This window comes from Paracoccus alkenifer, assembly GCF_900108405.1.
Classification (GTDB): domain Bacteria; phylum Pseudomonadota; class Alphaproteobacteria; order Rhodobacterales; family Rhodobacteraceae; genus Paracoccus; species Paracoccus alkenifer.
Window position 1 is genome coordinate 1 of sequence record NZ_FNXG01000001.1, and the last position, 222024, is coordinate 222024.

A 222024-nucleotide genomic window follows, 5' to 3' on the forward strand; every position below is an offset into this window, starting at 1 on the left:
GCCTGCGTGGCTTGCAGCGCCCCGGTCGCGCCTTGGCTCTGGCCGACCAGCGCGGCCATCTCGGCGCGGTTGCTGTCGATATTGCCGACCGCGCCTGCCTGCACGCGCATGGCGTCCTGCAAGCCGCCGACCGTGTTCTCCCAGCGGCCGCGCGCATCGGCGACCAGTTGGGCGTCGGTCGCCGAAAGCGAGACATTTCCATATTGCTGCTGGAACGCTTGGTCGATCTGCCCGACCTCGAACGCGATGTTCTGCGCTTGGCCGAGAAGCTGCTGCGTGCGCTGGACGTTCTGCTGGAGCTGCTGGAGCGACGAATACGGCAGGCTCGCCAGATTACGAGCCTGATTGATAAGCATCTGCGCCTCGTTCTGGAGGCTGGTGATCTGGTTATTGATCTGCTCCAGCGTGCGGGCGGCCGTAAGCACGTTCTGCGCATAGTTGCTCGGGTCATAGACGATGCGGCCGAAGCCGAATTGCGCATGGGCCGGGCTTGCCAGCATGGGCGAAAGTGCGACCGGCACGGCGAGCGCCAGCGCGAGGGCCGAGGCCCCGATGGTCTTGGAATAGGTCATGGAAGAATCTCCTGTGCAGGGTGGGTATCGAGCCGGGCCGGCGCGGCGGATTCCGGCCGGTCGGCAAGATTGGTGAGGTTCGGGATCAACTCGGCCGCCCAATCGACGCCGCGCTCGCGCAGCCATGCGGCGAGGAAGCCGTCGCGGCCGGCCTCAGTGACGATCTGCGCAATGAGGGTCTGGTCGGATTTGGCCGATGCGGCGCAGAGCGCGAGGCCGACTTCGGACAGGCCAAGCTCGAACAGGCGATTGCCGCGCCGCGACTGGCAGTAGTATTCGCGTTTCGGCGTCGCGCGGGCGACGAGCTCGATCTGCCGGTCATTCAACCCGAACCGCCTGTAGATCGCGGTAATCTGCGGCTCGATGGCGCGCTCGTTCGGCAGCAGGAGCCGCGTCGGGCAGCTCTCGATGATGGCCGGCGCGATGTTGCTGCCGTCAATGTCGGACAGGCTTTGCGTGGCGAAGATGACGCTGGCGTTTTTCTTGCGCAGCGTTTTCAGCCACTCGCGGAGCTGGCCGGCGAATCCCTCGTCGTCGAGCGCAAGCCAGCCCTCGTCGATGATGAGCAGCGTTGGGCGGCCGTCGAGCCGGTCGCCGATGCGATGGAACAGATAGGCGAGCACGGCCGGGGCCGCGCCGGTCCCGACAAGGCCCTCGATCTCGAACGCCTGCACGTCCGCCGAGCCGAGATGTTCCGCCTCGGCGTCGAGCAGCCGGCCATAGGCACCGCCGACGCAGAACGGGCGCAATGCCTGCTTCAAGTCGTTCGACTGGAGCAGAACGGCAAGGCCGGTTATGGTGCGTTCCTCGACCGGCGCGGACGCCAGCGAAGTCAGCGCCGTCCAAAGATGCTCCTTCACCTCTGGCGTGATGGCGATGCCTTCGCGCATGAGGATGGCGGCGATCCAGTCGCCAGCCCATGCCCGTTCATAGGTATCGTGGATGCGGGCAAGCGGCTGGAGCGAAACCGATGCCTCGGCTCCTTCTGTGAGGCTGCCGCCCAAATCGTGCCAATCCCCGCCCATGGCGAGCGACGCGGCGCGGATGCTGCCGCCGAAATCGAAGGCGAACACCTGCGATCCTGCATAGCGCCGGAACTGCAAGGCCATGAGGGCGAGCAACACGCTCTTGCCTGCGCCCGTGGGGCCGACGACAAGGGTGTGGCCTACGTCGCCGACATGAAGGGAAAACCGGAACGGGGTTGAGCCTTCGGTCCTAGCGTAAAGCAATGGAGCGTCGCCGAAATGCTCGTCCCGTTCCGGCCCCGCCCACACCGCCGAAAGCGGAATCATGTGGGCGAGATTCAAAGTGCTGATGGGCGGCTGGCGGACATTCGCGTAGGCGTGTCCGGGCAGGCTGCCGAGCCATGCGTCAACCGCGTTGACCGTCTCGGCCATGGCGGTGAAGTCGCGGCCCTGAACGATCTTCTCGACCAGGCGCAGCTTCTCGTCGGCAAGGCGCGGGTCGGCATCCCAAACGGTGACGGTCGCGGTGACGTAGGCCATGCCCGCCACGTCCGCCCCAAGTTCCTGCAAGGCCATATCGGCGTCGAGCGCCTTGTTCGCCGCGTCGGTGTCCACAAGGGCGGACGCCTCGTTGGTCATCACCTCTTTCAAGATCGCGGCGACGCTCTTGCGCTTGGCGAACCATTGGCGGCGGATGCGGGTCAGCAGCCGGGTCGCATCGGTCTTGTCGAGCAGGATCGCGCGCGTGCTCCAGCGATATGGAAACGGCAGCCGGTTCATTTCGTCGAGCAGGCCCGGCGTCGTCGCGGTCGGGAATCCCACGATGGTCAGGACGCGCAGATGCGCGTCGCCAAGGCGCGGCTCCAGCCCGCCGGTCAACGGCTGGTCGGCAAGCAGCGCGTCGAGGTGCATCGGCACCTCGGGCACGCGCACGCGATGGCGGTTGGTCGAGATGGTGGAATGGAGATAGGTCAGCGTCGCGCCGTCATCCATCCAACGGCACTCGGGCATGAAGCCGTCGAGCAAGGCCAGCACGCGGTCGGTGCGGTCGATGAAGCCGCGCAGTAGCTCCCACGGGTCCACGCCGGTTTTCTCCCGGCCCTCATAGAGCCATGTTTCGGCGCGGGCGGCTTCCTCGGCCGGGGGCAGCCAGAGGAAGGTGAGGAAGTAGCCGGACACGAAATGCGCGCCCGCTTCCTCGAACCCGGCTTTCCGCTCGGCATCGACCAGCGCCGACGCGGCGTCGGGAAAGGTGCTGTCAGGATAGGTCGCGGCGTCGCTGCGTTGCGCCTCGACGAAGATGCTCCAGCCGGAGCCGAGACGGCGGACGGCGTTGTTGATCCGGCCGGCGACGGCGACCAGCTCGGCCGCGACGGCGGAATCCAGATCGGGACCGCGAAACTTCGCGGTGCGCTGGAATGAGCCGTCCTTGTTCAAGACGACGCCCGAGCCGACCAATGCCGCCCATGGGAGATAGTCGGCGAGCCGGGATGCGGTGCGGTGGTATTCTGCAAGGTTCATCATGGCCGCGCCCTCACACTGCAAGGTTCGCGGGGATGCGCAGATGCCGCCGCCCGACCTCGACGAATTGGGGATCGCGCTTCGCCGCCCACACGGCCGCGAAATGGCCGATGGCCCATAGCGCGAGGCCGACCAGCCAGAGGCGCAGGCCGAGGCCCACGGCCCCGGCCAGCGTTCCGTTCATGATGGCGATGGAGCGCGGTGCGCCACCGAGCAGGATATGCTCGGTCAGCGCCCGGTGGACCGGGACCGTGAAGCCCGGCACCGCGTCGAGCTGTTCGAGGCCGCCCGCCATCAAACGAGCGCCCCGCCGCCGAACGAGAAGAACGACAGGAAGAACGAGCTGGCCGCAAAGGCGATGGACAGGCCGAACACGATCTGGATCAGGCGACGGAAGCCGCCGCTGGTATCACCGAACGCGAGGGTCAGGCCGGTGACGATGATGATGATGACGGCGATGATCTTGGCGACCGGCCCCTCAATCGACTGGAGGATTTGCTGCAAGGGCTGTTCCCACGGCATCGACGAACCGGACGCATGGGCGGCCGGGGCGAGCATGAGACTGATGGCAAGGGCGGATGCGGCGGTCGCGGCGAAGCGATAGCCGCGCGAAATCGTGCGGATCATGAAGATTCTCCTGTGCTGGTGGGGATTGCCGAAGGGATGGGATGCGTGATGCGGTAATCGCCGTCCGGCCCAAGCCCTTCGACGCGGGCAAGCTCGGCCAGCCGGCGCGCGGAACCGCGCCCGGACAGGACGGCAACAAGGTCGATAGTCTCGGCGATCAGGGCGCGCGGGACGGTGACGACAGCCTCTTGGATGAGCTGTTCAAGGCGACGGAGTGCGCCGATGCCGGTGCCTGCGTGGATGGTGCCGATGCCGCCCGGATGGCCGGTGCCCCACGCTTTCAGAAGGTCGAGGGCTTCCGATCCGCGCACTTCGCCGATGGGGATGCGATCCGGGCGCAGGCGCAGCGAGGAACGGACCAGATCGGAAAGCGTCGCCACGCCGTCTTTCGTCCGCATGGCGACAAGGTTGGGCGCGGCACATTGCAGCTCGCGCGTGTCTTCGATGATGACGACGCGATCCTGCGTCTTCGCCACCTCGGCGAGCAGCGCGTTGGTCAGGGTGGTCTTGCCGGTGCTGGTGCCGCCCGCCACTAAGATATTGGCGCGGGATGCGACGGCTTCGCGCAGCGTTTCCGCCTGATCGGCGGACATGATGCCCGCCGCCACATAGTCGTCGAGCGTGAACACCGCGACGGCGGGCTTGCGGATGGCGAAGGTGGGGGCGGCGACCACGGGCGGCAGCAGGCCCTCGAACCTCTCGCCACTCTCCGGCAGCTCGGCCGAGACGCGCGGGCTGCGGGCATGAACCTCCGCACCGACATGATGCGCCACCAGCCGCACGATGCGTTCGCCATCGGCGGCGGACAGCCGCTCGCCCGTGTCGGACAGCCCTTCGGACAGGCGGTCGATCCATAACCGCCCGTCCGGGTTCAGCATCACCTCGACCACGGCCGGGTCTTCGAGCAGGCGGGCGATGGCGGGGCCGAGGGCCGTGCGCAACATGCGTGCGCCGCGCTGGATTGCTTCCTGTCTGTGATGGTTGGTCGTCATGTCAGCCCCGATCTCTGGCAGGGCGCAACAGACGGTCCCCGCAACGGGGTCGATTAAGAAAGCCCGGAATCGGGCCGGTTCAACAAGTATCTAGCTGTGTGCGGTGATCGGCGGCGAACGGCGGTAAATAGGACGGGTCCGAATACTTACTCTTGATCGCCGTTGGGCTGTTCCTCGTCTTGCAACGGCTCGTCGTGAAGTGAGTCGAGGTCGCGCGAAATCTCTTTGAGGAACCTGTCGCCCGTCGCCAGACGCCGGCCGAGATTCTGCATGAAGCTCTCGAAGCGTTCCGCGCCCTTTGTGCGGGCAGCGGATTGCGCGGCTCCCGTAAGCGGCGGCGTGAGTGTCATCCAGAAATGGATGAACTGTGCGACCGTCTCGCCGAGGACGGCAAGGTCCATGTCGAGCGTGTCGATCTGGCGGCCGAGCTTGTCCAGACGGCGCGACATGGCGGCTTCAAGCTGGTCGGCGGAATCGCCGGACAGATAAGACATGACCGCCGCCTCCACGATGGCGGATTTTGAGACAGTGCGGCGCAGCGCCTGCGAGCGGCGCGACGCCAACGACTCGATCTGCGGGATGAGCGCGGGGTCGAAATAGAGATTCAGGCGGGTTCGGGTGGTCATGGCGTGTCCTTACAGTTCCATTCCGTCATCGGGGTTCATGGCGACCTGCCGCGCCACCATCCTCATGCGCTGGCGCATGGCGCGGGCCTTGGCCGCGTCAACGTCCGGCTCGTCGTCCAGAAACTCGAACTCCTGTTCGGGGGATGGCGGCGGGGCGACGATTTCCTCTTGGCTTGGCAATTCCGGTTCGCGGCGGATGCCGGCATTGGCCGGATCGCCCTCGGCCGCGTCTGCGGCGTCGGTCGCGGAACGGCTTTCCGCCGCGACCACGCGGCCGGACCAGTCATCGGCGGATGGGCTGGGCGCCAGCGGTGCGGCGACCAGATCGGGCGGGGTCAGGATGCGTTCCTGAAACCGCGCGTCCTCGAAATACCGGGCCTTGGTGGCGCGGATCGGCGGCGTGCCCGCGACCATGACGATTTCGTCGGTCGGCGGTAGCTGCATGATTTCTCCGGGCGTGAGCAGCGGCCGGGCCGTCTCCTGCCGCGATACCATCAAATGCCCGAGCCACGGGGCCAGTCTGTGCCCGGCGTAGTTGGTGGAATCGCGCAGCTCGGTCGCGGTGCCGAGCGCGTCGCTCACTCTTTTCGCGGTGCGCTCGTCGTTGGTGGCAAAGCTGACGCGGACATGGCAATTGTCGAGGATCGCGTTGTTCGGCCCATAGGCGCGCTCGATCTGATTGAGGCTCTGTGCGATCAGGAAGCCTTTGAGGCCGTAGCCCGCCATGAAGGCCAAGGCGGACTCGAAAAAGTCCAACCTGCCCAATGCCGGAAACTCGTCGAGCATGAGCAGCAGCCGATGGCGCTTGGCCGATGTGGTCAATTCCTCGGTCAACCGCCTGCCGATCTGGTTGAGGATCAGGCGGATGAGCGGCTTGGTGCGATTTATGTCGGACGGCGGCACGACCAGATAGAGCGTGACGGGCTGGCCGCTGCCGACCAGATCGGCAATGCGCCAGTCGCAACGTGCGGTGACGCGCGCTACCACGGGATCGCGATAGAGGCCGAGAAAGGACATGGCGGTGCTCAACACGCCCGACCGTTCGTTCTCGGACTTGTTCAACAGCTCGCGGGCCGACGATGCGATGACGGGATGAACGCCCGCCTCGCCGAGATGCGGCGTGTCCATCATGGCGCGCAAGGTTGCCTCAACCGGGCGGCGCGGGTCGGACAGGAAGTTGGCGACGCCCGCCAACGTCTTGTCCTTCTCCGCATAGAGAACATGCAGGATTGCGCCGACCAGCAGGCTGTGGCTGGTCTTTTCCCAATGATTGCGCTTGTCGAGGCTGCCTTCGGGATCGACCAGAATATCCGCGATATTCTGCACGTCCCTGACTTCCCATTCCCCTTGCCTGACCTCCAGCAACGGGTTGTAGGCGGACGATCTGGCATTGGTCGGATCAAACAGCAGGACGCGACCATGCTTCGCGCGAAAGCCCGCTGTCAGAGTCCAGTTCTCGCCTTTTATGTCGTGGACGATGGCGGATGCGGGCCACGTCAGCAGCGTAGGCACCACCAGCCCGACACCTTTGCCGCTGCGCGTCGGGGCGAAGCATAGGACATGCTCGGGGCCGTCATGGCGCAGATAGTTCCTGTCGTATCGGCCGAGCACGACGCCATCGGGGTCGAGCAGTCCGGCATTGCGGATTTCCTGATCCTCGGCCCATCGTGCCGATCCGTAGGTGGCGACGTTGCGCGCCTCCCGTGCCCGGATGATCGACATGAAGATGGCGGCGGCAATGGCGATGAAGCCGCCGGACGTGGCGATGATCGCGCCCTCGACAAAGATCGTGGGCGCATAGGCGTCGAACGAAAACCACCACCAGAAGAAGGCCGGGGGATAGTAGATCGGCAGCCCCACCAGCTCGAACCACGGTGCTCCAAGCTGCGGCTGGAAGCCGAGGCGGAACGCCGTCCATTGCGTCGCCGCCCACGTCATCACCAGAACGATGGTGAAGACGACAGCGATCTGACCCCAAAGGATTCGGCCTCCGCGCAATGCAGGCTCCAGTCGGTAAAAGAGACGGAGCCGATCAGAGAGTAGGCAAAATCGGGACGGGCAACAGGAAAGAGGATGCCGGAGGGCTGCCGGATACTATCGGCGGCAAATAGGACGGGTTGCCTTCACCGACACCCAGCCGGGTGATCGCCGCTGCGCAACTGGCCGGGCGAATCGCCGAAACGCCTTATATTGTTTGCAAGGTTGAGCAGGTTTTTCAACGCGGCGCTGCGGCTGAATGGCGACCAGACGGCGGTAAAGGCAACCGGCTCTGGCTCATCGGCAAAGGGCAGGAAGACGATGCCGGTAGTCGGCAGTAGCGCCGTGGCTGCTCCGACGATGGTGATGCCGAAGCCCTGTCCAACCATAGATAACAGCGTGCCTCGCCCTACATCGAAACGCTGGATCGACGGCGAAGGCCAGCGCCCGGCCGAGCGCAGGACGATATGGTCGTGAACCTGCGGGCCGGTGCCACCATGACGCACAAGGAACGTTTCGCCCGTCAGATCGGCCCAAGTAATTGCCTGCTGTCCAGCAAGGCAATGCCCCTCCGGCAATACGGCCATCAATGTTTCGGTCCATATGCGCCGGGAATGGCAGTCCGGCAGTTCGGGCGCACCCGCTACGAACGCCACGTCCAGTTGGTTGGCGCGAAGCTGCATGACCGCTTCGCGTGCCGTGCCTTCGGCAATCTCAACCTCGATGCCGGGATGGCCTTCCCGATACTGCCCGATCAGTTCGGCGGGGAAGCTGCCCGGAATCAGGGCATGGATACCGATACGCAAGCGGCCGCATTCTCCCGCCGCCGCCATGCCGGCCGTCTTTACCGCATGGTCCAGTTGATCGACGCCGGCCGCGATCCGCTCGACGAAGTGGTGTCCGGCCTCGGTCAGTCGGACGCCGCGCGCGTGACGCTCGAACAGGAGGATGCCAAGGTCCTCTTCCAGCGCCTTCACGCGGGCGCTGACGCTGGATTGCGCCACGCCGAGCGCATTGGCCGCGTGGCGGAAGTTCAGATATTCGGCGACGGCAAGCGTCTGGATCAGCGATGCGAGGGGGATACGCGATCCGAGCGTGGTCGGCACGCCCCATGGGCAACCATTCATCGTTGCTGATCGCCGCCGTCGCATCGCTCAAATGCCACTACAGTGCTTCATTGCGCGCCGCAGCGGAAGCAGTTGCTTGGCTTCCTTAGAATGACGCATGGATTGCCCCCTCCCTCTATGTCGCCTGCTACGCACAAGTTACTTGCATGATGGAAGTTACACGATTATGGATGTGTCATGCAACGAACAAGCTTTCTGTCATTCGAGTGTCCCGCAGCCCGAGCGCTGGAAAGCGTCGGTGACTGGTGGAGCATCTTGATCCTGCGAGACGCCTTCCAAGGGCTTGGAAAATTCGATGAATTCGAGAAAAACCTCGGAATTTCTGCAAACATTTTGGCGAGGCGGTTGAAGCATCTTACGGCGGAAGGACTGTTTGAAAGGCAACGATACAATGATCATCCGCCTCGATTTGAATACGTCCTTACCGACAAGGGGCGAGATTTCTATCCAGTCGCAATCGCCCTGTTCGCATGGGGGAACCGGAACCTTGCGCCCAATGAGATAGCCATGCGGCTCGGCGACAGGGAAACCGGTAGGGAACGAAACGCCATCATGGTCGATGCGAATACTGGAGAAAAAATCACTCCTGAAAACACCGTTCTTCTAGCAGGCCCAGCGGCAACAGAGGAAACGATGCGCGTAATAAACCGCGTGAAGCGAATAAGCTCAGAAAAAGAAACGGAATAATCCAATGCGCCGAATTGTTGTAACCGGCATGGGTTTAATTGGCCCTCTTGGTTCTGGCATTGAAATAAGCTGGAAAAGACTCCTTGACGGGAAATCGGGAATTAGGAGTTTGCCCGATGAAATCTCCAACGATCTGCCGGTGAAAATCGGGGGAATCGTTCCTAGCCAGATTGAAGATTCCGAAGCCGGTTTCGATCCCGATTTGATCGTTGACGCAAAGGATCAACGAAAAATGGATCGCTTCATTCTGTTTGCACTTGCGGCCGCGAAGGAGGCTCTTGAAACGGCGGGATGGCATCCCACGAGCGACTACGAACGTGAGCGCACGGCGACAATTATCGCCTCTGGTATAGGCGGGTTTCCTGCAATCGCTTCGGCAGTTCGCATAACGGATACACGGGGAGCACGGAGGCTCTCACCCTTTACCGTGCCATCGTTCCTCGCCAACCTCGCGGCAGGACAGGCTACCATTAGGTATGGATTTACAGGCCCAATTGGCACGCCTGTAACCGCCTGCGCTGCCAGCGTTCAGGCCATCGGCGACGCCGCGCGGCTGATACGCTCCAACGAGGCGGATATCGCTCTGTGCGGCGGAGCAGAAGCTTGTATTGACAAGGTTAGTCTCGGGGCATTTGCCGCCGCGCGAGCACTATCCACCGGCTACAATACTACCCCGGAACTGGCGTCGAGGCCGTTCGACACCGAGCGCGATGGTTTCGTAATGTCTGAAGGGGCGGGTCTGATCGTCATAGAAGAATTAGAACATGCCCTCGCTCGGGGTGCCAAGCCCATAGCGGAATTGGTGGGATACGGCACAAGCGCCGATGCACATCATATGACTGCCGGTCCAGAGGACGGCCGAGGCGCGGCCCGTGCGATGGAAATTGCACTCCACAGTGCTGGGTTGAAACCAATCGATATTCAACATTTGAACGCACATTCCACCTCCACCCCCGTAGGAGATCGAGGAGAAATTGCCGCGATAAAATCCGTGTTCGGCAATCATGATGTGGTTGTAAGCGCCACGAAATCGGCTACGGGGCACCTACTTGGTGCCGCAGGCGGTATTGAGGCAATCTTCACGGTGCTCGCTTTGCGCGATCAAATTGCTCCCCCAACGAGAAATTTAGAAACCCCCGATCCTGTTGCCGCTGGTATCGACCTCGTTCGCCAATCTGCGCGGCCCATTCTCATGGAACATGCCATTTCCAACGGATTCGGCTTTGGCGGTGTTAATGCAAGTGTCGCTTTCCGGCGATGGCAGTAACAGTCCCGGACTGTGCTTCCGCAAACACTTCGGTTCGCTATAACGCTTTTGAGAGGAAGGTCGAATAGAGCATTGATCCTATAGCGCCGGTCCTATCTGCCCGCGCAGACCTCGCTGCTGAGCTGGCGGTTGATGACCGGCCGCCACGGGACAAGGGTGCATTTATGGCTCTTTTCAACCACAGCGAACTGGCTGCTGGATAATTGTACGGTGCCGGTGGACTTGTCGCTCACGCCTTCGCTATCCGTGGTAGTATCGAACGGTAGTCCATGCATATCTTCCGGCCCATGTCGTTGGCGAGGCTGAGTAGGTTGCGAAGCGCCGCGCTGCGATTGGACGGCGACCAGACAGCCGAGAAGGCGACCGGCTCCGGCTCGTCGGCGAAGGGCAAAAAGACAATGCCGTTTGTCGGCAACAGCGCCGTGGCCGCGCCGACGATGGTGATGCCAAAGCCCTGTCCGACCAAAGACAAAAGGGTGCCACGCCCCACGTCGAAGCGCACGATCGACGGCGCAGGCCAGCGCTCGGCATGGCGTAGCACGATATGGCTATGAACCTGCGGTCCAGTGCCGCCATGCCGGACAAGGAACGTCTCGCCTGCCAAATCGGGCCATGTGACGGCTGACCGCTTGGCGAGCGGATGCCGTTCCGGTAGCACCGCCAAGAGCGGTTCGGTCCATGTGCGACGGGAATGGCAGTCGGGTGGTTGGGGCGTGCCCGCGACGAACGCCACGTCCAACCTGCCGGCGCGAAGCTGCACCACCGCTTCACGGGCCGGGCCTTCGGCGATCTCGACTTCAACATCGGGGTAATCCTTGCGGTATTGGCCGATCAGCTTTGCGAGGAAGCTATGCGGAATCAGGGCATGGATACCGATACGAAGCCGGCCGCTTTCTCCGGCTGCCGCCATGCCGGCGGTTTTCACCGCATGGTCGAGTTGGTCAATACCTACGGCTATCCGCTCGACGAAATGGCGTCCGGCCTCGGTCAGCCGAACGCCGCGCGCATGACGCTCGAACAAGAGGATGCCGAGGTCTTCTTCCAGTGCCTTCACGCGGGCGCTGACGCTGGACTGTGCAACGCCGAGCGCATTGGCGGCGTGACGGAAGTTGAGATATTCGGCGACAGCGAGAGTGTGAACTAAGGTCATCATTGGAACTCGCCCCGAAAGGAGATGATTGCTCAACAGATTTAATCCGTCATTTCTCCTAAGTCTACGCATGCCAATTCACCATGACTAAATCACAATGAAGTTGCGGATGGTCTGCGTAGTATTGGCAGACATATTAAATATAGGATCGCGCCGACAATCCAAACCCAACCGTTCCATGCTCCGGCGGTGGCAGAATAGAGTGCTGTGAAGCCAAGCGGTCCTGCGATAGAGCTTAGATTGGTAAGGCTCGTTAGCGTTCCCTGCAAAGCCCCTTGCTTGTTACTGCTGACATTGTTTGAGAGCATTGCCTGCAAGGCCGGCATGCCAACACCCCCGGCGGCAAGCAGCAACAGAATCGGGAACACCATCCATCCCTGCGTGGCAAAAGCCAGAAGAACGAAGCCAGTCGCATCCGCAGCCATGCCAAACAGTAGCGTGCGCCGCTCTCCAAGCCGGCTTGAAAGCGGGCCGGTAACAAACGCTTGGAAGATCGCATGTGTTGCCCCAAACGCCGCGAGCGACAAACCAACGGTCGCGGTGTTCCACTGAAAACGGTCCTCGCCATATATAACCCATAGGGCCGCAGGCACCTGACCGATCAGTTGAATAATGAAGAAAACGGCGAAAAGAGCAGTCAACCCACGCAACACATCGTCCAGCCGGAATAGAACAAATGGTTGGATACGAACCGGCTTTCCGGTCTTGCCATGACCGCGACGGGTCTCCCTGAGGAAAATGCAGGCAAGCAGGAACGCGAACCCGTTGAGAAGGGCGGCGGCGATAAATGGGGCATGAGCAGAGATACCACCGAGCATGCCACCAAGTGCTGGCCCGGCAATCATGCCCGCCCCATAACAGGCCCCCATGTAGCCGAACCAGCGTGCGCGAGAACCTTCCCCCGTCGAATCGGCAATGGTTGAGGCAGCTACAGCTCCGGTTGCGCCCGTGATGCCGGAGACGAGTCGGCCGATATAGAGCACCCATAAGACCGGCGCTGATGCCATAATCGCGTAATCGACTGCGGCTCCCGCAAGGGAAGCCAGAAGCACCGGACGCCGACCGTAAGAATCCGAAAGCTGTCCAAGCACGGGTGCGAAGACGACCTGCATCAACGCATAGAGCGACAGCAAGGCACCATAGTGACCGGCGACCTGCTCTGCTGGCACAAGCTCACGCAGAAGCATCGGAAGGACGGGCATGATGAGGCCGAGACCCATGGCGTCGAGCCCCACGATCAGCAGGGCAATGATGGCAGAGCTGCGCACCTGAAACTCCAGCGTCGCTCAATGCGAGCGACTTTATCAACGATAAGGATATGGACATAGAACTTATCGGTGATAAATTGTCAAGCACTGGCGAAGGAACGTGAATGACCAAACTGGACAAGGGCACCGTGATCGCGGCAGCGCTGGAGCTGTTGAACGAGGTTGGCATGGACAGCCTGACGACGCGGAAGCTCGCTGAACGTCTCAAGGTTCAGCAGCCTGCGCTTTACTGGCATTTCCAGAACAAGCGAGCGCTGCTTGACGCATTGGCGGAGGCGATGCTGGCGGAACGCCACACCCGCTCACTACCCGAAGGCGATGAGGACTGGCGGGTGTTCCTGAAAGAGAACGCCCTGAGCTTCAGAACGGCGTTGCTCTCTTATCGCGACGGCGCGCGTATCCATGCTGGCACTCGACCGGCAGAACCGAATTTTGGCACCGCCGAGACGCAAATACGCTTTCTCTGCTCGGCGGGCTTTGGTCCGAAGCGCGCCGTTTGGGCGCTCCGGGCGGTTAGTCACTATGTGGTCGGTTCCGTTCTCGAGCAGCAGGCATCTGATGCCGATGAGAGAGTTCCGGACAGGCCAGATGTGTCCGAGCAAGCACCGTCGTCCTTCCTGCACGATCTGTTTCACGAGTTGGAAACAGACGGCATGGATGCTGCGTTCAACTTCGGACTCGACAGCCTCATCGCTGGTTTCGAGCGGCTGCGTTCATCTACAACAGATTAGAGGCTTAGCCCCAACCCCCGCTGCCTCCCTAACTGCCACGACACCGAACCGCCCTGCACGATGCCCATAACCTTGCGGCCGAGCTGGCGGTCGATGACCGGCCGCCACGGGACAAGCGTGAACTCATGGGATTTCTCGACCACGGCGAACTTGCCGCTCGATAGCTGGACGGTGCCGGTGAACTTGCCGCTGATGTTCTCGCCATCTGTGACGGCACGGAACGGCAGCCCTTTGCTTTCCACCATCTCCGCACCGACGCGGGCAACCTCCCGCTCGCGCAGCGTGGCGAGAAGGCTGCGTCGGTAGAACACGCGGCCGTCCCGCGCTCGGCTGGCGTCGCCCTGTTCGATGTGATGCTCGCGGCGCTGGTCCATCGCCTCGCGCACCTGCTGGCCGAAGCCGGCCGGCGCAAGGTCGGCCGTTTCGCCATGGACCAATCGCCGGTCCAGCCATGTCGCGCCATCCGAACCGATCTGCCTTTGCAGATCAACCGGGGAAAGGACGCGAACGCTGGCCTGCCGGTCACGGCCGGCGTCATAGGCGGCGGCGCGGCTGACCAGATCATCGGGGATGCGCCATTGGTCTGCGTCGATCCTTTCGACGATCCCGGCGCGGCGCAATGCCTCCAGTCGCCGGACATGGGCATCGACATAGCCCTCATAGTCACCGCCCGGAACGCGGCCCTCGAACTTCGCCTGCTCCAGATGACGGCTCGGCCGGTAGATGCCGTTCTCAGCCATGGCCGTGATGGTGCGGTCAGACGGCCGGGCTGCCGCTTCGGCCGGGCCGATCTCTATGATACTGCCAATGCGGGCATCCTCCAGCCGCTCGGGCGCGATGCCGGCGATGTGGTGCGTCCGCCCGTCGATCCCGTCCACTACGATTGTCAGGTCCTCGCCCAACTCGTCGGACAGATGCTTGTCCACGACGCGGCCAAAAATGGACGTCTCGGGCGCTCCGTCATGCATTTGGAAGCTCATGGGATCGCGCTCGCCTCCCTGCGGGCCGAGCGCCTTCTGCATGGTGCGGATAATGTCGCCGCGCTCGCCCAGCTCGCGCAGGGCCGGCTCCATGTTCTTGCTCAATTCCCAAATGGCGGGCGCGTGCTCGGTCGCCAGCCCCATCTTCTCCAGCTTGCCGAGCCGGCGCAGGCGTAGCGTCCGCTCGAACTGCCGCCTCGGCTCTGCCGGTTCATGGCGCAGGTCGAGGAAACGGGCGTCGGCTTCCTCGGCCATGGCGCGGTCGATCCGGGTCAAGCGGTCTTGGTCAATTTCGGCGGACAGCTTGCGGGTCTGCTCGATCTCGGTGACGGGGCCGAGTTCCAGACTGGCAAGCTCGCTGGCGCGCTCGCGCAGGCCCGCCGAAAGGTAGTCGCCGTTGATGACTAGATCCCCGCCCGTGTCGTCGCGGCCATTGACGACGATATGCACATGGGGATGGCCGGTGTTGTAGTGATTGACGGCAACCCAATCGAGTTTTGTGCCAAGGTCCGCTTCCACCTGCTTCATGAAATCGCGGGTGTAGGCCGTGAGGTCCGACAGCTCCGCGCCATCCTCGGGCGAGACGATGAATCTGAATTGGTGGCGGTCGTCCTTGCCGCGATCAAGGAAGGCGTCGCCATCCGCGCGGTCCTCGGTTCCCGAATAGAGCTGGCCGCGCTCGCCATCGAGTGACGTGCCGTCGCGCTGGACATAGCGCAGATGCGCGCGGGCGCGGCCGCCCTTCCATGCGGCTCGGACGCTGCGCTGCTTGACGATCACGCGGCGGCTGCCCGGCTGGCGATGATGCCAGTGGCCGGAGATATTCCGGGCGCGCACGAAGCTCGCGCCCCGGCCGCGCTTCACGCCCTTGCCGCTGGCGACCACGGCACGGGACCGGCCCGGCGATGACGGGCGGGCGGATGACGGCATGGAAGGATCGCGGGAGGCCGCTGCCTGATGCTGCCGGGCGATCTTCTTGACCTGCGTGAAAAAGCTCTTGGTCTTGCCCGCCTTCGGCGTGTCGGATCGGATGCGACCGGGCTTCGGACGGAAGCGGTTTTCGTCGTCGGCGCTCAAGGGCGCGACTCCAGCCCAAACCGCCGAAAACAGGCCGATATGGGCCAATGGTGCCGCTCGAAACCCTGCAAAGCCAAGGCTTTGCGCAAAATCACGGCACGCGGCCCCTCAAAACCATGGTGCCGGAACCGGCCACCTAACCAGTGTGCAGACAACAATAATTTCCAGAAGCGGCCCGATATGGTGCCGTCTTCTTTAATCTTGCCCTCCGCCCTTTCTGTCTTTTCTGCCCTTCCTGCCAAGAATCCAGCCGGGCGCAAACCTGCCCGACCGGATGTCGAAACCAGCGTCGCCGAGCGCGGGAACGCCGCCTTCATGGTGTTCCTCCGTCGCTGGCGCTCGCCACGAAAATGCTGTTTTCTAGCGACTCTGCATCGGCGGGATCGCGCGCCGGAACGGTCGCGCGGGCATCGCCGGATTGTGCCCCAGATGGCGGCGCGGCGAAAGCACGCGCGTCGCCCGAACGCATGACGAACAACGGGGCCTCGCGCCAATCGGGCAGCGGTGGCGGTGCCGATGACGGCGGTTCGGTTGCAGCCGCGCCGCCAAGGATCGGCGCGACCGCGGCGACATAGGCCCGCGTCTCGGCCGGCAGAGTGCGGCCGGTCGCAAGGTATTCGTCGTAGCGGCCGGGACCGGCATTGTAGGCCGCCAACATAGCCGCGACATTGCCGTAGCGGTCGAACATTTCGCGTAGGTAGGCCGTGCCCGCCATGATGTTGTGGCGCGGGTGGTAGGGATCACGGCCGAGACCGTAGCGACCACGTAGCTCGGCCCATGTCGCGGGCATGACCTGCATCAATCCCATAGCCCCGGCCGACGAAATCGCGCGCACATCGCCCGCACTCTCGGCGCGCAGCACGGCACGAATCCAGCGCTCGGGGATGCCGAAACGCTGCGACGCCTCCGCGATGTGGGCCGCAAAAGGATGGGCGGCGACCGGGCGTTCGACGGGCGCGGATTGCGCGACAGCGACGCCCGATCCGGCGCAGAGGGAAAGCGCGCCGGCCAGTATCAGGACGGCATAATGCCATGCTGTCCTGTTTCCGCTTCGCCGCCAGCCTGCCAGCGTGCTCGCTGCGGTCAAGGGCAAGGCGCGAGCGCCGGCCGATGGCCGCCCCTGACCTTCGCTGCGCGCGCCGGCCGTCTGGTCGCCGAGCGGGACGAAGGGATGAGACGGCTTTTCCGCGAACAAAGGGATGCCGATCTTTGACCGGATGGCGGGCCGGACGCGCGCGGCCGTCATTCCTCGTCCTCGATCTTCCGGAGGTGCTTCCAACGCAGGGTCCAGACCGAAGGATCGTCGTTGGACTGGAACAGCTTGGCGCGGATCGGGAACGGAAAGATCGGTCCCTCCAATCGCATCGACACGAAGTCGCCAGCGTTCTCGCTGGAGTCTTTCCATGCGGGGCCTGCGTCCGGCCCGTCCTCGCTGTCGAGGCGCAGGCGGTAATCGGGCGCGTTCTTCACGTCGCTGGGCTTGGCCGGGACGATGAACAGCTTTTCGTGGAGGCCGAACGAATGAAGCTCTCCCGCATAGCCGGTTTCGGTGCGGGTGAAGGTGCCTATCTCTGCCATGGGGAATCTCCTGCGGTTGGTTTTCGGGGGGTGATTTCAGTGGGTCGGCGCGCGCCACTCGTAGCGGCCGACGCCTTCCTCATCGGTCCAGAGCGGGACCGCTCGGCCGATGACGGAAGCTGCGGGGATGGGTCCGAAATACCGGCCGTCGAGGCTGTCGCGGACTTCCCAATTCATGAGGAAAAGCTGGCCGTCGCCGATGACGCGGCAGCCCTGCCAGATGGGCAGATCGCGGCCGAGGCTGTCGCGCTCCAGCGCCTCGCCCATCTCGATCCTGTCAACCGTGATGGTGCGGCCGGCGCGGCAAACCTGCTGCCCCGGCAGACCCAAGACGCGCTTCAAGAGCGGGACGCCTCGCGCGATATAGCCGCGCTCGACCATGAAGCCGGCGAGCGGTTCGGGCGGCATGACGGCGACCAGCTCGGGCACGTCGATCCGGTCGGCCGGCTCGATGGTGTAGAACCCGACCGGCGCGCTGGCGGTGGCGTTCCATATGAGTTTCGTCGGCGTCTCGACGGCGCTTGCGGCGGCGATGCCGATGACAGCGAGCACCGTCACCGTGAGGGTGCGGCGGCGCGTCATGGGTCGATCCTTCGGCGATGAAGCCAAGCGGCATGTCGCTCGGGCGTGTAGGCGTGCGGCTCCAGATTGGCGGACAAACGGTTGTGGACGTGCCGCCAGTGATCCGGCGAGGCATCGGCCGGATCGAGGCCGAGTGCATCCACGGCGTCGATGGCTGCAAGCGCGCGCTGCACCTTGGGCCAGCCGTCGAGGCGCAAGAGGATTTCGCCGCCGGGTCGAACGAACGGCAATGTCTGGAACGGCTCGCCGCGACAGATGGCGCGCACAATGTCGATGCGCGAAACGACAGTGCCGTGCTCGCCTTTCGCCCATCGCACGAAGGCAAAGACGCTGCCCGGCGCGAAGCCGACGACGCTGCGGCGGCGGTCGATGATCTGCTCGTAGCTCTTGCGGCCGAAGCGTATCCAGTGCTCGACCTTGCGTTTCTCGAAGGTCAACTCGACCAATGTTGTGAAGGGCGCAGGCCCGTCCGGCAGCGGACGGCCGTGCGCGCTGCGGTGGGCGCGACGGGTCATTGTTCGTCTCCGGTGATGTGCTGGGGGCTGCGCGGGCGCAGCGCGTCGAGCGCGGCCGTCATGGCTCGCCCCTTCGGGCAGAACCGGCACCACGCTTCGCGTGCGCGCGCGTCAAAGAAAAAGAGTTAGATTCTCTGTTAGATAAGTTAGCGGTCGGATTCCGCGTTTCAGGCCAAAGCGTTAGCTGCGGTTCGTGCGCCTGATGTGCCGATAGTGCTGCGCCTGATGTGCCGATACCTCGTGCGCCTGATCTGCCGATGGCATTAACAGGGTTATCAACAGTGCCTGTTGACAGGCTTTCGGGGCAGATGCGCAGCAGCTCGCGGCCGTCTTCCCGCTCGATCTGGAGCAGGTAGCCGGGGAGCTGCTGGCGGGCCGCGATCCGGCGCAGGTCGAGCGCGAAGTCGGACGGCCGCGCGAGGCTGCCGGATTTCTGATGAAGGTGCGCGACCTCGAAAATCCAGCCATGGTGCTGGTGCCCGGCGTGCTTTCTGGCGACGCGGTAAAGCCATCGCTCGATGCCGCCAGTCAGCCGGAAATAGGCCGGGTCGATGGTCAGGACCAGCGAACGGTCGATGACGCTGTTGTAGAACCATTCGGGCAGGACGAACTCCATGCCCTCGACGCGGCCGGCGCGCGTCGTCATTTCCTCCCACTCGTTGATCCATGAGAATTGCCGGCGACGCCAATGCGGGCCGTTGCGAATGGTGGTGGCTATGACGGTCGATTGCAGCCGCGCCAGCGCGGCTTTCAGAAGCCGGTATTGGTGATTGCCGGTCGGCCGCCCGATGGCGCGCAACAGATGGTAAGGCGTGAACCGGACGAAGCGCGACGTGGTGAGGCCGTCATTCTCGGCCGCGACGATCTGCGAGGCCGCCCATATCAGCACATCGGCGTCCCAAATGGTCGCCATCCCATGCTCGGGCATCCCGAACACCTGCACCTCTATGTCGGCGGCCTTGTAGAGAATTGGCTTTGTGCGCGGCGTCTTCGCCAGTGAGAAGAACGGCCGTTCCATCAAGTCGCGCTGATCGCGCGGCGGCGCGTCGCCCGTGGGGACCACGAAGGGGTCTAGGCGGCTGCGTTCGCTGACCTCGGTCGGCTGTGCGGGGGCATGATCGTCCTCGCGCAGCATCTAGCAGTCGCCCCGTTCTTCGGGCGTAAGCGGACGCGCCGGAAAGACGGTGCCGGCGGTTTTGTCGCGGGTGGATTTGCGCTCGCCCGCCGCGCTCCAGTCTTCCAGATCGCGGACGGTGTAGAGGACGCGCCCGCCGACCTTGCGATAGGTCGGCCCGGTGCCATAGGTGCGATGCTTCTCAAGGGTGCGGATGGATATGCCGAGGAAGCGGGCGGCTTCCTTGGTGCGCAGCAGGCGCGGCGGCAGGCCCGCAAGCGGGTTGGGCATGGATAACCTCCAGTCGGGAATGGGCTGCCGGGGGCGGCAGCGGACTGTGGCGAACCATGGCGAGGGATCGGCGGCGCGTAGCGTGCCGCATTTGCGCCTATGCGCTGACGGCACCCCCCTTCGGGGCGGTGCGCCGTCAATAGATGAGGGATTTTAGCGGCTCGTTGCCTGCCCCGCCGAATAGGCAAAGACATTCGCGCGCAGCTCGGCTAAGATTGTGGGTGGAGCAGACGCGCTGCTCTGGGGCGTAGTAACCCCTCACGGATGGCCGGTGCCAGCCAGAACGGCACCAACTCCTTGACCTATGGTCGGGGAGCCTGTGGCGTATACAACAGGCTTTCCGAGCTAAAGGCCATGGGGCCGTTTCGTGACGGTTACTAACTCCCCGATCACCAAGAGTCAGAGAGAATCGTTTGCGGGGGCGCACCGCAGACAAGCTCTTTCGGATACGGGGAATGACTATGCGGGTTCCTGTCGAACTCGATCCCGATGTGGACGACGAAGCGCCGACCGGCGACACCATTACCGTCTATGATGAACGGCACCACGTCACCTATTGGCGTCTTCTCGACGCAAACGCAGAGGGCGCGGACTGGAAGGAAGTCGCGCGGATCGTGCTGCACCGCGATCCGCTCGGAGACGAATTTCGGACCTATCGTTGCTGGCAAAGCCATCTCGAACGCGCGCAATGGCTATCGCGTGAGGGCTATCGGAAGATTCTGGAGCAGGCGGCAGCCAACAAGGCGTGAGGCTATCTGCAACAGGCAGGCGCTCCGGCCTGCTGCGCACGATGCCTTGGCTTGCAGATCGCCGGGCGCGGGCTGAACTGCACAATCGCCCGGTCGCTTTTGATCTCGACGCCGGCCACATCATAGACCTGCATCGGATTGCCGGGACGGCTTACTTCCCAAGTCAATCGGGCGTCCCTGTCGAGTTGGACCCTGCTGCCGACCGTTCCCAAGATCGACTGGAACTTGGCGACGGTCATGGGCGCGCTGCGTTCGGTTGCCGGAATGTCCTCGACCTGTAACACGGTTTCCCGCCACGCATCGGGGTTGCCGCCGCAATCGAGCGTGATGAAGGAACCGGCCTTAACTTCGGTGACATGATAGCCGGCCTGCACCTGCCGCCCGTCGCCGTAGGCGAGGACAAGGGCCTTGTCGCCGTGCGCTTCCAAAGCATCGAGGAATGCCCCGAGGGAGGCGTCATCCTGAAAATCCGTCTTTAGGGGGCTGGCGTGAACGTTCATGTCCGTGTATCCATGTTTCAACGACTCTTGAGATATTGAGACGATCATGGATGAAAAGCAAGCCCTCTCCGCGTTCGCGGCGCTCTCGCAGGAAACCCGGCTGCGTATCGTGCGCCTGCTGGTCACGGCCGGGCCGGATGGGATGCCGGCCGGCGCAATCGGCGAAGCGATGGACGGCGCATCCTCGTCGCGCATGTCCTTCCACCTTAGCCACCTTGAACAATCCGGCCTCGTCGAGTCCCGCCGCGACGGCCGCTCGATCATCTACAGCGCCTCCTATCCGGCGCTGTCCGGTCTGCTCGAATTTCTCATGCGCGACTGCTGCCAAGGCCATCCGGCCGTGTGCAGCCCGGTCGTGAACAAGCTCGTCGCCTGTTGTGAACCCGCCAAGGACGCCACCCATGCTTGACCACACCGCACCCGAACGCATCTTCAATGTCCTGTTCCTCTGCACCGGCAATTCCGCCCGCTCGATCCTCGCCGAAAGCATCCTGAACAAGGATGGCGCGGGCCGCTTCCGCGCGTATTCGGCCGGAAGCCAGCCCAAGGGCGAAGTGAACCCGCTCGCCATCACGACGCTGGCGAACTTCGACTATCCCACCGAGGGCTTGCGCTCGAAGGCATGGGACGAATTTGCCGGGGCTGACGCTCCGGTCATGGATTTCGTGTTCACCGTTTGCGACAACGCGGCCGGCGAAACCTGTCCGGTCTGGCCGGGCCAGCCTATGACAGCGCATTGGGGGATCGAAGACCCTGCCGCCGTCGAAGGCCCGGAGATTGCCCGGCAAACGGCGTTCGTGGGCGCGTTCCGCTATCTCCGCAACCGGATCGGAGCTTTCGCGGCACTTCCCGTTTCCAGCCTCGACAAATCGACGCTGCGCACCCGCCTTGTCGAAATCGGCCAGTCCGAAGGCGCAAGCTCGCCGCGCGGCAGCGCGGCATGAGGCGAGACATGGATGTTATTATCTACCACAACCCCGATTGCGGCACGTCGCGGAATACCCTTGGTCTGATCCGTAACGCAGGTGTTGAGCCTCATATCATCGAATATCTGAAAACCCCGCCCTCGCGAGCGCTGCTCTCGCAGCTCATCGAGCGCGCCGGCCTGTCGGCCCGCTCGATCTTGCGGGAAATAGGAACACCCTATGCCGACCTCGCCCTTGCCGATCCTGAATTGACCGATGACGCCTTGCTCGACGCGATGATGGCGCACCCGATCCTGATTAATCGCCCTCTCGTCGTCAGCCCCAAAGGGGTGAAGCTCTGCCGACCATCCGAAGCGGTGCTTGATCTGTTGCCACTACAACGGGGCGAGTTCGTGAAAGAGGATGGCGGGCGGGTGATTGACGAACACGGCCGCCGCGTGGCGACGGCGTAAGGAAATCCCATGTCCACCTTTGAACGCTACCTCACCCTTTGGGTGGCCCTCTGCATCGTCGTCGGCATCGCCCTCGGGCATTGGTTTCCCGGCGCGTTTCATGCTGTCGGTGCTCTCGAAATTGCCAAGGTCAATCTGCCGGTCGCGGTGCTGATCTGGCTCATGGTCATTCCCATGCTGCTCAAGATCGACTTCGCCGCCCTCGGTGAAGTCGGCCGGCACTGGCGCGGCATCGGCGTGACGCTGTTCATCAATTGGGCGATCAAGCCCTTTTCCATGGCGCTGCTCGGCTGGCTGTTCATCGGCTGGCTGTTCCGGCCCCACCTGCCGGCCGATCAGATCGACAGCTATATCGCCGGCCTTATCATCCTCGCCGCCGCACCCTGCACGGCCATGGTGTTCGTCTGGTCCAATCTCACCAAGGGCGAGCCGCATTTCACGCTGAGTCAGGTCGCGCTCAACGACGCTATCATGGTGGTGGCTTTCGCGCCGATTGTCGGCCTGCTGCTTGGCCTGTCCGCCATCACCGTGCCGTGGGGAACGCTGGTCCTCTCGGTCGTGCTCTACATCGTCATTCCGGTGATCGTCGCGCAAATCGTCCGGCGACGGCTCCTTGCGACGGGCGGCGCTTCTGCGCTCGCCGCGCTGCTGGTGAAGCTCGGGCCGCTGTCGCTGGTGGCCCTGCTGGTGACGCTGGTGCTGCTATTCGGCTTCCAAGGCGAACAGATCATCGCGCAACCGCTCGTCATTGCCCTGCTGGCGGTCCCGATCCTGATTCAGGTCTATTTCAACTCGGGGCTGGCCTATCTGCTCAACCGGGCCGTGGGCGAACAGCATTGCGTTGCCGGTCCCTCGGCGCTGATCGGTGCATCCAACTTCTTCGAGCTGGCAGTTGCCGCCGCCATAAGCCTGTTCGGCTTCCATTCCGGGGCCGCGCTCGCAACCGTGGTCGGGGTGCTGATCGAGGTGCCGGTCATGCTCTCGGTCGTCTGGATCGTGAATCGCTCGAAAGGCTGGTATGAGCGCGGCAGCCGCCGCGCCGCTCCTGTAGAGGCGGAACGCTGATCCACCATGAACGAAGTGCCGGCATCCGCAAATCAGCTTCTTGCCGGCCCCCGCTGGCCGATCATTTCCGCGCTCGGCGTCGTGCAGATATTCGCGTGGGGCAGCTCCTACTATCTGCTGGCGGTCCTCGCCGCGCCAATCGCGGCTGATACCGGCTGGCCGCTGGCGTGGATCGTCGGCGCGCTCTCCATCGGCCTGCTCGCCGCCGGCATCGTATCTCCGCGCGTGGGCGATGCCATTGGCCAGCATGGCGGGCGGCCTGTCCTGACGGCCGCGTGTCTGCTCCTTGCCGCTGGCCTCGTCATCCTTGCGGTCGCGCCGTCCCTGTGGGTGTTTGTCGCCGGATGGGTCGTGCTCGGCCTCGGCATGGGGGCGGGCCTCTATGATGCCGCCTTCGCAACGCTCAGCGGCTATTACGGCCATTCGGCGCGATCCGCCATCACCACCCTGACGCTGTGGGGCGGCTTCGCAAGCACGGTCTGCTGGCCACTATCGGCTCTGTTTCTGGAGCATTGGGGATGGCGGGGAACATGCGCCGCCTATGCCGCGATTCACCTCACGATCTGCCTGCCACTCGTGGTCCTTGTTCTGCCGCGCAACGGCAAGCCTAAGCCTCTCGGCGGCGTGCGCGAAACACCACGCTTGGCGCTGTATGGTCACGAACGCCGGGCCTATCTGACCATGATGGCGATCATGGTTCTGGCCGGTCTAGGCGTCACCATCGTTTCGGTGCATCTGCTGACCCTGTTGCAGCAACGCGGCTTCTCGCTGGCCGAGGCGGTTGCACTCGGGGCGCTGATTGGTCCGGCGCAAGTCGCCGGCCGTATCGGTGAAATGGTGAGCGGCGGGCGGCATCATCCGTTCTGGACGCTCGCAATCGCTACGGCTTTGGGGGCGGCAGGAATGACAATGCTCGCCTCCGGCTTCCCCGTCATCGGGCTATCGCTCGTCCTCTACGGCGCTGGCAATGGCATCTTTTCTATAGCCAAGGGGGCGCTTCCGCTCGCCCTGTTCGGTCCCGCACGCTATGCGCCGATCATGGGAAGGTTGGCGCGACCGGGCCTCATCGCCCAAGCGGTCGGGCCGACCGTGGGCGCACTTCTGCTTTCCGTCGCCGGGGCAGACCAGACCCTAATCATGCTGGCTGCGCTTGCCCTCGCCAATCTGGCGCTCGTTGCGCTGCTGTGGGGATCAACAAGCCGAGGAAATCCCGCGATATAACCCCTCAAGTTTTTCCGGGCTTGATCGGATAGTGGAGCAACAGGCGATAGCCGCCGCGCATCATCTTGATGCCATGCGCAACCAGGCGGCGGGCCTTGTTCTTGCGCGGGTCGTTCTCAAAGTCCTCCTTGCTGCCGCGAAAGCCGAGCAGGACTTCGGCGATGGTGCGATAGCTTTCGCCGCGCAACCGCGCGTCGAGCGCGCGCAGGGATAGGATATGCCATTGCCGGAGCTGGGCGGGGATCGCCCGGAAGTCGGGACCGGGCGCGCGGCCATTGAGGGATCGCCAGAAACGGCGGGCGGCGTGGGCGCGAAGCTCCAGAAAGGAATCCATCGGCAGCGTGACGGCGTAAAACGCGGCGGCGTCCGGCACCGCCTCGGGCAGCCAGAATTGATGCGCGACGCCATCGACCTGCCAGATGCCATGCCAACCATCGGAAGCACGGCGCAGGTCGAGGCCGCCGAGATGCGCCAGCGTCAATATTGGTTCGGTGTCGCCGTCCCTATGCTCGACCGGCGATAGCATCACCGTTTGCGGTTGAAGGTTTGGACTCCAGATTGGCGGCGGCCGGTCATGCGGCGCGTCGGGATCGCACGGGAAATCGCAACCCCCAGCGATCCGCGAACGCTTCAAGGTCGCGGCCGGACGGTCCCCCGGTCAGTGCAATGGTCTGGAACGCCTGACGATAATCGTCATTCCGGCGCAGGTATTCCCAAGCGAAACCGGCGGCAGCTATGTGCTTCGCGTGCCTGTATGCCGCCGGCGAACGCCAGTCGATGCTAAGCATGGCGTCACCTCCCAAAGCCGGGGCGCGCAAGGCAGCGCCCAGCCCTTAGAGGTTCAAAGATCGCTGGAAATATAGAAGCCGCTCAAAGCAGAAACCTTGAGCGGCCAGCCCGATCACTATTGGTTATTTTCTGCTTAACACTATTTCGATGATTCTGCGAGACGCCTGCCCGCAAAAGTGCGGGCAAGGCGCTCCGGATTTTATTGGTTGGAAAACACATGCACCTCGTCATGTGCGGTTTCGACTGTGAAAAACTCGCCGTTCATTTCAGCGTCACGGGCCATTGCTTTCCAATCAATGTAGTAGCGCAACGCCTCGGAGATCGTGATGCCGCTTTCAGCGGTCAAATCCTCCATGAAGTCGGCGAGGCTGGCGAACTGGCCGTGATAGCAGTCCTGCAAAGCGGTTTCGGCTTGGTCTATGTCGCCGACGAACTGCTCCAGCAAGCCAGCGCCTAGCCTGCCATACTCGGCGATGAAAGCGCCCATGCGCGCCACGGTGTCGATGCCGGCATATTCCTTGATGCTGACGCCCTCGAAACCCTCATAGTCATGAATGGCGTATTCCTCCGCGCCCTTTGTCGGCGAGCGCGCAAGCATCGCGGCAATCTCGTCCCTGATTTCGTCCGCGTCCTGTTCCGCGTCGATCCAAGCCCCATGCAGATAGCCGTTGTTGTAGGCGGCAAGGCAGGCCACATAGATGCGGGGATTGCTGTCGGAAAGATTGGTCATGTCTCTGATCCTCGGGTCTGGGGTTCAGAGCAGCGCAGCGCCGCTCCTGAACCCTTGCCCGGCGGCGAGCCACGGGTAGCAAGGCGCAGGAGAAGTCTTTGGCACCGTGGAATAAATGGAGGGGACCCGCTTGCGGGGAGCGGGCCGTTTATGCCGCGAAAGGCCGGAGAGTTTTCTTGCGCTACGCGAGGGCAACGCCCTTAGCAACCTATGTAAGAGAACCAGCGGCAACCGTAGGCCCGGAGGCGACTGCGCGTCATGACGTATGGGTTCAATCATGTGGTTAAATGCCCCCGAAATGGCTCTCAACGGTGCGGTCCGGCACCTTTCTCATTGACCCAAACCCGTGCCCATGATCTTCTTTTGTTCACATTTTCGTTCCGTCTGAAACGGGTCGATTCGCGCCAACATAATTGGGCACGAAGGCATTAGTCCTTTATCTGCTCGAATGAACGATAAGGAACGTGATGACCGATATTGATCTCGCCACCATGCTACGGGAACCATCGTTTCCCGGCCTGTGTCCCGTTACCGATGCAGTGGAGTCGATGGCAAATGCGGGCATCGAGGAACGTGGCGCGATCTTCACGCGACGCGAGGTTGTCGAATTCATTCTCGACCTTGCTGGCTATGACGCCGCCTCTCCACTGCACACGCGCCGCCTTCTCGAACCGTCCTTTGGACATGGCGATTTCTTGCTACCTGCAATTGATCGTTTGCTGGTCGCATGGAAGCGCAGCGGGGTCGGATCAGACGCTCTCCTAGACGCCATCCGGGGCGTGGAGCTTCACCGTGCGTCATTCAACCGGACCCATGCTCTCGTGGTTCAGAAGCTTCGCGTCGCTGGCATCAGGTTGCGGGATGCAGAAAGCCTTGCCGATCGGTGGTTGATGCAAGGCGATTTCCTGCTCGTCCCTCTGCCGGGCAAGTTCGATGTCGTCATCGGAAACCCGCCCTATGTGCGACAGGAGCTAATCCCGAATGCGCTCATGGTCGAATATCGCAGCCGCTACCGGACCATCTATGACCGCGCCGACATCTATATCCCGTTCATCGAACGGTCGCTGAGTCTGCTGGCAAAAAAAGGGCAACTCGGTTTTATCTGTGCGGATCGCTGGATGAAGAATCGCTACGGTGGGCCGTTGCGTGCGATGGTCGCGGATGGTTTCCACCTGAGCGTTTATGTGGACATGGTGGACACTCCGGCCTTCCATCAGGAGGTTGTTGCCTATCCGGCCATCACCATCATCGGATGTGAGAAATCTGGCCTGACTCGCGTTGCCCTTCAACCTGAGATTTCTGATAGCGCGCTCTCGCAGCTTGCCGCTACGCTCCGATCCCCAGAAACGCCTCTTTTGGCTTCTGGTGTGAGAGAGATTCAGGCCGTCACCTCCGGCGCAGAACCGTGGATTTTGGACTCATCCGATCAACTCGCGCTTGTGCGTAGACTCGAGTCTGAGTTCCCATTGATTGAGGATGCCGGATGCAAGATTGGCATCGGTGTGGCGACCGGAGCCGACAAGGCGTTCATCGGAAACTTCGACGCGCTTGATGTGGAGGAGAACCGGAAACTTCCGCTCGTGATGACCCGCGATATCATGGATGGCAGCGTCAAATGGCGCGGACTTGGCGTGGTCAATCCGTTCGGTGACGATGGCAAACTGGTGAAGCTCGACCAATTCCCGAAGTTGAAACGCTATCTTGAAGAGCGCCGTGGGCTAATCGCCGGGCGGCATGTTGCGCAGAAGGCCCCGGCCAACTGGTATCGTACCATCGACCGGATTTATCCCGAGCTGGCGGAAGAGCCGAAGCTGTTGATCCCGGATATTAAGGGCGCAGCGCATATTGTTTACGAGGAAGGCCGCCTCTATCCCCATCACAACCTGTATTTCATCACGTCCGACACATGGGAGATGCGCGCGCTACAAGCGGTTCTACTTTCGGGCATAGCAAGGTTGTTTGTAGCGACGTACTCGACGCGGATGCGAGGCGGCTATCTTCGCTTTCAGGCACAATATCTGCGACGCATTCGTTTGCCGGACTGGAAAGTCGTGACGCCGAAGATGCGCCAAGCTCTTAAGAAAGCCGCCGAAGCGAGTGATGTTGAGGCATGCAACAACCTGACGTTTGATCTATACGGCTTGTCGGCTCAGGAGAGGGCCACGCTTGGGGGAGCGGAAAAGTAATGGGATTGGATTTAGCGGATTACGAGGCGAAAGCCCGAGATGCAGCGATGGCATTTTGGGGAAATCGCCAAAAAGCCCTTCAAGCAAAAGTTGAGGCTGGAAAGACAGACACGGGTGAACGCGGTGCTGTGACCGCTGGCAATACGATGGATGGGTTCACGGCGCTGATGATCGACCTCGTTGAGGCGAATGGTCTAGGACACGCGGAAATCTACCGGCACCGAAAAGTGCTGACTTTGCCGGGATTTTTCCGCCCGACCAAACTCTGGGATATTCTCGTCATCCTTGATGGCAGACTGATTGCTGCTGTCGAAATGAAGAGCCATGTTGGCCCGTCATTCGGAAACAACGCGAACAACCGTGCCGAAGAAGCCATCGGCACGGCGCACGATTTCTGGACGGCGTATCGTGAAGGCGCATTCGGCGCTGATGCAGCCCGACCCTTTGTCGGCTGGCTGGTGATGGTGGAAGATGCTGATAAGTCACGGCGTCCATCCAAGCGGGAAGCCTCGCTACACTTCCCGATTTTTGAGGATTTCAAGGGGGCGTCATATCTCGAGCGCTACGACATCCTTTGCAAGAAGCTCGTCCTTGAAAACCTCTATACAGCCGCCTGCGTCCTTGCCTCGCCGCGTTCCGCCGAAACAACGGGCGACTATTCAGATATGTCGGACCTAACGAGTTTGAAGTCCTTCGTTGCAGCATTCGCCGCGCACATCGCAGCCGAAGCTGCCCGGTCTCAGTAACCGGAGGGGAACATGAATCTCGACGACAAGCATGTTTATCGTGTCGGGAGCCATTCCGAATCTTGGAATGACCTCCCCGCAGGCGATGACGAACTCGACAAATTTATCGCTACGGCGCGCAAGCGGATCGAGCCGTGGCTGTCCGCCGTGTTTCAGGCTGAGCATCTTAATCTGCTTATCGGGAGCGGCTTCACAACCGCAGTAGGATATATGGCCGGGGCCGCTGCAACGGGCATGGGCAAGGTTGTGTTCGGTAGTGAGTTTGACGCGGAGATCGACAATTATGCCGCGAGCAAAGCCGCGCTCATGGGGCGCGGCACGGCCAATATTGAGGATCAGTTCCGCGCGGCCCTCTCAGTCTATGAAGGACTGAGGATCATCGATGCGGCGAAAGCGTCCGCCCTCAAAGACGCAATGGATCGGCAACTCCGGGATTTCCTTGAGTCACTTCTCAAAACTGAAGCGGGGCTAATCGGTGGCGATCCGGAAAAACGGGTTGTCGCCGAAAGTGCGGTGCAATCGTTCCTCCTCAGCTTTGCCAGCCGCGCGGCGTCGCGGGAGCGGCTTCATGTCTTTACGACGAACTACGACCGTTTGATTGAGCATGGCTGCGATCTCGCCGGGCTTCGTATCATCGACCGTTTCGTTGGGGCGCTCACGCCAGTTTTCCGGTCAGCCCGTGTCGAGGTTGACGTACATTATAACCCGCCAGGTATTCGCGGAGAGCCCCGCTTCATGGAAGGCGTCATCCGACTGACGAAACTTCACGGCTCCCTCGACTGGCTGTTCAGCAAAGCAGACCGGAAGATTTCGCGGAAGGGCATACCCTTCGGTGCGCCAACCGATCACACTGACCTGCCTAAAAATCCCGTCGATACGGTAATGATCTATCCGAACCCGGCAAAGGATGTCGAAACCACCCAGTACCCCTATGCCGAGCTATTCCGCGATTTTGCCGCCGCGACGTGCAGGCCCAATGCAGTCGTCGTGACCTACGGCTATGGCTTTGGCGACGATCATATCAACCGTGTGCTGCTCGACATGCTGACGATCCCGTCAACGCATCTAGTCGTGTTTGCTTACTCAGCGGATGACCGATTGAAAGGCTTTCTCGCGCGGACTCGGGATGCACAGGTATCGCTGCTGATCGGCTCTCACTTCGGCGACCTTACTACGTTGATCGAGAATTATCTCCCGAAGCCAACGCTAGACTATATTACCGGGCGTATGACCGAACTTATGAAGCACCGTCCGCCGGAACATACGCAAGCGCCGGACCCTGCTGTCCCGGTTGCGGATGACTTCGACGAAGTATTGGGCGGTGGAACAACGGCATGACTACACCCATCGAGTCCATTGCTGGCTTGGTGATCGGCGCGGTTGAGTCCGTTTCTCCCGATGAAATTCGCATCCTGCTCGAGCTGGATGCACCGCAGGCAACTGCGCTCAACACGGGGACGCCTGCCGCCTTTCCCCGACTTAACGGCTATGTCCTCGTACCCAATGAGGCAGGGGCGACAGTTGCCTATATATCATGGATCGGGATCGAACGGTCGCCCTATCCCAAGCGGTCGGGCCTGAAAGATTTCGGCCTGATCGACCTTCCGTTTCCACTGCGAAAGATGTGCGTCTCTCCTGTCGGTACGCTGACCTCTCGCCGGGATCGCGCGTCGAAACAGACAGTTTATGAACTGTCGCGCGGTGTCGCCGCGTTTCCTTCGGTGGGCGACCAAGTACTCATGCCGACGCCTGAACAGGTCGAAGCTATTGTTGGCGCGAAAGAGTCGGATCGGCGTGTCCGCATCGGAACTTCGGCCCTTGCGTCGAGCGCCGAGATTAAGGTTGATCCCGACAAGCTGTTCGGCAGGCATCTCGCCGTGCTTGGCAACACGGGTAGCGGCAAATCCTGTACGGTTGCTGGGCTGATCCGCTGGTCGCTCGACGCCGGCGCAAAAGCGATGCGTGATGCGGGCCGAAAAGGCCATCCGAACGCGCGCTTCATCGTTCTCGATCCCAATGGCGAATATGCAAAAGCCTTTACGGATCAAGGAGATCAACTCCGTCTGTTCCGCGTCCCTCCCGTTGTTGGAACTGAAAAGGAGTTGGATGTCCCGGCATGGCTTTGGAGCGGTCATGAATGGACCGCTGTTGCTCACGCAGCGCCGGGTACGCAGCGCCCGCTTCTGCTCCGTGGTATACGCGAGCTGAAATCAAACCAGACTGAGGAGCTTCCCCGCGAGATTCAGGTACGACGCTACGTCCATTCATACTTGATCCAAATCCGCGACATGCTCGGTCGGGGTGTCGGTGCGTTTACGGGAAACAAGAAATACGAGTGCCGCGACCTGCTTCAGAATATTTCTTCGGACTGCGAGGCATTCCAGCCATCTGTCGAAGAACCTTGGAGTAGCGTGTTGGGTGCAATCGTTCAGGAGGCTTCGGCCCTTATCGCTGCACGGCGCTCAGGTCCGCAACTTCAATATGTAACGGATTTCAGCATAGTCGACATTGAAGCCATCAGAGACAGACTGACGGCTTACATGGATAGCGTTGACGACGATGCCGTCGCTACCTCGATCAGTGAGGACGCACCCATCCCGTTTGATGTGAACCTTTTGGCAGACCATCTTGACCGCATAGCTGCTGGACAAGGTAATTTGGCCGGGTTCATCAGCACACTTGGACTTCGTATTCGTAGCATGCTCGCGGATCAGCGGCTTGGAAACGTTATTGGAAAGACACCACCAACCAGCTTCGAGGAGTGGCTTAAGAGTTACATCGGCGACGACGGCGCAAGCAATGGCCCATTAGCGATCATTGATCTTTCCTTGGTTCCATCCGAGGTTGTTCACGTTGTTGTTGCCGTGCTGGCGCGGGTAATTTTTGAATCCTTGCAACGCTATCGGCGGCTTCATGCAGAGGGGCTATCCCTACCCACGGTACTCGTGCTGGAAGAAGCCCACACTTTTATTCGGCGGGGCAAAGACGATGAAGGTCCAGCGTCCAGCCCTAGCCAACTCTGCCGAGAAACCTTCGAGCGCATTGCCCGCGAGGGACGCAAATTCGGTTTAGGTTTGGTGCTGTCTTCGCAGCGCCCATCAGAGCTGTCGCCGACCGTGCTGGCTCAGTGCAACACCTTCATTCTTCATCGTATCGTCAACGATTCCGACCAGAACCTTGTCGCACGTCTCGTACCTGACAATGTGGGAGGGTTGTTGCGCGACCTACCCAGCCTGCCATCAAGGCAGGCGATCCTATTGGGGTGGGCGACGCCTATTCCCGTACTGGTCGAGATCGACGAACTGGTAAAGGAGCATCAGCCTCAATCTGCCGACCCTGATTTTTGGGATGTCTGGACAGGAGCTAACGAAAGGCCCATTAATTGGGGCGAAGTAGCCATGCAATGGTCGGTCTCACCTCCGTCAGCCGTTGCAAAAGCGGAAGAGGCGGACGGTGCTGGTGTCCCGGTCGTCCCTGATCCACCGGCGGGTTTGGCCGATCCGTTTGGGTTAGACGATGATATTCCATTTTAAGGCGGCCGAACGCTGTACGTGCCCATCAGAACCGTTGTCATGAGTATTGGATAGGTTGGAGCGGCCGACTTTGCGGATGGCCAACCAAGCACCGCGACGGTACAATCCTGTTTCATCGAGCACATTCACCGAGTCGATGCCAAACTGCCGGCAGTTGCCGTCTCCAGCGATAGATGGCGAAATGTCGAGCTTCATCGCCAGCCCGAAAAGCTCAACAATTTCAAGATCGAACTTTTCTGACGGTAGGCTTGACGGTATCTCGACATGCAAAAAAATATTTTTGCATTATTTTTCAATGCACTAGGTTATCTCAAAATAATCGAGTGGGAATGATCCCGCGCTGAGAAAGGGAATGCCATGTCGGGTTGCGCCTGCGGCCATCATCACGGCGCGAATTGCGGCCGGCCGGCGCCCGAGGGGGCGCAGGTGGCGTTGTCGGGGCGGCTGGTCTGCGCGGGGCCTGCGGATCTGATGGCGGTGCTGGCGCATGTCGAGGATCACGTTGCAGCCTCGCGCGCCGAGCCGGGCTGCCTGTATTTCACGATCTCGCAGACCGACGATCCGCTGGTCTGGCAGGTCGAGGAGCTGTTCCGGGACGAGACCGCGCTGGCGGCGCATCGCGCCCGCACCACGGCCAGCGACTGGGCGGCGGCGACCGACGGCATCGCCCGCGATATCCACCGGATCGACGCGTGACGGCGGCGCACCCCCGGATCACCATCCGCCCCGAGACCGCGGCCGATATCCAGCCCATCGCCCGGCTGCTGGACGCGGCCTTTGGCGGCGCGGCGGAATCGCGGCTGGTCGAGGCGTTGCGCGCCGATGGCGATCTGGCGCTGTCGCTGGTTGCCGAGGATGCGGGCGGTATCGTCGGGCATCTGGCGCTGTCCCCGGTGGCGGCGCCGTTCCCCGCGCTGGCGCTGGCGCCGCTGGCGGTGACCCCCGGCCAGCAGCGCCGGGGCATCGGCGCGGCGCTGGTGGCCGCAGCGCAGGGCCGCCGCCCCGATGCCACCATCATCGTGCTGGGCGACCCCGCCTATTACGCCGGCTTGGGCTTTCGCCCGGTCGGCTGGGACTGCGCGTTTTCCGGTCCCTGTTTGCAGGCGGCGGGGCCGCATCTGCCGGTGCAGGCGCGGCTGGATTATGCCCCGGCTTTCTCCCGCGAGTTCCCGCCAGAGGAAAGCTAGGCGGGCAGCTCCGCCGGCAGCTCCTCGCGCCCGGGGATGCGCAGGCGCACGCGCTTGATGCGGCGGGGGCCGGCCTCGACGATCTCGAAATCGGCGCCGCTTTCGTCGGCGATCACCTCGCCCGCGCAGGGCACCCGCCCGGCCAGCATGAAGATCAGCCCGCCCAGCGTGTCGATTTCCTCTTCATAGACGCCGCCGGTCAGTTTCAGCCCGACCTCGGCCTCGACCCGCTCGATGGGCGCGCGGGCCAGCACCAGCCACTGGCCGGGGGCCTCTTGCACCCACAGATCCTCGTCGCTTTCGTCGTGTTCGTCGTCGATCTGGCCGATCACCTGCTCGATCAGATCCTCGATGGTGACCAGCCCGTCGACGCCGCCGTATTCGTCGATCAACAGCGCCATATGGATGCGTTTTTGCTGCATCTGCTGCAAAAGCGCCCCGATCGGCATCGAGCCGGGCACATACAGCAGCGGCCGCAGCAGCGGGCGCAGCGCGAAACGCGGCGCGGATTTCGGGGCGAACCCATGCTTGAGCGCCAGATCCTTGAGATGGATCAGCCCCAGCGGCTCGTCCAGATTGCCGCGATAGACCGGCAGCCGCGAATAGCCGTTGTCGCGAAACACCTCGACCAGCTCGTGCAACCCGACGGTGACCGGCACCGCCACGATGTCGGCGCGGGTCAGCGCCACGTCGTCCACGGTCTTGCGCCGCAGGTTGAGGATGCTGGGCGCCTCGGCCGAGGTCGCGGCCTCCATCATCGAATCGGGGCCGGTGTCGTCGTCGCCCGGGGCCAGCGGCACCAGCGTCTTGAGAATGCGGCCCAGCAGGCGGCGCGCCGGCGCCTCGCGCGGGCTGGGTCCGGGGTCGTCGTTCTGCGTGGAATACGGCTCCAGCCGCGCCGGCGATGGGTCCGGTTCGGGCTCGGTCGTGGCGCTGTCCGGGCCGCCGTTTCTGGCGGGGCCGCTATCCGGCCGGGCAGAGTTCGAGGGAAGGCTCATCGCATCAATGCTCTTGGTAAGGGTCGGAAATCGCCAGCGTGGCAAGGATCGCGCGCTCGGCATTTTCCATGGTGTCGGCGTCGGCGTCGTTTTCGTGGTCATAGCCGGCCAGATGCAGGATGGCATGGACCAGCAGATGGGTGGCGTGGTCGGACAGGGGCTTGCCCTGCGCCCCGGCCTCGCGCGCGCAGGTGTCATAGCTGATGGCGATGTCGCCCAGCTCATCCGTGTCGGGCGGGGCGGGCACTGCCCCGGGCGCGCGCGGCGGGGGTTCGACCGAGGGCCAGCTGAGCACGTTTGTCGGCTGCGGCCTGCCGCGGAAATCCGCGTTCAGTTCGGCGATGCGGGCGTCGTCGCAGCCCATCACCACGATTTCGGGCGCGCCCTCGCCCGTCGCTTGCAGCCCCAGATGGCGCAGGGTCGCGGCGGCGGCGCGGGCGGCAAGGGCCTCAAGCCCCGCGCCCTGCCAGCGCGCATCCTCGATCACCACATCGACAGGGCTGCCGGGCGCGGCATCGGCAAGGGCCGGATCAGTCATTGCGCGGACCGCTGCCGCCGGCCGCCCGCCAGTCGCGGCGGGGCGGATAGGCACCGTAGCCCGCGGGCAGCGCCGGGTCGCCGCCAGCCTCGTCGTCAGACTCGTAGGCCTCGATGATGCGGGCGACCAGCGGGTGGCGCACCACATCGGCGGCGGTGAAATAGTTGAACGCGATCCCCGGCACCCCGGCCAGAATGCGTTCCGCGTCGCGCAGCCCCGACTGCATCCCGCGCGGCAGGTCGACCTGGGTGCGGTCGCCGGTGACGACCATGCGCGAGCCTTCGCCCAGCCGGGTCAGGAACATCTTCATCTGCATGGTGGTGGCGTTCTGCGCCTCGTCCAGCACCACAAAGGCGTTGGACAGCGTGCGCCCGCGCATGAAGGCCAGCGGCGCGATCTCGATGCGCTTGTCCTCGATCAGCTTCTGCATCTGCTTGGCGGGCAGGAAATCGTTCAGCGCATCGTAAAGCGGCTGCATATAGGGGTCGATCTTTTCCTTGGCGTCGCCGGGCAGGAAACCCAGCCGCTCGCCCGCCTCGACCGCGGGGCGCGACAGGATGATGCGGTCGACATGGCCGCCGATCAGCATGGTGACGCCGACCGCAACGGCCAGATATGTCTTGCCGGTCCCCGCCGGGCCGATGCCAAAGGCAAGCTCGTTGGCCAGCAGGCTGCGGACGTAATCCTTTTGCGCCTCGGTGCGCGGCTCGATGGTCTTTTTGCGGGTGCGCAGCTCGATCCGGCCCTGACCGAACATTTCCAGCTGTTCCGAGGGCGTGGCCGCGGGGCGGTCGTCCGCGCCCATGCGCAGGGCTGAATCCACGTCCGAAAGATCGACCTCGCGCCCCTGTTCCAGCCGAGTGTAAAGCCCGCGCAGGATACGGGCGGCGTCCTGCTGGGCCTCGGCCGGGCCGGCGATTTCAAGCAGGTTGCCCCGATGTGCGATATGAACGCCCAACGCCTGTTCCAGCCGCGCGATATGGCGGTCATGCGGACCGCACAGCTCGATCAGCAAGCGGTTGTCGGGAAATTCCAGCAGGGTTTCGCCCGTGGGGGCGGTCGGGTTCGTCGGGGTCAGACCCACTGCGTCCTCATCCTTGGCTCTGGTGTCATGTTGCAGGCGATGCGCGGGTTTTCAACCCTGCCACCGGGGAAACGCCGCAAGACGCGGAAAAGTTTGCCTGCCGCCGGCGCGGTCGCGGTGTCAAGGCGCAGCGTCCAGCGGCCGCCCCTCGACAAAGGCGCGCAAAACCGGGTCGGGGTCGCTGTCCAGCCCGCCCGCGGGCGCCTGAACCGGGCCCTGCCAACGGATGCGGCCGCTGTCCAGCAGCGCCACCCGGTCGGCGATGGTGCGCACGCTGCGCATGTCGTGGGTGATGGTGACGGCGGTGGCGCCGGTTTGCGACACGATGCCGCGGATCAGCTGGCTGATCGCGGTGGCGCGCTGCGGGTCCAGCCCGGCGGTGGGTTCATCGAAAAACAGCACCGCCGGGTCGGTGGCGATGGCGCGGGCCAGCGCGACGCGCTTGCGCATCCCCCCCGACAGATCGGCGGGCATGCGGTCGGCGACCTCGGGGCCCAGCCCCACGCGCGACAGGCTGGCGATGGCGCGCTCGCGGGCCTTGGCGGCCGGCATCTCGCGCAGCAGGCGAAAGCCCACGTTGCGCCAGACCGGCAGGCTGTCGAACAGCGCCCCGCTTTGAAACAGCATCCCGAAATCCTGCATGAACCGCGCCCGCAGTCGCGCGTCGGCGGGCGTGCCGTGCAGCACCACCTCGCCCCGGTCCGGGATTTCCAGCCCCAGCACCAGCCGCAGCAGCACCGATTTGCCGCTGCCCGAGCCGCCGATCACCACCAGGCTTTCGCCGCGTGCGACCGACAGATCCACCCCGTCCAGCACCTTGTTGGCGCCAAAGGACTTGGCGAGGCCGCGGATCTCAATCACCGGCGGGGCGGCGGCGCTCATGTAAAGAACATGCTTGTCAGGATGAAGTTCGAGGCGAGGATACCGACCGAGGCCGCGACCACCGCGTTGGTGGTGGCGCGCCCGACCCCGACCGCGCCGCGGCTCGCGCGCATCCCGAACCAGCAGCCCGACAGCGCGATGATGGCGCCGAACACCGCGCCCTTGATCAGCCCCGACACCACGTCCCAGCTTTCCAGATAGGCCCAGGAATTCGCCAGATACGCCTGCGAGGTAAAGCCCAGCGTCGTGGTGCCGACCAGCCAGCCGCCCATGATCCCGATCACGTCGCCCACCCCCACCAGCAGCGGCAGCGCCAGCACCGAGGCCCACAGCCGCGGCGTCACCAGCCAGCCCATCGGGTCGGTGGACAGCGTGACCAGCGCGTCGATCTGTTCGGTGACCCGCATCGAGCCGATCTCGGCCGCGATCGAGGATGCAACCCGCGCCGCCACCATCAGGCCGCCCAGCACCGGCCCCAGCTCGCGCAGCATCCCGATGGCGACGATGGCGGGCACCACATCCTCGGCCTGGAAACGCTGGCCGCCGGCGTCGATCTGCAAGGCCAGCGCGGCGCCGGTGAACAGCGCGGTCAGCCCGACCACCGGCAGCGACAGCCAGCCGATGCGCAGCAGCTGTTCCAGCAGCGGCCGCGGCGCATAGCCCGGCGCCGCCCCCGCCCGCGCCGCAAAGATCGCCACCGCGCCGACCAGCCCGACCAGTGCCAGCGTGGCACGGCCGACGGCGCGGATGCCGTCAGCGGGGCGCAGAAAGATCCGGAGGGCGCTCATGGTGCGGCCCGGCCGATGACACCCGACCCCGAAGTCCTGTCGCACAAACCATCCACATGCCCCCGATCCGCCACGATTCGTCCCGAAGCTATCACCCACATGCTGACGAACCGTTAAGATCGCAGATAGTGCCGCGAATAGCGCGGCCCCAGCGAGGTCAGGATTTCATAGCCGATCGTCCCGGCCAGCGCGGCCAGATCGTCCACGCCCTGCCGCGCATTCAGGATTTCCAGCGCCGGCGGCACCTCGGGCAGGTCGGTCACATCAACGGTGATCAGGTCCATCGACACCCGCCCGACCATCGGCGCCGCACGATCCCCCGCCCACAGGACCGCGCCCGACCCCGACAGCGCCCGCAACAGCCCGTCGGCATAGCCCGCCGCCACCGTGGCGATGCGGCTGGGGCGCGCGGCGGTCCAGGTGCAGCCATAGCCCACCGCCTCGCCCGCGGCGATACTGCGGGTCTGGATCACGTCAAGCGCCAGCCGCACCACCGGCCGCGACACTGCAAAAGGCTGGCCGCCGTAAAGCCCGATCCCGGGCCGCGTCAGGTCGAAATGATAGTCCGGCCCCAGCAGAATCCCCCCGGTTGCCGCCAGCGAGCGCGGGGCGGAAATGCCGTCGGTCATCTGCCGGAACGCGCACAGCTGCGCCGCGTTGGCCGGGTGGTCGGGTTCATCCGCGCACATCAGATGCGACATCACCAGCGCCGGGCCGGAACCTTGCGGGCTGGGCGCGGACAGCGCCTCGGACCGGATCGCGGCCCATTCCGCCGGCTCGAACCCCAGCCGGTTCATGCCGCTGTCCAGCTGGATCGCGAAATCGCCGCGCGGGCGCAGGGTGCGGTCGCGAAAGAACTGCTCGGGGCTGTTCAGCACCGGGATCAACCCGTCGAGCTCTTGCCCCTGCATATGGCCGGACAGGATAAAGATTCGTGCGTCAGCGGCCAGATGCGGGCGCAGCGCCCGACCCTCAGAGGCAAGCGCGACAAAGAAATCCCGTGCGCCCGCGTCGTAAAGCGCCGGCGCCACTTGCGCGGCGCCCAGACCATAGGCATCGGCCTTGACCACCGCGCCGGGGCGCGCACCCGGCGCCTGCCGCGCGAGTGCCGTCCAGTTCGCCGCCAGCGCGGCCAGATCTATCGTCAGTCCCATCTTGCAGGCATGGCTTCAGGACCGCCGCGCGTCAAGCCGGCGACGGCCGCGCCGCAGCGACTTTGCATTGTTGCAATATTTCACCGCTGCTAACCCGGTATTTTGCAAAGTTTCCCGTTTCCGCTTTGCTCGACGGCACGCTGGCCCTATGGTCCCCGCCAATCACGAACGAATGAGGGCGGCATGAAGGACATTCCGGGACAGCTCGACAAGCTGCGGCAACAGGCGCGCATGGGCGGCGGGCAAAAGCGCATCGACGCCCAGCACGCCCGCGGCAAGCTGACCGCGCGCGAGCGGCTGGACATCCTGCTGGACGAAGGCTCGTTCGAGGAATTCGACATGTTCGTCCGCCACCGCTCGACCGATTTCGGGATGCAGGACGACCGTCCCCATGGCGACGGGGTGGTGACCGGCTGGGGCACGATCAACGGCCGCATGGTCTATGTGTTTTCGCAGGATTTCACCGTGTTCGGCGGCTCGCTGTCGGAAACCCACGCGCAAAAGATCTGCAAGATCATGGACATGGCGATGCAGAACGGCGCGCCGGTGATCGGGTTGAACGATTCGGGCGGCGCGCGGATCCAAGAGGGCGTGGCCTCGCTTGCCGGCTATGCCGATGTGTTCCAGCGCAATATCATGGCCAGCGGCGTGATCCCGCAGATCAGCGTCATCATGGGGCCTTGCGCGGGCGGCGCGGTCTATTCGCCGGCGATGACCGACTTCATCTTCATGGTCAAGGACACCAGCTATATGTTCGTGACCGGGCCGGATGTGGTCAAGACGGTCACGAACGAGGTGGTGACGGCGGAGCAGCTGGGCGGGGCCTCGACCCACACGAAAAAATCCTCGGTCGCGGACGGCGCGTTCGAGGACGACGTCGAGGCGCTGTCAGAAATCCGCCGGCTGTTCGATTTCCTGCCGCTGTCCAACCGCGAAAAAGCGCCGACGCGGCCGTTCTTTGACGAACCCGGACGGATCGAGGATTCGCTGGACACGCTGATCCCCGACAACCCCAACCAGCCCTACAACATGAAAGAGCTGGTGCTGAAGATCGCCGACGAGGGCGATTTCTTTGAAATCCAGCGCGATTTCGCCGGAAATATCATCACCGGCTTTATCCGCATCGAGGGCCAGACCGTCGGCGTCGTCGCCAACCAGCCGATGGTGCTGGCGGGGGTGCTGGACATCGATTCCAGCCGCAAGGCCGCGCGGTTCGTGCGGTTCTGCGACGCCTTCAATATCCCGATCCTGACGCTTGTGGACGTGCCCGGCTTTCTGCCCGGAACCAGCCAGGAATATGGCGGCGTCATCAAGCACGGCGCGAAACTGCTGTTTGCCTATGGCGAGGCGACGGTGCCCAAGGTCACCGTCATCACCCGCAAGGCTTATGGCGGCGCCTATGACGTGATGGCCTCGAAACACCTGCGCGGCGATTTCAACTATGCGTGGCCCACGGCGGAAATCGCGGTGATGGGGGCCAAGGGCGCGGTGGAAATCCTTTACCGCAGCGAGCTGGGCGACGCCGACAAGATCGCGGCGCGGACCAGGGATTACGAGGACCGCTTTGCCAACCCCTTTGTCGCGGCCGAGAAAGGCTTTATCGACGAGGTGATCCAGCCGCGCTCGACGCGCAAGCGGGTGGCCCGGGCCTTTGCCTCGCTGCGGACGAAAAAACTGTCCAACCCGTGGAAAAAACACGACAATATCCCATTGTGAACCCATAGACCCAACCCCGGATCCCGGCCGTGTCCGTGCTGTCATCCGCCCTTCTGTTCGCCTCGACCCTGGCGGGACTTGCCTCGGATGGGGCGCATCCGCTGATCGCCGTGCCTTCGGGCGCCGAGGTCTGGCTGCAAGAAGAGCTGTCCGACAGCATGCCCGGCGCGGGGCTGGTCCAGCGCTATCGTTTTGTCATGCCCTCGCTTGCCGCCCGCGTTCCCCAGTTCGACGAGATGCCGTTTGATGACGTCGTCCCGCCCGAACTGCTGGACGACCATCTGGAAGCGCCGCTGACCCCCGAGGAACAGGCCGAGCTGGACGACCTGCTGGGCGGGTTCTCGATCGAGGCGGCGCCCGGGCAGGACGGCCCGGGGCCGCTGGACGGGGTGCTGCCGCCCGATGCCGCCCCGCTGCCCTCGGAACTGGCGCCGCCCGACCCGCAGCCCGACATGGGCGAGGCAGGATCGCCCCGGGATTGGGCCGAGGATGAAACCGTCCTGCCCGCCGCGCCGGATGTGCTGATGCAGGATCCGATCCACCGCGACATCGTGTGGCTGTGCGAGAATTTCGTGCTGCCCCGCATCGCCCGTCTTGAGCGGCTGCCGGGTCAGGTGGTGATCTCGCTGGCCTCTGCCCCTTCGATATTCGGCAGTTTCGACCCGGATATCGTCCAGATCTTCGAGGGATTTTCGATTCCCGCCGACCTCAGCCATTGTGTATGGGAGCCGCTGTGATGCCCGCCCTGCCCCGGATGTTGCCTCTACCCCGCTCATGCGCAGATTTTCGCCGCCCTGGTGCAAAGCTGCCACATCAGACCGCCGACACGACCGCTGTCTGCTGTCGCGGTGCCGGCCGGGGCGCTAGGATGGCGCAGCGGTCGCGCGGTGCGGCCGCCAGATCGAGCAGCCGGGGCCTGAAGACCCCGCACAACAGGAGCCTGTCATGTCCAAGAAACTTGCCGTCGCCATGGTTCTGGTCGGCCTCGTCGCAGCTTGCCAGCAGCCGCAGCCCCAGCCCCTGCCCGAGCCGATGGTCATCCAGCCCGAGCCGGTGTTCCAGGGCAAATACGGCGCCAACTGAGCGCCGGCTGCGCGGGCTTTCGGGTCCGCGCACCCAATCCCTTGCCCGGCCCGACCGCCGCGCCGCAGCCCCTGACCTACCTTGGGGGAAAGGCGGCGCAGCATGTTGAAACATCGCGGTTTTCCGGGTCGCCTTCCCTCGACCGACCACCAGTTCGTCATCCGCCGCGCCAACGCCAAGGGCGCCACGCCGCTGGTTGCGCGCGAACGTTATCGCGACCGCGCACCCGCTGACCGGCGCGCCGACGCCGGCTTTCTGGCCGCGCTGATCGAGCATTTCGGCGACGAGCCGTTCGAGCGCGGCAATCTGGATGCCGGCCGCATATCATGGCTGCTGGGGCGCGAGGTCGTCGCCGTCGGCAAGCTCGATCCCCGCAGCTACGAACAGCTTTTGCGCGTGGACATGGCCCGCGCCGAGGCCGCTTTCCCCGAGCTGTTCACCGCCGGCGCCGCCCCGGATTTCGGCTGGGAATCGGACGGCGACGACGACTGGGACGAGGCCGGGCGGTGATGCGCATATTGACGCCTATTTCATGGTTTTCACCGGCTTGTCAGTTTGACCAGCGGGGCGACCATGCGATAGTCGTCCTGCACGGACTTTCAATTGCCCCGAACAGGGCCTCGAATACAGGCAGAAGAACATGCAGAAATCGCTCGTCCTCCGCGTTTGCGGCGTCGCATTCATCGCAGCCGCCGTCTCGGCCTGCGCCCCGGGCTACAACACCGGACTGTCGCCCGACGCGCAGCGCGCCGCCGGCGGCGCCGTGGCCGGTGCCGTCATCGCCAAGGCCGTGGGCGAACGCGCCGCGACCGGCGCGCTCATCGGCGGTGCTGCCGGCGCGCTGTGCGACGACGTCGGTATCTGCCAGTAATTCCGGCGGCCGCACGGCGAAACCAGCTCATCGCGCCCCCGAGGGGCGCGGTGCCAACCCGGTAATCCATCTGTCGGCCGCCGGCGGGGTGATCCCGGTCGGGACCGGCACTGACAGGAAAGACAGAAAATGTTCAAATCTCTTATCATCGCCGGAATCGGCGCGGCGCTGGTCGCCGGCTGCACCCCGAACATCAACCCCACCGATGCCGACCGCGCCATCATCGGCGCCGGCACCGGCTATGTCGTCCAGCAGGTCCGCGGCAAGGGCGGCTCTGACCGGATCAAGGGCGCCGCGATCGGCGCCGTCGGCGGCGCGCTGTGCGACGACGTGGGTCTTTGCCAATAATCTGACCGCGACCGCGCGCCCCGCGCGGCTTGCAATTCCTTCAGGCCGTCCCGGTTTCGCTGACCGGGGCGGCTTTTTCACATCCAGCGCCATCCAGGGACCGCCATGTTCAAGAAGATCCTGATCGCCAACCGCGGCGAAATCGCCTGCCGCGTCATCAAGACCGCGAAGAAGATGGGGATCGCCACCGTCGCCGTCTATTCCGACGCCGACCGCAACGCCCTGCATGTGCGCATGGCGGACGAGGCCGTCCATATCGGCCCGCCCCCGGCGAACCAGTCCTATATCGTGATCGACAAGATCATGGACGCGATCCGCCAGACCGGCGCCGAGGCCGTGCATCCCGGTTACGGTTTTCTAAGCGAAAACATGAACTTCGCCGCCGCTCTTGAGAAAGAGGGCGTGGCGTTCATCGGCCCGCCCTCGCCCGCGATCGAGGCGATGGGCGACAAGATCACCTCGAAGAAACTGGCGCAAGAGGCCGGCGTCAGCACCGTTCCCGGCTATATGGGGCTGATCGCCGACGCCGACGAGGCGGTGCGGATTTCCAACGACATCGGCTATCCGGTGATGATCAAGGCCAGCGCCGGCGGCGGCGGCAAGGGGATGCGCATTGCCTGGAACGACCAAGAGGCGCGCGAGGGCTTTGAATCCTCGAAGAACGAGGCCGCCAACAGCTTTGGCGACGACCGCATCTTTATCGAGAAATTCGTGACGCAGCCGCGCCACATCGAAATCCAGGTGCTGGCCGACCAGCACGGCAATTGCGTCTATCTGCACGAGCGCGAATGCTCGATCCAGCGCCGCAATCAGAAGGTGATCGAAGAGGCGCCCTCGCCCTTTCTTGACGAGGCAACGCGCCGCGCCATGGGCGAACAGGCGGTGGCGCTGGCCAAGGCGGTCGGCTACACCAGCGCCGGCACGGTCGAGTTCATCGTTGACGCGAACAAGAACTTTTATTTCCTTGAAATGAATACGCGTTTGCAGGTCGAGCACCCGGTGACCGAGCTGATCACCGGCGTCGATCTGGTCGAGCAGATGATCCGCGTCGCCGCGGGCGAAAAACTGCCCTTTGCGCAGGACGAGCTGACGATCAACGGCTGGGCCATCGAAAGCCGGCTGTATGCCGAGGATCCCTATCGCAACTTCCTGCCCTCGATCGGGCGGCTGAGCCGCTATCGCCCGCCGGTGGAAACCGCCGCGGGGCCGTTGCAGGACGCGGGCAAATGGGTGCCCGCGCATCCGGGCGACGCGCCGGCGGTGGCGGATGCGGGCGTGCGCAACGATACCGGCGTCTACGAGGGCGGCGAGATCAGCATGTTCTACGACCCGATGATCGCCAAGCTCTGCACCTGGGCGCCCGACCGCGCCGCCGCGATCGAGGCGATGCGCGGCGCGCTGGACGGGTTCGAGGTCGAGGGAATCGGCCATAACCTGCCGTTCCTGTCGGCGGTGATGGACCACCCGCGCTTTGTGTCCGGCGACATCTCGACCGCCTTTATCGAAGAGGAATACCCCGAGGGTTTCCAGGGCGCGACCCTGCCCGACCCGGAACTGGAACGCATCGCCGCAGCCGTCGCCGCCATGCACCGCGTCGCCGAAATCCGCCGCACCCAGATCAGCGGCCGGCTGGACAACCACGAACGCCGCGTGGGCGAAAACTGGGTGGCGACGCTGGACAAGCGCGAATTCCCGGTGCGGATCAGCGCCGACCGGCAAGGCTCGACCGTGCAGGTCAATGGCCGCAGCCTGCGCGTCGAATCGGACTGGAAACCGGGCATGTCGCTGGCGCGGCTGGTGGTGGACGGGGCGCCGCTGACGCTCAAGGTCGATGCGATCCCGGCCGGGCTGCGCATCCGCACCCGCGGCGCCGAAATCCGCACCCATGTGCGCCGCCCCCGCTCGGCGGAGCTGGCGCGGCTGATGCCGGAAAAACTGCCGCCCGATACCTCGAAATTCCTGCTGTGCCCGATGCCGGGTCTGGTGGTGCGCATCAACGTCTCTGAGGGCGACGAGGTGCAAGAGGGTCAGGCGCTGGCCACGGTCGAGGCGATGAAGATGGAAAACATCCTGCGCGCCGAGCGCAAGGGCATCGTCAAGTCGGTCAACGCCGAGCCCGGGCAAAGCCTGCAAGTCGACGAAATCATCATGGAGTTCGAGTAACCTTGCCCGACCCGGCCGCCAGCAGCTTCAACCCCACGGTCGTGGCCGCCCTTGTCGCGGCCGCGGTGGCGGTGCTGGCCTGGCCGGTCAACGACTGGCTGAACCGCCGCCGCGCCCGCGAATTGCGGGCCGAGCGGGTGGACGACGTGCAGCGCGCGCTGCTGGCGGAAATCCGCGCCCATGTGGCGACGCTGGAAAACCAGCTGCCGCGCGACGATGCCGCGCGCGAGGCGCTGGTGGCCAAGCTGGCGATGGGCGACCGCACCCCCGCCCTGCCCCATGATTCGAACGAACGCATCTTTCGCGCCATCGTGGCCGAGGTTCACATCCTACCGGAATGGGCCATCGACCCGGTGGTGCGCTATTACGGGTTGCTGGCGGTGCAGCGCGCGCTTGCGCAGGACATCCGCGCCCATCTGGCCGACCACCCCGACAACGCCATCGGGGTGTTTCTGGACTATCTGAAGCTGAGCGAGCAGGTGCTGGCCACCGGGCACGAGGCGATGGTGATCCTGGCCGCCAGCCTGCAAGGCGGGCAGGCGGCCGTCGATGCGCTGAGGGCGGCGTGGCAGGCGCGCGAAGGCGCGCGTCTTCGCCAGAGCTTGCCTGCCGAACTGGCCGGGCTGCGCGAGCGGCTCAGTAAACGATCTTTGAACCCGAGAGGCCGGTGATGGGGGGCAGACCGGCAACCGCCGCGATTTCATTCGAGCTTTGCGCGTCCAGCAACCGCCTGACCAGCTCCTCGGTCGAGGCGACGCGGCGGGGCGGGGCCGTTACCTCGACCGGGTCGGCCGGGGTGGGCCGCTTGCCGGCCCAGCGGCGCAATATCGACTTTCGAGCCATGGCGACCCCCTGCATCAGCGGCGCGCGACATGCGGCCTTGCTACAGAATATAGGGCGGCGCCCCCGTTCAGACAACAGCCGTCACCTGCCCCCATGCGCGCGGGTTTCGCTGCGCCGCACCGGGGTCTTGTCGATGGCGCGGGTGATCTCGCGGCTGTCCCAGGGCGCGGGCTTGCGGTCGATCACCGTGCCGTCAAGATCCAGCACCATCAGCGAAAACCCCCTCGGCCGCAGTTTCTGCCGCCAGGGCGACTGCGCGGCCGGGTCGGTGTCGGTGATGACGGTGACGCGGCGACGTTCCAGCGCGGCCGGGTCGCGGTGCAGCAGCTCCATCTGGGCGGCAAAGGCCGAATCGGCCGGGGTATCGGCAAACACCACCAGCGGGCGGCGCTCGAACAGCAGCGATTCGGGCGTGACCTCGGCGGCGGTGCGGATGTCGGGCTGGACCGCCCCCACCTCGCCGGCCACCGCATCGCCGGCAGGATCGGCGGATGCCGCGTCCACCGGGGCCGGGGCGCCGGGGCGCGAGGGTGCGGCCCGTTCGACCGCGATGCTGCCCGGCGGGGGCGTCGAGCCACCCATGGCCAGCACCGGGCCGCAGGACATAAGAACCAACGCAAGGCCCGTGAGCTTGCCAAGTAAAAATCGTATCATGTTTGGGAATATAGCGACTGCTGTCGTATCGGAAAGGACCATCAGATGACCAGCACCCCGAAACTCGACCAGTGGCGCGCCTTGGCCTCGAAAGAGCTGAAGGGGGCCGACCCCGACAGCCTGAACTGGGACACGCTGGAAGGGATCGCCGTCAAGCCGCTGTATACCGAGGCCGACACCGCCGGGCTGGACCACATGGGCAGCCTGCCGGGGCTGGCGCCGTTCACCCGCGGCCCGCGCGCCACGATGTATGCCGGCCGGCCGTGGACGATCCGGCAATATGCGGGGTTTTCGACCGCCGAGGAATCGAACGCCTTTTACCGGCGCAACCTGGCCGCCGGGCAGCAGGGCGTGTCGGTGGCCTTCGACCTGGCCACCCACCGCGGCTATGACAGCGACCACCCGCGGGTCGAGGGCGACGTGGGCAAGGCCGGCGTCGCCATCGATTCGGTCGAGGACATGAAAATCCTGTTCGACGGCATCCCGCTGGACAAGGTGTCGGTGTCGATGACCATGAACGGGGCGGTGATCCCGATTCTCGCGAATTTCATCGTCGCGGGCGAGGAACAGGGCCACCCGCGCGCGGCGCTGTCGGGCACCATCCAGAACGACATTCTCAAAGAATTCATGGTGCGCAACACCTATATCTATCCGCCCGAACCCTCGATGCGGATCATCGCGGACATCATCGGCTATACCTCGGCCGAGATGCCGAAATTCAACTCGATCTCGATTTCCGGCTATCACATGCAGGAAGCCGGGGCGAACCTGGTGCAGGAACTGGCCTATACGCTGGCCGACGGGCGCGAATATGTCCGCGCCGCGCTGGCCGCAGGGATGGACGTGGACCAGTTCGCCGGGCGGCTGTCGTTCTTTTTCGCAATCGGCATGAATTTTTTCATGGAGATCGCCAAGCTGCGGGCGGCGCGGCTGCTGTGGCACCGGATCATGACCGATTTCGGCGCGAAGAAACAGTCCAGCCTGATGCTGCGCACCCACTGCCAGACCTCGGGCGTCAGCCTGACCGAGCTTGACCCCTATAACAACGTCATCCGCACCGCGTATGAGGCGATGTCGGCGGCGCTTGGCGGCACCCAGTCGCTGCACACCAACGCGCTGGACGAGGCGATCGCCCTGCCCACCGATTTTTCTGCCCGCATCGCGCGCAACACCCAGCTGATCCTGCAAGAGGAAACCGGCATCACCCATGTCGTCGATCCGCTGGCCGGCAGCTACTATGTCGAATCGCTGACCGCCGAGCTGGCCGACCGGGCCTGGGCGATCATCGAAGAGGTCGAGGCGATGGGCGGCATGACCAAGGCCGTCGCCACCGGCCAGCCCAAGCTGCGCATCGAGGAAACCGCCGCCCGCCGGCAGGCGATGATCGACCGCGGCGAAGAGGTCATCGTGGGCGTCAACAAATACCGCAAGGACAAGGAAGACCCGATCGACATCCTCGACATCGACAACATGGCGGTGCGCGCGGCCCAGATCGCGCGGCTGGAACGGATCCGCGCCACCCGCGACCAGGCCGCCTGCGACGCCGCGCTGGCCGAGATCACCCGCCGCGCCGCCGAGGGCGGCAACCTGCTGGAAGCCGCGGTCGAGGCGGCGCGGGCGCGTGCAACCGTTGGGGAAATCAGCATGGCGATGGAAAAGGAATTCGGCCGCCACCGGGCCGAGGTGCGCACTCTGGCCGGGGTTTACGGCGCGGCCTATGAGGGCGACGAGGGCTTTGCCCGCATCCAGAAGGACGTCGATGATTTCGCCCGGGTCGAAGGCCGCCGCCCGCGGATGCTGGTGGTCAAGATGGGCCAGGACGGCCACGACCGCGGCGCCAAGGTGATCGCCACCGCCTTCGCCGACATCGGTTTCGACGTGGACGTGGGCCCGCTGTTCCAGACGCCGGAGGAAGCCGCGCAGGACGCCGTCGACAACGACGTGCATATCGTCGGGATCTCGTCGCAAGCCGCCGGGCACAAGACGCTGGCGCCCAAGCTGATCGAGGCGCTGCGCGCCCAGGGCGCGGGCGACATCATCGTGATCTGCGGCGGCGTGATCCCCCAGCAGGACTATGAATTCCTGCGCAACGCCGGCGTCGCCGCGATCTTTGGCCCCGGCACCAACATCCCGGCCGCGGCGCGCGAGATCCTGGATATCGTCAAGGCGAAACGCGCCGCGGCGTGAGCTTGCGGCCGCAGCGGGGGGCTTGCCGCCCTCCCCCCTCGCCCCCCGCCCCCCGCACCCCCCGGGGGGTATTTGGGCCAGAAAGAAGCCTCGGGGGTGGGCGCTCTTGCCGCAGGCGGGGGGACGTGCCACCGTTCGGATATGGATCGGATCATGCGTCCCGGCGGGTTTCGGCGGGCCGCAATGCGCAGGGGGCTTGCGGCATGGTGCGGATAGACGGCGCCCCCTCGGTCTGGCACGAGCTGCCAGAGGCGCTTGCCGTCGAGATCGGGGTTGCGGTCGCAAGTTTCGGCCATCTCGAAGACATGCTGAAGCGCGCGATATTCGCGCTGGACCGGCGGCGCCTGCCGGCCTCGATCCATGACAGCGATTTCCGCAGCTGGCTGCGCCGCATGGATCACGTCGCCGCCGATTCGCTGGGCACGCTGATCGAGCGGCTGGACCGCACGCTGGCGCGCGAGGGTCGCGCCGACCCCGAGCTGATCGCCCAGCTGGACGAGGTGAAATCTTGGCGCAACCTGTTGTGTCACGCCAACTGGCAGCCGCAGGGCACGGCATGGCAGCCGGTTTTCGCCAATACCAAAGGCGAGGTTTTCGACGCCGCGCTGGACGCCCCGGACATCCGCGCCATCCGCGAGATGTCGCTGGACAGCGCCCGGCGGGTGGGGCGGATCATCGAGGCGCTGGACGACGGCGGCAACGGCTGGATGGAGTGATGGGCAGGGTTCTGGATTATCCGCCGGTCTGGCTGGCGATCTTTGCGGGGGCGGCGTGGGCTGCGGGGCGGCTGTGGTCGCTGCCGGTGGCGCCGGACGCAGGCCGGGCGCTGGTGCTGGCGGGGCTGGCGCTGATGGGGGCCTCGGGGTGGGTGATGCTGCGCGGGGGTGCCACGGTGGACCCGACCCGCCCGCCGACCGCGCTGGTCACGCGCGGGCCCTATCGCCTGTCGCGCAATCCGATCTATCTGGCGGATGCGGTGATCCTGACCGGGCTGTGCCTGATCTGGCAGCCCGTCGCGGCGCTGGTGCTGGTGCCCGGTTTCGTGGCAGTGATCGGGCGCCGCTTTATCCGGCGCGAGGAAGCCTGGCTGCGCGCCCGCGATGCACGCGGCTTTGACGCCTGGGCGGCGCGCACCCGGCGCTGGCTGTAGCCTCCGGTCCGTTTGCCCGCGTTGCCAAGCCGCGGCCCGCGGGATAACACGCGGGCGACCGCGGCGCGGCCCCCAGCCCCCGCACCCCATCGCATACGAGGCCCCCATGTCCGCCACCCCCCTGCCCGCGTCGCCGAGCCATGGCCCCGCGCCTCTGCGTCTGGGGATCGTCGGACTGGGCACCGTGGGCATCGGGGTGGTCAAGATCATCCAGAACCACGCCGACCTGCTGGCCGTGCGCGCCGGCCGGCCGTTGCAGATCACCGCGATCTGCGCCCGCGACCGCACCCGCAACCGCGACGCCGACATCTCGGGCTATGCCTGGGTGGACAGCCCGGCCGAGCTTGCCCTGCGCGACGACGTGGACGTTCTGGTCGAGCTGGTCGGCGGCACCGAGGGCGCCGCGCGCGAGGCGATCGAGCTGGCGCTGGACCACGGCAAGGACGTGGTGACCGCCAACAAGGCGCTGCTGGCCGTCCACGGTCAGGCGCTGGCCGAGCGGGCCGAGCGTCACGGCCGCACCATCCGCTATGAGGCCGCGGTCGCCGGCGGCATCCCGATCATCAAGGCCATCAGCGAAAGCCTCGCCGGCAACCGCATCTCGCGCGTGATGGGGGTGATGAACGGCACCTGCAACTATATCCTGACCCGGATGCAGTCCGCCGGCCTGCCCTATGAGACCGTGTTCGAGGAAGCCCGGCAACTGGGCTATCTTGAGGCCGATCCGACGCTGGACGTGGGCGGCATCGACGCCAGCCACAAGCTGGCCATCCTTGCCTCGCTGGCCTTTGGCACCCGCGTGGCCTTCGATGCGGTGGAAATCGAGGGGATCGAGCGGATCTCGATCGACGACATCAACCGCGCCGCCGACATGGGCTATCGCATCAAGCTGCTGGGGGTCGCGCAGATCACCGCGCGGGGGCTGGAACAGCGGATGTCGCCCTGTCTGGTGCCCTCTGACAGCCCGCTGGGCCAGCTTGAGGGCGGCACCAACATGGTGGTGGTCGAGGGCGATTCCGTCGGGCAGATCGTGCTGCGCGGGGCCGGGGCCGGCGAAGGCCCGACCGCCAGCGCCGTCATGTCCGATGTGATCGAACTGGCGCGCGGCGTGCGGATGCCGGTCTTTGGCCAGCCGGCGGCGGGGCTGGCCGCGCCGCAGCCGGCGCGCACCGCCATTCCCGCCGCCTATTACCTGCGGCTGACGCTGGCCGACAAGCCCGGCGCGCTGGCCAAGATCGCGACGCTGCTGGGTGATGCGGGGATTTCCATCGACCGGATGCGCCAATACGGCCACACGGTCGGCGGCAGCGCCCCGGTGCTGATCGTCACCCACAAGACCACCCCCGAGGCGATCCACCACGCGATGGAACTGCTGCCCCGCACCGGCGTGGTCGAGGGCGACCCGATCGAGTTGCGCATCGAAGAGGTCTGAGGGAAGGCTCCAGGCGCTCTAGCGCCCCTCGCCCGGCACCGGCAGCAGGTGGCGCAGCCCCTGCGTCACATCGGTGCGGATCGCCAGCCGCAGCGCCGGTTCATCCCCCGCCCGCAGCGCCGCCAGGATCATGCGGTGGTGGCGCGGCGCCTCATTCCGGCGCATCTTCTGATAGACGGCGCGCATCGTCGGCCCCAGTTGCAGCCAGATGGTTTCCAGCATCGCCAGCATCGCCGGGGCCTGCGCCCGCAGGTAGAACGTGCGGTGAAATTCCAGATTGCTGCGGATATAGCCGACCGCATCGTGGTTCTGCGCCGCATCCCCGATGGCGGCGTTGATCGCCGCCAGCCGGTCGATCAGCGCCAGATGCGCGCGGGGCAGCGCACGGGACGCAAGTTCCGGCTCGATCAGCGCGCGCAGGGCCGCCAGTTCCTCCAGCCGCTCGACCGACAGCGCCGGCGTCGCCACCCGCCCCGAGGCAGACAGCGTCAGCGCCCCCTCGGCCACCAGCCGCCGCACGGCCTCTCGGGCGGGGGTCATGCTGACACGGGATTCGGCGGCGATGCCGCGCAGGGTCAGCGCCTTGCCCGGCGGCAGCTCGCCCAGCATGATCCGGCCGCGCAGGCTGCGATAGACCCGCTCATGCGCCGCGGGCTGCGCCGGCGATCCCGTCGCGGGCGCGTTGGGCGAAGCATTCGGGGTCGAGGCGCGGCTGGGACTGCTCATCACGTTTTGTGATCACATTTTCGCGCGGCTGTCAATTTTCATCGCCGCTTTCCTCTGACGGCCCCGGCCGGAACTGCCATGCGTGCAGCGCGCTGCCATGCTCGCGCAACCACGCCCGCCGCGCCGCGTAATCGGGGCACAGCCGCGCCACCGCCGCCCAGAAATCCGGCGAATGGTCCATATGCGCCAGATGCGCCACCTCATGCGCGGCAACATAGTCGAGCACCTCGGGCGGGGCCATCGCCAGCCGCCAGGAATACATCAGCCGCCCCCGGTCGGTGCAGCTGCCCCAGCGCGACCGCGTGTCGCGCAACGCCATGGCGGTGTAGCGCCGCCCCAGCGCCGCCGCATGGCGGTCGCTGGCCGCTGTCAGCCGCGCCTGCGCCAGCGCCCGCAGGAACGCCGCCGCCGCCACGCCGGGCGCCCGCGCGGCGGGCAGCATCAGCGTATCACCCTGCACCTGTGGCGCGCGCACGGCGGCCGGGGTCAGCACCAGCCCGCGCCCCTCGACCGGCAGCACGGCGCCGAACCGGGCCAGCCGCGGCGGGGCCAGCCCGGCCAGGGTGCGGGCCAGCCAGTCGCCCTGCTCGTGCAGGAACGCCTGCGCCTGAGATTGCGGCATCCGCCGCGGCAGGGTCAGCGTCACCGTGCCGTCGCGCCGCGACACCCGCAGCGTCATCCGCCGCGCCCCCGCATGGCGGCGCAGCGTCACCTCGGTCCCGTTCTGAAGGATCATTCTGCCGTCCAAATCCTGCACCCGTTTCCCCGTCTGGCTGCCTGCCCCGGCCGTTCTTCCGCGAAAGGCTTTGACACCCCCGGAACCCTGTGGCAGGGGAAGCCGGATTTACCTGACCTTCGGCAAAAAGAGAACACCATGCCCAAAGAGGAATGGGGCACCAAGCGCCTTTGCCCCAGCTGCGGAAGCCGCTTCTATGACCTGCGCAACGACCCGATGACCTGCCCGGTCTGCAACGCCCAGTTTTCGGCTGAAAGCCTGGCGACGGCCCGCGGCCGGGCGCTGATCAGCGAAAAAAGCGCCCGCGACGCCGAACAGGAAGACGTGGTCGACGACGATCTGGACGATGCCGCCGACGCGGGCGAGCTGGACGACGATCTGCTGGACGACGACGACGACGCGGATGTCTCGCTGGACGAGATCGCCGATGTGGCCGAGCCCGAAGAGGACTGAGCCTGCCCACCCGGAAACCACGCTGAAAGCCCCTCTCGCGGGGGCTTTTTCTTTTCCATGCAAGAGTTTGCGCGTGAATATTCGCAGATGCGGCAAAACCGCGATTTTCCCCCTTGCACCCCGCGGCGTCACCCCATATACGACCCCCCACGCGGGCGGCGCAGACGCAGCCCGGACCTCCGGTGGGGCCATAGCTCAGTTGGTAGAGCGCTTGAATGGCATTCAAGAGGTCAGGGGTTCGACTCCCCTTGGCTCCACCAATCTTTCCTTCGTAAAGTTCTCATCCTGAAAACGTCGCGGTTGCGGTCGCCCGTCGCCTTGATTCGACCCCGGCATGTTGCACGGCAGGCTCAAAGGTCGGGCTCAAAGGTCGGGCAGGCCCTGCACCTCAGCGGCGGCAGGATTCAGCAGCAGGATTTCGACGGCGGGCGCGGCTTTGGCGGTGCGCAATTCCTCAAGCACGCGCGGCATCAGCTCAGCCGCAGGCGCCCCCGCCGGCGCCGCCGCGACCGAGGCCAGCGCGGCTTGGGTCGACAGCGCCGCCAGCAGATAGGCGTCCTCCGCAGCCTGCCCCCCGGTCCCGATCGAGACGGCGAAACGGTCGCGCCCGTCCTCGTCGCGCCGGCTTTGGCCGGTCAGGTCATAGACCGCGCCATCCGGTGCGACAAGAAAAAGCCACAGGCTGCGGCCGGGCGGCTGGGTAACCTCGCCACGGATCTGAAATCCATCCGCGACGCTGTCCGACCGGACCGACAGCGCGACGGCGGGCGCGGGCCGGCCCGAGACCTCGCGCAGGAAATCCAGCCCGGCGCATTGGGCGGGGGACACCCGGTCGCGCACGACGGCGGGGCGAGTGCCGAATTCGGCCTCATAGGCCGAAAGCAGCGCCGAGGGATCGAGATCCGCCCCCGAAACGACCCAGATCATCCCGGCGTTGCGCCCCTGCCCGACCCTTTGCGCAAGGGTGCAGTCCGGCAGGGCAAAGCCGGCCAGAAACCCCTCGCGCGTCGAGGGGTCGCGCGGGGGCAGCGCGGCCGCATCCTGCGGGTCGGCGGCTGGGGGGGCGGGCGGCACGGCAGCGGGCCGCAGCGCCAGATAGCCCCCGCCCCCGCCCGCCAGCACGACCAGCGCCAGCGCGGCGGCAGCCCATATCGGCCGGCGGGGCGGCGCCGGAGCGGCCGGCGGGGGCGCCACAGAGCGCGGCGCAAACGGCGTGTGCGAATGGGTGGCCGGATCCTCGGCGATGCGGGGCGCGGGCTTTGCCACCGTGTCGCGCGCGCCGGCCGGGGACCACAGCGGCAGCCGGTATTGCGCGGGCAGCAGCATCGGGTCGTCCATGATGCGCAGCACCTCGGCCATGTCGCGGGGGCGCCGCTGCGGGTCGGGTTCCAGCATGTGCTGCAACAGCGGAAACAGCAGATGCGACACCCCGGTCAGATCCGGGATCGCCTGTCGCGCGCCCGAGGCCGACACCACGGAATCCCCCATCTCAAGCGGCTTGCCGCGCGCGGCGGCGGCGATCAGCAGCGCAAGGCCATAAACATCGGTGCGCGCCCCGATCTCTCCGCCCCAATGGCCCAGCTGCTCGGGCGCGATATATTTGAACTTGCCCGCAAAGCGCCCCGCCAGCCCGTCGCCCAGCTCGGTCGAGCGGGCGATGCCAAAGTCGATCAGCACTGCCTCGTCGATGCGGTCGTCGCGCAGGATCACGTTGTCGGGCGACAGGTCGCGATGGGTGACGCCGCTGGCATGGGCGCAGCCCAGCCCCAGGGCCAGCCGCCGCATCAGCACCAGCGCCGCCGCGTCGTCCAGCGGCCCGTCCTGCTTGATCCGCGCGCCGAGATGCCTGCCCTCGACGAATTCCATGATCAGGCAATAGCGGCCCAACCCCCCGTCCAGCACAAAATTATGATAGCGCACGATGGCTTCGTCGCGCAGCTGGACCAGCACGCGGGCCTCGCGGCGAAACAGGTCCAGCACGGATTCGTCCTGCGCCAGATCGGGCAGGATCACCTTGATCGCCACCGGATCGCCGGTAAAGACGTTTTCGGCGCGGTAGACCTCGCCCATGCCGCCGGCGCTGACCAGCGTGCCGATGCGGTAGTTGTTGTTGATCAGCGCCCCCGGCTGGACCAGACGCACCTGTCCGCCCTGCGGGCTGGGCTGGTCGCCGATCAGGGTCGGCTCGGGCGGCGCCGCCGGGTCGGGCGCGGGGCCGGGGTCGGGGTCAGTGTCGTGGGCGGAGCCAGTGTCGGGGGCGATCACGGTCAGGTCGGGGGCATCCCCGGCAGGCGCTGCGATGACCGTATGTTCGGGCCGTCCGGTGGCAGCTTCCGTGGGCGCGAGGCTGTCCGCCGCGCTGTCAGCGTCATCGCCGTTGCTGCGGGAATCGGCGGTCAAGGCGCATCCTCTGGCAGAGGCGCGGCCTCGCAGTCCACGACGATGACGCTGACGTTGTCGGTGGCGCCGCGGTCCAGCGTTTCGGCGATCAGCCGCGCGGCGACATCGGCCGCCGGGTCGGGCCGCGACAGCAAAAGCGCCAGATCGGCCGCGTCCAGATGTTCCGTCAGCCCGTCCGAGCACAGCAGCAGCCGGTCCCCTGCCCGCACCGCGCCGCCCACCATCTCGGGCTGCGCCTGCGCGCCCACCCCGATGGCGCGGGTGATGACATTGCGGCGCGGCGCCACCCGCGCCTCGGCCTCGGTCATCAGGCCGGCGGCGACCATCTGCGCGACCTCGCTGTGGTCGCGGGTCAGCCGCGTCAGGCAGTCGTCGCGCCACAGATAGATGCGGCTGTCGCCGGCCCAGATACAGGTCAGCTCGGCCTGATGGATCAGCAGCACCGCCACGGCCGCCCCTGCCGCCGACAGCCCGTTGCCGCCCACATGCGCAAGGATGCGGTGATGGGCGCGGTCCAGCCGTTCCAGCACGCGGGCGCGCTGATCCTGCGCGCTGACCGGAACGCCAAGCGAGGCCAGCTCCTCGACGATCATCGCGCTGGCGACATCGCCGGCGGCGTGCCCGCCCATGCCGTCCGCGACCGCCCACAGCCCGGTTTCGGGGATCGAGGCCACGCTGTCCTCGTTGTGGCTGCGCACCCGCCCCTTGTCGGTCAGCGCGCCGACGTGAAAGCGAAAGCCCGGCTCGGATCCCGTCATGCAATCCCCCCCTGATCATCCCCGGCGGTCCCGACCCCGCCAGCGGCCCCGCCCCCGCCCGCAATCAGCCAACCGATTTCCGACGCACCCGGCCAGCCCTGACAGGCCAGCATCCCCGAAGGTCGCCCGCCGCCCGCCGCGAACCACCAATAGCTGCGCCCGGCGGCGGCATGGGCGTGGTCGGCCGCAGCCAGCTGCGCCAGCAGCGCCTGCGGGGCAAGCGCGGCATTGCTGGCCCAGAAGGTCGGCCAGCCGGGCTGCGGCTGGTCTGGGGGCGCGGGCAGTTCCCGGCGCAGCCGCGCCGCGGCCTCGCGCGGGTCGAACTGCTGGGCCTCGAACAACGATTCCATCGCGCGCCCGGCGGCGGCGTGGAAATCCTGCCCGGGATCATGCACCGGCGCCGCCCCGCCCGCCTGCACCACCAGCAGCGGAAACCGCCGCCCGGCCCGGTCGTGCGAGGGGGCCAGGACCCCGCGCAACGGCTGCTCTCCGGTCAGAAGGGCGGCGCCGATCCAGAACCCCAGCTCCGGCGCCGCATCAAACGCGGCCTGCCAGCCCTCGCCCGCAGCCTGCCGCCAATCGCCCAGCACCTGCTGCATCCAGTCGCCCAGCAGCGCCACGATTCCCTCGGGCAGCCCCGCCGCGATGAAATCGCCAAAACCGGGGTGCTTGCCGTAAAGCCCTGCGTCACCCGCCGTCAGTCGATGCTCTGCGGACATTCGAATTCCCTGATCTCGGGCATGGTAAAGGGGTTGGCGATCGCGTTCACCGTGAAATCATAGGTGATGTTGCGCCCGCCCAGCACAAAGGTCGCGCGCAGCACGTCGCCGCGCTGTTCCTTGTAGTTGGCGGCGTTGAGGAATTGCATGAAGCTCCACGAGCTGCCCTCGAACCGCATCACCGATTCGCGTTGCAGGGGCGGCGACAGTTGCAGGATGGTGGACCGCCCTGCCCCCGGCCAGACCACCGTGCGCGACATCGAGCCGGTCGCCGTCTGCACCACCGTATCGTTGATCGCCAGCGCCGCGGTTTCCACCGAGGGGTGCGCATCGACCTGCGCCACCGTGATCTCGACCGAGGGGCTGGTGCCGCCGCCCGCAAAGAACGCCCGGCGGATGCGCTCGGCCCGCTCGAACTGCTTGAGCGTCGCGTTCGACAGGCGGGTGGTGATGTCCTTGTCGCTGCGCCAGACCAGCCCTTGGGGGCTGCGTTCGACGTAAGGCTCCAGATATTCGGTGAAATAGCGGTCCATCTCTCCGCCCGGGCCGAAAAATCGGGCGAAATTGTCGATGGACAGGCTGCGCGGGGAATCGGCGAACGGATAGGCCGGGGAAATCACGTCGCGGCAGAAAAACGTGACCCGATCGCTCAGCGCCCGGTTCATCACCTCGATCGAGGCATCCGAGGCGCCCGAGCGGAAATCGCTTTCCGCCCGCGTCACCATCCGCGCCAGCGGGTCGGGCAGTTGCGAATTATACTGCGTCAGCGAATTCAGCAGCGTCGGCAGCGCGGCGGCGGACTGGTCGGGATGATGTTCGGCCAGCCGCAGATTTTCCCAGATCGCGCCCAGATTGCCCAGCAGCGTGTCGATGGGCCGCTGGCCGGGTTCGCCATCGGCCAGCATGTGCCAGGTCTCGAACGCCCTGGAAATCGCGTCGATGGGCGCGGTGACACTGTTTTCCGGCCCCGCGCCGCCGACCCCGCCCCCGCCTCCGACCCCGCCCCCGGGCCGCAGCTGCCCGCCGCCCGCCTGCTGCCTTGCCGCGTCCAGCAGGATCCGCTGCACGCCCCCGGACCGCGATTGCAGCCGCGAGGCCAGCTGCCCGCCCACCGCGCCGGCCAAGCCCGCCGCCGCATCCCCCGCGCCCGGCAGCGTTGCCGGGTCCGCGCCGTCGAGCTGTTCGTATTCGCGCGACAGCCGCGTCTGGGCCGAGACCTCGCGCACCAGCGCCAGTATCGGCGAGGCCGAGGCCGAGGCCGCATTGCCAAGCGCCGCGTATTGCGGCTTGTCGGCGACCATCGAATTCAGCGTCAGATTGTCCAGCACCGCGTTCCAGGCGGCGATGAAATCGCCCCGATAGCGGTCCAGCAGATCGCGGTCCAGCCGGGCCAGACGCCCCTCGATTTCCGCGGTGCCGGCCAGATCGCCCAGCACCCACTGGTCGCGGCGCAGCTGCTCGCCGACGACGGCGAGCTGGTCGTAGAAATAGGCCCAGAATCCTTCATAAGTATAAAGCCCCGCCACGCCGAGCCCAGCCAGATCGGACCCGTCGCGCGCGGCGAACACCTGCGCGGCCAACCCGCCGCCGGTGGCGGATTCAAGGCTCCAGTCCGCGATTCCCCGCGCGACCCCACCGTCCTTGATGATCGCATAGGCCTGTTCGTCCAGCGGCAGCTGGGCAATGGCGGCGCGGGCGCGGTCCACCGTGCCCTGATCAAGGTCGACCAGCAGCCTGCGGCTGTCGTCCAGCCGCAGCATGGCACCCAGATGCGCCTTGAGCTGGTCAATCAGGTCCAGCCCCGTCCGGCCCGGATATTCCTGCCGCCAGGACTGGTCGAACCACGCCATGATCGCGGCGTCGTCGGTGGTTTCGCCCTGTTTGCCCAGCAGCAGATACACCTTGAGCGCGCGATAGATCTCGGTCATCTCGCCCGCGGCGATGGTCCGGGGGATGCGCCGTTCCAGATCCAGCACCAGACGCGGGCGCAGCATCCTCTCCAACGCCTCGGCATAGCTGTCGGTGGCGACGCGGTTCAGGCGGTCGCGCTGGCCCAGGCCCAGCCCCTCGGACAGGGCGGGCCGTTCGCTGTCGCCATAGCCCGCCGGCATGGCGGCAAGCGCGTTGAGCAGCGGCACCACCGCGCGCAGGTCGGTGTCGTCGATCACCTCGCGCTGCAATTCCTCGGACGCGGCGCGCATATAGGCGGCGGTCTGCGCCTCGGCCATGCGCAGCAGTTGCAGGTTCTTCCAATAGCTGTAACCCAGCGCCGAGACCGCGCCCAGCGTCGCCAGCACGATCGCCCCCAACGCGGCCGAGCGGATCAGCGCCGTCCGCCGCACCGCCTTTTGGTCATGCGAGACCCAGCCCTGTTCGGGAAAGATCACCCCGCGCAGCAGGTCGTGGATGAAAAAGCTCTTGCCGCGCCCGGACATGAAGGCGGCCTGAAACCCCGGTCCCAGTTCCGCGCCCGCGCCGGGCTGGCGGATCGCGCCCAGCACCTGATCGACGGGCGTGCCCTCTTGCGTGCCCGAGGTGAAATAAAACCCGCGCAGGATCGCATTGGTCTTGTAGCGCGTCGGCTCGAACACGCGGGCCAGAACCCCCGCCAGCTGGTCACGCAGCAGCGCCATCTGCCCCGGCAGGCCAAAGATCGCGATACGGGCGACGCTGTCGGGTTCCTCGGACAGGCGGTCGATGATCTCGTCCGACAGCCGCGCCACCAGCCGGTCGAATTCCCGGGGCACGGCCTCGTGCGTTATGGCCTTGCGGTCCTTGGTCTGAAAGGTGACGCCCCAGACCAGCTTGCGCCGGTTCAGACTGAAGCTGGCGAAATATTCGCGAAAACCGGCGATCAGGTCGGCCTTGGTGAACATGACATAGACCGGAAAGTCGATCTTGAGCTGCTCGTGCAGCTCGGCCAGCCGGGCGCGGACGGTCTGGGCATGGGCAGCCAGCGCCGCGGGGTCGTCCTTGATCATGTCCTCGACCGAAAAGGACAGGATCACCCCGTTGATCGGGCGGTTCGGGCGGGTGCGTTTCAGCAGGTCCAGAAACGCATCCCAGCTGGCCTTGTCGGCCAGCGCGTCGCTGTCCTGCGTGGTATAGCGGCCGGCGGTGTCGATCAGCACCGCATCCTCGGCGAACCAGAAATCCATGTTCCGGGTGCCGCCGAATCCCGCAACGGCGTTGCTTTGCGCCAGCGGGAAATCCAGCCCGGAATTGGCCAGCGCCGTGGTCTTGCCGGCGCCGGGCGGGCCGATGATCACATACCACGGCAGATCGTAAAGCGAGGCCGCGCCGCCCGATTTCTTCAGCACCGCCAGCGCCTGCGCCATTTTTTCGGCCAGCAGCCTGCCGTCGCCCTGCGGCTCAGGCGGGATCAGCGCATCCTCGATCCGGCGCGCGGCGCGGACCCGGCGGCGCCAGCGGATCAGCACCACCGCCACGAACACGCCGGCAATGACGCCGATGATCGCCAGCCGCAGCCACAGCCCGGCCAGCGGCGCCCAGCCGGTCATCGGCCCGCCGAACCAGATCGCCAGACACAGCGCCAGCAGCCCAAGGACGGTGACGGTCCAGCGCCACCACGCATGACGGCCCCAGCGCGGAGTCGGGACGGAAAAGCCAAGCACTCTCAATTCGCGGTCTCCGTGCTGTCTGGCGGCTGACCCCGGGGGGGCGCCGCACCATAGCTGCCCTCGCGCGCCAGCAGGATCTCGACCCGGCGGTTTTCGGTGCGGCCGGCCTCGGTGGCGTTGTCGGCGACGGGCTGGTCCTCGCCGCGCCCCTCGGCCGAGACGCGGGCCGGGTCGGTCAGGCGCGGCGACAGCACCCCGGCCACGCTTTCGGCACGCGCGGTCGAAAGCTGGTAGTTGTCCTTGAAACGTCCCCGCCCGCTTAGCGGCAGGTTGTCGGTGTGGCCCTCGATCAGGATCGGGCCGCCCTCGGCGTTCAGCACCTCGGCGATGCGGCTGGCCAGATCGGCAAAACCCGGCTTGACCTCGACCGCGCCTAGATCGAACAGTTGCAACTGGCCGACGCGGATCGCGATGTAATCGCCCTTGGCCTCGACGCCCACGCGGCCGTCGGCGATCTCGGCGGCAAAGGCGTCGCGGATGCGGTCGAGCTGCGGGATCTCGGCCACATAGGCGGGACCGGGTGCGGCGCGGTCGATCTGGATCACCGGGCGGTCCAGATGCACCCCCCGCATCAGGGATGCGGCCTCGGCGCCCTCGCGGTTGATCAGCGTGGCAAACACGGCAAACACCGCCAGCAGCGCGGCGGCGCAGACCCCCAGCACCGCCGGGACCGGAATGGCGGCAAAGCGGCGGCCGCGATCCTGCACCACCGGCTGCCATGTGACGGAAACATCCTCGTCCGGGCGGGGCTGGACGCGGCGCAGGCTTTCATGGATGGCGCTGCGGATACGCGCCAGATCGGCCGCGCCGTTGGGCGAGGTGCGGAACTGCCCCTCGAACCCCAGCGACAGGCAGACCAGCATCAGTTCAAGCAGGTTGTAATGCTGGGCGGGGGCCTGCATGGCCTTTTCGGCCTCTTGAAAAAAGCCGACGCCGGAATCGCGCTTGTGAAAGAACCGCGCGACCATCGAATATTGCTGCCAGTCGCCGCGATCCCCGCCCGGCAGGTTCTGCACGATGTCATCCGCCGTGCCCGACAGCGCGTATTTCGCCACCAGCGCCTCGTGCGGGTTCACCCCGGCGGCCAGGGCGTTGCGTTCGAACCGGTCGATCTCGCGGGTGACATGTTCCATCAGCGGCGCGACCTGCAGTTCCACCAGCCCGGTGCGCAGCCGCCCCAGCAGGATCAGCAGGCTGGCCGCCGCCGCCAGCAGCGGGTTCGAGGACGACGCCGCGCCCAGATCGCGGACCTTCAGCGCCTCGTGCAGGGCGATGCGCGGGGGGTGGGCGGCGGGCGCGGGGGCGGGGCGCGCGCCGATATCGGGAAAGAACCCCCGGTCGTCCGCCCCGGCGGCGCGACCGATCTGCGCGTGTTCGCCATATGCCGGCCCGGCTGCCGGCATCGGCCTGCCAAGCCAGGTCTGGCCGCTGCCCGGCGCCTGCCCAAAGGGCGAGGCCGAGGCCGGCGGCGCCCCGGCCTGTCCATAGCCCGGCCCCGGCCCCTGCCCCGGACGCCCGATCACCGTGCGCGCGTCGTCGCCCGAGGGTTGCGGACGCGCCCAGGCATCCCCGGCCCCGGCAGGCGCCCGGCCCGGACCCGGACCATGCCCTTGCGGGCCGCCGAACACCGTCTTGTCGTCGTCGCTGCCAGCCATCACGACCTCTCGGGCACGGCCCATAGTTCCAGTTTCAGATGCGGCCAGTCACCGGCGAAATGCATCCCGATCGCCGGAGCCGTGGAAAACTCGCGCCACAGCGGAGAGTTCTTTTCCAGCCGGAAATACACGTTCGAGGACAGCACCCTGATCTGGCGCGGCGGGTTGGGCAGATGCTGCAACCCGATGCCGGGCAGGTTGTTGTTCACGATCTCGGACATGCGGGTGTTGGGGCCGATCTTGCACAATTCGGGGAACTGCCCCTGCACCTGCGTCAGCGGCTTGGCGCTTTCGACCTCGACGATGAAACTGGCGTCGCGGAACAGGTTGCGGTCGTGGACCTCGGCCAGATAGGAATTCTGCCGCACCTCGCGCAGCGGCAGGCGGATGGCCCGCCCGACATCGCGCGACAGCAGCCGCTGGATGTCGGCCACGATCTGCGAAAAGCTTTCCTTGGGGTCGCCGTGGTCATAGGCCGGATAATCCGGCGCATGGCGGCTGCCGGAATCAAAGGTCGCCAGTTCCCCCGCCAGCGCCACCAGATCGCGATACAGCGCCTCGGGGTGGACGGCAAAGCTGCGCGACAGGTGGCGCAGCACGCCGATATGGCGGTTCAGCGCCATCAGCATCAGATAGTCGCTTGCCTGCAACCCGCCCCCCGCCGAAGGGTCGGTCGCATAGCGCGCAAGGCTTTCCAGCCGCGCCTCGATCCAGCCGATGACGCGGGTCAGGTAGCCCAGGATCTGCGGATGCGCCCCGATCACCAGCGCGGGCGGGGGGAAGGTCTCGTCCAGCGTGACCACGCCGTCGCGGACCTCGGCGATGCGGGCAAGGCGCAGGCTCTGATAGCCCGGCCGCGGGGTCTTGCGGATCGCCAGTTCCAGCCGCGGCACGGCTAGCTCCAGCACCTGCTCGGTCCGCATGGCGCTGCTGATGTCGCTGACGGTTTCGGTGACGATGCCCCAGCGGGTGGTCGCGCCCTCGTCCTGCAAGGGGGCGGTGTCGCGCATGTTGGGCGAGCTGTCGGGCAGCGTCAGCCAGACGAACTGCCCCGCCGCGTCGTCGGGGACGGGCACCGCCAGCGGCAGGGGGCCGGTGCCCGGCGCGTCAAAGGGCGTGCCGTCGGGCATGATCCCCGACACCGCGCGCAGGGCCAGCATCCCCTGTTGCGCCTGGTCGCGGTCGATCGCCAGCTCGCCCACGCCCCAGGGATAGGGGGTCATCCACCGGGTGCGGGCGTGCAGCAGATGCTCGTGATAGCGGTCGGCCTGCTGTAGATGCTGGGGCTGCATGAACAGCCCCTCTTTCCATGCGACCTTGCTGAACCAGGACATGCGCGGCGGGCTCCTTGCGTTCGTCAATCAATTGCGGGCCCGAGGGCCGTTGCCATGCCCGAAAGGGCCGTTGTCATGCCCGGCGCCAGACCGGACAGAAAGTCACGCCATCGGACGCGCCGGTCAGAACTGCCAGCGCAGCTGCCCGGTCACGCCCACGCTGTCCAGCCCCCCGCCGAACCGCGCGTCGATCCTTGCGCTGCTGGAAAACTGCCGCCCGCGCCCGGTTTCACTCAGCACCTTGATGTAGTTCGCCCCGAAGCTGAGTTCGCCGTAGGCCCCCAGGTGGTCCGAAACCAGCCGCTGCGGCGCGAAACCCGGGTCGGTGTCGTTGGAAAATACCGAAACGGTCGAATCCGCAAAGTCCTTGTAATAAGTGCCGGTGGCAAAGGCATAAAGCGCCTCGTTCCGGGCGGGCTGCACAAAGGTGCGGGCAACGGTGGTGCCGACAAAGCCGGTTCGGCGCTCGCTGTCCTCGAAGCTCAGCCGATAGTCGTCGTCAAAGCGGATCGAGTCGGTCGAAAGCCGCGACCAGGCAAAGCCGGCGGTCGGCACCACCACCCAGCCGGCTTTGCCGACCGGAATGGCATAGCCGACCGAGCCGCTGAGCGTGTGCGCCGTGCTGCCGAAATCGGTATCGTCCAGCCCCAGATCGCCCCCCGCGCCCGGAATGGCCCGGTTGCGGATGGTGAAATCGGTGGTCTCATAGCGATATTGCAGATCGGCCTGGAAACGGCCGCGGGTGGCGGTCGCATAGACCCCGCCATATGCCTGCGTGAAATCGGCCGAGGTGGTGCTTATGACACGGTCCGTCACCGACTGTGCATTGTCCGGGTCGATGGCGTGGACCGGCTGGCGGGTGTCGCCCTGGTTGACGCCGCCGATGACGCCAAAGGCCATGTCCCAGCCGCCGAAGCGGTCGTCCGAACAGGCCAGATCGCCGCCGACCTGCATTCCGTAGTAATGGGCGTGGATCGTGCTTTCGATATTGCTGACGCCGTTGTCGGTGGCCCCGCTGGCGGTTGCGTGCCCGCCCATCAGCCGCGCCCATGCCCCGGTGCCGCAGGGGTTCTCGCGGTCTTCATAGGCCAGCCCGGTGACAAAGGGGCTGGTGGGGCGGTTCACCACCGATCCGATCAGCGACTGGATCAAGGTCACGTTGCCGAACAACGCCCCGATTCCCGGGCTGGTCTGTCCCACCAGTTCGAGATTGCCGAAACTGCCGGCCTGTTCGACCGAATAGACCAGCCGCCCCGAAGGAAGATCCGTCAGGTCATAGGCATAGCGGAAATCATTGGCAGAGCCAAAGCTCTGGTCCACGTCCAGCAGGGTGATCCGCTGCCCCGGCTGCGTGCCGGCGCCGCTGCCCGCGAAAGAAAACGCCAGATTGATCCGGCCCGTGGTCGCGCCCCCCTGCACGACGATCCTGTCGGCTGTCATCGCGTCCAGATCGAGGTCCAGCACATAGGTGCCGGTTCCCGACAGCCCGCCCAGCTGCAACAGGCTGCCGACCTGACCGTCGGTCGCCAGGCTGACCGTCCCGTCGTTGATCAGCGCGCCGGTGATGCTGCCCTGATCGCCCAGCGCGTTCACCGTGCCGTTATTGGCGACATCACCGGCCAGAATGCCGCTCAGGCCAAGCACTCCGCCCAGATTGTTCACCACGCCGCCGGCGACGGTCATCGTATGGCCCTGCGCCACGGTCAGCCCGGCCGGGCCGCCGGCCGCACCGGGGCCGTTCACCAGCGCCTCGGCCACGGTGACATCGCCGGTGGTGCGCAGGGCGGCGTGGTTGGTCAGGCTGCCGCCCAGCGCCCCGCCCCAGTCCATCTCGCCTGAGTTGACTACATTTCCGTCGATGGTTCCCGTCCCGATCAGGGCGCCCTGGTTCGACAGCGCCGCCGCAAGCGCGCCGTCCACGGTCATCTGCCCCGCGTTCCCGACGGTGCCGGCCGATTCAAGCCGGTCGCCGGCGTCGATCCGGGCGATGCCGGTATCGCGGTTGTCCAGCCCGGCCACGACCAGATCCCCCGCGACCTCCAGCGCGCCGCTGTTGTCCAGCATGCCCTCGATACTGCCCGAGCCGCGCAGAGTGCCGGCGTTGTCCAGACGCCCGACGACACGCCCGTTCTGCATCACCACCGTGGCGTCTTCGCGGTTGGTCAGATCCGCATCCAGCGCCCCGGCGATGGTCATGGTGCCGTCGGCGCGGTTCTCGGCGGTAGCGGCGGAAACGCTGCTGTCCGCCGCGATGGCGAAGCTGCCCGAGTTGGTCAGCGCGTCCACATTGCGCAGATGGCCGGTGCTGTCGGCGTCGCTGTCCACGACAAAGCTGCCGGCGTTGTGGACATCATGGCCGGCCGCATCCAGATCGGCGGTCACACGGACGTGGCCGTTGCTGCCGTTGCGCAGATCGCCGTTCAGCGTGGCATCCTCGCTATAGGTCAGGTTGCCCTGGTTGGTGACCGTGCCGACCAGCTCGACCAGCGAGCCGTCGATGTCGGAACCCTCCTCAAGCTCGATATCGTCGGCCTCGATGGTCAGCGACCCGGTGCCGCTGACGGTCACTCTGCCCGAGTTGCTGAACCTGCCTTCGGTCACGCTCAGCCGCACATCCCCCGCCCCCGAGGTCATGTCGATGGTGCCGTAGTTGGTCAGACCGCCCCGCACCGAGGAATCCGAGATCATCTCGATCCGCCCGCCGGCGGCGTTCTCGACATTGCCGACGATGTTTGCGCCATCAAGGCCCAGCGTGCCGCTGTTGCTGATCCTTGCGTCCGCGCCGGCAACCTCCAGCGTGCCCTCGACGGCGATATGGCCGCTGTTGTCCACGTCGCCCTGCGAAAGCAGGCGGTCCGCGCCGCCGATGCCGACATCGCCGGTATTGGTCAGGCTCGCCACCGACAGATTGCCGGCAGTGGTCAGCGTGCCCGAATTTTCCACGTCGCCGACCGAGCCGCCGATGGTGGCAGAGCCGGTGTTGGCCAGCGCCCCGGTGATCTCGCCCGTGCCGGTCAGCTCGCCGGCGTTGTCCAGCGCGCCGTCGATCCCGCCCCCTTGCAGGTCCAGCACCGCGCCCAGCTGGTTTTCCACCGCCGCCTCAAGCCGGCCGGCGATGTTCATCCGGCCGCCGGCCGCGTTGATTGCCGTTCCGGCCTGGACCGCACCACCCTGGCGAATGTCGAAATCGGCGCTGTTGGCCAGCGTCCCGACACCGTGCAGCCTGCCGTCGGCCTGAACCTCGAAACTGCCGTCGTTGCCGACGTCGTGGCCGGCCGCGTCCACATCGGCCGACACCCCCACCGCGCCGCCGGCAAGGTTCGTCAGCCCGTCGTCAAGCGTGGTGTCGTCGGTGAAATCCAGCTGGCCGGCGTTCTCGATAAAGCCGACCAGATCGATCATGGCCGTGTCGATGGCCGAGCCGACCCCCAGCAGGATCTGCTCGGCCACAATGGTCAGCACCCCGCCGCCCGAGCCGTCCAGCTGCCCCCGGTTGCTGAAGCTGCCGTCCACCGCCAGCCGGGCATTGCCCGCGGTCTTTTCGATCAGGCCATGGTTTTCCAGATCGCCGGCAATGCGGGAATCGCCGTCGAGCCGCAGTATCGCGCTTTCGCTGTTCACGACGGGCTGTGCCGAGGTCAGCACATCGCCCCCGTTCAGCGACAGGGTGCCGCCCGCCTGGTTGACCAGCCGCAGCACGCTCAGCGCGCCGTCGATGTCCACCGCGCCGCTGTTCTCGACCGCTCCGGTCACGATGCCCGCCGCGCTCAGCGCACCGCCCGAGGCGACAGCGACATCGCCGTTGTGCTCGCCGCCCAGCCGGGCCGTGCCGTCGACCTGCATCTGGCCGGCGGTATTGCCCTCGCTGCGGAAATTCGCGCCGGCGTCCACGTCCAGCCGGGTCATGCCGGCGCTGTCGCCCGCGTAATCCACCGTCCCCTGCCCGCCGATCCGGATCGCCCCGCTCAGGGCGCTGTCCACGGTCAGGGTCAGGTCGCTGCCCGCCTCAAGCACCACCTCGGCATCCGCATCGACCGCCGCGATCTCGCCCCCGGTCAGCGTGTAGTCCCCCGATTCCACCCGCAGCCCGCCCGGCCGCACCGTGCCGTCGATCGTCACCGTGACCGCGCCCCCGCCGGGTTTGGTCAGGATCCCCACGTCGCCGTCGTCCAGCGCGCGGTGGTCGGGCTCGTTCTCATACTGCCAGATCGCGCTGTCGGCGCCCCAGGTCACGCTTGGCGAGGGGTCGATCGTGTCGTCGCCGGTCACGTCGTCCAGATAAGCCTGCGCAAAACCCGCCCCCGGCATCAGCGCCAAAGGCGCCAAACCGATCAGCGCGGTCGAGAGCAGCAGCTGCGCACGGCGGAAATCGCGGGCGTGACGGGGGGCAATCTCGAACATGGGTAAATGCATCTTTCAATCGGGATGTCCGAAAACCGGACAGGCGACGGGTGCCGCCGCGCCTTGGATAGCGCGCCCCACGCAGTCAAAACAAGCATTCTGCGCGTTTTGGATGGGATGCGCGGCATTTCATCCACCCTTGTCCCCGCGCAGCCGGTCCATCGCCTGGACAAAGGCCGCGATCTCGGGGGAAACTGGGGGTCCGGGCGCCTGCGCGACATGGGTCGGGGCGGCGCCGGCCATCTTGCGGTCGGCCCAGCTGCGCAGCTCGGCGATGGAATAGCCGCGCAGGAACGGGTTGGCCGACACCACCTGCGGCCCCATCACCTGAAGCACCGAGGCCGAGGCATCCGCCCGCAGCGCCTGATCCGCCCCCGCCGGTCCCAGGAAATGCGCCAGATACAGCCGGCCGGCCGAGATCGCATGGCCTCGGGCGCGCAGGAACGCCTCGTTTTCCTGGGCGAGATGGCGCACCATCTGGCGCGACAGTTCGGGGTTGAGGCGCAGGGCAAGCAGCTCGTGCCGCGACAGGTTTCGGGCCATGTCGGGGCGATAGCTCTGCATCATCCGCAGCCAGGTCGATTCGATGAACTGGCCCAGCCCGGTGGCGGTGGACAGCGGGTTGCGCGCCGCCGCGTTGCCGGCGCTTTCCACGGTGATGATGCGCCCGATCAGGGCCTCGATCGCGTCCGAGGCCAGCACCTCGCCCGCGCTGCTGAGCCATGGCAGCGGATCGACCGGCACCCCGTCCGACAAAAGCTGGAACACCAGCCCCGGCGCCGCCTGCCCCTGCGGCCGCCCCACCGTGCCGATGAGCGCGCCGGCCGCGATCTGCGCGTCCGCGGCCGCCGGCGCAGACAGGGACGCCAACCCGGAATAACGGCTGACCATGCCGTTTTCATGGGTGATTTCCAGCTGCGCCCCCCGCGCGCCCTCGACCGAGCGCGCCGTGATCCGCCCGGCGCCCGCCGCGGTGACCGGGCTGCCCTCGGGGGCGGACCAGACCACATGACCCCGGTCGGCGCCCACCTCTGCATCATCGGCGCCCATGGGCAGGAAACGCTGCGACAGCACGCCCGCAACCGGCGGGGTCAGGGCCGCACCGCCCGCCCGGTGCTGCACCCGGGCCGAGGGCGCGTGGCAGGCAAAGCCGTCGCCCTCGGGGACGACATAGCAGGGCCGGTCGCCGCCGGGGCCGCTGATGCCCACGAACAGGATCGCGCCGGGCCGCGCGACCCCGGCCGCCGGCGCATAGATCAGGGTCAGCCGGTCGGCCTCATCGGCGTGGCTGTCAAGGTCGTGGACGCGCGACATCAGGGCCAGCGCCTCGCCGATGGTTTCGGGGGGCACGTCGTTGCGCAGGGCCGCGGAATAGATCAGGTCCAGCAGCCGCTGCTGCCCGCCGGGCCCCGCGCCGGCATCCTGCCGGGCCAACAGCTCGTCCAGCAGCGGCTGGTCGGCCCAGGGATCGGCCGCCGCGACCAGCTGCCCCGCCCCGTTCATCGCCAGCGAGCCGACATAGCCCCCCGCCCCGTAGAGCGACAGCTGCACCACCTCGCGCAGCTCGCCGCGGCTGCGATAGCGCATCGCAAGCACCGATCCGGGGGGCAGGTTCCGCCCGGTGCCGATCTGGCTGTCGATACGCGCCGCCAGCCGCGCCGAGGTGTCCGCGTCGAAACCGTTTTCGGCCAGCAGGCGGTCCAGCCCGACCTCGCCCGTGGTTTCCACGATCAGCTCGCGCCACAGCGGCACCCGCAGTCCGGCGTCGCGCAAAAACGCCACGCCGCTGCTGGCGCGTTGTTCGGTGGCCAGATGCACGCTGTCGGGGCTGGCGTGGGGGGCCGAGGGATCGGCGCGGCGGGCCCGGCTGCGCTCGGCCTGAAACAGCGCGAATTCCTCGCGCGTCGAGGGCAGCATCGCCACCAGCTGGCGGTCGCGCGACACCAGCGCGCTGTCGAGCAGCGCGACCGTGCCGCCGCCCAGCCCGCCGCCCACTCTGCCGGCGCGACCCGGCACGGCGGCGGGGGCCGGCACATGCCGCAGCTCGCGCGGGCCAGCGTCGTCGGGGGCCGGGATGATCAGCGGATCGCCGGGCAGATCGGTAAAAGTATCGGCCCGCACCACCGGAGCGATGTCGAACTGCGATTCGACCTGCACCAGCTCTTGCCCCAGATCGCCGCCGCGCAGCCATGCCGCATCGGGGCGGAACTGCCACCAGCCGGCGGCAGCCGCCACCGCAACCGCCGCGACCGCGCCCCCCCAGCGCAGCGCGGCGATGCGGCGGCGGCGGCGGCGCGCGCCCTTGCCCATCTGCCTGAAACGCGGGTCGATCCGGGTCGCGGGCATCAGCGGAACATGCCCGAGCCGATCAGCCCCGGATTGATCTGCCGCGACCCTGCGCCGCCAGCCCCGGCCGCAGGCGGCTGGGACTGCGCCGGCGACGGGGCAGAACCCGCCGCCCGCGGCGTGGCGCCGCCGCCGCTGCGGCGGGTGGTCGAACCCGTGGCGGCGGGGGCCGCGGCCGCGACCGGGGCGCAGTGCAGAGCCTCGTTCCGGGCGATGGCGCGAAACAGCCCCATATCCGGGCTGGTCGCCGCCTGTGCCGCCCCCAGCGCCTGAAAATATCGCGCCAGCGCGGCGACCGAGCCGGCGCCCCAGTTGCCGTCGATACCGCCGGCATAGCACCCCATCTGCGCCAGTTCGGTCTGCAACGCCGCCGCCAGCTGATCGCCCTGCGGGTCGAATGCGCCCTGCGACAGCAGCCGCTCGAACATGGCAGGATCGCGCTGCCGGATCGCCTCGCGCGCGGGGCGCGGCGTGCCCAGCGGGCCGCGTTCGGCGGCGGTCATCAACACCGCGAGATCCCCCACGATGATCGAGGGTTCCGGCAGCCCCGCGCGGCGCGGTGCCTGGGGCATCGGGGCGGCCGGTATCGGGGCCTCCGGCATGGGCGCGTCCGGCATGGCCTTGATCACCTCGCCCGTCGGCGCGACCGGCAGCGCCCGGATCACCAGCCCGCCGCCGTCCGTTGCATGAGCCAGCGCGGGCAGCAACAGCGCCAGAATCAATGCGGAAAGATGAGGGGGGGCGAAAGCGGTCATCGGCGGCAGCATGGCCTACATCGGGCGCGGGGTCACGAATACGGTCCAGTCGGTCCGGTCCTGCGTGTCCACCTCGATGAAACGCGCGTCCAGAAACCCGCGCAACAGGCAATCCTGCTGGCCCGCGATCTCGAACCGGCGCGGGGCGACGCACAGGGGAATGGCGCCCGACAAGACCTCGTTGCCGAAAACATCGGCGGCGAAGACATGATAGAACCGCGCCCGCAGCGGCTCGCGCCGCAGGGTGGCGCATTGATTCGGGGCCACCCGCCACCAGCCTCGGGTCAGGGTTTCCTTGCCGTCGGGAACCGCGATCGCCACGTTGAGCACGTCGAACGACTGGTTGCACAGCCGCAACCCCGCCGCGGCCGGCCCCGGGGACAACAGCCAGAAACAGCCCAGCAGGATCGGCAGGACAACCCGGTTCAGCATGGCAAAAAGACATCCCGGCGAATTGAGCAAATGGACTGGCTGTGATAAGCCCCGACCAACGGAGTCAAGGCAACATGAAACTTATCCTTGTCGCAGGTGCAACCTTGCTGACCGCATGTGCGGCGTTTGGCTTTGCGCAGGCGGTGGACCGGCTGGCGGCCCCGCCGCAGGTCGCGGCGCCGTCGCCGGCCGGTTTCGGGACCGAGCGGGTCATTCCGACCGCACCCATTGCCCCCGCGCCCGCTGCCCCCGCGCCCATTGCCCCCGCGACCATTGCAGCGCCGGCGCAAGCCGGAATCGCGGTGCAGGCCAAGGACACCGCCCCGGCACCGCCGGCACCCCGCTTGGCAACTGTGGCGCCGCCGGCCGACAGGGAAACCCACGACAATGCGATGTATTTCCTCGCCCCTGCCGGGGCGTCCGGTCTTGACGGGGCCGGGCCGGTGCGGCGCTATGATTTCGTCAATCTTCCCGTGCTCGGGGTCTATCGCTGATTTCAGAAAGGCATTTTCGATGCGTGGCATTGCCGGGGCGGCCATGGCGGCCGCGCTTATCCTGCTGGCGGGGCAACCGGCATCGGCGCAGGAGCGGGGACAGGACCGCGGCATCCTGCTGGAACTGAACGCCGCCCGCCCGGCCGAGGACGGCGGCTGCCGGCTGACCATGGTTGTCGCCAACGGGCTGGACCGGGGGCTGGCCCGGGCCGCATGGCAGGTCGCGATCTTTGACCGGGGGGGAATCGTCGAATCGCTGCCCGTGCTGGATTTCGGGCAGCTGATCGGCGGCAAGACCAAGGTCTCGGTGTTCGAGCTGGCCGGCCGGCCCTGCGACGCAATCGGGCGGATCATCGTCAACGATGTGGCGGAATGCCGCGCCGAGGATGGAACCGACCTGCGTGAAACCTGCCTGACCGGCCTGTCGGCGCGCACGCTGACCGACATCGAATTCGGTATCTGAAACCATGCTCGATTCGATCCCCAGCGATCTGCCCCCGATCAGCATCGCCGTCTTTGTCGCGCTGGCGGCGCTGTCGGTGCTGACCCTGACCGTCGCCATCTTCAAGCTGGCGCAGTTTTCGCGCCTGGGCGTCGGCCGCCACGACCAGGCCGAGGTCATTCTGGACGACTGGCTGAACGGCCGCCCCGACGAGGCGCAGCGCAAGGCCGGGCTGGGCCGGACCGTGCTGTCGCGGGTGCTGGCGGCGGTGATGTCGGGGCTGCGCGCCCGCCCCGGCGATCCCGCCTATGGCGAAGAGCTGGCGCGCCAGATCGCGCTGTCCGAGCTGGTGCAGATGGGCGCGCGGATGCGCCTGCTTGAAGCCGTGGTCCAGATGGCGCCGATGCTGGGGCTGCTGGGCACGGTGATCGGGATGATCGACGCGTTCGGCAATCTGGCGCAGCAAAGCCAGATCGCGGATCCGCGCATCCTCGCCTCGGGGATCTGGACGGCGCTGACCACCACCGCGGCCGGGCTGGCCATCGCGCTGGTCGCCTATTTCGTCGCCGCCTGGCTGGAATCGCGGATCGAGGATGAACGCCAGACGATGGAGCTGGTGATTTCGGCCGCCATCCACGGGCGGCTGGGGCAGCAAGTGCGGGGCTGAAACCGATGCCCGCCCCCGCCGCAAGAGCCGCCTCGATCCCCCTGCCCGCCCGGCGCCGGCGCCATGGGTTTTCGATGACGGCCATGGCGGACATGCTGTTCCAGCTGCTGATCTTTTTCATGCTGTCCGCCAATCTGGCGCCCTTTGCCATGCTTGAGCTGCGGGCCGGCGCGCTGGGGGCGCCGGGCGCGGGGGACGGCGCCGGCAGGGCGGCTACGCCCGCCGCGGTCACCGATATCCGCGCCACCGCGGTCTGGACCCTGACCCCCGAGGGGCTGACCGCCAGCGGCCAGCGCTTCGGGCTGGACCGGGTCGGGCTGCTGGCCGAGGCGCTGCGCGCGCAGGGCACCGCGAATGTCCTGGTGGTGCTGCGTCCCGAGGTGCCGGTGCAGCATGTCATCACCGTGCTGGAAACCCTGTCGGCGCAGGGCATCGTTTCGGTCCAGGTCGCGGACGGAACGATCCGATGAGCCTGTCATTGCCCCGCCGCCCGGCTCTTGCCCGGCTGGATCCGGCGCTGGCCATCGTCAATATCGTGCTGCTGCTGATCTTTTTCTTTCTCGGCGCCGGGCAGCCGGCCCGGCCTCCGGCCGAGCTGCAACTGGCGCAGACGCGGCTGCTGCCCGCCGCCGTGCTGCCCTCGCCCGTGCTGGAGCTGCACGGGGCCGAGCGCTGGCTGCTGGACGACCAGCCGATCCTGCCCGAGCTGCTGCCCGCGGCGCTGGCGCTGCATGACGGGCCGCTGCATGTGATGATCGACCGGCAGGCGCCGGCCAGCCTGTTGCTGGACCTGCTGCGCCACCCGGGGCTGGAGGGCCGCGACCTGAGGCTGGTCACCCGGCCCAACGGGCCCGCCCCGTGATCGGCGCGGCGCCGGCGCGGCCGGGGTGGGCGCAGGCTTTGGCCGTGTCGCTGCTGCTGCATGGCGCGGGGGGGGCGGCGGTGGTCTGGCGGCCCGACTGGCAGCGGCACGAGGCCGCCCCCGGCGCCCCCGTCCGGCTTGAGCTGGACCTGTCCGCGCTGAACCCGACCGCCCGGCCCGACGCGCCCACCCTGACCCCGGTCACCGCCGCCGATGCGGGGTCCGAGACGCTGGCCCCCGTGCCGCCTGCCCCCGTGCCGCCTGCCCCCGTTTCGCCCGACCTTGGTGCCGCGCTGCCGACCCCGCTGCTGCCCGATATACCACTGGTGGACAGCCGGGCGGCGTCGGAATCCAGCACCGCACCGGCGCCCGACGCCCCCGAGACCGCACCCGCCCCCGACGCCGCACCCGGGACCGCCCCCACCGACCCTCGCCTCGCCGAGCTGTTCGACCGGATCCGGGGCCGGCTGGGCGAATCCTGCCTGCTTGCCCTGCCCGCGCTGCTGGGCGAGGACCAGATCCAGCTGGGGGTGCTGGCGGCCGACGACCGCCGGGTCGCCGGGCTGATGCGCGAGCTGACCCGCGGGCTGGACACCGGGATCGTCGAGGCCGCGGTGCTGCTGGACCCGCGGCAATGCCCGGCGCTGGATTTCATCCGGCGCGATCCGCGCTATCCGCTGCCGGGTCTGGGATTGCAGATCGAGACGCCGGATATCGCCAGCGGCGACAGTTTGCGAGGGCGCCTCTCGGGCACGGCGGGGCTGTATACGACGCTGCTGCTGGTCGACGACAACGGCGTGGTCCATGACCTGCGGCGCTTTCAGATCGCCGCGGCCGGGGCGACCCGGTTCGAGGTGCCGCTGGCCCGCTCGGGCGGGGCAAGGGACACCCATCAGCTGGTGCTGGCCATCGCCAGTGCCGTTCGCCCCGACACCGTCGCCACCCATGCGGGCGAGACGGCCGCCGAGTTTTTCGACCGGCTGTCGCGCGACCCCGCAACCGCCGACGCCCGCCTGGGCATCGGCAGCATCTATGTGCGTTAAGACGCGGTCGCCTAAAGCGCCGTCGCCCTGTCGAAGCCCTCGCGCGCGACGCGTTCAAAGCCTTTGCGGATCACCATCTGCTTGACCATGTTGTCGGTGACCACCTTGGCGACCCCGGTGCCCGCCGCCCGCACCCCGCGCTTGAAATAGACCGACCACACCGCATCCACCGCCATGTTGGCCGCAAACCCGGCAAAGATATTGGCGCTCATGCGGTGAAACGACGGGTCGCGTTCGACGATCAGCGGGTTGTGCCGCCCCTGCATCGCCACCTCGGCAATCGCCGATCCGTCAAGGCCAAAGGGCGCGACCGCCGCCACCACCCGTTCCGTCACGCTGACGCGGCCGTCCTTGTCCGCGTCGCGGCCGTCAAAGAACGCGCCGATGGCCACCGCGTCATCCCCGATGAACCCGACCACGCCGATATCGCGGCCGCTGCGGTCCTGCACCACTACCCAGTCGAAACCTGCCATGACAATCTCCTTTAGTTGAAATCATAGGTGAAACCCTGATCCGCCACGCGGATCGCGACATCCTCCATCGCGCGCCCCGCGACCATGCGGCCCAGCACCTGCCGCGACAGATCGGGCAGGATCGAGTTGGTGATGATGTTGTCGATCATCCGCCCGCCGCTGTCGGGGTCGCGGCATTGATCGACGATCGCGTCGATCACCTCGTCGCCGTAATGCAGCGCCGCGCCCTGCGATTCGCGCAGCCGCCGCGCCACCGCGTCCAGTTTCAGCCGGGCGATGCCGCCCAGAACCCCGGACGACAGCGGCACATAGGGGATGGTAACGATCCGGCCCAGCAGCGCGGGCGGGAACACGCCCAGAAGCTCTTCTTTCAGGGACGCCTCCAGCGTGTCGGGGTCGGTGATCGCGCCTTCGGGGGCCAGCGCCATGATCGAGCCGGTGCCGACATTCGAGGTCATCAGGATCAGCGTGTTGCGGAAATTGATCGGGCGGCCGTTGCCGTCCTCCATCCTGCCCTTGTCGAAGACCTGAAAGAACAGCTCGTGCACGTCCGCATGGGCCTTTTCCATCTCGTCCAGCAGCACCACGGAATAGGGCTTGCGGCGCACCGCCTCGGTCAGCCGCCCGCCTTCGCCGTAACCGACATAGCCGGGGGGCGCGCCCTTGAGCAGGCTGACCGAGTGGGCCTCCTGAAATTCGGACATGTTGATGGTGATGACGTTCTGTTCGCCCCCGTAAAGCGATTCCGCCAGCGCCAGCGCGGTTTCGGTCTTGCCGACGCCGGACGGGCCGCACAGCATGAAGACGCCGATGGGCTTTTCCGGGTTGGACAGCCCGGCCCGCGCGGTTTCCACCCGGCGCGCGATCATCGCAAGACCCTGATCCTGACCGATGACGCGCTGTTTCAGGTGGTCGGCCAGCCCCAGCACCGCCTGCAATTCATCGGCCACCATCCGGCCCGCGGGAATGCCGGTCCAGTCGCTGATGACGCTGGCCACCGCCTGATCGTCGACATGCGGCCAGATCATCCGGTCGTCGGCATGGATCGCGTCCAGCCCCCGCATCCCCTCGGCCAGCTCGGCGCGGATGCTGTCGGCGTTGTCGCCGCCCAGACGCGAGCGCAGCGCAAGGATATTCTCGACGAGGGATTTTTCGTCGCCATAGGCGGCCTCGAGCGTGGCCAGCCGCCCGCGGTGGTCGGCCAGATCGGTCTCGAGCTCGGCCAGACGCGCCTCGGGCGCGGCGCCCAGATCGCGCTCGGCGGTCTTGGCGGCGATGTCCATTTCCAGCGCAGAGATGGCGGCGCGCATGTCGGCGATGCGGGCGGGGGTGGCGCTTTGGCTGACGGCCACGCGCGCGCAGGCCGTATCCAGCAGCGACACCGCCTTGTCGGGCAGTTGCCGCGCCGGCAGATAGCGCGCCGACAGCTTCACCGCCGATTCCACCGCCGCGTCGGAAATGCGGACCCTGTGATGCGCCTCCATCGGACCAAGCAGGCCGCGCATCATGAAACACGCGGTCTCGATCGAGGGTTCATCGACCGAAATCGGCTGGAAACGCCGGGTCAGCGCCGGATCCTTTTCGAAATAATTGCGGTATTCGGCCCATGTGGTGGCGGCAATGGTGCGCAGCGTCCCGCGCGCCAGCGCCGGTTTCAGCAGGTTCGCCGCGTCGCCCGTGCCCGCCGCACCGCCCGCGCCGATCAGGGTGTGGGCCTCGTCGATGAACAGGATGATCGGGACGGGGCTGGCCTGCACCTCGTCGATGACGGACCGCAGGCGCTGCTCGAATTCGCCCTTCATGCTGGCGCCGGCCTGCATCGCGCCGATGTCCAGCATGTGCAGCCGCATCCCCTGCAACGCCGGTGGCACCTCGCCCGCGGCCAGTTTCTGGGCGAAACCCTCGACCACGGCGGTTTTGCCCACGCCCGCCTCTCCGGTCAGGATCGGGTTGTTCTGGCGGCGGCGCATCAGCACGTCGATGATCTGGCGGATCTCGTCGTCGCGCCCGACAACCGGATCCATCCGCCCCTCGGCCGCATCCGCCGTCATGTCGACCGAGAACCGCCCCAGAGCGGTCGCGTGCCCCGCCCCGTCCCCGCCGCCCGCCCCCGCGCGCAGGCCCGAGCCGTCCATCGGGCGCATGTCCTCTTCGTCGGACCCGGCCCAGAGCGTGCGCGCCTCGGCGCCCAGCCGATCGGCGGACAGCTCGTCGAAAACCCCGCAATACTGCACCAGCGCGTGGCGCAAGGCATGGTCGTTCAGCAGCGCAACCAGCAGATGGCCGGTGCGGATCTGCGCCTCGCCAAAGAACAGCGTCGCATAGGTCCAGGCGTGGTTCAGCGCATCGGCAAGCCGTTCGGAAATGCCCGGCGTCTCGGTCACGTTCTTGTGCAGCGCGCCCATGGCACGGTCCAGATCCTTGAGCACCCGGCCCCGGTCCAGCCCGGATTGCTGCAAGGTGACCGAGATGTCGCAATTCTGGTTCGAGATCGCGTGAAACAGCCAGTGGCTCAGTTCCACGTTGCGGTTGCCGTCGGCGCGCGCCTGCCGCATCGCCTGAAGAAAGGCGTCATAACCGACCCGGTTCATCTTGCCGGCGAATTTTTCGATGGTGATGGCGGTCATGGAAACCTCGTCATGGTCAGTTGCCCTGCGACAGCGCGAAGCGGGCGATCTCGATCTGCGGGGCGCGGCCCGCCAGCGCCTCGGGGCGCAGGGCCGCCAGCCAGCCCAAAGCGGCGCTGCGCCCCAGCTGCGCCGCAGGCACCCGGTCGGGCGGCAGGGTCAGCGCCAGCTCGACCTCGTAGCTGCGGCCCAGATACCAGAACACCAGCTCGGCCAGCCGGCTGTGCCGCGGCCGGCCGGGCAGGAAATCGCGATAGTGATCGGCATCGGGCAGATGCAGGTGGATGCAGATCTTTTCGTTCACCGACCGCAGCCGCGCGCCCAGATACATGTCGCGCCCCAGCACGCCCCCCATGCCAAGGCCGCGCATGTCGTCCGGCTCGAACTCCAGCCAGGCGGGAACATGTTCCTCGACCGCGACGGACAGGCGGAAATGCCGTTCCAGCATCTGGCGCAGCCGCACCGCACTGCGCACCCGGCCGCCGAAGATCGACACCAGCGGCAGCCGGGCGATGTCGGGAAACCCGTCATGGTCCATGAACGCGGGCGAGCCGGTCCCCGCCACCGCGGCGACATAGCGGGCAAAGCGGTCCTCGTCGGGCCGGTCGTGCTGGCTGATCGGATGGGCGTCGGACCAGGCCCGGAAGAACAGCTGGTAAAACCGGCCCGCGAACAGATCGGCAAAGCGGACAAAGCCGTCCTCGCCCTGCTGCTGCCAGCGCATGACCTCTTCGGTGGTGTTCAGGGGCAAGGCACCCTGCGGCCCGAAATAGCCCATGAACTGCGCGCGCAGCCGGATACGTCCGCCCGGACCGTCGCCCCCCGGCGCGATCTCGGCCGTGGGAAAACCCAGCTGCGGATCCTGCCCGATCTCGACGATATCATCGGCCAGCCGGGCCGAGCGCCCGATACGCGGCCGGTCCGGGTTTTCGCGTTCCAGCCGGCGCAGCAGCGCCAGAAAACCCGCACCCTCAGCCGTCATATCAGCGGCCCCGAGCCGGTGCGCGGCGGCCAGCGCCTGAGCACGCCGCGCTGCTTGCTGATCGTCACCATCTGGGTGAAGCTGTTGATGCTGACATATTCGGCGAAAAACCGGTCCAGCACCGCGGCCATCAGGGCGATACCGCTGCCTTCGAACGCGGCCTCGTCGAACGTCACCGAGATTTCCAGCCCGCGCGCGGGGAAAAACCCCTCGGGGCGGCGGATCGAGCGGGTGATCGGCCGCACGTTCAGCGCGGTGATGCCGGCGATCTGCGTCTCGGTCACGGTGTCGGACAGATCGGCGAACAGGGTCAGGATCTCGCGCAGGCTGGCGGCGCCGTCGCGGCCGAAACGGTCGTCCAGCCCGAAATGGTTCAGCGACAGATAGGAAATCAGCCGCCAGTAGACATCGCCCTGCAAGGTGCGATGGGGGCCGGCGCGCTCGGTCTCGGTCATCGGCTCGCGCGGGGGGGTGGGACCGTTCACGCAGCTGAGCGTCGTCAGCTGGTCGGACACCAGATTGAAATCCTCCGACCGCGCCAGCGGCAGCGCCACCGGCAGATGGCGGTTGGAACACAGCGTGCGCAGATGCAGTCGCTGCGCGCGGCGGCCGACCACGGATTCGGGCGGCTCGTGGATCGCCAGCCAGGTCTCGGTCCCGCGGTAATCGGCGCGCAGCCCGCCGCGCCGCTCGGCCTCGGTCAGGCGGCGGGGCTTGCGCCGCATCGTATAGTAATAGCTGGCGCGCGGCGCACCGTCCTGCGGCAGCGCATAAAGCGGCAGCACCTCGACCCGGTCATGGGCGGTGCCGTAGCTGGCGTGGACCCGCAGGATACGCTGGATCTCGTAATGGGTGATCGGGCTGGAATCGGGGGTGACGACATATTCATGGCGGCGGTCGTCCAGCCGGATCTGGTTCGAGCTTTCCTCGAACAGGTTGATCGCGGGCGCGCAGTTCATGCGGATATCGCCGGGCTGGATCTGGCGAGCCAGATCGTCGTTCACCCGGTCGAATTCAAGGATCACCTGCATCCGCTCTGCCCGCACGGCCCGCAGCGCATCCGACAGCCCGGTCAGGCGAAAGCCCAGGAACTTGCGCGGAAAGGCAAAGAAATCGCGCAGCAGCGCAAAGCCCTGAAACAGGCTGCTATGGCGGTCGAAAAGCGATTCGTCGCTGTCAAAGCCGATCTGCCGAAGCTGTTCGGGCGCCAGCCGCAGAAAGGCCGGATCCCCGTTGGGTTGCAGCCAGCGCAGGGACACCCGAAGCGTGCTGCAATGGACCTGTTCATAAAGCGCCATCGCCCGCAGCATGTCGGCGGTCAGATGGAAGCTCAGCGCATCGGTGCGCAGATCCGCAAAACACAGCCCGTCGGTCTTTGCCAGATCCAGCTGCAAACCGGCCCGCGTGGCGCGGTCGGGATCCTGCCCCAGCCCGCCCAGCGTGGTGGTGCGGTCATGATAGGTGATGCCCTCGATCGCCACCGGCAGCACCGCCAGCGCCGAGGTCAGGCTGAAGCGGCAGGTGACCCGCTTGTCGGCGTCGCGAAACCGCGCGTCCAGATATTCGCCGCGCGCAAACACGCGGGGGGCGCCGTCGCTGGTCGGGCGGGTGGCGGCGGGTGCCTCGACCACCATGCAGCTGGGGAACGGCGCCAGCGCGTCGGGAAAGATCTGCTCAAGCAGCTCCATGGTGAAGCCGCGGAATTCCTCATCCAGCTTGAGCTGCACCCGCGCGGCCAGAAACGCCGCGCCCTCAAGCAGGCCGGCGATGGCGGGGTCGATGTTTTCACGCAGCACACCGCCCAGACGGTCGGCAAGCCCCGGAAATTCTTCGGCAAATTCGACCGAGCGTTCATAGAGGATGTCCAGTTCGCGCTCATAGGCGTCGCGGAACGATTTTTTCATGCCCCGCCCTGCATCCGTTTCATGGCGATCTTGCCTTCGCCCGGATCGACCTCGGCAAAGAATTGCAGCGGAATATCGGTCGGGTCAGAGATCATCTCGGCCAGAATTTCAAAGCTGAGCCGCTGGTCGGCGGTGGCCTCGGCCTCGTCCAGCCGCACCTCGATCGAATCTGGCCGCAGGCGCGGCTCGTTGCGGATCAGCGCCTCGCGGATGGTCTGCGCCATGTCGGCGGGCGTGCGGCTGGTCCGCCACAGGCTGTCCATGTCCTGAAACCCGTGATTGACCACCGAATCCCGCACCCGCGGCGCGCCCGACAGATCGGTGCAGACATCCAGCCGGATCGTGTTCATCAGGCTGGCGATGTCCAGCGCCAGATTGGCGCGCAGCGCATCCTCGCTGCAACCCTCGCGGCGCATCTGGCTGCGCTGGGTCAGGTCGCGCTCGCCGTCGGTATAGACGCGCTCGCCCAGCCGCGAATCCCGGCGGGCGGCGGAATCGCGAAAGATATGCAGCAGCGACATCTCGCGCAGCCCGCCGCGGCGGGAAACCTTGCCCGAGGATTGGCGATGCGGTGCCATGATCACCCCGCTGGCCCCCAAAGGCCGCCCCAGAATCCTGCCGGCGGTATCGCCGCCGGAAACGAAACAGGGCCGGCACGCTGCGCCGACCCCGCCGTGGAGATACACGTTCCGCCGAAGCTGCCGGCGAAAGGGATCGCAGCCGCAGGCTTAGGCGGTCCACTCTTTGTTTTCGGCGATGTCCCAGCCGGCCATGGTTTCGGCACCGGCGGCACCCGAATCTTCCTGAAGCGTATAGAGCACTTCGAATTTGCGGAAGTTGAGGGTCAGGGTTTCCTGAATACGGTCAAGACCGTCTTTCTGACCACCGGTCGAATAGCTGGTGATCATGATGTTTTCCATCTTGATGCGGAAATATTCCACCGGAGCCGCACCGCCCGACTTGCGCACGATCAGCTCGCCGTTTTCGATATGCTCGCCGTTGGTGCAACGCTTGATCAGGTCGTTTGACGCCAGATCGACGTATTTGGTCAGGGTGATGTCCTGGACATTCACCTTGCCGCCGCCGCCGCCACGGCCCACATGCGTGGTCCCCGACTGGGTCAGGCCCCAGTTCCAGGCCAGAACGTCAATTTCATCGCGGTGAGTATCGTCCTGCGATTCACCCTTGATATTGTTGGAAAGTTTCAGAAAGATATCGACAGCCATGGGTAAACTCCTTAATTCTGGCAGTCAGCTTAAACTCATTTGCCCTTGGGCAACCTGGAAACGAGCGACATCCCGACATCCATGCCTTCCAGCTGGAAATGCGGTTTCAAATAGAATTTCCCCATATAATAACCGGGATTTTCCTCGTCCTCTACAACTTCGACCCTTGCACCGGCAAGCGGCTTTTTGGCCTTTTCACGCTCGGACGCGCTTTCCGGATTGCCCGATACGTATTTGTTGATCCAGCTTTGCAGCTGGGTCTGCAATTGCAACCGGTCGGGGCTTTGCCCGATCTTGTCGCGAACCATGCATTTCAGATAATGGCTGAACCGCGACACCGCAAAGATATAGGGCAGCCGCGCCGACATGTTGTCCGAGGCCGTTGCCTGATCGTCCACGTATTTCTTGGGGCGATACAGCGATTGCGCCCCGATAAAGGCGGCCTTGTCGGTGTGTTTGCGGTGGATCAGGCCGATCAGCCCGGCCTTGGACAATTCGCCCTCGCGCCGGTCGGTGATCGAGACTTCGGTCGGGCATTTCAGATCCCTGGACCCGTCGCCGGTGTCGAAATTATGCGTCGGCAGGTTCAGAACCTCGCCCCCCGACTGGACACCGCGGATCTGCACGGTCCAGCCATGTTCCTTGTGGGCGCGGTTGATATTGACCGCCATCGCATGTGCGGCATTCATCCAGCCGTATTTGGTGCCGTCGTGGCCGTCGGTCTCTTCCTCGAAATTGAATTCCTCGACGACGGAATTCGAGCCCTGACCATAGGGTTCGCGCGAAAGAACCCGTGGCAGGGTCAGCGCGACGTAACGCGAATTTTCCGAATCGCGCAGCCCGTTCCATGCCGCATAATCGGGCGTATCGAAAATCTCGGACAGATCGGGGGGAACCGACAGCTCATTCCAGCTGTCCAGCCCCAGAAGCTCGGGCGCGGCCGAGGAAATAAAGGGCGCGTGCGCCGCCGCCGCCACCTTGCCCATGTCGCGCAACAGCGCCACATCGGCTGTCGAATGGTCGAAATAGTAATCGCCGACCAGCGTCCCAAAGGGCTTGCCGCCCAGAGTTCCGAATTCGGCCTCATAGACGATCTTGTTCAGGGGCGATTTGTCCCATTTCGCGCCGGGATAGCGGCGCATCATCTGTTGCAGTTCTTTTTTCGAGACGTTCATTACCTTGACGCGCAGCGAGGCGTCGGTCTCGGAGTTGTTGATCGTATAGGCCAGCCCGCGCCACGATGATTCCAGTTTCTGGAATTCCTCGTGGTGAATGACCTCGTTCAGCTGTTCGGTCAGCTTCTGGTCCAGTTTCGACAGCATCGCGTCGATGGTGTCGATCACGTCCTCGGCGACCAGCGTCTGGTCGTCCAGCGCCTCGCGCACCAGCGCGACGACGGCGTTGTCGACCTCTTTCGCGGCGACATCCGTGCGCGGCTTGATGGTCTGCCGCAGGATGTCGGAAAACTCGTCCAGTCCGGACAGCGCGCCGGCGTCGGCGGTCTGCGCCTGGGTCTTCTGCGCCATGTTCAGCTGTTCCCTTCAGAATCGTCCCGGGCGGTGTCGCGTTCGGCCAGCGCGGCCATCAGTTCAGGGTCGGCCAGCAGCTTGCGGATTTGTTCCTGCGCCTTGGGCTTGGAATTCATGTAGCGTTGCAGGTTGGCCAGATGCTGCCGTGCCTCAAGCAGTTTTTTCAGCGCCGGGATCTGGCGTGCGACCTCGGCGGGATTGAAATCGTCCATGTTTTCAAAATGCAACGAGACGCCCAGCCGGCCGTCGCCGCCCATCTTGTTCTCGACGTTGAAGGACAGGCCCGGCGCCACGCTTTTCATGTAATCGTCCAGCGTCGCCGCGGTCACATCGACGAAATCGCGTTCCTCCATGTCGGGCTTTTCGACCTCCGAGGCGTTGCCCGACAGGTCCGACATCACCCCCATGACAAAGGGCAGCTCGACCATTTTTTCGGAATCGTAAGGGTCTTCGTAGGAAATATTCACCCGGGGCGGGCGATTGCGTTTCAGGAAATCTGTCGATTTGTCGGATGCCATTCTTTCAATCCTTCGCCTGCGGCACAGCAGAACGCATGCCCAGCCACAGAGTCAATCCAAACCCGCCACGGACATTTCAATCCGTCCTGACGGCCGACACAAGCAGTTCTGCCATGATGGCGTCAAATTTCTTGCCCAACATGTCACGCGCCTTGAACAAAAGCAATGGGATAGGGCTGGCAGGCTCACGCATCGAAAAATAGGCCTCGACCCCCGCCAGACTGGCCGCGACCCCATCGCGGCAGGTGATCGCGGGCAGCGCCGCCGGCGCTTTCCTGCCGTCCGCCGCGCCCTCAAGCCCTGATCGGCTAAGGGTTTTCAGCCGGTCCATCCCGAGGCTGAAGCCGCTGCCATGGCCGATGTCCAGCACGGCGGCCCCGGCGCGGTCCGGCATCAGCACCTCGATCGCCTCGACCAGCGAGGCGCCCACCAGCAGCCGCGCCTGTTCGACCAGCAGAACCGCGGGCGAGGACGGTTCGTTGCACGCAAGCCACAGTTGCACCGCATCCAGCGCCGCCGCGGCGGTCGCCCGGTCGGGAATCTGCGGCGCCGCAGCGTGGGGCGGCGGCTGCGCCGCGACCGGCGCGGGCGCGGTCAATTGCCGCGGGTCGGGTGTCGCGGGCAGTTCCGGCATGGCGGATTCGGACCATGGGCGCAGTTCGGGGCGTGCGGTGGCGATCAGGGCCTGCATCTCGGCGATGGCGGTCCGCACCGCCCCCAGTTCGGGGGTGAAACGGGCCTCGGGGTGGCTCTGGGCCAGCCGCTGGATCCGAAACAGCGCATCCGCCGCGCGCGACAGCTGCTCGTTGGTCGCCGCCAGCAGCCGAAGGCTGGAATCGGCGCGCAGCGGCGCCAGCACGTCGCTGTCGGGCAGGTCGGTTTCGGACAGGCGCGGGCTGGATTTGCCGCTGGCGACCATATGGGTGCGCAATGTCAGCTCACTGCCCGGCAGCAGCGGCAGATGGACCAGCGCCATCACCACCGAGGGCTGGCTGTTCAGCGTCTCGATGGCGCTGCGGCGGTCCGCGGCGCCGCGGTCGACCCTCGGGTGCAGCTCGTCGGGCCATTGCCCCATCAGCGCGGCCATGTCTTCGAGGCTGGAGGCGAAATCGCCCAGCTTGCCGGCCAGGATCTGGAACCGCGCCAGCAGGCTGAGCAGCCGCAGGTCGCGGCTGCGCGCCAAAAGCGGCGCGATCGCCGCCCGCTCGGCCGCCAGATCGACCGAGCGGGGGTCGAACAGCCGGTCCTCGCGCCCGTCCTCGGCCGATCCGGGGGTGAAATACCGCTCGGGCAGGCGGGATTCGGCCTCGAAATAATAATCGAGGAACTCAGGGTCGTCGCGCCGTTCCAGATCCGGCCCGCAGGGCGCTGATTCGGAAACGGGATCCAGCAGATTATCCAGCGCCATCGTGTTTCCCTATCTCGGCCCGGTTTCGTCCGCCTTGCGATAGGCGGCGGCGAACAGGCGGATGAATTCGTCCAGAATCCCGTTTTCATTGGCGGTCTTGGCGTCCCAACGCTGGACGAAAACCTCCCACGCGCGGGATTTGCGATTGCCGGTCAGCGGGCTGCCTTTGGCCTCGGCCTCGATCCGGTCGGGGTCGAGGTCGTGCAGCAGCTCGATCAGCGCCGGTTGCAGGGCGGCAAACAGCGACCCCTGATGACGGCGCAGATCGGCCAGCGCCTGATCAAACCCCGCCGCCCCAGTCAGAAAACCCGCACGCGGATTGATGAACAGCGCATCCAGCGCCTGCCCCGCATCCGGCAGGAATTTCAGCGGGTTGTTGTCCACCGCGCCCCGCATCGTGCGCTCGCCCGCGCGGGTGAAGTGGCGGGCGGCGGCGCGATCCTGCAACGCCTGCATCACCTGCGATGCGGTGACGCGCAGCGCCTCGCCCAAGACGCGGCCGAAATCCTCGGGCGCGAGCGTGGACATGGCGCCCGGCGCCAGCCCCGCCCCGGCGCAAAAGCCGCGCATGAAGGCGGATTCGTCCATGGCGGCCGGCACGGGACCGGGCGGCGGCGCGGACGGAAACGGCTGCACGACAGCCACGGGCGGGGTAGCGGCGGCGGGGCCTGGCATCTCGATGAAATCATCGGCGAAATCGGGCTGCCTTGCGGCGATCCCGACGGGCAGCGGATCGACCGGGGCTGTGGAAAACCCGCCCAGCGCCCAGGGATCGTCCTGCGCCTGCTCTTCGACGGGGCGGTCCATGCGATGCTCGGGCAGCGAGCCGGGCGACAGCGCCCCCTGCCCCTGCGGCATGTCAAAGATCGCGACGATGATATATTGCCCGACCTGAAACCGGTCCCCGTGCGACAACGCATGAGGCGCGCCCAGCCGGTGGCGGTGGCCCTGCAAAAAGGTGCCGTTGGTGGACAGGTCGGTCAGCCACCAGCTGGCGCCGTCATGGCCGACCTCGAAATGCTGGCCCGAGATGTAACGGCTGGCGTCGGGCAGCACCCAGTCCATCCCGGCCCGGCGCCCGACCCGGATCCCGCTTTCGGGCACCAGCACACTGACCGGACCGCCGTCGTCCAGCACATGGAAATTCTCGATTTGCAGGGTCAGCGTCATCAGGATCAACCGGCCCCAAACAAGGTGTCGGCCATGTCGAGGATCCGCGCCAGAAAGATCGGGCGCTGCGACAGCGGCACGCGGGCCAGGCAGGACAGCACCGCGCTGTTCACCGCCACCGGGGTCTTGTGCGCGGGCGAGGGATCGGGATCGTTCGGCGCCGGGCCTCCGGTCGACCAGCCCACCGCCAGCCCCAGCAGCACCGAAGGGCTGCGCGTCGGCGCCCACAGCGCCTCTTTCATGATCTCGTGGCGCAGGCGGGTGGTGGGATTGGCCAGCCAGCCGGCGATCCGCTGCATCATCTCGCGTTCCTGCGGCTGCAAATGCCCCGCCATCAGCCGCAGGCATTCATAGCCCCAGCCCGCGGCCGAGGGCGGCAGCGCCGCAAAGGCGGTATAGGTCACGGCCTCTTCCGGGGTGGTGGAAAACCGCAGCCGGGCAAGGAAACGGGGGCCGTCCTCGGCCGCCATCGGACGCAGCTTGACCAGATCGGACAGCGGCCGCACGGCGGCGAACAGCTCGGCCGGGGTTTCCGGCCTCAGGCTGCGCTGCGGGCGGCGGGTGTTTTCTTCGGTCTCGGTTGAAGTCATCGCGCTGAATCTGCCCCTGCCTGCGGCCCGGTGCCTGCTGCGGTCGCGCAGATTATGGAAACACCGCCGCCCATCCGCAAGCCGCAACAGACAAATAGGTGCAACCCCCCGCCGACCATGGCTGCGCGGGGTTTCGCCCGCGGCCCCGCGCCGCTAGGGTGACGCCTGTCCGCGGCAGCAAACGGATTGAACCGCATGGAATGGATACTGGCTTTCATCGGCATCGCCCTGGCCGCAGCGATTTACGGCGTGGTGATCTACAACGCGCTTGTCGCGCTGCGCCAAAAGGTCGCCGAAGCCTGGAGCGGGATCGACGTCCAGCTCAAGCGGCGCAGCAATCTGGTGCCGAATCTGGTGGAAACCGTCAGGGGCTATGCCAGCCACGAAAAGGAACTGCTGGACCGGCTGACCCGCACCCGCGCCTCGGCCGCCGAGCCGGGCGACGTGGCCGGGCGCGCCGCGGCCGAGGGGCAGCTGGGCGCCGCCCTGACGCGGCTTTTCGCGGTGGCCGAGGCGTATCCCGACCTCAAGGCCAGCCGGAATTTTCAGGATCTGCACGCCTCGCTGGACGAGATCGAGCGCGATATCCAGCACGCAAGGCGCTATTACAACGGCGCGGTGCGGATGCTGAACGTCAAGGTGCAAAGCTTTCCGTCAAACCTGATCGCCGGCCGCTTCGGGTTTCACGAGGCGGCGTTCTTTGAACTGGAAAGCCCGGCGGAACGCGACGTGCCCAAGGTGTCGTTCTGACGACGGGGCTGACGATGGGCCCGCCGACGGGGCTGCGCCCGCTGGTCGCTGCAATGCTGGCGCTGGTGCTGCTGGCGCTGCTGGCGTTGCAACCGGCGTGGGCCGACGAACGCATCCTGTCCTTTGACAGCGACCTGCGCGTCCAGCCCGACGGCGCGTTCCTGGTGACCGAGACGATCCGCGTCCGGGCCGAGGGCGATCGCATCCAGCGCGGCATCTTTCGCGATTTTCCGATGCTGGCCCGGGACGGGCGCGGCACCTATCGCGTCGGGTTCCAGCTGCTTTCCGTTACGCGGGACGGCCGGCCCGAGCCCAGCCGCGTCGAGCAGATCGCCCGCGCCGTCCGCATCTACATGGGCAGCCCCGACACAAGGCTGACGCCGGGCGAACATGTCTATCAGATCACCTATCGCACGGACCGCCAGCTGCGGTTTTTTGACGATCACGACGAGGTTTACTGGAACGCCACCGGCACCGAATGGCTGTTTCCCATCGACCTTGCGACCGCGACCGTCCATCTGCCCCAGGGCGCGCGCGTGCTGGAGCTTGCGGGATTTACCGGCGTCCACGGATCGACCGAAACCGCCCTGCGGTTTTCGCAGCCCGATCCGCTGACCGCGGTGTTCCGCTCTACCCGCCCGCTGGACCCGCGCGAGGGGCTGACGCTGGCCGTCAGCCTTGCCAAGGGGGCCGTCCCCGCCCCGACAAGGGAACAGCGCCGCGCATGGTTCCGCCGCGATCACCGCGCCGGCCTGTGGGCGTTGGCCGGGCTGGGGGCAATCGCACTGTATTATCTGGGCGCATGGTGGTTTTTCGGCCGCGATCCCGCGCGCGGCGTCATCGTGCCGCGATGGGAACCGCCTGCGGGCATGTCCGCCGCCATGGTCGCCGCCAGCCTGCCCGAAGCCAGCCCCGACCCGGACCGGCTGCTGTCGCTGTCGCTGGTCGAGCTGGCCTCGCGCGGGGTGATCGGCATCGAGATCTCGGGGCCGAAAACCGCCCGGCTGAGGCTGCACGAAAGGCCCCCTCCCCCCGACCTGCCCCCCGAGCAGCGGCTTGTCGTCGCCGCGCTGGAAAAATCGGGCGGAGAGCTGGCCATCGACCGCGCCAATGGCGAGGTGATCCGCGCGCTGCGCCACGACGCCGCCGCCGGGCTGCGGCAACAACGTCGCGAACGCGGGCTTTATCGCCCCTATGGGTTGCGACTGGGGCTGGGCCTGGGGCTGTCGGTTCCGCTTTTGATCCTGCCGCCGCTGCAATTGCCCGAGCCGCTGAACGCGCTGATGATCATTTTCGCCGCCAGCGCGGCGTTCCTGCTGCTGACGCTGCGCGCGGCCGCCTTTGCGTGGGGCAAGGGCAGGTCGCCCGGGGTCTGGTTCGGCCTGATCCTCAGCCTTGCCATTTCCAGCGCGGGCGCGGCGGCGCTGATTCACGCCAGTGACCTGAACGGAGGCAGCCGCATCATGCCCGCCGCGCTGGCGGGAATCCTGCTGGTCAACGTGATCTTCGCGCCGATTCTGGGCGGCCCCACCGCGGCCGGCCGCGCGGTGCTGGACCAGATCGAGGGGCTGCGCGAATATATCCGCGTCGCCGAAAAGGATCGTCTTGCCCTCGGGGCGCCCGACATGTCGGTGGCGCATTTCGAGCGCATCCTGCCCTTTGCGATGGCGCTGGGGCTTGAGGACATCTGGACCCGCCGCTTTCGCGACTGGCTGGCGACGGTGGATGAGCCGGCGACACGGGCCGCCGGCGCGCGGCTGCTGTCCGATACCGGACTGGCCGGATATTCCGCCCCCGCCCGCACGGGCACACGCGGCAGCGCCGGCGTGGTGGACCGGCTTTCTTCCAGCCTGACCGCGGCGATGCCGGCCGCCAGCGCCTCGTCGTCGGCCTTTGGCGGGTCGTCCTCGGGCGGGGGCGGGGGTGGCGGCGGATCCTCGGGCGGAGGCGGGGGCGGCGGCGGAGGCGGCGGCTGGTAGCGAAAACTTCATCATACTGGTTTTCAACGCCACAAGGCTTTGCTAGCCTGTCTTAACTTTTGTAGACCGAGCTTTTCATGACTCCGCCATTCAGACAGGCCGACCGTTTGGGTCGATTGACCACGGAACTGGGTGACGACGCGATCGTATTGTTACGCTTCGACGGCACGGATTACCTTAATGAGCTTTACGAATACCGGGTCCAGGGACTTGCAGGCAGCGATGATCTGGATTTCGATGCGCTGATCGGAACCCATGCCTCGGTCGAGATCGGGACGCGCGACGGGGTGCGGGTGTTCGACGGCATCGTCGCCTCGGCCCGCTGGGCGGGGGTGGGCGAAAACGGCCATCGCTACGACCTGACGCTGCGCCCGTGGTTCTGGCTGGCCGGGCGGCGGCGCAACCAGCGGATTTTTCACGACAAGACGGTGGTGCAGATCCTGCGCGAGGTGCTGGCCGATTACGCCCAGCTTGGCGATCCCGCGCTGGAAATCCAGTTGAGCGACGATTACCCGGTGCTGGAATACACCGTCCAGTATCGCGAAAGCGATCTGGACTTTGTGCGCAGGCAGCTGGAACGCCACGGGATCAGCTTTTATTTCCGCCACGCCATGGGCAGCCACACGCTGGTGCTGACCGACGACGTGCTGGCCCATGACAGCATCGGCGAGCGGCCGTTCAAATCCTATGACGGCCATCACCAGTATGAGCAGGAACATTTCTGGGAATGGACGCCCGAGCGCAACCTGACCACAGGTGCGATCCGGCTGACCGACTATGACTTCAAGAAGCCGCTGCAAGCGATGGAGGCCGAGCATGTCGGCGACGCCGCCCACGCGCAGGGGCGGATCGAAAGCTTTGACTATCCGGGCGATTACGCGCAGCAGGAAACCGGCCGCAGCACCGCGCGGCTGCGCACCCGGCAGGAACAGGGGCTTGACCGGCGCAACCGCGCGACGGGCGATTGCGCCAGCCTTGGGTCGGGGATGCGGGTGCGGCTGGGCGGCGACAAGGTGCCCGGCACGGGCGAGACCTATCTTTGCCTTGCCGCGACACATTCCTTTGTGTCGGAATCCTATGGCTCGGGCGGGGCGGGTAGCGACGGCTACAGCTTTACCGGCTCGTATGTGCTGATGCCCGACACCGCCCCGATGGCGCCCCCGCGCCGCACCGCGCAACCCGTCGTCCACGGCCCCCAGACCGCCAAGGTGGTGGGCGAGGGCGAGGTGGACTGCGACGAATTCGGCCGCATCCTCGTCCGCTTTCACTGGGATCTGGACGAGGCGTATTCGATGCGCTGCCGGGTGTCGCAAAGCTGGGCCGGCAGCGGCTGGGGCGGCATGGTGATCCCGCGCACCGGGATGGAGGTCGTGGTCGAGTTCCTCGAAGGCGATCCCGACAAGCCGCTGGTCACCGGCTGCGTCTTCAACGGCGCGAATCCGCCGCCGATGGCGCTGCCCGAACACCGGACGCGCTCGACCTTCAAGACCAGCTCGGTTTCGGCGCAGGGCTTCAACGAGCTGACCTTTGAGGACAAGGGCGGCGAGGAATTCATCTATCTGCACGCGCAGAAGAACCTGGACATGAAGGTGCTGAATTCGGCGCAGCGCCGGGTCGATTTCGACGATACGGTCAGCGTCGGCAACGATTCGAACCTGATCGTCGCGGCCAACCGCACCGAAAGCATCGAGGGGCTGCTGGACCTGTCGGTCAAGGGCGCGATGCGCGAAAAGATCGACGGCGACCGCGGCCTGAGCGTGGGCGGCAGCTATGCCACCCGCGCCGGCGGCGATCTCACGCTCAAGTCCGACGGCGAGATCGTCATCGACGCGACCCGGATCACGCTGGTCGCCGGCGGCGCCGCGCTGGTTCTTGACGGGGGCGCGATCAACGCGACGCCCGTGCTGAACGTCGGCGCGGCGTCCCCCGGCGCCGTCGCCCTGCCCGCGATCCCCGCGGTGCTCAAGGCCGCCGCGGCCGCCGGATCGCCCTTTGTCAGCCACTGCCCGTTTGCCGACACAGGGGTCTGACCGTGGAGCCGTGGATCGGGTATTGCCATCTGCGCGCCCATGACGACGGGGGCCGGCACTGGCTGGGCAACCGTGGCGAGGCCGCCCGCTGGTTGCTGCTGACCGCCGGCTCTGCCGAAGATTTCCAGATCGGAATGCGCCACGCCCTGCCCCGGCTGGGCTGCGAACTGGTCGCGGTGTCCTCGGCCTCGCGCGTGGCGGGCGTCACGGGGCTGGGGGCACTGGCCGACGATCTGCCCCGTCTGGTGCGGCAGGTGAACGAATCCCGCCCGGTCGCGCTGGGCGACGCGGCGGCGGTGGACCCCGCGTCGTCATGGGCCGAGCTCGACTGGGACACGCTGCTGGCCAGCTCTGGCCAGCTTTGGGCGGTGGTGGACGGGGTGAACTGGCCCGACATCTCGCAGCGCCTTGAGCAAAGCGATGCCGAACACAGCTGTCTTTACACCACGCTGAACCCCGAAAGCCGCAGGCTCGCGCCGTGGCTGGTGCGGGTCGATCCGCATGGCAGCTTTCCCGCGCAGCTGCGCGCCCGGCCGCAGCAGGACCACGGTTTCGTGCTGCTCGGCGGCAGCTCCAGCATGGAGGAAATGCGCCTTCATCTGCGCCGCTTTACCATGCTGCGCACGCCCCACGACCCCGACACTTCGGTCTATTTCCGCTTTTACGACCCCCGCGTGATGATCGACGCGATCGAGACGATGCCGCACAGCTTTCGCGACAGTTTCGCCCGCGACCTCAGCGCGATCATCGTGCCCATATCGGCCGAATGCCTGCTGCCCGACGGCGCCCAGCTGCGGGGGCCGGCGCTGGGGGTGTTCGACCCGCCCGGCCTGGCGCAGGGGCGGCTGCTGCGCTGGACCGGCACGCCCGCCACACCCGGCCCCGCAGCCCAGCAGCGGCGCGGCCCCGGCGTGGTGTCGCCGGCGGAATATGCAGCCCTTGGCCAGCGGATGCAGCGCCGTGCGACCGACGGTCTGGCGCGCCGCCTGATGCGGGATTTCGGGCATCTGACCTCGGCGACCCGCTGTCTTTCGATTGCGCAGGGGGCGGCGGCGGCGGCGGCGGGGTTCGGCATGACCTCGGCCAGCCAGGTTCACATGATCGCGCAGGCGCAGCTGCTGTTCGGCGCCGATTTCGAACGCCGCTACCCCGAGGCCGGGCAGTTCCTGACCGACCGCACGCTGCTGCCATGGCAAAGAAAGAACCAGCTTGCCGACTGGTTCACCCGGATGACCACCGCCCACGGGCTGGGACAAAAGGAAATCGCCTGATGAAACCCCTTGCCCGGCTTGGCGACAAACACGCCTGCCCCATCCACGGCAGCAACGCCATCGTGCAGGTCGCCGCCCGTTCGACCTGCGACGCGCTCCCGATCGCGACGGTGGGCGATGTGACGGGCTGCGGCGCCACGATCACCACCGGCACCGGCGCCTGCCTCATCGACGGCCGGCCCGCCGCCACCATCGGCTCGGCCACCAGCCACGGGGGCGTCATCGTCCAGGGCTCTCATTCCAGGGCCTAGTTTCAGCCGCGTTTTACCGGAGAAAACCCTTGTCCAATTATTCCCCCACGGCTGCGGATTACAGGTTCCTTCTGGACCACCACCCCGAGGTGTTTGCCGACCGCGGCGCCGCCCGCACGGTCCTTGGCCAGCTTGCCGGCGGGGGCGACGCCCTGAACACCGAGCAACGGCTGGGCGCGCTTGCCACCAACTACAGGGTGGGGGGCAACCCGCCGATGGCGAAAAGCCCGATCCCGCCGGGGCCGGGCACGGGCCAGGACGGAAATTTCGACCCGGCTTTTGCCGCGCTCTGCGTCGACTGCAAACCCAATGAGCCATGCTGCATGACCGCGGGCACGGTCATGGATTTCGCGGATCCCTCGCGCAGGATCGAATGGCCCGCCACCGGCGACAAACCCGCGACGCGGTTGCTGATCGTCGCCAAGGACGTCCGCGGCGAAATGCTCAGCGGCAAGGTCCGCATCCGGGGCGAGGGCCGGGACTGCATGACCGGGCACCCGCGCCGGTCGCTGTTTCTCGCACAGGGTGCCACGATGCGGGACACTCTTGTCAGCCGCTCGGGCGCGGATCTTGAGGTCGGCTATCCCAAGACCGTCGGCACCGCCCTTGCGATGAAGGATTTCGTCCCCGAACAGGCGCTGCTGTTCCTGATGGTCGTCGATACGATCACCAGCTCTGCCGCCATGGTGGCCGGGTCGGGCGGCATGACGGTGACCCCGGTGCAATGCGTCGGCGAAGGCAGCATGACGCAGGCGTTCCGGGTCGTCCCGTTTCCGTATTTCGAGGCGTCGGGCGACGCCACCGTGTCGGTGGGCGTGCATTTCCAGACCACGGGCATCGGCGGCAACGCCTCGATCGCGGGCAATCTGACCGGGAAATACGGGCCTCTCGACATCTCGGGGGCGGCCAAGGCCGTGGCCACGCCCAGCAGCGGACGCGGCCAGCCCAGCCCGGGCGAGGCCCCGGGAATCATCGGCACCATCGCGTCGATCATCGGCAATTTTTCGGAATCGGTGTCGCTGGCCTCGCCCAAGCCGGGCCGCATCGTCGACCGCACCGGCTTTGGCTCGGGCGTGCGGTTCGACATGGCGCTGAAGCTGGCCGGCACCGGCATCAAGCTCGAGGCGAAAAAGGCCAGCCCCGATCTCGAGGCCAGGCTCGGCTCTTTGGAAACCTCGCTGACCATGACGGCGACGGGCAAGCTGGACGTGGTCGATCTGGCCGCGCAGGTCATGCTGTCGCCGGCCGGCGCCCGGCTGGTGCAGGAAGCGCGCGCGACCATGGCCAGCAAATCGAACGCCGTGCGCGGCGAGGTCCGTGCCGAAGTCTCGGTCTCGGCTCAGGGCAAGCTGACCCACAAGATCGACAGCAACCGCAGCGTGCTGATCCCCGCCAACGCCCCGGCCGATTTCGAATCCGAGGACATGAGCAGCGAATTCGGCGGCAAGCTGACCGTCCGGGGCGAGGCGATGATACGGCTGCATGTCGAGGGTGAAATCTGGATCGTCAGCGCCGAGGCCGGCGTTCAGGGCACGCTGCACACCGGCTGGATCTGGGAAATGAAGGTCGACGCCGAGAAAAAGCGCAAGAAGCGCTATTATTTCGAGGGGTTGAAGGCCCGCGCCACCGGATATGTGCGCATGGGGGCGACCTCGTCGCACAGCAATAGCGCGCGGTCCCGCGATCTTGAAGATTACAGCTCGTCGCGCAAGGTCACCGTGACCCAGCAGGGGCCATCTTTCACGGCCGGCGACCGCAACTGGAACGACCCCAATGCCAAAAGATCAGAACTGGAAAGTGAGGGGGCAGTCTATGTTCTTCTTTCGCCGACGGTCGAGCGCGTCACCTCTGCCGCGCCGCCCTGGTCGAATTACTGACCTGCCCAAGGCGGCCCTTGTCGCATTCCTGTCAATTCTTCCCGGAGGCATATCGGTGGCCAACGACAGTCCCAACCCCGTCAATTATTACGTCGACATCGCCGGCGCGGGTGCCTTTTGGGTGCTGCGGATCAATGACGTCAGCATCTGGAGCCATTTTGCGCCGGACGACACCAATCTTTCGCTGCCGGTGAACGCGTATCTGAAAACCGGACGCAACGAGATCAGCGTCAATTTCATGTCAGTCACAGGCTCCCCTGCCGAATACAATCTGGCCGATCCCGATTTCTATTTCCAAGCCAGGATTGATCGCATTGATCTGGTCACCCGCGACAGCGAGCGTGCGACATTACTGAATCTGGCGCTTGATCAGGACAATGTCGTGATCTCTCCCGAGGTGACCAAATTCGGCTCTGCGCCGGATGAACGCACCTCGCCGCCGATGAAAATCGGCAAAGATCGTCAGGATGAGGCCGCTCTGATCGGGGGTTGGGGCGACGAATGGACCGGACGCCGGATCACCGCCGATTTCGAGATTTCCGACCCCCTGCCCGAACCGCCCTGGGCGTCCGCGCCCGTGCTCGCGGACACGCCGGAAACGCGGGCACGGCTGCTGGCCGCCTATCGTGATCTGCACGAGGTCATCCAATCCGGCGACCGGCGCCGGATTCAGACCAGTTATGAGCCGGCGTGGCGACATCTGGCCATCACAATGAATTACGCCTCACTTGACGAATTCATCCAGAAAACCGCCCCGTCCGAGGCTCTCGCGCCCGACGACGGCCAAGGCGGCATGCTGGAGCCGCTTGATCTCGTCCTTGGACCCGAGAATTTCGAGATTGAGCGGATGGCGGGCGGTCGCCTGATCCGCATCGTCCCGGATCCCATTCTTTGGCGCCGGGACGGGAAATATGTTGCAAGCACCAATGTCGCTTTTTTCCAGGGCCCCGACGGAAATCTGCATGTGGGCGCCGTGCTGTATTGACCGGGGACCGGCGGCCTATTCCGGAGGCAGCCGGTCTACCGCCTCGCGACGCCCCATGCGGGGCACCTGATCGGGCAGCGGCCCCTCGGCCCCGGCCGAGGGTTTGCGCCGGCCTGCGGCCCAGTCGATGCCAAGGCTCAGCACCACCGGCAACGCCAGCAGCAGCAGCGCGGTATAAACCCACGCCTCGACCCGCAGCAGCCGGGTCAGCACCGGGCACAGCCATGCGGGCAGCCAGGCAAGCTCGGGGCCGGCGGTTTCCAGCGGGCTGCCCGGCTCGGCCGCGACCAGCCCCAGCAGCTGCCCCAACTCGGGCCGGTCACCGAAAGCGGCCTGAAGCAACAGGCAAAGCGCCGCGCCCCCCGCCAGAATTACCGCTGCCAGGACAACACATGTTCTAAGAAAGAATATATCTTTCAAAACCTTGCCCGCTATTTCTCAAACGGAGTCACGGTTGTAATTAATATTGTTGTCCCCTTTGGGCAACCACTCTCCGCACCAACAATTGAGGGTAAGGCGCCGCAGATGACACGGGCCGCACCCGAGGATGCGGCCCGTTTCCATTCAAAACTGTCCGGTCTCAGCCCAAGGCGCGGTCCAGATCGGCGATGATGTCCTCGGGGTTTTCGATGCCGATCGACAGCCGCACCAGATCCGGGCCGGCGCCGGCGGCGATCTGCTGGGCCTCGGTCAGCTGGCTGTGGGTGGTCGAGGCGGGATGGATCGCCAGCGTCCGCGCATCGCCCAGATTCGCCACATGGCTGATCATTTGCAGCTTTTCGATCGCCGCAACGCAGGCGTCATAGCCGCCCTTGAGCCGGATGGTGAACAGGGCGCCCGCCCCCTTGGGATAAAGCCGCTGCACCCGCTCGTGCCAGGGCGAGCCTTGCAGCCCGGCATAGGTGACCTCGGCCACCCGGGGGTCGGCCTCAAGCCACTCGGCCACGCGCTGCGCGTTGGCGACGTGACGTTCCATCCGCAGGCCAAGCGTCTCGATCCCCATCAGAACGTAATGGGCGGCCTGCGGGTTCAAGGTCATCCCCAGATCACGCAGCCCGATGGCGATGGAATGAAAGGTAAAGGCGGCGGCGCCGAAGGTCTCGTGGAAACGCAGCCCGTGATATGCGGGTTCCGGGTCCGACAGCGACGGAAACTTGCCCGAGGCCGACCAGTCGAACCTGCCCGAATCGATCACCGCGCCGCCCATGACGGTGCCGTTGCCGGTCAGGTATTTGGTCAGGCTGTGCACGACCAGCGTCGCCCCCTGCTCAAGCGGGCGGCACAGGAACGGGGTGGCCAGCGTGTTGTCGACGATCAGCGGAATCCCGGCCTCATCGGCGATGCCGGCGATGGCGGGAATATCGGTGACATAGCCGCCGGGGTTGGAAATCGATTCGCAGAAGATCGCGCGGGTGTCGTCGTCGATGGCCGCACGCACCGCGTCATGGTCGTCCAGATCGACAAAGCGGCAGGACCAGCCGAACCGGCGGATCGTCTGGGAAAACTGGGTGACGGTGCCGCCATACAGCCGCGACGAGGCCACGATGTTCAGCCCCGGCCCCATCAGCGGGAACAGCGCCATGATCTGGGCCGCATGTCCGCTGGAACAGCACACCGCGCCAGCGCCACCTTCCAGCGCCGCGACGCGGGCCTGCAAGGCCGAAACCGTGGGGTTGGTCAGGCGCGAATAGATATAGCCGACCTCTTGCAGCCCGAACAGCCGCGCGGCATGTGCCGCATCGCGGAACTGAAAGGCGGTGGACTGATAGATCGGCACCTGCCGCGCGCCGGTCGCAGGGTCCGGCTCGGCCCCGGCATGGATGGCAAGCGTATCAAATCCCTGCGGGCGGGGGTCGTCGGTCATGGCGCGTTCCTCTGGACTTGGAAATTCCTTGGGCGCGAGGCTATGCCCGCAGACACATTCTGGCAATCACGGGCAAAATGGACAAAGCCGGACACTCCGGCGGTTTTTCTGCCAATTCCGCGCGAACGCCGCGAACCGCCCTGCCTCGCCGACCGCAAACCGCCCGCTTTCCGCGCTGCCCGTGAAAATCGGGAATGTTTTCTTCATCATGAAAATATCCTCCGGGGGTGCGGGGGTGGAAAACCCCCGCTGCGGCCGCAAGGCAGGGGCAAGCCTCCGCCGGCCGGCACCGCGCCGGGTTGAACCCAAGCCCCCGACAGGACAGATATTGCCCGACAGATCAAAGGAGACGCCGATGACCCGCCTGCCCCGCTGCAACGGTCCCTTTCGCGATGCCGACGGTGTGGGGGGCGCACATGCGGCTCCGCTGGGCGAGCTGCCGGAATGGGATCTGAGCGATCTCTACCCCGCCCCGGACGCACCGGAACTGACGCGCGACCTTGAACGGCTGGACGCGGCCTGCGCCAGCTTTGCCGCCGACTATCAGGGCCGGCTGGCCGCGCTGACCCCGGCCGAGATGCTGGAATGCGTGGAACGCTATCAGCAGATCGACCTGATCGTCGGCCGGATCATGTCCTATGCCGGGCTGCGCTATTACCAGAACACCACCGACGCCGGCCGCGCCAAGATGCTGGGCGACCTTCAGGCCCGCATCACCGAGATGACCACGCCGCTGGTGTTCTTCAGCCTCGAATTCAACCGCATCCCCGATGATGTCTACGAACAGGTCTTCAGCACCCCCTGCGGCCCGTCGCGCTACAAGCCGGTGTTCGACCGGATGCGCGCCATGCGCCCCTATCAGCTGTCGGACGAGCTGGAAAAATTCCTGCACGACAATTCCGTGGTCGGCGCCGCCGCCTGGAACCGGCTGTTCGACGAAACCACCGCCGCGCTGAGTTTTGACGTCGAGGGCGAGGTGCTGGGGCTGGAAGCCACGCTGAACCTGCTGACCGACCACGACCGCGCCCGGCGCGAGGCGGGGGCAAAGGCGCTGGCGCAGGTGTTCGGCGACAACATCAAGCTGTTTTCCCGCATCCACAACACGCTGGCCAAGGAAAAGGCGATCGAGGACAGGTGGCGCAAGATGCCCACCCCGCAGACCGCCCGCCACCTGTCGAACCATGTCGAGCCCGAGGTGGTGCAGGCGCTGCGCGACGCGGTGGTGGCCGCCTATCCGCGGCTGTCGCATCGCTATTACCGGCTCAAGGCGCGCTGGTTGGGGCTGGACAAGCTGCAAGTCTGGGACCGCAATGCGCCGCTGCCGCAGGAACCCGACCGGCTGGTCCCCTGGGCCGAGGCCCGCGCCACGGTGCTGGACGCCTATGCCGGGTTCGATCCGGAACTGGCGCGGCTGGCCGAGCCGTTCTTTGACTGCGGCTGGATCGACGCGGGCGTGAAACCGGGCAAGTCGCCGGGCGCGTTTGCGCACCCCACCGTCACCGACGCGCACCCCTATGTGCTGCTGAACTATCTGGGCAAGCCGCGCGACGTGATGACGCTGGCGCATGAGCTGGGCCACGGCGTCCACCAGCGTCTGGCGGCCGGACAGGGCGAGCTGCTGGCCTCGACGCCGCTGACGCTGGCCGAAACCGCATCAGTCTTTGGCGAGATGCTGACCTTTCGCGCGCTGCTGTCGCGCACCACCGACCCCGCGCAACGCAAGGCGCTGCTGGCCGGCAAGGTCGAGGACATGATCAACACGGTCGTGCGCCAGATCGCCTTTTACGATTTCGAATGCCGCCTGCACGCGGCCCGCGAGGATGGCGAACTGACCCCCGACGACATCAATGCGATCTGGATGCAGGTCCAGCATGAATCGCTGGGCGATGCCTTTGAATTCATGCCCGGATACGAGAGCTTCTGGTCCTATGTGCCGCATTTCGTGCACTCGCCCTTTTACGTCTATGCCTATGCTTTCGGCGACGGGCTGGTGAACGCGCTTTACGCCGCCTATGAGGCGCAGCCCGAGGGGTTCCCGGCCAAATATTTCGACATGCTCAAGGCCGGCGGCTCTCGCCACCACGCCGAACTGCTGGCGCCATTCGGGCTGGACGCATCCGACCCCGCGTTCTGGGACAAGGGCCTGTCGATGATCGAGGGCTTTATCGACCAGCTTGAAGCCATGGAGGGCTGATCGCGTGGCCCGCGACCCGTTCCGCCGCCAGCAGCCCCGCCGTCTGCGCCGCATCCTGCTGGGGCTGGCGGCGGTCACCCTGCTGGCGCTGGCGGCGGTGGCGGCGTTCGGCCCGCGCATCGTCGCCGACCGGCTGAACCCGGTCACCGCCCGCGCCGAATGGCCGGTGTCTGACGCGGCACTGGCGCTGCACCGGCGGCTGGTGATCGGCGATCTGCACGCCGACCCGCTGCTGTGGGCCCGCGACCTGTCGGTCGAGCGCCCCGAGGGCCACGTGGACCTGCCCCGGCTCGACCGCGGCAATGTCGCGGTGCAGGTGTTCAGCGCGGTGACGAAAAGCCCGCGCGGCCAGAATTACGGCGAAAACGCCACTGATGCGCCCGACAACATCACGCCCCTTGTCATCGGTCAGCTGCGCCCGGTGCAAAGCTGGTTCAGCCTCAAGGAACGCGCGCTGGACCAGTCGCGGCGCCTGACCCGGCTGGCCGATACGCACCCCGACCGCCTGCGCCTGATCCGCAGCGCCGACGACCTGACCGCGCTGCTGGCCGAACGTGCGGCGGGCAGCCGCGTCATCGGCGCGATCCTGGCGATGGAGGGCGCGCATCCGCTTGAGGGGAGCCTCGCCAACCTGGCGGTGATGGAGGGCGCGGGCTATCGCGTCTTTGGCCTGACCCATTTCTTTGACAACGAGCTGGGCGGCTCTCTGCACGGGCAGTCGCAGCGTGGGCTTACGGATTTCGGCCGCGAGGTGGTGGCCGAGCTGGTCGCCCGGCGGCTGGTGATCGACCTGGCCCATGCCTCGCCGCAGGTGGTGCGCGAGGTGCTGGCGGTGCCGGGCGCGAAACCGATGCTCAGCCACACCGGGGTGCACGGGGTCTGCAACACGCCGCGCAACATCGACGACGCACTGCTGCGCCAGATCGCGGCCAAAGGCGGCATCGTCGGCATCGGCTTTTGGGCGGATGTCACCTGCAACGACAGCCCGGCCGGTATCGCGGCCACGATCGTTGCCGCCATCGAACTGCTGGGCGAGGATCACGTCGCGCTGGGGTCGGACTGGGACGGCTCGGTCGGGGTGCCTTTTGACGCGGCCCATCTGCCGGCGCTGACGCAATCGCTGCTGGACGCGGGGCTGACCGAGGGCCAGATCGCCAAGGTCATGGGCGGCAACATGATGCGCTATCTGCGCGAGACCCTGCCGCGGGGGTGAAGGTTGCGCTGCCGGACCGGGGCGCTGCCCCGGGCCGCTACCGCGGCCTTGTTCGCTGAAAACAGTCCACCGGACTGTTTTCCGGGCGCTCACAAGCCCCGGGATATTTAGGCACCAAAGACATCACCTTCGCTTGAAGGCCCGCCAGCTGCGGCCTAGAGCAGGCGCGACATCGAAAAAGGGGGCGCGCATGAATATCCTGATCCTCGGCGGCGGCGGGCGTGAACACGCGCTGGCTTGGGCGATACGGCAGAACCCGAAATGCGACCGGCTGATCGTGGCGCCCGGCAACGCCGGCATCGCCGGGATCGCCCGCTGCGCCGAGCTGGCGATCACCGACGGCGCCGCAGTGGTGAATTTCTGCGAGGAAAACGCCATCGACCTGGTGGTGATCGGCCCCGAGGCACCATTGGCCGCAGGCGTTGCCGATGCGCTGCGCACGGCCGGGATCCTTGCCTTTGGTCCCTCGGCCGCGGCAGCGCAGCTTGAGGCGTCGAAAAGCTTCACCAAGGAAATCTGCGACGCCTGCGGGGCGCCGACCGCCGCCTGGGCCCGGTTTACCGACGCCGCGACCGCGCGCGACCATATCGCCCGCGTGGGCGCACCGATCGTGGTCAAGGCCGACGGGCTGGCCGCCGGCAAGGGCGTCACCGTGGCCATGACCGAGGCCGAGGCCGTCGCTGCCGTCGATGCCGCGTTCGGCGGGGCCTTTGGCGATGCCGGCGCCGAGGTGGTGATCGAGGAATTCATGACCGGTGAAGAGGCCAGTTTCTTTGTGCTGGTTGACGGCACCAACTGCCTGCCCATCGGCACCGCGCAGGACTACAAGCGCGTCGGCGAAGGCGACACCGGCCCCAACACCGGCGGCATGGGCGCCTATTCCCCCGCCCCGGTGCTGACCGACGCAATCCAGGCGCAGGTGATGGCCGAGATCGTGGAACCCACCGTCGCAGAAATGGCCCGGCGCGGCACCCCGTTCCAGGGCGTGCTTTACGCCGGGCTGATGATCGAGAATGGCCGCGCCCGGTTGGTCGAATACAACGCCCGTTTCGGCGACCCCGAGGCGCAGGTGCTGATGATGCGGCTTGGGGCGCAGGCGCTGGACCTGATCCAGGCCTGTGCCGAGGGGCGGCTGGACAGCGTCACCGCCAACTGGGCCGAGGACCACGCGCTGACCGTGGTGCTGGCCGCCAACGGCTATCCCGGCGATCATCAGAACGGCACGGCGATCCGCCTGCCCGAGCTGACCGAATGTTCGTCGCGGATGATCTTTCACGCCGGCACCGCCCGGCGCGACGGGCAGCTGGTCGCCACCGGCGGGAGGGTGCTGAACGCCACCGGCCGCGGCGCCACCCTGGCCGAGGCCCGCGACGCCGCCTATGCGCTGGCCGAGGCGGTGGACTGGCCCGACGGTTTCTTTCGCCGCGACATCGGGTGGCGCGCGCTTTGAACGGGCGGGTGCGTGGAGACCACGCACCCTACGGTTCTTGCGGCTGTAGGGTGCGTGGTTCCCACGCACCTGCCCGGCACGCGCACGCTCAGGCTGCCGAATACATCCCTTCGTAGATCGGCAGCAGCGTCTCAAGCTCGAACAGCGACGACACCGAGGTGCCCGCCCAGGTCGACATGATCGCCTGCGCAAACAGCGGCGCGGTGGGGACGATACGGATATTGCGGGCGTTCTTGACCGGCTCGGGCTGGCTGATCGAATCGGTGACCACCAGCGATTTCATCACCGATTTCTCGATCCGCTCGACCGCGGGGCCGGACAGCACCCCGTGGGTGATATAGGCATGGACCTCGGTCGCGCCGTGGTCGGCCAGCAGTTGCGCCGCCTTGACCAGCGTGCCGGCGGTATCGCAGATGTCGTCGACGATGACGCAGGTCTTGCCCTCGACATCGCCGATCACCGTCATCTCGGCGATCTCGCCGGCTTTTTCGCGGCGCTTGTCCACGATGGCGAGCGGCGCGTCGATACGCGCCGCGATCTCGCGCGCCCGCGCCACGCCGCCCACGTCGGGCGACACGATCATCAGATCGTCCATCCGGCCCTTGAAATGGTGCATGATGTCCAGCGAAAAGATCGGCGCCGCATAGAGGTTATCCACCGGAATATCGAAGAACCCCTGGATCTGGGTGGCGTGCAGATCCAGCGTCAGCACCCGGTCCACCCCCGCCTGGGTCAGCAGATTGGCCACCAGCTTGGCCGAGATCGGGGTGCGCGCCTTGGCCCGGCGGTCCTGCCGCGCATAGCCGAAATAGGGGATCACCGCGGTGATGCGATTGGCCGAGCTGCGCCGCAGCGCGTCGGTCATGATCAGCAGCTCCATCAGGTTGTCATTGGCGGGGTTCGAGGTCGGCTGGATGATATACATGTCCTCGCCTCGGACGTTGTCATAGACCTCGACAAAGATTTCCTGGTCGTTGAAGCGTTCCACCCGCGCATCCACCAGCCCGACATTCATGCCCCGGTGCATCGACATCCGCCGCGCGATGGCAGTGGCCAGCGGGCGGTTGGCGTTCCCGGCGATCAGCTTGGGTTCGGTCATGGCGGGCATCGGCATCCTCGGCGGCTTTCTGGGGGTGAAGCACCCGGCGACTCGCCGGATTGCGCCCCGCTTATCACCGCGATAGCGTCCGGGCAAACCGGCGAAGGGGGAAACTGGCATGGCCGCGATCGACTATTACCTCAGCCCGATCAGCCCCTGGGCGTATCTAGCCGGCGAGCGGCTGGAAAACATCGCGCAAAAACACGGCGCCACGGTCACCTATCGCCCGCTGGACATCATGGCGCTGTTCGACCGCACCGGCGGCACCCGGCCTGAATCGCGCCACCCGGCGCGGCTGGCTTACCGCGCACAGGAACTGCCCCGCTGGGCCGAGCATCTGGGCATGCCCCTGCGCATGGACGTCACCCTGACCAACCCGGCGCCCGCGTCCTATGCGATCATCGCCGCGCAGGCCGCGGGCGGGGACACCGGCGCGCTGGTGCGCGGGCTGCTGGCGGCGCGGTTCGCCGACGGGCGCGACATCGCCGAGGACGGCGTGATCCGCGAGGTGCTGGCGGCCAGCGGCTTTGACCCCGGGCTTGCCGACAGCGGGTTGTTCGTCGGCGCCGAAACCTATGGCCGCAACCTTGAACGCGCGGTCGAGGCGGGGGTGTTCGGCGTGCCCTTTTACCATGTGCTGGACAGCGACCAGCGGTTCTGGGGACAGGACCGGCTGGATTTCCTTGACCGCCATCTTGGCACGCTGTGACCCCGGTGCATGTCGAGCAATGGCCGGGCAATGCCGCGCGCCCGGCGGTGGCGATCCATTGCATGATGGGCAGCAGCCGCATCTTTGGCCCCATCGCCGCGCATCTGCGCGACCGAGTGGCGCTGCGTGGCTTTGACCTGCCCTCGCACGGGCGCAGCGCGCCGTGGCGCCCGGCGGGGGGGACCGAGGATTACCATTCCGCCGTGACCCGCATCACCCGGGGGCTGATCGAGGACGCCGGCGGCGGGAAGCTGGACCTGATCGGCCATTCCATCGGCGCGACGGTGGCGCTGCGGATCGCGGTGGAAACCCCCGCGCTGGTCCGCTCGCTGACGCTGATCGAGCCGGTGCTGTTTGCGGCGTCGCGCAGCGGCCACGCGCTGGACGACCAGCTTGCCGCGCTGGCGGCCGAGGGGCTTATGGAACAGGCCACGCAGCTGTTCATGGACATGTGGGGCGGGCCCGGAGGCTTTCGCGCCCTGCCCGCCGCCACCCGGCAGGCCGCCGTCGCGCAGATGCCGCTGATCCTGGAAACCGGCCCTGCGATGTCGGGCGATTGCCACGGCATCCTGCGGCCGGGCGGGCTGGAATCCATTCAGGCGCCGGTCATGCTGATCGCGGGGGACAAAAGCCCGGCCGTGATCGCCGAGATCGCGGGCACGCTGGCCGCGCGGCTGCCGGACGTGGGCCGCGCCAGCGTGCCGGGTGCCGGGCACATGCTGCCGGTGACCCATCCCCAGCAGGTGGCGGGGCTGATCGGGGTCAATCTGGACCGGTCCTGACCCCGGCTTTCGCGCTGAAACGAAAACCCCCTTGCGACCGTGGGGCCGCAAGGGGGCAATTCTGGATCACAGGGCGCAAGCCCGGCGATCAGTCGGGAATGGTCGCCTGATTGGGATCCAGCCCGATATGGGTGCCAAGCGCCTCCATATCGCCAAGCAGCTTGGCGGCGGCGGCGACGACCTCGTCGCCCAGCGATTCGCGGCGGGTCTCGGCGGTCTGATGCGCGCGCATCGCGTCGCGCATCATCTCGTTATAGACGTCCTGCGTGATCTCGGCGCGGGGGTGCCCGCGTTCGGCCAGCAGGCTGACGGATTCGCCGTTGATTTCGGCAAAGCCGCCGGTCACCGCGAATTCGGTCGCATTGCCCTGCGCGTCCACAACCGTGACCAGACCCGGCCGCAGCGTGACGATGGTCGCGGCATGGCCGGGCATGGCGGTCATGTCGCCGTCGGTGCCCGGCAGGCGCACCTCGCGCACCGGGACAGAGACAAGGCTCCGTTCCGGCGAGACGAGGTCGAACTGCATCGTGTCGGCCATGTCGCCCCCTTATGCCGCGTCAGCGGCGAGGCGCTGCGCCTTGGCTTTCACGTCCTCGATGCCGCCGACCATGTAAAAGGCCGCTTCGGGCAGGTGGTCGTATTCGCCGGCCACCACCGCCTTGAAGGACGAAATCGTGTCCTCCAGCGGCACCTGAACGCCGTCCGAGCCGGTGAACACCTTGGCCACGTCGAAGGGCTGCGACAGGAAGCGCTGGATTTTCCGGGCGCGGGCCACGGTCAGCTTGTCCTCTTCCGACAGCTCGTCCATGCCGAGAATGGCGATGATGTCCTGCAACGACTTGTATTTCTGCAAGATACCCTGGACGTCGCGGGCCACCTGGTAATGTTCCTCGCCGACCACGGCCGGGTCGAGGATCCGGCTGTTCGAGTCGAGCGGGTCCACGGCCGGATAGATCCCCAGTTCGGAAATCGCCCGCGACAGAACGGTGGTCGCGTCAAGGTGGGCAAAGGTCGTCGCCGGTGCCGGGTCGGTCAGGTCGTCGGCCGGGACATAGACCGCCTGGATCGAGGTGATCGAGCCGGCCTTGGTCGAGGTGATGCGTTCCTGCATCGCGCCCATGTCGGTGGCCAGCGTCGGCTGGTAACCCACGGCGGACGGGATGCGGCCCAGCAGCGCCGACACCTCGGAACCCGCCTGCGTAAAGCGGAAGATGTTGTCGACAAAGAACAGCACGTCGGTGCCGGTCGCGTCGCGGAACTGTTCGGCCAGCGTCAGCCCGGTCAGCGCCACGCGCATCCGCGCGCCCGGCGGTTCGTTCATCTGGCCATAGACCAGCGCCACCTGGCTTTCGGTCAGGTTGTCCGGCTTGATGACGCCCGATTCCACCATCTCGTGGTACAGGTCGTTGCCCTCACGCGTCCGCTCACCCACGCCGGCGAACACGGAATAGCCCGAGTGCACCTTGGCGATGTTGTTGATCAGCTCCATGATCAGAACGGTCTTGCCGACGCCGGCGCCGCCGAACAGGCCGATCTTGCCGCCCTTGGAATAGGGGGCCAGCAGGTCGATGACCTTGATGCCGGTGACCAGGATTTCCGAGCTGGTCGCCTGCTGGGCGAATTCCGGCGCGGGCTGGTGGATGGCGCGGGTTTCCGACGCCGTGACCGGGCCGCGGTCGTCCACCGGCTCGCCCACCACGTTGAGAATGCGGCCCAGCGTCGCTTCGCCCACCGGGACCGAGATCGGCCCGCCAAGGTCGGTGACGACGGCGCCGCGGACCAGACCTTCGGTCGCGTCCATGGCGATGGCGCGAACGGTGTTCTCGCCCAGGTGCTGGGCCACTTCCAGCACCAGTTTCCGGCCGTTGTTTTCAGTTTCCAGCGCGTTCAGGATCGCCGGCAGATTGTCGTCGAACTGCACGTCGACGACGGCGCCGATGACCTGAGTAATCTTGCCAGTAGCTGCCATTATCTACCCCTGCGTTACGGTCAGAGCGCCTCGGCGCCCGAAATGATTTCAATGAGTTCCTTGGTGATCGCGGCCTGACGCGAACGGTTGTAGACCGTCGTCAGCCTGTCGATCATGTCGCCGGCGTTGCGGGTCGCGTTGTCCATGGCGGTCATCCGCGCGCCCTGTTCCGAGGCGGCGTTTTCCAGCAGTGCCGCGAACACCTGCGTGGTGATCGAGCGCGGCAGCAGCTCGGACAGGATCGCCTCTTCGCCGGGTTCGTAATCGTAAAGCGAGGACACCGCGGCGTCGCCCTCTTCGATCACGGCCGGGATGATCTGGCGCGCGGTCGGCACCTGGCTGATCACCGATTCAAAGCGGCTGTAGAACAGCGTCGCCACGTCGAAATCGCCCGCATCGAAACGGTCGAGGATACCTTGCGCAATCTCGCGGGCGTTTTCATAGCCCACGCGCTTGACCTCGGACATGTCGACATGATGGACGAAACGCTCGCCCATGTCGCGGCGCAGCTGTTCGCGGGCTTTCTTGCCCACGGTGACGATCGCCACCTCTTTGCCCTGGGCCAGCAGCGTCTCGGCCTGCTGGCGGGCCAGCTTGACGATCGAGCTGTTGAACCCGCCGGCAAGCCCGCGTTCCGAGGTCAGCACCACCAGCAGGTGGCGCTGGTCGGCGCCGGTGCCGGCCAGAAGACGCGGCGCGCCCTCGGACCCGGCAGCGGCCGCGGTCAGCCCGCCCATCACCGCCGCCATGCGGTCGGCATAGGGGCGCGCGGCCTCGGCCGCCTCTTGCGCGCGGCGCAGCTTGGCGGCGGCGACCATCTGCATCGCCTTGGTGATCTTGCGCGTATTCTTTACGCTCTCGATCCGGTTCTTGAGATCCTTGAGGCTGGGCATCTGTCACCCCCCTCAGGCGTAGGTCTTGGCGTAGGCGTCCAGAACCTGCTTCAGCCGGTCCTCGGCCTCGCCCTTGATCTTGGGATCCTCGCGGGTCAGCCAGTCCAGCACATCGGCGTGCTGGTTGCGCAGATAGGCCAGCAGCCCCTGTTCCCACTTGCCGGCGTCGGCCAGCGGCAGGTTGTCCAGGTAGCCATGGGTGCCGGCATAGATCACCGCCACGATTTCCGCGTTGGTCAGCGGCGAATACTGCGGCTGCTTCATCAGTTCCGTCAGGCGGGCGCCGCGGTTCAGCAGCTTTTGCGTGGCGGCGTCGAGGTCGGAACCGAACTGCGCGAATGCCGCCATCTCGCGATACTGCGCCAGTTCCAGCTTGACCGGGCCGGCGACCGATTTCATCGCGTTGGTCTGCGCGGCCGAACCCACCCGGCTGACCGACAGGCCGGTGTTCACGGCCGGGCGGATCCCCTGGAAGAACAGGTCGGTTTCAAGGAAGATCTGCCCGTCGGTGATCGAGATCACATTGGTCGGAATATAGGCCGACACGTCGCCCGCCTGCGTCTCGATGACCGGCAGCGCGGTCAGCGAACCGCCGCCGTGATCCTCGTTCAGCTTGGCCGAACGCTCCAGCAGGCGGGAATGCAGGTAGAACACGTCGCCCGGATAGGCCTCGCGCCCCGGCGGGCGGCGCAGCAGCAGCGACATCTGGCGGTAAGCCACGGCCTGTTTCGACAGGTCGTCATAGATGATCAGCGCATCCATGCCGTTGTCGCGATAATATTCGGCCATTGCGGTGGCGGCATAGGGGGCCAGATACTGCATCGGCGCGGGTTCGGATGCCGTCGCGGCGATGATGGTCGTATAGGCCATGGCGCCGGTTTCTTCCAGCTTCTTGACCAGCTGGGCCACGGTCGAACGCTTTTGCCCGATGGCGACGTAGAAGCAATGCAGCGTCTTCATCCCGTCGGCTTCGCGGCCGTTGTAGTTTTTCTGGTTGAGGATGGTGTCCATCGCGATGGCGGTCTTGCCGGTCTGGCGGTCGCCGATGATCAGCTCGCGCTGGCCGCGGCCGATCGGGATCATCGCGTCAACGGATTTCAGCCCGGTCGCCATCGGCTCGTGCACCGATTTGCGCGGCATGATGCCCGGGGCCTTGACGTCGGCCACGCGACGCTCGGCCGCCTCGATCGGGCCCTTGCCGTCGATGGGGTTGCCCAGCGCGTCCACGACGCGGCCCAGCAGTGCCGGACCCACCGGCACGTCCACGATGGAACGGGTGCGCTTGACGGTGTCGCCTTCCTTGATGGAACGGTCGTCGCCGAAGATCACGATACCGACGTTGTCGGTTTCCAGGTTCAGCACCATGCCGCGGATGCCGCCGGGGAACTCGACCATCTCGCCGGCCTGCACCTTGTCCAGACCATGGACGCGCGCGATCCCGTCACCGACCGACAGCACCTGGCCGATTTCGGCCACTTCGGCGTCCTGACCGAAATTCTTGATCTGATCCTTGAGGATCGCCGAAATCTCGGCAGCCTGGATTCCCATTATCCGACCTCTTTCATGGCATTCTGGAGAGAAGCGAGCTTCGAGCGGATCGAGCTGTCGATCATCTGCGAGCCCAGCTTGACGATCATTCCGCCGATGAGGCTTTCATCGACGCTGGTGTTCAGTTTCACGGTCTTGCCGGATTTGGCGGCAAGCGTTTCAGTCAGGCGCTTTTGCTGCTCGGCCGACAGCGCGGCGGCGCTGACCACCTCGGCGGTGACCTCGCCGCGTGCGTCGGCGATCAGCTCGCCCAGCCGGGCGACCAGCTGCGGCAGGGTGAACAGGCGGCGGTTCTGCGCCATCAGCCGCAGGGTGTTCGACAGCGTCGCCGACAGCCCCATCTTGGCGGCAATGGCGGCGATGGCGGTTTCCTGCTGCTCGCGCGAATACAGCGGCGAGGTGATCAGCGTGCGCAGATCGGCACTGCCCGACAGGGCCGCGCGCAGATCGTCCAGTTGCGTGGCAAGCTGGTCCAGCCCGCCCTGGTCCTGCACCAGGTCGAACACGGCCTGCGCATAACGCCCGGCGATATTTGCGGAAATCGAAGCGGTATTGGCCACGGACACCCCTTTGGTTTGCGCGCAACCCCGCGGTCGGGCCGCCAAAGGTGGCGGCCGGTCGCAAGGTGCTGACGACAACAGGGCGGCCTGTGGACGGCGCACCCCTCAAGATGCGGCGTCTCTATCAGCAGATCACCGCACCGCGCAACCATGCCGAGGGCTGAATTTCACGCCTGCGTGTCCTGAATCGCGCAGTTGCGGCAACGGGTTTGCAGCTGCCGCAAGGGTGCAGCGCTAACAGGGCGCGGCTGACGCCGTGCCGCAGGGGCCAGGGGGGCGGGCTGCGCCGGGTCTGCCTGCGCCGCCGAATCGCCGGATTCGCGGCCCTCGGCGTCGCGGCGCAGGCTGGGACCGCCCGAGCGGCTGGACCCGGCCGAGGGGCGCGGGCGGCGGATCCCGTCCAGCAGCTCCAGCGGGCTGGGAATGACCACCCGCTGCGCCGGCCCGATCAGCGCCGGGGTCTGTTTCGAGAACTCGGCCACCACCACCCCCGCGATCAGAACCGAGGCGATGCGCGTGCCCGTGCGTTCCCACAGCTGCGCGGTCTTGAGCCAGAAGCGCCGGTCCGAGGGCGGGATGTAAACCGCCGCCCCCGCGGTTTCCGGCACGAAACCAGCGGCGCGGGCCTGCGATTCCAGCTGGCCGCGGGTATAGCTGCGCCCGATGCCAAAGGGCGTGGTGTCGCTTTGCGCCCACAGCCCGGCGCGGTTCGGGACCATCACCACCATCCGCCCCCCCGGCCCCAGCACCCGCGCGCATTCCTCCAGCAGCCCGGCGGCGTGGTCGGCGGTTTCCAGCGCGTGCAGCACCAGCAGCCGGTCGACGCTGCCGGTGTCCAGCGGCCAGGCGTCCTCGTCCGCCAGCACGCTGTGGTTGGGCAGCCCGGCCGGCCAGGCCATCACCCCCTGCTGCCCCGGCATCAACGCCATCACCCGCCGCGACCGCGCCAGATAGGGCCGCAGCAAGGGCGCCGCGAACCCGTAGCCCGCCACCGTCATCCCGGTCGCCCGCGCAGGCGGCCACAGCGCCGTCAGCCTTTCGCGCAGGATACGCTGCACCACCCGGCCCAGCGGCCGGTCGTAATAGAAACTGCGCAGCCCGGCGACATCGTGGTGCATGGCGACAACAGGGACCGGGGCCGCGGCGGCGTCAAGCCCGCCCGCCTCAACGGGCCGCCTCAGGGGCCCCATCAAGGGGTGGTCTCGACCCCAGCTCGCGCCTATCCTCGGCCGACCAACCACGGAGGAAAACGATGGCAGAGCTCGCAAGCATCCGTTGCCTAGACGACAACTATGCCTGGCTGGTCCATGACCACGGCTGCACCCTGCTGGTCGATGCCCCCGAGGCCGCGCCAATTCTGGCGGAACTCGACCGCCGCGGCTGGGGGCTGGACGTGATCCTGCTGACCCACCACCATGACGACCATATCCAGGCGGTGGCGGAAATCGTGGCCGCGACCGGCGCGCAGGTCTGGGGCAACGCAGCCGACGCCGCGCGACTGCCGCCGCTGGACCGGGCGCTTGAGCCGGGCGCCGACACCGAGCTCTGCGGCCAGCCGCTGCGGGTCATCGACGTGCCGGGCCACACCGTGGGCCATGTCGCCTATCACCTGCCGCAGGCCGGGCTGGCCTTTACCGCCGACAGCCTGATGGCCATGGGCTGCGGGCGGCTGTTCGAGGGCACGCCCGCGCAGATGTGGGAATCGCTGACCCGGCTGGCGGCGCTGCCCGACGACACGCTGATCTGTTCGGGCCACGATTATGCGCGCGGCAACGGCGGCTTTGCGCTGGCGGTGGACCCGGGGAATCAGGCGCTCAAGGACCGGCTGGATGCGACGCTGGCCGGCCGCCGCCCCGCGGCGCCTGCGACTCTGGCCGAGGAAAAGGCCACGAATCCTTTTCTGCGCGCGCAGGCGCTGGCGCGACCGGGTGAGGACGCGCTGGCCAGTTTCACCCGGCTGCGGGCCGAAAAGGATGCGTTCCGGGGCTGAGCGGCGCTTGAAACCGGGGGCATCCGTGATCACATCCCGCTCAACCGCAGCAACTTCGGGCATAATACCGACGTTACCCCCTTGCGTCGCGCCGAAATGCACCAATTCTTAATGGTGTCGTGACAGTCTGGTCAGGTGGGTCGGAACGCCCGGCCCAGACCGCCAGCCGACTGACAGGAGCAGTGAAGTGCCGTCCTTTTCGACCACCTTGGAACAGGCGATCCATGCCGCCTTGTCGCTGGCCAACCGCCACCGCCATGAACTTGCCACGCTGGAACATCTGCTGCTGGCGCTGACCGAGGAACCCGACGCGGTGCGCGTGATGCGCGCCTGCAACGTGGATCTGGACCGGCTGCGCCAGATGCTGAACGATTTCATCGAGGACGACCTGTCCACGCTGATCACCGATGTGGACGGGTCCGAGGCCGTGCCCACCGCTGCGTTCCAGCGGGTGATCCAGCGCGCCGCGATCCATGTGCAAAGCTCGGGCCGCAACGAGGTCACGGGCGCCAATGTGCTGGTCGCGATCTTTGCGGAACGCGAATCGAACGCCGCGTTCTTTCTGCAAGAGCTGGACATGACGCGCTATGACGCGGTGAATTTCATCGCGCATGGCGTGGCCAAGAACCCCTCGTTTTCCGAATCGCGCCGGGTCGAGGGCGCGGAAACCGACCAGCCCGCCGCCGACGAACGTTCGGGCGGCAAAGAGGATTCGGCGCTGGCGAAATACTGCGTCGATCTGAACGTCAAGGCGGCGCGCGGCGACGTGGACCCGCTGATCGGCCGCGCCGACGAGGTCGAGCGCTGCATCCAGGTGCTGTGCCGCCGGCGCAAGAACAACCCGCTGCTGGTCGGCGACCCGGGCGTCGGCAAGACGGCGATTGCCGAAGGTCTGGCGCTCAAGATCGTGCGCGGCGAAACCCCCGACGTGCTCAAGGGTGCCACGATCTATTCGCTGGACATGGGCGCGCTACTGGCCGGCACCCGCTATCGCGGCGATTTCGAGGAACGGCTGAAGGCCGTGGTCAAAGAGCTTGAGGACCACGACGACGCCATCCTGTTCATCGACGAGATCCATACCGTGATCGGCGCCGGCGCGACCTCGGGGGGGGCGATGGATGCGTCGAACCTGCTGAAACCGGCGCTGGCCGGCGGCAAGCTGCGCTGCATGGGCTCGACCACATACAAGGAATATCGCCAGCATTTCGAAAAGGACCGCGCCCTGTCGCGGCGGTTCCAGAAGATCGACGTGAACGAGCCTTCGGTCCCCGACGCGATCAAGATCCTGATGGGGCTGAAGCCCAGTTTCGAAAAGCACCACGAGCTGCGCTATACGGTCGAGGCGATCCGCACCGCGGTTGAACTCGCCTCGCGCTATATCAACGACCGCAAGCTGCCCGATTCGGCCATCGACGTGATCGACGAGGCCGGGGCGGCCCAGCATGTCGTGGCCGAAAGCCGTCGCAAAAAGCTGATCTCGCCCAAGGAAATCGAGGCCGTGGTGGCCAAGATCGCCCGCATCCCCCCCAAAAGCGTCAGCAAGGACGACGCCGAGGTGCTGCGGGATCTGGAAAAGAACCTCAAGCGGCTGGTGTTCGGGCAGGACGGGGCGATCGAGGCGCTGGCCTCGTCGATCAAGCTGGCGCGCGCCGGGCTGCGCGAGCCGGAAAAACCCATCGGCAACTACCTGTTCGCCGGCCCCACCGGCGTCGGCAAGACCGAGGTCGCCAAGCAGCTGGCCAACACGCTGGGGGTGGAACTGCTGCGTTTCGACATGTCCGAATACATGGAGAAACACGCGGTGTCCCGCCTGATCGGGGCGCCTCCGGGCTATGTCGGCTTTGATCAGGGCGGGCTTTTGACCGATGGCGTCGACCAGCATCCGCATTGCGTGCTGCTGCTGGACGAGATCGAAAAGGCGCATCCCGATGTCTACAATATCCTGTTGCAGGTGATGGACCACGGGAAACTGACCGACCACAACGGCCGTCAGGTCGATTTCCGCAACGTGATCCTGATCATGACCTCGAACGCGGGCGCCGCCGACCAGGCGAAAGCCGCCATCGGTTTCGGCCGCGACCGCCGCGAGGGCGAGGACAAAGAGGCGATCGAGCGCATCTTTACCCCCGAGTTCCGCAACCGGCTGGACGCGGTGATTTCCTTCGCGCCGCTCTCGCGCGAGGTGATCGTGCAGGTGGTCGAGAAATTCATCCTGCAACTGGAGGCCCAGCTGATGGACCGCGGCGTCCATATCGAGCTGACCTCTGACGCCGCCGACTGGCTGGCGCATCGCGGCTATGACGACCGGATGGGCGCGCGTCCGCTGGCGCGGGTGATCCAGGAAACCATCAAGAAGCCGCTGGCCGAGGAACTGCTGTTCGGCCGGCTGACCAAGGGCGGCATCGTCAAGGTCCGGATCGAGGACGACAAGCCGGTCTTTGACATCGAGGGCCCGGGCACCCCGCGTCTGGGCAAGGACAAGACCCCGCTGCTGACGGCGGAATGACCCTGAAAGAGGCGCGACCAGCGCCTCTTTTTCATTGCAACCCGGCCGGGGATCTCTGCCCGGCCCGCGGTCTGGTTTGGCCAGCCTGCCTTGCCGCCCCCGATCGCGCTGTCGCGAAGGGGCGGCCCGGGGGTTGACCCGCATCGCCCGCCCGCGCCATCCATGGCGCCACATCACCAGCAAACAGCAGGATCCCCATGAGCAAAGCCTATTGGATCGGCCATGTCAGCGTCGACGACCCCGAGGCGTATCAGGCCTATCGCGCCGCCAACGCCGCCGCCTTTACGAAATTCGGCGGCCGTTTTCTGGTGCGCGGCGGGTCGCAGGATGTGGTCGAGGGCGCGCTGCGTCCCCGCGCGGTGGTGATCGAGTTTCCATCCTACGCCGCGGCGCTGGCCTGTTACCACAGCCAGGAATACCAGGCGGCGCTGGCCCTGCGCGCGCCGGTTTCCACGGCGGATCTGGCCATCGTCGAAGGCTGGGACGAGGGCTGAGCCGCCCCGCACCGACCCGCCCCGCCCTCACCCTGCGCTGGTTTCCATCGTCATTCTTTAACTTGAAACCGGAATCGCCAGTGCGGATACTCTGATCATGTTCCGCCGATTATTGCCCCGCCTATTGGGAGAGGATCCCGCCGGCCCCGCGCTTTCGCGCGACGATGCCGAAGTCGCCGTGGCGGCGCTGCTGGTGCGCCTGGCCCGCGCCGACAATCATTACGGCGAACTGGAACGGGCGCGGATCGATGCGCTGCTGTCGCTGCGCCAGCCCCTGTCGCCCGACGAGATCGCCGACCGCCGCGCCGCCGCCGAGATGGTCGAGGCCGAGGTATCCGACACCCGGCGCCTGACCGCCGCCATCCGCACCCGCATCGCCCGCGACCAATGCGCCGGCATCATGGTGGCGCTGTGGGATCTGGCGCGCACGGATGGCGCCGAAACCCCTTGGGAAATCGCCACTGTGGACCGGATCGCCCTGCTGCTGGGGATCGGCACGGCCGACGGCGCCCAGGCCGGCCAGCAGATCGACCTGACCACGGGATCCGAAACCTGAACCGGGACCGCTGCGGCCCTTGCGTCGCGCCGCCATGTTCCCGTTGCAATCCGTCGTGGAATTGCGCCAGATGCCAGCCATGACCGCGCCGCACCCATCCCCCCGGACATCTGATCCGGCGTCCTGTTCCGCCGATGCGGGCGCTGCCGTCACGGCTTCGCCGGTCATCCAGATTCGCGGCCTGCACAAGGCTTACGGGCCGCTTGAGGTGCTCAAGGGCGTCGATATGGTGGCGCCGCGCGGGCATGTGGTCACGCTGATCGGATCGTCCGGGTCCGGCAAATCCACGCTGCTGCGCTGCTGCAACCTGCTGGAAATCGCGCAGGCGGGCGACATCAGCATCGAGGGCGAGCCGATCCGCTGGACCGGCAGCGGCCCCGGCCGCCAGCCCGCCGACCGCGCGCAGGTGCGCCGGCTGCGCACCAACCTGGCGATGGTGTTCCAGCAGTTCAACCTGTGGTCGCACATGACCATCCTGCAAAACGTGATGGAGGCGCCGCTGACCGTGTTGGGCCAGCCGCCGGCACAGGTGGAATCGCGCGCCCGCGCCCTGCTGGCCAAGGTCGGCATCGGCGACAAGGCCGACGCCTGGCCCGCGCAGCTGTCGGGCGGCCAGCAGCAGCGCGCCGCCATCGCCCGCGCCCTGTGCATGGAGCCGCGGGCGCTGCTGTTTGACGAACCGACCAGCGCGCTCGACCCCGAATTGCAGCAAGAGGTCGTGCGCGTCATCAAGGATCTTGCGGCCGAGCATCGCACCATGATCCTTGTCACCCACGACATGCGGCTGGCCGCCGATGTCAGCGACCATGTGGTGTTCCTGCATCAGGGCCGGATCGAGGAAGAAGGCCCTCCCGACCAGATTTTCCGCGCACCCCGGACCGACCGGCTGCGCCAATTCCTCAGCGCGACCACGGCCGCCTGACATAACCGACAGGAGAGAATGATGAAAAACCTGCTGATCGCCGCCGCGGCCCTGGCGCTGAGCGCCGGCGCCACCCTGGCCGAGCCGCTGCGGATGGGGACCGAGGGCGCCTATCCTCCCTACAACTTCGTCAACGAAAAGGGCGAGGTCGACGGGTTCGAGGTCGAGCTGGGCAACGAGCTGTGCAAGCGCATCGGCGCCGAATGCACCTGGGTGCGCAACGACTGGGATTCGATCATCCCCAACCTGGTCAGCTCGAACTACGACACCATCATGGCGGGCATGAACATCACCGACGAACGCCGTAAATCCATTGCGTTTTCCGACGAATACACCCCGCCCCCGCCCTCGGCCTATCTGGCGCTGACGCCTGATGCGGATGTCACGGGCGCGGTCGCGGCGCAGACCAACACCATCCAGGCGGGCTATGTCGCCGAAACCGGCGCCACGCTGATCGAATTCGCCACCGGCGAAGAGGCCATCGCCGCCGTGCGCAACGGCGAGGCCGAGGCGGTGTTCGCCGACCGCGACTTTCTGGTCCCGTTCGAGCGCGATGCCGCCGATCTGGTCTGGGTCGAGGGGCAGGATCGCGTCGTCGTCGGCGAGGGTCTGGGCATCGGGATGCGGCAGTCCGATACCGAACTCAAGGCGCGTTTCGACGCCGCCATCGCGGAAATGCGGGCCGACGGCTCGCTTGATGCGATGATCAGCAAATGGCTGGGCGACGAATCCATGACCTTTGCCGCGCAGGCAGAGGCCGGGGCCGAGAACTGATCCGAACCCACGGGGCCGCCTGACGGTGGCCCCGAACGCCCCCGCCCCAGATGTTCGCCCATTGCGCCGACCCCAAAGCCCTTGAGGGCCTCGCCTGGCTGAGCTGCTATCTCAGCTCGGGCACGCATCTGCTGTTTTACGCCTCGTTCGGGACGGTGCTGCTGCTGCTGGCGCTGACCGCGCCGATCTCGCTGGCGCTGGGGTTTCTGGGGGCGTTTGCGGCGCGGTCGCCGGTCGCGCCGCTGCGCTGGCTGGGGCGCAGCTATGCGGCGGTGGTGCGCGGCGTGCCGGACGTGATCTTTTTCCTGTTCGTGCCCATCGCGCTGGATCAGGGCATCGAATGGCTGCTGTCGCGGGTCTACTGCGACGCTTCGGTGCCGGTGCGGCAGGGCAATGAATTCGTGGTCTGCGCCGCCGCCAAGATGCCGCCCGGGACCGCGCCCGGCTGGGTGCATGACGCCTATGGCATCGCGCTGGCGGTGGTGGCGTTTTCCATCGTGTTCGGCGCCTTTGCCACCAATGTGCTTTACGGAGCGATGCGGGCCGTGCCCCGCGCGCAGCTGGAAACCGCCGAGGCTTACGGCATGACCCCGCGCCAGATCGACCGCCGCATCCTGATCCCCCAGATGTGGAGCTATGCGCTGCCCGGGCTGTCCAACCTGTGGATGATCCTGGTCAAGGCGACGCCGCTGCTGTTCCTGCTGGGGGTCGAGGACATCGTCTATTGGGCGCGCGAGCTGGGCGGCACCAAGACCTCGACCTTTGCCTATCCGCATGGCGACTGGCGGGTGTGGTATTTCCTGGCGCTGCTGGTGTTCTATCTGCTGATGACCTGGGTCTCGCAGCGGGCCATCGACCGGCTGTCGTCGCGGCTGTCGCGCGGTCAGGCGACCCTGGCCGGAGAGACGCTGCGCAAGGCGGGGGTCGCGACATGAGCAGCACCGCCGACTGCCTGCAAACCATCGCCGACTATGGGCTGCGGTCCATCGGGATCGGCGAACGGCTGCTGCCGCGCAGCGATTTCACCCTGTGCCAGCAGGTGACGCTGATCGGCTCGGGGATGATCTGGAACCTGTATTTCGGGGTGCTGGCGCTGGCGGCGGGGTTCGTGCTGGCCAACGCCCTGGCGCTGGCCAAGGCCAGCCCGCGCCCCTGGCTGCGCCGCCCGGCCGAGGGCTTTATCTTTGTCTTTCGGGGCAGCCCGCTGTTCATCCAGTTCTTCCTTGCCTATTCGGCGCTGGTGCTGCTGCCGCGCGACGGGCTGTCGCTGTTCGGCCTGACCCTGCCGACCGGCTGGATGGCGCGGGCCTGGGCCGGGGCGCTGCTGGTCCTGACCCTGAACACCGCCGCCTATTCGGCCGAGATCTTTCACGGGGCGTTGAAAAACCTGCCCAAGGGCGATCTTGAGGCCGCGGACGCCTTTGGCCTGACCGGCTGGGCGCGGTTTCGCCGCATCACCTGGCCCACGATGATGCGGCTGGCCTGGCCCGCCTATACCAACGAGGCGATCTTTCTGTTCCACGCCACCACTCTGGTGTTCTTTTCCGGCTTTCCCGCGTTCCGGCAGGAAGGCGACAGCCTGTATTACGCCCGCTATCTGGCGGACAAGACCTTCAACCCGTTTGTCGCCTATCCGATCGCGGCGGGGTATTTCGTGCTGCTGACCCTGTGCCTGATCTGGCTGTTCGGGGCGATCAACCAGCGGCTGAACCGGCATCTGCCGCAGCCGGTGCGACGGCTGCGCTATCGACCGAAACTCATCAGGTGAACCCATGAACTGGCTGCACGAGCACCCCGAGGTCCGAACCATCCGCGTCGCCGCCGTCGATCTGAACGGCGTGGCGCGTGGCAAGCGGATGCCCGTGCGCTTTGCCGAAAGGCTGCTGCGCGAGGGCACGAAATTCCCCTATTCCGTGCTCAGCATGGACATCTGGGGCGAGGATATCGAGGACAGCCCGCTGGTGTTTCAGGCCGGCGACCCCGATGGGCTGCTGCTGCCGACCGAGCGCGGCTTCATGCCGATGCCGTGGCTGGACGCGCCCACCGCGCTGCTGCCGATCTGGATGTTCCACCCCGACGGGCGCCCCTATGACGGCGACCCGCGCCAGGCGCTGGCCCGGGTAGTCGAGCGCTACAAGGCGGCCGGGCTGACCCCGGTGGTGGCGACCGAGCTTGAGTTCTTTCTGATCGACGACAGCAAGTTCGGGGAATTGCAGGTGCCGCCCTCGCCCCGGTCGGGCAAGCGCCGGACGGGGGCCGAAACCCTGTCACTGCGGGCGCTGGACGCGTTCGACCCGTTCTTCACCCGGCTTTATGACGCCTGCGAGGCGATGGACATCCCCGCCGACACCGCCATCAAGGAGGCCGCGCCGGGGCAGTTCGAAATCAACATGATGCATCAGCCCGACCCGATGAAGGCCGCGGATGATGCCTGGCTGTTCAAGCTGCTGGTCAAGGGGGTGGCGCGGCAGTTCGGCTTTGCCGGTTCCTTCATGGCCAAGCCCTATGAGGGATTCGCCGGCAACGGGATGCACATGCATTTCTCGATCCTCGACAGGCAGGGGCGCAATATCTTCGACGACGGCTCGGACGAGGGCTCGGATATGCTGCGGCACGCGGTGGCGGGCTGCCTGCGGGCGATGCCGGGGTCCACGCTGCTGTTTGCGCCGCATGAAAACAGCTATGACCGGCTGGTGCCCAACGCGCACGCGCCTACCGGCATCGGCTGGGCCTATGAAAACCGCACCTCGGCGATCCGCATCCCGGCCTCCTCGCCGGCGGCGCGGCGGATCGAGCATCGCACCCCCGGCGGCGACGTGAACCCCTATCTGACGCTGGCGGCGATTCTGGGCGCGGCGCTGAACGGGATCGAGGACCGGCTGGACTGCCCTGCCCCGATCACCGGCAACGCCTATGACCACGACCTGGAACAGCTGCCCGGCAGCTGGGCCGCGGCCATCGACGCCTTCGGGGCCTGCCCCGAAATCAAGCGCATCTTTCCCCAGCATTTGATCGAGAATCTGCTGATGACCAAGCGGCAGGAACTGCACTATATGGCCGAGCTGTCGGACGCCGAAACCGTCGAGCTGTATCTGGATACGGTCTAGGCGGCGTCCTGCTGCGCGCCCAGCGAAGCGGCCAGATCCTCAAGCACCCGCGCGGCGTCCTCGGGGTCATAGTCGGTGCGATAGCGCTTGCGCACCCCGTGGTCGGACAGCAGGTGATATTCCGACGGCTCGACCCCGTGCCGGGCCAGGCAGTTGCGCGCGCAGGCCAGCGCGCAGCCGTCGATCGCCACGATGCGGCGCCCGGATGTCGCCACCCGCACCAGCTTGGGCACATCGCCGCCCACACCCGCGATGCAGGACATCTCGGCCAGCCCGCGCCGGTCCAGCGAGACCGCCAGGAAATTGGCCATCTGCGCCGCGCTGGAACAGCCGGAACAGGAATAGACAAGCGGAAGCTGCGCGCGCGCGGACATGCAAGACCCTCGGACGATTCGGATTCGGGATGCTGTGCAGGATAGCAGCAGGCGCAAGCACCCACCGAGGCGCGAATCGTCGCAGCTCAGGGGGTCGCGGGGGGCGGAAAAAGCAAACGCCGGGCGGTGCAGGACCGGCCCGGCGTGGAATGATGGTGGGCGATAACGGATTTGAACCGCTGACATCTTCGATGTGAACGAAGCGCTCTACCGCTGAGCTAATCGCCCGGTGGAGGGGGTGATAACGCCCCCGGTGAACGACGGCAAGCCCCAAGTTGCGGGTTGTCGGGCGCTTACTCGACGGCCTCGGCGTCCGACGCCTGCGCCACCTTGCGACGCAGGCGCAGGATCAGCACCTCGCCGCCCTTGGTGGTGCGCTGGCGGCTGACCCGCGCCTTGCCAAAGGGCGGCAGGGCCAGCGTCTCGCCGTCGGCGATGGCACTGCCCAGCTGTTCAAGCGTCGCCTCGACGATCTCGCGGATCTGGGCACGCGGGACGTTGACCTGTTGGGCCACCCGGGTAAGAAATTCGCGCTTGTGCAGGATCCGCGCCGGGATCGGGTCTGCGCTGTCGGTGGGCGCCGGCCGGGTCCACTGCGCCCCCTGCTTGTCATCTGACATGTTCAAAACCTGTAATGAATGCCTCAGGCTCGCGGGAGGTTATCCGCACGGGCGAGTTATGCAACCATCAAGCCTCTGAGAAAAGTTATCGCAGACAATTGATAACAATGTAGTTTCAGAGATTACTCTGTGTCCAGCCCCCACCCCGGAACGGCGGTTGGCCCATATATGCAAGGGGAATCCGGCAACCGGCCGAACCGTTTCCAACATGACAACCCCATGCCGCAAAACGGAAAACGCGCCCCCGGGGGCGCGTTTTCACTTTTTCGTCATCCCGCCGAAGCGACCGGCCGGGCCTGCGCGGCTTCAATGCGCGACCGGCCCCGACGACGACGGAACCGGCACCGCGTCGGCGCGCAGCGCGGCCAGGCGCTTGGCCTCGGCCACCTCCCACGCGGCCTCGTCCCATTCCATCGGTTCGGGCATCCGGACCAGCGCGTGGCGCAGCACCTCGCGCACGTTCGAGACGGGGATGATGGTCAGCCCCTCTTTCACGTTGGCCGGAATCTCGGCCAGATCCTTTTCGTTTTCCTGGGGGATCAGCACGGTCTTGATGCCGCCCCGCAGCGCCGCAAGCAGTTTTTCCTTGAGCCCGCCGATGGCCAGCGCGTTGCCGCGCAGCGTGACCTCGCCGGTCATGGCGATGTCCTTGCGCACCGGAATCCCGGTCATGACGCTGACGACCGAGGTCACCATCGCCAGACCCGCCGACGGCCCGTCCTTGGGGGTCGCGCCCTCGGGGACGTGGACGTGGATGTCGCGCTTGGCGAATTCCGGCGGGCTGATGCCCAATTCCGGCGCGACCGAGCGCACAAAGCTGGAGGCGGCGTCGATGGATTCCTTCATCACCTCGCCCAGCTTCCCGGTCGTCTTCATCACGCCCTTGCCGGGCAGCTTCAGCGCCTCGATCTGCAACAGATCGCCGCCGACGCTGGTCCAGGCCAGCCCGGTGACCACGCCGACCTGATCCTCTTTTTCGGCCAGGCCATAGCGGTGGCGGCGCACGCCCAGGTATTCCTCGGCCTTTTCCGCCGTGACCTCGACCGAGGTGGTCTTGCCCTTGAGGATGTCGGTCACCGCCTTGCGCGCCAGCTTGGCGATTTCGCGTTCAAGGTTCCGCACCCCTGCTTCCCGCGTGTAATAGCGGATCACATGGGTCAGCGCCTCGTCGGTCACGCTGAACTCGCCCTTTTTCAGCCCGTTCGCCTTGATCTGCTTGGGCAGCAGGTGCTGGCGGGCGATCTCGCGCTTTTCATCCTCGGTGTAGCCGGCAAGGCTGATGATCTCCATCCGGTCCAGCAGCGGCCCCGGCATGTTGTAGCTGTTGGCCGTGGTCAGGAACATCACGTTCGACAGGTCGTATTCCACCTCAAGATAGTGGTCGACAAAGGTCGAGTTCTGTTCCGGGTCCAGCACCTCAAGCATGGCCGAGGCCGGGTCGCCGCGGAAATCCTGCCCCATCTTGTCGATTTCATCGAGCAGGATCAGCGGGTTGGTGGTCTTGGCCTTTTTCAGCGCCTGGATGATCTTGCCGGGCATCGAGCCGATATAGGTCCGCCGGTGGCCGCGGATTTCCGATTCGTCGCGCACCCCGCCCAAGCTGATGCGGATGAATTCGCGCCCCGTGGCCTTGGCCACCGACCGCCCCAGCGAGGTCTTGCCCACGCCCGGAGGCCCGACAAGGCACAGGATCGGCCCCTTGAGCTTGTCCGAGCGGGTCTGCACCGCCAGATATTCGACGATGCGTTCCTTGACCTTTTCCAGCCCGTAGTGGTCGGCGTCCAGCACCTTTTCGGCGGCGGTCAGGTCACGCTTGGTGCGCGATTTCACGCCCCAGGGCAGCGACAGCAGCCAGTCGAGATAGTTGCGGCTGACCGTGGCCTCGGCCGACATCGGCGACATCGACTTGAGCTTTTTCAGCTCGGACAGCGCCTTTTCACGGGCCTCCTTGCTGAACTTGGTCTTTTCGATCTTTTCTTCCAGCTCGGCCAGTTCGTTCTGGCCCTCGTCGTCGTCGCCCAGCTCGCGCTGGATCGCCTTCATCTGTTCGTTCAGATAGTATTCGCGCTGGGTCTTTTCCATCTGCGACTTGACGCGCGACTTGATCTTTTTCTCGACCTGAAGGACGGACATCTCGCCCTGCATGAGGCCGTAGACCTTCTCCAGCCGCTCGGCGACGTCCAGCGTCTCCAGCAGCTCCTGCTTGCGGTCGACGTCGATGCCCAGGTGGCCGGACACCAGGTCGGCCAGCCGGTGCGGGTCGCGGGTGCCGGCGACCGAGGTCACGGCCTCTTCGGGGATGTTCTTGCGGATCTTGACGTAGCGCTCGAACTCTTCGGCGACGGTGCGCACCAGTGCGGTGATCGCGTCGGCGTCGCCCTCGGTCTCGGCCAGTTTCTCGGCCGTGGCCTCGAAATATTCGGCATTCTCGACAAAGCCGGTGATGCGGACACGCGCCTGCCCCTCGACCAGCACCTTGACGGTGCCGTCCGGCAGCTTGAGCAGTTGCAGCACATTGGCCAGCACCCCGGTGGCAAAGATGCCGTCGGTGTCGGGTTCGTCGATGGACGCGTCCTTTTGCGCGGCCAGCAGGATCGGCCGGTCGGCCTCCATCACCGCTTCAAGCGCGCGGACCGATTTCTCGCGGCCGACGAAAAGCGGCACGATCATGTGGGGGAAGACCACGATGTCGCGAAGCGGCAGCACCGGATAGGTGGTGTGAGTCGTGTCGTTCATAATCGTCCTTTCATGCCCGGACCGACGGCCCCCAGGGGATCGGGCAGCGCGCCGGGCCTGCTTGGGGACAATCTAGGAACGCGAGGGCGGCGGTGCAATGGGATATGGCGAGGTGGCGTTGCGAGGCCGGATCGGGGCGCTGCCCCGAACCCCGGGATATTTTTATGATGAAGAAGAGACGCGTCGGGGCCGCCCCGCTAGCGCGGAATCGCGATTTCCGCCTTGAGCCCGCCCAGCCGCGCGCTGTCGCCCAGCCGCAGCTCGCCGCCGTGGGCGCGGGCGATGTCGGCGGCGATGGCCAGCCCCAGCCCCGCCCCCTGCCCCTGATTGCGGCTGCGTGCCGAATCGAGCCGCACAAAGGGGCGCAGCGCTTCTTCGCGCCGTTCGGGGGGGATGCCGGGGCCGTTGTCCTCGACCGTCACGATAAAGCTGCGCGGGGCCAGCCTTGCCGCGATCTCGACCCTTGTGCCGTGGCGCACCGCGTTGGCGATCAGGTTCTCGATGGCGCGGCGCAGGGCCTGCGGGCGCACCACCAGCTGCCCGTCCCCCGCGCCTTGCTGAAAATCGGCCAGCCGCACCCGGTTTCCGCCGCGCTGCGCATCGGCGACGATCTCGTCCAGAAATTCGCGGGCATCGACGGATTCGGCGGCACCGTCCTGTGCCTCGGCGCGGGCGTGGTCCAGAAACGCGTCGATCATCGCCCCCATTTCGGCCACGTCGCGTTCCATCGCCGCGATCTCGTCGGGGTCGGGGGGCAGGTCGGGCGACAGCATCGACAGCCCCAGCCGCAGCCTTGTCAGCGGCGTGCGCAGGTCGTGGCTGATCCCGGTCAGCATCAGCTTGCGCTGATCGTTCTGCCGCTCGATCCGCGCGCGCATCTCGACAAAGGCGCGGCCGGCGCTGCGCACCTCGGTGGCGCCGGCAGGGCGATAGGGGGTGATCTCGCCGCGGCCGTAAGCCTCGGCGGTCAGCGCCAGCCGCCGGATCGGGCGCAGCTGGTTGCGCAGGAATATCGTGGCGATCGCCGTCATCAGCAGCGAGGTTCCCAGCATCAACACCAGCAGCTGATGCGGGTTCGAGGCGGTCAGCCGCCGCCGCGGCATCTCCAGCACAAAGGGGCGCGCGCCGCCCACCAGCACCCGCACCTGCCGCACCTGCCACAGGTCGACCGCCGCCACCTGCGGCAATTGCGCGTGCATTTCCGCGATCACCACCCGCCCCGAGAAATCATAGTTCTGCCGCCCCTCGGCCACCGGCGCCGCGGGGGGCAGTTCCACCACCAGCCCCAGCGGCGTGGCGATGGCGGCGGCGGCGGCGCGGGCCGTGGCGTCGTCGGGGGCGTCCTGCACCCGCCCGGCCACCAGCGCGATCTCGGCCGCGGCCGATTCGACCATCTGCCGCGTCACCCCTTCGAAATGGCGTTGCAGGAACATCACCGTCACCACCAGCGTGACCGCCACCACCGGCAGGAACAGGATCAGCGCCGCCCGCCCGTAAAGCCCGCGGGGGAAAAATCGCTTGAGCCAGCCGAAATCCATCCGTCCTTGACCTGTCCTGCTTGCGCCTGCCCGCCGGCCGGTCCAGCCTAGTGCGATGAATGACGCAGCGAAAGTGCGGGTCGTGCTGGCCCCCAATCCATCGCCCATGACCGGGCCCGGCACCAACAGCTTTCTGATCGGGGAACGCGAGGTCGCGGTGATCGACCCCGGCCCCGACGACCCCGCCCATATCGACGCGATCCTCGAACTGGCCGAGGGGCGGATCTCGCATATCCTGGTCACCCATGCGCATCTGGACCACACCGCCGGGGTGGCGCGGCTGGCGCAGGCGACTCGGGCGCCGGTGTTTGCCTTTGGCGCCGCCGATTCGGGGCGCTCGCCCACCATGGCGCGGCTGGCCGCGACCGGGCTGACCGGGGGCGAGGGCGTCGATGCCGGGTTCCGCCCCGATATCGAGCTGCGCCACGGCGAAGAGCTGCGTTCATCCGACTGGGCGTTGCAGGCGCTGCATACGCCGGGCCACATGGGCGGGCATCTGAGCTTCCGCCTGGGCGACGCGATCTTTTGCGGCGATCTGGTGATGGGGTGGAGCACATCGCTGATTTCCCCGCCCGAGGGCGATCTGGTGGATTATTTCCGCTCGCTCGATCTGCTGGCGCGGCTGGCGCCACGGGTGCTTTACCCGGCGCATGGCGATCCGATCACCGCCCCCCTGCCCCGGCTGGATGAACTGGCCGCCCACCGCCGCCTGCGCTCGGCCCAGATCCTCGCGGCGCTGGATGCCGGCCCCGGCACCGCCGCCGAGCTGGCCGCCCGCATCTACACCATCCCCGCGCATCTGATGCCCGCGGCCGAGCGCAACGTGCTGGCGCATCTGCTGGCCCTGGCCGACCTGGGCGCGGTCGCCGGCGACGGGCCGGTGCGGGCCGACCAGTGCTGGGCGCGGGCCGGCGGATAAGGTTGTAGCCGACCGATGCAAAAATCTGCCCGCCCCCTCTGGACGCCCCCGAATCCGGGTGCTAAATGCCCCCTCGTGTTCCGGCGTAGCTCAGCGGTAGAGCAGTTGACTGTTAATCAATTGGTCGTAGGTTCGATCCCTACCGCCGGAGCCAAAAATCCCTGACTTGCCGAAAGCTTACGGGCCGGACCTTCCAAGGGGAATTCCGCGTCTCGCCGCCATGGGGAACGCCGGGTGCAGCTCGGCACCGAAGTTTTCAGCACGACGGCTTTGAAGATGCGGGGCAACTCCCTGACTTGAGGCGGACGTCCGGCGCCTTGCTGGCCGGCACGGCCGGATGCCCGCCTGCCCTGGCCGTGCCCTCCCGCCGCATGGATGTCCTGATCCCGCCACACCGCGCCGTCAATTCCTGCCCCTTCGGGAACCTTTTCGTCCGAACTGCATCCAATGGGATGTGGCCGGGCGTAACCGGCCCGTAACGGAAAGGTCATCTCATGCTCAGATCCATCACCTCTCTGGCCGCGGCGCTGCTGCTGGGTGCGCTGCCGGCGGCCGCGCAGACAGCAGCCGAGACCGCTCCGCCCGAGGCGCCATTCGCCAAGGTCAGCGAGCTTGTCACCCTGCCCGATTTCCTGCCGGGGCTTGGCACGCTATATGTCGATCCGGCCAGCCTGCCCGCCGGCCCGTTCCTTGGCTATGATCACGACGGCAAGCTGTCTGCCACCATCTACATGACCCCGATCGAGGATCTTCAGGACGGCACCGCCTATGACGACCTGGCGGTCGGCAGCAACACCGTCACCTCGGTCGATGTCTATTACAACGCCGGCCACCCGGGGGTCGAGAAACCCCATGTCCACGTGGTGCTTTACCACGATGCCGAGGCCAAGGCGCGGCTGGCGGAATGACCATGAACCGCCGGACGCTGATCATCCGGGGGGCGGCCGTGCTGCTGGCCGCCCGGGCACGGCCAGCCAGCGCGCAAGCCGCGCCCGTGCTGATCGAGATGAAGGGCAGCCCGCGGGGCGAGCGGGTGGCCTTTGTCCCGTCGGGTGTCGGGGTCGCGCCGGGCACCGTGGTCCGTTTCGTCAATCGCGACGCGGGCAACAGCCATACCGCCACCACCTATCACCCCGACATCCTGGACCGCCCGCAGCGCATTCCCGACGCCGCGCAGCCTTGGGACAGCGATCTGCTTTTGCCCGAAGACGCCTTTGAGGTCACCCTGACCGTGCCGGGGGTCTACGACTTCTACTGCGTGCCGCATGAACATGCCGGAATGGTGGGCCGCATCGTCGTCGGCACCCCCGATGATACCGGCTGGCAGGGGCCGGCGACCGATCCGGGCGATCTGCCCGACGCCGCGCTGGCTGCATTTGCGGCGGTTGATGTCATACTCGCCCAGGGCGCGGTGCTGCCGCCCGGCGGGGATCCGACATGAACGAACGCGACAAGCTGCCCGAGGACAGCCATGACGAACGGTCCGAGGCCGCGCTGGTCGCGGCCGCCCGGCTGCATGACCAAGCCGCGGTGCGCGAACTGATCCGGCGGCTGAACGGGCGGCTGTTCCGCATCGCCCGCGGACTGATGCCCAGCGACGCCGAGGCCGAAGAGGTGGTGCAAGAGGCGTATCTGTCGGCCTTTACCCATCTGGACGGGTTCCGCGACGAAGCCCGGTTTTCGACGTGGATCACCCGCATCACCCTGAATTGCGCCGGCATGCGCCTGCGCAAGCAACGCCCGGCGCAGGCATATGACACGGTGGTGGAAACCCCGGTCCGCAGCGCCGATCTGCTGCTGTTTCCCGGCACCGAGGCAGAGCCGACCGAGGCCGCCATTTCCCGCATGCAGACCCGCGCCCTGATCGAGGCGGCGGTTGCCGAACTGCCCCCCGAGCTGCGGCTGGTGTTCCTGATGCACGAGGCGGCGGGGCTAGAGCTGCGCGACATCGCCCATGACCTGTCCCTGCCGCTCGGGACGGTAAAGACGCGGCTGATGCGCGCCCGCCTGCGCCTGCGCCGCACCATAACCCAGCGCATCCAGGGCGGATTCGAGGCGATCTTTCCCTTTGCCGGTGCCCGCTGTGCGGGAATGGCGGATCGCGTGGTCGAACGACTGTCATTTCCACGCCCCGACGGGCAGAACGCCTAGGCTGTCAGGATTGCCAGGGCGGGACCGGAGCCTGCCGGCAAGTGCAAAAATTTCCGTCCCGAAGCCAGCATCATGCGACTTTGCAAATCCGTCTCGATTTTTTGCAAGGCGCGAGTCCCCGCAGGCCGGACAACCCGACCACCACCCCGCTGAAACCAAAGGGAAAACTCTCGCCCGGGATCCCGTTTGGGATTCGCAACGTGCAAGTGGCGGAGGCGGCGGGCCTGAGATCCAACCTTCTCCAGCCCAAAAGCATCCTAATCAATTGTTTTCACATCAAATCTAAAGGGGATCCCGGCGCGATCTGAGATGCACTCAACGAGGATTGGTGGTTGCATGGACATGTCTTCGGTTTCAATCTCAGAGCTGTCGAGCAAAGCAATGTCAGTCACCGGCCCGGCCGTCATATCGATATACGCGAGGTCCGACGTGCGAAAAGCGTAGGTATCCAGGACGCGGGTGTACTGCTGCAATGAATGCCGCCAAGGAAACTCGATCGTCAGCAGGATGACCGACGTGTTGCAGTAGCGGCCCTCCACCATCAGAAATGGCTCTGGATCGTTCGCGCCTTCTCCGTCAAACTCGTAATCCACCTGCTGGCCGGTCACTTTGTCGGTCAGATAGATGGCAAATCGATCCTCGCCTCGAGGCCGAAGTTCAACTCGCAGCTCGGCCGACTCGACCGAAGGGCCATCAAAGATCGTTTGGCCAACGGACGGAGTGGCGACGCCCATAAGCAATACAACAGCAAGGAGTCGATCGGCGCTTCTCATTCAGCATCCTCGAAGCGCGGGCGAGAGACCGAGAACCGACAGACGTTTGCGAAGACCTCCGACTCGCTCAGCCGACGAACGTTTTCCCAACGTTGCCCATAGGAATCCGTCCCACGATTGATAATTGCGGTAATGCTGTCGGCGGCCGCGCGGTTGATACCTGTAGGCACGGTTTGCGATGGCTTCCTGATCTGCGGGATGGTCGGCAGTTCTCCCGTAGAGCAAGGCTTCGTCCGGGTTGCGCCTGAAGTAGCTGAAGATCGATCCCAGGCGGTCGGCCCGATATCGTCCTGACTGCGCCAAATGTAGGTGTCGAGTTGGAGCGCATCTCTTTGAAAATGACCGTTCAGCGCTTCGGCATAGCGCGCGAGGATCGCGCTGATGGCCGGCTCGTTGGGGTTGACCGGCACGCCTGTTTCTCCCAGCCGTTCCGCGACAGCAGTGCGCAGTTGGTCCCTGATCCCCGCAAGATCCACTGACGTTATGTCAATGCTGACACTCTCGGGGAGAAAGCCGTTCAGCCGGGTAACGCCTGCAGCCAGCGCGTCGTCGATGATGCTGTCCAGCAGCCTGTCAGGGACCACCGAGAACTTGACTTCCGGCGCCCGAACCGGGCTAAGCGGCAAAACGAAGACGCTGTTGCCGCCTGACCTGATCCAGACCGAAAACTTGCTTTCGTGTCGCATCGGTTCCGCCGCTTCGTTCCCCGAAAGCGGTATCAGGTTGGAGTTAAGGTTGCATTAACCCTCCGACCACGCTGTTGCGAGGGGCGGAGAAGGTTGGATTTCGGGGGCGTGCAAGTGGCGGAGCGAGAGGGATTCGAACCCTCGAGACGGTTCCCCGCCTACACACTTTCCAGGCGTGCGCCTTCGACCACTCGGCCACCGCTCCGTGGGATGGCGTTTAGCGCGGGGCGGCGGGGGCCGCAAGTCAGAGCTTCGAGATACGCGCCTGAAGTTCGGCGAGCTGGCGGCGGATCTCTTCGGCCTCGGACGTGGGACGGCTGGGCGGACGGGCGGGCGGGGTGGCGGGGTCGGGCCGTTCTGCCCCGCGTTTGCGGGGGATGCCGGGGGTGGCGGCAGCGGCAGCGGGGGTGTCGGTGGCCGCCGACCCTTCGAGGCCCTGCTCTGCAAGTCCGGCCTCCTCGTCGGGGCCGGGGCCGCTGCTGCCGGTCCAGCCGCCCATCATCGCGCGCAGGAACATGCGCTGCTGGCGCTGCATTTCCGAAAAACCGGGCATCGAGGCCATGGGGTGCTGCAACGTCGACAGCTGTTCCAGCATCTGCGACTGGCCGTTGCGCAGCATCTCGAAACTCGCCTCAAGGAACTGCGGCACCACCGATTGCGCCTGCGCGGTGTAGCTGCGCACCAGATCGGTCAGCAGATCCACCGGCAGCACGTTTTCGCCCCGGCTTTCATGCTCGGCGATGATTTGCAGCAGATATTGCCGGGTCAGGTCGTCGCCCGAGCGCAGATCGACGATGCGGACCTCGCGGCCCTCGCGGATCACGCGGGCGATCTCTTCCAGCGTGATATAGTCGCTGGTCTCGGTGTTGTAGAGCCGGCGGCTGGCGTAGCGCTTGATCAGCAGCGGCTCGGCCGGGGCGGAGGCGGGGGCCGTGGCGGAGGCGGGTTCGGGGGACATGGTCGCTTTGCTCTGTTGCATTTGCAGCAATGATGCGGCCCCCATCCTGCGATTGCAAAAGAAAAAACGCGCGCCGGCAAGGGCGCGCGTTTCGATGGCGGGGGCCGCGCGGTTGCGCGGGCCCGTTTGCCGGGCGGCTCAGGCCTTGGGGGCCTTGGTCGCGGTGCCGGCGGCGTCCTGCACCGAACGGGCGGCTTTCTGCACGTTGTCGCTGGCGGCCTGCGCCATGCGCTGCGCATCGGCCTGCACGTCCTTGCTGGCGTTCAGCAGCAGATCGACGGTGTCCATCTGCACTTTCTTGGCGACTTCGGCATAGGCGGCCATGTGCTCGGCGGCCAGTTCGGCAGCGGCCGAAGCGAAATCGGACATCGCCTTGGCATAGTCCGAAGGCTGCTCTTTCGTGGTGGTCAGCTCGCCCATGCGCGACAGCGTGTCCTTGGCCCATGCGGCCGAGATCTCGGTCGAGCGCTCGGCGGCTTGCAGCGCCACGCGGGTCATCCGCTCGTTCAGCGCCGACTGCGAACGAAAGGCTTCGGTGACGGACGAGGTGTCGACCGGAAAGTTGGTCAGCATGTCCTGGAACGGCTTGGCGAAATCGGGGGTCTTGGCCATGGGGTCATCTCCTGTGCGGTGATTGGCGCGGGTTGGATTGGCGCGCGTCGATGACAACAAGAATAGATGCTGCACCGCAGCATTGCAATGCTGGAGTGCGAAATTTTTGCTGCGGTGCAGCAAAAACCTGCCGGGCGAGGGCCAACCCCTTGCCGACAAAGGGAAAGGGGCGCGACCTTATCGCGCCCCGATGCGTTCAGGCCATTTCCAGCACATAGCTGCCGGGCGCCGGCAGCAGCGAATCTCCCGGCTCGCGCGCCGGAATCATCGGGCCGGAACGGGCGGCCAGCCAGTCGTGCCAATGGCCCCACCAGCTGCCTTCGTGATAGGTGGCGCCGTCGCGCCAGTCCTGTGCCGTGCCGTCGAAACCCGCGTCCGAGATGTAGTGCCCGTATTTGATCCGGCCCGGCGGGTTCACGATCCCGGCGATATGGCCCGATTCCGACAGGATGAAGCTCTTGTCGCGCGAGCCCATCTGGGCCACGCCTTTCCAGCTGTGCAGCCAGGGCGCGATATGGTCGCCCTCGCACGCGACGGCGCACAGCGGCAGCGTCACCTCGGACAGATGCACCCTGTGGCCGAGGATCTCGAACCCGTCCTCGACCAGCGCATTCTGCTGGCACAGCTCGCGCAGATATTGCGTGACCATCCGCGCCGGCAGGTTGGTGCTGTCGCCGTTCCAGAACAGCAGGTCAAAGGCCGGCGGGGTTTCCCCCAGCATGTAGCTGCGGATCGCCGGCCCCCAGATCAGGTCGTTGGCCCGCAGAAAGCTGAAGGTGCGCTGCATCAGCTGCGCCGAGAGATAGCCGGTGCGGGCGACCTCGTCCTCGATGCCGCTGACGAAATCGTCCTGCAAAAAGGTGGTGAATTCGCCCTGATCCGAAAAATCGGTCAGCGTGGTGAAAAACGTCGCCGATTTCACCCGGTCGTCGCCGCGCTGGTTCAGCAGCGCCAGCGTGGCCGACAGGGTGGTGCCGGCGATGCAGTAGCCGACGGCGTTCAGCTGCCGCTCGTCCGTCAGCTCGCGCACCACGTCCATCGCCTCGAGATAGGCCGAGACATAGTCGTCCATCGCCACGTCGGCGTGCGAGGCATCGGGATTTTTCCACGACACCACGAACAGCGTGTAGCCCTGACCAACCAGCCAGCGCAGCAGGCTGTTCTGCGGCTTGAGGTCGAGGATGTAGTATTTGTTGATCCACGGCGGGAACACGATCAGCGGCGTCTTGTGGACCTGCGCGGTGGTGGGCGCGAACTGGATCAGCTCGAACAGGCGCGAGCGGTGGACGACCTCGCCGGGGGTGGTGCCGATGTTGACGCCGACCTTGAACGCCTCGCGGTCGGCCAGCGTCACGACCAGCTCGCCGCCGCTGGTTTCGACGTCGCGCACCAGGTTTTCCAGCCCCTTCACCAGGCTTTCGCCCTCGGTCTCGATCGCCTTCATCAGCGCGTCGGGGTTGGTGGCCAGGAAATTCGTGGGGGCGAGCATGTCGATCATCTGGCGGGTGAACCAGTCGACGCGGCGGCGATCGGTTTCGCCCTCGATCTCAAGATCCTCGGCCGCCTGGCGCAGGGCCTCGGCGTTGATCTGATACTGGCGCATGACGAAATTATAGAACGGGTTCGTCTGCCACAGCGGGTTCTTGAAGCGGCGGTCGGCGGCGGCATCGGGATCGCCGGGCTGGAACCCCTGCGCGAACGCCCCCTGCGCCTCGGCCACATGGCGCAGCGTCTCGCCCCAATAGCGGACCTGCTGCTCGATCAGCCGCGCGGGCTGTTCGGTGGCCAGTTTCAGCCACGCCTGCGCGACCGAGCCGTAAAGCTCGGGGCCCGGCCCCTCGACCCCCGGCGGATAGACCGGCCGCGTGGCAAGCGAGCGCATCAGCCGGTGGCCCAGCGATTCGATGCGGGTGATGTTTTCAGCCAGCCGATCCGACAGGCCGGGAGCGGTCAGCGGGTTGTCGGGGTCGATGGGGGCGGCGGCGGGCGCGGCCGCCGAGGGCGCGGGCTGCCGTGCGGCGGCTGGCTTGGGGGCCGCGGGTTTCGCAGCCGGCGCTTTCGGCTTTGCGGCTTTTGAGGCGACCTTGGGTGCCGCCGGTTTCGCGGCGGGTTTCGCTGGCGCCTTTCCACCGGCGGCTTTCCGCCCGACCTTTGCCGCCCCTGCCCCGCCAGCCGCCGCAGCGGCCCCGGCGCGGGTGTCGGGGGTGTCCGTTGCGCCGCCCTGCCCTGCCGCTGCGGCCTTGCGGCCCCGGCGCGGCGCCGGTCTGTCGTCCTGTCCCATCACCGAATCACCCTTGTCAGATGCTGGCCCGCCTGCCCCTTGCGCCGGCTTGCGCGCCCGGGGGGACGGCTTTGCCGAAGCTGCGTCCGCGGGGCTGCGCCGTGGCCGACGTGCCACGGTCGGCGCGGGCGAAGCCGTTGCGGCGCGAGGCTTTTTCCCGCCCGCCGCCGGCGCCCCGGATTCCGCTGCATCTGCAACGTTTTCGGCGGGTTTCGCCGCAGACCCCGGCTTCTGACGCGATGTTTCCGGGCCGTTGTCCTGCCGAATCCTTGCCATGGCGCGGTCTCTCCCTAATTAATGATTCTCATTAACACCCGCTTGACGAAAGTCGTAAACCCGACATTACACAATGGGGCAGGTATCAGTAGGAGTGCGGTGATGGTTTTCAACGGCTACCGTGGCATGGTGTCCTATGACGCCATCGAGACGATTCGGAACACCAACGAATGGATGGGGGCCTCGGCCCGCGCCATCGCCTCGTATCCCATGTTCGCGATGATGCCCACGCCGATGTTCAAGCTGATGAGCGCGTGGGGCCGCGTGACTGAACGCAGCTTTGCCCGCATGGTCATCAAGCCCGACTGGGAAATTCCCGCCATCGCCGGACCCGGCGGGCAGGACCATCTGGTCTATGTCGAACCGGTGCTCAAGCGGCCCTTTGGCGATCTGGTGCATTTCCAGGTGGCGCGGCGCAAGCCGATGGCGCGGCGGGTGCTGCTGGTCGCGCCGATGTCGGGGCACTACGCGACGCTGCTGCGTTCGACGGTGACCTCGCTCTTGCCCGATTGCGACGTGTGGGTGACCGACTGGCACAATGCCCGCGACATCCCGGTCAGCGCCGGCAAGTTCGATGTCGAGGATTATACCGCCTATCTGGTCGATTTCATGCGCCATCTGGGGCCGGACACGCATGTGATCGCGGTCTGTCAGCCCGCGCCGCTGGCTCTTGCCGCCACCGCGATCCTGGCCGAGCAGGAACCAAAGGCCCAGCCCCGCACCCTGACCCTGATCGGCGGCCCCATCGACCCCGACGCCGCCGCGACCGAGGTCACCGATTTCGGCCACCGCGTCACCATGGGGCAGCTGGAACAGATCTTCATCCAGCAGGTCGGTTTCAAATATCGCGGCGCCGGGCGGATGGTCTATCCGGGGTTGGCGCAGCTTTCCTCGTTCATCGCGATGAACGCGGCCACCCACCGCCGCGCCTTTGTCGACAAGATCGTGGCCGAGGCCGCGGGCGAAGGCTCGATCGACGACAAACACTATAGATTCTATGACGAATATCTGGCCGTCATGGACATGACCGCCGAATTCTACCTGTCCACGGTCCAGCGTATCTTCAAGAACCTTGAAATCGCCCGCAACGATTTCAGCGTGAACGGGCGCAAGGCCGACATCGGCAAGATCCGCGACGTGGCGGTGATGACGGTCGAGGGCGCGAACGACGACATCTCGGCGCCCGGGCAATGCGTGGCGGCGCTGGCGCTGTGCAGCGGCGTGGACGAATCGAAAAAATCCCAGCATCTGGAACCCGGCGCCGGCCATTACGGCATCTTTGCCGGGAAAAGCTGGCGGCTGAACATCCGGCCGCTGGTGCTGGATTTCATGGACGCCCATTCCGGCGACGCGGATCGCATGGCCGCGCCCAAGCGCAAGCGCGGCACCGATGGCGTCACCCGCGTGTCGACCTTTGGGCCGGATGCCGACGACAGCAAGATCGCAGTCTGAGCCGCAGGCGACGGGCGGCGCTGTCCGCCTGCGCGCCCCTGTGACGACCAAAAGCCCCGGCACCGCCGGGGCTTTATCATTGCGCGGCGCCTAGAGCTGCACGGTTTCCATCACCGCCGGCGTCAGCACCTGCACCCCCGGCAGCGCCCGGCGCATCACCTCGGGATCCTGCTGCAACAGCGGGAACGTGTCATAGTGGCACGGGATCACGGTCTTGAAATCGAAATAGCGTTTTGCCGCCCAGGCCGCGCGTTCCATGTCCATGGTGTAATGCCCGCCGGCGGCAAGGATGCCGATCTCGGGGCGGTGCAGCTCGCCCATCCATTCCATGTCGGCCATGATGTCGGTGTCGCCCGAGACATAGACCGTGCGCCCCTCGCCCCGGATCATGTAGCCGGATTCGTGCCCCGCATAGACCGGCCGCCCGTCCACCATCATCGACGAGGAATGGCTGGCGTTCACCATCGTCACCGCCGCCCCGTTCAGGTCCACCGTGCCGCCCTTGTTGAAATCAATGCCGGCGACGCCCTCGGTCGCGGTCCACCAGCCGACCAGATCGGCGATGCCGACCACCTTGATGCCCAGCTCGCGCGCAATCGCCAGCGCCTCGCCGCTGTGGTCGCCGTGGCCGTGGGTCAGCAGCACATGGGTGGCGCCCGCGATGGCCTCGGCGCGCCGTTCCTCGGGGAACACCGGGTTTCCGGTCAGCCACGGGTCGATCAGGATCACCGCGCCCTCGATTTCCAGTCGAAAGCCGGCATGGCCCAGCCAGGTCAGTTTCATCGCGCTTCTCCACTGTAACTGCGCGAACGCTAGCGCGGCTTGCAGGGCAGGTCCACGGGCGGTAAATGCGGGGCAATCGAAAGGAACACCCGCAATGTCGATTTCCCAGACCGAGGCCCGCAAGGTCGCGCAGCTCGCGCGGATCGCGGTCGCGGACGAGGCGCTGCCCGCGCTGGCCGCCGAACTCAGCCACATGCTGCAATTCATGGCGCAGCTGTCCGAGGTCGATGTGACCGGCGTCGAGCCGATGACCGGGGTCGAAAAGATGCGGCTGAAGCGGCGCGAGGATGTGGTGACCGACGGCAACATGGCCGACACGGTGCTAAAGAATGCGCCCGACGCCCGCGAGGGGTTCTTTGCCGTGCCGAAGGTGGTGGAATGAGCCTGAACCGACTGACCATCGCGGACGCCCGCGACCGCCTGCGCAAGGGTGAAATCACCGCCGTCGAGCTGACCGATGCCTGCCTCAGCGCGATCGAGCAGGCGGGCGCGCTGAACGCATTCGTCCACAACACCCCCGACATCGCCCGCCGGCAGGCGGCGGCGGCGGATCAGCGGCTGCAAGCGGGCGACGCCCCCGCGATGTGCGGGATTCCGCTGGGAATCAAGGATCTGTTCTGCACCAAGGGGGTTCCGACGCAGGCTGCCAGCCGCATCCTGCAAGGTTTTGTGCCCGAATACGAATCGACCGCGACGCAGAACCTGTTCGATGCCGGCGCGGTGATGCTGGGCAAGCTGAACATGGACGAATTCGCCATGGGCTCGACCAACGAGACCAGCGTCTACGGCCCCGCGGTGAACCCGTGGCGGCTGGGCGAGCAGCAGCTGACCCCCGGCGGATCGTCGGGCGGCTCGGCGGCAGCGGTGGCGGCGGATCTGTGCCTGGCCGCGACCGGCACCGACACTGGCGGGTCAATGCGCCAGCCCGCGGCCTTTACCGGCACGGTCGGGGTCAAGCCGACCTATGGGCGGGTGTCGCGCTGGGGGATCGTGGCCTTTGCCTCGTCGCTGGATCAGGCCGGGCCGATGACCAAGACCGTGCGCGACGCAGCGATCATGCTGGGCGCCATGGCCTCGGTCGATCCCAAGGATTCGACCAGCGCCGACCGCCCGGTGCCGGATTACGAATCCGCGCTGACCGGCGACATCCGCGGCAAGCGCATCGGCATCCCCCGCGAATACCGCATCGACGGAATGCCCGCCGAGATCGAGGCGCTGTGGCAGCAGGGCATCGCCATGCTGCGCGATGCGGGCGCCGAGATCGTGGACATCAGCCTGCCGCACACGAAATACGCCCTGCCCGCCTATTACGTGATCGGCCCGGCCGAGGCGTCCTCGAACCTCGCCCGCTATGACGGGGTGCGCTACGGCCACCGCGCGCCTCTGGCCGCGGGCGACGGCATCAACGAGATGTATGAAAAGACCCGCGCCGAGGGTTTCGGGCCCGAGGTGCAGCGCCGCGCCATGATCGGCACCTATGTGCTGTCGGCGGGGTTCTACGACGCCTATTACAACCGCGCCCGCAAGGTCCGCGCCCTGATCAAGCGCGACTTTGACGAAGCGTTTGCGGCGGGGATCGACACGATCCTGACGCCCGCGACGCCCTCGGCCGCGTTTCCGCTGGGGACGATGCACGCGGTCGATCCGGTGCAGATGTATCTTAACGACGTGTTCACGGTGACGGTGAACCTGGCCGGGCTGCCGGCACTGGCACTGCCCGCGGGGCTTGATTCGCAGGGGCTGCCGCTGGGCTTGCAACTGATCGGGCGGCCCTGGGACGAAGCCGGGCTGCTCAACCACGCCTCGGTGCTGGAACGCGCCGCGGGATTTGTCGCCAAACCCGACCGCTGGTGGTAGGGGTGATCCACGCACCGACCACGCAAGGAGTAAGCCCGATGCGCGCCAAGACCCTGTTCCCAGCCGCCACGATTGCGCTGGTCGCGCTGGCCGGCTGTTCCGAAAACAGCGGCTGGAACCCGAATTATCAGGCCGGGTCAAGCAATTACGGCAATTACCTGCGGGCGCGAGAAATGGCCCTGACCGGCCGGACCGATGCCCCGCCGCAGGTGGTGCCGGTCGCGATGCCTTCGCGTGCGCCGACGCCCCAGCAGATCGCCGGCGCCCCGGTCGCGCGGGTGGCGGCGGACGGCACCCAGCCTCGCCGGGCGCAGTTGCGGCGCGCGCCCGCCGTCGATCCGCTGCCCGAGGGCGCGGTGATCGTCACCCCCCGCAGCGCCCCCGCCCCCGCCAGCGCGCCGCAAACGGCCAGCCGCCGCGCCGCCCCGGCCGCGCCCGCGGCGGTCACCGCGACGGTGCTGCCCGGCACGGTCAAGCCGCTTTACGCCCGCAGCCAGAATGTGGTCGGCGATTGCACCGAATATGCCACGCCGCAGGCCGCGCAGGCCGAATTCATCGCCCGCGGCGGTCCGAAACGCGACCCGCTGGGGCTGGACCCGGACGGCGACGGCAACGCCTGCACCTATCGCCCCGGGATATGACCCCCGGGGACGTGACGGCGGCCGCATCGCCCAACCACTCGGCCCGCCGCGACGGGCTGACACCGGCGCTGATCGTGATCCATTACACCGGCATGGCGTCGCTGACCGAGGTTCGCGCGCGGCTGTGCGACCCCGCGGCCGAGGTCTCGGCCCATTGGCTGATCGCCCCCGACGGCACGACCGAGGCACTGGTGCCTGAAACCCTGCGCGCCTGGCACGCCGGCGCCGGCAGCTGGCGCGGGGCGGGCGACATCAACTCGCGCTCGATCGGGATCGAGCTGCACAACCCCGGCGACCGCCCCTTTCCGCAGCCGCAGATGCAGGCGCTGGAATCGCTGCTGGCCGCGATCATGGCGCGCTGGAACATCCCCGCGCAGGGCGTGATCGCCCATTCCGACATGGCGCCCGACCGCAAGACCGACCCCGGCGCGCGTTTCGACTGGGGGCGGCTGGCGCGTCAGGGGCTGGCGCTCGCGCCCAACGGCCTGCCCGATCCGCCCGGTCCGCTGGCGCCGATGCTGGACCGCATCGGCTATCCGCCCGGCGACGATGCCGCCCGGCTGGCGGCGTTCCGGCTGCGCTTTTGCCCGTGGAACCGGGGCGCGGAAAATGACCTCGACCGCCGCACCGCCGCCGGGGCGCTGGCCGCCCTGCCGGCGCCCGATTCCGCGCTGCCGGTCTATAAGGTGCTGCGCGCCGATGAATGGGCTGCGTTGCAAGCGCAGGGTGAAACCGCCGGCGCCCCGGTCGATCTGGCCGACGGCTATGTGCATCTGTCCAGCGCCCCGCAGCTGCCCGAAACCCTGGGCAAGCATTTCGCCGGCGCGCAAGGGCTGCAACTGCTTGCCTGCGACGCCGCCGCGCTTGGCCCGGCGCTGCGCTGGGAACCCTCGCGCAAGAACGCATTGTTTCCGCATCTTTACCGCGCCCTGCGGCTGGCCGATTTGATGTGGCACCGCCCCCTGCCCCTTGGCCCCGACGGCCACCACCTGACCGGAGATCTCTGATGTCCTCACTGATCGAGCAAGCGGGCCGCGCCGCCCTGTTCCGGCTGGACCCCGAACGCGCGCACGACCTGTCGATCCGCGCGCTGGCGATGGGGCTGGTGCCGCTGCCGGGGCGGGCGTTCACCTCGGATCGTTTGGCCACCACGCTGGCCGGGATGGCGCTGCCGAACCCGGTCGGGCTGGCTGCGGGCTATGACAAGAACGCCCGCGTGATCGCGCCGCTGACCCGCGCCGGTTTCGGCTTTGTCGAGGTCGGCGCCGCCACCCCGCGCGCCCAGCCCGGCAACCCGAAACCGCGGCTGTTCCGCCTGACCGAGGACCGGGCGATCATCAACCGCTTCGGCTTCAACAACGAGGGGGCCGAGGCGATCTGCGCCCGGCTGGCGGCGCGCAAACGCGGGCCGGTGCCGGTCGGGCTGAATATCGGCGCCAACAAGGACAGCGCCGACCGCGCCGCGGATTTCGCCCATGTCGCCAGCCTTGCCGCAGGCGCGGCGGATTTCCTGACCATCAACGTCAGTTCCCCCAACACCGAAAAGCTGCGCGACCTGCAAGGGGCGCGGGCGCTGGCGGCGCTGATCCGCGGCGTGTTGGACGCGCGCGACGCATCGGCCGCGCGCCCCCCGGTGTTCGTCAAGATCGCCCCCGACCTGGACGAGGCCGCTTTGGCCGAACTCGCCGCAGTGCTGCGCGACAGCGGCATCGACGGCGCCATCGCCACCAACACCACCCTGACCCGCAACGGGCTGGCCTCGCGCCACGCGGGCCAAACGGGCGGGCTGTCCGGCGCGCCGCTGTTTCGGATGTCGACAAGGATCCTCGCCCGGCTTTACCGGCATCTGGACGGGAAACTGCCGATCATCGGGGTCGGCGGCGTGGGTTCCGTGGACGAGGCCTGGGCCAAGATCGAGGCCGGCGCCTCATTCGTCCAGATCTACAGCGCGCTGATCTATCAGGGGTTTTCGCTGGCCGACCGCATCGCCCGCGGGCTGGATGCGCGGCTGGGGGCCGAAAACACCACGCTTGCGGCGCTGACCGGCAGCGCCGCCGACCGCTGGGCCGCCTGAAGGGGCTAGACGATCCCCTCAAGCCCGATGATCTGCTCCATCGTGTCGGATGGCGTGTCGCAGCCCGCATCGCCCACGATCCGCGCCGGCACCCCGGCCACGGTCTTGCAGGGCGGAATATCGGTCAGCACCACCGAGCCCGCCGCCACGCGGCTGTGATGCCCGACCGAGATATTGCCCAGCACCTTGGCCCCGGCCCCGATCATCACGCCTTCGCCGATCTTGGGGTGGCGGTCGCCGTCTTCCTTGCCGGTGCCGCCCAGCGTCACCGAATGCAGCATCGAGACATTGTCGCCGACCACCGCGGTTTCCCCGATCACGATGGAATGGGCGTGGTCGATCATCACCCCGGTGCCGATCCGCGCGGCCGGGTGGATATCGACGCCGAACACCTCGGAACAGCGCATCTGCACGAAATACGCCATGTCGCGGCGGTCGTTGTCCCACAGCCAGTGTCCGATGCGGTAAGCTTGCAGCGCCTGGAACCCCTTGAAAAACAGCATCGGCTGCATCAGCCGGTGGCAGGCGGGGTCGCGCTCATAGACGGCGCGCAGGTCGGCCTCGGCCGCGCGGGCCAGCGCCGGGCTGCGGCGATGGGCGTCGTCGGCGATCTCGCGCAGGATCTGTTCGCTCATCTCGCCCGAGGCCAGTTTCAGCGAAAACCGATAGGCCAGCGCCGCGCGAAAGCTTTGGTGGTGCAGCAGCCCGGCGTGGATCAGCGCGCCCAGCAGCGGCTCGGCCTGCACGGCGGCGGCGGCCTCGGCCTGGATATGCGGCCACAGCCCGCCGGGCGGGACTGCGGGTTTCCTGAAAGCCTGAGCGTCCATGTCTCCATCCATGAAGCGGCTCCTTCTGGGGTCATTGCCCATCATCTAGGGCAGACGGCGGGCGACCGAAAGGCTTGGCGTCGCATCAAGGGCCGGATTCAGGGGCAAAATCAGGGTGCCGGGCCAGCAGATAGATGTCCATCACCCAGCCGTGGCGGGCGCGGGCCTCGGCGCGGGCGGCAATGATGCGGGGCCCGGCCTCGGCCAGCGGGCCGTGGTCCAGCAGCTGCCGCGCCATGCCGACGCAGGCGCCCCACCAGATGCTGACGCCCGCCGGGTCCAGCAAGCGGAACGCGCAATCCCCGTCCAGCATCACCGCCACCCGGTCGACGCCGGGCGGCCAGCCATGGTCGCGCAGCTGCCGGCCGGTGGTGATGACCACGGGGCGGCCCAGATCGTTCAGCGCAATCCCATGCGCCGCGGTCAGCGCCTGCAACGCGGTGATGCCGGGCACCACCCGCACAAGCGGCGCCGGGCGCAGCCGCGCCGCAATGCGCAGGGTGGAATCGTAAAGCGAGGGGTCGCCCCAGACCAGCAGCGCCACCCGCCCGGTGCCGGGGGGGATGGCCGCGACCCATGCGGCGGCCAGCGCATCGTGCCAGTCCTCGACCCCTGCCAGATAGCCCGCATCCGCCCGGCGCGCGGGCACCACAAAGCGCCCGCGCGGGACCATGGGCGCCACCGCGTCGCAGATCGCGTCGCGCAGCGCGGCCAGTTCCGCCTTGTCCTCGCCCTTGTCGGGGATCAGCACCAGATCGGCCGAACGCAGCGCGGCCTCTGCCTCGCGCGTCAGGTGATCGGGGTTGCCGGTGCCGATGCCGATCAGCAGCAGCTCCATGCCTGCCTCATCTGTAATGGCGCGGCCCGCCAAAGGCCGCGCCGGACGGGTTCAGGCCGCGTGATGCAGCCGCCGCGTGACCAGCGCCGAGCCGCGCAGGCCGCGCAGCGATTTCGCTGCCGCCAGCACCGCCAGATCGGCCAGCGGCTCGATCACGATCACCAGCATATAGGCGGCGCCAAAGGTGCCGATCGAGGCCAGCGTGTCGACCGACAGCCCCTGCCCGTAAAGCACCCAGAACGCCACCCAGGCGACCACGCCCGCCTGATAGGTCGTGGACAGCGCCAGCGCCTGCCCATAGCGCAGGTCGACATAGGGGGTGCCCGGCGCGATGATGCGCCGCGCCAGCGCCTCGATCCCGAACAGCGGCACCAGCAGCGTGGTCAGGTTCATCCCGAATTGCGGCAGGTCGAAGGGGGCAAAGAACAACCCTTGCACCAGCAGCCCCAGCGCCAGCCCGATCGCCGCCGGCGCCGCCCCGAACAGCAAAAGCAGCGTCGAGCCAAGGATGAAATGCACCTCGCTGACGCCGACCGGGAAATGCGGCAGCAGCTCGAAAAAGGTGAAGACGGCGGCGGTGGCCAGCCCGCTGCGCAGCAGCAGCGAGCCCGCGCCCTGTTCGCGGATCGCGCGCAGGCTGATCCAGCCGGCATAGCCCGCGGCCCCCGCGGCGGTCGCGTAGCTCAGCACGATTTTGGCGGCGTCGACGACGCCCGGTTCGATATGCATGTATCCCTCCTGCCCGTCATCCCCGACGGCAATGTGGTTGACCGGGACGGAATGCGCCCCGTGGCTTTGACGGCAGGTCTCCTGACTCGCGGGTCGGGGCCGGTCCCCTGTCCTTCCCGACCCATGGGGCCAGTGGCGCAATCGGGGGCGGCTCGCCGCTTACAGTTGCGGGGGCAGTCGCGGAGTTGGCGCCTGATGGCTACACCTCACCGCGTTCCCTTTTCATCCCCGTGCGGTTTTTCCGGCTTGGGGAACCGTCCGTTGCGATGTGCCAGCACGCGCGGTTTGCGTCAAGGATCACGCGCCCGGACGACTAGCTTGCCGCCGCGATCAGGTGAAAGAACGTCCCCGTGACATGCCCCCGGCGCGAGCCGGTTCCGGGCAGTTCCGCCCCCGTCGCGTCCCGGACCAGCGCCAGCGCAGCGTCGGGCTGGGCGATGGTGGTGGCATAGTGGAACTCATGCCCGCGCAGCCGCGTCCCCGGCGGGTGGCCGGGCATCGGCACGCGCAGCTCGGCCAGCCGGTAGCCCAGGTTCATCCGGCGCTTGGCAAAGCTGGTTTCCAGCCCCAGCAGCCCGGTCATGCGATGCCGCGCGCCATCCGCCGCCACCAGCCCCTGCCCCAGCACCATATAGCCGCCGCATTCGCCATGCACCGGGCGGGTGGCGGCGAAATCCGCCAGCGCACGGTGGAAATTCCCGGCCGCCGCCAGCCGCCCGGCGTGCAGTTCAGGGTAGCCGCCGGGCAGCCAGCAGACATCAGCCGCAGCGTCCGGCCCCTGATCGGCCAGCGGCGAGAACGTCACCACCTCGGCCCCCGCCGCCCGCCAGCCGGCCAGCAGATGCGGATAGACAAAGGAAAACGCCGCGTCCCGCGCCAGCGCGATGCGCTGCCCGGGGGGCGTGACCGGCAGGGGCGCGGCGGGGGACAGGATGCCGCTTGCCGCCGCCCTTATCACGGCCAGATCGCAATGCGCGGCGATGAACTCGGCCAGCGCGTCGATGCGGGCGGTCAGGTCCGACTGTTCCTCGGCCTGCACCAGCCCCAGATGCCGCTCGGGCAGCTCCAGATCGGGGCGGCGGGGCAGCGCCCCCAGCACGGTGATGCCCGCCTGCGCCATGCCGTCGCGCACCAGCGCATCGTGGCGGCCTGAGGCCACGCGGTTCAGCACCACCCCCGCCAGTTGCAGGCCCGGACGCAGCCGCGCGAACCCCAGCGCGGTCGCCGCCGCCGATTGCGCCTGCCCGGATACATCCAGCACCAGCAGCACCGGCCAACCGGTCAGCGCCGCCAGTTCTGCCCCGCTGCCGGTGCCGGCCTCGCCCGGCAGCGCCACCCCGTCGAACAGCCCCATCGAGCCCTCGGCGATCGCCAGATCCGCATCCTCTGCCGCACCGACCAGCCCGGCGATGCGCGGCGCCGCCATCGCCCAGCTGTCAAGGTTGAAGGACTGCCGCCCGGTCGCCGCGGCGTGAAACCCCGGGTCGATGTAATCGGGGCCGTTCTTGAAGGGCTGCACCGCCAGCCCCTGCCCGCGAAACGCCGCCATCAGCCCCAGCGCCACGGTGGTCTTGCCGGTCCCGGATGCGGGCGCGGCGACGATCAGCCCAGGCGTCGCCGCGCTCATTCCGGGAACCTCGGCCGGGCGCCCACGGGGCGGAAGCGGCGGTCGTAATCGCCCGCGTAAAGCCGGCTTTCGGCAAAGCCTTCCTGCGCCAGCGCCGGGCCGACCAGGATCAGCCCGGTGCGCTCGCCCATCCCCAGCGAAGGGTCCAGCGTCGCCAGCGTGGCGCGGAGGATGCGCTGGTCGGGCCAGCTGGCGCGGAACACCACCGCCACCGGGCAATCGCCGCCGTAATGCGGTGTGAGTTCCGCGATCACCCGGTCCAGCACATGCACCGACAGATGGATCGCCAGCGTCGCCCCGGTGGCGGCGAATGCGGCCAGGGTCTCGCCCTCGGGCATGGCCGAGGCCCGCCCCGAGGTCCGCGTCAGCACCAGCGATTGCGCGACCCCGGGCAGGGTCAGCTCCGCCCCCAGCGCGGCGGCGGCAGCCGCGAAAGCGGGCACCCCGGGCGTCACGTCATAGGGGATCCCCAGCGCACGCAGCCGCCGCAGCTGCTCGCCCATCGCCGACCACACCGACAGGTCGCCCGAATGCAGCCGCGCCACGTCGTGGCCGGCCTCATGGGCGGCGGCGATCTCGGCGATGATCTCGTCCAGCGACAAGGGCGCGGTGTTCACGATCCGCGCGCCCGGCGGGCAGTGTTGCAGCAGCGCCTGCGGCACCAGCGACCCGGCATAAAGACAGACCTGCGCGCCCGCGATCAGGTCGCGCCCGCGCAGGGTGATAAGGTCGGCGGCACCGGGGCCGGCGCCGATGAAATGGACGGTCATGCGTGGGTTCCTGTCTGGGCGATGGCGCAGGTGGCGCAGCGGTCGGGGGACATCGCGCGGGGGGCGAGCAGCCGCGCGCCGGGGCCGGCGGCGGCCAGCGCGACGGCCTCGGCCACGCTGCCGGTGTGGTGGGCGGCGAGGCTGCGGGGGGATTGCGAAAGCGTGGGGATACCGGCGACCGAGGCGACCGTGATCAGCGGCAGGTCAAGCGCCCGCGCCAGCGCGGCGACCTCCGCGGCGTGGTCGGGCAGCGCCGCCAGCGTATCGGCCGGGCCGGCGGCGGCCAGCGCCGCGCGCAGCGAGGCAATGGTGGCGCGGCTGTTCATCCCGAAGCCCGCGACCCTCATCGCGTCACCGCCCATTGCACCACCGGCCGCGCCGGCTGCCAGCCGCGCAACCCGCCAAGGGGGGCGGCCTCGGCCAGCTCGATCCGCAGCATTGTGCCGCCGTGGCTTGCGTGCAGCCCGGCCAGCAGCGCCTCGGTTTCCAGGGTCACCGCATTGGCGACCAGCGTTGTGCCGGGGGGAATGCGCGCCCACAGCGCCGCGGCCAGCGCCGCGGTCAGCCCGCCGCCGACGAACACCGCATCGGGGTCGGGCAGGCCGGGCAAGGCGGAAATACTGTCGGAATGCAGGGCCGAGACCGCCTCGGCCAGCCCGAAGCCTTTGATGTTTGCAAGGATGTTTGCCAAGCGGTCGGCGCGACGCTCAACCGCCACCGCGCGGCCGCCCGCTAGCGCCCATTCCACCGCCACCGAACCGGACCCCGCGCCCAGATCCCACAGCAGCGCCCCCGCCCGCGGCGCCAGCGCCGCCAGCGTCAGGGCGCGGACCGGCGCGCGGGTGATCTGGCCGTCATGCTGAAAGCCATCGTCGGGCAGCCCCGGCCCCGCCCGGCGCGCGACGCCGCCCGCGGCCTGCAACGCCACCGCCACCGGCGGCCGCGTCAGGTGCAGGTCGAACCCCGCCGCCGTCGCCTGACGGATGCGTTCGCGCGGGCCGCCGAGCGCCTCCAGCACCCACAGCGTGGACGCCCCCCAGCCGCGCGCCGCCAGCCATGCCGCCAGCGCCGCCGGGGCCTGCCCGTCGCGCAGCAGCAGCATCGCCCGCGCCCCCGGGCGCAGCACCGGCAACAGCCGCTCATACGGCGCGGCGTGCAGGCCGAGACAGGCGGTATCCTCGATCCGCCAGCCCAGCCGTGCCGCGGCCAGCGAAAAGCTGGACGGCGCCGGGAACGCCCGCCACTCGCCGGGGGCAAGCTGTGCCGCCAGACTGCCGCCCGCCCCGTGCCAGAACGGATCGCCCGAGGCCAGCACCGCCACGCGCTGCCCCCGGCAGGCCAGCACCGGCGCAACATCAAAAGGCACCGGCCACGCCCGCCCGCGCTGCCCCGCCTGCGCCAGCCGCAAATGCCGAGGCCCGCCGAACACGATTTCGGCGCCGTCCAGCGCGGCACGGCTTGCAGGCGACAGGCCGGACAGGCCATCTTCGCCCAGACCGATGATGGACAGCCAGGGATCAGACATGCGGGTTCTGCTGCTGGGCGGCACGACCGAGGCCGCCGCCATGGCCCGCGCGCTGGCCGAGGCCGGGGTCGAGGCGCTGTATTCCTATGCCGGCCGCACCAACACGCCGCGCCCGCAGCCGCTGCCGCTGCGCATCGGCGGCTTCGGCGGGGTTGAGGGGCTGGCCCTGCATCTGCGCGAGGACGGGTTTACCCATGTGATCGACGCCACCCACCCCTTTGCCGCCAGCATCAGCCGCAACGCGGTTGCGGCCTGTGCGGCGGCGGGGGTGCCGCTGCTGGCGCTGGAACGTCCCGCATGGGTGCAGGCCGCCGGCGACGACTGGACGCCGGTCCCCGATCTGGCCGCCGCGGCCGCGGCCCTGCCCCGGACCCCGGCGAATGTGTTCCTCGCCATCGGCCGCCAGAACCTCGACGCCTTTGCCGGCCTGCCGCATCGCTGGCTGCTGCGCTTTGTCGACCCAGAGCCGGTGCCCCTGCCCCGCGCCAGCCGCGTGGTCGACCGCGGCCCCTTTACGCCAGCAGGCGACATGGCGCTGATGCGCGACCACCGCATCCAGATCGTGGTCGCCAAGAATGCCGGCGGCGAGGGCGCGCGCGCCAAGCTCGACGCCGCCCGGGCACTGCGCCTGCCGGTGGTGATGGTCGCGCGCCCCGAGATCCCGGCAAGGGAAACCGTGGCTTCGGCCGCGCAGGCGATGGCGTGGCTTCATCGCACGCCCCCCGCCGAACGAGGGGTATAGATCCAGCGCCCCACCCTGCGCGTGTCCGCATTGCCGACCAGCACCACGGTGCGCATGTCGGCCATCTCGGGCACCGCCTCGGCCAGCGTCACCACTTGCAGCGATTCGTCCGGCGTGGTCACGGCGCGGGCAAAGGCGATCAGCCGCCCCGGCTCGCAGCAGCCGCGCAGCAGGTCCAGCACCCGCGCGAATTGATGCGGCCGCGCGGCCGAACGGGGGTTGTAGAACGCCAGCGCGAACCCCGCCTGCGCCGCCGCCAGCACCCGCCGTTCCACCAGCGCAAAGGGCTTGAGGTTGTCAGACAGGTTGATCGCTGCGAAATCATGGCCCAGCGGCGCCCCCAGCCGTGCGGCGGCGGCCAGCATCGCGGTGATCCCCGGCAGGATGCTGATGTCGAGCGCCGCAAACCGCGGCTCGACCTCGACCGCCTCGAACAGCGCCGAGGCCATGGCGAACACCCCCGGATCGCCCGAGGACACCACCACCACCCGCCGCCCCGCCGCCGCCAGTTCGAGCGCGTGGCGGGCGCGGTCGAGTTCCACCCGGTTGTCCGAGGGATGCAGCACCAGCCCCGGCCTTGCCGACACCCGCGCCACATAGGGGCCGTAGCCGACGATATCGGTGGCGCGGGACAGGGCCTCGCTCACCTCAGGCGTCAGCAGCGCCGCATCCCCCGGCCCCAGCCCGGCCACGGCCAGCCAGCCGCTCATTCCGCGGCCCTCGGCAAGGCCAGCGGCCGCCGCCCCTGCCCGTGCACCAGCAGAATCGCGAAATACGGCGCCACCTCGGCGTCCGAATCGACCAGCCGCTGCACGCGCTGCCCCGGCATGGTGCCGCGTTCGACCAGCCAGGCCGCATCCAGCCGCCCGGCGCGGGAAAGCGCGCGGCGCAGCTTGGGCAGGTTGCGCCCGGTCTTCATCACCACCAGCGCGTCGGTGCCCGCCATGCGCGCGGCCAAGGTGTCCTCGTCCAGCGTGCCCATCAGCACGGTCAGCACATCGTCGCCCCAGGCGATCGGCATGTCGGTCGCCGTCCAGCAGCCGGACATGCCGGTGATGCCGGGGATCACCTCGATCTCGCAGCGGCCTTGCAGGCGCAGGTGCAGATGCATGAAGCTGCCGTAAAAGAACGGGTCGCCCTCGCACAGCACCACCACCTCGCCGGGCAATGCGGCCAACCGCTCGGCCCAGTGGTCGTAAAACGCGGAAAGCTGCGCGTTATAGGCGGGGTCGGACAGCGGGATCTCGGTGGTGACGGGGTATTCCATCGCCAGCTCGACGCAGCCGGGGGCGAGCATCCCCTGAACGATGCGCCGCGCCATGCCGGGGCGGCCGGGCTTGCGGAAATAGGCGATGCAGCGGGCGGTGCGCAGGGCGCGGTCGGCGCGCACGCTCATCAGGTCGGGGTCGCCGGGGCCAAGCCCGGCGCAGATGATCCGCGCCATCACTCGGCCCTTGATGCCAGCGCGTTCACCGCAGCGACCGTGACCGCGCTGCCGCCCAGCCGGCCCAGCACCGCCATGGCGGGCACGGGCGGGTCCGCCATCAGCGCCGCCTTGGATTCCGCGGCCCCGACAAAGCCCACCGGGCAGCCGATGATCGCGGCCGGGCGCGGCCAGCCGGGATCCTCAAGCAGGTTGAGCAGATGGAACAGCGCGGTCGGCGCATTGCCGATGGCGACCACCGCGCCGGCCAGATGCGGGCGCCACAGCTCGACCGCCGCGGCGGATCTTGTGTTGCCCAGCTGCGCCGCCAGCGCCGGCACCTGCGGGTCGTTCAGCGTGCAGATCACCGGGTTGTCGGCAGGCAGCCGGCCGCGGGTGATGCCCTCGCTGACCATGCGCGCATCGCACAGGATCGGCGCCCCCGCGGCCAGCGCCGCCCGCGCCGCCGCTGCAAAGCCCGGCGAAAAGCGGATGTCGCGTTCCAACCCGACCAGCCCGGCGGCATGGATCATCCGCACCGCCACGGGTTCCTCGTCGGGATCGAAACGGGCCAGATCGGCCTCGGCCCGGATGGTGGCGAATGAGGCGCGATAGATCGCGGCCCCGTCGGTTTCATATTGGTAGCGCATCGGGGGTTCCGGGATATGACAGGAAAGCCGGGTCCGCCGCCCTGCCGGCGCGGACAAGATCATAGCCCCGCCCGCGCGCGACCAGCGTCAGGTCCGCGGTGCGGGGATGGGCGCAGCCCTTGGCGCAGCCCGAAACATGCAGCAGGCAGCCCGGCGGTAGCTGCGGGGCCAGCGCGCGTGCCAGCGCCCGGGTCGGCCCCAGCGCCTGCGGGCAATGGGGCGCGCCGGTGCAGGCGACGACGCGGCGCAACGGGTCGGCGGGGTCGGTGATCAGCCCTTGCAGGCGCGGCAGCACCGAGACCCCCTCGACCAGCAGCATCCGCCAGGGGGTGGCACGGATCGGCCCCACCGCAGCCAGCGCGGCCAGCGTCCCGGCCTGCATCTGCCCGAAGGCGAGGCCCACCAGCGCCCCTTGCGCCACCAGCCCCGGCACGGGCTCGGGCGCAGGCTCGGCGGGGACCACCTCGGACCCCTCAGGCCGGCAGCGCGCCACCAGCGCCGCCATCCGCCCCCGGCCCCGCGGGGCGCCTCCTGCACGCAGGAACCAGCGCGCCAGCGCCAGCATATCCGCAACGGGATCGCTCGTCAGCCGCCCCACGTCCAACCCGTCGGCGCGCAGCAGCAGTGCCTCTCCCAGACGCTCGATCCGCACATCCGCCGACACGCCCCGCAGCACCGGCCGCGCGCCCGTATCCACCGCAAAGCCGAATTTCCCGGGCAGCGCCAGATCCGAGGCCGCCGCCAGCGCCTCGGCCAGCTCTGCCGCCAGCGCATCCGCCGCCGCGTCAGTGAACGGAGTCACCACGATATTGCGCCGCGCCTCGGCCGCAACCGACGCATCCACCAGCCCCAGGGCGCGCAGCCCCTCGACCAGCGCCGCATGGCTGCCTTCCCGAACCCCACGCAGTTGCAGATTGGCGCGCGAGGACAGGTCGATCACGCCGCTGCCATGCGCGCCCGCCAACGCCGCCAGCCCCGCGGCCTGCGCCTGCGTCAGCCGCCCGCCCGGCGGCCGCACGCGCACCACCAGCCCGTCGCCCGACGCCATCGGCCGCAACGCCCCCGGGCACCAACCCTGCACGACGGGGCTTCTTTCTGGCCCAAATACCCCGGGGGAGTCTCCGCAGGAGACGGGGGCCGCGCCCCCCCTGACCTCGCTCACAGCCGCTCACCCCCCGTCGAGTTGCGCATCCCCCGCCACAGCCCCCCCGCGCGCAGCGCGTCGAAACGCGCCCGCAGCATGGCCAGCGCCTGCGGGTTTTCGGCGTCGAGAAACGCCACCACCTCGTCGCGCCCCAGCGTGGCCTCGTGGTAAAGATCGAACAGATGCTCGGGCACCGAACGGGTCAGCTGCGCGAATGCCGCAAGATTGTCCAGCGTGGCGGCGATCTCGGCGCCGCCGCGGAAACCGTGGCGCATCATGCCGGCGGCCCAGTCGGGATTGGCGGCCCGGGCGCGGACCACGCGGGCGATCTCGGCGCCCAAGGGGCGGGCGCGCGGCGCCTCGACCCGGCTGCTGTCCAGATGCCAGGCCGCTGCATCCGGCAGGCCAAGCGCCGCCCGCGCCGCCAGCACGCCGGCCTGATGCGCGGCGAAATCGGGGGCCATCAGCAGGTCGGTTTCCGCCAGATCCTGCACATGCACCACCGCATCCGCCCCGGCCAGCCGCGATTCCAGCGCCGCGCGGTCGCGCCGCCCCTCGGCCCCGTCGACCACCCATTCCGAACCCGCCAGCCACGCCAGCCCCGCCGCCTGCCGCCCGGCGTCGGACAGATCCCCGGCCACGTCGCCCATCCCCAGCCCATAGGATCCCGGCCGCGGCCCGAACACCCGCGGCGCGCGGGACAGATAGGGGTTGTCGGCGGCGGTTTCCTCGCGCGCGGCCAGCGCCTCGGCGCCCAGCTCGAACAACCCCGCCAGCCCCGGAAAGATATCGCGAAACAGTCCCGACACCCGCAGCGTCACGTCGATGCGCGGCCGCCCCAGCAGCGCCAGCGCCACCACCTCGACCCCGGTGACGCGGCCGGTGGCGCCGTCCCAGACCGGCGCCAGCCCGGCCAGATGCAGCGCCATGGCGAATTCCTCGCCCGCCGTGCGCATCGAGGCCGAGCCCCACAGATCCACCACCAGCCCGCGCGGCCAGTCGCCGTGATCCTGCAAATGCGCGCGCAGCAGTTCCTCGGCCAGCTTCACCCCCTGCGCATGGGCGGCGCGCGTCGGCACCGCGCGGGGATCGACCGCAAACAGGTTGCGCCCGGTGGGCAGCACGTCGCCGCGCCCCCGCGCGGGCGACCCCGATGGCCCCGGCTCGACCCGCCGCCCGTCCAGCGCGGCCAGCAGCCCCGCAGCCTCGCCCGCCGCCGCGCCATAGACATGCAAGCCCTCGCCAAAGCGGCTTTCCTTGAGATCGCAGACAAAGCGGTCGATGCGCGGGATCGCCTCGGCGGCCGAGGCACCCGCGGGGATCGCCAGGTCATCCTCGACCCCCGCTGCCTGCGCCGCCTGCCGGATCGCCACGATCAGCCGGGTGCGGCGCGAAGGGTCCAGCCCGTCGGCGGTGGCGTATTCGTCCAGCAGCCGTTCCAGCCCGGCCAGCGCCTCGGGCAGCGCGGCCTGTATCAGCGGCGGCGGCACATGGCCCAGCGTCACCGCACCGATGCGGCGCTTGGCCTGCGCGGCCTCGCCGGGGTCGTTGACGATAAAGGGATAGATCACCGGCAGCTCGCCAATCAACGCCTGCGGCCAGCAGTCCGGCCCCAGCGCCACCGCCTTGCCCGGCAGCCATTCCAGCGTCCCATGCGCGCCGACATGCACCAGCGCGTGCAGCCCCTGCGAGCGCAACCACAGGTAAAAGGCGACATAGAGGTGGCGCGGGGTGCGGGTCAGGTCGTGGTAATCATCCTCGCGCAGCTGCGGCTGCCCGCGCTCGGGCTGCAAGGCGACCAGCGCATTGCCGCGGCGGACGGCGGCGAAATGAAAGGCGCCTTCCGCAACCGCCGGGTCGGCCTCGGGCGCGCCCCAGGCCGTCGTCAGATCGTCGCGCAGCCCCTGCGGCAGCACGGCCAGCGCCCGCAGATACTCGGCCAGCGGCCAGCGGATGGTTTCTTGCAGCGAGGGCGCCAGCGCCGCCCCCGGCGCGCAGGTCCAGCCGTGGTCCCCCAGCAGCCGCAGCATCGCATCGGCCGAGGCCAGCGCATCCAGCCCCACCGCATGGGCGATCTGGTCGGGGCGGCCCGGATAGGTGGACAGCACCAGCGCCAGTTTCCGCTGCGCCACCGGGACCGTGCCCAGCCGGTGCCACGCCGCCACGCGGTCGGCGGCCATGGCGACAAGCTGCGGGTCGGCGCGGTGGACAAAGCGGGAATATTGCAGCTCGTCATCGCGCCGCGTCGGGTGTTTGAAGCTGACCACCCCGGCGAGGATACGCCCGTCCACCTCGGGCAGCACCACATGCATCGCCAGATCGGCAGGCGACAGGCCGCGCGCCGCGCTTTCCCAGTCCCGCCTGCGGGCGGTGGACAGGGCCAGCTGATGCACCGGGCAACCCGGCGCATCCAGCGGCGACACGCCGCCTTCACGCGCGGAAAACGCGGTGGCATTGACGATGGCGGCGGGGGACAGCGCGCGCAGCTCGCGTTCCACCCACGCGGCCGAGGCCCCCTTGAGCGAGGGCGCAAACAGCCCCGCCGCCCGGAACCCCCGCGCGCGCAGGGCATGGATCATCGCCGCCACCGGGTCGGTATCGGCGGCGGCCAGATAGCTGCGATAGAACACCACCACCGCCCAGGGGCCGTCGCCTTTGGGGCGGGCGGTCACGCCTTCCTCGGCGTCCCACCAGCCGCATTCGGGCAGTTCACCCACCGGCCCCGGCATGGGCAGCGTCAACCCGCAGGCGCGCCCGAGTTCCGTCAACGCCGCCCCCGCCGCCGCGGCCCCGCCCATGTCGCACAGCGCCGTCAGCCGCGACAGCAGCGCCGGCGCGACGGTCGAGGCCGCCGCCAGCGCCGGATCCTCGCGCCCGTCCACCGGCAGCACGGCCAGCGCAATCCCCCGCCGGCGCGCCAGATCCTGCACGCTGGCCAGCCCGTAAGCCCAGTAGCTTTCGCCCCCCAGCAGCCGGATCAGGATCGCCCGCGCCCCCGACAGGGTGTTGTCCAGATAGGTGTCGACCGACACCGGATGGCGCAGCGCCACCAGGTTCTGCAACCGCAGCGACGGCCGCAGCCCGGCCCCGGTTTCCATCCCTCGCCAGCCTTCTGCGAAAGCCCCCAGGTCGCTGTCGGAAAACGACAGCACCACCATGTCCGCCGGGGTCTGGCCGGGGTCATAGGGGGCGGCGGTTTCCTCAAGCCCGTGGCTTTCGCGAAAGACGACATGCATCAGAGGTCAGAGACCTCAACCGAGCCGCCCAGATGCGCGGCGATGGCGGCGGGGTCCAGATCGCCGCGCTCGGCGATCACCACCAGCCGCGACTGCCGCGGGGCCTCGCCCCAGGGGCGGTCGAACTGCTGGCGCACCCGCGCCCCCACCGCCTGCACCAGCAGCCGCATCGGCTTGCCGGCGACGGCGACATGGCCCTTGACCCGCAGCACCTTGTGTTCGCGCCCCAGCGCCGCCACCGCATCGGCCAGCGCGGCACCATCAGCAATCTCGGGCAGCGCGATCACCGCGCTGGCGAAATCATCGTGTTCGTGGTCGTCGGCGCCGTCATGGTGGCTGGGGCGGGCGGCCAGGTCGTCCTCGGCTGCGGCGTTCAGCCCCAGCACCACCCGAGGGTCCACCGCCCCGTCGGTCACCGCAAGCATGACGATCGGGCGCGGCGCCTCGGCCGCGATGGCCTTGCGCGCGGCGGCCAGCCCGGCCTCGCCTGCCAGATCGGCCTTGGTCAGCAAGATCAGGTCGGCGCAGGAAATCTGGTCCTCGAACACCTCGGAAAGCGGCGTTTCATGGTCAAGGCTGTCGTCGGCCGCCCGCTGCGCCTCGACCGCCTCGGGGTCGGGGGCAAAGCGGCCCGCGGCCACCGCCTCGGCATCGGCCAGCGCCACCACCCCGTCCACGGTGATGCGCGAGCGGATCTCGGGCCAGTCGAACGCCTTGAGCAGCGGCTTGGGCAGCGCCAGCCCCGAGGTCTCGATCAGGATGTGATCGGGCCGAGGCTCGCGCGCCAGCAGCGCCTGAATGGTGGGAATGAAATCATCGGCGACGGTGCAGCAGATGCAGCCGTTGGCCAGCTCGACGATATTGCCGGCCGGGCAGTTCTCATCGGCGCAATCGCGCAGGATGTCGCCGTCGACGCCGACGGTGCCGAATTCATTGACCAGCACCGCCAGCCGGCGGCCCTGCGGGTTCTGCATCAGATGCCGGATGAGCGTGGTCTTTCCCGAGCCGAGAAAGCCGGTGATGACGGTGACGGGGGTCTTGGCAAGATCGGACATTCAGCTCTCCATCGGGGGGATGCGGGCAAGCGACTGCTTGCGAAAGATCATCGGCCGCTCGCGCCAGGGCGACAGCCCGTCGGGGGCGGCGGCATAGGCGCGGGCGCCGGCAAGGATGTCGGGGGCATCGTCGGGGGACAGTCGGCCATAGACATAGGACCAGCGCCCCGGCCCGGTCAGCGCCACCGCGCAACCATTGTCGCAGGCCGACAGGCACGCCACCCCCACCACCCGCAGATCGGGCGGCAGATCCTGGTGCAGCGCCAGCGCCGCCAGCAGCCTGGTGCCGGGGGTCTTTTCGCCCTCGGCCACCGGCAGCCCGGCCCGGCAGGTGGTGCAGACATGCAGCGTAACCGTCATCGCGCGCCCATCCAAAGGGACGGGGCAATGACGCAAGGGGACGGCCGGCAGGCGCGACACCTCGGCCGCGGAACACCCCGTCCGCCCGAAACATAACCGTGTCGGCAGGTCTCCCGGCTTGCGGAGCCGGGCCTTGCGGCCCCGGTCGCCCGCCTTCCCGGCACGAATGCCAGTGGCCTGGGCGACCTCTCCGGTCACGGTCGCGGGGGCGGCTGAACTTAAGGCCGGGGCCCTAGATCATTCCCTCTTGGCCTGTCATAAACAGGAACCGACGCCGCCCAACTGCCGCGGGCGCACCCCCGATGTCAAGGGACAGCCGATGGACAACACCACCGACCACGACCGCCACGCCGAAAAGATGGCCCGGAAAAAAGCCGCCCGGGACAAGATCATGGCAGGGAAAGAGGGCGAAAAGGGCCTGATCATCGTCCACACCGGCCCGGGCAAGGGCAAGTCGTCCTCGGGCTTCGGGATGATCCTGCGCTGCGTGGCGCACGGGATGCCCTGCGCGGTGGTGCAGTTCATCAAGGGCGCGTGGGACACGGGCGAACGCCGGCTGCTGACCACGAATTTCTCGGACCTGTGCCGGTTCCACGTCATGGGCGAGGGCTTTACCTGGGAAACCCAGGACAAGGCCCGCGACATCGCCGCCGCCCGCGCCGGCTGGGAAAAGGCCAAGGAGCTGATCCGCGACCCCGCGATCCGCTTTGTGCTGCTGGATGAAATCAACATCGCGCTGCGCTACGGCTATCTGCCGCTGGACGAGGTGCTGGATTTCCTGCGCGACGAAAAACCCGCGCTGACCCATGTCTGCCTGACCGGCCGCAACGCCGCCCCCGAGTTGATCGAGCTGGCCGATCTCGTGACCGAGATGACAATGGTGAAACACCCCTTCCGCGGTGGCATCAAGGCACAGCCCGGGGTCGAGTTCTGAGCTGCCGCACCGGGGGCTTCGCGCCCCCGGACCCCCGCGGGATATTTGTGGCAAGATGAAAGCGCTTAACGTTTTCTTGGGGATTTCCATGCAGGATGGATACACGGTACAGGCGGGGACGCCGATGACCGTGCAAGGTGAAAGCGCCCTGCCTCCCCCGGCGCGCCGGCCCGAGGCAGGGTGCCGACCCCGCCGCTTTCATCTTGCCGCAAATATCCCCGCCGGAGGCTCCGGCCATGCGTCCCGGCACGAGGCTGCCGCCTGATGCCGGCGCTGATGATCCAGGGCACCGGCTCGAACGTCGGCAAGTCGATGCTGGTCGCGGGGCTTTGCCGCGCGGCGCGCAGGCGGGCGCTGTCGGTCGCGCCGTTCAAGCCGCAGAACATGTCGAACAACGCCGCTGTCACCGCCGACGGTGGCGAGATCGGGCGCGCGCAGGCGCTGCAAGCCCGTGCCTGCGGCATCGCGCCGCTGGTCGACATGAACCCGGTGCTGCTCAAGCCCGAATCCGACACCGGCTGTCAGGTGATCGTGCAGGGGCGGCTGGCCGCGACGGTGCGCGCGGGGGAATATTCAGCGCTCAAGACCTCGCTGCTGCCCCGGGTTCTCGACAGTTTCCGCCGCCTGTCGGCCGCGCATGATCTGGTCATCGTCGAGGGCGCCGGCAGCCCGGCCGAGGTCAACCTGCGCCCCCGCGATATCGCCAACATGGGATTTGCCCGCGCGGCCAAGGTGCCTGTGGTGCTGGCCGGCGACATCGACCGCGGCGGCGTGATCGCGCAGATCGTCGGCACCCAGGCGGTGATCGACCCCGAAGACGCCGCGATGATTTCCGGCTTTCTTGTCAACAAGTTTCGCGGCGATCCCAACCTGTTCGACGACGGCTACCGGCTGATCGAATCGCGCACCGGCTGGCGCGGCTACGGGGTGCTGCCGTGGTTCCCGCTCGCGCATCTTCTGCCGGCCGAGGACGCGTTGGACCTGCCCGTAGGTGGTGGCGAGGGGCTGCATGTCGTGGCGCTGGGGTTTTCCCGCATCGCCAATTTCGACGATCTCGACCCGCTCGCGGCCGAGCCGGGGGTGCGGCTGACCCTGCTGCGCGCCGGCCAGCCCATTCCCGGCGACGCCGCGCTGGTGATCCTGCCGGGCAGCAAATCCACCCGCGCCGATCTGGCGTTCCTGCGCGCACAGGGCTGGGACATCGACCTTGCCGCTCATGTCCGGCGCGGCGGCCATGTGCTGGGGCTCTGCGGCGGTTTCCAGATGCTCGGCCAAGTGATCCGCGACCCCGCGGGCATCGAGGGCCCGGCCGGCGAGACCGCGGGCCTCGGCCTGCTGGATCTCGCAACCGAAATCACCGCCGACAAGCGCCTCGCGCAGGTCGAGGGCATCCATCACGCCACCGGCCACCCGATCCGCGGCTATGAAATCCACCTTGGCCGCAGCACCGGTCCCGCCTGCGCCCGCCCCTTTGCGTTGATCGGCGGCCAGTCCGAGGGCGCGACCTCGGCCGACGGCCGCATCATGGGCAGCTATCTGCACGGCGCCTTTGCCAGCGACGATTTCCGCCGCGCTTTCCTGGCCCGGCTGGGGGCCGCACCATCAAGCCTCGATTACGACGCTGGCGTCGAACAGGCGCTCGACGCCCTCGCCGACCATCTCGAGGCGCATCTGGACGTGGACGGCCTGCTGGCGCTGGCGCGTTAGGGGCGCAGCGCCGCCTCGATCCGCGCCCACTCGCCCGGGGCGGGCAGCCCCAGCCGCAGCCAGCGTTCGTGCCAGGGAAATATCCGCGACCAGATGTGCCGCCGGGCCAGCGATTCCTGCGCCGCCGCCGCATCCGGGGTGTCATACAGGCGAAACAGATGCCCGCCGCCGACCAGCCGCCAGCCCGCGCCTGCCGCCAGCCCGTCCAGCCGCCCCGCGTCGTCCTGCAATCGAGCAATGCTGGCCGCCGCCCAGCCCCGATCCGCCAGCGCAGCGCAGCCGATGGCGATCGCCGGCCCCGACACCGGCCACGGCCCCGCCAGCGTCGCCAGTGCGGCAATCGCGGCCTCATCCCCCAGCACAAAGCCCAGCCGCACCCCGGCCAGCCCATAGAACTTGCCGAACGAGCGCAGCACCAGCGCCCGCCCCGGATCAGAGACCAGCGACAGTTCCGGCACCGGGTCGGCAAAGCTTTCGTCCACCACCAGCCGCCCGACCTGCCCCGCCAGACGCCGCAGCGCTTCGGGGGCATGACAACTCCCGTCTGGGTTGTTCGGATTGACAACCACCGCCAGATCGGCCCCGCCCAGCGCCGAGATCTCGCCCACCTCCTCGACCCGCCAGCCCGCCCCGCGCAACGCCGCCGCGTGTTCGTTGTAGGTCGGCCCCAGCACCCGGGCGAGCCCCGCCGGAAACGCCCGCGGGATCATCTGGATCGCCGCCTGCGCACCCGCCACCGGCAGCACCTCCGCCCCCGTCGCATAGGCCGCCTGCGCCGCACCGATCAGCCCCGCCATCGCCGCGCGATCCGGCAGGGCCGTCCATGCCACGGCAGGAATCGCAGGCAGCGGATAGGGCACCCGGTTGATCCCGGTGGACAGATCGATCCAGTCCCCCTCGCCATAGCGTTCCCGCGCCGCGTCCAGATTGCCCCCGTGATCCCGCATCATCATCCTTGTCCAGACATCCCCGTTCTGCCTTGTCCAAATATCCCGGGGCTTCCGAGCGCCCGGAAAACGCCCCCGTGGACCATTTTCAGCGAGGAAAGCCACGGCAGCGGCCGCGGGCTGGCCCCGGTTCGCCATCTCAGACCAGCGCCACCACCGCAAGCACCACCGCCGCCAACCCCACCGCGCGCCGATAGACCGAAAGCCCGCGCCGCAGCTCGCCCGCGCGTGGATCACCGCCGCCCGCATTCAGCCACGGCTCGGCCGCCACCCGGTCGGCATAGACCCGCGGCCCCGACAGCCGCACCCCCAGCGCCCCCGCCATCGCGGCCTCGGGCCAGCCACCGTTCGGCGAGCGGTGGTGCCGCGCGTCGCGGCGCATCACCCGCCACGCCGCCCCGAACCGCCCGCCCGCCAGCGCGATCAGCAGCGCCGTCAGCCGCGCCGGGATCAGGTTCGCCACATCGTCGATCCGCGCCGCCGCCCAGCCAAAATCGCCGTGCCGCGCGGTGCGGTGGCCGATCATCGAATCCAGCGTGTTGACCGCCTTATAGGCTGCGATCCCGGGCAGCCCGGCGACCGCCCCCCAGAACAGCGGCGCAATCACCCCGTCCGAGGCGCTCTCGGCCAGGCTCTCCAACGCCGCGCGGGCCACGCCGGCCTCGTCCAGCGCCGCGGGGTCGCGGCCGACGATCATCGCCACCGCCGCCCGCGCGCCCTCCAGATCGCACGCAGCCAGCGGCCGCGCCACCGCCGCCACATGGTCATGCAGCGACCGCGCCGCGATCAGCGGCCAGGCGATCACCCCCGCCAGCACCATGCCCCAGACCCCCGCGGGCAGCGCCGCCTGCACCAGCGCCCCCGCCGTGGCAGCCAGCGCGATCACCAGCACCGCCGCCGCCGCGCCCTTCAGCCGCCGCCGGCGCCCGCGGTTCCAGCGCCGGTCCAGCACCGCGATCAGCGCGCCAAGCCAGGTCACCGGATGCCCGCAGCGGCGATAAAGCGCCGCAGGCCACCCCAGCACCGCATCAACCCCAAGCGCGACCAGCATCGCCAGACTCATGCGCCGCCCCCCGCCCGAAACCGCAACACCCCGGCAAACCCGGCCGCGCGCAGCGCCGCCCCGGCCCCCGCGGGCACGGTGCCGGGCGCAAAGATCAGCCCCTGCGCCGAGCCGGTATGCGCCGCAACCCAGCCAAGCGCCCCCAACTCGCGCGCCAGCACCGCGGCCGGCGCCTCACCCCAGCGCCGCGCCGCCGATTGCGCCGCCAGCGCCGCCTGCACCCGCAGATCGCCGCGCCAGCGTGTCACCAGATCGGAAATATCGGCGAAATCCCCGTCGCCCGCATCGGTGCGCCGCGGTGGCCCGACAAAGCCGCCGACGATCTCGCACGGCTCCAGCGGCGCCATCGCCCGCACCACCCGCCCCTCGCGAGAGGCCCAGAGCATCGCTCCGCCCTCGGGCAGCATCAGCGGGTCCGAGGCGCCCTCGGCCGCGACACAGGCAAGCGCCAGCCGCAGCTTGTCGCCCCGCCACCCCGCCAGCCGCGCCAGCGCCACCAGCGCCGCGGTGGACATGCCCGCGCCGCCCCCCGGCACCGCCTCGGGAAACAGCGCGACGCAGCCCCGCAGCGGCAGCCGCAGCCCGCCCAGAAACCGCCGCGCCAGCGCCGGCGAAACCAGCCCGCCCCGCAGCGACAAAGCCGCGCCCGCCGCGACCCGCACCGCCCGCACCCCCAGCGCGGGGCAAGGCAGCGTCAGCAGCACCACCGACCCCCCTGGCCCCAGCCGCCCCTGCAACAGCTCTCCGAAATGCCCCGCCACCCGGACCCGCGAACGCGCCATGCTCACACCGACAGGTTGACGCAGGCGACCGACCAGCCCGCGGGCGCCGCGTCGATCACCGTCAGCGACAGGGGCGCCACCCGGAATGCCAGCGCCGCCCCCGCGCCGCCGATCGCCCGCGCCAGGCCCGCCCGCACCGTGCCGGCATGGGCCACCACCGCGACCCGGCCGCCACCCGCCGCCAGCTCCTCAAGCGCCGGGATGCTGCGCGCGCACAGCGCCGCGAAACTCTCGCCGCCATGGGGGGCCGAGCGTGCCAGATCATCGCCGCCCATCACCCCCAGATCGGGCAGCTCCGCCAGCGCCATCCCCTCCCAGGTGCCGAAATCCTGTTCCCACAGCCGCGCGTCCTCATCGACCGCCACGCCCGGCCACAGCGCCGCCGCGGTGTCGCGGCAGCGCCGCGCCGGACTGGACACCACCCGCGAAACCGACCCCGCCAGCACGGCCATCCGCCGCGCCGCCGCCGCGTCCACCACCGCCGCCACGTCGCGCCGCCCGGTCAGCCGCGCGGGATCCTCCAGCGGCGCATGGCGGATCAGCAGCAGCGTTCCATGCGAATTGCTCGGGTTCCGGGTCAATGTTTCACCTTTCGGCCACGGCGCGGTTGTGCTTTGTCCCGTCCCGGCAGACAAGCCCCCCGACTGAACCCTGGCCCGGACGACGACGGCATGACCCGCATCACCCTGATCACCGGAGGCGCCCGCTCGGGCAAAAGCCGCCTGGCCGAGGCCGAAACCCTCGCCCTCTGCCGCGCCCGGCAACGCCCGCTTTATATCGCCACGGCCGAGCCCGGGGACGCCGAGATGACCGCCCGCATCGCCGAACACCGTGCCCGCCGCGGCCTCGAATGGGACGACCTGCACGCCCCCCTCGACCTCGCCTTGGCGCTTGACGCCAGCGACGGGCGCGGCCCGCGGCTGGTCGATTGCCTGACGCTGTGGCTCAGCAACCTGATGCTGGGCGGCCACGACATCGACGCGGCAACCAACGCGCTGCTGGACGCGCTTTCGTGCCAGCGCGACCCGGTGGTGATCGTCACCAACGAGGTCGGGCTGGGCATCGTCCCCGACAACGCGCTTGCGCGGGCTTTCCGCGACGCGGCGGGGTTTCTCAACCAGCGGGTGGCAGGCGCCGCCGACCGCGTGGCGCTGGTCGCCTGCGGCCTGCCGCTCTGCCTCAAGGGCGCGCCGCTGACGCAAGCAAAGGACCAGCCATGAAAGACCTGACCGCGCAGACCCGGTTCGACCACGACAGCGCCGCCAGGGCCCGCGCCCGGCAGGACAGCCTGACCAAGCCGCAGGGCTCGCTGGGCCGGCTGGAAGAACTGGCCCTGTTCATGGCCGGCTGGCGCGCCACCCCGCGCCCGCGGATCGACCGCGCGCAGCTGGTGGTGTTCGCCGGCAACCACGGCGTCTGCGCGCAGGGGGTCAACCCCTTTCCGCAACAGGTCACCGCCCTGATGGTGCAGAATTTTCGCAATGGCGGCGCGGCGGTGAACCAGCTTGCGCGCGTGGCTGGGGCGGAACTCTCGGTGGTGGCGCTCGACCTCGACCGCCCCACCGCCGACTTTACCCAAGGCCCCGCCATGACCGCGGCCGAACGCGACGATGCGATGGCGCGGGGCGCCGCCGCCGTCGATCCCGCCGCCGATGTGCTGGCGCTGGGGGAAATGGGCATCGGCAACTCGACCGTCTCGGCCGCGCTGTGCCTTGCCCTGTTCGGGGGGCGCGCCGACGATTGGACCGGCGCCGGCACCGGGGCCGAGGGCGACACCATGGCCCGCAAGATCGCCGCCGTCGCCACCGGTGCCGCCCGCCACCGGGGGCTGGCACCGCTTGACCTGCTCGCGGCCATCGGCGGCCGCGAACAGGCGGCGATCTGCGGCGCCATCATTGCCGCCCGCGCTTCCCGCATCCCGGTGCTGCTCGACGGCTTCATCTGCTGCTCGGCGGCCGCCGTGCTGCACGCCCACGACCCCGCCCTGCTCGACCACTGCCTGATCGCCCATGCCAGCGCCGAACCCGGCCATGCGCCGCTGGTCCAGCAGCTTGGCAAGCGCCCGCTGCTGTCTCTGGACATGCGCCTGGGCGAAGGCTCGGGCGCCGCCGTCGCCCTGTCGCTCTTGCGTCACGCGCTGGAAATGCACGACGGCATGGCCACCTTTGCCGAGGCGGGAATCGCGTGACCGCGCAACTGAACCGCCGCGCGGCTCAGGCCACGCTTGCGCTGGCCATGCTTACCCGCCTGCCGGTGCCACGGCTGCGAGACTGCCCGCCGGTCGGCGCGTCCGCATGGGCATGGCCGCTGGCAGGCGCTGTGGTGGGCTTCCTGCAAGCGGCTGTGCTGCTGACCGCGGCGGCGGTTCTGCCGCCCGCCATGGCGGCCGGGCTGGCGCTCGCCGCCGGCATGGCCCTGACCGGCGCGCTGCACGAGGACGGGCTTGCCGATCTCGCCGACGGTCTCAGCGGCGGGCAAACCCCCGCGCAACGGCTTGAAGTCATGAAGGACTCGCGCATCGGCAGCCACGGCGCCGTCGCCCTGATCACCGCCCTCGGCTTGCGATGGGCCGCATTTGCCGCCATCGCCACCTGGCCGCCCGCCGCCGCATTCGCCGCCCTGATCGCCGCGCAAGCCGCCAGCCGCGCCGGGCTGGGACTGATGAACCTCGCCGGCCCGCAAGCCCGCGCCCAAGGCTTCGCCGCCGCCGCAACCGAAGGGCTGACTGCCCCCCAAGCCGCCACCGCCATAGCCCTTGCTACCGCGCTGGCGCTTGCCACGCTTCCCTTCTTGCAGGCGCTCACCCTGTTTGCCGCCGTCACGCTGACGCAACTGCTGCTGCTGCGCCACGCCCGCCGCCGGCTGGGCGGCATCACGGGGGATGTCCTCGGCGCCGCCCAGATCACTGCCGAAATCGCCGCGCTGGCAACCCTCGTCGCCTGAGCGCCCTTTCATCTTGCCCTAAATATCCCGAGGCTTCCAAGCGCCCGGAAAACGGTCCAGTGAACCGTTTTCAACGAGGAAGGCCCCGGCAGCGGCACGGGGCATAGCCCCGGCTCCGCTGGCCCCGGTCCTCACACCGCATCCGGCACAGCCAGCGCCAGGTAATGCACCGCCAGCCGCAGCCGCCCGCCCGCGAACGCACCACCCGAGGCGGTCAGCAGCAGCTCCTCGGGCGCCCAGACCGCCATCGGCGCCGACAGCAGCCCTTGCGACCAGGAATTGACCCCCAGCCCCAGCCCCGAGCCATAACGGTCCGCCGCACCATCGACCCCCAGCGCCCAGGCGTCCAGCGAGCCGGTGATCGCCTCGACCACCCGCGCCGTCACCCCCAGCACCAGCACATGCGAGGGGATTTCCACCCCAGTCGCTGCCACCGCGCCCGCGCCGACCGCCACCTCGGCCTCAAGAATCCCGGCGCTGATGCCGGCCCCCCACGGGCCCAGCGTCAGGGCACCCGCGCGCCATTCCTGCCCGTCCCAGACCGCCTCGGCGCCACGGTCCAGCAGAAACGCCCGCTGCCCCCGCTGCGGCGTCGCGAACACCCAGCCGCCATTGGCGCCGATGGCGATGCGACCCGCCTGCCCCTCCCACGCGCCGGTGGCGCCCGCGGGCACGCCCCAGCACGCGCCCTCGACCACCGCCGGGGGCTGGGCCAGCGCCGTCCCTTGCAGCACCAGATTGACCAGCCCGTCCAGCCGCAGCAGCGATTCATTCACCGTGACGTGCTTTTGCGCCTGCGCCGGTTGCAGCAGGGGCAGGCCATGACACCCCGTTACCTGTTCAGACATCGACATTCCTCCTGACAGACGGGCCCGGCCCGTAGCTTTCCGACAACTGCGCCACCGCGACGGCAAACCCGCCGCCCGCCCGCGCCGCATTCCACACCGGCACGGGAATCTCCCACTCCGGCCCCGTGACCTCGGCGCGATGCAGCTCAACCTCGCCGCGCAGCAGCCGCAGCAGATAGCGCTCGGACGCCTCGCCCAGCGGCACCTCGGGCGCCTCCCAACCGTCGCCCTCGACCCGCGTGCGCCGGATCCAGCGCAGGCTGCGCCCCTCAAGCCGCAGATGGCAGGGCGACAGCGGCCGCAGCCCGGCGCCGCCCGCGACCACCGCCTGATGCTGATAGGCCGCATCCTCAGGCGACAGACTCGCCGGCCCCACCCGCCAGTGCCGCAGCTGCAACCGCGCGGACGCCGGCAGATCGACCTGCCGCGGCCCGCCGTCCAGCAAAGCCACCACGCTGCCCGAGGGCCATTCCGCCGGCATCAGCGCATCGGTCCCCGCCTGCCCGCGCAGCCGGTCCCGGACCTCCCACTCGCCCGGCGCCACCAGCCGCGCCTGCGCGAACTGCATCAGCTCCCACCGGTCCGCTGAACCATCGCCGATCGCCAGCAGGTTGCCGCCCGCCAGCAGCGCATTTTCCGTCACGGATTGCAGGTTGCCACCCTTCAGCCGCAGCCGCAGCGCCGGGCCGCGATCCAGAACCCCCGGCCGCGCCGCCGCCAGCGGCGCAAGCGTCACCCCCATCACCGCAGGCCCCGGCAGGATCACGTTCGGCTGATACCCCGCCTCCTCATCGACCGAGACCCAGGCCCGCACCGCCCCCGGCCAGGGCGTCGCCCCGACCGCCAGCCACGGCGCATGGGGAACCTCGTCCCCGGTCAGCAGCGGCAGGTCCAGAAACACCGGCCACACCGGCCCCGTCGCCACATAAGGTTTTCCCTGCAACGTCGCGGACACGAACGGCAGCGGCCGGTAAACCCCCGGCTCGACCCGCACGGCCTCGGCCAGCAGCGCCCCGGCACGCTCGATCCGGTCGATGCGCCAGCGCCCGCCGGCGCCGGTGCCATTCGCCATCGCCACCACATCCCCCGGCCCCAGATGCTTCAGCGAGGGCGGCAGCGCGAACCGCGCGCCCTCCTGCGCCACCAGCGTCTCGGCCAGCCAGCGCAGCGCGGTGGCCTGCGCCTCGGGGCGGGTCAGCACCATCGGAAACTCGCTGTCCGTGGCAAGGATGCGCGCCCGCTCCGGCATCGCCGCCTCAGAGGTGCCCAGCGCGTAATCGCCGCCGGCCTCGATATGGCTCAGCCGGATGCGACCAGGCATCTCGGCGTCGGGCGCCCGGGTGATCTCGAACCCGCCCTGCCCCTCGGCCACGGCCAAACCGCCTTCGTCCAGAACCGCCGCCGCGCGCCCGTCGCGCATGACGAACCGCAGCACGCCCTCGCGTTCCACCGCGTCGAACCCATGCGCCAGCATCAGCGGCTGCAAGGCGGCGCGGCCGGTTTCCGGCCCCTGCACCGCATAGCCGCGCACCACCCCGTATAGCCCGCCGGCATCCACCGCCCCCAGCCCTGACCCGGCGCAGATATCACGCACCACATCCGCCAGCGCCACCGCGCCCGCGCGCCCGTTCAGCCAGTGTCCGCGTTCCCACGCCGGCCCGTCCGACCACAACCCGCCCAGCGCCGGAAACGCCGGATAGGGCCGCGCATCCCAAGCCCAGACATGGGCGCGCGACAGATCGACCATGCGCCCCCCGCCCTCCATCTCGGGGTTGTTCCCGGGATCCGCCCAGTATGAGGTCACCGCCTCGACATAGGCCGCCTGCATCGCATCGTCCCGCAGCCCCCGCGAATAGCGGGGCAAGGACGACTCGCTGCTCATCGCATCCAGGAACTTGTTGGGCTGGTTGCTGGCACGGTCCAGCGCCGCGCAGCCGTATTCGGTGAACCAGATCGGCTTGGATCCCGGCACCCATTCCGTCGGGTCATCCGCGCGCCCGCCACCGGGCAGGCGGTCGTAATGCCAGTTCGACCACCAGCCGCGCAGGTCTTTATAGCGCCAGATCCACGGCTCGGCCTGACCATCGGTGATGGGCGTGCGGGTCTGCACCTCGCGGTGTTCCTCGCTGGCATAATACCAGTCGTAGCCCTCGCCGCCGCAGACATTGCCGCGCAGGTAATCGGGGTTGCGCACATCGCCCCAATGCGCGTCCAGATGCGCGTCCCCCTCGCGCCAGTCGGACAGCAGCATGTAGTTGTCGATGCCGACAAAGTCGATATTCTCGTCGCCCCACAGCGGATCCAGATGGAACCGCGCCTCGTCGCCACCGGGATGATGGCCGAAATACTCGCTCCAATCCGCGGCATAGCTCAGCTTGACGTCAGGCCCCAGAATGCCGCGCACATCCGCCGCCAGCTGCCGCAGCGCCGCCACCGCCGGATAGCCGGCAGCGCCCCGGATCTGCGTCAGCGCCACCATTTCCGACCCGATCAGGAACGCCCCCACGCCGCCAGCCATCCGGCACAAATACGCGTAATGCAGGATAAAACGGCGATAGGACCACTCATCCGGCCCCGAATAGACCACGCGCCCGCCCTGCACGGCGAAATCCCCCGGCGCGGCTGCGCCGAAAAACGCCGCCACCTCGGCCTCAACCGCCGCTGTCCCCTGAGGCGAGCCCTCGCGTCCCGCCGCGACCGAGCTGGTGATCCGCCCCCGCCACGGCATCACCGGCTGCTCGGGGATCACGCCTTCCTCATCCGGCACACCCCATGGGTCGGGCAGCCCGTTCCCCGCCAGCTGCTCCATCAGGATGAACGGATAGAACACCGCCGCCTTGCCCGAGGCCCCTATCGCCCGCAGCGCCTCGACCACGGACTCGTCGGCCGGGGTGCCGCCATAGATCACCCGCCCGTCCACCTGCGGCACCACCTGTGCCTGCGCCCGGCCAATCCCCCCCGCGCGCCAAGCCATCTCGCGCCCGTCCAGCGCCTTTTGTTCCACCTTGGGCCGGATCCGGCACTCGCCGCAGCGCAGGTCGTCGCCGAACCACGACACCACCAGCGACACCGATTCCACCGCCGGCAATTCCCGCCCCAGCACCGCCAGCGAGGCCGCGAAATCCGTCCCCCCCATCGCCGTGTTGCGGTTCAGCACCCGCGTCTCGCCCAGCCCCAGGTCGTGCGAGACCTGCCGCGTCGCCAGCGCATATTCCCCCGTGCCCGGGATCATCGCCACCGCGCGCACGTTATCGGCCAGCGAATGCGCCCCCGCCACGCCGCGCGTGACCTCGAAACTCAGCTGCGGCACGCGGTTGCCCCAGCGCTCCAGCGCCAGATCCTCGAACACGACATAGGCCGTGCCCCGCCAGGCGGGCGCGGCCTCGCCCTCATGTGCGGCCACCGCCGGGTCGGGCAGCTGCGTCTCGTCCCCCGGATAGACCCGCATGTTCAGCGCCGAGGGGTCGATTTCCTCGCCATCCGCCCAGATGCGCCCGACACCCCTGATCGCGCCCTCGCACAGCGCCACCGCCAGGCTCAGCCGATAGCCGATCTCCGTCACCCGCTGCCCGCCGCCCTTGCCGCCCGCGTCATGGCTGCGCCGCACCTCGACCAGCTTTGAGGCCCAGATCACATGCCCCGGCACCCGCATCTGCCCCCAGATCCGCGGGATCGGCGCGCCCTCGCCCGCCGTCTGCAGCCGCAGCCGGTCGATGCGCCCCGTCTCGACCGAGCGCGCGCCCCCGCCCAGCAGCCGCTGGTCGATCACCCGCCCCACCGTGGCGCCCACCGCGCGCCCGATCACCGCGCCCGTCAGCCCCAACACCGTGCCGCCGAACCCCGCCCCGATCGAGGCCCCCGCCGCCGCTAGTAGAATCGTCGCCATCGCCTGTCCCCAATCTGCTTTTGCCGCGCGCTGTCGTTAAGATGCGGGCCAGAAAAACCGCGCCACGATCCGCGCCCGCCACGGGGCCGACAGCGGGCTTTCCACCACCCCGTGCCGCTCATAGGCATGGATGAAACTGTCGCCGCCGCCCGCCAGAATCCCCAGATGCTTGGCCACCGCGCCATCACGCATCCGAAACAGCAGCACCTCACCGGGGCTACCCTTGCCCCCAGCCACCGCCAGATTGCGCAAGGCCGCCGCCAGCAGAGGCCCCTGATCTCCGCCGATCTCGCCCCAATCGGCGGTATAGGGTGGCGGCGCCTCGGGTTCGGTCCCGTAAAGCTCGCGCCAGACGCCGCGGATCAGCCCCAGGCAATCCGCCCCCGCCCCCTTCACCGATCCCTGATGCACATAAGGCGTGCCGATCCAGCCCCGCGCGACCCCGACCGCCCGCAGACCCACCGTCATCGCCGCCCCCGCGCCACCTGCGGCGCCAGCAGCCAGTCCTCGGGAGGCAACTCGGGGAACCCGCGGAAATTCAGGAAATTGAGGAACTTCGCCCGGCAAGTCGCGGCCTGCTTGTCGCAACCCGCCCACAGCCGCAGCCGGTCGCCCACAAGCGGCACCGCACCCGGCGCCGCCCACAGCTCGATCTCGCGCATACCCGCGGCCTCCCGGTCGATCTTGACCACCCCCGACAAGCCCACAGCCGGCCCGTCCAGAAACTCGACCCGGCCATGCGCGAACCATCCCTCGGCATGGCCACCCAGCCCCGACAGCCCCAGCCGCGCGCCGCCCTCGTCGACCAGCTCGACCACGGCTTCGGCCAAATACCCCTCGCGCGACAGGTCGAACCGGCACTGCCCGTCGCCCAGCATGGCCGAGCAACGCGCATGAAACACCCGCCCCTGCGGCCGGTTCAGCGCCTCGGACAAGCCCCGCAGCTCGGCCCGATAGGCCCCCCCGGCAAAGACCACCTCGCCCAAGCCCCCCCGAAACAGCAGCCGCCGCTGCGCGACATCGCGCCAGTCCACCTCCCACAGCCGGACCTCGGCCCCGTCCCAGCGCCCCGCCGCCAGATCCCCGGGCGTGATCGCCTCCGAGGACAGCGCCCCCTGAACCTCGGTATTGTCCACCGCCAGCCCCAGCCCCTGCACCAGCGCCTGCGCGCTCAGCCCGGCATGGGGGCGAAACACGATGCCCTCGAACTCCAGCGCCATGTCGTGGTCGGTGAACCCCAGGCACAGCCCATCGGCGCGCGTGACCGCCCAGACCCGCGCAATCGTGGTCGCCGCGCTCACAGCCGCAGCTCCACCACCGGAACCTGCGGCACGTCACCCGCCTGGAACGAGGCCACAGACACCGCGATCCGGTCCGTGTCAAACCGCACCGGCACGTCGAACTCGAACCCGGCGGTCACCGGCGCCTCCATCATCGGCGCCTTGTGCAGAACCACCACGCCAGAGCCATGGTCGATGTCGTAATCCTGCCCCTCGAACCGCTCGACCCCGCCCACGGCAATGCGAACCGTCCCCGCCACGGGCTTGGTGATCGGCCGCAGATACCCCTCGGCGCCCGAACGATAAAGCTTGCGCAGCCCGAACTCGACCCGCAGCCCGTCGCCGGTGCCGATCAGCTGGTCCCCCGGCGCCACCACGCCGCTGGGGGCGCAGGATTTGTAATCCGCCCAGTCCTTCCAGCGAAACCCATGCAGCTGCCCCGCCCGCGCCTCGAAAAATGCAATCAGCGCCGCCATGTCATCCAGGCTGCGCAGCCCCACGCCCGCGTCATAGCGACGGCGCGAATGCGCCCAGGGGGTGTTGCGCTCTTCAAAACCGTTGGTCAGGGCGACGATCTCGGTCCGCCGCTCCGGCCCGCCCATCGAGCCGAAGGACAGATCCGCCGGAAACCGGATCTCGTGAAATGCCATGATGCCACCTCTCCGCAGCCGCGCCGCTTTCATCTTGCCGAAAATATCCTGGGGGGAGGCCGGCGCAGCCGGCGGGGGCAAAGCCCCCTCGCGATCAGCCCAGCCGCTCGCCCCGCGCCAGAACCCGCCCCAGCCGCGCCGCAATCTGCCCCTGGCTGCGCTGGAACCCCGCCACATCGGGGGTCGAGACGTTGAAGGTCACGTTCACCGCCCGCCCGCCACCCCCGGCCGAGGCAACCCCCAGCCGCCCGTCCGGGCCGCGGCGCAGCGGCATGATCGCCTCGGGGCCGGCCTCGCCCATCAGCCCGACGCCGCCGCGCATGGGAAAATGCGTGGGCGCGCTGACGATGCCGCCCTGCGCAAACGGCATCACCCGGCCCTGCGTGAACGCGCCCCCTTGGGCAAAGGGCAGCGCCCCGGCCACGAACCCGCTGACCCCCTCGGCCAAGGCCCCCGCGACCGCGTTCTGCACCGGCCGCATGGCCACGGAAAACACCGTATCCGCCATGCTGCGGGCGACCGTCTTCAACGCGTCCGACAGCTTCACCCCGTCGAACACCAGCCCGTCAAAGGCCCGCCGCAGCCCGCCCCCGAACCCTGCGGTCAGTGACGACACCTCGCGCCCGGTCTGCCCCATCGCCTGCCCCAGCCGGGCCAGTTCCGCTTCAAAGGCAACGGTGATCCGCCCCGAGTGCTCCAGCCGTTCGTCCAGCCGCTCAAATCCGTCCGTGTCCATCGCCCACCCCCTTGTCCGCGGGACCGTCAGGGAACCGCACCATCAATTCGCCCAAGGCGCTGCGGGTCATCGCCGCCGCCCTCATCCCGGCCCCCGCCCCGGCAGCCGGCTCGACCCCCAGCATCAGCGCCAGCTCTGCCGGGGTCAGATCCCAGAACTCGGCCGGGCGCAGCCCCAGCCCTCCCACGCCCGGGCCATGCAGCCCCGCCCGCATCAGCCCGGGCCAGTCCAGCCCCCGCCTGCTCATTCCGGCATACGAAACGCACGGGCGATCAGCTCGGCGGCGGCGCGGGCCGCCGCAACGGGGCCGCCCTCGATCTCGGTGGTCAGCAGGTCCGGGTCCGCCCCTTGCCAGCCGCCGCCGCGCAGCCCGGCAACCAGCACCGCCATCACGTCGCAGCTGGAAAACCGCCCCGCCTCGAACCGCTCGATCACCTCGACCAGGCTGCCCGCCCCCAGCGCCGCCTCAAGTCCGGCCAACGCCCCCAGCGTCAGCCGCGCCGCGTGGCGGCGGCCGTCCAGCACCACCGCCACCTCGCCGCGATGCGGGTTCACGCTCATGGCGCCTCACCCTCGCCGCCCTCAGCGCCCTCGCCCTCATCCTCACCCGGCTCGCCCATATCCCCGCCATCGCCCAACTCCGGCTCGGCCACGAACGCAAGCACCCCGGCCGAGGCCAGCGACAGCTCATAACTCGCCTCACCGTTGTAATTGCCGGCATATTCCAGCCCGGTGATCTGGAACGGCCCCTCGACACGGCCGAACCCGGGGATCACCACCTGGAACCGCGGCACCTCAGCGTCAAAGAACGCCTGCCGCGCCCGGGCATCCGTCGCCTCGTCGCGAAACACCCCCGACCCGGAAATCGAGGCCGACCGCACGCCTGCGCCCCCCAGCAACTCGCGCCAGCCGCCCTCGCTGCCCATCGAGGTCACGTCCACCGTCTCGGCGTTGAACGCCAGCCGCGTCGCGCGCAGCCCCGCCACCGTCTCGAAACTGCCGTCGCCGGTCATGTCCATCTTGATCAGCAGGTCGCGCCCGTTCTGAACCGTCATGCCATTCTCCTCATGCCACCTTCAGGCCCAGGTCGATGCGCGCGCGAAACACCAGATCCACGCGGCGCCCTGCGCCCACCCCGGCCCGGCGCGCCCGCGCGCGCAGGAACCACAAACCGACCAGATGCCCCTCGCCCAGCGCCAAGGCCCCATCCTCCAGCGCCGCCACCGCCGCTGCCGCCGCGGCCTTTACCGGGGCAAACCCACCGGTATCCTCGGCCCCCGACAGGACCGAGACGGTGAAATCATGCCGCGCGCCGCCCCCGGTCATGTCGCCCGCATCCGCCACATCCTCGGGGCCGATCGCGACATGCGTCCCCGCCGGAGGGCTGACCGGCAGCGCGTCATAGATCGCGTCCCCCACCAGCGCCGCCAGCGCGTCGCTGTCGCGCAGCGCCCGATAGACGGCCGCCTGCAATTCCGCCGACACATGGAACCTCATGCCACCCTCACCTCTCTGGCCAGACAGTCGAGCCACCGCCCCGCGGCATCCGCCTCGGCCACCGCGTCGATGTGAAACACCCGCGCCCCCATGCGGAACCGCTGCTCGGGCCGAGGGCGCCTCGGGTCGCCCTCGCGCGCGGCGCGCAGGGTGATGCGCCAGCGCACCACGCTTTCGGCGCCGACCTCGCCCGCGCGCTCGACCCCCACGCCGGCCTGCATCCGGGCATGGACGATGCCCAGCGAATGCCAGACCATCCCGATAGCCGCCCATGCCGTCGGCCACCCGCTCGGGCGTCTCCAGGACCAGCGGGTGCAGCATCCGGGGCGCGCTCATGCCCGCCTCCCGAAGCTGCCGCGCCCGGTCAGGGTGCGCACCGCGCGCCAGCGGTCGATCAGCGCGCTGACCCCATGCGGCAGCGCCAGCTGGCTGCCGTCAAAGCCGCGGTCCTCGTAATAGCGCGCAGCCAGCATCATCACCGCCTGCGCCAGATCGGCGGGCACGTCGTCCCAGCCGGTCCCGAACCCGGCGGTAAAGCGCACGGTGACATGCCCGCCCACCGGAACCACCGGCAGGCTGCCCACAACCGGCACCAGCACCGGGCGCTGGTTGTCCGGAACCAGCCGCCAGCGCTCGGGCGCAACTGCCGTCACCGCGCCGGCGCGGTCGGTCAGCTCGACCGTCTCGACCGACAGCGCCGGCGCCAGCGGCAGCGGCTGGCCCATGGGATCGCGCCAATCCTCCAGCCGCAGCCGGAACACCCGCGTCAACAGCACCTTGCCGGTGCGCGCCTCCACCGTCGCGATGGCGGCGCGCAGAAACCCCGCCAGCGCCGCATCCTCGGTCGCATCCTCGACCAGTTCGAACCCCGATCCCATCCGCAGATGATTGCGCAATCCGGCAACCGGCAGCGCCGCCTGTGCCGGAGCGGTTTCCTCGACGAGCAACATTCCTGAAACCTCCCGTTCCGAAAGCAGCCGCTGGTGAAACATGTCGGGGCCACGGCGCGTCCGCCGGCCACGGCCCGCGCGGACAGTGATTGAGCCACCGTCTCCGGCGGCCAGCACCGCGGCCCCTCCTCGCCACAATCAGGCGGCGAAGGTCAGCAGCTTGACGGCACGGGTATCGACCACGCCGCCACCCACGCGCTTGGTCGCATAGAACAGCACATGCGGCTTGGCCGAATACGGGTCGCGCAGGATGCGCAGCTCGGGGCGCTCGGCCACGGTATAGGCGCGGCGGAAATCACCGAAAGCCACCGACTTGGACCCGGCCGAGGGGTTGGGCATGTCCTCGCAGATCAGCACCGGATACCCCAGCAGCCGCGCCGGCTCGCCCGCGGCCAGCCCATCAGCCCACAGATAACGCCCGTCGCCGTCGCGCATCCGCCGGATCATCCCGGCCACGCGACTGTTCATCAGGAACGAGGCATTGGCCCGGTAGCCCGCCTCCAGCGCATAGACCAGGTCGATCAGCGCATTCGCAGGCGCGGTGCCGGCGAAATCGCCGGCGGCGCCGGTGTTGATCAGCCCGATATTGCCGTCGGTGGCGGTGGCGTTCGGTGCGGTGGGATAGTTCAGCAGCCCCCGCGGCTTGTCCATGCCGTTGCCGTTGATGAACGCCGCCGATTCCGCGCGGGCGAATTTCTCGGCGATACGTTCGGCCAGCCAGCTTTCCAGGTCGAACGAGGCATCGTCCAGCAGCCGCTGCGTGGCCTTGGGCATCGCCGCCAGCTCATGCAGCGGGATCGAGACCCGCTCAACCTGCGGCGTGTCGGTCTCGGCGGTGGCCACGGTCTCGCTGGCCCAGCCCGCGCCGATGTCGGAACGGTCGGCCAGAACCTCATAGGCCGCCGATTCCACCTGCACCACCGTGGCCAGCGCCCGCAGCGAGCCCGCGCCCCGCAGCGCCTCCTGCACCGTGTCGGAAATCACCGGCGCGGCCAGATAGCCCCCGTCGGTGCCCGAGGCCATGGCCTTCTCCTCGATCGCCAGCCCGCGCAGCCCGGCGTCATCGCCCCGGCGCAGATAGGCGGCAAAGGCTTTCTGATGCGGCGCCTCGATCTCGGCGGCCTGCGAAAGCGGCGAGCGACCCCGAAGGGCGGTCTTGCGGTCCAGCATGGTCATGCGTCTGTCCTGTGCTTGCAGTTTCTGTTCGATCGTCTCGCGAAAGCCCTTGAGTTCATGGACGAACTCGGCCATCGCACCCTCCACGCCGGCCGGCATTTCCCCGGCAGCGGCCCCGGCCCCTGCGGCCTTAACCTCGGTCATCGCCGTCTCTCCTCATCTGAAAAAGGCGGCCGCCCCCACCGGAACGCCGCCTGCCATCGGCCGGACCTCAGCCCCGCCGCATCCTCTCCGCCCCGCAGCCAACAGGCCGCAGAAAGCATCTTCTGTCCGAAAATATCCTGGGGGAGTCCCGGCACGGGACGGGGGCAAAGCCCCCCTCAACGCGCCGCGCGCAGAACCTCCGCCGCCGCCCGCAAAGCGCCAGCCAGATCCCCCGCCAACTCCCCCCAAGGATCTGCCCGCGACTTCCGCCCCAGCTTGGCCTCGCGCAGCATGGGAAACGTCACCAGCGACACCTCCCACAGGTCAACCTCGGTCAGAACCCGCCGCCCCTTGCCGTCGCGCTCGGCCCGCAGGGTGCGATAGCCGATCGACAGCCCGTCGATGGCGCCCGCGGCGACCAGCGCCGCCGCCTCGCGGGCGCGCGCCACCTCGGGCAGCAAGCGCCCGCGAACCCACAACCCGCGGGCATCCTCGCGGATCTCCTCCCACACGCCGATGGGATGGGCGGGGTCATGCTGCCACAACATCCGCACCCGGTCGCCGCGCGCCGCGATCCGGGCCAGACTGCCGGCATAGGCCCCCGCCGCGATCACGTCGCCCCCCTGGTCCGCGATCCCGAACAGGCTCGCATAACCCTCGATCACGCAGCCCTCCGCGCCGGTTTCGGCCTGCAAGGGCGCCCCGCCCGCGAATTTCAACTCCAGCCCCGGATCATCCATGTCCATCCCCTTCATCCCTTCGGCGCGAATTGCAGGATCGACTGAACCGCCTGCGTCAGGATCACCGCGACCACGCCGTAAACCGTCATCCACAGCCGCCGCTCCAACCCCTCGATCAGCGCCTCGATCCGCTCCAGCCGCCGGTCCACCTGCCCGAATTGCAGCGCCATGATCCGCTCTTGCGCCTCAAGCTTCTGCTCATGCCAGACCCCCGGCCGGTCGATGAATTTCGACCCCTCCATCTCAGCCCCCCGCGGGATCGGACGAGGCCAGCGGCGGCAGCCCCAGCGCCGCGCGCTTCTCGGCCTCGGTCAGGAATCCCGCCGCGCCGACCCGCTGCCAGTGCTGGTCGCGTTCCTCCGCCAGCGCCGGGATCTGATCGAGGTCCGGGCGCAGGTCGATCTCGCACCCCAGATGCTCGCTCAGCCACCAGCCGACCCCCGCCGCGACCCGCGTGGCCAGCGGCAGCACGGTCAGCCGGTAAAACGCCCGATGCGCCTCGGCGTAATTGGCGTAAGTCGCCTCGCCGGGAATCCCGATCAGCATCGGAGGCACCCCGAACGCCATCGCAATTTCCCGCGCCGCCGCCAGCTTGGTCTGGTGGAACTCCATGTCCGAGGGCGAAAACCCCATCGGCTTCCAGTCAAGGCCCCCTTCCAGCAGCATCGGCCGCCCGGCGTTGCGCGCGCCCTGATGGTGGCCCTCCATCTCGCTGACCAGCCGGTCGTATTGCTCGGGCGACAGAACCCCCTGCCCGTCCGACCCCTTGTAGATGATCGCCCCCGAGGGCCGCGCCGCATTGTCCAAAAGCGCCCGCGACCAGGCACTGGCCGAATTATGCACCTCGACCGCCACCTGCGCCGCCTGCATCGGCGACATCCCGTAATGGTCGTCCGAGGGGTGAAAGCTGCGGATATGGCAAATGGGATCCGGGCTGCCGGTCATGTCAAAGCGATGCTTGCGCCCGCCCACCGCATATTCATAGGCCACCGGCCAGCCATCCGCCCCCGGAACCACGCTCACCCGGTCGGATCGCAGCACATGCAGCTCTCCGGGCAGGCCCGCGTCGGTCACATCCACCGCCTCCAGATAGCCATTGCCGGTCAGCAGCACCTGCCCGAACAACGCCTCGAACAACTCGGCGCGGCCCTGCGCCGGATTGGGGCGCCGCATCAGGTCCAGCACCGGATGAACCTCATAGCGCCGCTCGGCGTCCTGACAGACCAGAGGCACCGCCGCCGCGGCCTCGGCGATCAGCTTGACCGCCCGGAACCCCACCGGGTTGCCCAGAAACCCCGATCGGGTCAGCCCGCCGGTGTCGCGCCCACCCCACAGCGCCCGCCCGGCCCCTTGCGCCGCCGCCGCGACCCGCCCGGCCGCGCTTGCCTTGACCTCGGGCGGCACCGCCGCCACCGGCACCGGCATCGCCTTGACCTCACCCACCGCCCGCGGCGGCGCGTTTCCGACATCCCGCGGCGCCTGCCGCCCGAACCACCGCATCGCCATGCGTGCCTCCTGTCCATGAAAAAAGGCCGCCCCCCTAGGACGACCCCACCGCTTCGCGCTTCTTTCTGGGCCAAATACCCCTGCGACCGCGCCACCGCCGCCGCACCCGAGACCTACAGCCCCCGAACCTGCGGCCGCCGGTAATGCGCCGACGGCTCGATCATCAGCTCGTGGATCGCCCAGACCAGCGCATCCAGCCGGTCGGGCGAACCTCGCCCCTCAAACCCGCGCACCGTCATCCGGCACAGCTGGTCCTCCAAAGCGCCCAGCCCGCGCAGATGCCGGACCCGGCCCTGCTCATACAGCGCAGCCACCGGCTCCGCCCGCAACCCCTTGCCGCGCCCGGCCCGCAGCGCCCGGAACGGGACCAGAGGGTCCAGCTGCCGGATCACGCTTTCCACCAGATCGCCGCCCTGGTTGACCTCGGCCACCAGCCGCTCGGCCCCGTGCCGCGCCATGGCGGCGATCGCCGCCCGCGCCCACTCGACCGGCCCGCCGCGGACGCTCGCATCCTCCAGCACATAGGCCCGCCAGTCCTGCGGAGGCCCCTCGCAGACCACCCCCGCCACCACGATCCCGCATTCGTCGCTGCCCGACCCCCCGGTGACCGAGGGGTCCACCGCCACCACCACCCGGTCCAGCGCGGGCGCCGCATCCACCCGGCACCCCTCCAGCATGGCGGTGGTCCACAGCGCCCCCTCGACATCGTCGAGCAGCACCCCCTCCAGCTCCTGCCGCCCCAGCCGAGTGCCGGCATAGCGCGCCTGAACCTCGGCCAGAAAGCTTTCCGCCAGATAGGCGCGGTTCGCATCCGTCGGCGCGTGCGTCACCACCGTGGACGGATTGCGCAGAATCGCCTTCAGCACACCCACATTGCGCGGCGTCGTCGTCACCACCTGCTGCGGATGCTCGCCCAGCCGCAGGGCAAATTGCAGCATGTCCCAGGTCTCGGCGGCCTTCTTCCACTTGGCCAGCTCATCCACCCAAGCCGCGTCGAACTGCGGGCCGCGCAGCGCCTCGGGCTCATGCGCCGAATAGACCGTGGCGGTGGCGCCATTGGCCCAGACCAGCCGCCGCCGCCCCGCCTCCCACAGCGGGCGCCGGTCGGGCGGCGAACAGGCAAGGATGCCGCTGTCGCCCATCACCATCACGTCGCGCCCCTGGTCAAAGGTCTCGGCCACCAGCGCCACCCGCCGCGCCCGCCCCGGCGCATCCGGGCTCGCGCCCTCGACCTGCGCGCGAACCCACTCGGCCCCGGCACGGGTCTTGCCCGCACCGCGTCCGCCCATGATCACCCAGGATTTCCAGTCGCCCGCAGGCGGCAGCTGATGCGGCAGCGCCCAGAACTCGAACAGCCACGGCAGGCTGGCCAGCGCATTATCCGACAGCCCGCCGATGAACTCATCGACCTCAGCCTGCCCGGCGCAGGCAAGCCAGGCGGCGCCCGATCTCGTCTCGTGCGGCGTCAAGGTCAAGCCGGCCCTGTCCGGCCTGTCCGCCGATATCCTTGCGAAGCTTGTCAACTCGGTTCCTTTCCTCCAGCACCAGCTGCGTCGCGGCCCGCAGGTCGCGCACCAGCTTTGCCGCTTCCCTGACCTCGCCGGACAGCTCGCCCGGCTCGCCGGCCGCGCCCTCTTTCAGCCCGGTCCGCAGCCCGACCCTCAGCCGGTGCAGCTCTTCGGCCAGCTCGCGAAACATCTCGCCCGCCACGTCGATCGCCTGCCCCGGCTCCAGCCCCGCGGCGCCGCCGTCCCTTGCGGAAACGAACGGCCCCTCGGGGACCACCCCCGGCTCGAAACTCATGTCCATTTATGTGATGCCCTGCCCTCGGTGCCTGTCCGCACGAGCGAGAAACAAAAAAGCGGCCCGAGGTCATCGACCCGGCCGCTTGCCCATCTCTCCCAGCATGTCGGAATGTGTATCCGACACCGTTCGCAAAGTCAATCCGCAACAGCGGACGAAATCGCTACCTTGCAAGATTATTCCTGGAAAATCAGTTCATTACGCGACGCAACACCCCACCGCCCCACGCGCAACACCCCCAAAACCACCCCCGCAAGATCCGTCCGAAATCTCGAAAAACCGCGCCTCCAGGATTCGGGCGGTCTCAAATATCCCGGGGTCCGGGGCAGAGCCCCGGTTCGACAGCGCCCCCGGAACCTCAATCCGTCTGGACCGCGGCTTCCTCTTCGCCCCGCGCCCGCTCGATCTCGCGCCAGCGGGCGACATTGGCGTTGTGCTCGTCCAGAGTGCGGGCGAATGCGTGCCCGCCCGAGCCGTCGGCCACAAAATACAGGTAATCGCTCCCGTCCGGGTTCAGCGCGGCCTCGATCGCGGCGCGGCCGGGATTGGCGATGGGGGTGGGGGGCAGGCCTGCGATCAGATAGGTATTATAGGGCGTGCGCCGGTCCAGTTCCGACCGCCGCAAGCCGCGTTCCAGAACCTCGCGGCCCTTGGTCACCCCATAGATCACCGTCGGGTCGGTTTGCAGCCGCATCCCGTCGCGCAGCCGGTTCACGAACACCGCGGCGACGGTGCGGCGCTCGTCCGCGATGCCGGTTTCCTTTTCCACGATCGAGGCCATGGTCAGCGCCTCTTCCAGCGTCTGATAGGGCAGGCCAAAGGGCCGCGCCTCCCACGCCGCGGCCAGGATCGTATCCTGCGCGGCCCGCATCCGGTCCAGCAATTCGCGGCGGTCGGTGCCGCGGGGAACCTCATAGGTGTCGGGCGCCAGCGTGCCCTCGGGCGGCAGCGGACCGGCAGAGCCGTCAAGGAAGGGCGCCTGTTTCAACCCCTCGACCACCTGCCAGGCGGTGGTGCCCTCGGCCACGGCCACGCGCAGCCGGGCGCCGGGCTTGTCGACCGCCTGCTCCAGCGCCTCGGGCAGCTCGCCTGTGGCGGGATCGTGGCGGATCCGGTCCTCGTAACGGCCGTTTTCCGGGTTCAGGTCGCGCAGCACCACCGTGTTGGCGCGCACACCCACGCGAAAGATCACCTCGGTCCCGCAGGTGGACGGGCCGCCGGCCGTGATCACATCGACCACATCCTGCATGCTGGCACGGGGCGGCACCAGATAGCTGCCGAATTTCAACTGCCCGGCCTTGCCGGCGTAATCGGCGCCGGTGCGCATGATATAGGGCGAGGTAATCACCCCCTGCGCCTCAAGCTGCTTGCTGACCTCGTTCAGCCGCGCGCCCTGCGGGATCTCGACGCATTGCGCGATCTCGCTGGGGCCGGGCGCCTGATACTGGTTGCGCCCCCAGGCCACCGCCACCGCCACCGCGACCAGCAGCACGATCAGCAGCGTCAGCGCGTTCGAGGCGATGGCCCGCCACATCAGTCGCGGACCTTGCCGATCACCAGCGTCGCATTGGTGCCGCCAAAGCCAAAGCTGTTGGACAGCGCCACGTCGATCTTGCGGCGCACGGCGGCGTTGGCGGCCAGGTCAATGGCGGTCTCGCGCTGCGGATCGTCCAGATTCAGCGTCGGCGGCGCGATCTGGTCGCGCACCGCCAGCGCGCAAAAGATCGCCTCGACCGCGCCGGCCGCACCCAGCAGATGCCCGATCGAGGATTTCGTGGCCGACATGGTGACATTGCCCGCATGATCGCCCAGCAGCCGCTCGACCGCGCCCAGCTCGATCACATCGGCCATGGTCGAGGTGCCATGCGCGTTGATATAGTCGATGGCCGAGGGCTCCAGCCCCGCCCGCTTCAGCGCCGCCTGCATGGACCGGAACCCGCCGTCGCCGTCCTCGCTGGGGGCGGTGATGTGATAGGCGTCGCCCGACAGGCCGTAGCCCAGGATCTCGGCATAGATCTTGGCGCCGCGGGCGCGGGCGTGCTCGTATTCCTCAAGCACCATGACGCCGGCGCCCTCGCCCATGACGAAACCGTCGCGGTCCTTGTCCCAGGGGCGGCTGGCGGCCTTGGGGTCGTTGTCGCGCTTGGTGGACAGGGCCTTGCAGGCGTTGAACCCGGCGATGCCCAGTTCGGAAATCGGCGATTCCGTGCCCCCCGCAACCATCACATCGGCGTCGCCCACGGCAATCAGCCGCGCCGCGTCGCCGATGGCATGGGCGCCGGTGGAACACGCCGTCACCACCGCATGGTTCGGCCCCTTGAACCCGTAGCGGATCGAGACCTGCCCGCTGGCCAGGTTGATCAGCGCGCCGGGGATGAAGAACGGCGACACCCGCTTGGGGCCCTTTTCCTTCAGCAGCACCGCGGCCTCGGCGATGGTGGTCAGCCCACCGATGCCGGACCCGATCATCACGCCCGTGCGCTCGCGTTCCTCGTCGGTCTGCGGAACCCAGCCGGAATCCTCGACCGCCTGCGCGGCGGCGGCCATCCCGTAAAGGATGAAGTCATCGACCTTGCGGCGGTCCTTTGGCTCCATCCAGTCGTCGGGGTTGAACGTGCCCTCGCTGCCGTCGCCGAACGGGATCTCGCAGGCGTATTTCGTCACCACGTCCGAGGCATCGAACCGCGTGATCGGACCGGCGCCGGATTGCCCGTCCAGCAACCGTGCCCAGGTTTCCTCGACCCCGCAAGCCAGCGGTGTGACCATTCCCATCCCGGTGACGACAACCCTGCGCATTCGCGATCCTTCCCGACACAATCTTGCGCGCTGAATACACGCGCCCCCCCTCGCGCGCAACGCAGGCGAGAGCGGTTCGCGCAGGGTTTCGCCACGTCGCGCCGCAATCGCAGGCTCTGCGTTGCTTTTCCGGAACTTTTCTGCACCTATCCTGTTGAAGGTCCGCCACAGGATTCCCGCCCACCCGACATAAGGGCGCCCGCCACGACGACACCAACCGCAACACCATGCGCCGCGGGGATTCGCGTCAGCGCAGCCCGCCAAAGCCGATGAATTAAAAGGGAAAACCGCCTGATGAGCATCGAAACCCAGACCCGCGCCGAGGCCACCCTGCCCGAGCTTCAGGCGGTCACCTCTGTCGTGCTGCCCGAACCGACGGCCGAGGTGGTGCCGCTGGAACAGGCCCCCGCCCCCGTGGCCGAGGAAATCCGCCGCCGCATGGACGAAATCGACCTGCACGACACGGGTTCCGTGGTGCATTTCGGCTCGCGCGCGCAGTCGGGGTTGCAGGAAATCAGCCAGTCGATGCTTGCCGACGTCAAGAACAAGGACGTCGGACCCGCAGGCGATTCCCTGCGCAACATCGTCACCACGATCCGCGGTTTCTCGATCAGCGAACTCGACGTGCGCCGCGAACGCAGCTGGTGGGAAAAACTGCTGGGCCGCTCGGCGCCCTTTGCGAAATTCGTGGCCAATTACGAACAGGTGCAGGGCCAGATCGACAAGATCACCGGCGATCTGGAAAGCCACCAGCACACGCTGCTGAAAGACATCAAGTCGCTGGACGTGCTTTATGAACGCACGCTGGATTTCTATGACGAGCTCGCGCTTTACATCGCCGCGGGCGAGGAAAAGCTGCGCGAACTCGACACCCAGACCATCCCCGCGAAAGCGGCCGAGGTGCAGGAATCCGCCGCCGACGGCGACGTGATCGAGGCCCAGCAGCTGCGCGACCTGCGCGCCATGCGCGACGATCTGGAACGCCGGGTCCACGACCTGAAACTGACCCGGCAGGTGACCATGCAGTCGCTGCCCTCGATCCGGCTGGTGCAGGAAAACGACAAGTCGCTGGTCACCAAGATCAGCTCGACGCTGGTGAACACGGTGCCGCTGTGGGAAACCCAGCTGGCGCAGGCGGTGACCATTCAGCGCGGCGCACAGGCGGCGCAGGCGGTCAAGCAGGCCAGCGACCTGACCAACGAGCTGCTGACCGCGAACGCCAAGAACCTGCGCGACGCCAACGCCCGCATCCGCACCGAAATGGAACGCGGCGTCTTTGACATCGAATCGGTGCGCACCGCCAATGCCGAACTGATCGCCACCATCGAGGACAGCTTGCGCATCGCAGACGAGGGTAAGGCCCGCCGCGCCGCGGCCGAGCTGGACTTGCAAAAGATGGAAAGCGACCTGCGCCAGACGCTGGCCTCCTCCAGCGCCCGCGCCGCGCTGCCGCCCGGCACCGCCGCCGACATGGGCGCGGCCACCCTTACGCCCCAAGGCTAGAGACGCTACGCTCCGGCCAGACGGACAAGGCAGACGGACCCGATTCCAGTGACCGACAGCATGGACACCGCCCGCGCCGCCCCTGTCCGGGGGTGGCGGCCGGCACTGGCGGCGACGCTGGCCGGCGCGCTGGCGCTTGCCGCCTGCGCGCCCGGCACTGCCCCCGCGCCCACGCCTGCGGCCCGCCCCTCGGCGGTGCCGGCGCCCGCGCCGCGCCCCGACGATCTTGCAAGAATGCGCCGCGAACGCGCCCAGGCCGCGCGCGATGCCGCCGCCGGCGGCAGCCCGGGCGCGGCCAGCGTGACCATGGCCCAATACATGAGCAACGTTCAGGATACGCTGCTGGCCCGCGGGCTGCTGCGCCCCAACGCCGACGGCATCCCCCCGGCCTCTGCCGAGCGCCTGACCGAAGATTTCATCCGCATCGCGCTGCATGACGAATATGTCCGGCGCAACGGGCGGCTGGTCCCCGAAACCCGCCCCGCGCCGCTGCGCCGCTGGGAACGCCCCGTGCGCGTCATGGTCGAATTCGGCGCCTCGGTCCCCCCGGCCACCCGCACCCGCGACCGCAACGACATCGCCGACTACGCCCAGCGGCTGTCGCGCATCTCGGGCCACCCCATCGCCATGACCGCCGAGACCGGCAATTTCGTGGTGCTGCTGCTGGCCGAGGACGAACGCCGCGCCATCGGCCCGCGGCTGGCGCAGCTCATCCCCGGGATTCCCGCGTCCGATATACTGGCAATCCAAGGGCTTGCACCGCAGAATTACTGCACCGTCTTTGCCTATTCCCCCGGCCCCGGCCAGCCCTATTCCAACGCCGTCGCGGTGATCCGTGCGGAACTGCCCGACCGGCTGCGGCTCAGCTGCATCCACGAGGAACTGGCCCAGGGCCTCGGGCTTGCCAACGACAGCCCCGAGGTGCGCCCCTCGATCTTCAACGACGACGAGGAATTCGCCTTTCTCACCCCGCATGACGAGCTTTTGCTCAAGATCCTCTACGACAAGCGCCTGCGCCCCGGCATGACCGAATCCGACGCCCGCCCCATCGTCGCCCGCATCGCCGCCGAGCTGGCGCCTTGACAAACCCCCGGCGCCGCCCGGCAATATCCCCCATCGACCGCTTCCACCACAGGAGGAAACCATGGTCCTCGACTTCCTGACCGGCGAATTCATCGACGTCATCGAATGGGTGGACGACACGCGCGACACGATGGTCTGGCGCTATGAAACCCGCGGCCGCGCCATCAAATACGGCGCCAAGCTGACCGTGCGCGAAGGCCAGGCGGCGGTGTTCGTCCACGAAGGCCAGCTGGCCGACGTGTTCACGCCCGGGCTCTACATGCTGGAAACCAACAACATGCCGGTGCTGACCCGGCTGCAACACTGGGACCACGGTTTCCGCTCGCCCTTCAAATCCGAGGTGTATTTCGTCAGCACCACCCGCTTCAACGACCTCAAATGGGGCACCCGCAACCCGATCATCACCCGCGACCCCGAATTCGGCCCGGTGCGGCTGCGCGCCTTTGGCACCTATTCGATGCGCGTGACCGACCCCGGGGTGTTCATGACGGAAATCGTCGGCACCGACGGCGAATTCACCTCGGACGAGATCAGCCTGCAACTGCGCAACGTGATCGTGCAGGAATTTTCCCGCATGATCGCCGGTTCGGGCATCCCGGTCCTCGACATGGCGGCCAACACCGCCGATCTGGGCCGCATCGTGGCCACCGCCATCGCACCCACCATCGCGCAATACGGGCTTACCCTGCCAGAGTTCTATATCGAGAACATCAGCCTGCCGGACGAGGTCGAAAAGATGCTCGACAAACGAACCTCCATGGGAATCGTCGGCGATCTCAATAAGTTCGGACAATATGCTCAGGCAGAATCTATGCTGAACGCATCAACCCGCGACGGAGCCATGGGCGCGGGGCTGGGCGCCGGCATGGGCGCCGCGATGGGCATGGCCGGCGCCATGCGCGGCCCCTGGGGCGCCACGCCCCCGGCAACCAACCCTCCGCAGGCCCCGCAACCCGCCGCCGCAACCCCGCCCCCGATCCCGTCCGAGCCGCTCTGGCACCTCGCCCTTGACGGCGCCGCCAGCGGCCCCTTCACCCGCGCCCAGCTCGAAGCCCTGCGCGATCAGGGCCGGCTGACCCGCGACACGCTTGCCTGGACCGAGGGACAGGAAAACTGGCAGCGCGCGGACGACCAGCCGGCGCTGGCAGCGCTGTTTTCGGCCCTGCCGCCGCCCCTGCCGCAGGGCTAGGCCCCACCGCTTCTTCATCACCCAAATATCCCGGGGGTCCGGGGGCCGGCCCCCGGTCCCGCCCCAGCCGACAACGCGACCCAGATGCCCAGCACCCAGATCGAACACCGCTACCCCTGCGACAACTGCGGCGCGACGCTGGAATTCGCGCCCGGACAGGATGCGCTGGTCTGCCCCTATTGCGGCCATGTCCAGACGATCGCGCCCGACACCCGGCCGCCGGAACTCCCGACCTCCGGCGGCGCGATCCAGTGGAACGCAGGGCACAAGGCCCCGGGGCTGGACGAGATCCCGCTTGCCCGCGGGCTCAGCCTCGACGATGCCAGCGACCTGACCGAAACCCTGCGCACGCTATCCTGCCCCAATTGCGGCGCCAAAATCGAGCAACTCGGCACAAGCCACGCCAGCACCTGCCCTTTCTGCGCCACCCCGGTCGTCACCGACACCGGCACCACCCGGCTGATCAAGCCGCAGGCGGTGCTGCCCTTTGTCCTGTCCGAAACCCAGGCCCGCGCCGCGCTGGACAGCTGGCTCAAGGGGCTGTGGTTCGCGCCGAACGGGCTGGTGCAATACGCCCGCCGGGGGCGGCGGATGCAGGGGGTGTATTCGCCCTTCTGGACCTTCGACGCCGACACGCAGACCCGCTATCGCGGCCAGCGCGGCGACCATTATTACGAAACCGTCCATGTCACCCGCAGGGTCAACGGGCGCAACCAGCAGGTGGCGCAGCAGGTCCGGCGCACCCGCTGGACCCCGCGCTCGGGCCATGTCGCGCGGTCCTTCGACGATGTGCTGGTGCTGGCCTCGACCGCGCTGCCGCGCCGCTTCACCGATGCGCTGGCGCCGTGGGAGCTGTCGCATCTCGCGACCTACGATCCGCGCTATCTGTCGGGATTTTCGGCCGAGGGCTATACCGTCCCCCTTGCTGACGGCCATCAGGTCGCGCGGCAGGAAATGGCCTCGGTCATCGCCATGGACATCCGCCGCGACATAGGCGGCGACGTGCAGCGCATAGATGCCGTCGACACAAGCCATAGCGCCGAGACCTTCAAGCACATCCTGCTGCCGGTCTGGCTGGCGGCCTATAAATACAACGGCAAAAGCTATCGTTTCATCGTCAACGGGCAGTCGGGGCGGGTGCAGGGCGACCGCCCGTGGTCGATGTGGAAAATCGCGCTGGCGGTGCTGGCGGCGCTGCTGGCCGGGGCGATGCTGATGCTGCTGAGCGAGAGCAGCGGCAGCTTCGACCTTGGCGCCGCACCGGCCGCCGCCCCGGCACCGGCGATCACCGCCGCCGCGCCCGCGCCACCCCCGACCCTCGCATGAGCGTGCTGTGCATGGGCGAGGCGCTGGTCGATCTGGTCCCGCAGCCGGACGGCAGCATCCGCCCGCAACCCGGAGGCGGCGCCTGGAACACCGCGCTGACGCTTGGCCGGCTGGGGGTGGCCACCAGCCTTGCCTGGCCGATCTCGCGCGACGCTTATGGGGCGCTGCTGCTGGCGCCGCTGGCCGCGGCCGGGGTCGAGACCTCGCTTTGCCCCCGCAGCAACCGCCCCACCGCGCTGGCAAGAATCGACCTGAACTCTGGCGATGCAACCTATCGTTTTGACGACGAAAATTCTGCCGGGCGGATATTCCTGCCTGCGCAATTGCCGCCGCTGCCGACGGACTGCCGGGCGCTGGTGATCGGCGGCATCAGCCTGGCCGCCGAGCCCTGCGGCAGCACCGTCGAGCAATTCGCCACCGACGCCTCCCGCCGGGGCATCCCGCTGATATTTGACCTGAATATCCGCCCACAAGCCATTCAGGACAAGACAGAATACCGCGCACGGCTTGATCGCCTGCTTACCCTGTCGCATCTGGTGAAGCTCTCGGCCGAGGATGCCGCCTGGCTCGCCCCCGACACCGCGCCGGACGAAACCGCCGCCCGGATCCTCGCCCTCGGCCCGCGCATCGTGGTGCTGACCCGCGGCGCCCAGGGCGCGATGGCCATGACCCGGCGCCACCGCCTCCACGCGGCCGCCGTCCCGGCCACGGTGGCCGACAGCATCGGCGCCGGCGACAGCTTCAACGCCGCCTTTCTCGCCAGCCTCTTGCACGGCGACGCCCTCGATTCCCCCGACAGCGCCGCACTCACCGCCGCCCTCACCCTCGCCACGACGGCGGCAGCGATCACCGTCTCGCGCCCCGGCGCCGATCCGCCTTGGGCCGACGAACTCTAACCCGGATTCGGGCGGTTCCAAATATCCCGGGGCTTCGGAGCGCCCGGAAAACGCGCCAGTGGCGCGTTTTCAGCGAAGAAGGCCACGGCAGTGGTCGCGCTTGCGCGACGGGGGCAGCGCCCCCTCTGCAAAAGACTTGGGGGCGCAGCCCCCTCCGCCCTGAAAGCGCCGCCTATTCCAGCCGTGCCGCGGCGCGATCCAGCCGCGCCGCCGCCTCGGCGATCTCGTCGTCGGTGATGTTCAGCGGCGGCAGCAGCCGCACCACATTGTCGGCCGCCGGCACCGTCAGCAAATGCTCGGCATAAGCCGCCTCGACCAGCTCCGACGGCGCCACCTTGCAATGCAGCCCCAGCAGCAGCCCCATCCCCCGCACCTCGTCAAAGACCTCGGGGTGGGCGGCGACAAGCCCTTCGAGCCGCTGGCGCAGCAGCGCGGATTTGCGGGCGACCTCGGCCAGGAACGCATCGTCTGCGACGATCTCCATCACCCGCGCGCCGACCGCGCAGGCCAGCGGGTTGCCGCCATAGGTGGACCCGTGGCTGCCCGCGACCATGCCCGCGGCCGCGGCCTCGGTCGCCAGCACTGCGCCCAGCGGAAAGCCGCCGCCGATGCCCTTGGCCACCATCATGATATCGGGGGCGATCCCGGCCCATTCATGCGCGAACAGCCGCCCCGTGCGGCCCATGCCGCTTTGCACCTCGTCCAGCACCAGCAGCGCGCCGGCCCGGTCGCACAGCTCACGGATGCGGCGCAGGCCCTCGTCGGGCAGCACGCGGATGCCGCCCTCGCCCTGAACCGGTTCCAGCATCACCGCGGCGGTGCTGTCGGAAATCGCGGCCTCCAGCGCGGCCATGTCGCCCCAGGGCAGCACCCGAAACCCCGGCATCAGCGGCCCGTAGCCGGCAGTCATCTTTTCCGACCCGGCGGCGGCGATGGCGCCGGTCGAACGGCCGTGGAACGCGCCCTCAAAGGTCAGGATCTCGATCCGCTCGGGCTGGCCCTTGCTGTGCCAGTATTTGCGCACCATCTTGATCGCCAGCTCGGCGGCCTCGGTGCCCGAGTTGGTCAGGAACACCGTGTCGGCAAAGGTCTTGTCCACCAGCATCTCGGCCAGCCGCTGCTGCTCGGGGATCTGGTAGAGGTTCGAGACATGCCAGATCCGCCCGGCCTGCGCGGTCAGCGCCGCCACCAGATCGGGGTTGGCGTGCCCCAGCGCATTGACCGCGATGCCCGCGCCCAGGTCCAGGTATCGCGTGCCGTCCGCGGCGATGGCCCAAGCGCCCTCGCCGCGGTCAAAGGCGATGGGCGCGCGGTTATAGGTCGGCAGGACGGCGTCGATCATGGGTCTGTCCCTCTGGTCGGAAAGCAGGAGTTTCTGGGCACGCGACAAAGGCCACCCGCCGCGCGAGGCGCGCGGCGCACGGGGTCCGTCAGCGTCGCAGACAGGGGCGAATCACCGTCATGGACGCAGCGTTACCAAGCCGGCCCGCGGCGTTCAACGCCCCCTGTCGCGCCTCAGGGTTTCATCCGATAGCCGATGCGCAGCCACCACCACGCCAGCAGGTTGACCGCCAGCACCGAAACCACGCTGACCGCCAGCCCGCGCAGCACCGGCGCGTCGCCGACCCCGGCAAAACCATGGCGCGCCCCGTCGATCAAGTAGAAGATCGGGTTCCAGTGCGACAGGGCGCGGAACGGCTCGGGCAGGGCCTGCACGGAATAAAAGGTGCCCGACAGGAACGACAGCGGCGTGACCACGAAATTGGTCAGCGTGGCCATCTGGTCGAATTTCTGCGCGATGATCCCGCCCAGGATGCCCAAGCCCCCCAGCAGCAGCGCCCCCAGCACGATATAAACCAGCGCCAGCAGCGGATGCGCCGGCCCGTGCCCCACCACCAGCGCCAGCCCGGCCGAGATCGCCGCCGCCACCATCAGCGCCCGCACCAGGCTGCCCGCCAGATAGCCCGCAAGTATCTCGGCCGCCGACAGCGGCGGCATCAGCGTGTCGATGATGTTGCCCTGCATCTTGGCCGAAATCAGCGAGGAAGAGCTGTTGGCGAATCCGTTCTGGATCACCGTCATCATCAGGATGCCGGGGCCGATGAACTCGACAAAGGGCAGGCCCATCACCTCGCCCCGCCCGCGCCCCAAGGCGACGACGAACACCACCACGAACAACCCCGCGGTGATCAGCGGCGCCAGCACCGTCTGCTGCCACACGGTCATGAAGCGGCGGATTTCCCGCGCCGCCAGCGTCGCCGTGCCCAGCCAGTTGATCCGGCCAAAACGGCGGTCGGGCATCCGCCCATAGTCGGGGGCATCGGTCGGGGGCATCGCGGGTTCCTTTTGCGGGGGTTCGGTTTGCAGGGGTTCGGGCGCCAGCATAACCGGCCCGACCGCCGTGGACGAGGGGGGCGCCCGCGCGGTCGCGATCAGCGTCGATTTCCCGCCCGGACCTTGATTCCCGGCGGCCGGGCGCGTAACTCAGACCATCCGCCCCCAAACCCTTTGGGACGACCTTCTGCCCGTGGAGAAACCGCCATGTCCTGGACCGACGATCGCGTCGAGACGCTGAAACGCCTTTGGACCGAAGGCCAGTCGGCCAGCCAGATCGCCAAGGAGCTGGGCGGCGTCACCCGCAACGCGGTCATCGGCAAGGTCCACCGGCTGGGCCTGTCCAACCGCGCCGAGGCCGAGGAACCCGCCAAGCCCGCCGCCGCAGCCGCGCCGGAATCCGCACGCCCCGCCGCCGCCGCCCCCCGGGCCGAGCCCGCCCGCGCGCAGCCCGCCCGCGAAGCCGCCGCGCCCAAGGAACCGGCGGCGCAGCAGCCCGCCGCCCGCGCCACGCCCGCACCCGCGCAAGCCCCGACCGCCGCCGCCCCCGCCCCCGAACAGGCCGCCGAACCCGCGCCCCCGCCGCAGCCGGTGTTCACCCCGCGCCGCCCGATCGTGCCCGCCGGCCAGCCGCTGCCCCCGCAACCCTCGGCCAACGAGATCTCGCCCGAGGCGCTGGCCTCGGTGCGCGAGGTCGAAAAGACCTCGCTGAAACTGTCGCTGATGGAGCTGACCGAGCGCACCTGCAAATGGCCCATCGGCGACCCCGCAACCGACAAGTTCTGGTTCTGCGGCCTGCCCAGCCAGCCCGGCAAACCCTATTGCGAGGCCCATGTCGGCGTCGCATTCCAACCGATGAGCGCCCGCCGCGACCGCCGGCGCTGACGGCCCCCGGCGCCCGGCGTCGCAGGGGCGAACGGGAAATACCCTGGCGCGACCCAAGGCGGATTCACCGAATCTTCATCCTTGCGTGCGATGAGACAGGGGCGGCACGGACGGAACGTCCGGCGCCGCTTTGGATCAAGGCGCTTTTTGGTCCTGCCCGGCTTCATTGCCGGATGATCCGGGGCGCCCGTTTCGCGGGGGGTATGATGGGCGAAATTCCGGGCCTGCGGGCCGACTCTGCGGGGTGCGCCATGGGCAGTTGAACAGGGCTGCGGTCCGGGCCGTTCCGACCACCACCCTTTCCCTGCGCGGCGCATGGGGGTAAGAGCCGGTCATCCAAAGGACGACACCATGCCCAAGACGCGCTCGCGCCATCTCATCACCTCGGCACTGCCCTATATCAACGGGATCAAGCACCTGGGGAATCTTGTCGGCAGCCAGCTGCCGGCTGATCTGTTCGCCCGCTATCAGCGCGGCCGCGGCAACGAGGTCATGTTCGTCTGCGCCACCGACGAACACGGCACCCCGGCCGAGCTGGCCGCCGCCAAGGCCGGGCAGAAGGTCGCGGATTTCTGCGCCCGGATGCACGACACTCAGGCCGACATCGCGCGCCGCTTTGGGCTGAGCTTTGATCATTTCGGGCGCTCGTCCAGCCCGCAGAACCACCAGCTGACCCAGCATTTCGCCGGCAAGCTGGCCGAGCACGGGCTGATCGCCGAGGTCAGCGAGCGTCAGGTCTATTCGCTGGCCGACGGACGTTTCCTGCCCGACCGCTATATCGAGGGCACCTGCCCCAACTGCGGCTATGACAAGGCCCGCGGCGACCAGTGCGAAAACTGCACCAAGCAGCTGGACCCGACCGATCTGATCGACCCGCGCAGCGCCATTTCCGGCTCGACCGATCTTGAGGTGCGCGAGACCAAGCACCTGTTCCTGCGCCAGTCCGCCATGCGCGAAAAACTGTCGGAATGGATCGACAGCAAGGCCGACTGGCCGGTGCTGACCACCTCGATCGCCAAGAAATGGCTCAATGACGGCGACGGGTTGCAGGACCGCGGCATCACCCGCGATCTCGACTGGGGTATCCCGGTGAAAAAGGGCGACCAGCCCTGGCCGGGGATGGAGGGCAAGGTCTTTTACGTCTGGTTCGACGCGCCCATCGAGTATATCGCCGCCACCGCCGAATGGGCCGAGGCGCGGGGCGAGCCCGAGGCATGGCGCCGCTGGTGGCGGCTGGACGAGGGCGCGGGCGACGTGCGCTACACCCAGTTCATGGGCAAGGACAACGTGCCCTTTCACACGCTGTCCTTTCCGGCCACGATCATCGGCTCGGGCGAGCCGTGGAAGCTGGTCGATTACATCAAGTCCTTCAACTACCTGACCTATGACGGCGGGCAGTTTTCCACCTCGCAGGGGCGCGGCGTGTTCCAGGACCAGGCGTTGCAGGTGCTGCCGGCGGATTACTGGCGCTGGTGGCTGCTCAGCCACGCACCCGAGGGGTCGGACGCCGAGTTCACATGGGAAAACTTCCAGATCTCGGTGAACAAGGATCTGGCCGATGTGCTGGGCAATTTCGTCAGCCGCATCACCAAGTTCTGCCGCTCGAAGTTCGGCGAGACCGTCCCCGAGGGCGGCGATTACGGCCCCGAGGAAACCGCGCTGATCGCCGCGCTGGCCACCCGCATCCGCGCCTATGAGGGCTTCATGGAGGCGATGGAGGTCCGCAAATCCGCCAATGAACTGCGCGCGATCTGGGCTTTGGGCAACGAATACCTGCAAGCGGCGGCGCCTTGGGCGGCCTTCAAGACCGACCCCGAACGCGCGGCGATGCAGGTGCGGCTGGGGCTGAACCTGATCCGGCTTTATGCGGTGCTTTCGGCCCCCTTCATCCCCTTTGCCGCCGATTCCATGTTGCAGGCGATGCGCAGCGACGACCGCGGCTGGCCCGACGACGTGGGGGCGGCGCTGCAAACCCTGCCCCCCGGCCATGGTTTCGACACCCCCGAGGTGCTGTTTGCCAAGATCAGCGACGAAAGCCGCGAGGAATGGCAGGAAAGATTTCAGGGCGTGCGCGCGTGATGCCGGCGCCGCCGGCCCGTCGCCACGTTTGGCGCAGGCTGGATGCCGGTTTCCCCGGTCTGGACCCCCGGCCCGCATGGCGGCGGGCGGCGGGTCGTGCCAGGCTGGGGGTTGTTGCATCCTGACGGGGGACCGATGACCCATTGTATCCTGATCGGCGCGCCGGTGGACAGCGGCCAGCAGCGGCCCGGCTGCCTCATGGGGCCGGCGGCCTATCGCGTGGCCCGCATCGCCGAGGTGCTGAAGGCGCTTGGCCATACGGTCGAGGACCGGGGCGACGTGGCGCCGGGGCCGTTGGGTCAGGAAAGCTGCGCGAACCCGGCCGTGCATTCCCTGCCCGAGACGCTGGGCTGGACCCGGGCGCTGGCCGATGCCAGCGCGCGGGCGATGGCGGACGGGCTGCCGATCTTTCTGGGGGGCGACCACTCGCTGTCCTTGGGCAGTATCCACGGGGTCGCGGCCCATGCGGCGGCAGCGGGGCGGCCGCTGTTCGTGCTGTGGCTGGACGCGCATTCCGACATCCACACGCTCGCCTCGACCGAAAGCGGCAATCTGCATGGCACGCCGCTGGCCTATCTGGCCGGGCGGCCGGGGTTCGCGCCGTTTCCGCCCTTTCCCGCCCCGGTCCCCGAGGCAAACATCTGCCTGTTCGGCATCCGCAGCGTCGATCCGGCCGAACATGCGGCGCTTGAGGAAACGGAAATCACCGTCAACGACATGCGCGTGCTGGACGAACAGGGTTTTGCCGCGCCGATGCGGGATTTCCTGAACCGGGTGCAGGCGGCGGGGGGGATGCTGCATGTCAGCCTCGACGTGGATTTCCTGGACCCCTCGGTCGCGCCGGCGGTGGGGACCACCGTGCCGGGCGGCGCCACGTTCCGCGAGGCGCATCTGGTCTGCGAGCTGATCCACGAAAGCGGGCTGATGTGTTCGCTGGATCTGGTCGAGCTGAACCCGTTTCTGGACGACCGCGGGCGCACGGCGCGGATGATGGTCGATCTGGTCGGCAGCCTGATGGGGCGCAAGGTCTTTGACCGGCCGACGCGGGCGGGATAGCGGGCGGGGATCACGGGGACGGGGATCAGGGGGGACGGGGATCAGGGGGCGGGGCAAAGGGGGGCTGCGCGCCCCCCGCCCTTCGGGCCCCCCCGCGGGATATTTTCGTGATGAAGAAACCCGCAAGATTGCGGCGGTTGGGGGGTTGACCCCGCCCGGCGCTGGCGGTGAAGTGCCGCGATCATGTGCAAGCCCTTGCCGACCGCGCGCGCGCCCCGAAGTTCCGTCCCGACGCCCCCGCGTGCCAAGGCGCGGTGACAGCATCCGGCGCCGCCAGACACCGGAACAGACAGGACGTTGAAAGATGCCGAGTTTTCTAGACATTCACACCACGCCGCGTGATGATCTGCGCGCGATCATCGACAATGCGCGCAGCATGAAAGAGGCGCGGGGTGGCTGTTCGCGCGGCACGCCTGACGCCGAGCAACCGCTGGCGAACCGCATGGTGGCGCTGATCTTTGAAAAACCCTCGACCCGGACGCGGGTCAGTTTCGATCTGGGCGTGCGGCAGATGGGCGGGCAGACCATGGTGCTGTCGGGGCAGGAAATGCAGCTGGGCCATGGCGAAACCATCGCCGACACCGCCCGCGTGCTGTCGCGCTATGTCGATCTGATCATGATCCGCACGTTCGAGGAAGCGACGTTGCAAGAGATGGCGGAATACGCCAGCGTTCCGGTGATCAACGGGCTGACCAACCGCACCCACCCCTGCCAGATCATGGCCGACGTGCTGACGTATGAGGAACACCGCGGCCCGATCAAGGGGCGCAAGGTGGTGTGGTCGGGCGACGGCAACAACGTCTGCGCCAGCCTGATTCAGGCTGCCGGCCAGTTCGGTTTCGATTTCACCTTTACCGGCCCCAAGCCGCTGGACCCCGAGGCCGAGTGGCTCGACTTTGCCCGCGCCCAGGGGGTTCAGGCCGTGATCGAGCGCGACCCGGCAAAGGCGGTCGAGGGCGCCGATCTGGTGGTCACCGACACCTGGGTTTCGATGCACGACCCGCAATCGGCCAAGGAACGCCGCCACAACCAGCTGCGCGCCTATCAGGTCAACGCGGCGCTGATGGCGCGGGCCAAGCCGGATGCGCTGTTCATGCATTGCCTGCCCGCGCATCGCGAGGACGAGGTGACATCCGAGGTGATGGACGGCCCGCATTCCGTGGTCTGGGACGAGGCCGAAAACCGCCTGCACGCGCAAAAGGCAGTGATGCGCTGGTGTCTGGGGGTCTGATCTTCAGCGCGCCAGCGCCCAGACCTTGCGCATCAGCCCCGGCAGCGTTGTCGGGTCGAAATCCGCCCGCGGCAGCAGCAGCCCGCGGTTGATCCCCTGCGGCGGGCCGGCAAGCACGGTCAGATGCAGCTCGAAATGGGTGAAGATGTGGCGGACCTCGCCCAGTTCCCGCCACGGGCCGGCGGCGGGGGGCGGGTGCTCGGTCCCGTCCCAGCCGGTCGAGGGGAAGGCCAGCGTGCCCCCCAGCAGCCCCTTGGCCGGACGGCGTTCGACCAGCACATGGCCCGCGTCCAGCGCCAGCCAGGCGGTGCCAAGCCGCAGCGGCCGCGGCGGTTTCGGGGATTTGCGCGGCAGCTCGGCGGCAAGCCCAAGCGCGCGGGCGTGGCACAGGTCGTTCAGCGGGCAGAGCGCGCAGGCGGGGTTGCGCGGGGTGCAGATGGTCGCGCCCAGATCCATCATCGCTTGCGCGAAATCGCCGGGGCGGCGGTCGGGGGTCAGGGTCTCGGCCAGCGCCACCAGTTCCGGCTTGGCCGCGGGCATCGGGGTTTTAACCGCAAACAGCCGCGCCACCACCCGCTCCACGTTGCCATCGACCACGGTTTCCGCGCGGTCAAAGGCGATCGCGGCGATCGCGGCCGAGGTATAGGGGCCGATCCCCGGCAGCGCCGCCAGCGCCTGCCGCGTGTCGGGAAACCCGCCCATCGCCGCCACCTGCCGCGCGCAGGCCAGCAGGTTGCGGGCGCGGGCATAGTAACCCAGCCCCGCCCATTCCCCCATCACCTGCGTATCCTCGGCCGCGGCCAGTGCCTGCACATCGGGCCACAGCGTGGTGAAACGCTCGAAATACCCGCGCACCGCGGCGACGGTGGTCTGTTGCAGCATCACCTCGGACAGCCAGACGCGGTAAGGGTCCATCGGCGGGCTGCCGGGCGGCGCGCGCCACGGCAGCACGCGGGCGTGGCGGTCATACCAGCCCAACAGCCGCGGTGCGACGCTGGCGCGCACGGGGGTTTCACGCAAGTTTGCCCGGTTGTTCATCGCGCCGGTCTGGCATCCCCGGCGCGTCCGGTCCAGAGTAAGCCGTCCACAAGCTGCAAGGCCGATGACCGTCACGCCCAAGCCTCCACCCCCGCCCAAGGGCCGCAAGCGCAAGCCTGCGGGCGCGGATGATGCGCCGCCCCGCCGCCGGATGCGCGGGTTCGAGCCGGCGGCGGTGCTGATCGCGCCGCAGCTGCGCCGCAGCGCCGAATCGCGCGGCTTTGCGGTGGCGCGGCTGCTGACCGACTGGCCCGAGATCGTCGGCGCGCAGACCGCCGCCCATACCCGCCCGGTCAAGGTCAGCCACAGCCGCACCCAGGGGCTGGGCGCGACCCTGACCATCCTGACCGACGGCGCCCATGCGCCGCTGGTGCAGATGGAGCTGCCCCGCATCCGCGACCGCGTGAACGCGGTCTACGGGTTCAACGCCATCGCCCGCGTCACCGTCACCCAGACTGCCGCACAGGGGTTCGCCGAGGGGCAGGCCCAGTTCGTCGGCGCCCCCGCGACACCCGTCACGCGCCCGGCGCCCGCCGACGCGCTGGCTGCGGCCGAGGCCGTGGCCGCCCGCTTTGCCGACCCGAAACTTGCCGATTCGATGCGGCGGATGGCCCTTGCCCGTGCGGCACGGGCGGCGGCGCGCTGACAGGCAGAATTCCCGAAAAACCCAACGAAAGGCCAGACATGACCCTGATCCGCCGCCTTGCCCCGGCCGCAGCCATCGGCGCGCTTGCCGCCGCATTCTGCGTGCCGGCCACCGCGCAGACCGCCACCCCCGAGCCGGCCCCGACCGCCACCGCCGAGGCCGCCGCCCCGCAGATCCTGCCCGACCTGTGGCTGGGGGCCGAGGACGCGCCGGTCGAGTTCATCGAATACGCCAGCTTCACCTGCTCGCATTGCGCCGATTTCCACAACAACGTCTTTCCGCGGCTCAAGGCCGAATATATCGACACCGGCAAGGTCCGCTTTGCGCAGCGCGACGTCTATTTCGACGACGTGGGGCTGTGGGCCGGGATTTTGGCCCGCTGCGGCGACGATTCCAAATTCTATCCGGTCGCCGGGATGCTGTTTGAAAGCCAGCGCGACTGGCTGTCGGCCAAGAATGGCGAGGATCTGGCCGCGAACCTGCGCAAGATCGGCGCCAAGGCCGGCTATTCGGTCGAGCAGATGGACGCCTGCTGGTCGGACGAATCCAAGGTGCAGGATCTGGTCGCCACGTTCCAGCAGAACGCGGTTGCCGACAAGATCGAGGGCACGCCCACCTTCATCGTCAACGGCGAAACCGTCCGCAACCAGCCGTGGGAACAGCTCAAGGCCACGCTGGACGAGAAGCTGGCGGCCGCGCAGTAATCAGCGCTCCATTGAAAGGGTCGCCTGCTGGGCGGCCCTTTTCGTCAAAGCAGCCGGTCGAGCGCGGCATCCAGCGCCGCCGGATCGTCCAGCCGCAGCCGCACCGGCAGGGTCAGCACCTTGGGGCGAAAGCCGCGCGGCAGGCGGGCCGCGTCCTTTTCGGTGGTGACCAGCTGCGCCCCCAGCAGCCGCGATTCGGTTTCCAGCCGCGTCAGCAGCTGGCGGGAAAACCTCTGGTGGTCGGCCAGCGCCTCGGCCCGGACCACATCGGCGCCAAGACCGCGCAGCGTGGCAAAGAATTTTTCCGGGTGGCCGATCCCGGCAAAGGCCAGCGCCCGCAGCCCCTGCCAGTCCATCCCGGTTTCCAGCGGCTGCAAGCTGCCTGTCAGCCTCGGCACCGGCAGCGCGGGCCAGCGGGCGGAAAACGCCGCCTGCGCATCGGGGCCGCCGATGGTCAGCACCATGTCGGCGCGGGCGAGCCCCCGCGCGACAGGTTCGCGCAGCGGCCCCGCCGGGATGCACAGCCCGTTGCCCCAGCCGCGCGCGGCATCCGCCACCACCAGCGCCAGATCATGCGCGAGCGCCGGATCCTGAAACCCGTCGTCCAGCAGGATCGCCCCGGCACCGGCCGCGACCGCCGCGCGGGCGCCCGCCACCCGGTCGCGCGCCACCACCACCGGCGCAAACGCCGACAGCAGCAGCGGCTCATCCCCCACCTGCGCGGCGGTGTGGTTGCGTTCATCGACCAGCACCGGGCCGGTCTCGGTCCCGCCATGGCCGCGGCTGACCACATGGGCGGCAATGCCGCGGGCGGACAGACGCTCGATCAGCGCGATCACCGTGGGCGTCTTGCCGGTGCCGCCGGCATTGAGATTGCCCACGCAGATCACCGGCACCCCCACCCTCGCCCGCCCGCCCCGCGCCAGCCGGCGCGCGGTGGCGGCGGCGTAAAGCGCGCCCAGCGGTTGCAGGGCGCGCGCCGGCAGTCCAGGCGGGCGGTTCCAGAATGCGGGGGCGCCGAGGTTCAGGGGCATTGGCAGCTTTCTTGCAGGTCCGACAGCACCGCCTCGGCGATGCGGCGGGTGATTTCGGCGCCTTCGGTCGCGACCTGCCACGCGGCGCGGGCAAGGCGGGCGGCGGTGTCCGGCTCGCCCAGCTCTTCGATCACGCGCGGCAGGGCCAGCGGGCCGCGGATCAGCCGGGCGCCGCCGGCGCGGTCCAGCGCCTGCCAATACGCGGCGTGATCGCCGGGCAGAGGCCCGTGGACGATGGCGGTGCCCAGCCCCGCCGGCTCGAACGGGTGGCGCGGCGCGGATCCGGCGTCGCCGATCAGTGTGCCGCCGGCATAGGTGACCGAGGCCAGCCGATACCACAGCCCCAGCTCGGCGCTGTCCTCGGCCAGCAGCACCTGCGTGTCGGGGCCAGGGTCGCTGTCCTCGATCCGCGCGACGCTCAGGCCGCGCTCGGCCAGCGCGGCGGCGATGGGATCGGCGTCCTCGGGCCGGGCGGGGGCAATGATCAGCAGCGCGCGGTGGCGGACGGACAGCAGCCCTTCGTGCGCCGCCATCACCGCGGTCAGTTCCCTGATCGGCAGCGCCGCGGCCAGCCACACCGGGCGGTCGCGCATGAACGGGCGCAGCGCCGCCAGCTCGTGCGGATTGCAGGGCAGCGGCGGCAGGATCGGCAGCGAGGTGCCCAGAACCTCGACCCGAAGCGGCGCGATGCCCTCGCGCAGGGCGGCCTCTCGGGCCGGGGGGTCGGGCACGAGCACGCGGCTGAGCCGCACCAGCGGCCCCCTCCGCCCGCCACGCCAGACCCGGCGCGCCATCGCCGCGGCCAGTCCCGCGCCGTCGGTGGCCAGCGTCACCGGCACCGCCGCATCCTCGCAAGCGGCGATCAGCGCCGAGGGCAGCATCCCGTTGGTCAGCAGCACCGCGCCGGGCGCCGCGACCTCCAGCAGCCGCCGCGCCGCCTGCGGGTCGGCCGGCGGCTCGGGCAGCACCATGGGGACGGGGCGCGCACCGGGTTCCACCGCGACCGGCCCCAGGGCGCCGACCCGCAGCCCGGGGCAAAGCCGCCGCAGCGCCGCCGCAACCGGACCCGCATCGTTGCCCGCGATCAGGACCAAAGGCCCGTCGCCCGGCGGGACCACCGGCGCCCCCCCGGCCGGATCGTTGCGCGGCATGCGGCCTTGCAACCAGTTGGCAATCTCTCCGAGCCCGGCCATCAGCCGTGACCCGGGGCGGGCATTGGCAAAGCGGGGCAAAGGTGGCTGCGGGACATGGCGGACTCGGGCGGGTGATACCTTTCCGAGATAGCCCGACCGGCCTGTGGAACCAAGGGCCGCGCGAGGCAAGGGGCAAAGGATAAAATGCCGGCTATTCCCCGGTTGCGGCAAGAGGCGCGGGCTGGCATGAAGCGGTTACGGCCAGAACGGCCGGAACAGATTTCGCATCGCGTGTGGTGGACTGGGGTTACCGGGGCACGCGGGGGACGAAGGGTTCCGGACGTCATGCCGGAACCCTTCGTTTTCATTCGGCCTCGGGGCGTTCGCGTCTTGAAACCGGGGCAGCGAAGCCTTAGCCAAAGCCAGTCGCCGCGGGCGTGGCGGAATGGTAGACGCATGGGACTTAAACTCCCTGGGGCAGCTGCCCGTGCGGGTTCAAGTCCCGCCGCCCGCACCATTTCACCATTTGGACGTAAATTATCCCTTAAGTATCTGAAAGGGAATGAAAATTTAGGGGTTCCATACACCCCATTTTGCCCATATCTAAGAGGCTCGGCGAAGGCCAGCCGAAGCACTGTTCAGCGCATCAGATAGTCACCTTTTTCATATATATTCCAAGGACTTGACAGAAATCTTAGGGCGAGTTCAATACAATCCTCCAGCCGTCCCTTTGGCGGCACCATATTTTCGATGCGTTCGTTCAGCAAAAGGCGGTCACGCTCCAGCTTGTCAATTTTGGCTTCATACGCGCTGATGACAGTAGGGCTGGATGCTTCCACGAGCCTGTCCAACAGGCAATCAATCTGGCGCTGCACATCGCCGATCTGGCGCGTGAGTTCCGCGCGCTGATCCGTGGCGCTGGCGAAGCGCATATCCCAAGCATCGCGCAGCATGACTTTGGTCAGGTCAAAGAGTTCACGCGCGGGCTGTAAACCCTTGATGATTTCTGCGAACGTATCTTCCAGCTTGGCACGAGGTACAGATTTTCCCTTGACCTCGCAGCCGCGTGTTTCGCAGCGATAATAAGCATAGTGCTTATACCTGCCCTTTGACCATGCAGCAGTCATCGCCCGTCCGCAGCAGTCACACAACACGAAGCCGCGTAGCGGGAAATCTTCATGGAAATCCTTGCGCGCGGCAGGACGATACTTGCGCCCCTCAAGATTTTCTTGAATTCGCTGATATGTTTCAAAGCTGATGATAGGTGGATGCTTGCCCTTGCGCAGCGAAACGCCCCATTTCGGCGCTTCGACATAGCCCGCATAGACGGCTTTCTTGAGAAAGCGGGTAACTGTCATCGACCTGATAGTGCCGTCAGGGCGATCCTTGGGAAAATAAGGGCTGCGTTCAAGAAATCGCTGCACCTCGGCTTGTGTAGAAAAATGCCCGCAAGCGTAGCCTTCTAAAGCTTCGCGCACTACGGGCGCTAAAACTTCATCAAGTACGAGGATTTTCCCGCCCGAAGGCGCTGCAATATATTTATATCCGATAGGCGCGCGGAACACCCAAAAACCGTTCTCAACACGGGCTTGCATCTTCTGCACGACTTGGCGACTATTTTGTTCCCGCTCAAGTTCGCCTTGGGCTGCAATAACCGTTTCAATGAATTTGCCTTCTGGCGTATCTTCAAGTCTAAAATTTAAACATTCGATTGTCGCGCCGCGCCGCGCAAACTCACGGCGCAGTTTCAAATGAAATTCGGTGTCGCGCGCAAAGCGTTTCAGATCATCAAAGATCACGGTATAAGATTTACCACGCTGCGCATCCAGATAGCTTAGCAGCGCCACCATGCCGGGGCGGCGCATGAAGTCACCGCCGCCGCTAACGTTATCAGGGAACACGGCCTCCACCTCGTAGCCGTGTTCTTTTGCATAGGCGCGGCAGCGTTGCTCCTGACTTTCAAGGCCGCTACCGTCCACGGTCTGCCTGATCGAAGAAACGCGGCAGTATATGATAGCTGTTCCTTTGCTAGTTGTTTGATTTTCTGTCATTTTGCATCCTTTCTGACCAGCCTTACGGGCTGAAATCATCGGTATTCTTGCTATCGGTCGGCTTGCCTGATTTTACCGCATCGAAAGCGCCTTTTGCAGAGTCACAGCCGATTTTCGCATTTTTTCCACAGGCATCTTGCAAGGGATGAACGCCGAAGCCCAACTCGACACAGGATACCACGATCATCCAGAGTGCTTGCAAAAATTCAGCCTTTTGCGCCTCGGTCATATTCGCCCCGTCAAGGTAAGCTTGATAGCGCTCCACATCGACTGTCAGCGTAGGCTTGTTGGATGCAAGGTGGCACTTGTGGTTGCTATTTCTGTGTCCCGCGACTGTAAAATCGTCCTTCATCTCTATCTCCACTTTTATTTTACCACCATACATTGTTTTTACGCAAATATTTGGATTTGCGTGGATGTGCTGTAATTGACCTGATCTATGCGTTATGGTGATTCTTTCGGTGGCTTACGACTTTATTTTTCATATTTCAGGTGACTGCCTTACAACTCATCATTGAGCGCATTCCGTATCCTTTCATTTCTTTCCTTATAGATTTTCCGAAGTATTGATATTTCGTCCTCGTACATCCTGTAGATTTCCGAGTTCAGCCACACTTCAGCCTGCCTGATGGCATCACACAGCAATTCAGAAGCGAACTCTTCAACATCATCATGTCCCCAGAATGCCGCGACCTTTTGAAGCGCCTTCCCATGCTCCTCGCCCAAATCGAGCGTGTAGAAAAATTCGCTCATTTCCAGACCCTTTCGATTACTTTGTTCCAATCCAGCGGCAGCAGCGTCACAAGCTTGCAGCGCTCGCCATCGCCCGGCCTTTCGACACGGCGGCCTTGAATGCCGTAATACGAACACCATGAGGCCGAGCGGCACGTGCCGATGCCGCGCGTGGCGTGACTACATCCGTAGTCCCAGCCGACATGCGGCGTGCCGATGAAGGACACGAAGCCCGTAGCGCCTGCCAGCATCACCGCCGCCGCGCCGAGCGGCAGCGCTTTCACTGCCCGCGTGATAGACAGGCGCAGCCGCTCCATAAAGCTATCCGGGCGCTTGGGTGGCTTGCCACCGACGACGCTAACCTGATATTTTTTCATGATTCTTGCCTCATTATTCAGGGGTTGCGTTGTAACCGAGCCGGATCAGCGGCTCTTCTTGCGGGTAATCGCCTTCCACCGGGTTGGGGGTTGCCCACCCCGCCCAAGGCGCGATGAACCAAAACGGCACACGCTGGCCGAGGATCGGCTTCATGCCCTTGAGCAGCAAAAGCTGTTGGGTGGGTGCCATCTTGGCGATTTCTTCTGCCCGCATGAGCGGCTGGCCGGATTCAGACAGGCTTTCGCCGATGTCATCGGTTTCAGAGCGGCCAAGGTTGAGATTGAGGGTTTTGACGGTCTTCTGGCCAAGCGCTCTGGACAGCGACTGTGCCAGTTCATCGCTGTTGACCGCGAAAAACTGGCGTACTTCGGCCTGCGACTGCACCGTTTTGGCAGTATGCTGTCCGTAGATGCGGGTAATCTCGGCCAGTTCCTGCACGACCATCCAGACCCGCACGCCAAGACCGGGCAGAGCGGTCAGGCTTTCTGCCAATCCCGACAACTTGCCCAGATTGGCAAACTCATCCAGCAGGAACAGCACCTCACCACGTTCCGGCGCACGCGATACTGCCGTAATGGCTTGATTGACGATCAAGCCCAGCACCGCGCCATGCGAAGCGATGCGATCCGGCGGAAAGGCCAGATACAGGCTAGTCGCGCCTGCCTTCAGATCGGCAAGGGCGATATCCGAGCCGCTAACCGCATCGGCAAGGAAGCTGCCCGGCTCGAAGATTGATAGCCGCTGGACGGCACCTGCCCGAAAATCCCCGAACAGATCGGGGTTATCCTGCATCTGGTGCGCCAGATCATCGGCCAGATCGGCCAGCACGCCGCCCAGAGACTCTTCTCGCTGCATGGCGGTGATGGTGCGCTCAAGGCGCAGAGGGTTGGCAATGATGCGCCAGAGTTCCGGCAAGGTACAGCGCTGCGGTGTGCAAAGCGCCAGATAGAGCAGTACCGCGCGCATGATGCCGCGCGAGCCTTCCCGGAAATACTGGTTCCGTGTATCTTCCGGTTCCGGGTAGAGTTGCATGACCACCGCCTTGACCTCGTCGGTCAGGCCGCGCTGCGCAGCCGGATCACCCGCCATGGCAATCAGGATTTCCAGAGGATTGATCCGGTGCCGGGGCAGGCCATGCAGCCCCCACGGATTGAACACCGCAACATCCTGCCCGAAGCGCTCTTGGCGGTGACGAGCGGTGACCGCCGCCAGTTCACCCTTGGGATCGGTGACGATCACCGAGCCTTGGTAGTGCAGCAGGTTGGGGATGACAAAGCCGATGCCCTTACCCTGCCGGGCTGGCGCACAGGTCAGAAGATGTGCCTTACCGGAATAGAACAGGGGCTGGCCGTCCATCAGGCCGAGATACAGCCCCGCTGGATCGCAAAGCCCGGCAGCCTCGCATTCTTCCAGCGTGGCAAAGGATGCCTGCCCGAAAATGCCTGAAACCTGCTCACTTTCCTTGCGCTTCCGGCGTTGTCGCCATGCCCGCAAGTATCCACCGACACCTTCAAGGATGGCTGCGCCGCCCATCAGCTTGAAGAACCCGGTATAGAGATCGGTTGCGGCATCCGGCGTGCCGCCCATGATGTGCGGGAAGTAGCTCGCGACCGCGAAAAGCGACACGCCAAGAAAAAGCGCCCCTGTGGGCGATCCGTTGTTGGATGCGTTGCCAGCCATCTTGTCTCCCCTTCGCGGTTGACCTGCGTTCACGTGCTGGCTTCTTATTGCTAGGCAAAAGAGGGGTTTGTCTTGGACACAAGCTGGACACGGCGGCGATGACGGGAAGGCAGGCAAGCTATACCGACGACGAGCGCGAGCGCCTGCGCAAAGCGCTGGCCGATCACGCAGGGCATTATTCGTTAAGCGCGCAGCAGCTTGCCGACCGGATCGCGGAAGGCACCAATTACGCGATCAGCCTTGATGCAGGTAGAAAGCGCGTGGAGCGCTTCCTCAAAAGCAGCCATCGCCAGACTGATGATTTTATCGGTGCGGTGGCAGCCTATCTTGGCAGCGTGCCACCGCCAGATATCGAGCAGAGCGCAGCGATGCTGGTGCATTTTTTTACGCGCCGTGTCCGGCAGGATGATGGAATCGAAAACCTGATCGGACGCTACCGCGTCTATGCCAGTACCGACAGGCGGGCGCATGGGCATGTGGGATTTCGGGAAATCATGGTGATGAACCAATGGGCGGATTTCACCGCAGCTCCGATCAAGCCGATGATATCGCGCGTTCCCTATGCGGTGATCGACATGAAACCCATGCCCAAGGAAAAAGCCTTGCTGGTGTCCGAAGCCATCATCAATTTCCATGTTGACCCCGAGATTGAAGATTTTCCAGACGTGCAACCGCGCGATCAAGATGCCGGGGTCATCGTGGCCTTTGGTTACTCGGATCGAAATGTGCCGCGTTACCTCATGGCAACCCGCACCATTCTGGAAACGCGGCTGTATCGCTTATACAAGGTTTCCGATGATCCGCTGACCTTGCGCGGTGAACTGAACTTCAACGGCGCAACCGGACGACCGCACAACGCCACCCATTCCAACCCCCTGCATCCCGATTACGAGGTGGAATTGGTGCGGATCGAGGATGAACAGGACGGCGCAGCACATAGAGGATTCCCCGCCGCCGAAGGATAGGCTATCATGCCTGCATGAAAGTTCTGTTCGTCTGCACCGCCAACAAACTGCGCAGCCCCACCGCCGAGGATGTCTTCAAGGATTATCCGGGCGTCAAGGCTGTGTCCGCTGGCACCGATGCCGAGGCACCGCGCCCGCTAACCAAGGAACTGGTTGCCAGCGCCGATCTGATTTTCGCGATGGAACCCCACCACCGTGACCGCATCCGCAAGAAGTACAAGCAGCGGCCTGCCGATGCCCGCATCATCACCCTGCACATCCCCGATGAATATGAACGCGGCGACCCCGCACTGGTCGCGCTGCTGAAAGAGAAGGTAGAGCCGAGGCTGGTAGGATCATCAACTATTCCATAAATTTTAATGGGTAGTAATTCCCTTCTATTGGCTCTCCGGTTTGATCGTCTATTAGAACTGCAAGTATTCTCTCTGACATTGTGGGGTTAAGAAATTTGGCAATACCTAAGGGAATAACTTTGCTGTATTCTTTCTTGAAGCTGCCAGCAACAACAATCTTCATTCTGCAATCACTAATCGAATATTCGAACCAATCCAAAGGGTAGGGAAATTCTTTATTATAAAAAATAATCACCTCATCCCTATCATTAACCGCAAGCTCAATCTTGATTTTGTCAACATCTATTATTGCGCTCGATGAACGAAATTTTTGAGCCATTTCGAGCAGAGTGCTATGCATAGATGCTACTCTTTCGTTAATTGTATCAACCTTATTTTCAATTGCCCCGATACCCCGTAACGCCTCTATCATTAGGTGCGGTTGAAGTTTCTCGAAGTAGCTTTCATTTTCAATTGCGGCTTCGAGCGCTGTCCTAATGACAGCCGCTGCGTAGTCTTTGACGATTTGAGAGCCATTTGCGCCGAAGATGCTTGGCTCACACTCTGCTACTTTGCGAAATATGATCTCAGTCGCCGCGACAGGAAACCCTTGAGGGCTGCGGGCACTCTCTGCTAGCGAGCGCCGATCCAGAAAACACGTGGCAAGGGCACGCTCCATTGCCTGATCGGCGGATTCTAGGTCAGTGCTGATATGCCAACGTTCGGCACTGGCGTACTGTTCTAGTCCGTCGCGAATCCTTGTACGAATAGCTGCAAGCACCTTCTCTGACTCCGGTCCGTGCCTTCGCATCGCTCCAAACACAGCCGTTGCAAGGCCTGCACCTCCGACTGCTACACCAACGGCAGCTTCCAACCCGCCGCCGAATGCGAGCCATCCACATGCCGTCGCCAGTGCCGTTGCTCGATCTACACAATTCTCAAAGAGTTCCATGAGGCAACCATACTAGCTGATCTACGCTAATGGCTACAGAAGACTGTCACTGCCCATGCAATGGCTGGTGCGCCACAACTTGCCCTTGTATACAAAGCCCTGTCGAAGCCGAAAGGCGATACCGCAAGATGTGTTTTGTAGTACAAAACCATCTTGGCAAGGGGGCTACTGCGTACCCCCGTTGCATCCCCCAAGCCGTGGCTCTGTCAGGGGATTGACCCCATGCCAGAACCAGAAGACCGTATCGCCGGTCAACCACTCGCAGGGCTTGGAGAACTCCCTCTCCACCTGCACCGAACCATGGATCATGAGGCTATCGCGCCCCCTGAACCCCACTCGCAAGGAGACTTCGCTCTCCCTGCACCCATCGACTTGGCGGGCGTTCCTGCCCCCAAGACCCCAGACCATGCCATGGAGGCCAAGGACAAGAGCGCATCGCCGCTACCCTTCCTTGGAACCTTCCCCACCGACCAAAGGGCGTGCCACACCCCTTGGAGCCCCGACCAACCGTCCGCCGGTTGGATACCGCCAGCGCATCGGCGCTGAACCCGATCAAGGGGCTGCCACACCCATTGAAGCCCCCTTGTTGTGTCTGGCCAACACACCCCCAATCTGCTGTTATCATGATGGAGCAGTGACTGGTGGTCAGGTGATAAGAGGACGCAGCCCCCGCGCTACATCTTGTGCATTGCTTTGTTATCGCTATTTTGTCCTAACTTGCCGGGTTGCGCTGGAAGGAAATATCCGTGAGTAAGATTGGCCTCTACGTCTACCAGTTGGTTTTGAGCCGCACAGACAATTATCAATCTATTCCTTTTTCTAATGTCGGGATTGGTTCGGAGCTGCATGGGTTTCTGCCGCAGTTCATAGCCGGAAAGCAAACAGCACGTCAGAATAATATCATAGAGCGCAGTTGGCGCTTAGCTCCCGCGCGCGACAGTGGACGCGCAAAGCAAGGCATTGTCCACTATGGAACTTATGGATTTACATCCAGCATCATTAACCCGCAGAATAATCAAGTTCTCTACGGCAGAGGTGCCAATGACGTGGAGGAAATTCCTCTATACTATCAATTCTGGGTGCCGGACGCCGGAAACTACGGCTTTGCTGTGCTGCAATCGTTTAGAGAACGATCTTGCGTGACTCAGGTTCTTGGGGAACTGCAAAGAGATTTCAATCAAAGCTATGACCATGTGCGAGTTACGCATCGAAAAATTATGCCGACAGATGATGAAGTTTATCAAGGTTATCCGGTAAAGAAGATAATGCTATCGCGTAAGCGCGTGCCACGAGATAGGGCGGAAATATTAAGAAATCTTCCGGCGGATGAGGCCAATATTGAATTATCATTCTCGGTCACAAGAAATGGCCGCTTTGGGATGTTCCGCGATGTAGCGCCGCAAATTCGTGCTGCACGAGGTGGCGCAGCCATGGTATTTGATGGGATTGAGTTTAACGAAGCGAGTGCGCTCATCAGCATCGGAAACACCTATCGGAAGGTGGGAATAATCGGGCCATCAAATACCGCCGGCGTCATTGATATTACCGATGATGTTCAACTTGGCGCTGATATGCATCCAGAGTTCAACTCTATTTCGGCCATCGCAACCCAGATTATCTCAGATTTCCGCACCCAGTACGGTATGAGCTGATGAAGATTTCACTATCTTCAATAATAATATCACATTGGGACTCACTGAAAGATGTCGGTGAAGAAAAAATTAGTACCCGTGATATATTCATATTCTACGGCATTCCGTTCATCGTGGGTGGCAGTGTTTCTCTAAGCCACGCGGCATTTCCAAAGGAAATTTACAGCGTTTCTATTTCGGTATTTTCCATTTTTTCGGCACTTCTATTTAGCGCGCAGGTTGCTATGTATGGAGTGTTCCGGTCAGATCGAAAAATTCCTTCTGATGTTATCCTTGCGGAGGATGAAAGGAAACGTGTGCAAGACACTAGGCTTCTCTTAAGAGAGGTAAATGCCAATATATCATATTTGATATTTTTATCGTGCTTGTCCGTTACCGTATTTCTAATATTCTTTGCCGCAGAGCTTCCCGCAGGTATAGAGTCCGGGGTTTCAATATTCCTGTACACCCACTTCTTGCTAACCATAGCGATGGTTCTAAAGAGAGCGCATGAAATATTTGACGCGGAATATGCAAAGCCAATACGGTTCGATGATAACGGATAAGGCTTATGTCACTCGGCCCCCGCACTCAACACCTGTGATGTACGCGATTTTAATGGGGATAGCGTTATGCTACATCTAGCTCGCGCTGGAAGAGCTTGCACTATCCATGCTATCAATAACACTATGTTCCTGAATTGTTCAACAGAGGATCGACCATGACCGTATCGCTTGCTTTGCAGCCCGCCTTCGGCGGCCTGTGTCCGGTGACACAGGCAGTTGAGGAGTTGGCAACAGGCGGCGGCATCGAAGAGCGCGGCGCGATCTTCACCAAGCGTGAAGTGGTTGAGTTCATTCTTGATCTGACAGGCTACACCGAAAGCGCGCCGCTGACAAAATTCCGGCTACTTGAGCCATCTTTCGGTAACGGTGACTTCCTGCTGCCTGCCATCAACCGCCTGCTTGCCGCTGCTGCGCGTGATGGCCAGCTAACCTTTGAAGCGCTTGCCCCCGCTATCTGCGCCGTCGAGTTGCACCGTACTACTTTCGAAGCTACCCGCGCCCTGCTAACGCAAACGCTGATAAAAGGTGGCCTTAGCCGTCAAGAGGCTGCGCGTCTGTGCAGTATCTGGTTAATTCAAGGAGATTTTCTGCTTGCCAACTTGCCAAATGAGTTCACGCATGTTGTCGGCAACCCGCCATATGTACGGCAGGAGAGTGTTCCCGCTGCATTGATAAACGAGTACCGGAAGCGCTTCCAGACAATCTATGATCGTGCCGATATATATGTACCCTTTATCGAGCGTTCGTTGACGTTGCTAGCGAGAGGCGGCAGACTTGGCTTTATTTGCGCCGACCGCTGGATGAAAAACAAATACGGCAAAAAGTTACGCAAACTTGTCAGCGAAAATTACGCGCTAACAACATACGTTGATATGTACGGTGTCGATGCTTTTCATGTCGAGGTGAACGCATACCCTGCAATCGCTATCATAGAAAGATCTAGATGTAATAAAACCCGCGTCTTTCCACGCCCTCCGCTTGACGCCCAAACTCTCAAAACTATCGCCGCCGATCTGACAGCTTCTAAGCTTCCAAAGGCAAGCGAGGTACGTGAGATTGAGAACGTAACCGTCGGAGACGAGCCATGGGTTTTGGAATCCTTCGATGAACTTGCCCTTGTTCGCCGACTTGAGGCGCAATTTCCAGCCCTTGAGGATGCTGGCTGCAAGGTCGGTATTGGCGTAGCCACAGGCGCAGATAACGCATTCATTGGCGACTTGGATGCTCTTGATGTTGAGTCATCGCGAAAATTGCCACTCGTGATGACCCGCGATATTCGTAATGGTTACGTAGCGTGGTGCGGCAAAGGAATCATCAATCCGTTTGGCAAGGACGGGAAACTAGTAAATCTCGAAGATTTCCCGAGGCTGAATGCTTACTTGAAAGCTCGAAAAAATCAAATTGCAGGTCGTCATGTTGCGGAAAAAAATCCTCGCAATTGGTACCGAACAATCGACCGCATCTATCCGGAGTTAGCCCGCCGTGAGAAGCTGCTAATTCCAGACATTAAAGGGGATGCTTCTATCGTTTACGAGTGCGGAAAGCTATATCCGCATCACAATCTTTACTATATTATATCGGATGAGTGGGATATACACGCCCTGCAAGCTGTGATGCGTTCTGGGATAGCGCGATTATTCGTAGCGCTTTACTGCACACGCATGCGGGGAGGATACCTTCGCTTTCAGGCGCAGTACCTTCGAAAGATACGGATTCCGAAGTGGTCAGATGTGAGCGAAGACTTGCGCCAACGCTTGGCAGATTACGCCGAGACGAACAACCGTCATGCTCTCAACGAGATTATATCTGAGCTTTACGGGCTTGATCCGCACGAGCTAAAATTGATTGAAGGAAAAATAGAAGAATGAGCCTAGAACTTGCTAATTATGAAGCGCAAGCTCGCGAAGCCGTAAAAATGTTCTGGGGTAATCGAGAGGCTGCGCTTGCCAAGCAAGTCGCGTCCGGAAATCAAGATGCGGGTACACGTGGTGCAGTCACCGCAGGAAAGAACATGGATGGGTTTCTTGCCCTCGCGCAATCCCTTGTATCGGCCAATGGTTTGGCTATGGCAGATATTCATGTGCAACGGCGCGTTTTAACGTTGCCCGGATTTTTCCGGCCTACCAAGTTATGGGATATGCTGGTGATATATCGGGGGCAACTGGTCGCGGCACTTGAGTTTAAATCACAGGTTGGACCCTCTTTCGGCAACAATTTCAACAACAGGTCCGAGGAAGCGATTGGTACTGCGCACGATCTATGGACTGCGTACCGTGAAGGTGCCTTTGGCGAAGATTCGGCGCGTCCCTTCCTAGGTTGGGTGATGCTTGTCGAGGATTGCCCCGCATCACGATCTGCTGTGCGTGATACCGAACCCCATTTCCCGGTGTTCCCGGAGTTTAAGGGGGCGTCTTATTCCACACGGTACGATCTTCTCTGTAAAAAACTTGTTCAGGAAGGACTCTATACTAGCGCAGCCTTCCTCTCATCGCCGCGAACCGCTGCAGGTGACGGGGCCTATACTCACCTAAGTGAGCTTACATCGCTAAAAACGTTCGTAACCGATTTTTCTGCCCATATCGCCGCCGTTGCCGCACGATAAAGCCACAATCCCTTAACCCTTCAACGCCCGCCGCAATGTGCTTTTATCCACACCGAGGCCGCGGGCGATGGCGCGGCGGGTGTGATTGCCTGATGTTATGAGCGCCTGCTCATAGCTGATAGTCCAAAAGATAACGCAAGCAACTCTTTCTTATAAAGTCTCGGCGTCTACAAACACGGCGAGGTCATAATCCGATTGGTACCGGAGTGCCCCACAACCACGAGCTGGCCGCCACCATAAGTGGCGGATATCCAAAAATTATTCTCCGGCACTGCGCGCGCAGTCCAGCTAACACCATCAGGCGAGCTCATGACCCGGTTGGCACCGCTGCTTGCCACGGCCACGAACTGGCCGCCGCCATAGGTGACGGATTGCCAACTATTATTCTCCGGTGCTGCGCGTGCGGTCCAGTTAACGCCATCAAGCGAAGTCATGATCCGGTTGGTGCCGCTGTTTGCCACGGCCACGAACTGGCCGCCACCATAGGTGACGGATTGCCAAAAATTATTTTCCGGCGCTGCGCGCGTAATCCAGTTAACACCATCAAGCGAGGTCATGATCCGGTTGGTGCCGCTGTAACCCACGGCCACGAACTGGCCGCCGCCATAGGTGACGGAGAACCAAAAATTATTCTCCGGCGCAGTGCGTGCGGTCCAGTTAACACCATCAGACGAGGTCATGATCCGGTTGGTGCCGTCGCCCCCCACGGCCACGAACTGGCCGCCGCCATAGGTGACGGAGTACCAACTGTTATTCTCCGGCGCAGTGCGTGCGGTCCAGTTAACACCATCAGACGAGGTCATGATCCGGTTGGTGCCGGTGTAACCCACGGCTACAAACTGGCCTCCGCCATAGGTGACGGATATCCAATCATTTTCTCCGGCGCAGTGCGTGCGGTCCAGTTAACACCATCAGACGAGGTCATGATCCGGTTGGTGCCGTCGCCCCCCACGGCCACGAACTGGCCGCCGCCATAAGTGACGGAGTACCAACTGTTATTCTCCGGCGCGGAGCGGGTCGTCCAGCTTTCAGCGCAACTGGCAGGCGAACCCGACGAGGTTGGCGGGGTTAACGCCACCCATCGACCGCCCGCGCAAGCCTGCATAATTCTATGGTCGCTGTTATAGATGATTGTTCCATTCGGCCGCGTCAGGCTAGGACACGGTACCCCGTCGCACATCGCAGTGGGCGAAAGATTGCAATCAGCATAGGTCGCCGTAGCCGGCACAATAGAAATCAATAATGTCAAAGATAGTTTGATGAATAACCCATACCCATAAACCCCATATTTTTTACGCATTGTAGCGATAGGGCGAGCAATCGATGCATGACCGCGAAGAGTAAGCAGATATAACGCCAACATGTAGAACTTAATCATTAAATCACTTTCGTTTTGTGGAAAAACAGTTGTGCCCCTCATTGCAAGAGGAGGATTCATGAGCAATCCACCAAGCAACCACAGAGTCGCAGGCAAAAGGGAGCCTTTTTGCGCGACTCTCTTAGTATAATATATTCGTGATAGTTTTTCTATTAAGTTATCTATACTTAGAGAAAAATCATATTATGCTTGGCTGTCGTTTATTGGCGATAAACTCGGCAGGGCCACCCCTTGCGAGTCGGGCTGTCGTGAACCAAACCTGCTTACACGGTTTCTGCCTTGCGGCATCCATCCCTTGCGTATGAAGATCACCGGCCAGCCCTTGCAGGGCTGATAGCTGCTTTCCTTTCAAGAGGGGGTCTTACCCCCAGCCGTCAAGACCTGAACGCCCCAAGGGGCGCGTCTGGCGCGTATCCCCATCCTTCCGCGCCTTCGGCTTGTGCAGGACGGGTGATACCCCTCACGCCAGCCGGGTCTTGACCGCATCCCCCCGCTCACCGGCGCGTGCCTCGCTTCGGGTTGCATGTGCAACCCAAAGAAAGACAAAGGGGAAGAAAAGTGAAACAATCAAAAGGTGAAATCAAAATCTATGTTGCCTGTCTGGCGGCCTATAATAATGGCTATCTGCATGGCTCATGGATAGATGCCCATCAGGACGCATACGATCTTTATGCTGAAATCCGCGCCATGCTGGCAACATCACCAGTTGCCGAGGATGCGGAAGAATGGGCTATTCATGACTACGAAGGCTTTGAAGGCGCGCGCCTGTCCGAGTATATGGGCATGGAAGAGGTGGCGGAACTGGCCGCGTTCATTGCCGAACATGGCGAGGTTGGCGGGAAGCTGGTCGAGTATTTCGGTAATCTGAACGATGCGCGCAAAGCCATCGCGGAAAGCTATGCAGGGCAATATCGTTCGCTGGCCGATTTTGCCGAGGAACTGACCGAAGAAACCGGAAGTGTTCCCGACAACCTGCACTATTACATCGACTATGACCGCATGGCGCGTGATCTGGAAATCAACGATGTTTTCGTGATTCAGACCAGTTTCGAGCAAGTGCATGTTTTCTGGAATCACTGATATGACGCCAGAAACTCACAATATCACATGGCGCGGCCTTGCCGTCGAAATCACCTTCACGCCGGAGAAATTCGGGGTGGTCGATCACATCGAACTGCGCAGCGGGGGCAAAACCCCGCTGCCAGTCACAGAAACGGGCTATCGGTCGCAGTTCATCCATGCGGGAACCGTGGCCGAGGCAGGCGGCGCGGCGGCTTATGTCATCGCATGGCTTGAGCATGAGGCCAAATGCACAGGCTGGAACAGCGTGCAGCTATCCTTGTTCTAGGGAAAATTTGCGGCTGGCCAAGCGGCCAGCCGCATAGCGTTACGGCGCAGGCGGGCGTATCGCCAGTTCATCTTCGATGATGCGCATCGTTGCCAGCGCTTCGCGCTGTTGCTGCGAGCCGCGCGGCGCAGCGGTAAAGGCGATAAATGCCTCTTTGCGCAGTCCGTATAACTCAGGCGTAGCAAGCGCAGCCGCCTCAAATCTTGAGATAAGTTTCATGTCAGCCTCCTTTGGCTTCAAGGAGACCCCGAACCATTCGGAGCCTTTCGGCCCCGTCCCCACATCATCGGCCATAGAAAGCACGGATGATTCGGGATGACGCAGGAGCGTCACAGGAGGACTGAACAGGAAACGCTATCGGAGATTTACGGCGGCGCTGCGCATAGTAGAATGATCGGGTTGCAAGAGGCAGGATTCTGGTCTTGCGCGGCAATCACAGGTCGAATCCGCGCCTGCGCCGTGAACGCTGCGCCCGTTCGCGCTTGCGGTCAGGGGCATGATCGGGCGCGTGCCGATCATGCTGCATGTAATGCGCCACATCCTCACGCAACCGCATGAGTTCCTGTTGCGCAGCTTGCCGCTGCGCCTGAATATCGCGCTGTACCACCTGCCGCTCTTCGATCTGGCGCGTAACCAGCACATCTTTTTCGGTACGATCACGGCGCAGCGCGTCCAGCGCTTCGCGTTCGTTTTCTGCCTTCAACTTGGCGTAGCGCCCCGTGATGCGGTGCCAGATACCCGAAACGCCCTTGGGCAGGCGTTCGGCGCGGCGGCGGGTTTCGGCCTGCCAGCGCTGTTCTTGCGATTCGGTCAGTGCTTTGCGCTCTTGCTGGTGCCGCCCGGTGATTTCCGCCTTGCGGAAGTCAATCTGCAACGACCGCCGCGCCGCATTCCGTTCGGCTTCCTTAATGAACTCTTGCAGCTTGGCCGTCATGCCCGCCGCGATTTCGGCCTTTACCTCGTCCATGGGGCGCAATTCCTGCGCATCGCCCAGCTTAGCGGCAACGTCCCTTGCTTTCACGCCGCTATAGCGGGCGATTGCATAGGTTTCACCGCGATAATCGACCGCGACAAAGCCGCGCCGATCACCACGGGCAAGCCAGAATCCGCGCTCTTTCAGCGCCTGTTCAAAGGCCGCGCGGCTGTCCGATGCCTGCCATACCGCCTGAAAGACCGCCTTTAGCTCTTTGGGATCAACACCCGCCCGCCGCGCCTGTTGCCATTCTTCGCGCGTGAAGCCCAGCGGATCACGCAAACGCCGATCTTCCAGACCGCGCGGCATCGCCCAGCCGTGTTCAAGGTATAGCTGGCGGGACACATCCCGCAGCTTGGTCTTGTAATGGGACAGGTTGATTGCCCGCATCCTGTCCGCGTCGATCCGCGACCAGACGGCATGAGCATGTCTCCGCCCGTCCTTTTCATGAAAGACAATGGCGCGGGGCTGGCCTGCCAGCCCCAGCTTGTTCTCAACCTGTTCAATCGCCCGTTCAAAATCATCTATGCTGGGATTCGCCCCCGCAGGCGGGTTGAAACTCATCGAGAACAAATGATTTTTGCAGCGCGTACCGCGCGCAACCGCATCCGCTTCATGGAAGGCTTCCAGCAGGTCATCGCTAATGAAGCCCCGCACGTCATGCAGTTCAACATGATCGTTATCGCGCATCGTCATAAGGTAGCGGGCGAGTTGCGGGGCGTTTCCGCGCTCTTTGGCTTTCAGGATCATGGTGACTGCCCCGGCATCTTGCCGAGCGCGGCCATGAGCGCAGCCCGGATTTCAGCGATATCGCGGCAGGCTTCACGCAGATCGGACTCGGTTTCCGGCGTGACGGGCAGCGAGCCGGTATGCGCGGCCTTGGCAAGCTGGTTCAGGTTCGAGGACAGGCGCGACTGGCCGAGCGCCCCCAGCACCCGCCCCAAGGCTTCCTTGTCCTTGACCGGGCTGTTGCCGCGCCGCTTGCGCGGTGCGACATCATCGCCGAACAAACACTCACGGATATAGACGGACAGGGGCTTATCGCCCCGCTGCGCATCCAGCCGCGCCCGCTCTTCATAGGTCAGGCGCAGCGAAAACGGCGGCGGATACTTCGGCTTCGCCGCCTCATCCTTTGCTATCGCATTGAAATCATAGCGTAAAATTGTCATGTTCGCACCTCGGACGTGTTGCGTCCAAATGTGCGAAATGCTGCTCCCAACGCTCTAGTTCGTCGAAAAGGGAGTTCAAAGTTTCTCCCTCAAGCTGCACCAGATAGCCCGGGCTGACGCCCGGTCTGCCTCTGGCGGGGATATTTTCACAAGAAAGAAAGTCGCCAGCCGAAAAACAGGTGCGACGGGCGGCCGTGCAGGATCGCGCGTGTCGAGGCCGCGCAGTGACAAGGCGCAATCATGAAAAGACCCCGCCGGGCGGACCCGGGCGGGGCAAGTTGCGTCCCGCAGCGCAAGCTTGCGCCGCGTTGCGGGACACCGGCGAAACCGGATCAGCGCGCCTCGGCCAGCTCGGCCCGGATCTGCTGACGCAGGATGTCGATCGGGATCATCTGCCCGTCGCGGCGGAAATGCCAATAGGTCCAGCCGTTGCAGGACGGAGCGCCCTCAAGCGCCGCGCCGACCTGGTGGATCGAGCCGCGCACGTCGCGCCCGATCAGCGAGCCGTCGGCGCGCACCCGCGCGGTGTGGCGGGTGTTGACGGATACCAGTTCCTCGCCCGGGCGCAGCATCCCGCGCTCGACCACCTGGCCAAAGGGCACGCGGGGTTCCGCGCGCTTGCTGGTGGTGGTGGCCAGCGCGCTGGCGTCAAGACGGCGGACGCGGGACAGGCGGCGCTCGGCCACCTCGCGGTAAGCGGCCTCGCGTTCGATCCCGATCCAGTCGCGGCCCAGCATCTTGGCGACCGCGCCGGTGGTGCCGGTGCCGAAGAACGGGTCCAGCACCACGTCGCCGGGGTTGGTCGTGCCCACCAGCACCCGGTGCAGCAGGCTTTCGGGTTTCTGGGTCGGATGCGCCTTGGCCCCGGCCGCATCCTTGAGCCGCTCGCCCCCGGTGCAGATCGGCAGCGTCCAGTCCGAGCGCATCTGGATGCCCTCGTTGAGGCTTTTCAGCGCCTCGTAGTTGAAGGTGTATTTGGCGCCCTCGGTTTTCGAGGCCCAGATCAGCGTCTCATGCGCGTTGGTCAGGCGCTTGCCGCGGAAATTCGGCATCGGGTTCGATTTGCGCCACACCACGTCGTTGAGGATCCAGAACCCCTGGTTCTGCAACTCGGCGCCAACGCGGAAGACGTTGTGATAGCTGCCGATCACCCAGATCGCGCCGTTCGGTTTCAGCAGCCGGCGGGCGGCGGCCAGCCAGTCCTGCGTGAAACGGTCATAGGCGGCAAAGCTGCCGAACTGGTCCCAGGCGTCGTCCACCGCATCCACGCGGCTGTTGTCGGGCCGGTGCAGATCGCCGCGCAGTTGCAGGTTATAGGGGGGGTCGGCAAAGATCAGGTCCACCGAGCCCTCGGGCAGGGAATTCATCACCTCGATACAGTCACCGGCAAGGATGCTGTTGATCGGCAAGGCGGATTCGATGCGCGCGGTGCCGCGCGGCTTGGCGTGTGTCGTTGTCATCTCTGCTCTCAACCCGGCGGCGTTCGGTGCCGCTCATCTGTTGGATCCAAGATGAGTCACAGGTGATTCGCCGTCAATTCTTATTTTGAATCAGTCGGTTGAGTTTCTGGCTGGACACAATATCTTGTGGATCGCCGCAAATCCCATCCTATGGAGCGGGGTGGGCCCCAGTTCCGCCAGCGCCCGGCGATGGGAAGCGGTCGGATAACCCATGTTCCGGTCCCAGCCATAGCCGGGGTGCTGTTGCGCCAAATCCACCATGATCCGGTCGCGCGTCACCTTGGCGATGATCGAGGCCGCCGCGATCGACAGGCTTTTCGCGTCGCCGCCGACGATGGCGCGGGCGGGCAGATCCAGCGCCGCGGGGATGCGGTTGCCGTCCACCAGCACCACGCAGGGGCGCGATTTCAGCGCCGCCACCGCCCGGCACATCGCCAGGTGGCTGGCGTGATAGATGTTGAGCTGCGCGATTTCCTCGACGCTGGCATGGGCCACCGCCCAGTCGGCGCAGGCCATGATCCGCGCGGCCAGCCGCTCGCGCCCGGCCGGGGTCAGTTTCTTGGAATCGTCCAGCCCGTCGGGGATGCCGCTCGCCGGCAGGATCACCGCCGCCGCCGTCACCGGTCCGGCCAGCGGCCCGCGCCCGACCTCATCAACGCCGCAGACCAGAATCGCGCCTTGGGCCATGCAGGCGTGTTCATGGGCAAGATTGGGGCGGTCGGGTTTCATGCCGCCCCCTTAGCCTGTGGCCGGCGCCGCCGCCAGACTGCCGCGCCGTGCCTGCGTCGCGGCCGCAGGGGTATTTGGGCCAGAAAGAAGCGACGGGAGTTTCTTTCTGGTGAAAATACCCATGCGAGGGCGCAACCAGACCAAGCTATCCCGCCCGGCCCGACCCATGCGTTCCGAACCACAGCGGCGCGTGCCGGTTCACGTCCTTGTATAGCAGATAGCGGAACCGCCCCGGCCCGCCCGCATAGCAGGCTTGCGGGCAAAAGGCGCGCAGCCACATGAAATCGCCCGGCCCCACCTCGACCCAGTCGCGGTTCAGGCGATAGACGGCCTTGCCCTCCAACACGAACAGCCCGTGTTCCATCACATGGGTTTCCGCAAAGGGGATCGAGCCGCCGGGCTGGAATGTCACCAGCGTGATATGCATGTCGTGGCGCAGGTCGGCCGGATCCATAAAGCGGGTGGTGGCCCAGGCCCCTTCGGTATCGGGCATGGGCGAGGGCACGATGTCCTGTTCCTGCGCGATGATCGGATCGGGGGGCGTCACCCCGGCCGCCGGCTGCCAGCGCTTGCGCCACCAGTGAAAGCCGGTATTGCCGGGGGTGGCGTTACGCAGCGACCAGTCGGTGCCCGGGGGCACATAGGCAAAGCCGCCGGGTGTCAGCCGATGCGCGACACCGGCAATGGTCACGTCCAACTCGCCGCCGGTGACGAAGATCGCGGACTGCACCTCGGGATCATCTTCGGGCGCATCGCAGCCGCCGCCCTCGGCCAGCTCGACCACATACTGGCTGAAGGTCTCGGCAAAGCCCGACAGCGGCCGGGCCAGCATCCACATGCGCATCCCCGTCCAGCCCGGCAGAAAGCTGGTCACGATGTCGCGCATGACGCTGCGCGGGATCACCGCATAGGCGTCGGTAAACACCGCCGTGTCGGTGGTCAGCCCGGTCTGCGGCGGCAGCCCCGCCACGGGGCCGGCATATTGCGCCGGCTGCCGCGCCGGAGCTTCTTCGCCGAGGATGGGGGCGGGGTCGCCCTGCGGGGTGGTCTCGTCGATCATCTGCTCACTCTCGTTCCCTGTGTCCCGGCCAGAGGATGTTCCACACCAAGGCCGCGCCCGTTCTTCATCACCCAAATATCCCGGGGGAGGCCCGGGACGGGCCGGGGGCAGCGCCCCCTTTTACTCCAGCGCCGATTGCAGCCGCAGCTC

220 protein-coding genes, 5 tRNA genes, 4 pseudogenes and 2 riboswitches (1 of these 231 only partly in view) are annotated in these 222024 nt (G+C 66.9%); of the genes and pseudogenes, 94 read left to right on the forward strand and 135 right to left on the reverse strand.

Annotated elements, in window-relative coordinates; genetic code table 11:
• The 8 genes from trbJ to BLW83_RS00040 all read right to left on the reverse strand — a co-directional run.
• The coding region (gene trbJ, locus BLW83_RS00005; RefSeq protein WP_090845744.1) for a P-type conjugative transfer protein TrbJ at positions 1-572 on the reverse strand (572 nt) is incomplete at its 3' end.
• Complete coding sequence (gene trbE / locus BLW83_RS00010; protein ID WP_090844082.1) at positions 569-3061, reverse strand: conjugal transfer protein TrbE; 2493 nt, start codon at positions 3059-3061, stop codon at positions 569-571. The genes trbJ and trbE, both read right to left, overlap by 4 nt.
• A 10-nt stretch (positions 3062-3071) precedes the next feature.
• Positions 3072-3353, reverse strand: coding sequence for a VirB3 family type IV secretion system protein (locus BLW83_RS00015; protein ID WP_090844086.1), 282 nt, complete (start codon positions 3351-3353; stop codon positions 3072-3074).
• On the reverse strand, positions 3353-3685 hold the full coding sequence (locus tag BLW83_RS00020; protein WP_035028993.1) for a TrbC/VirB2 family type IV secretion system protein: 333 nt from the start codon (positions 3683-3685) through the stop codon (positions 3353-3355). The genes BLW83_RS00015 and BLW83_RS00020 overlap by 1 nt, the downstream gene beginning before the upstream one ends.
• The gene (gene trbB / locus BLW83_RS00025) at positions 3682-4629 is read right to left on the reverse strand and encodes a P-type conjugative transfer ATPase TrbB (RefSeq protein ID WP_425433927.1); all 948 of its coding nucleotides are present in this window, start codon (positions 4627-4629) and stop codon (positions 3682-3684) included. Before trbB ends, BLW83_RS00020 begins: the two co-directional genes overlap by 4 nt.
• Before the next feature lie 194 nt (positions 4630-4823).
• Positions 4824-5303 (reverse strand): CopG family transcriptional regulator, encoded by a 480-nt coding sequence (locus BLW83_RS00030; protein ID WP_090844093.1) that lies wholly within the window; start codon positions 5301-5303, stop codon positions 4824-4826.
• Between the two features lie 9 nt (positions 5304-5312).
• The gene (locus BLW83_RS00035) at positions 5313-7301 is read right to left on the reverse strand and encodes a conjugal transfer protein TraG (RefSeq protein WP_090844096.1); all 1989 of its coding nucleotides are present in this window, start codon (positions 7299-7301) and stop codon (positions 5313-5315) included.
• Positions 7302-7426: 125 nt separating this feature from the next.
• A complete protein-coding gene (locus BLW83_RS00040) occupies positions 7427-8386 on the reverse strand; it encodes a LysR family transcriptional regulator (protein WP_245728550.1) in 960 nt (319 codons plus the stop codon).
• A 198-nt stretch (positions 8387-8584) separates the two neighbouring features.
• Between BLW83_RS00040 and BLW83_RS00045 the strand changes: the two genes are divergently transcribed.
• Complete coding sequence (locus BLW83_RS00045; protein ID WP_090844104.1) at positions 8585-9094, forward strand: winged helix-turn-helix transcriptional regulator; 510 nt, start codon at positions 8585-8587, stop codon at positions 9092-9094.
• A 4-nt stretch (positions 9095-9098) separates the two neighbouring features.
• On the forward strand, positions 9099-10361 hold the full coding sequence (gene fabF / locus BLW83_RS00050; RefSeq protein ID WP_090844107.1) for a beta-ketoacyl-ACP synthase II: 1263 nt from the start codon (positions 9099-9101) through the stop codon (positions 10359-10361).
• Positions 10362-10468: 107 nt separating this feature from the next.
• Here fabF (BLW83_RS00050) and BLW83_RS00055 read toward each other — a convergent pair.
• From BLW83_RS00055 to tet(G), 3 genes and pseudogenes are all read right to left on the reverse strand, one after another.
• Positions 10469-10654, reverse strand: a pseudogene (locus tag BLW83_RS00055) (DUF3363 domain-containing protein); the annotation flags it as partial.
• Positions 10591-11511, reverse strand: a complete 921-nt coding sequence (locus BLW83_RS00060; RefSeq protein ID WP_245728551.1) for a LysR family transcriptional regulator — start codon at positions 11509-11511, stop codon at positions 10591-10593. The pseudogene BLW83_RS00055 and the gene BLW83_RS00060, both read right to left, overlap by 64 nt.
• A 92-nt stretch (positions 11512-11603) precedes the next feature.
• The gene (gene tet(G) / locus BLW83_RS00065; protein WP_090844112.1) at positions 11604-12779 is read right to left on the reverse strand and encodes a tetracycline efflux MFS transporter Tet(G); all 1176 of its coding nucleotides are present in this window, start codon (positions 12777-12779) and stop codon (positions 11604-11606) included.
• 104 nt (positions 12780-12883) lie between these two features.
• Between tet(G) and tetR(G) the strand changes: the two genes are divergently transcribed.
• Positions 12884-13510 carry a tetracycline resistance transcriptional repressor TetR(G) gene (tetR(G), locus tag BLW83_RS00070; protein WP_090844115.1) on the forward strand — a complete coding sequence of 209 codons (627 nt, stop codon included), beginning with the start codon at positions 12884-12886 and terminating at the stop codon, positions 13508-13510.
• Here tetR(G) and BLW83_RS16050 read toward each other — a convergent pair.
• From BLW83_RS16050 to BLW83_RS00105, 9 genes and pseudogenes are all read right to left on the reverse strand, one after another.
• Positions 13507-14745 (reverse strand): DUF3363 domain-containing protein, encoded by a 1239-nt coding sequence (locus BLW83_RS16050; RefSeq protein ID WP_218139073.1) that lies wholly within the window; start codon positions 14743-14745, stop codon positions 13507-13509. The two genes, tetR(G) and BLW83_RS16050, sit on opposite strands and share 4 nt — an antisense overlap.
• A 168-nt stretch (positions 14746-14913) precedes the next feature.
• Positions 14914-15420 (reverse strand): annotated as a pseudogene (locus tag BLW83_RS16055) (relaxase/mobilization nuclease domain-containing protein); the annotation flags it as partial.
• Positions 15421-15563: 143 nt separating this feature from the next.
• Entirely contained in the window at positions 15564-15884 is a 321-nt protein-coding gene (locus BLW83_RS15320; protein ID WP_143042691.1) for a hypothetical protein, read from the reverse strand.
• The gene (locus BLW83_RS00080) at positions 15881-16813 is read right to left on the reverse strand and encodes a lytic transglycosylase domain-containing protein (RefSeq protein WP_090844118.1); all 933 of its coding nucleotides are present in this window, start codon (positions 16811-16813) and stop codon (positions 15881-15883) included. The genes BLW83_RS15320 and BLW83_RS00080 overlap by 4 nt, the downstream gene beginning before the upstream one ends.
• Entirely contained in the window at positions 16810-17145 is a 336-nt protein-coding gene (locus BLW83_RS00085; RefSeq protein WP_090844121.1) for a DUF736 domain-containing protein, read from the reverse strand. Before BLW83_RS00085 ends, BLW83_RS00080 begins: the two co-directional genes overlap by 4 nt.
• A 36-nt stretch (positions 17146-17181) precedes the next feature.
• A complete protein-coding gene (locus BLW83_RS00090) occupies positions 17182-17727 on the reverse strand; it encodes a S26 family signal peptidase (protein ID WP_090844124.1) in 546 nt (181 codons plus the stop codon).
• Positions 17724-18242: a DUF2840 domain-containing protein gene (locus BLW83_RS00095; protein WP_090844127.1), complete on the reverse strand. Its 519-nt coding sequence runs from the start codon at positions 18240-18242 to the stop codon at positions 17724-17726. Before BLW83_RS00095 ends, BLW83_RS00090 begins: the two co-directional genes overlap by 4 nt.
• 58 nt (positions 18243-18300) lie before the next feature.
• Complete coding sequence (locus BLW83_RS00100) at positions 18301-19377, reverse strand: replication initiator protein A (protein ID WP_090844130.1); 1077 nt, start codon at positions 19375-19377, stop codon at positions 18301-18303.
• Positions 19378-19647, reverse strand: coding sequence for a helix-turn-helix transcriptional regulator (locus tag BLW83_RS00105; RefSeq protein WP_018426335.1), 270 nt, complete (start codon positions 19645-19647; stop codon positions 19378-19380). It lies immediately after the preceding gene.
• A gap of 455 nt (positions 19648-20102) precedes the next feature.
• On the opposite strand from BLW83_RS00105, the gene BLW83_RS00110 reads away from it, so the two are divergent.
• Positions 20103-20396 (forward strand): DUF2285 domain-containing protein, encoded by a 294-nt coding sequence (locus BLW83_RS00110; protein WP_425433915.1) that lies wholly within the window; start codon positions 20103-20105, stop codon positions 20394-20396.
• 2 nt (positions 20397-20398) lie between these two features.
• On the opposite strand, the gene BLW83_RS00115 is transcribed toward BLW83_RS00110, so the two are convergent.
• A complete protein-coding gene (locus BLW83_RS00115) occupies positions 20399-20896 on the reverse strand; it encodes a DUF6428 family protein (RefSeq protein WP_090844136.1) in 498 nt (165 codons plus the stop codon).
• A 46-nt stretch (positions 20897-20942) separates the two neighbouring features.
• Between BLW83_RS00115 and BLW83_RS00120 the strand changes: the two genes are divergently transcribed.
• The 5 genes from BLW83_RS00120 to BLW83_RS00140 are packed head-to-tail and all read left to right on the forward strand — an operon-like array spanning position 20943 to position 24560.
• Entirely contained in the window at positions 20943-21305 is a 363-nt protein-coding gene (locus BLW83_RS00120; RefSeq protein WP_090844139.1) for an ArsR/SmtB family transcription factor, read from the forward strand.
• The gene (locus BLW83_RS00125) at positions 21298-21840 is read left to right on the forward strand and encodes an arsenate reductase ArsC (RefSeq protein WP_090844142.1); all 543 of its coding nucleotides are present in this window, start codon (positions 21298-21300) and stop codon (positions 21838-21840) included. The genes BLW83_RS00120 and BLW83_RS00125 overlap by 8 nt, the downstream gene beginning before the upstream one ends.
• A gap of 8 nt (positions 21841-21848) precedes the next feature.
• On the forward strand, positions 21849-22274 hold the full coding sequence (gene arsC / locus BLW83_RS00130; protein WP_090845748.1) for an arsenate reductase (glutaredoxin): 426 nt from the start codon (positions 21849-21851) through the stop codon (positions 22272-22274).
• Positions 22275-22283: 9 nt separating this feature from the next.
• Positions 22284-23339: an ACR3 family arsenite efflux transporter gene (arsB, locus tag BLW83_RS00135; protein WP_090844146.1), complete on the forward strand. Its 1056-nt coding sequence runs from the start codon at positions 22284-22286 to the stop codon at positions 23337-23339.
• Positions 23340-23345: 6 nt separating this feature from the next.
• Entirely contained in the window at positions 23346-24560 is a 1215-nt protein-coding gene (locus BLW83_RS00140; protein WP_090844149.1) for an MFS transporter, read from the forward strand.
• A gap of 4 nt (positions 24561-24564) precedes the next feature.
• On the opposite strand, the gene BLW83_RS00145 is transcribed toward BLW83_RS00140, so the two are convergent.
• From BLW83_RS00145 to BLW83_RS00155, 3 genes are all read right to left on the reverse strand, one after another.
• On the reverse strand, positions 24565-25041 hold the full coding sequence (locus BLW83_RS00145) for a DUF2285 domain-containing protein (RefSeq protein WP_245728552.1): 477 nt from the start codon (positions 25039-25041) through the stop codon (positions 24565-24567).
• A gap of 91 nt (positions 25042-25132) precedes the next feature.
• Positions 25133-25348, reverse strand: coding sequence for a transcriptional regulator domain-containing protein (locus tag BLW83_RS00150; RefSeq protein ID WP_090844154.1), 216 nt, complete (start codon positions 25346-25348; stop codon positions 25133-25135).
• A 200-nt stretch (positions 25349-25548) separates the two neighbouring features.
• A complete protein-coding gene (locus BLW83_RS00155) occupies positions 25549-26079 on the reverse strand; it encodes an antirestriction protein ArdA (RefSeq protein WP_090844157.1) in 531 nt (176 codons plus the stop codon).
• 467 nt (positions 26080-26546) lie between these two features.
• Between BLW83_RS00155 and BLW83_RS00160 the strand changes: the two genes are divergently transcribed.
• The 4 genes from BLW83_RS00160 to BLW83_RS00175 are packed head-to-tail and all read left to right on the forward strand — an operon-like array spanning position 26547 to position 32544.
• Positions 26547-28265, forward strand: a complete 1719-nt coding sequence (locus BLW83_RS00160) for an Eco57I restriction-modification methylase domain-containing protein (RefSeq protein WP_218139057.1) — start codon at positions 26547-26549, stop codon at positions 28263-28265.
• Entirely contained in the window at positions 28265-29011 is a 747-nt protein-coding gene (locus BLW83_RS00165) for a PaeR7I family type II restriction endonuclease (protein ID WP_090844159.1), read from the forward strand. The genes BLW83_RS00160 and BLW83_RS00165 overlap by 1 nt, the downstream gene beginning before the upstream one ends.
• A gap of 12 nt (positions 29012-29023) precedes the next feature.
• On the forward strand, positions 29024-30349 hold the full coding sequence (locus tag BLW83_RS00170) for an SIR2 family protein (RefSeq protein ID WP_090844163.1): 1326 nt from the start codon (positions 29024-29026) through the stop codon (positions 30347-30349).
• Positions 30346-32544: an ATP-binding protein gene (locus BLW83_RS00175; protein WP_090844165.1), complete on the forward strand. Its 2199-nt coding sequence runs from the start codon at positions 30346-30348 to the stop codon at positions 32542-32544. Before BLW83_RS00170 ends, BLW83_RS00175 begins: the two co-directional genes overlap by 4 nt.
• Here the strand turns inward: BLW83_RS00175 and BLW83_RS15325 are convergent.
• Positions 32521-32814, reverse strand: coding sequence for a hypothetical protein (locus BLW83_RS15325; RefSeq protein WP_218139058.1), 294 nt, complete (start codon positions 32812-32814; stop codon positions 32521-32523). The two genes, BLW83_RS00175 and BLW83_RS15325, sit on opposite strands and share 24 nt — an antisense overlap.
• Positions 32815-32901: 87 nt before the next feature.
• Between BLW83_RS15325 and BLW83_RS00180 the strand changes: the two genes are divergently transcribed.
• On the forward strand, positions 32902-33240 hold the full coding sequence (locus BLW83_RS00180) for a putative quinol monooxygenase (RefSeq protein ID WP_090844168.1): 339 nt from the start codon (positions 32902-32904) through the stop codon (positions 33238-33240).
• The gene (locus BLW83_RS00185) at positions 33237-33731 is read left to right on the forward strand and encodes a GNAT family N-acetyltransferase (RefSeq protein WP_218139059.1); all 495 of its coding nucleotides are present in this window, start codon (positions 33237-33239) and stop codon (positions 33729-33731) included. Before BLW83_RS00180 ends, BLW83_RS00185 begins: the two co-directional genes overlap by 4 nt.
• On the opposite strand, the gene BLW83_RS00190 is transcribed toward BLW83_RS00185, so the two are convergent.
• From BLW83_RS00190 to alr, 6 genes are all read right to left on the reverse strand, one after another.
• The gene (locus BLW83_RS00190) at positions 33728-34729 is read right to left on the reverse strand and encodes a CBS domain-containing protein (RefSeq protein ID WP_090844171.1); all 1002 of its coding nucleotides are present in this window, start codon (positions 34727-34729) and stop codon (positions 33728-33730) included. The genes BLW83_RS00185 and BLW83_RS00190 overlap by 4 nt on opposite strands.
• 4 nt (positions 34730-34733) lie before the next feature.
• Positions 34734-35267 (reverse strand): rRNA maturation RNase YbeY, encoded by a 534-nt coding sequence (ybeY, locus tag BLW83_RS00195; RefSeq protein ID WP_090844174.1) that lies wholly within the window; start codon positions 35265-35267, stop codon positions 34734-34736.
• A complete protein-coding gene (locus BLW83_RS00200; protein ID WP_090844177.1) occupies positions 35260-36351 on the reverse strand; it encodes a PhoH family protein in 1092 nt (363 codons plus the stop codon). The genes ybeY and BLW83_RS00200 overlap by 8 nt, the downstream gene beginning before the upstream one ends.
• Before the next feature lie 120 nt (positions 36352-36471).
• Complete coding sequence (locus tag BLW83_RS00205; RefSeq protein ID WP_090845754.1) at positions 36472-37212, reverse strand: ABC transporter ATP-binding protein; 741 nt, start codon at positions 37210-37212, stop codon at positions 36472-36474.
• Between the two features lie 17 nt (positions 37213-37229).
• Positions 37230-38021, reverse strand: coding sequence for an MlaE family ABC transporter permease (locus BLW83_RS00210; protein ID WP_090844180.1), 792 nt, complete (start codon positions 38019-38021; stop codon positions 37230-37232).
• Positions 38022-38134: 113 nt separating this feature from the next.
• On the reverse strand, positions 38135-39175 hold the full coding sequence (gene alr / locus BLW83_RS00215) for an alanine racemase (RefSeq protein WP_090844183.1): 1041 nt from the start codon (positions 39173-39175) through the stop codon (positions 38135-38137).
• Positions 39176-39358: 183 nt separating this feature from the next.
• Here alr and BLW83_RS00220 point away from each other — a divergent pair, with 183 nt between their 5' ends.
• The 8 genes from BLW83_RS00220 (at position 39359) to BLW83_RS00250 (ending at position 46027) form a co-directional block, all read left to right on the forward strand.
• Positions 39359-40891 carry an acyl-CoA carboxylase subunit beta gene (locus tag BLW83_RS00220; protein ID WP_090844185.1) on the forward strand — a complete coding sequence of 511 codons (1533 nt, stop codon included), beginning with the start codon at positions 39359-39361 and terminating at the stop codon, positions 40889-40891.
• Positions 40892-40926: 35 nt separating this feature from the next.
• A complete protein-coding gene (locus BLW83_RS00225; protein WP_143042693.1) occupies positions 40927-41628 on the forward strand; it encodes a DUF6497 family protein in 702 nt (233 codons plus the stop codon).
• Positions 41629-41836: 208 nt separating this feature from the next.
• Entirely contained in the window at positions 41837-41974 is a 138-nt protein-coding gene (locus BLW83_RS15595) for a hypothetical protein (RefSeq protein WP_177172435.1), read from the forward strand.
• A 102-nt stretch (positions 41975-42076) separates the two neighbouring features.
• Positions 42077-42484 (forward strand): hypothetical protein, encoded by a 408-nt coding sequence (locus BLW83_RS00230; RefSeq protein WP_090844195.1) that lies wholly within the window; start codon positions 42077-42079, stop codon positions 42482-42484.
• Positions 42485-42614: 130 nt separating this feature from the next.
• The gene (locus BLW83_RS00235; RefSeq protein ID WP_090844198.1) at positions 42615-42845 is read left to right on the forward strand and encodes a hypothetical protein; all 231 of its coding nucleotides are present in this window, start codon (positions 42615-42617) and stop codon (positions 42843-42845) included.
• Positions 42846-42974: 129 nt separating this feature from the next.
• Entirely contained in the window at positions 42975-43193 is a 219-nt protein-coding gene (locus BLW83_RS00240) for a hypothetical protein (RefSeq protein WP_090844201.1), read from the forward strand.
• A 105-nt stretch (positions 43194-43298) separates the two neighbouring features.
• On the forward strand, positions 43299-45356 hold the full coding sequence (locus BLW83_RS00245) for an acetyl-CoA carboxylase biotin carboxylase subunit (RefSeq protein ID WP_090844204.1): 2058 nt from the start codon (positions 43299-43301) through the stop codon (positions 45354-45356).
• Positions 45357-45358: 2 nt separating this feature from the next.
• Positions 45359-46027, forward strand: coding sequence for a hypothetical protein (locus BLW83_RS00250; RefSeq protein ID WP_090844207.1), 669 nt, complete (start codon positions 45359-45361; stop codon positions 46025-46027).
• Here BLW83_RS00250 and BLW83_RS15330 read toward each other — a convergent pair.
• Both BLW83_RS15330 and BLW83_RS00255 read right to left on the reverse strand, forming a co-directional pair.
• A complete protein-coding gene (locus BLW83_RS15330; protein ID WP_143042694.1) occupies positions 45993-46199 on the reverse strand; it encodes a hypothetical protein in 207 nt (68 codons plus the stop codon). The genes BLW83_RS00250 and BLW83_RS15330 overlap by 35 nt on opposite strands.
• A gap of 81 nt (positions 46200-46280) precedes the next feature.
• Positions 46281-46853, reverse strand: a complete 573-nt coding sequence (locus tag BLW83_RS00255; protein ID WP_245728553.1) for a DUF4174 domain-containing protein — start codon at positions 46851-46853, stop codon at positions 46281-46283.
• A 45-nt stretch (positions 46854-46898) separates the two neighbouring features.
• Here BLW83_RS00255 and scpA point away from each other — a divergent pair, with 45 nt between their 5' ends.
• From scpA to BLW83_RS00270, 4 genes are all read left to right on the forward strand, one after another.
• Positions 46899-49040, forward strand: a complete 2142-nt coding sequence (gene scpA / locus BLW83_RS00260; protein ID WP_090844210.1) for a methylmalonyl-CoA mutase — start codon at positions 46899-46901, stop codon at positions 49038-49040.
• A 203-nt stretch (positions 49041-49243) separates the two neighbouring features.
• Positions 49244-49756 (forward strand): hypothetical protein, encoded by a 513-nt coding sequence (locus BLW83_RS15600; protein ID WP_177172436.1) that lies wholly within the window; start codon positions 49244-49246, stop codon positions 49754-49756.
• Positions 49756-50190, forward strand: coding sequence for a methyltransferase family protein (locus tag BLW83_RS00265; RefSeq protein WP_177172437.1), 435 nt, complete (start codon positions 49756-49758; stop codon positions 50188-50190). The genes BLW83_RS15600 and BLW83_RS00265 overlap by 1 nt, the downstream gene beginning before the upstream one ends.
• 106 nt (positions 50191-50296) lie before the next feature.
• The gene (locus tag BLW83_RS00270; protein WP_090844217.1) at positions 50297-51622 is read left to right on the forward strand and encodes a homoserine dehydrogenase; all 1326 of its coding nucleotides are present in this window, start codon (positions 50297-50299) and stop codon (positions 51620-51622) included.
• A gap of 18 nt (positions 51623-51640) precedes the next feature.
• Here the strand turns inward: BLW83_RS00270 and BLW83_RS00275 are convergent, their stop codons facing one another.
• The gene (locus BLW83_RS00275; RefSeq protein ID WP_090844220.1) at positions 51641-52348 is read right to left on the reverse strand and encodes a GntR family transcriptional regulator; all 708 of its coding nucleotides are present in this window, start codon (positions 52346-52348) and stop codon (positions 51641-51643) included.
• Positions 52349-52379: 31 nt separating this feature from the next.
• Positions 52380-53084, reverse strand: coding sequence for a M48 family metallopeptidase (locus tag BLW83_RS00280; RefSeq protein WP_090844224.1), 705 nt, complete (start codon positions 53082-53084; stop codon positions 52380-52382).
• 138 nt (positions 53085-53222) lie between these two features.
• On the opposite strand from BLW83_RS00280, the gene BLW83_RS00285 reads away from it, so the two are divergent.
• Complete coding sequence (locus tag BLW83_RS00285; protein ID WP_090844227.1) at positions 53223-53537, forward strand: FYDLN acid domain-containing protein; 315 nt, start codon at positions 53223-53225, stop codon at positions 53535-53537.
• A 184-nt stretch (positions 53538-53721) separates the two neighbouring features.
• A tRNA-Ala gene (locus tag BLW83_RS00290) sits at positions 53722-53797 on the forward strand.
• A 103-nt stretch (positions 53798-53900) separates the two neighbouring features.
• On the opposite strand, the gene BLW83_RS00295 is transcribed toward BLW83_RS00290, so the two are convergent.
• The 10 genes from BLW83_RS00295 to BLW83_RS00340 form a co-directional block, all read right to left on the reverse strand.
• The gene (locus BLW83_RS00295) at positions 53901-55937 is read right to left on the reverse strand and encodes a serine/threonine-protein kinase (RefSeq protein WP_090844230.1); all 2037 of its coding nucleotides are present in this window, start codon (positions 55935-55937) and stop codon (positions 53901-53903) included.
• Positions 55934-56695, reverse strand: coding sequence for a PP2C family protein-serine/threonine phosphatase (locus tag BLW83_RS00300; RefSeq protein WP_090844234.1), 762 nt, complete (start codon positions 56693-56695; stop codon positions 55934-55936). Before BLW83_RS00300 ends, BLW83_RS00295 begins: the two co-directional genes overlap by 4 nt.
• Positions 56692-57414, reverse strand: a complete 723-nt coding sequence (tagF, locus tag BLW83_RS00305) for a type VI secretion system-associated protein TagF (protein ID WP_090844237.1) — start codon at positions 57412-57414, stop codon at positions 56692-56694. The genes BLW83_RS00300 and tagF overlap by 4 nt, the downstream gene beginning before the upstream one ends.
• Positions 57393-61049 (reverse strand): type VI secretion system membrane subunit TssM, encoded by a 3657-nt coding sequence (tssM, locus tag BLW83_RS00310; RefSeq protein WP_245728611.1) that lies wholly within the window; start codon positions 61047-61049, stop codon positions 57393-57395. The genes tagF and tssM overlap by 22 nt, the downstream gene beginning before the upstream one ends.
• 2 nt (positions 61050-61051) lie before the next feature.
• On the reverse strand, positions 61052-62710 hold the full coding sequence (icmH, locus tag BLW83_RS00315; RefSeq protein ID WP_177172438.1) for a type IVB secretion system protein IcmH/DotU: 1659 nt from the start codon (positions 62708-62710) through the stop codon (positions 61052-61054).
• A complete protein-coding gene (tssK, locus tag BLW83_RS00320; RefSeq protein WP_090844246.1) occupies positions 62710-64044 on the reverse strand; it encodes a type VI secretion system baseplate subunit TssK in 1335 nt (444 codons plus the stop codon). Before tssK ends, icmH begins: the two co-directional genes overlap by 1 nt.
• A 123-nt stretch (positions 64045-64167) precedes the next feature.
• Positions 64168-68445: a beta strand repeat-containing protein gene (locus BLW83_RS00325; protein ID WP_090844249.1), complete on the reverse strand. Its 4278-nt coding sequence runs from the start codon at positions 68443-68445 to the stop codon at positions 64168-64170.
• A gap of 129 nt (positions 68446-68574) precedes the next feature.
• Positions 68575-70791, reverse strand: a complete 2217-nt coding sequence (locus BLW83_RS00330) for a peptidoglycan DD-metalloendopeptidase family protein (RefSeq protein ID WP_090844252.1) — start codon at positions 70789-70791, stop codon at positions 68575-68577.
• On the reverse strand, positions 70791-71546 hold the full coding sequence (locus BLW83_RS00335; RefSeq protein WP_143042695.1) for a hypothetical protein: 756 nt from the start codon (positions 71544-71546) through the stop codon (positions 70791-70793). The genes BLW83_RS00330 and BLW83_RS00335 overlap by 1 nt, the downstream gene beginning before the upstream one ends.
• A gap of 15 nt (positions 71547-71561) precedes the next feature.
• A complete protein-coding gene (locus BLW83_RS00340; RefSeq protein WP_090844258.1) occupies positions 71562-71978 on the reverse strand; it encodes a DUF1036 domain-containing protein in 417 nt (138 codons plus the stop codon).
• 74 nt (positions 71979-72052) lie between these two features.
• Between BLW83_RS00340 and BLW83_RS15605 the strand changes: the two genes are divergently transcribed.
• Genes BLW83_RS15605 through BLW83_RS00370 form a run of 6 tightly spaced genes read left to right on the forward strand, consistent with a single transcriptional unit; the run spans position 72053 to position 75486 of the window.
• On the forward strand, positions 72053-72472 hold the full coding sequence (locus tag BLW83_RS15605) for a hypothetical protein (RefSeq protein WP_177172439.1): 420 nt from the start codon (positions 72053-72055) through the stop codon (positions 72470-72472).
• A gap of 43 nt (positions 72473-72515) precedes the next feature.
• On the forward strand, positions 72516-72935 hold the full coding sequence (locus tag BLW83_RS00350) for a hypothetical protein (RefSeq protein WP_177172440.1): 420 nt from the start codon (positions 72516-72518) through the stop codon (positions 72933-72935).
• Positions 72936-72939: 4 nt separating this feature from the next.
• Positions 72940-73581 (forward strand): MotA/TolQ/ExbB proton channel family protein, encoded by a 642-nt coding sequence (locus tag BLW83_RS00355; RefSeq protein ID WP_090844267.1) that lies wholly within the window; start codon positions 72940-72942, stop codon positions 73579-73581.
• Between the two features lie 5 nt (positions 73582-73586).
• Positions 73587-74051, forward strand: a complete 465-nt coding sequence (locus BLW83_RS00360) for an ExbD/TolR family protein (protein WP_090844270.1) — start codon at positions 73587-73589, stop codon at positions 74049-74051.
• A complete protein-coding gene (locus BLW83_RS00365) occupies positions 74048-74443 on the forward strand; it encodes an ExbD/TolR family protein (RefSeq protein ID WP_090844273.1) in 396 nt (131 codons plus the stop codon). Before BLW83_RS00360 ends, BLW83_RS00365 begins: the two co-directional genes overlap by 4 nt.
• Positions 74444-74487: 44 nt before the next feature.
• Positions 74488-75486: a hypothetical protein gene (locus BLW83_RS00370; RefSeq protein ID WP_218139060.1), complete on the forward strand. Its 999-nt coding sequence runs from the start codon at positions 74488-74490 to the stop codon at positions 75484-75486.
• 11 nt (positions 75487-75497) lie between these two features.
• On the opposite strand, the gene BLW83_RS00375 is transcribed toward BLW83_RS00370, so the two are convergent.
• From BLW83_RS00375 to BLW83_RS00425, 11 genes are all read right to left on the reverse strand, one after another.
• Entirely contained in the window at positions 75498-75959 is a 462-nt protein-coding gene (locus BLW83_RS00375) for a hypothetical protein (RefSeq protein ID WP_090844280.1), read from the reverse strand.
• 11 nt (positions 75960-75970) lie between these two features.
• Entirely contained in the window at positions 75971-78586 is a 2616-nt protein-coding gene (gene tssH / locus BLW83_RS00380; protein ID WP_090844283.1) for a type VI secretion system ATPase TssH, read from the reverse strand.
• A gap of 16 nt (positions 78587-78602) precedes the next feature.
• Entirely contained in the window at positions 78603-79568 is a 966-nt protein-coding gene (gene tssG / locus BLW83_RS00385; RefSeq protein WP_090844286.1) for a type VI secretion system baseplate subunit TssG, read from the reverse strand.
• Positions 79565-81472 carry a type VI secretion system baseplate subunit TssF gene (gene tssF / locus BLW83_RS00390; protein ID WP_090844289.1) on the reverse strand — a complete coding sequence of 636 codons (1908 nt, stop codon included), beginning with the start codon at positions 81470-81472 and terminating at the stop codon, positions 79565-79567. Before tssF ends, tssG begins: the two co-directional genes overlap by 4 nt.
• Complete coding sequence (tssE, locus tag BLW83_RS00395; RefSeq protein ID WP_143042696.1) at positions 81469-82050, reverse strand: type VI secretion system baseplate subunit TssE; 582 nt, start codon at positions 82048-82050, stop codon at positions 81469-81471. Before tssE ends, tssF begins: the two co-directional genes overlap by 4 nt.
• A gap of 150 nt (positions 82051-82200) precedes the next feature.
• Positions 82201-82698: an Hcp family type VI secretion system effector gene (locus BLW83_RS00400; protein WP_090844295.1), complete on the reverse strand. Its 498-nt coding sequence runs from the start codon at positions 82696-82698 to the stop codon at positions 82201-82203.
• Between the two features lie 35 nt (positions 82699-82733).
• Positions 82734-84224 carry a type VI secretion system contractile sheath large subunit gene (gene tssC / locus BLW83_RS00405; RefSeq protein WP_090844298.1) on the reverse strand — a complete coding sequence of 497 codons (1491 nt, stop codon included), beginning with the start codon at positions 84222-84224 and terminating at the stop codon, positions 82734-82736.
• Between the two features lie 2 nt (positions 84225-84226).
• Positions 84227-84745 carry a type VI secretion system contractile sheath small subunit gene (gene tssB, locus BLW83_RS00410; RefSeq protein WP_090844301.1) on the reverse strand — a complete coding sequence of 173 codons (519 nt, stop codon included), beginning with the start codon at positions 84743-84745 and terminating at the stop codon, positions 84227-84229.
• 76 nt (positions 84746-84821) lie between these two features.
• Positions 84822-86153 (reverse strand): type VI secretion system protein TssA, encoded by a 1332-nt coding sequence (locus BLW83_RS00415; RefSeq protein WP_090844304.1) that lies wholly within the window; start codon positions 86151-86153, stop codon positions 84822-84824.
• A gap of 9 nt (positions 86154-86162) precedes the next feature.
• Complete coding sequence (gene tagH / locus BLW83_RS00420; RefSeq protein ID WP_143042697.1) at positions 86163-87323, reverse strand: type VI secretion system-associated FHA domain protein TagH; 1161 nt, start codon at positions 87321-87323, stop codon at positions 86163-86165.
• Between the two features lie 5 nt (positions 87324-87328).
• Positions 87329-87913 carry a DUF6931 family protein gene (locus BLW83_RS00425; RefSeq protein WP_245728554.1) on the reverse strand — a complete coding sequence of 195 codons (585 nt, stop codon included), beginning with the start codon at positions 87911-87913 and terminating at the stop codon, positions 87329-87331.
• Positions 87914-88108: 195 nt separating this feature from the next.
• On the opposite strand from BLW83_RS00425, the gene BLW83_RS00430 reads away from it, so the two are divergent.
• The 7 genes from BLW83_RS00430 to BLW83_RS00460 all read left to right on the forward strand — a co-directional run bounded on the left by BLW83_RS00430 (position 88109) and on the right by BLW83_RS00460 (position 97056).
• A complete protein-coding gene (locus tag BLW83_RS00430; protein WP_090844310.1) occupies positions 88109-88663 on the forward strand; it encodes a LemA family protein in 555 nt (184 codons plus the stop codon).
• A 14-nt stretch (positions 88664-88677) separates the two neighbouring features.
• Positions 88678-90642: a DUF2207 domain-containing protein gene (locus tag BLW83_RS15610; RefSeq protein ID WP_090844313.1), complete on the forward strand. Its 1965-nt coding sequence runs from the start codon at positions 88678-88680 to the stop codon at positions 90640-90642.
• Positions 90643-90758: 116 nt separating this feature from the next.
• Positions 90759-92672: a type VI secretion system Vgr family protein gene (locus tag BLW83_RS00440; RefSeq protein WP_245728555.1), complete on the forward strand. Its 1914-nt coding sequence runs from the start codon at positions 90759-90761 to the stop codon at positions 92670-92672.
• Between the two features lie 2 nt (positions 92673-92674).
• Entirely contained in the window at positions 92675-93943 is a 1269-nt protein-coding gene (locus BLW83_RS00445; RefSeq protein WP_090844319.1) for a DUF4123 domain-containing protein, read from the forward strand.
• Complete coding sequence (locus BLW83_RS15615; protein ID WP_177172442.1) at positions 93943-94194, forward strand: PAAR domain-containing protein; 252 nt, start codon at positions 93943-93945, stop codon at positions 94192-94194. The genes BLW83_RS00445 and BLW83_RS15615 overlap by 1 nt, the downstream gene beginning before the upstream one ends.
• 29 nt (positions 94195-94223) lie before the next feature.
• Positions 94224-96071, forward strand: coding sequence for a hypothetical protein (locus BLW83_RS00455; RefSeq protein WP_090844322.1), 1848 nt, complete (start codon positions 94224-94226; stop codon positions 96069-96071).
• 55 nt (positions 96072-96126) lie between these two features.
• Entirely contained in the window at positions 96127-97056 is a 930-nt protein-coding gene (locus BLW83_RS00460; RefSeq protein WP_090844325.1) for a hypothetical protein, read from the forward strand.
• A gap of 15 nt (positions 97057-97071) precedes the next feature.
• Here BLW83_RS00460 and BLW83_RS00465 read toward each other — a convergent pair whose 3' ends face one another.
• Positions 97072-97398 carry a hypothetical protein gene (locus BLW83_RS00465; RefSeq protein WP_090844328.1) on the reverse strand — a complete coding sequence of 109 codons (327 nt, stop codon included), beginning with the start codon at positions 97396-97398 and terminating at the stop codon, positions 97072-97074.
• Positions 97399-97636: 238 nt separating this feature from the next.
• Positions 97637-98920, reverse strand: a complete 1284-nt coding sequence (locus tag BLW83_RS00470; protein ID WP_090844330.1) for an O-acetylhomoserine aminocarboxypropyltransferase/cysteine synthase family protein — start codon at positions 98918-98920, stop codon at positions 97637-97639.
• A gap of 355 nt (positions 98921-99275) precedes the next feature.
• Here BLW83_RS00470 and BLW83_RS00475 point away from each other — a divergent pair, with 355 nt between their 5' ends.
• The 3 genes from BLW83_RS00475 to purD all read left to right on the forward strand — a co-directional run bounded on the left by BLW83_RS00475 (position 99276) and on the right by purD (position 103777).
• Positions 99276-101114, forward strand: coding sequence for a M3 family oligoendopeptidase (locus BLW83_RS00475; protein WP_090844334.1), 1839 nt, complete (start codon positions 99276-99278; stop codon positions 101112-101114).
• Between the two features lie 4 nt (positions 101115-101118).
• Positions 101119-102327, forward strand: coding sequence for a dipeptidase (locus BLW83_RS00480; RefSeq protein WP_245728556.1), 1209 nt, complete (start codon positions 101119-101121; stop codon positions 102325-102327).
• 190 nt (positions 102328-102517) lie between these two features.
• Complete coding sequence (gene purD / locus BLW83_RS00485) at positions 102518-103777, forward strand: phosphoribosylamine--glycine ligase (protein ID WP_090844338.1); 1260 nt, start codon at positions 102518-102520, stop codon at positions 103775-103777.
• Positions 103778-103865: 88 nt separating this feature from the next.
• Here purD and BLW83_RS00490 read toward each other — a convergent pair whose 3' ends face one another.
• Entirely contained in the window at positions 103866-104885 is a 1020-nt protein-coding gene (locus BLW83_RS00490) for a ribose-phosphate pyrophosphokinase (RefSeq protein ID WP_090845763.1), read from the reverse strand.
• Between the two features lie 109 nt (positions 104886-104994).
• Between BLW83_RS00490 and BLW83_RS00495 the strand changes: the two genes are divergently transcribed.
• Entirely contained in the window at positions 104995-105585 is a 591-nt protein-coding gene (locus tag BLW83_RS00495) for a 2-hydroxychromene-2-carboxylate isomerase (RefSeq protein ID WP_090844341.1), read from the forward strand.
• Positions 105582-106367 (forward strand): alpha/beta fold hydrolase, encoded by a 786-nt coding sequence (locus tag BLW83_RS00500; RefSeq protein ID WP_090844346.1) that lies wholly within the window; start codon positions 105582-105584, stop codon positions 106365-106367. Before BLW83_RS00495 ends, BLW83_RS00500 begins: the two co-directional genes overlap by 4 nt.
• Before the next feature lie 88 nt (positions 106368-106455).
• On the opposite strand, the gene BLW83_RS00505 is transcribed toward BLW83_RS00500, so the two are convergent.
• The 6 genes from BLW83_RS00505 to BLW83_RS00530 all read right to left on the reverse strand — a co-directional run bounded on the left by BLW83_RS00505 (position 106456) and on the right by BLW83_RS00530 (position 112455).
• Complete coding sequence (locus tag BLW83_RS00505; protein ID WP_090844349.1) at positions 106456-106905, reverse strand: F0F1 ATP synthase subunit epsilon; 450 nt, start codon at positions 106903-106905, stop codon at positions 106456-106458.
• Between the two features lie 9 nt (positions 106906-106914).
• The gene (atpD, locus tag BLW83_RS00510; protein WP_177172444.1) at positions 106915-108336 is read right to left on the reverse strand and encodes a F0F1 ATP synthase subunit beta; all 1422 of its coding nucleotides are present in this window, start codon (positions 108334-108336) and stop codon (positions 106915-106917) included.
• 20 nt (positions 108337-108356) lie between these two features.
• Entirely contained in the window at positions 108357-109229 is an 873-nt protein-coding gene (locus tag BLW83_RS00515) for a F0F1 ATP synthase subunit gamma (RefSeq protein ID WP_090844355.1), read from the reverse strand.
• Positions 109230-109241: 12 nt separating this feature from the next.
• On the reverse strand, positions 109242-110777 hold the full coding sequence (gene atpA, locus BLW83_RS00520) for a F0F1 ATP synthase subunit alpha (protein ID WP_090844358.1): 1536 nt from the start codon (positions 110775-110777) through the stop codon (positions 109242-109244).
• The gene (locus BLW83_RS00525) at positions 110777-111337 is read right to left on the reverse strand and encodes a F0F1 ATP synthase subunit delta (protein WP_177172445.1); all 561 of its coding nucleotides are present in this window, start codon (positions 111335-111337) and stop codon (positions 110777-110779) included. The genes atpA and BLW83_RS00525 overlap by 1 nt, the downstream gene beginning before the upstream one ends.
• Before the next feature lie 167 nt (positions 111338-111504).
• The gene (locus BLW83_RS00530; RefSeq protein WP_090845765.1) at positions 111505-112455 is read right to left on the reverse strand and encodes a methyltransferase domain-containing protein; all 951 of its coding nucleotides are present in this window, start codon (positions 112453-112455) and stop codon (positions 111505-111507) included.
• A gap of 134 nt (positions 112456-112589) precedes the next feature.
• Between BLW83_RS00530 and gloB the strand changes: the two genes are divergently transcribed.
• The 9 genes from gloB (at position 112590) to BLW83_RS00575 (ending at position 121686) form a co-directional block, all read left to right on the forward strand.
• A complete protein-coding gene (gloB, locus tag BLW83_RS00535; RefSeq protein WP_090844366.1) occupies positions 112590-113327 on the forward strand; it encodes a hydroxyacylglutathione hydrolase in 738 nt (245 codons plus the stop codon).
• Positions 113328-113514: 187 nt separating this feature from the next.
• Positions 113515-115833 (forward strand): ATP-dependent Clp protease ATP-binding subunit ClpA, encoded by a 2319-nt coding sequence (clpA, locus tag BLW83_RS00540; protein WP_090844372.1) that lies wholly within the window; start codon positions 113515-113517, stop codon positions 115831-115833.
• A gap of 197 nt (positions 115834-116030) precedes the next feature.
• Entirely contained in the window at positions 116031-116327 is a 297-nt protein-coding gene (locus BLW83_RS00545; RefSeq protein WP_090844374.1) for a DUF1330 domain-containing protein, read from the forward strand.
• Positions 116328-116451: 124 nt separating this feature from the next.
• On the forward strand, positions 116452-116883 hold the full coding sequence (locus BLW83_RS00550; protein ID WP_177172446.1) for a tellurite resistance TerB family protein: 432 nt from the start codon (positions 116452-116454) through the stop codon (positions 116881-116883).
• A gap of 70 nt (positions 116884-116953) precedes the next feature.
• A complete protein-coding gene (locus BLW83_RS00555; protein ID WP_425433917.1) occupies positions 116954-117805 on the forward strand; it encodes an ABC transporter ATP-binding protein in 852 nt (283 codons plus the stop codon).
• 21 nt (positions 117806-117826) lie between these two features.
• The gene (locus BLW83_RS00560; protein WP_090845773.1) at positions 117827-118579 is read left to right on the forward strand and encodes a transporter substrate-binding domain-containing protein; all 753 of its coding nucleotides are present in this window, start codon (positions 117827-117829) and stop codon (positions 118577-118579) included.
• A gap of 50 nt (positions 118580-118629) precedes the next feature.
• Positions 118630-119514, forward strand: coding sequence for an ABC transporter permease (locus BLW83_RS00565; RefSeq protein WP_090844383.1), 885 nt, complete (start codon positions 118630-118632; stop codon positions 119512-119514).
• Positions 119511-120347 carry an ABC transporter permease gene (locus BLW83_RS00570; protein ID WP_090844386.1) on the forward strand — a complete coding sequence of 279 codons (837 nt, stop codon included), beginning with the start codon at positions 119511-119513 and terminating at the stop codon, positions 120345-120347. The genes BLW83_RS00565 and BLW83_RS00570 overlap by 4 nt, the downstream gene beginning before the upstream one ends.
• Positions 120348-120351: 4 nt before the next feature.
• The gene (locus BLW83_RS00575; RefSeq protein WP_090844389.1) at positions 120352-121686 is read left to right on the forward strand and encodes a glutamine synthetase family protein; all 1335 of its coding nucleotides are present in this window, start codon (positions 120352-120354) and stop codon (positions 121684-121686) included.
• Here BLW83_RS00575 and BLW83_RS00580 read toward each other — a convergent pair.
• The 5 genes from BLW83_RS00580 to BLW83_RS00600 all read right to left on the reverse strand — a co-directional run bounded on the left by BLW83_RS00580 (position 121683) and on the right by BLW83_RS00600 (position 126954).
• Positions 121683-122060: a putative zinc-binding protein gene (locus tag BLW83_RS00580; protein WP_090844392.1), complete on the reverse strand. Its 378-nt coding sequence runs from the start codon at positions 122058-122060 to the stop codon at positions 121683-121685. The genes BLW83_RS00575 and BLW83_RS00580 overlap by 4 nt on opposite strands.
• Positions 122061-122213: 153 nt before the next feature.
• Positions 122214-122288 (reverse strand) — tRNA-Val (locus BLW83_RS00585).
• A 65-nt stretch (positions 122289-122353) separates the two neighbouring features.
• Positions 122354-122680, reverse strand: a complete 327-nt coding sequence (locus BLW83_RS00590) for an HU family DNA-binding protein (RefSeq protein WP_090845775.1) — start codon at positions 122678-122680, stop codon at positions 122354-122356.
• Positions 122681-122986: 306 nt separating this feature from the next.
• A complete protein-coding gene (gene lon, locus BLW83_RS00595) occupies positions 122987-125416 on the reverse strand; it encodes an endopeptidase La (RefSeq protein ID WP_090844395.1) in 2430 nt (809 codons plus the stop codon).
• A gap of 197 nt (positions 125417-125613) precedes the next feature.
• Positions 125614-126954, reverse strand: a complete 1341-nt coding sequence (locus tag BLW83_RS00600; RefSeq protein ID WP_090844398.1) for an ATP-binding protein — start codon at positions 126952-126954, stop codon at positions 125614-125616.
• A gap of 55 nt (positions 126955-127009) precedes the next feature.
• On the opposite strand from BLW83_RS00600, the gene BLW83_RS00605 reads away from it, so the two are divergent.
• The 5 genes from BLW83_RS00605 to BLW83_RS00625 all read left to right on the forward strand — a co-directional run bounded on the left by BLW83_RS00605 (position 127010) and on the right by BLW83_RS00625 (position 130024).
• Positions 127010-127873 (forward strand): MBL fold metallo-hydrolase, encoded by an 864-nt coding sequence (locus BLW83_RS00605; protein ID WP_090844401.1) that lies wholly within the window; start codon positions 127010-127012, stop codon positions 127871-127873.
• Positions 127874-127952: 79 nt separating this feature from the next.
• Positions 127953-128027 (forward strand) — tRNA-Asn (locus BLW83_RS00610).
• 340 nt (positions 128028-128367) lie between these two features.
• Positions 128368-128781 (forward strand): hypothetical protein, encoded by a 414-nt coding sequence (locus tag BLW83_RS00615; RefSeq protein ID WP_090844404.1) that lies wholly within the window; start codon positions 128368-128370, stop codon positions 128779-128781.
• Complete coding sequence (locus BLW83_RS00620; RefSeq protein ID WP_090844407.1) at positions 128778-129314, forward strand: cupredoxin domain-containing protein; 537 nt, start codon at positions 128778-128780, stop codon at positions 129312-129314. Before BLW83_RS00615 ends, BLW83_RS00620 begins: the two co-directional genes overlap by 4 nt.
• Positions 129311-130024: an RNA polymerase sigma factor gene (locus tag BLW83_RS00625; protein WP_090844410.1), complete on the forward strand. Its 714-nt coding sequence runs from the start codon at positions 129311-129313 to the stop codon at positions 130022-130024. The genes BLW83_RS00620 and BLW83_RS00625 overlap by 4 nt, the downstream gene beginning before the upstream one ends.
• 257 nt (positions 130025-130281) lie before the next feature.
• Here the strand turns inward: BLW83_RS00625 and BLW83_RS00630 are convergent, their stop codons facing one another.
• The 6 genes from BLW83_RS00630 to BLW83_RS00655 all read right to left on the reverse strand — a co-directional run bounded on the left by BLW83_RS00630 (position 130282) and on the right by BLW83_RS00655 (position 135334).
• Entirely contained in the window at positions 130282-130797 is a 516-nt protein-coding gene (locus BLW83_RS00630) for a hypothetical protein (protein ID WP_143042698.1), read from the reverse strand.
• Positions 130794-131483 carry a hypothetical protein gene (locus BLW83_RS00635; protein WP_090844414.1) on the reverse strand — a complete coding sequence of 230 codons (690 nt, stop codon included), beginning with the start codon at positions 131481-131483 and terminating at the stop codon, positions 130794-130796. Before BLW83_RS00635 ends, BLW83_RS00630 begins: the two co-directional genes overlap by 4 nt.
• A gap of 115 nt (positions 131484-131598) precedes the next feature.
• Positions 131599-131688, reverse strand: a tRNA-Ser gene (locus BLW83_RS00640).
• Between the two features lie 39 nt (positions 131689-131727).
• Positions 131728-132441: a polyhydroxyalkanoate synthesis repressor PhaR gene (phaR, locus tag BLW83_RS00645; protein ID WP_090844417.1), complete on the reverse strand. Its 714-nt coding sequence runs from the start codon at positions 132439-132441 to the stop codon at positions 131728-131730.
• A 138-nt stretch (positions 132442-132579) separates the two neighbouring features.
• Positions 132580-133053 carry a Phasin gene (locus BLW83_RS00650; protein WP_090844420.1) on the reverse strand — a complete coding sequence of 158 codons (474 nt, stop codon included), beginning with the start codon at positions 133051-133053 and terminating at the stop codon, positions 132580-132582.
• 196 nt (positions 133054-133249) lie between these two features.
• Positions 133250-135334, reverse strand: coding sequence for a PHA/PHB synthase family protein (locus tag BLW83_RS00655; protein WP_425433919.1), 2085 nt, complete (start codon positions 135332-135334; stop codon positions 133250-133252).
• Between the two features lie 378 nt (positions 135335-135712).
• On the opposite strand from BLW83_RS00655, the gene phaZ reads away from it, so the two are divergent.
• Positions 135713-137062: a polyhydroxyalkanoate depolymerase gene (phaZ, locus tag BLW83_RS00660; protein WP_090845777.1), complete on the forward strand. Its 1350-nt coding sequence runs from the start codon at positions 135713-135715 to the stop codon at positions 137060-137062.
• A 90-nt stretch (positions 137063-137152) separates the two neighbouring features.
• On the opposite strand, the gene BLW83_RS00665 is transcribed toward phaZ, so the two are convergent.
• The gene (locus BLW83_RS00665; RefSeq protein WP_090844427.1) at positions 137153-137845 is read right to left on the reverse strand and encodes a metal-dependent hydrolase; all 693 of its coding nucleotides are present in this window, start codon (positions 137843-137845) and stop codon (positions 137153-137155) included.
• A gap of 94 nt (positions 137846-137939) precedes the next feature.
• Here BLW83_RS00665 and gatC point away from each other — a divergent pair, with 94 nt between their 5' ends.
• The 6 genes and pseudogenes from gatC to BLW83_RS00690 all read left to right on the forward strand — a co-directional run bounded on the left by gatC (position 137940) and on the right by BLW83_RS00690 (position 142417).
• Entirely contained in the window at positions 137940-138227 is a 288-nt protein-coding gene (gene gatC / locus BLW83_RS00670; protein WP_090844430.1) for an Asp-tRNA(Asn)/Glu-tRNA(Gln) amidotransferase subunit GatC, read from the forward strand.
• Complete coding sequence (gene gatA, locus BLW83_RS00675; protein WP_090844433.1) at positions 138224-139702, forward strand: Asp-tRNA(Asn)/Glu-tRNA(Gln) amidotransferase subunit GatA; 1479 nt, start codon at positions 138224-138226, stop codon at positions 139700-139702. Before gatC ends, gatA begins: the two co-directional genes overlap by 4 nt.
• Positions 139703-139740: 38 nt before the next feature.
• Positions 139741-140343 carry a hypothetical protein gene (locus BLW83_RS00680; RefSeq protein WP_090844436.1) on the forward strand — a complete coding sequence of 201 codons (603 nt, stop codon included), beginning with the start codon at positions 139741-139743 and terminating at the stop codon, positions 140341-140343.
• Positions 140340-140999: pseudogene (locus BLW83_RS15860) on the forward strand (N-acetylmuramoyl-L-alanine amidase); the annotation flags it as partial. The gene BLW83_RS00680 and the pseudogene BLW83_RS15860, both read left to right, overlap by 4 nt.
• A 30-nt stretch (positions 141000-141029) precedes the next feature.
• Positions 141030-141350 (forward strand): DUF952 domain-containing protein, encoded by a 321-nt coding sequence (locus BLW83_RS15865; RefSeq protein WP_245728613.1) that lies wholly within the window; start codon positions 141030-141032, stop codon positions 141348-141350.
• A complete protein-coding gene (locus BLW83_RS00690; protein ID WP_090844439.1) occupies positions 141350-142417 on the forward strand; it encodes a quinone-dependent dihydroorotate dehydrogenase in 1068 nt (355 codons plus the stop codon). The genes BLW83_RS15865 and BLW83_RS00690 overlap by 1 nt, the downstream gene beginning before the upstream one ends.
• A gap of 5 nt (positions 142418-142422) precedes the next feature.
• Here BLW83_RS00690 and cysE read toward each other — a convergent pair whose 3' ends face one another.
• From cysE to cbiE, 7 genes are all read right to left on the reverse strand, one after another.
• The gene (gene cysE / locus BLW83_RS00695; RefSeq protein WP_090844442.1) at positions 142423-143244 is read right to left on the reverse strand and encodes a serine O-acetyltransferase; all 822 of its coding nucleotides are present in this window, start codon (positions 143242-143244) and stop codon (positions 142423-142425) included.
• A gap of 85 nt (positions 143245-143329) precedes the next feature.
• Positions 143330-144082 (reverse strand): precorrin-6A synthase (deacetylating), encoded by a 753-nt coding sequence (gene cobF, locus BLW83_RS00700; protein ID WP_090844445.1) that lies wholly within the window; start codon positions 144080-144082, stop codon positions 143330-143332.
• 51 nt (positions 144083-144133) lie between these two features.
• A complete protein-coding gene (locus tag BLW83_RS00705; protein ID WP_090845779.1) occupies positions 144134-144811 on the reverse strand; it encodes an energy-coupling factor ABC transporter permease in 678 nt (225 codons plus the stop codon).
• Between the two features lie 68 nt (positions 144812-144879).
• A riboswitch (cobalamin riboswitch) is annotated at positions 144880-145070 on the reverse strand.
• Between the two features lie 54 nt (positions 145071-145124).
• Entirely contained in the window at positions 145125-146438 is a 1314-nt protein-coding gene (locus tag BLW83_RS00710) for a cobyrinic acid a,c-diamide synthase CobB (protein ID WP_090844447.1), read from the reverse strand.
• Complete coding sequence (gene cobM / locus BLW83_RS00715) at positions 146435-147208, reverse strand: precorrin-4 C(11)-methyltransferase (RefSeq protein WP_090844450.1); 774 nt, start codon at positions 147206-147208, stop codon at positions 146435-146437. Before cobM ends, BLW83_RS00710 begins: the two co-directional genes overlap by 4 nt.
• Positions 147205-147555, reverse strand: coding sequence for a cobalamin biosynthesis protein (locus BLW83_RS00720; protein WP_090844453.1), 351 nt, complete (start codon positions 147553-147555; stop codon positions 147205-147207). The genes cobM and BLW83_RS00720 overlap by 4 nt, the downstream gene beginning before the upstream one ends.
• Positions 147552-148733, reverse strand: a complete 1182-nt coding sequence (gene cbiE / locus BLW83_RS00725) for a precorrin-6y C5,15-methyltransferase (decarboxylating) subunit CbiE (RefSeq protein WP_090844457.1) — start codon at positions 148731-148733, stop codon at positions 147552-147554. The genes BLW83_RS00720 and cbiE overlap by 4 nt, the downstream gene beginning before the upstream one ends.
• Here cbiE and BLW83_RS00730 point away from each other — a divergent pair.
• Positions 148732-149475, forward strand: coding sequence for a cobalt-precorrin-6A reductase (locus tag BLW83_RS00730; protein WP_090844460.1), 744 nt, complete (start codon positions 148732-148734; stop codon positions 149473-149475). The genes cbiE and BLW83_RS00730 overlap by 2 nt on opposite strands.
• Here BLW83_RS00730 and cobJ read toward each other — a convergent pair.
• From cobJ to BLW83_RS00765, 7 genes are all read right to left on the reverse strand, one after another.
• A complete protein-coding gene (gene cobJ, locus BLW83_RS00735) occupies positions 149442-150185 on the reverse strand; it encodes a precorrin-3B C(17)-methyltransferase (RefSeq protein WP_090844463.1) in 744 nt (247 codons plus the stop codon). The two genes, BLW83_RS00730 and cobJ, sit on opposite strands and share 34 nt — an antisense overlap.
• Positions 150182-150919 carry a precorrin-2 C(20)-methyltransferase gene (gene cobI, locus BLW83_RS00740; RefSeq protein WP_090844466.1) on the reverse strand — a complete coding sequence of 246 codons (738 nt, stop codon included), beginning with the start codon at positions 150917-150919 and terminating at the stop codon, positions 150182-150184. Before cobI ends, cobJ begins: the two co-directional genes overlap by 4 nt.
• Complete coding sequence (locus tag BLW83_RS00745; RefSeq protein ID WP_090844469.1) at positions 150919-151548, reverse strand: precorrin-8X methylmutase; 630 nt, start codon at positions 151546-151548, stop codon at positions 150919-150921. Before BLW83_RS00745 ends, cobI begins: the two co-directional genes overlap by 1 nt.
• Positions 151532-152629 (reverse strand): precorrin-3B synthase, encoded by a 1098-nt coding sequence (cobG, locus tag BLW83_RS00750; protein ID WP_281245501.1) that lies wholly within the window; start codon positions 152627-152629, stop codon positions 151532-151534. The genes BLW83_RS00745 and cobG overlap by 17 nt, the downstream gene beginning before the upstream one ends.
• Before the next feature lie 77 nt (positions 152630-152706).
• The gene (cobN, locus tag BLW83_RS00755) at positions 152707-155928 is read right to left on the reverse strand and encodes a cobaltochelatase subunit CobN (protein ID WP_090844472.1); all 3222 of its coding nucleotides are present in this window, start codon (positions 155926-155928) and stop codon (positions 152707-152709) included.
• Positions 155928-156983, reverse strand: coding sequence for a cobalamin biosynthesis protein CobW (gene cobW, locus BLW83_RS00760; protein ID WP_090844475.1), 1056 nt, complete (start codon positions 156981-156983; stop codon positions 155928-155930). Before cobW ends, cobN begins: the two co-directional genes overlap by 1 nt.
• On the reverse strand, positions 156984-157343 hold the full coding sequence (locus BLW83_RS00765) for a DUF1636 family protein (RefSeq protein WP_090844477.1): 360 nt from the start codon (positions 157341-157343) through the stop codon (positions 156984-156986).
• Positions 157344-157429: 86 nt separating this feature from the next.
• Positions 157430-157631: riboswitch (cobalamin riboswitch) on the reverse strand.
• 31 nt (positions 157632-157662) lie between these two features.
• On the opposite strand from BLW83_RS00765, the gene cobO reads away from it, so the two are divergent.
• Together cobO and BLW83_RS00775 are read left to right on the forward strand one after the other, a co-directional pair.
• Positions 157663-158277, forward strand: a complete 615-nt coding sequence (gene cobO, locus BLW83_RS00770; protein ID WP_090844480.1) for a cob(I)yrinic acid a,c-diamide adenosyltransferase — start codon at positions 157663-157665, stop codon at positions 158275-158277.
• Positions 158278-158541: 264 nt separating this feature from the next.
• The gene (locus BLW83_RS00775; RefSeq protein ID WP_090844483.1) at positions 158542-159984 is read left to right on the forward strand and encodes a cobyric acid synthase; all 1443 of its coding nucleotides are present in this window, start codon (positions 158542-158544) and stop codon (positions 159982-159984) included.
• On the opposite strand, the gene cobD is transcribed toward BLW83_RS00775, so the two are convergent.
• The 4 genes from cobD to BLW83_RS00795 all read right to left on the reverse strand — a co-directional run bounded on the left by cobD (position 159981) and on the right by BLW83_RS00795 (position 163357).
• Positions 159981-160931: a threonine-phosphate decarboxylase CobD gene (cobD, locus tag BLW83_RS00780; RefSeq protein ID WP_090845789.1), complete on the reverse strand. Its 951-nt coding sequence runs from the start codon at positions 160929-160931 to the stop codon at positions 159981-159983. The two genes, BLW83_RS00775 and cobD, sit on opposite strands and share 4 nt — an antisense overlap.
• Before the next feature lie 139 nt (positions 160932-161070).
• Positions 161071-161994 (reverse strand): adenosylcobinamide-phosphate synthase CbiB, encoded by a 924-nt coding sequence (gene cbiB / locus BLW83_RS00785; RefSeq protein ID WP_090844487.1) that lies wholly within the window; start codon positions 161992-161994, stop codon positions 161071-161073.
• On the reverse strand, positions 161991-162776 hold the full coding sequence (locus BLW83_RS00790; RefSeq protein WP_090844490.1) for a hypothetical protein: 786 nt from the start codon (positions 162774-162776) through the stop codon (positions 161991-161993). The genes cbiB and BLW83_RS00790 overlap by 4 nt, the downstream gene beginning before the upstream one ends.
• 2 nt (positions 162777-162778) lie before the next feature.
• Positions 162779-163357: a histidine phosphatase family protein gene (locus BLW83_RS00795; protein WP_177172448.1), complete on the reverse strand. Its 579-nt coding sequence runs from the start codon at positions 163355-163357 to the stop codon at positions 162779-162781.
• 90 nt (positions 163358-163447) lie between these two features.
• Between BLW83_RS00795 and cobU the strand changes: the two genes are divergently transcribed.
• From cobU to cobS, 3 genes are read left to right on the forward strand one after another with little or no spacing between them, the layout of a single operon-like run.
• Positions 163448-163996, forward strand: a complete 549-nt coding sequence (gene cobU / locus BLW83_RS00800; protein ID WP_090844493.1) for a bifunctional adenosylcobinamide kinase/adenosylcobinamide-phosphate guanylyltransferase — start codon at positions 163448-163450, stop codon at positions 163994-163996.
• A complete protein-coding gene (gene cobT / locus BLW83_RS00805) occupies positions 163993-164964 on the forward strand; it encodes a nicotinate-nucleotide--dimethylbenzimidazole phosphoribosyltransferase (protein WP_090844496.1) in 972 nt (323 codons plus the stop codon). The genes cobU and cobT overlap by 4 nt, the downstream gene beginning before the upstream one ends.
• Positions 164961-165719, forward strand: coding sequence for an adenosylcobinamide-GDP ribazoletransferase (gene cobS / locus BLW83_RS00810; protein ID WP_245728558.1), 759 nt, complete (start codon positions 164961-164963; stop codon positions 165717-165719). The genes cobT and cobS overlap by 4 nt, the downstream gene beginning before the upstream one ends.
• Before the next feature lie 131 nt (positions 165720-165850).
• On the opposite strand, the gene BLW83_RS00815 is transcribed toward cobS, so the two are convergent.
• The 20 genes and pseudogenes from BLW83_RS00815 to fabF (BLW83_RS00910) all read right to left on the reverse strand — a co-directional run bounded on the left by BLW83_RS00815 (position 165851) and on the right by fabF (BLW83_RS00910) (position 183731).
• Positions 165851-166567 (reverse strand): DUF2793 domain-containing protein, encoded by a 717-nt coding sequence (locus BLW83_RS00815; protein WP_090845795.1) that lies wholly within the window; start codon positions 166565-166567, stop codon positions 165851-165853.
• Positions 166560-170453, reverse strand: coding sequence for a baseplate multidomain protein megatron (locus BLW83_RS00820; RefSeq protein ID WP_090844499.1), 3894 nt, complete (start codon positions 170451-170453; stop codon positions 166560-166562). Before BLW83_RS00820 ends, BLW83_RS00815 begins: the two co-directional genes overlap by 8 nt.
• 36 nt (positions 170454-170489) lie before the next feature.
• Entirely contained in the window at positions 170490-170921 is a 432-nt protein-coding gene (locus tag BLW83_RS00825; RefSeq protein WP_090844502.1) for an NlpC/P60 family protein, read from the reverse strand.
• Entirely contained in the window at positions 170918-171754 is an 837-nt protein-coding gene (locus tag BLW83_RS00830; protein ID WP_090844505.1) for a DUF2163 domain-containing protein, read from the reverse strand. The genes BLW83_RS00825 and BLW83_RS00830 overlap by 4 nt, the downstream gene beginning before the upstream one ends.
• Positions 171751-172383: a DUF2460 domain-containing protein gene (locus BLW83_RS00835; protein ID WP_090844508.1), complete on the reverse strand. Its 633-nt coding sequence runs from the start codon at positions 172381-172383 to the stop codon at positions 171751-171753. The genes BLW83_RS00830 and BLW83_RS00835 overlap by 4 nt, the downstream gene beginning before the upstream one ends.
• 94 nt (positions 172384-172477) lie before the next feature.
• The gene (locus BLW83_RS00840; protein WP_090844511.1) at positions 172478-173119 is read right to left on the reverse strand and encodes a phage tail tape measure protein; all 642 of its coding nucleotides are present in this window, start codon (positions 173117-173119) and stop codon (positions 172478-172480) included.
• Positions 173100-173366 (reverse strand): phage tail assembly chaperone, encoded by a 267-nt coding sequence (locus BLW83_RS00845; RefSeq protein ID WP_090844514.1) that lies wholly within the window; start codon positions 173364-173366, stop codon positions 173100-173102. Before BLW83_RS00845 ends, BLW83_RS00840 begins: the two co-directional genes overlap by 20 nt.
• The gene (locus tag BLW83_RS00850; RefSeq protein WP_090844517.1) at positions 173363-173680 is read right to left on the reverse strand and encodes a gene transfer agent family protein; all 318 of its coding nucleotides are present in this window, start codon (positions 173678-173680) and stop codon (positions 173363-173365) included. Before BLW83_RS00850 ends, BLW83_RS00845 begins: the two co-directional genes overlap by 4 nt.
• A gap of 86 nt (positions 173681-173766) precedes the next feature.
• Positions 173767-174174 (reverse strand): annotated as a pseudogene (locus tag BLW83_RS00855) (phage major tail protein, TP901-1 family); the annotation flags it as partial.
• Positions 174175-174184: 10 nt separating this feature from the next.
• A complete protein-coding gene (locus BLW83_RS00860) occupies positions 174185-174616 on the reverse strand; it encodes a DUF3168 domain-containing protein (RefSeq protein ID WP_090844523.1) in 432 nt (143 codons plus the stop codon).
• The gene (locus BLW83_RS00865; protein ID WP_342707484.1) at positions 174613-174873 is read right to left on the reverse strand and encodes a head-tail adaptor protein; all 261 of its coding nucleotides are present in this window, start codon (positions 174871-174873) and stop codon (positions 174613-174615) included. Before BLW83_RS00865 ends, BLW83_RS00860 begins: the two co-directional genes overlap by 4 nt.
• 75 nt (positions 174874-174948) lie before the next feature.
• Positions 174949-175566 (reverse strand): head-tail connector protein, encoded by a 618-nt coding sequence (locus tag BLW83_RS00870; protein WP_090844526.1) that lies wholly within the window; start codon positions 175564-175566, stop codon positions 174949-174951.
• Between the two features lie 138 nt (positions 175567-175704).
• On the reverse strand, positions 175705-176886 hold the full coding sequence (locus tag BLW83_RS00875; protein ID WP_090844529.1) for a phage major capsid protein: 1182 nt from the start codon (positions 176884-176886) through the stop codon (positions 175705-175707).
• A 176-nt stretch (positions 176887-177062) separates the two neighbouring features.
• Positions 177063-177632 (reverse strand): HK97 family phage prohead protease, encoded by a 570-nt coding sequence (locus BLW83_RS00880; protein WP_090845797.1) that lies wholly within the window; start codon positions 177630-177632, stop codon positions 177063-177065.
• A 5-nt stretch (positions 177633-177637) separates the two neighbouring features.
• Positions 177638-177868, reverse strand: coding sequence for a GTA head formation protein, RCAP_rcc01685 family (locus BLW83_RS00885; protein WP_090844532.1), 231 nt, complete (start codon positions 177866-177868; stop codon positions 177638-177640).
• A 1-nt stretch (position 177869) separates the two neighbouring features.
• Positions 177870-179132 (reverse strand): phage portal protein, encoded by a 1263-nt coding sequence (locus BLW83_RS00890; RefSeq protein ID WP_177172449.1) that lies wholly within the window; start codon positions 179130-179132, stop codon positions 177870-177872.
• A 113-nt stretch (positions 179133-179245) separates the two neighbouring features.
• Positions 179246-180601, reverse strand: coding sequence for a DNA-packaging protein (locus BLW83_RS00895; RefSeq protein ID WP_090844535.1), 1356 nt, complete (start codon positions 180599-180601; stop codon positions 179246-179248).
• Positions 180543-180941: a hypothetical protein gene (locus tag BLW83_RS00900; RefSeq protein WP_090844538.1), complete on the reverse strand. Its 399-nt coding sequence runs from the start codon at positions 180939-180941 to the stop codon at positions 180543-180545. The genes BLW83_RS00895 and BLW83_RS00900 overlap by 59 nt, the downstream gene beginning before the upstream one ends.
• 352 nt (positions 180942-181293) lie before the next feature.
• A complete protein-coding gene (gene mltG / locus BLW83_RS00905) occupies positions 181294-182469 on the reverse strand; it encodes an endolytic transglycosylase MltG (RefSeq protein ID WP_090844541.1) in 1176 nt (391 codons plus the stop codon).
• A complete protein-coding gene (gene fabF / locus BLW83_RS00910) occupies positions 182469-183731 on the reverse strand; it encodes a beta-ketoacyl-ACP synthase II (protein ID WP_090844544.1) in 1263 nt (420 codons plus the stop codon). Before fabF (BLW83_RS00910) ends, mltG begins: the two co-directional genes overlap by 1 nt.
• 294 nt (positions 183732-184025) lie before the next feature.
• Between fabF (BLW83_RS00910) and BLW83_RS00915 the strand changes: the two genes are divergently transcribed.
• The 5 genes from BLW83_RS00915 to BLW83_RS00935 all read left to right on the forward strand — a co-directional run bounded on the left by BLW83_RS00915 (position 184026) and on the right by BLW83_RS00935 (position 189728).
• The gene (locus BLW83_RS00915) at positions 184026-185234 is read left to right on the forward strand and encodes a toxic anion resistance protein (RefSeq protein ID WP_090844547.1); all 1209 of its coding nucleotides are present in this window, start codon (positions 184026-184028) and stop codon (positions 185232-185234) included.
• A 60-nt stretch (positions 185235-185294) separates the two neighbouring features.
• Entirely contained in the window at positions 185295-186317 is a 1023-nt protein-coding gene (locus BLW83_RS00920; protein WP_090845801.1) for a DUF2927 domain-containing protein, read from the forward strand.
• A gap of 61 nt (positions 186318-186378) precedes the next feature.
• A complete protein-coding gene (locus tag BLW83_RS00925) occupies positions 186379-187506 on the forward strand; it encodes an SPFH domain-containing protein (protein WP_090844550.1) in 1128 nt (375 codons plus the stop codon).
• A gap of 84 nt (positions 187507-187590) precedes the next feature.
• Complete coding sequence (locus BLW83_RS00930; protein ID WP_245728560.1) at positions 187591-188832, forward strand: TFIIB-type zinc ribbon-containing protein; 1242 nt, start codon at positions 187591-187593, stop codon at positions 188830-188832.
• Complete coding sequence (locus tag BLW83_RS00935) at positions 188829-189728, forward strand: carbohydrate kinase family protein (protein ID WP_090844553.1); 900 nt, start codon at positions 188829-188831, stop codon at positions 189726-189728. The genes BLW83_RS00930 and BLW83_RS00935 overlap by 4 nt, the downstream gene beginning before the upstream one ends.
• Positions 189729-189900: 172 nt before the next feature.
• Here BLW83_RS00935 and BLW83_RS00940 read toward each other — a convergent pair whose 3' ends face one another.
• Together BLW83_RS00940 and BLW83_RS00945 are read right to left on the reverse strand one after the other, a co-directional pair.
• Positions 189901-191070, reverse strand: coding sequence for an aspartate aminotransferase family protein (locus tag BLW83_RS00940; RefSeq protein WP_090844556.1), 1170 nt, complete (start codon positions 191068-191070; stop codon positions 189901-189903).
• A gap of 173 nt (positions 191071-191243) precedes the next feature.
• A complete protein-coding gene (locus BLW83_RS00945; protein WP_245728561.1) occupies positions 191244-192062 on the reverse strand; it encodes an ABC transporter permease in 819 nt (272 codons plus the stop codon).
• 207 nt (positions 192063-192269) lie between these two features.
• Here BLW83_RS00945 and BLW83_RS00950 point away from each other — a divergent pair, with 207 nt between their 5' ends.
• From BLW83_RS00950 to argF, 4 genes are all read left to right on the forward strand, one after another.
• Entirely contained in the window at positions 192270-192947 is a 678-nt protein-coding gene (locus BLW83_RS00950) for a GcrA family cell cycle regulator (RefSeq protein ID WP_090844559.1), read from the forward strand.
• Between the two features lie 351 nt (positions 192948-193298).
• On the forward strand, positions 193299-195026 hold the full coding sequence (gene metG / locus BLW83_RS00955; RefSeq protein WP_090844562.1) for a methionine--tRNA ligase: 1728 nt from the start codon (positions 193299-193301) through the stop codon (positions 195024-195026).
• A 135-nt stretch (positions 195027-195161) separates the two neighbouring features.
• Positions 195162-196082, forward strand: coding sequence for an arginase (rocF, locus tag BLW83_RS00960; RefSeq protein ID WP_090844565.1), 921 nt, complete (start codon positions 195162-195164; stop codon positions 196080-196082).
• A 304-nt stretch (positions 196083-196386) separates the two neighbouring features.
• On the forward strand, positions 196387-197313 hold the full coding sequence (gene argF / locus BLW83_RS00965) for an ornithine carbamoyltransferase (RefSeq protein ID WP_090844568.1): 927 nt from the start codon (positions 196387-196389) through the stop codon (positions 197311-197313).
• Positions 197314-197316: 3 nt separating this feature from the next.
• Here the strand turns inward: argF and BLW83_RS00970 are convergent, their stop codons facing one another.
• Positions 197317-198351 carry an A/G-specific adenine glycosylase gene (locus BLW83_RS00970; protein WP_090844571.1) on the reverse strand — a complete coding sequence of 345 codons (1035 nt, stop codon included), beginning with the start codon at positions 198349-198351 and terminating at the stop codon, positions 197317-197319.
• 64 nt (positions 198352-198415) lie between these two features.
• Here BLW83_RS00970 and BLW83_RS00975 point away from each other — a divergent pair, with 64 nt between their 5' ends.
• Positions 198416-198997 carry a DUF721 domain-containing protein gene (locus BLW83_RS00975; protein ID WP_425433920.1) on the forward strand — a complete coding sequence of 194 codons (582 nt, stop codon included), beginning with the start codon at positions 198416-198418 and terminating at the stop codon, positions 198995-198997.
• 38 nt (positions 198998-199035) lie between these two features.
• Entirely contained in the window at positions 199036-199701 is a 666-nt protein-coding gene (locus tag BLW83_RS00980; protein ID WP_090844573.1) for a DsbA family protein, read from the forward strand.
• A gap of 44 nt (positions 199702-199745) precedes the next feature.
• Here BLW83_RS00980 and lpxK read toward each other — a convergent pair whose 3' ends face one another.
• Both lpxK and BLW83_RS00990 read right to left on the reverse strand, forming a co-directional pair.
• Positions 199746-200735, reverse strand: coding sequence for a tetraacyldisaccharide 4'-kinase (gene lpxK, locus BLW83_RS00985; RefSeq protein WP_090844576.1), 990 nt, complete (start codon positions 200733-200735; stop codon positions 199746-199748).
• Positions 200726-201886 carry a 3-deoxy-D-manno-octulosonic acid transferase gene (locus tag BLW83_RS00990; RefSeq protein WP_090844579.1) on the reverse strand — a complete coding sequence of 387 codons (1161 nt, stop codon included), beginning with the start codon at positions 201884-201886 and terminating at the stop codon, positions 200726-200728. Before BLW83_RS00990 ends, lpxK begins: the two co-directional genes overlap by 10 nt.
• Positions 201887-202299: 413 nt before the next feature.
• Here BLW83_RS00990 and BLW83_RS00995 point away from each other — a divergent pair.
• Positions 202300-202385: transfer RNA gene (locus BLW83_RS00995), tRNA-Leu, on the forward strand.
• Positions 202386-202506: 121 nt separating this feature from the next.
• Here the strand turns inward: BLW83_RS00995 and BLW83_RS01000 are convergent.
• From BLW83_RS01000 to BLW83_RS01015, 5 genes are all read right to left on the reverse strand, one after another.
• Positions 202507-203919 (reverse strand): recombinase family protein, encoded by a 1413-nt coding sequence (locus BLW83_RS01000; protein WP_245728562.1) that lies wholly within the window; start codon positions 203917-203919, stop codon positions 202507-202509.
• A gap of 22 nt (positions 203920-203941) precedes the next feature.
• A complete protein-coding gene (locus BLW83_RS15345) occupies positions 203942-204271 on the reverse strand; it encodes a hypothetical protein (protein WP_143042700.1) in 330 nt (109 codons plus the stop codon).
• Between the two features lie 149 nt (positions 204272-204420).
• Positions 204421-204672, reverse strand: a complete 252-nt coding sequence (locus BLW83_RS01005) for a hypothetical protein (protein WP_090844582.1) — start codon at positions 204670-204672, stop codon at positions 204421-204423.
• Positions 204669-205028, reverse strand: coding sequence for a hypothetical protein (locus BLW83_RS01010; protein ID WP_143042701.1), 360 nt, complete (start codon positions 205026-205028; stop codon positions 204669-204671). The genes BLW83_RS01005 and BLW83_RS01010 overlap by 4 nt, the downstream gene beginning before the upstream one ends.
• 13 nt (positions 205029-205041) lie before the next feature.
• Complete coding sequence (locus BLW83_RS01015; RefSeq protein ID WP_090844588.1) at positions 205042-206709, reverse strand: type IV secretory system conjugative DNA transfer family protein; 1668 nt, start codon at positions 206707-206709, stop codon at positions 205042-205044.
• Positions 206710-206807: 98 nt separating this feature from the next.
• Between BLW83_RS01015 and BLW83_RS01020 the strand changes: the two genes are divergently transcribed.
• Complete coding sequence (locus BLW83_RS01020; RefSeq protein WP_090844592.1) at positions 206808-207674, forward strand: hypothetical protein; 867 nt, start codon at positions 206808-206810, stop codon at positions 207672-207674.
• Positions 207675-207688: 14 nt separating this feature from the next.
• Entirely contained in the window at positions 207689-208027 is a 339-nt protein-coding gene (locus BLW83_RS01025) for a low molecular weight protein tyrosine phosphatase family protein (RefSeq protein ID WP_090844595.1), read from the forward strand.
• Here the strand turns inward: BLW83_RS01025 and BLW83_RS15350 are convergent.
• A complete protein-coding gene (locus BLW83_RS15350) occupies positions 208017-208958 on the reverse strand; it encodes a hypothetical protein (RefSeq protein ID WP_143042702.1) in 942 nt (313 codons plus the stop codon). The two genes, BLW83_RS01025 and BLW83_RS15350, sit on opposite strands and share 11 nt — an antisense overlap.
• 746 nt (positions 208959-209704) lie before the next feature.
• On the opposite strand from BLW83_RS15350, the gene BLW83_RS15355 reads away from it, so the two are divergent.
• From BLW83_RS15355 to BLW83_RS01045, 4 genes are all read left to right on the forward strand, one after another.
• Positions 209705-210610 carry a hypothetical protein gene (locus BLW83_RS15355; protein ID WP_143042703.1) on the forward strand — a complete coding sequence of 302 codons (906 nt, stop codon included), beginning with the start codon at positions 209705-209707 and terminating at the stop codon, positions 210608-210610.
• The gene (locus BLW83_RS15360) at positions 210610-211155 is read left to right on the forward strand and encodes a hypothetical protein (protein WP_143042704.1); all 546 of its coding nucleotides are present in this window, start codon (positions 210610-210612) and stop codon (positions 211153-211155) included. Before BLW83_RS15355 ends, BLW83_RS15360 begins: the two co-directional genes overlap by 1 nt.
• 155 nt (positions 211156-211310) lie before the next feature.
• Positions 211311-213023 (forward strand): Eco57I restriction-modification methylase domain-containing protein, encoded by a 1713-nt coding sequence (locus BLW83_RS01040; protein ID WP_090844605.1) that lies wholly within the window; start codon positions 211311-211313, stop codon positions 213021-213023.
• The gene (locus BLW83_RS01045) at positions 213020-213757 is read left to right on the forward strand and encodes a PaeR7I family type II restriction endonuclease (RefSeq protein ID WP_090844609.1); all 738 of its coding nucleotides are present in this window, start codon (positions 213020-213022) and stop codon (positions 213755-213757) included. Before BLW83_RS01040 ends, BLW83_RS01045 begins: the two co-directional genes overlap by 4 nt.
• A gap of 167 nt (positions 213758-213924) precedes the next feature.
• On the opposite strand, the gene BLW83_RS15365 is transcribed toward BLW83_RS01045, so the two are convergent.
• Both BLW83_RS15365 and BLW83_RS15370 read right to left on the reverse strand, forming a co-directional pair.
• On the reverse strand, positions 213925-214587 hold the full coding sequence (locus tag BLW83_RS15365) for a cell wall-binding protein (protein ID WP_143042705.1): 663 nt from the start codon (positions 214585-214587) through the stop codon (positions 213925-213927).
• A gap of 2 nt (positions 214588-214589) precedes the next feature.
• Positions 214590-215195 (reverse strand): hypothetical protein, encoded by a 606-nt coding sequence (locus tag BLW83_RS15370; protein ID WP_143042706.1) that lies wholly within the window; start codon positions 215193-215195, stop codon positions 214590-214592.
• Positions 215196-215693: 498 nt separating this feature from the next.
• On the opposite strand from BLW83_RS15370, the gene BLW83_RS01050 reads away from it, so the two are divergent.
• Together BLW83_RS01050 and BLW83_RS01055 are read left to right on the forward strand one after the other, a co-directional pair.
• Positions 215694-216215: an antirestriction protein ArdA gene (locus BLW83_RS01050; protein WP_090844612.1), complete on the forward strand. Its 522-nt coding sequence runs from the start codon at positions 215694-215696 to the stop codon at positions 216213-216215.
• Position 216216: 1 nt separating this feature from the next.
• Positions 216217-216483 (forward strand): hypothetical protein, encoded by a 267-nt coding sequence (locus BLW83_RS01055; RefSeq protein ID WP_245728563.1) that lies wholly within the window; start codon positions 216217-216219, stop codon positions 216481-216483.
• A gap of 39 nt (positions 216484-216522) precedes the next feature.
• On the opposite strand, the gene BLW83_RS01060 is transcribed toward BLW83_RS01055, so the two are convergent.
• The 7 genes from BLW83_RS01060 to puuE form a co-directional block, all read right to left on the reverse strand.
• Entirely contained in the window at positions 216523-216702 is a 180-nt protein-coding gene (locus BLW83_RS01060; protein WP_090845813.1) for a hypothetical protein, read from the reverse strand.
• 214 nt (positions 216703-216916) lie between these two features.
• Positions 216917-218206 carry a relaxase/mobilization nuclease domain-containing protein gene (locus tag BLW83_RS01065; RefSeq protein ID WP_090844618.1) on the reverse strand — a complete coding sequence of 430 codons (1290 nt, stop codon included), beginning with the start codon at positions 218204-218206 and terminating at the stop codon, positions 216917-216919.
• Positions 218203-218625 (reverse strand): hypothetical protein, encoded by a 423-nt coding sequence (locus tag BLW83_RS01070; protein ID WP_090844621.1) that lies wholly within the window; start codon positions 218623-218625, stop codon positions 218203-218205. The genes BLW83_RS01065 and BLW83_RS01070 overlap by 4 nt, the downstream gene beginning before the upstream one ends.
• 332 nt (positions 218626-218957) lie before the next feature.
• Complete coding sequence (locus tag BLW83_RS01075; protein ID WP_090844624.1) at positions 218958-220085, reverse strand: site-specific DNA-methyltransferase; 1128 nt, start codon at positions 220083-220085, stop codon at positions 218958-218960.
• A 90-nt stretch (positions 220086-220175) separates the two neighbouring features.
• Positions 220176-220814 (reverse strand): ribonuclease HII, encoded by a 639-nt coding sequence (locus tag BLW83_RS01080; RefSeq protein WP_090844627.1) that lies wholly within the window; start codon positions 220812-220814, stop codon positions 220176-220178.
• A gap of 145 nt (positions 220815-220959) precedes the next feature.
• Positions 220960-221874 (reverse strand): bifunctional allantoicase/(S)-ureidoglycine aminohydrolase, encoded by a 915-nt coding sequence (locus tag BLW83_RS01085; RefSeq protein WP_090844631.1) that lies wholly within the window; start codon positions 221872-221874, stop codon positions 220960-220962.
• Between the two features lie 120 nt (positions 221875-221994).
• Positions 221995-222024, reverse strand: partial view of an allantoinase PuuE gene (gene puuE / locus BLW83_RS01090; protein WP_177172451.1) — the end only. 1377 nt of this gene lie beyond the right edge of the window; 30 of the gene's 1407 nt are visible here — the last part of the coding sequence; its start codon lies off the right edge, out of view; its stop codon occupies positions 221995-221997.

What these genes read in the sequence shown, in the direction of transcription:
- BLW83_RS00590 (WP_090845775.1), bottom strand. Translation starts at nt 122,680, where the DNA reads ATGTCAGATGACAAGCAGGGGGCGCAGTGGACCCGGCCGGCGCCCACC.
- BLW83_RS15360 (WP_143042704.1), top strand. Translation starts at nt 210,610, where the DNA reads ATGAAGATTTCACTATCTTCAATAATAATATCACATTGGGACTCACTG.
- BLW83_RS00490 (WP_090845763.1), bottom strand. Translation starts at nt 104,885, where the DNA reads ATGCCCGCCATGACCGAACCCAAGCTGATCGCCGGGAACGCCAACCGC.
- BLW83_RS00120 (WP_090844139.1), top strand. Translation starts at nt 20,943, where the DNA reads ATGGATGAAAAGCAAGCCCTCTCCGCGTTCGCGGCGCTCTCGCAGGAA.
- argF (WP_090844568.1), top strand. Translation starts at nt 196,387, where the DNA reads ATGCCGAGTTTTCTAGACATTCACACCACGCCGCGTGATGATCTGCGC.
- BLW83_RS00325 (WP_090844249.1), bottom strand. Translation starts at nt 68,445, where the DNA reads ATGTTCGAGATTGCCCCCCGTCACGCCCGCGATTTCCGCCGTGCGCAG.
- BLW83_RS00790 (WP_090844490.1), bottom strand. Translation starts at nt 162,776, where the DNA reads ATGGCGCGTTCGCGGGTCCGGGTGGCGGGGCATTTCGGAGAGCTGTTG.
- BLW83_RS00375 (WP_090844280.1), bottom strand. Translation starts at nt 75,959, where the DNA reads ATGGCAGGTTTCGACTGGGTAGTGGTGCAGGACCGCAGCGGCCGCGAT.
- BLW83_RS00915 (WP_090844547.1), top strand. Translation starts at nt 184,026, where the DNA reads ATGAGCATCGAAACCCAGACCCGCGCCGAGGCCACCCTGCCCGAGCTT.
- BLW83_RS00635 (WP_090844414.1), bottom strand. Translation starts at nt 131,483, where the DNA reads ATGCGACACGAAAGCAAGTTTTCGGTCTGGATCAGGTCAGGCGGCAAC.
- BLW83_RS00365 (WP_090844273.1), top strand. Translation starts at nt 74,048, where the DNA reads ATGAGCCTGTCATTGCCCCGCCGCCCGGCTCTTGCCCGGCTGGATCCG.
- cobO (WP_090844480.1), top strand. Translation starts at nt 157,663, where the DNA reads ATGGACAACACCACCGACCACGACCGCCACGCCGAAAAGATGGCCCGG.
- cobF (WP_090844445.1), bottom strand. Translation starts at nt 144,082, where the DNA reads ATGGAGCTGCTGCTGATCGGCATCGGCACCGGCAACCCCGATCACCTG.
- BLW83_RS01040 (WP_090844605.1), top strand. Translation starts at nt 211,311, where the DNA reads ATGACCGTATCGCTTGCTTTGCAGCCCGCCTTCGGCGGCCTGTGTCCG.
- BLW83_RS00140 (WP_090844149.1), top strand. Translation starts at nt 23,346, where the DNA reads ATGAACGAAGTGCCGGCATCCGCAAATCAGCTTCTTGCCGGCCCCCGC.
- phaZ (WP_090845777.1), top strand. Translation starts at nt 135,713, where the DNA reads ATGGTTTTCAACGGCTACCGTGGCATGGTGTCCTATGACGCCATCGAG.
- purD (WP_090844338.1), top strand. Translation starts at nt 102,518, where the DNA reads ATGAATATCCTGATCCTCGGCGGCGGCGGGCGTGAACACGCGCTGGCT.
- BLW83_RS00160 (WP_218139057.1), top strand. Translation starts at nt 26,547, where the DNA reads ATGACCGATATTGATCTCGCCACCATGCTACGGGAACCATCGTTTCCC.
- BLW83_RS00650 (WP_090844420.1), bottom strand. Translation starts at nt 133,053, where the DNA reads ATGGCCAAGACCCCCGATTTCGCCAAGCCGTTCCAGGACATGCTGACC.
- tssK (WP_090844246.1), bottom strand. Translation starts at nt 64,044, where the DNA reads ATGTCCTGGTTCAGCAAGGTCGCATGGAAAGAGGGGCTGTTCATGCAG.
- atpD (WP_177172444.1), bottom strand. Translation starts at nt 108,336, where the DNA reads ATGGCAGCTACTGGCAAGATTACTCAGGTCATCGGCGCCGTCGTCGAC.
- BLW83_RS00840 (WP_090844511.1), bottom strand. Translation starts at nt 173,119, where the DNA reads ATGGACACGGACGGATTTGAGCGGCTGGACGAACGGCTGGAGCACTCG.
- cobN (WP_090844472.1), bottom strand. Translation starts at nt 155,928, where the DNA reads ATGCATGTCGTCTTTCGCGAAAGCCACGGGCTTGAGGAAACCGCCGCC.
- tagF (WP_090844237.1), bottom strand. Translation starts at nt 57,414, where the DNA reads ATGTCCGCAGAGCATCGACTGACGGCGGGTGACGCAGGGCTTTACGGC.
- BLW83_RS01085 (WP_090844631.1), bottom strand. Translation starts at nt 221,874, where the DNA reads ATGATCGACGAGACCACCCCGCAGGGCGACCCCGCCCCCATCCTCGGC.
- BLW83_RS00230 (WP_090844195.1), top strand. Translation starts at nt 42,077, where the DNA reads ATGTTGAAACATCGCGGTTTTCCGGGTCGCCTTCCCTCGACCGACCAC.
- BLW83_RS00580 (WP_090844392.1), bottom strand. Translation starts at nt 122,060, where the DNA reads ATGTCCGCGCGCGCGCAGCTTCCGCTTGTCTATTCCTGTTCCGGCTGT.
- BLW83_RS15605 (WP_177172439.1), top strand. Translation starts at nt 72,053, where the DNA reads ATGAAACTTATCCTTGTCGCAGGTGCAACCTTGCTGACCGCATGTGCG.
- BLW83_RS00530 (WP_090845765.1), bottom strand. Translation starts at nt 112,455, where the DNA reads ATGCACCACGATGTCGCCGGGCTGCGCAGTTTCTATTACGACCGGCCG.
- BLW83_RS00690 (WP_090844439.1), top strand. Translation starts at nt 141,350, where the DNA reads ATGTCCTCACTGATCGAGCAAGCGGGCCGCGCCGCCCTGTTCCGGCTG.
- cbiE (WP_090844457.1), bottom strand. Translation starts at nt 148,733, where the DNA reads ATGTCTGATCCCTGGCTGTCCATCATCGGTCTGGGCGAAGATGGCCTG.
- tssH (WP_090844283.1), bottom strand. Translation starts at nt 78,586, where the DNA reads ATGACCGCCATCACCATCGAAAAATTCGCCGGCAAGATGAACCGGGTC.
- cobI (WP_090844466.1), bottom strand. Translation starts at nt 150,919, where the DNA reads ATGGCGCGGATCATCTGCGCCGGGCTTGGCCCCGGCGACCCCGACCTG.
- BLW83_RS00720 (WP_090844453.1), bottom strand. Translation starts at nt 147,555, where the DNA reads ATGAGGGTCGCGGGCTTCGGGATGAACAGCCGCGCCACCATTGCCTCG.
- BLW83_RS00265 (WP_177172437.1), top strand. Translation starts at nt 49,756, where the DNA reads ATGGGCAGGGTTCTGGATTATCCGCCGGTCTGGCTGGCGATCTTTGCG.
- fabF (WP_090844544.1), bottom strand. Translation starts at nt 183,731, where the DNA reads ATGCGCAGGGTTGTCGTCACCGGGATGGGAATGGTCACACCGCTGGCT.
- BLW83_RS00990 (WP_090844579.1), bottom strand. Translation starts at nt 201,886, where the DNA reads ATGCCGCGCAACGATCCGGCCGGGGGGGCGCCGGTGGTCCCGCCGGGC.
- BLW83_RS00885 (WP_090844532.1), bottom strand. Translation starts at nt 177,868, where the DNA reads ATGGAGGGGTCGAAATTCATCGACCGGCCGGGGGTCTGGCATGAGCAG.
- BLW83_RS15350 (WP_143042702.1), bottom strand. Translation starts at nt 208,958, where the DNA reads ATGGAACTCTTTGAGAATTGTGTAGATCGAGCAACGGCACTGGCGACG.
- BLW83_RS15595 (WP_177172435.1), top strand. Translation starts at nt 41,837, where the DNA reads ATGTCCAAGAAACTTGCCGTCGCCATGGTTCTGGTCGGCCTCGTCGCA.
- lon (WP_090844395.1), bottom strand. Translation starts at nt 125,416, where the DNA reads ATGAACGACACGACTCACACCACCTATCCGGTGCTGCCGCTTCGCGAC.
- BLW83_RS16050 (WP_218139073.1), bottom strand. Translation starts at nt 14,745, where the DNA reads ATGGCCGAGGAAGCCGACGCCCGTTTCCTCGACCTGCGCCATGAACCG.
- BLW83_RS01045 (WP_090844609.1), top strand. Translation starts at nt 213,020, where the DNA reads ATGAGCCTAGAACTTGCTAATTATGAAGCGCAAGCTCGCGAAGCCGTA.
- tssG (WP_090844286.1), bottom strand. Translation starts at nt 79,568, where the DNA reads ATGACGGCTGAGGGTGCGGGTTTTCTGGCGCTGCTGCGCCGGCTGGAA.
- BLW83_RS00845 (WP_090844514.1), bottom strand. Translation starts at nt 173,366, where the DNA reads ATGAGCAGGCGGGGGCTGGACTGGCCCGGGCTGATGCGGGCGGGGCTG.
- BLW83_RS01060 (WP_090845813.1), bottom strand. Translation starts at nt 216,702, where the DNA reads ATGAAACTTATCTCAAGATTTGAGGCGGCTGCGCTTGCTACGCCTGAG.
- BLW83_RS00020 (WP_035028993.1), bottom strand. Translation starts at nt 3,685, where the DNA reads ATGATCCGCACGATTTCGCGCGGCTATCGCTTCGCCGCGACCGCCGCA.
- scpA (WP_090844210.1), top strand. Translation starts at nt 46,899, where the DNA reads ATGACCAGCACCCCGAAACTCGACCAGTGGCGCGCCTTGGCCTCGAAA.
- BLW83_RS00560 (WP_090845773.1), top strand. Translation starts at nt 117,827, where the DNA reads ATGAAAAACCTGCTGATCGCCGCCGCGGCCCTGGCGCTGAGCGCCGGC.
- BLW83_RS00745 (WP_090844469.1), bottom strand. Translation starts at nt 151,548, where the DNA reads ATGCGCTACCAATATGAAACCGACGGGGCCGCGATCTATCGCGCCTCA.
- BLW83_RS00115 (WP_090844136.1), bottom strand. Translation starts at nt 20,896, where the DNA reads ATGAACGTTCACGCCAGCCCCCTAAAGACGGATTTTCAGGATGACGCC.
- BLW83_RS00285 (WP_090844227.1), top strand. Translation starts at nt 53,223, where the DNA reads ATGCCCAAAGAGGAATGGGGCACCAAGCGCCTTTGCCCCAGCTGCGGA.
- BLW83_RS00565 (WP_090844383.1), top strand. Translation starts at nt 118,630, where the DNA reads ATGTTCGCCCATTGCGCCGACCCCAAAGCCCTTGAGGGCCTCGCCTGG.
- BLW83_RS00930 (WP_245728560.1), top strand. Translation starts at nt 187,591, where the DNA reads ATGCCCAGCACCCAGATCGAACACCGCTACCCCTGCGACAACTGCGGC.
- BLW83_RS00570 (WP_090844386.1), top strand. Translation starts at nt 119,511, where the DNA reads ATGAGCAGCACCGCCGACTGCCTGCAAACCATCGCCGACTATGGGCTG.
- arsB (WP_090844146.1), top strand. Translation starts at nt 22,284, where the DNA reads ATGTCCACCTTTGAACGCTACCTCACCCTTTGGGTGGCCCTCTGCATC.
- BLW83_RS00890 (WP_177172449.1), bottom strand. Translation starts at nt 179,132, where the DNA reads ATGGCGATGCGGTGGTTCGGGCGGCAGGCGCCGCGGGATGTCGGAAAC.
- BLW83_RS00350 (WP_177172440.1), top strand. Translation starts at nt 72,516, where the DNA reads ATGGCGGCCGCGCTTATCCTGCTGGCGGGGCAACCGGCATCGGCGCAG.
- gatC (WP_090844430.1), top strand. Translation starts at nt 137,940, where the DNA reads ATGTCGATTTCCCAGACCGAGGCCCGCAAGGTCGCGCAGCTCGCGCGG.
- BLW83_RS00925 (WP_090844550.1), top strand. Translation starts at nt 186,379, where the DNA reads ATGGTCCTCGACTTCCTGACCGGCGAATTCATCGACGTCATCGAATGG.
- BLW83_RS00515 (WP_090844355.1), bottom strand. Translation starts at nt 109,229, where the DNA reads ATGCCCAGCCTCAAGGATCTCAAGAACCGGATCGAGAGCGTAAAGAAT.
- lpxK (WP_090844576.1), bottom strand. Translation starts at nt 200,735, where the DNA reads ATGCCCCTGAACCTCGGCGCCCCCGCATTCTGGAACCGCCCGCCTGGA.
- BLW83_RS01025 (WP_090844595.1), top strand. Translation starts at nt 207,689, where the DNA reads ATGAAAGTTCTGTTCGTCTGCACCGCCAACAAACTGCGCAGCCCCACC.
- phaR (WP_090844417.1), bottom strand. Translation starts at nt 132,441, where the DNA reads ATGTCCCCCGAACCCGCCTCCGCCACGGCCCCCGCCTCCGCCCCGGCC.
- BLW83_RS00945 (WP_245728561.1), bottom strand. Translation starts at nt 192,062, where the DNA reads ATGCCCCCGACCGATGCCCCCGACTATGGGCGGATGCCCGACCGCCGT.
- BLW83_RS00045 (WP_090844104.1), top strand. Translation starts at nt 8,585, where the DNA reads ATGCAACGAACAAGCTTTCTGTCATTCGAGTGTCCCGCAGCCCGAGCG.
- BLW83_RS00620 (WP_090844407.1), top strand. Translation starts at nt 128,778, where the DNA reads ATGACCATGAACCGCCGGACGCTGATCATCCGGGGGGCGGCCGTGCTG.
- gatA (WP_090844433.1), top strand. Translation starts at nt 138,224, where the DNA reads ATGAGCCTGAACCGACTGACCATCGCGGACGCCCGCGACCGCCTGCGC.
- BLW83_RS00255 (WP_245728553.1), bottom strand. Translation starts at nt 46,853, where the DNA reads ATGATACGATTTTTACTTGGCAAGCTCACGGGCCTTGCGTTGGTTCTT.
- BLW83_RS00220 (WP_090844185.1), top strand. Translation starts at nt 39,359, where the DNA reads ATGAAGGACATTCCGGGACAGCTCGACAAGCTGCGGCAACAGGCGCGC.
- BLW83_RS00980 (WP_090844573.1), top strand. Translation starts at nt 199,036, where the DNA reads ATGACCCTGATCCGCCGCCTTGCCCCGGCCGCAGCCATCGGCGCGCTT.
- BLW83_RS00710 (WP_090844447.1), bottom strand. Translation starts at nt 146,438, where the DNA reads ATGAGCGCGGCGACGCCTGGGCTGATCGTCGCCGCGCCCGCATCCGGG.
- BLW83_RS00330 (WP_090844252.1), bottom strand. Translation starts at nt 70,791, where the DNA reads ATGCCCGCGACCCGGATCGACCCGCGTTTCAGGCAGATGGGCAAGGGC.
- cobU (WP_090844493.1), top strand. Translation starts at nt 163,448, where the DNA reads ATGACCCGCATCACCCTGATCACCGGAGGCGCCCGCTCGGGCAAAAGC.
- BLW83_RS00970 (WP_090844571.1), bottom strand. Translation starts at nt 198,351, where the DNA reads ATGAACAACCGGGCAAACTTGCGTGAAACCCCCGTGCGCGCCAGCGTC.
- BLW83_RS00975 (WP_425433920.1), top strand. Translation starts at nt 198,416, where the DNA reads ATGACCGTCACGCCCAAGCCTCCACCCCCGCCCAAGGGCCGCAAGCGC.
- cobD (WP_090845789.1), bottom strand. Translation starts at nt 160,931, where the DNA reads ATGCGGGATCACGGGGGCAATCTGGACGCGGCGCGGGAACGCTATGGC.
- BLW83_RS00630 (WP_143042698.1), bottom strand. Translation starts at nt 130,797, where the DNA reads ATGAGAAGCGCCGATCGACTCCTTGCTGTTGTATTGCTTATGGGCGTC.
- BLW83_RS00920 (WP_090845801.1), top strand. Translation starts at nt 185,295, where the DNA reads ATGGACACCGCCCGCGCCGCCCCTGTCCGGGGGTGGCGGCCGGCACTG.
- BLW83_RS01010 (WP_143042701.1), bottom strand. Translation starts at nt 205,028, where the DNA reads ATGAAAAAATATCAGGTTAGCGTCGTCGGTGGCAAGCCACCCAAGCGC.
- BLW83_RS00775 (WP_090844483.1), top strand. Translation starts at nt 158,542, where the DNA reads ATGCCGGCGCTGATGATCCAGGGCACCGGCTCGAACGTCGGCAAGTCG.
- BLW83_RS00880 (WP_090845797.1), bottom strand. Translation starts at nt 177,632, where the DNA reads ATGGACATGGATGATCCGGGGCTGGAGTTGAAATTCGCGGGCGGGGCG.
- cobT (WP_090844496.1), top strand. Translation starts at nt 163,993, where the DNA reads ATGAAAGACCTGACCGCGCAGACCCGGTTCGACCACGACAGCGCCGCC.
- BLW83_RS00245 (WP_090844204.1), top strand. Translation starts at nt 43,299, where the DNA reads ATGTTCAAGAAGATCCTGATCGCCAACCGCGGCGAAATCGCCTGCCGC.
- BLW83_RS00665 (WP_090844427.1), bottom strand. Translation starts at nt 137,845, where the DNA reads ATGAAACTGACCTGGCTGGGCCATGCCGGCTTTCGACTGGAAATCGAG.
- BLW83_RS00085 (WP_090844121.1), bottom strand. Translation starts at nt 17,145, where the DNA reads ATGGCAGAGATAGGCACCTTCACCCGCACCGAAACCGGCTATGCGGGA.
- BLW83_RS00155 (WP_090844157.1), bottom strand. Translation starts at nt 26,079, where the DNA reads ATGACCAATCTTTCCGACAGCAATCCCCGCATCTATGTGGCCTGCCTT.
- BLW83_RS00605 (WP_090844401.1), top strand. Translation starts at nt 127,010, where the DNA reads ATGAATGACGCAGCGAAAGTGCGGGTCGTGCTGGCCCCCAATCCATCG.
- BLW83_RS00080 (WP_090844118.1), bottom strand. Translation starts at nt 16,813, where the DNA reads ATGACGGCCGCGCGCGTCCGGCCCGCCATCCGGTCAAAGATCGGCATC.
- BLW83_RS00870 (WP_090844526.1), bottom strand. Translation starts at nt 175,566, where the DNA reads ATGTTGCTCGTCGAGGAAACCGCTCCGGCACAGGCGGCGCTGCCGGTT.
- BLW83_RS00180 (WP_090844168.1), top strand. Translation starts at nt 32,902, where the DNA reads ATGTCGGGTTGCGCCTGCGGCCATCATCACGGCGCGAATTGCGGCCGG.
- BLW83_RS00950 (WP_090844559.1), top strand. Translation starts at nt 192,270, where the DNA reads ATGTCCTGGACCGACGATCGCGTCGAGACGCTGAAACGCCTTTGGACC.
- BLW83_RS00940 (WP_090844556.1), bottom strand. Translation starts at nt 191,070, where the DNA reads ATGATCGACGCCGTCCTGCCGACCTATAACCGCGCGCCCATCGCCTTT.
- rocF (WP_090844565.1), top strand. Translation starts at nt 195,162, where the DNA reads ATGACCCATTGTATCCTGATCGGCGCGCCGGTGGACAGCGGCCAGCAG.
- BLW83_RS00175 (WP_090844165.1), top strand. Translation starts at nt 30,346, where the DNA reads ATGACTACACCCATCGAGTCCATTGCTGGCTTGGTGATCGGCGCGGTT.
- BLW83_RS00400 (WP_090844295.1), bottom strand. Translation starts at nt 82,698, where the DNA reads ATGGCTGTCGATATCTTTCTGAAACTTTCCAACAATATCAAGGGTGAA.
- BLW83_RS00600 (WP_090844398.1), bottom strand. Translation starts at nt 126,954, where the DNA reads ATGGATTTCGGCTGGCTCAAGCGATTTTTCCCCCGCGGGCTTTACGGG.
- BLW83_RS15615 (WP_177172442.1), top strand. Translation starts at nt 93,943, where the DNA reads ATGAAACCCCTTGCCCGGCTTGGCGACAAACACGCCTGCCCCATCCAC.
- BLW83_RS00110 (WP_425433915.1), top strand. Translation starts at nt 20,103, where the DNA reads ATGACTATGCGGGTTCCTGTCGAACTCGATCCCGATGTGGACGACGAA.
- tssC (WP_090844298.1), bottom strand. Translation starts at nt 84,224, where the DNA reads ATGGCGCAGAAGACCCAGGCGCAGACCGCCGACGCCGGCGCGCTGTCC.
- BLW83_RS00865 (WP_342707484.1), bottom strand. Translation starts at nt 174,873, where the DNA reads ATGGTCTGGCATTCGCTGGGCATCGTCCATGCCCGGATGCAGGCCGGC.
- BLW83_RS00415 (WP_090844304.1), bottom strand. Translation starts at nt 86,153, where the DNA reads ATGGCGCTGGATAATCTGCTGGATCCCGTTTCCGAATCAGCGCCCTGC.
- BLW83_RS00470 (WP_090844330.1), bottom strand. Translation starts at nt 98,920, where the DNA reads ATGACCGACGACCCCCGCCCGCAGGGATTTGATACGCTTGCCATCCAT.
- BLW83_RS00430 (WP_090844310.1), top strand. Translation starts at nt 88,109, where the DNA reads ATGGAATGGATACTGGCTTTCATCGGCATCGCCCTGGCCGCAGCGATT.
- BLW83_RS00935 (WP_090844553.1), top strand. Translation starts at nt 188,829, where the DNA reads ATGAGCGTGCTGTGCATGGGCGAGGCGCTGGTCGATCTGGTCCCGCAG.
- BLW83_RS00340 (WP_090844258.1), bottom strand. Translation starts at nt 71,978, where the DNA reads ATGCTGAACCGGGTTGTCCTGCCGATCCTGCTGGGCTGTTTCTGGCTG.
- metG (WP_090844562.1), top strand. Translation starts at nt 193,299, where the DNA reads ATGCCCAAGACGCGCTCGCGCCATCTCATCACCTCGGCACTGCCCTAT.
- tagH (WP_143042697.1), bottom strand. Translation starts at nt 87,323, where the DNA reads ATGACGCTGACCCTGCAAATCGAGAATTTCCATGTGCTGGACGACGGC.
- cobM (WP_090844450.1), bottom strand. Translation starts at nt 147,208, where the DNA reads ATGACCGTCCATTTCATCGGCGCCGGCCCCGGTGCCGCCGACCTTATC.
- BLW83_RS01020 (WP_090844592.1), top strand. Translation starts at nt 206,808, where the DNA reads ATGACGGGAAGGCAGGCAAGCTATACCGACGACGAGCGCGAGCGCCTG.
- BLW83_RS00730 (WP_090844460.1), top strand. Translation starts at nt 148,732, where the DNA reads ATGCGGGTTCTGCTGCTGGGCGGCACGACCGAGGCCGCCGCCATGGCC.
- BLW83_RS15330 (WP_143042694.1), bottom strand. Translation starts at nt 46,199, where the DNA reads ATGGCTCGAAAGTCGATATTGCGCCGCTGGGCCGGCAAGCGGCCCACC.
- BLW83_RS01015 (WP_090844588.1), bottom strand. Translation starts at nt 206,709, where the DNA reads ATGGCTGGCAACGCATCCAACAACGGATCGCCCACAGGGGCGCTTTTT.
- BLW83_RS00625 (WP_090844410.1), top strand. Translation starts at nt 129,311, where the DNA reads ATGAACGAACGCGACAAGCTGCCCGAGGACAGCCATGACGAACGGTCC.
- BLW83_RS00820 (WP_090844499.1), bottom strand. Translation starts at nt 170,453, where the DNA reads ATGGCGACGATTCTACTAGCGGCGGCGGGGGCCTCGATCGGGGCGGGG.
- tssF (WP_090844289.1), bottom strand. Translation starts at nt 81,472, where the DNA reads ATGAAAAAATCGTTCCGCGACGCCTATGAGCGCGAACTGGACATCCTC.
- gloB (WP_090844366.1), top strand. Translation starts at nt 112,590, where the DNA reads ATGGCAGAGCTCGCAAGCATCCGTTGCCTAGACGACAACTATGCCTGG.
- BLW83_RS00100 (WP_090844130.1), bottom strand. Translation starts at nt 19,377, where the DNA reads ATGCTGCGCGAGGACGATCATGCCCCCGCACAGCCGACCGAGGTCAGC.
- alr (WP_090844183.1), bottom strand. Translation starts at nt 39,175, where the DNA reads ATGGGACTGACGATAGATCTGGCCGCGCTGGCGGCGAACTGGACGGCA.
- BLW83_RS15370 (WP_143042706.1), bottom strand. Translation starts at nt 215,195, where the DNA reads ATGAATCCTCCTCTTGCAATGAGGGGCACAACTGTTTTTCCACAAAAC.
- BLW83_RS00475 (WP_090844334.1), top strand. Translation starts at nt 99,276, where the DNA reads ATGACCCGCCTGCCCCGCTGCAACGGTCCCTTTCGCGATGCCGACGGT.
- BLW83_RS00335 (WP_143042695.1), bottom strand. Translation starts at nt 71,546, where the DNA reads ATGACCGCTTTCGCCCCCCCTCATCTTTCCGCATTGATTCTGGCGCTG.
- BLW83_RS00150 (WP_090844154.1), bottom strand. Translation starts at nt 25,348, where the DNA reads ATGCTTAGCATCGACTGGCGTTCGCCGGCGGCATACAGGCACGCGAAG.
- BLW83_RS00815 (WP_090845795.1), bottom strand. Translation starts at nt 166,567, where the DNA reads ATGTCTGAACAGGTAACGGGGTGTCATGGCCTGCCCCTGCTGCAACCG.
- BLW83_RS00105 (WP_018426335.1), bottom strand. Translation starts at nt 19,647, where the DNA reads ATGCCCAACCCGCTTGCGGGCCTGCCGCCGCGCCTGCTGCGCACCAAG.
- BLW83_RS00210 (WP_090844180.1), bottom strand. Translation starts at nt 38,021, where the DNA reads ATGAGCGCCCTCCGGATCTTTCTGCGCCCCGCTGACGGCATCCGCGCC.
- atpA (WP_090844358.1), bottom strand. Translation starts at nt 110,777, where the DNA reads ATGGGAATCCAGGCTGCCGAGATTTCGGCGATCCTCAAGGATCAGATC.
- BLW83_RS01005 (WP_090844582.1), bottom strand. Translation starts at nt 204,672, where the DNA reads ATGAGCGAATTTTTCTACACGCTCGATTTGGGCGAGGAGCATGGGAAG.
- BLW83_RS00680 (WP_090844436.1), top strand. Translation starts at nt 139,741, where the DNA reads ATGCGCGCCAAGACCCTGTTCCCAGCCGCCACGATTGCGCTGGTCGCG.
- cbiB (WP_090844487.1), bottom strand. Translation starts at nt 161,994, where the DNA reads ATGAGTCTGGCGATGCTGGTCGCGCTTGGGGTTGATGCGGTGCTGGGG.
- BLW83_RS00235 (WP_090844198.1), top strand. Translation starts at nt 42,615, where the DNA reads ATGCAGAAATCGCTCGTCCTCCGCGTTTGCGGCGTCGCATTCATCGCA.
- BLW83_RS00360 (WP_090844270.1), top strand. Translation starts at nt 73,587, where the DNA reads ATGCCCGCCCCCGCCGCAAGAGCCGCCTCGATCCCCCTGCCCGCCCGG.
- BLW83_RS00280 (WP_090844224.1), bottom strand. Translation starts at nt 53,084, where the DNA reads ATGATCCTTCAGAACGGGACCGAGGTGACGCTGCGCCGCCATGCGGGG.
- cysE (WP_090844442.1), bottom strand. Translation starts at nt 143,244, where the DNA reads ATGGACGCTCAGGCTTTCAGGAAACCCGCAGTCCCGCCCGGCGGGCTG.
- BLW83_RS00705 (WP_090845779.1), bottom strand. Translation starts at nt 144,811, where the DNA reads ATGCATATCGAACCGGGCGTCGTCGACGCCGCCAAAATCGTGCTGAGC.
- icmH (WP_177172438.1), bottom strand. Translation starts at nt 62,710, where the DNA reads ATGGCTGGCAGCGACGACGACAAGACGGTGTTCGGCGGCCCGCAAGGG.
- BLW83_RS00545 (WP_090844374.1), top strand. Translation starts at nt 116,031, where the DNA reads ATGAGCAAAGCCTATTGGATCGGCCATGTCAGCGTCGACGACCCCGAG.
- BLW83_RS00190 (WP_090844171.1), bottom strand. Translation starts at nt 34,729, where the DNA reads ATGAGCCTTCCCTCGAACTCTGCCCGGCCGGATAGCGGCCCCGCCAGA.
- BLW83_RS00060 (WP_245728551.1), bottom strand. Translation starts at nt 11,511, where the DNA reads ATGACCTTAGTTCACACTCTCGCTGTCGCCGAATATCTCAACTTCCGT.
- BLW83_RS00300 (WP_090844234.1), bottom strand. Translation starts at nt 56,695, where the DNA reads ATGACGGGATCCGAGCCGGGCTTTCGCTTTCACGTCGGCGCGCTGACC.
- arsC (WP_090845748.1), top strand. Translation starts at nt 21,849, where the DNA reads ATGGATGTTATTATCTACCACAACCCCGATTGCGGCACGTCGCGGAAT.
- cobJ (WP_090844463.1), bottom strand. Translation starts at nt 150,185, where the DNA reads ATGAGCGGCTGGCTGGCCGTGGCCGGGCTGGGGCCGGGGGATGCGGCG.
- BLW83_RS00850 (WP_090844517.1), bottom strand. Translation starts at nt 173,680, where the DNA reads ATGAGCGTGAACCCGCATCGCGGCGAGGTGGCGGTGGTGCTGGACGGC.
- BLW83_RS00825 (WP_090844502.1), bottom strand. Translation starts at nt 170,921, where the DNA reads ATGACGGTGGGTCTGCGGGCGGTCGGGGTCGCGCGGGGCTGGATCGGC.
- BLW83_RS00355 (WP_090844267.1), top strand. Translation starts at nt 72,940, where the DNA reads ATGCTCGATTCGATCCCCAGCGATCTGCCCCCGATCAGCATCGCCGTC.
- BLW83_RS00275 (WP_090844220.1), bottom strand. Translation starts at nt 52,348, where the DNA reads ATGAGCAGTCCCAGCCGCGCCTCGACCCCGAATGCTTCGCCCAACGCG.
- mltG (WP_090844541.1), bottom strand. Translation starts at nt 182,469, where the DNA reads ATGTGGCGGGCCATCGCCTCGAACGCGCTGACGCTGCTGATCGTGCTG.
- BLW83_RS15610 (WP_090844313.1), top strand. Translation starts at nt 88,678, where the DNA reads ATGGGCCCGCCGACGGGGCTGCGCCCGCTGGTCGCTGCAATGCTGGCG.
- ybeY (WP_090844174.1), bottom strand. Translation starts at nt 35,267, where the DNA reads ATGACTGATCCGGCCCTTGCCGATGCCGCGCCCGGCAGCCCTGTCGAT.
- BLW83_RS00835 (WP_090844508.1), bottom strand. Translation starts at nt 172,383, where the DNA reads ATGGCATTTCACGAGATCCGGTTTCCGGCGGATCTGTCCTTCGGCTCG.
- BLW83_RS15345 (WP_143042700.1), bottom strand. Translation starts at nt 204,271, where the DNA reads ATGAAGGACGATTTTACAGTCGCGGGACACAGAAATAGCAACCACAAG.
- BLW83_RS00765 (WP_090844477.1), bottom strand. Translation starts at nt 157,343, where the DNA reads ATGACGGTTACGCTGCATGTCTGCACCACCTGCCGGGCCGGGCTGCCG.
- BLW83_RS01070 (WP_090844621.1), bottom strand. Translation starts at nt 218,625, where the DNA reads ATGACAATTTTACGCTATGATTTCAATGCGATAGCAAAGGATGAGGCG.
- trbE (WP_090844082.1), bottom strand. Translation starts at nt 3,061, where the DNA reads ATGATGAACCTTGCAGAATACCACCGCACCGCATCCCGGCTCGCCGAC.
- BLW83_RS00125 (WP_090844142.1), top strand. Translation starts at nt 21,298, where the DNA reads ATGCTTGACCACACCGCACCCGAACGCATCTTCAATGTCCTGTTCCTC.
- BLW83_RS00095 (WP_090844127.1), bottom strand. Translation starts at nt 18,242, where the DNA reads ATGACCCGTCGCGCCCACCGCAGCGCGCACGGCCGTCCGCTGCCGGAC.
- cobW (WP_090844475.1), bottom strand. Translation starts at nt 156,983, where the DNA reads ATGTCCGATCTTGCCAAGACCCCCGTCACCGTCATCACCGGCTTTCTC.
- BLW83_RS00875 (WP_090844529.1), bottom strand. Translation starts at nt 176,886, where the DNA reads ATGACCGAGGTTAAGGCCGCAGGGGCCGGGGCCGCTGCCGGGGAAATG.
- BLW83_RS00575 (WP_090844389.1), top strand. Translation starts at nt 120,352, where the DNA reads ATGAACTGGCTGCACGAGCACCCCGAGGTCCGAACCATCCGCGTCGCC.
- BLW83_RS00030 (WP_090844093.1), bottom strand. Translation starts at nt 5,303, where the DNA reads ATGACCACCCGAACCCGCCTGAATCTCTATTTCGACCCCGCGCTCATC.
- BLW83_RS00270 (WP_090844217.1), top strand. Translation starts at nt 50,297, where the DNA reads ATGTCCGCCACCCCCCTGCCCGCGTCGCCGAGCCATGGCCCCGCGCCT.
- BLW83_RS15600 (WP_177172436.1), top strand. Translation starts at nt 49,244, where the DNA reads ATGGTGCGGATAGACGGCGCCCCCTCGGTCTGGCACGAGCTGCCAGAG.
- BLW83_RS00900 (WP_090844538.1), bottom strand. Translation starts at nt 180,941, where the DNA reads ATGGACATGAGTTTCGAGCCGGGGGTGGTCCCCGAGGGGCCGTTCGTT.
- BLW83_RS01075 (WP_090844624.1), bottom strand. Translation starts at nt 220,085, where the DNA reads ATGACAACGACACACGCCAAGCCGCGCGGCACCGCGCGCATCGAATCC.
- BLW83_RS00860 (WP_090844523.1), bottom strand. Translation starts at nt 174,616, where the DNA reads ATGAGGTTCCATGTGTCGGCGGAATTGCAGGCGGCCGTCTATCGGGCG.
- BLW83_RS01055 (WP_245728563.1), top strand. Translation starts at nt 216,217, where the DNA reads ATGACGCCAGAAACTCACAATATCACATGGCGCGGCCTTGCCGTCGAA.
- BLW83_RS00425 (WP_245728554.1), bottom strand. Translation starts at nt 87,913, where the DNA reads ATGACTTCAACCGAGACCGAAGAAAACACCCGCCGCCCGCAGCGCAGC.
- BLW83_RS00240 (WP_090844201.1), top strand. Translation starts at nt 42,975, where the DNA reads ATGTTCAAATCTCTTATCATCGCCGGAATCGGCGCGGCGCTGGTCGCC.
- BLW83_RS00655 (WP_425433919.1), bottom strand. Translation starts at nt 135,334, where the DNA reads ATGGGACAGGACGACAGACCGGCGCCGCGCCGGGGCCGCAAGGCCGCA.
- trbB (WP_425433927.1), bottom strand. Translation starts at nt 4,629, where the DNA reads ATGTTGCGCACGGCCCTCGGCCCCGCCATCGCCCGCCTGCTCGAAGAC.
- BLW83_RS00555 (WP_425433917.1), top strand. Translation starts at nt 116,954, where the DNA reads ATGCCAGCCATGACCGCGCCGCACCCATCCCCCCGGACATCTGATCCG.
- BLW83_RS00495 (WP_090844341.1), top strand. Translation starts at nt 104,995, where the DNA reads ATGGCCGCGATCGACTATTACCTCAGCCCGATCAGCCCCTGGGCGTAT.
- BLW83_RS00615 (WP_090844404.1), top strand. Translation starts at nt 128,368, where the DNA reads ATGCTCAGATCCATCACCTCTCTGGCCGCGGCGCTGCTGCTGGGTGCG.
- BLW83_RS15320 (WP_143042691.1), bottom strand. Translation starts at nt 15,884, where the DNA reads ATGAAGGCGGCGTTCCCGCGCTCGGCGACGCTGGTTTCGACATCCGGT.
- tssB (WP_090844301.1), bottom strand. Translation starts at nt 84,745, where the DNA reads ATGGCATCCGACAAATCGACAGATTTCCTGAAACGCAATCGCCCGCCC.
- fabF (WP_090844107.1), top strand. Translation starts at nt 9,099, where the DNA reads ATGCGCCGAATTGTTGTAACCGGCATGGGTTTAATTGGCCCTCTTGGT.
- BLW83_RS00090 (WP_090844124.1), bottom strand. Translation starts at nt 17,727, where the DNA reads ATGACGCGCCGCCGCACCCTCACGGTGACGGTGCTCGCTGTCATCGGC.
- tssE (WP_143042696.1), bottom strand. Translation starts at nt 82,050, where the DNA reads ATGGCACCGCATCGCCAATCCTCGGGCAAGGTTTCCCGCCGCGGCGGG.
- BLW83_RS00165 (WP_090844159.1), top strand. Translation starts at nt 28,265, where the DNA reads ATGGGATTGGATTTAGCGGATTACGAGGCGAAAGCCCGAGATGCAGCG.
- BLW83_RS01065 (WP_090844618.1), bottom strand. Translation starts at nt 218,206, where the DNA reads ATGATCCTGAAAGCCAAAGAGCGCGGAAACGCCCCGCAACTCGCCCGC.
- BLW83_RS01080 (WP_090844627.1), bottom strand. Translation starts at nt 220,814, where the DNA reads ATGAAACCCGACCGCCCCAATCTTGCCCATGAACACGCCTGCATGGCC.
- BLW83_RS00505 (WP_090844349.1), bottom strand. Translation starts at nt 106,905, where the DNA reads ATGGCCGACACGATGCAGTTCGACCTCGTCTCGCCGGAACGGAGCCTT.
- BLW83_RS00170 (WP_090844163.1), top strand. Translation starts at nt 29,024, where the DNA reads ATGAATCTCGACGACAAGCATGTTTATCGTGTCGGGAGCCATTCCGAA.
- BLW83_RS00015 (WP_090844086.1), bottom strand. Translation starts at nt 3,353, where the DNA reads ATGGCGGGCGGCCTCGAACAGCTCGACGCGGTGCCGGGCTTCACGGTC.
- BLW83_RS01000 (WP_245728562.1), bottom strand. Translation starts at nt 203,919, where the DNA reads ATGACAGAAAATCAAACAACTAGCAAAGGAACAGCTATCATATACTGC.